Source organism: Agarivorans albus, assembly GCF_019670105.1.
Taxonomy (GTDB): Bacteria; Pseudomonadota; Gammaproteobacteria; order Enterobacterales; family Celerinatantimonadaceae; genus Agarivorans; species Agarivorans albus.
The window spans coordinates 1,417,915-1,648,600 of sequence record NZ_AP023032.1 but is presented as its reverse complement, the minus strand read 5'-3'; the positions used below and the strand labels follow the sequence as shown (position 1 = coordinate 1,648,600).

General features: G+C 44.4%; 205 protein-coding genes, 1 tRNA gene and 1 riboswitch (2 of these 207 running past the window's edge). Of the genes, 94 read left to right on the top strand and 112 right to left on the bottom strand.

What is annotated here, in order from left to right:
* Window positions 1–712, bottom strand: the start of a protein-coding gene (gene guaB, locus K5620_RS07610; protein ID WP_016401215.1) for an IMP dehydrogenase. The gene continues 749 nt to the left of window position 1, outside the view; the window shows 712 of its 1,461 coding nt (coding positions 1–712); it begins with the start codon at window positions 710–712; its stop codon lies off the left edge, out of view.
* Between the two features lie 131 nt (window positions 713–843).
* Between guaB and xseA the strand changes: the two genes are divergently transcribed.
* Window positions 844–2,178 (top strand): exodeoxyribonuclease VII large subunit, encoded by a 1,335-nt coding sequence (gene xseA, locus K5620_RS07605; protein WP_215426371.1) that lies wholly within the window; start codon window positions 844–846, stop codon window positions 2,176–2,178.
* A gap of 482 nt (window positions 2,179–2,660) precedes the next feature.
* Entirely contained in the window at window positions 2,661–4,490 is a 1,830-nt protein-coding gene (locus K5620_RS07600) for a bifunctional helix-turn-helix transcriptional regulator/alpha/beta hydrolase (RefSeq protein ID WP_051147584.1), read from the top strand.
* A gap of 48 nt (window positions 4,491–4,538) precedes the next feature.
* Here K5620_RS07600 and K5620_RS07595 read toward each other — a convergent pair whose 3' ends face one another.
* The 20 genes from K5620_RS07595 to trmJ form a co-directional block, all read right to left on the bottom strand.
* Window positions 4,539–4,772, bottom strand: a complete 234-nt coding sequence (locus K5620_RS07595) for a zinc ribbon domain-containing protein (RefSeq protein WP_016401219.1) — start codon at window positions 4,770–4,772, stop codon at window positions 4,539–4,541.
* A 9-nt stretch (window positions 4,773–4,781) separates the two neighbouring features.
* Window positions 4,782–6,251: a ribosome biogenesis GTPase Der gene (gene der, locus K5620_RS07590; RefSeq protein ID WP_016401220.1), complete on the bottom strand. Its 1,470-nt coding sequence runs from the start codon at window positions 6,249–6,251 to the stop codon at window positions 4,782–4,784.
* An 84-nt stretch (window positions 6,252–6,335) separates the two neighbouring features.
* On the bottom strand, window positions 6,336–7,526 hold the full coding sequence (bamB, locus tag K5620_RS07585) for an outer membrane protein assembly factor BamB (RefSeq protein ID WP_016401221.1): 1,191 nt from the start codon (window positions 7,524–7,526) through the stop codon (window positions 6,336–6,338).
* Window positions 7,519–8,154, bottom strand: a complete 636-nt coding sequence (locus K5620_RS07580) for a YfgM family protein (protein ID WP_016401222.1) — start codon at window positions 8,152–8,154, stop codon at window positions 7,519–7,521. The genes bamB and K5620_RS07580 overlap by 8 nt, the downstream gene beginning before the upstream one ends.
* 13 nt (window positions 8,155–8,167) lie before the next feature.
* Window positions 8,168–9,445 (bottom strand): histidine--tRNA ligase, encoded by a 1,278-nt coding sequence (gene hisS / locus K5620_RS07575; protein ID WP_221077465.1) that lies wholly within the window; start codon window positions 9,443–9,445, stop codon window positions 8,168–8,170.
* 85 nt (window positions 9,446–9,530) lie between these two features.
* Window positions 9,531–10,628: a flavodoxin-dependent (E)-4-hydroxy-3-methylbut-2-enyl-diphosphate synthase gene (gene ispG, locus K5620_RS07570; RefSeq protein WP_016401225.1), complete on the bottom strand. Its 1,098-nt coding sequence runs from the start codon at window positions 10,626–10,628 to the stop codon at window positions 9,531–9,533.
* A 15-nt stretch (window positions 10,629–10,643) separates the two neighbouring features.
* Window positions 10,644–11,675: a RodZ domain-containing protein gene (locus K5620_RS07565; RefSeq protein ID WP_016401226.1), complete on the bottom strand. Its 1,032-nt coding sequence runs from the start codon at window positions 11,673–11,675 to the stop codon at window positions 10,644–10,646.
* Window positions 11,665–12,438 (bottom strand): type IV pilus biogenesis/stability protein PilW, encoded by a 774-nt coding sequence (gene pilW / locus K5620_RS07560; RefSeq protein WP_016401227.1) that lies wholly within the window; start codon window positions 12,436–12,438, stop codon window positions 11,665–11,667. Before pilW ends, K5620_RS07565 begins: the two co-directional genes overlap by 11 nt.
* 22 nt (window positions 12,439–12,460) lie before the next feature.
* Window positions 12,461–13,579 (bottom strand): dual-specificity RNA methyltransferase RlmN, encoded by a 1,119-nt coding sequence (gene rlmN, locus K5620_RS07555; RefSeq protein WP_016401228.1) that lies wholly within the window; start codon window positions 13,577–13,579, stop codon window positions 12,461–12,463.
* Window positions 13,580–13,736: 157 nt separating this feature from the next.
* On the bottom strand, window positions 13,737–14,162 hold the full coding sequence (gene ndk / locus K5620_RS07550; protein ID WP_016401229.1) for a nucleoside-diphosphate kinase: 426 nt from the start codon (window positions 14,160–14,162) through the stop codon (window positions 13,737–13,739).
* Window positions 14,163–14,223: 61 nt separating this feature from the next.
* Complete coding sequence (gene pepB, locus K5620_RS07545; protein ID WP_016401230.1) at window positions 14,224–15,519, bottom strand: aminopeptidase PepB; 1,296 nt, start codon at window positions 15,517–15,519, stop codon at window positions 14,224–14,226.
* A gap of 43 nt (window positions 15,520–15,562) precedes the next feature.
* Window positions 15,563–15,763 carry a Fe-S cluster assembly protein IscX gene (gene iscX, locus K5620_RS07540; protein ID WP_016401231.1) on the bottom strand — a complete coding sequence of 67 codons (201 nt, stop codon included), beginning with the start codon at window positions 15,761–15,763 and terminating at the stop codon, window positions 15,563–15,565.
* Window positions 15,764–15,774: 11 nt separating this feature from the next.
* Entirely contained in the window at window positions 15,775–16,113 is a 339-nt protein-coding gene (fdx, locus tag K5620_RS07535) for an ISC system 2Fe-2S type ferredoxin (RefSeq protein WP_016401232.1), read from the bottom strand.
* Between the two features lies 1 nt (window position 16,114).
* The gene (gene hscA, locus K5620_RS07530; protein ID WP_016401233.1) at window positions 16,115–17,968 is read right to left on the bottom strand and encodes a Fe-S protein assembly chaperone HscA; all 1,854 of its coding nucleotides are present in this window, start codon (window positions 17,966–17,968) and stop codon (window positions 16,115–16,117) included.
* Window positions 17,969–17,973: 5 nt separating this feature from the next.
* Window positions 17,974–18,492 (bottom strand): co-chaperone HscB, encoded by a 519-nt coding sequence (gene hscB / locus K5620_RS07525; protein WP_016401234.1) that lies wholly within the window; start codon window positions 18,490–18,492, stop codon window positions 17,974–17,976.
* 12 nt (window positions 18,493–18,504) lie between these two features.
* A complete protein-coding gene (iscA, locus tag K5620_RS07520) occupies window positions 18,505–18,828 on the bottom strand; it encodes an iron-sulfur cluster assembly protein IscA (protein ID WP_016401235.1) in 324 nt (107 codons plus the stop codon).
* 18 nt (window positions 18,829–18,846) lie between these two features.
* Entirely contained in the window at window positions 18,847–19,230 is a 384-nt protein-coding gene (gene iscU, locus K5620_RS07515; protein WP_016401236.1) for a Fe-S cluster assembly scaffold IscU, read from the bottom strand.
* 31 nt (window positions 19,231–19,261) lie between these two features.
* A complete protein-coding gene (locus tag K5620_RS07510) occupies window positions 19,262–20,476 on the bottom strand; it encodes an IscS subfamily cysteine desulfurase (RefSeq protein ID WP_016401237.1) in 1,215 nt (404 codons plus the stop codon).
* Window positions 20,477–20,511: 35 nt separating this feature from the next.
* Window positions 20,512–20,985 carry a Fe-S cluster assembly transcriptional regulator IscR gene (iscR, locus tag K5620_RS07505; protein WP_016401238.1) on the bottom strand — a complete coding sequence of 158 codons (474 nt, stop codon included), beginning with the start codon at window positions 20,983–20,985 and terminating at the stop codon, window positions 20,512–20,514.
* 90 nt (window positions 20,986–21,075) lie between these two features.
* The gene (trmJ, locus tag K5620_RS07500) at window positions 21,076–21,807 is read right to left on the bottom strand and encodes a tRNA (cytosine(32)/uridine(32)-2'-O)-methyltransferase TrmJ (RefSeq protein WP_016401239.1); all 732 of its coding nucleotides are present in this window, start codon (window positions 21,805–21,807) and stop codon (window positions 21,076–21,078) included.
* A 171-nt stretch (window positions 21,808–21,978) separates the two neighbouring features.
* Between trmJ and suhB the strand changes: the two genes are divergently transcribed.
* Window positions 21,979–22,782: an inositol-1-monophosphatase gene (suhB, locus tag K5620_RS07495; protein ID WP_016401240.1), complete on the top strand. Its 804-nt coding sequence runs from the start codon at window positions 21,979–21,981 to the stop codon at window positions 22,780–22,782.
* Between the two features lie 99 nt (window positions 22,783–22,881).
* Complete coding sequence (locus tag K5620_RS07490) at window positions 22,882–23,418, top strand: hypothetical protein (protein WP_016401241.1); 537 nt, start codon at window positions 22,882–22,884, stop codon at window positions 23,416–23,418.
* On the opposite strand, the gene K5620_RS07485 is transcribed toward K5620_RS07490, so the two are convergent.
* The 9 genes from K5620_RS07485 to K5620_RS07445 all read right to left on the bottom strand — a co-directional run bounded on the left by K5620_RS07485 (window position 23,411) and on the right by K5620_RS07445 (window position 31,338).
* Window positions 23,411–23,680: a hypothetical protein gene (locus tag K5620_RS07485; protein WP_016401242.1), complete on the bottom strand. Its 270-nt coding sequence runs from the start codon at window positions 23,678–23,680 to the stop codon at window positions 23,411–23,413. The two genes, K5620_RS07490 and K5620_RS07485, sit on opposite strands and share 8 nt — an antisense overlap.
* A gap of 4 nt (window positions 23,681–23,684) precedes the next feature.
* Window positions 23,685–24,056, bottom strand: coding sequence for a rhodanese-like domain-containing protein (locus tag K5620_RS07480; protein WP_016401243.1), 372 nt, complete (start codon window positions 24,054–24,056; stop codon window positions 23,685–23,687).
* A gap of 49 nt (window positions 24,057–24,105) precedes the next feature.
* A complete protein-coding gene (secF, locus tag K5620_RS07475; RefSeq protein ID WP_016401244.1) occupies window positions 24,106–25,056 on the bottom strand; it encodes a protein translocase subunit SecF in 951 nt (316 codons plus the stop codon).
* Window positions 25,057–25,066: 10 nt separating this feature from the next.
* The gene (gene secD, locus K5620_RS07470; protein ID WP_084681770.1) at window positions 25,067–26,920 is read right to left on the bottom strand and encodes a protein translocase subunit SecD; all 1,854 of its coding nucleotides are present in this window, start codon (window positions 26,918–26,920) and stop codon (window positions 25,067–25,069) included.
* Between the two features lie 28 nt (window positions 26,921–26,948).
* Window positions 26,949–27,287 (bottom strand): preprotein translocase subunit YajC, encoded by a 339-nt coding sequence (gene yajC, locus K5620_RS07465; RefSeq protein ID WP_016401246.1) that lies wholly within the window; start codon window positions 27,285–27,287, stop codon window positions 26,949–26,951.
* 106 nt (window positions 27,288–27,393) lie between these two features.
* Window positions 27,394–28,518, bottom strand: coding sequence for a tRNA guanosine(34) transglycosylase Tgt (tgt, locus tag K5620_RS07460; RefSeq protein ID WP_016401247.1), 1,125 nt, complete (start codon window positions 28,516–28,518; stop codon window positions 27,394–27,396).
* An 87-nt stretch (window positions 28,519–28,605) separates the two neighbouring features.
* Window positions 28,606–29,652, bottom strand: a complete 1,047-nt coding sequence (queA, locus tag K5620_RS07455) for a tRNA preQ1(34) S-adenosylmethionine ribosyltransferase-isomerase QueA (RefSeq protein ID WP_016401248.1) — start codon at window positions 29,650–29,652, stop codon at window positions 28,606–28,608.
* A gap of 77 nt (window positions 29,653–29,729) precedes the next feature.
* On the bottom strand, window positions 29,730–30,680 hold the full coding sequence (locus K5620_RS07450; RefSeq protein ID WP_040307025.1) for a S1 family peptidase: 951 nt from the start codon (window positions 30,678–30,680) through the stop codon (window positions 29,730–29,732).
* A 4-nt stretch (window positions 30,681–30,684) separates the two neighbouring features.
* The gene (locus tag K5620_RS07445; RefSeq protein WP_215426372.1) at window positions 30,685–31,338 is read right to left on the bottom strand and encodes a SanA/YdcF family protein; all 654 of its coding nucleotides are present in this window, start codon (window positions 31,336–31,338) and stop codon (window positions 30,685–30,687) included.
* Between the two features lie 210 nt (window positions 31,339–31,548).
* Between K5620_RS07445 and K5620_RS07440 the strand changes: the two genes are divergently transcribed.
* Entirely contained in the window at window positions 31,549–32,085 is a 537-nt protein-coding gene (locus K5620_RS07440; protein WP_016401251.1) for a cytochrome b, read from the top strand.
* A gap of 71 nt (window positions 32,086–32,156) precedes the next feature.
* On the opposite strand, the gene K5620_RS07435 is transcribed toward K5620_RS07440, so the two are convergent.
* Window positions 32,157–34,517 carry a helicase-related protein gene (locus K5620_RS07435; protein WP_221077464.1) on the bottom strand — a complete coding sequence of 787 codons (2,361 nt, stop codon included), beginning with the start codon at window positions 34,515–34,517 and terminating at the stop codon, window positions 32,157–32,159.
* A 212-nt stretch (window positions 34,518–34,729) separates the two neighbouring features.
* Here K5620_RS07435 and K5620_RS07430 point away from each other — a divergent pair, with 212 nt between their 5' ends.
* Window positions 34,730–36,076: a hypothetical protein gene (locus K5620_RS07430; RefSeq protein ID WP_016401254.1), complete on the top strand. Its 1,347-nt coding sequence runs from the start codon at window positions 34,730–34,732 to the stop codon at window positions 36,074–36,076.
* Between the two features lie 130 nt (window positions 36,077–36,206).
* Complete coding sequence (locus K5620_RS07425; RefSeq protein WP_040307039.1) at window positions 36,207–37,259, top strand: aldo/keto reductase; 1,053 nt, start codon at window positions 36,207–36,209, stop codon at window positions 37,257–37,259.
* A gap of 36 nt (window positions 37,260–37,295) precedes the next feature.
* On the opposite strand, the gene K5620_RS07420 is transcribed toward K5620_RS07425, so the two are convergent.
* Together K5620_RS07420 and K5620_RS07415 are read right to left on the bottom strand one after the other, a co-directional pair.
* Complete coding sequence (locus tag K5620_RS07420; protein WP_016401256.1) at window positions 37,296–38,738, bottom strand: DUF2867 domain-containing protein; 1,443 nt, start codon at window positions 38,736–38,738, stop codon at window positions 37,296–37,298.
* 575 nt (window positions 38,739–39,313) lie between these two features.
* Window positions 39,314–40,189 carry an AraC family transcriptional regulator gene (locus K5620_RS07415; protein ID WP_051147585.1) on the bottom strand — a complete coding sequence of 292 codons (876 nt, stop codon included), beginning with the start codon at window positions 40,187–40,189 and terminating at the stop codon, window positions 39,314–39,316.
* 91 nt (window positions 40,190–40,280) lie between these two features.
* Here K5620_RS07415 and K5620_RS07410 point away from each other — a divergent pair, with 91 nt between their 5' ends.
* Window positions 40,281–41,891, top strand: a complete 1,611-nt coding sequence (locus K5620_RS07410; RefSeq protein ID WP_016401258.1) for a glycoside hydrolase family 43 protein — start codon at window positions 40,281–40,283, stop codon at window positions 41,889–41,891.
* Window positions 41,892–42,064: 173 nt separating this feature from the next.
* Window positions 42,065–42,430, top strand: coding sequence for a hypothetical protein (locus tag K5620_RS07405; RefSeq protein WP_016401259.1), 366 nt, complete (start codon window positions 42,065–42,067; stop codon window positions 42,428–42,430).
* Window positions 42,431–42,667: 237 nt separating this feature from the next.
* Here the strand turns inward: K5620_RS07405 and K5620_RS07400 are convergent, their stop codons facing one another.
* Both K5620_RS07400 and K5620_RS07395 read right to left on the bottom strand, forming a co-directional pair.
* Entirely contained in the window at window positions 42,668–43,513 is an 846-nt protein-coding gene (locus K5620_RS07400) for a hypothetical protein (protein WP_040307027.1), read from the bottom strand.
* Window positions 43,510–44,622, bottom strand: a complete 1,113-nt coding sequence (locus K5620_RS07395; protein WP_016401261.1) for an LVIVD repeat-containing protein — start codon at window positions 44,620–44,622, stop codon at window positions 43,510–43,512. Before K5620_RS07395 ends, K5620_RS07400 begins: the two co-directional genes overlap by 4 nt.
* 238 nt (window positions 44,623–44,860) lie before the next feature.
* Between K5620_RS07395 and K5620_RS07390 the strand changes: the two genes are divergently transcribed.
* Together K5620_RS07390 and K5620_RS07385 are read left to right on the top strand one after the other, a co-directional pair.
* Window positions 44,861–45,547 (top strand): tRNA-uridine aminocarboxypropyltransferase, encoded by a 687-nt coding sequence (locus K5620_RS07390; RefSeq protein ID WP_016401262.1) that lies wholly within the window; start codon window positions 44,861–44,863, stop codon window positions 45,545–45,547.
* 412 nt (window positions 45,548–45,959) lie between these two features.
* Window positions 45,960–46,166 carry a cold-shock protein gene (locus tag K5620_RS07385; protein WP_016401263.1) on the top strand — a complete coding sequence of 69 codons (207 nt, stop codon included), beginning with the start codon at window positions 45,960–45,962 and terminating at the stop codon, window positions 46,164–46,166.
* Between the two features lie 57 nt (window positions 46,167–46,223).
* Here K5620_RS07385 and K5620_RS07380 read toward each other — a convergent pair whose 3' ends face one another.
* From K5620_RS07380 to K5620_RS07365, 4 genes are all read right to left on the bottom strand, one after another.
* Window positions 46,224–46,703 carry a GNAT family N-acetyltransferase gene (locus K5620_RS07380; protein ID WP_016401264.1) on the bottom strand — a complete coding sequence of 160 codons (480 nt, stop codon included), beginning with the start codon at window positions 46,701–46,703 and terminating at the stop codon, window positions 46,224–46,226.
* Window positions 46,700–47,578: a bifunctional transcriptional activator/DNA repair enzyme AdaA gene (locus tag K5620_RS07375; protein ID WP_016401265.1), complete on the bottom strand. Its 879-nt coding sequence runs from the start codon at window positions 47,576–47,578 to the stop codon at window positions 46,700–46,702. Before K5620_RS07375 ends, K5620_RS07380 begins: the two co-directional genes overlap by 4 nt.
* Before the next feature lie 121 nt (window positions 47,579–47,699).
* Entirely contained in the window at window positions 47,700–48,455 is a 756-nt protein-coding gene (locus K5620_RS07370; protein WP_016401266.1) for a substrate-binding periplasmic protein, read from the bottom strand.
* Between the two features lie 113 nt (window positions 48,456–48,568).
* Window positions 48,569–50,740, bottom strand: a complete 2,172-nt coding sequence (locus K5620_RS07365) for a bifunctional 2',3'-cyclic-nucleotide 2'-phosphodiesterase/3'-nucleotidase (protein WP_084681776.1) — start codon at window positions 50,738–50,740, stop codon at window positions 48,569–48,571.
* A gap of 298 nt (window positions 50,741–51,038) precedes the next feature.
* Between K5620_RS07365 and K5620_RS07360 the strand changes: the two genes are divergently transcribed.
* Window positions 51,039–52,202, top strand: a complete 1,164-nt coding sequence (locus K5620_RS07360) for a 3-phenylpropionate MFS transporter (protein ID WP_016401268.1) — start codon at window positions 51,039–51,041, stop codon at window positions 52,200–52,202.
* Between the two features lie 139 nt (window positions 52,203–52,341).
* Here the strand turns inward: K5620_RS07360 and K5620_RS07355 are convergent, their stop codons facing one another.
* The gene (locus K5620_RS07355; protein WP_016401269.1) at window positions 52,342–54,060 is read right to left on the bottom strand and encodes a carbohydrate-binding module family 20 domain-containing protein; all 1,719 of its coding nucleotides are present in this window, start codon (window positions 54,058–54,060) and stop codon (window positions 52,342–52,344) included.
* 975 nt (window positions 54,061–55,035) lie between these two features.
* Here K5620_RS07355 and K5620_RS07350 point away from each other — a divergent pair.
* Together K5620_RS07350 and K5620_RS07345 are read left to right on the top strand one after the other, a co-directional pair.
* Window positions 55,036–56,463, top strand: coding sequence for a YcjX family GTP-binding protein (locus K5620_RS07350; protein WP_016401270.1), 1,428 nt, complete (start codon window positions 55,036–55,038; stop codon window positions 56,461–56,463).
* A complete protein-coding gene (locus K5620_RS07345; RefSeq protein ID WP_016401271.1) occupies window positions 56,460–57,494 on the top strand; it encodes a YcjF family protein in 1,035 nt (344 codons plus the stop codon). Before K5620_RS07350 ends, K5620_RS07345 begins: the two co-directional genes overlap by 4 nt.
* Window positions 57,495–57,878: 384 nt before the next feature.
* On the opposite strand, the gene K5620_RS21705 is transcribed toward K5620_RS07345, so the two are convergent.
* Entirely contained in the window at window positions 57,879–59,219 is a 1,341-nt protein-coding gene (locus tag K5620_RS21705) for a GNAT family N-acetyltransferase (protein WP_016401272.1), read from the bottom strand.
* A 42-nt stretch (window positions 59,220–59,261) separates the two neighbouring features.
* Window positions 59,262–59,750 carry a GNAT family N-acetyltransferase gene (locus K5620_RS07330; RefSeq protein WP_016401273.1) on the bottom strand — a complete coding sequence of 163 codons (489 nt, stop codon included), beginning with the start codon at window positions 59,748–59,750 and terminating at the stop codon, window positions 59,262–59,264.
* Window positions 59,751–59,985: 235 nt separating this feature from the next.
* On the opposite strand from K5620_RS07330, the gene yidA reads away from it, so the two are divergent.
* The 17 genes from yidA (at window position 59,986) to K5620_RS07245 (ending at window position 74,287) form a co-directional block, all read left to right on the top strand.
* Window positions 59,986–60,810: a sugar-phosphatase gene (gene yidA, locus K5620_RS07325; RefSeq protein WP_016401274.1), complete on the top strand. Its 825-nt coding sequence runs from the start codon at window positions 59,986–59,988 to the stop codon at window positions 60,808–60,810.
* 332 nt (window positions 60,811–61,142) lie between these two features.
* Window positions 61,143–61,433: a hypothetical protein gene (locus K5620_RS07320; protein WP_016401275.1), complete on the top strand. Its 291-nt coding sequence runs from the start codon at window positions 61,143–61,145 to the stop codon at window positions 61,431–61,433.
* Window positions 61,434–61,847: 414 nt separating this feature from the next.
* Complete coding sequence (gene phnC / locus K5620_RS07315; protein ID WP_016401276.1) at window positions 61,848–62,672, top strand: phosphonate ABC transporter ATP-binding protein; 825 nt, start codon at window positions 61,848–61,850, stop codon at window positions 62,670–62,672.
* A 26-nt stretch (window positions 62,673–62,698) separates the two neighbouring features.
* A complete protein-coding gene (phnD, locus tag K5620_RS07310; protein WP_016401277.1) occupies window positions 62,699–63,706 on the top strand; it encodes a phosphonate ABC transporter substrate-binding protein in 1,008 nt (335 codons plus the stop codon).
* A 69-nt stretch (window positions 63,707–63,775) separates the two neighbouring features.
* On the top strand, window positions 63,776–64,564 hold the full coding sequence (gene phnE, locus K5620_RS07305) for a phosphonate ABC transporter, permease protein PhnE (protein ID WP_016401278.1): 789 nt from the start codon (window positions 63,776–63,778) through the stop codon (window positions 64,562–64,564).
* Between the two features lie 11 nt (window positions 64,565–64,575).
* Window positions 64,576–65,274, top strand: coding sequence for a phosphonate metabolism transcriptional regulator PhnF (gene phnF, locus K5620_RS07300; protein ID WP_016401279.1), 699 nt, complete (start codon window positions 64,576–64,578; stop codon window positions 65,272–65,274).
* Complete coding sequence (gene phnG / locus K5620_RS07295; RefSeq protein WP_016401280.1) at window positions 65,271–65,741, top strand: phosphonate C-P lyase system protein PhnG; 471 nt, start codon at window positions 65,271–65,273, stop codon at window positions 65,739–65,741. Before phnF ends, phnG begins: the two co-directional genes overlap by 4 nt.
* Window positions 65,741–66,340 carry a phosphonate C-P lyase system protein PhnH gene (phnH, locus tag K5620_RS07290; RefSeq protein WP_016401281.1) on the top strand — a complete coding sequence of 200 codons (600 nt, stop codon included), beginning with the start codon at window positions 65,741–65,743 and terminating at the stop codon, window positions 66,338–66,340. Before phnG ends, phnH begins: the two co-directional genes overlap by 1 nt.
* Window positions 66,340–67,461 carry a carbon-phosphorus lyase complex subunit gene (locus tag K5620_RS07285; RefSeq protein ID WP_016401282.1) on the top strand — a complete coding sequence of 374 codons (1,122 nt, stop codon included), beginning with the start codon at window positions 66,340–66,342 and terminating at the stop codon, window positions 67,459–67,461. The genes phnH and K5620_RS07285 overlap by 1 nt, the downstream gene beginning before the upstream one ends.
* Window positions 67,448–68,347 carry an alpha-D-ribose 1-methylphosphonate 5-phosphate C-P-lyase PhnJ gene (locus K5620_RS07280; protein ID WP_016401283.1) on the top strand — a complete coding sequence of 300 codons (900 nt, stop codon included), beginning with the start codon at window positions 67,448–67,450 and terminating at the stop codon, window positions 68,345–68,347. The genes K5620_RS07285 and K5620_RS07280 overlap by 14 nt, the downstream gene beginning before the upstream one ends.
* Window positions 68,331–69,155, top strand: coding sequence for a phosphonate C-P lyase system protein PhnK (phnK, locus tag K5620_RS07275; protein ID WP_016401284.1), 825 nt, complete (start codon window positions 68,331–68,333; stop codon window positions 69,153–69,155). Before K5620_RS07280 ends, phnK begins: the two co-directional genes overlap by 17 nt.
* A 24-nt stretch (window positions 69,156–69,179) precedes the next feature.
* A complete protein-coding gene (gene phnL, locus K5620_RS07270; RefSeq protein WP_016401285.1) occupies window positions 69,180–69,881 on the top strand; it encodes a phosphonate C-P lyase system protein PhnL in 702 nt (233 codons plus the stop codon).
* Between the two features lie 4 nt (window positions 69,882–69,885).
* Complete coding sequence (gene phnM / locus K5620_RS07265) at window positions 69,886–71,022, top strand: alpha-D-ribose 1-methylphosphonate 5-triphosphate diphosphatase (RefSeq protein WP_016401286.1); 1,137 nt, start codon at window positions 69,886–69,888, stop codon at window positions 71,020–71,022.
* Window positions 71,022–71,624, top strand: a complete 603-nt coding sequence (gene phnN, locus K5620_RS07260) for a ribose 1,5-bisphosphokinase (RefSeq protein ID WP_051147587.1) — start codon at window positions 71,022–71,024, stop codon at window positions 71,622–71,624. The genes phnM and phnN overlap by 1 nt, the downstream gene beginning before the upstream one ends.
* The gene (phnP, locus tag K5620_RS07255) at window positions 71,621–72,373 is read left to right on the top strand and encodes a phosphonate metabolism protein PhnP (RefSeq protein ID WP_016401288.1); all 753 of its coding nucleotides are present in this window, start codon (window positions 71,621–71,623) and stop codon (window positions 72,371–72,373) included. The genes phnN and phnP overlap by 4 nt, the downstream gene beginning before the upstream one ends.
* Window positions 72,374–72,389: 16 nt before the next feature.
* Complete coding sequence (locus K5620_RS07250; RefSeq protein ID WP_016401289.1) at window positions 72,390–73,043, top strand: DapH/DapD/GlmU-related protein; 654 nt, start codon at window positions 72,390–72,392, stop codon at window positions 73,041–73,043.
* Window positions 73,043–74,287, top strand: coding sequence for an MFS transporter (locus K5620_RS07245; RefSeq protein ID WP_016401290.1), 1,245 nt, complete (start codon window positions 73,043–73,045; stop codon window positions 74,285–74,287). Before K5620_RS07250 ends, K5620_RS07245 begins: the two co-directional genes overlap by 1 nt.
* Here the strand turns inward: K5620_RS07245 and K5620_RS07240 are convergent.
* From K5620_RS07240 to K5620_RS07220, 5 genes are all read right to left on the bottom strand, one after another.
* Window positions 74,260–74,871: a porin family protein gene (locus K5620_RS07240; protein WP_016401291.1), complete on the bottom strand. Its 612-nt coding sequence runs from the start codon at window positions 74,869–74,871 to the stop codon at window positions 74,260–74,262. The two genes, K5620_RS07245 and K5620_RS07240, sit on opposite strands and share 28 nt — an antisense overlap.
* Before the next feature lie 187 nt (window positions 74,872–75,058).
* The gene (locus K5620_RS07235; RefSeq protein ID WP_221077463.1) at window positions 75,059–88,717 is read right to left on the bottom strand and encodes a VCBS domain-containing protein; all 13,659 of its coding nucleotides are present in this window, start codon (window positions 88,715–88,717) and stop codon (window positions 75,059–75,061) included.
* A gap of 12 nt (window positions 88,718–88,729) precedes the next feature.
* The gene (locus K5620_RS07230) at window positions 88,730–90,055 is read right to left on the bottom strand and encodes an HlyD family type I secretion periplasmic adaptor subunit (RefSeq protein ID WP_016402825.1); all 1,326 of its coding nucleotides are present in this window, start codon (window positions 90,053–90,055) and stop codon (window positions 88,730–88,732) included.
* A 2-nt stretch (window positions 90,056–90,057) separates the two neighbouring features.
* Entirely contained in the window at window positions 90,058–92,109 is a 2,052-nt protein-coding gene (locus K5620_RS07225) for a peptidase domain-containing ABC transporter (protein ID WP_016402824.1), read from the bottom strand.
* A 1-nt stretch (window position 92,110) separates the two neighbouring features.
* Entirely contained in the window at window positions 92,111–93,763 is a 1,653-nt protein-coding gene (locus K5620_RS07220; RefSeq protein ID WP_016402823.1) for an ABC transporter transmembrane domain-containing protein, read from the bottom strand.
* A gap of 246 nt (window positions 93,764–94,009) precedes the next feature.
* Here K5620_RS07220 and K5620_RS07215 point away from each other — a divergent pair, with 246 nt between their 5' ends.
* The 4 genes from K5620_RS07215 (at window position 94,010) to putP (ending at window position 100,640) form a co-directional block, all read left to right on the top strand.
* Window positions 94,010–94,777 (top strand): helix-turn-helix domain-containing protein, encoded by a 768-nt coding sequence (locus K5620_RS07215; RefSeq protein WP_016402822.1) that lies wholly within the window; start codon window positions 94,010–94,012, stop codon window positions 94,775–94,777.
* Between the two features lie 433 nt (window positions 94,778–95,210).
* Window positions 95,211–98,363: a bifunctional proline dehydrogenase/L-glutamate gamma-semialdehyde dehydrogenase PutA gene (gene putA, locus K5620_RS07210; RefSeq protein WP_016402821.1), complete on the top strand. Its 3,153-nt coding sequence runs from the start codon at window positions 95,211–95,213 to the stop codon at window positions 98,361–98,363.
* Between the two features lies 1 nt (window position 98,364).
* The gene (locus K5620_RS07205; RefSeq protein WP_016402820.1) at window positions 98,365–99,063 is read left to right on the top strand and encodes a delta-1-pyrroline-5-carboxylate dehydrogenase; all 699 of its coding nucleotides are present in this window, start codon (window positions 98,365–98,367) and stop codon (window positions 99,061–99,063) included.
* Window positions 99,064–99,143: 80 nt separating this feature from the next.
* Entirely contained in the window at window positions 99,144–100,640 is a 1,497-nt protein-coding gene (gene putP, locus K5620_RS07200; RefSeq protein WP_016402819.1) for a sodium/proline symporter PutP, read from the top strand.
* A 176-nt stretch (window positions 100,641–100,816) separates the two neighbouring features.
* On the opposite strand, the gene K5620_RS07195 is transcribed toward putP, so the two are convergent.
* A complete protein-coding gene (locus K5620_RS07195; protein ID WP_051147641.1) occupies window positions 100,817–101,332 on the bottom strand; it encodes a hypothetical protein in 516 nt (171 codons plus the stop codon).
* Window positions 101,333–101,381: 49 nt separating this feature from the next.
* On the bottom strand, window positions 101,382–103,058 hold the full coding sequence (locus K5620_RS07190; protein ID WP_016402818.1) for an ATP-dependent nuclease: 1,677 nt from the start codon (window positions 103,056–103,058) through the stop codon (window positions 101,382–101,384).
* A 467-nt stretch (window positions 103,059–103,525) separates the two neighbouring features.
* Between K5620_RS07190 and K5620_RS07185 the strand changes: the two genes are divergently transcribed.
* Entirely contained in the window at window positions 103,526–106,204 is a 2,679-nt protein-coding gene (locus K5620_RS07185) for a polysaccharide lyase 6 family protein (protein ID WP_016402817.1), read from the top strand.
* Window positions 106,205–106,262: 58 nt separating this feature from the next.
* Here the strand turns inward: K5620_RS07185 and K5620_RS07180 are convergent, their stop codons facing one another.
* The 7 genes from K5620_RS07180 to K5620_RS07150 all read right to left on the bottom strand — a co-directional run bounded on the left by K5620_RS07180 (window position 106,263) and on the right by K5620_RS07150 (window position 114,479).
* Window positions 106,263–107,699 carry a right-handed parallel beta-helix repeat-containing protein gene (locus K5620_RS07180; protein WP_016402816.1) on the bottom strand — a complete coding sequence of 479 codons (1,437 nt, stop codon included), beginning with the start codon at window positions 107,697–107,699 and terminating at the stop codon, window positions 106,263–106,265.
* Between the two features lie 362 nt (window positions 107,700–108,061).
* Entirely contained in the window at window positions 108,062–109,021 is a 960-nt protein-coding gene (locus K5620_RS07175; RefSeq protein ID WP_016402815.1) for a sensor domain-containing diguanylate cyclase, read from the bottom strand.
* Window positions 109,022–109,239: 218 nt separating this feature from the next.
* Complete coding sequence (locus K5620_RS07170; protein WP_016402814.1) at window positions 109,240–110,175, bottom strand: alpha/beta fold hydrolase; 936 nt, start codon at window positions 110,173–110,175, stop codon at window positions 109,240–109,242.
* 160 nt (window positions 110,176–110,335) lie between these two features.
* A complete protein-coding gene (locus tag K5620_RS07165) occupies window positions 110,336–111,016 on the bottom strand; it encodes a tetratricopeptide repeat protein (protein ID WP_016402813.1) in 681 nt (226 codons plus the stop codon).
* A gap of 201 nt (window positions 111,017–111,217) precedes the next feature.
* On the bottom strand, window positions 111,218–112,390 hold the full coding sequence (locus K5620_RS07160; RefSeq protein WP_016402812.1) for a glycerophosphodiester phosphodiesterase family protein: 1,173 nt from the start codon (window positions 112,388–112,390) through the stop codon (window positions 111,218–111,220).
* A gap of 234 nt (window positions 112,391–112,624) precedes the next feature.
* Window positions 112,625–113,272, bottom strand: a complete 648-nt coding sequence (locus tag K5620_RS07155; RefSeq protein WP_016402810.1) for a tetratricopeptide repeat protein — start codon at window positions 113,270–113,272, stop codon at window positions 112,625–112,627.
* Window positions 113,273–113,483: 211 nt separating this feature from the next.
* Window positions 113,484–114,479: an AraC family transcriptional regulator gene (locus tag K5620_RS07150; RefSeq protein ID WP_016402809.1), complete on the bottom strand. Its 996-nt coding sequence runs from the start codon at window positions 114,477–114,479 to the stop codon at window positions 113,484–113,486.
* Window positions 114,480–114,645: 166 nt separating this feature from the next.
* Here K5620_RS07150 and K5620_RS07145 point away from each other — a divergent pair, with 166 nt between their 5' ends.
* Window positions 114,646–115,215 carry a lipid-binding SYLF domain-containing protein gene (locus K5620_RS07145; protein ID WP_016402808.1) on the top strand — a complete coding sequence of 190 codons (570 nt, stop codon included), beginning with the start codon at window positions 114,646–114,648 and terminating at the stop codon, window positions 115,213–115,215.
* Window positions 115,216–115,297: 82 nt separating this feature from the next.
* Here the strand turns inward: K5620_RS07145 and K5620_RS07140 are convergent, their stop codons facing one another.
* The 3 genes from K5620_RS07140 to K5620_RS07130 all read right to left on the bottom strand — a co-directional run bounded on the left by K5620_RS07140 (window position 115,298) and on the right by K5620_RS07130 (window position 117,034).
* Window positions 115,298–115,723 (bottom strand): N-acetyltransferase, encoded by a 426-nt coding sequence (locus K5620_RS07140; protein ID WP_016402807.1) that lies wholly within the window; start codon window positions 115,721–115,723, stop codon window positions 115,298–115,300.
* Window positions 115,724–115,882: 159 nt separating this feature from the next.
* The gene (locus K5620_RS07135; protein ID WP_040307408.1) at window positions 115,883–116,563 is read right to left on the bottom strand and encodes a helix-turn-helix transcriptional regulator; all 681 of its coding nucleotides are present in this window, start codon (window positions 116,561–116,563) and stop codon (window positions 115,883–115,885) included.
* A gap of 87 nt (window positions 116,564–116,650) precedes the next feature.
* Complete coding sequence (locus K5620_RS07130) at window positions 116,651–117,034, bottom strand: VOC family protein (RefSeq protein WP_016402805.1); 384 nt, start codon at window positions 117,032–117,034, stop codon at window positions 116,651–116,653.
* A 250-nt stretch (window positions 117,035–117,284) separates the two neighbouring features.
* Here K5620_RS07130 and K5620_RS07125 point away from each other — a divergent pair, with 250 nt between their 5' ends.
* A complete protein-coding gene (locus K5620_RS07125) occupies window positions 117,285–119,690 on the top strand; it encodes a M48 family metallopeptidase (RefSeq protein WP_016402804.1) in 2,406 nt (801 codons plus the stop codon).
* 144 nt (window positions 119,691–119,834) lie between these two features.
* Here the strand turns inward: K5620_RS07125 and K5620_RS07120 are convergent, their stop codons facing one another.
* Window positions 119,835–120,488: a hypothetical protein gene (locus K5620_RS07120; protein ID WP_215426451.1), complete on the bottom strand. Its 654-nt coding sequence runs from the start codon at window positions 120,486–120,488 to the stop codon at window positions 119,835–119,837.
* Window positions 120,489–120,790: 302 nt separating this feature from the next.
* On the opposite strand from K5620_RS07120, the gene K5620_RS07115 reads away from it, so the two are divergent.
* The 4 genes from K5620_RS07115 (at window position 120,791) to K5620_RS07100 (ending at window position 124,935) form a co-directional block, all read left to right on the top strand.
* Window positions 120,791–121,615 (top strand): AraC family transcriptional regulator, encoded by an 825-nt coding sequence (locus tag K5620_RS07115; RefSeq protein WP_016402802.1) that lies wholly within the window; start codon window positions 120,791–120,793, stop codon window positions 121,613–121,615.
* Between the two features lie 33 nt (window positions 121,616–121,648).
* Window positions 121,649–122,371, top strand: coding sequence for an AzlC family ABC transporter permease (locus tag K5620_RS07110; protein ID WP_016402801.1), 723 nt, complete (start codon window positions 121,649–121,651; stop codon window positions 122,369–122,371).
* On the top strand, window positions 122,368–122,670 hold the full coding sequence (locus tag K5620_RS07105) for an AzlD domain-containing protein (protein WP_016402800.1): 303 nt from the start codon (window positions 122,368–122,370) through the stop codon (window positions 122,668–122,670). The genes K5620_RS07110 and K5620_RS07105 overlap by 4 nt, the downstream gene beginning before the upstream one ends.
* 267 nt (window positions 122,671–122,937) lie before the next feature.
* Window positions 122,938–124,935, top strand: a complete 1,998-nt coding sequence (locus K5620_RS07100; protein ID WP_016402799.1) for a BCCT family transporter — start codon at window positions 122,938–122,940, stop codon at window positions 124,933–124,935.
* Window positions 124,936–125,001: 66 nt separating this feature from the next.
* Here K5620_RS07100 and K5620_RS07095 read toward each other — a convergent pair whose 3' ends face one another.
* Window positions 125,002–125,382, bottom strand: coding sequence for a SpoIIAA family protein (locus K5620_RS07095; RefSeq protein WP_016402798.1), 381 nt, complete (start codon window positions 125,380–125,382; stop codon window positions 125,002–125,004).
* A gap of 130 nt (window positions 125,383–125,512) precedes the next feature.
* Here K5620_RS07095 and K5620_RS07090 point away from each other — a divergent pair, with 130 nt between their 5' ends.
* Complete coding sequence (locus K5620_RS07090; RefSeq protein ID WP_246612317.1) at window positions 125,513–125,923, top strand: ribosome recycling factor family protein; 411 nt, start codon at window positions 125,513–125,515, stop codon at window positions 125,921–125,923.
* A gap of 53 nt (window positions 125,924–125,976) precedes the next feature.
* Here the strand turns inward: K5620_RS07090 and K5620_RS07085 are convergent, their stop codons facing one another.
* Entirely contained in the window at window positions 125,977–128,934 is a 2,958-nt protein-coding gene (locus K5620_RS07085; RefSeq protein ID WP_016402796.1) for a carbohydrate-binding protein, read from the bottom strand.
* 598 nt (window positions 128,935–129,532) lie between these two features.
* Between K5620_RS07085 and yiaY the strand changes: the two genes are divergently transcribed.
* The 3 genes from yiaY (at window position 129,533) to K5620_RS07070 (ending at window position 132,219) form a co-directional block, all read left to right on the top strand.
* Window positions 129,533–130,681 carry an L-threonine dehydrogenase gene (gene yiaY / locus K5620_RS07080; protein ID WP_152779442.1) on the top strand — a complete coding sequence of 383 codons (1,149 nt, stop codon included), beginning with the start codon at window positions 129,533–129,535 and terminating at the stop codon, window positions 130,679–130,681.
* Window positions 130,682–130,869: 188 nt separating this feature from the next.
* Window positions 130,870–131,727 carry an AraC family transcriptional regulator gene (locus K5620_RS07075; RefSeq protein ID WP_016402792.1) on the top strand — a complete coding sequence of 286 codons (858 nt, stop codon included), beginning with the start codon at window positions 130,870–130,872 and terminating at the stop codon, window positions 131,725–131,727.
* 132 nt (window positions 131,728–131,859) lie between these two features.
* Window positions 131,860–132,219 (top strand): nuclear transport factor 2 family protein, encoded by a 360-nt coding sequence (locus tag K5620_RS07070; RefSeq protein WP_016402791.1) that lies wholly within the window; start codon window positions 131,860–131,862, stop codon window positions 132,217–132,219.
* A 76-nt stretch (window positions 132,220–132,295) separates the two neighbouring features.
* Here the strand turns inward: K5620_RS07070 and K5620_RS07065 are convergent, their stop codons facing one another.
* From K5620_RS07065 to K5620_RS07055, 3 genes are read right to left on the bottom strand one after another with little or no spacing between them, the layout of a single operon-like run.
* The gene (locus K5620_RS07065; protein WP_016402790.1) at window positions 132,296–134,245 is read right to left on the bottom strand and encodes a RecQ family ATP-dependent DNA helicase; all 1,950 of its coding nucleotides are present in this window, start codon (window positions 134,243–134,245) and stop codon (window positions 132,296–132,298) included.
* Window positions 134,246–134,278: 33 nt separating this feature from the next.
* On the bottom strand, window positions 134,279–135,019 hold the full coding sequence (locus K5620_RS07060) for a DUF3307 domain-containing protein (RefSeq protein WP_016402789.1): 741 nt from the start codon (window positions 135,017–135,019) through the stop codon (window positions 134,279–134,281).
* Window positions 134,991–135,653 (bottom strand): nucleotidyl cyclase domain-containing protein, encoded by a 663-nt coding sequence (locus K5620_RS07055; RefSeq protein WP_016402788.1) that lies wholly within the window; start codon window positions 135,651–135,653, stop codon window positions 134,991–134,993. The genes K5620_RS07060 and K5620_RS07055 overlap by 29 nt, the downstream gene beginning before the upstream one ends.
* 578 nt (window positions 135,654–136,231) lie before the next feature.
* Here K5620_RS07055 and K5620_RS07050 point away from each other — a divergent pair.
* The 4 genes from K5620_RS07050 to K5620_RS07035 all read left to right on the top strand — a co-directional run bounded on the left by K5620_RS07050 (window position 136,232) and on the right by K5620_RS07035 (window position 139,949).
* Complete coding sequence (locus K5620_RS07050; protein ID WP_246612316.1) at window positions 136,232–137,692, top strand: polysaccharide lyase family 7 protein; 1,461 nt, start codon at window positions 136,232–136,234, stop codon at window positions 137,690–137,692.
* Window positions 137,693–138,460: 768 nt separating this feature from the next.
* Window positions 138,461–138,820: a hypothetical protein gene (locus tag K5620_RS07045; RefSeq protein WP_040307406.1), complete on the top strand. Its 360-nt coding sequence runs from the start codon at window positions 138,461–138,463 to the stop codon at window positions 138,818–138,820.
* Between the two features lie 140 nt (window positions 138,821–138,960).
* Window positions 138,961–139,512 (top strand): sugar O-acetyltransferase, encoded by a 552-nt coding sequence (locus K5620_RS07040; RefSeq protein ID WP_016402784.1) that lies wholly within the window; start codon window positions 138,961–138,963, stop codon window positions 139,510–139,512.
* 23 nt (window positions 139,513–139,535) lie between these two features.
* Window positions 139,536–139,949, top strand: coding sequence for an acyl carrier protein (locus tag K5620_RS07035; RefSeq protein ID WP_016402783.1), 414 nt, complete (start codon window positions 139,536–139,538; stop codon window positions 139,947–139,949).
* Between the two features lie 92 nt (window positions 139,950–140,041).
* Here the strand turns inward: K5620_RS07035 and K5620_RS07030 are convergent, their stop codons facing one another.
* From K5620_RS07030 to K5620_RS07005, 6 genes are all read right to left on the bottom strand, one after another.
* Window positions 140,042–141,250, bottom strand: a complete 1,209-nt coding sequence (locus K5620_RS07030; RefSeq protein WP_016402782.1) for an MFS transporter — start codon at window positions 141,248–141,250, stop codon at window positions 140,042–140,044.
* A 13-nt stretch (window positions 141,251–141,263) separates the two neighbouring features.
* Window positions 141,264–141,449: a hypothetical protein gene (locus K5620_RS07025; RefSeq protein WP_016402781.1), complete on the bottom strand. Its 186-nt coding sequence runs from the start codon at window positions 141,447–141,449 to the stop codon at window positions 141,264–141,266.
* 233 nt (window positions 141,450–141,682) lie between these two features.
* Complete coding sequence (locus tag K5620_RS07020) at window positions 141,683–143,176, bottom strand: sensor histidine kinase (protein WP_040307405.1); 1,494 nt, start codon at window positions 143,174–143,176, stop codon at window positions 141,683–141,685.
* A complete protein-coding gene (locus K5620_RS07015; RefSeq protein WP_016402779.1) occupies window positions 143,166–143,867 on the bottom strand; it encodes a response regulator transcription factor in 702 nt (233 codons plus the stop codon). Before K5620_RS07015 ends, K5620_RS07020 begins: the two co-directional genes overlap by 11 nt.
* A gap of 82 nt (window positions 143,868–143,949) precedes the next feature.
* Window positions 143,950–144,657: a spondin domain-containing protein gene (locus K5620_RS07010; RefSeq protein ID WP_016402778.1), complete on the bottom strand. Its 708-nt coding sequence runs from the start codon at window positions 144,655–144,657 to the stop codon at window positions 143,950–143,952.
* Window positions 144,658–144,670: 13 nt separating this feature from the next.
* On the bottom strand, window positions 144,671–145,369 hold the full coding sequence (locus tag K5620_RS07005; protein ID WP_016402777.1) for a spondin domain-containing protein: 699 nt from the start codon (window positions 145,367–145,369) through the stop codon (window positions 144,671–144,673).
* A 436-nt stretch (window positions 145,370–145,805) separates the two neighbouring features.
* Between K5620_RS07005 and K5620_RS07000 the strand changes: the two genes are divergently transcribed.
* The 7 genes from K5620_RS07000 to K5620_RS06970 all read left to right on the top strand — a co-directional run bounded on the left by K5620_RS07000 (window position 145,806) and on the right by K5620_RS06970 (window position 151,154).
* Window positions 145,806–146,594, top strand: coding sequence for a transporter substrate-binding domain-containing protein (locus K5620_RS07000; protein ID WP_016402776.1), 789 nt, complete (start codon window positions 145,806–145,808; stop codon window positions 146,592–146,594).
* A gap of 11 nt (window positions 146,595–146,605) precedes the next feature.
* Window positions 146,606–147,274: an amino acid ABC transporter permease gene (locus tag K5620_RS06995; protein WP_016402775.1), complete on the top strand. Its 669-nt coding sequence runs from the start codon at window positions 146,606–146,608 to the stop codon at window positions 147,272–147,274.
* Window positions 147,275–147,286: 12 nt separating this feature from the next.
* A complete protein-coding gene (locus K5620_RS06990) occupies window positions 147,287–147,937 on the top strand; it encodes an amino acid ABC transporter permease (protein ID WP_016402774.1) in 651 nt (216 codons plus the stop codon).
* Entirely contained in the window at window positions 147,930–148,652 is a 723-nt protein-coding gene (locus tag K5620_RS06985) for an amino acid ABC transporter ATP-binding protein (protein WP_281423310.1), read from the top strand. Before K5620_RS06990 ends, K5620_RS06985 begins: the two co-directional genes overlap by 8 nt.
* 40 nt (window positions 148,653–148,692) lie before the next feature.
* A complete protein-coding gene (locus tag K5620_RS06980; RefSeq protein WP_016402772.1) occupies window positions 148,693–149,520 on the top strand; it encodes a MurR/RpiR family transcriptional regulator in 828 nt (275 codons plus the stop codon).
* 125 nt (window positions 149,521–149,645) lie between these two features.
* A complete protein-coding gene (gene alc, locus K5620_RS06975) occupies window positions 149,646–150,653 on the top strand; it encodes an allantoicase (RefSeq protein ID WP_016402771.1) in 1,008 nt (335 codons plus the stop codon).
* 9 nt (window positions 150,654–150,662) lie between these two features.
* Window positions 150,663–151,154, top strand: a complete 492-nt coding sequence (locus K5620_RS06970; protein ID WP_016402770.1) for an ureidoglycolate lyase — start codon at window positions 150,663–150,665, stop codon at window positions 151,152–151,154.
* Here K5620_RS06970 and K5620_RS06965 read toward each other — a convergent pair.
* Complete coding sequence (locus tag K5620_RS06965; protein ID WP_016402769.1) at window positions 151,146–152,030, bottom strand: LysR family transcriptional regulator; 885 nt, start codon at window positions 152,028–152,030, stop codon at window positions 151,146–151,148. The genes K5620_RS06970 and K5620_RS06965 overlap by 9 nt on opposite strands.
* A 106-nt stretch (window positions 152,031–152,136) precedes the next feature.
* Here K5620_RS06965 and K5620_RS06960 point away from each other — a divergent pair, with 106 nt between their 5' ends.
* The gene (locus K5620_RS06960; protein ID WP_016402768.1) at window positions 152,137–152,751 is read left to right on the top strand and encodes a class I SAM-dependent methyltransferase; all 615 of its coding nucleotides are present in this window, start codon (window positions 152,137–152,139) and stop codon (window positions 152,749–152,751) included.
* Here the strand turns inward: K5620_RS06960 and K5620_RS06955 are convergent.
* The 3 genes from K5620_RS06955 to K5620_RS06945 form a co-directional block, all read right to left on the bottom strand.
* Window positions 152,748–153,290, bottom strand: a complete 543-nt coding sequence (locus K5620_RS06955; protein ID WP_016402767.1) for an NUDIX hydrolase — start codon at window positions 153,288–153,290, stop codon at window positions 152,748–152,750. The genes K5620_RS06960 and K5620_RS06955 overlap by 4 nt on opposite strands.
* 172 nt (window positions 153,291–153,462) lie before the next feature.
* A complete protein-coding gene (locus K5620_RS06950; RefSeq protein ID WP_016402766.1) occupies window positions 153,463–154,551 on the bottom strand; it encodes an alkene reductase in 1,089 nt (362 codons plus the stop codon).
* Window positions 154,552–154,601: 50 nt separating this feature from the next.
* Window positions 154,602–155,273: a glutathione S-transferase family protein gene (locus K5620_RS06945; protein ID WP_016402765.1), complete on the bottom strand. Its 672-nt coding sequence runs from the start codon at window positions 155,271–155,273 to the stop codon at window positions 154,602–154,604.
* Window positions 155,274–155,430: 157 nt separating this feature from the next.
* Here K5620_RS06945 and K5620_RS06940 point away from each other — a divergent pair, with 157 nt between their 5' ends.
* A complete protein-coding gene (locus K5620_RS06940; protein WP_016402764.1) occupies window positions 155,431–155,799 on the top strand; it encodes a winged helix-turn-helix transcriptional regulator in 369 nt (122 codons plus the stop codon).
* 1 nt (window position 155,800) lies between these two features.
* Here K5620_RS06940 and K5620_RS06935 read toward each other — a convergent pair whose 3' ends face one another.
* Window positions 155,801–157,180, bottom strand: coding sequence for an aminotransferase-like domain-containing protein (locus K5620_RS06935; RefSeq protein WP_040307404.1), 1,380 nt, complete (start codon window positions 157,178–157,180; stop codon window positions 155,801–155,803).
* A gap of 273 nt (window positions 157,181–157,453) precedes the next feature.
* On the opposite strand from K5620_RS06935, the gene K5620_RS06930 reads away from it, so the two are divergent.
* Complete coding sequence (locus K5620_RS06930) at window positions 157,454–158,341, top strand: NAD(P)-dependent oxidoreductase (RefSeq protein ID WP_016402762.1); 888 nt, start codon at window positions 157,454–157,456, stop codon at window positions 158,339–158,341.
* A 462-nt stretch (window positions 158,342–158,803) separates the two neighbouring features.
* Window positions 158,804–159,181 carry a hypothetical protein gene (locus K5620_RS06925; protein WP_016402760.1) on the top strand — a complete coding sequence of 126 codons (378 nt, stop codon included), beginning with the start codon at window positions 158,804–158,806 and terminating at the stop codon, window positions 159,179–159,181.
* A 78-nt stretch (window positions 159,182–159,259) separates the two neighbouring features.
* Here the strand turns inward: K5620_RS06925 and K5620_RS06920 are convergent, their stop codons facing one another.
* From K5620_RS06920 to K5620_RS06910, 3 genes are all read right to left on the bottom strand, one after another.
* Complete coding sequence (locus tag K5620_RS06920) at window positions 159,260–159,922, bottom strand: cation efflux transmembrane domain-containing protein (protein ID WP_016402759.1); 663 nt, start codon at window positions 159,920–159,922, stop codon at window positions 159,260–159,262.
* A 149-nt stretch (window positions 159,923–160,071) separates the two neighbouring features.
* Window positions 160,072–160,290, bottom strand: coding sequence for a DUF6500 family protein (locus K5620_RS06915; RefSeq protein WP_016402758.1), 219 nt, complete (start codon window positions 160,288–160,290; stop codon window positions 160,072–160,074).
* Window positions 160,291–160,298: 8 nt separating this feature from the next.
* Window positions 160,299–161,174, bottom strand: coding sequence for a WYL domain-containing protein (locus K5620_RS06910; RefSeq protein WP_051147640.1), 876 nt, complete (start codon window positions 161,172–161,174; stop codon window positions 160,299–160,301).
* Between the two features lie 394 nt (window positions 161,175–161,568).
* On the opposite strand from K5620_RS06910, the gene K5620_RS06905 reads away from it, so the two are divergent.
* Window positions 161,569–162,948: a glycosyl hydrolase family 8 gene (locus tag K5620_RS06905; RefSeq protein WP_040307403.1), complete on the top strand. Its 1,380-nt coding sequence runs from the start codon at window positions 161,569–161,571 to the stop codon at window positions 162,946–162,948.
* 87 nt (window positions 162,949–163,035) lie between these two features.
* On the opposite strand, the gene K5620_RS06900 is transcribed toward K5620_RS06905, so the two are convergent.
* Both K5620_RS06900 and K5620_RS06895 read right to left on the bottom strand, forming a co-directional pair.
* Window positions 163,036–164,046 (bottom strand): MBL fold metallo-hydrolase, encoded by a 1,011-nt coding sequence (locus K5620_RS06900; protein WP_016402754.1) that lies wholly within the window; start codon window positions 164,044–164,046, stop codon window positions 163,036–163,038.
* 288 nt (window positions 164,047–164,334) lie between these two features.
* Window positions 164,335–167,535, bottom strand: a complete 3,201-nt coding sequence (locus tag K5620_RS06895) for a diguanylate cyclase (RefSeq protein WP_016402753.1) — start codon at window positions 167,533–167,535, stop codon at window positions 164,335–164,337.
* Between the two features lie 272 nt (window positions 167,536–167,807).
* Here K5620_RS06895 and K5620_RS06890 point away from each other — a divergent pair, with 272 nt between their 5' ends.
* Entirely contained in the window at window positions 167,808–168,806 is a 999-nt protein-coding gene (locus tag K5620_RS06890) for an oxidoreductase family protein (protein WP_016402752.1), read from the top strand.
* Window positions 168,799–169,761: a 3'(2'),5'-bisphosphate nucleotidase CysQ family protein gene (locus tag K5620_RS06885; RefSeq protein WP_016402751.1), complete on the top strand. Its 963-nt coding sequence runs from the start codon at window positions 168,799–168,801 to the stop codon at window positions 169,759–169,761. The genes K5620_RS06890 and K5620_RS06885 overlap by 8 nt, the downstream gene beginning before the upstream one ends.
* Before the next feature lie 25 nt (window positions 169,762–169,786).
* Here K5620_RS06885 and K5620_RS06880 read toward each other — a convergent pair whose 3' ends face one another.
* A complete protein-coding gene (locus K5620_RS06880) occupies window positions 169,787–170,233 on the bottom strand; it encodes a PaaI family thioesterase (protein ID WP_016402750.1) in 447 nt (148 codons plus the stop codon).
* A gap of 121 nt (window positions 170,234–170,354) precedes the next feature.
* Between K5620_RS06880 and K5620_RS06875 the strand changes: the two genes are divergently transcribed.
* The 6 genes from K5620_RS06875 (at window position 170,355) to K5620_RS06850 (ending at window position 173,647) form a co-directional block, all read left to right on the top strand.
* Window positions 170,355–170,645, top strand: coding sequence for a DUF134 domain-containing protein (locus K5620_RS06875; RefSeq protein ID WP_040307412.1), 291 nt, complete (start codon window positions 170,355–170,357; stop codon window positions 170,643–170,645).
* Window positions 170,642–171,082: a NifB/NifX family molybdenum-iron cluster-binding protein gene (locus K5620_RS06870; protein WP_016402747.1), complete on the top strand. Its 441-nt coding sequence runs from the start codon at window positions 170,642–170,644 to the stop codon at window positions 171,080–171,082. Before K5620_RS06875 ends, K5620_RS06870 begins: the two co-directional genes overlap by 4 nt.
* A 148-nt stretch (window positions 171,083–171,230) precedes the next feature.
* Window positions 171,231–171,806 carry a YdeI/OmpD-associated family protein gene (locus K5620_RS06865; RefSeq protein ID WP_016402746.1) on the top strand — a complete coding sequence of 192 codons (576 nt, stop codon included), beginning with the start codon at window positions 171,231–171,233 and terminating at the stop codon, window positions 171,804–171,806.
* Between the two features lie 49 nt (window positions 171,807–171,855).
* Window positions 171,856–172,356, top strand: a complete 501-nt coding sequence (locus K5620_RS06860; RefSeq protein ID WP_040307401.1) for a DUF6653 family protein — start codon at window positions 171,856–171,858, stop codon at window positions 172,354–172,356.
* A gap of 17 nt (window positions 172,357–172,373) precedes the next feature.
* Window positions 172,374–172,727: a VOC family protein gene (locus tag K5620_RS06855; protein ID WP_040307400.1), complete on the top strand. Its 354-nt coding sequence runs from the start codon at window positions 172,374–172,376 to the stop codon at window positions 172,725–172,727.
* Complete coding sequence (locus K5620_RS06850; protein ID WP_016402744.1) at window positions 172,724–173,647, top strand: arginase family protein; 924 nt, start codon at window positions 172,724–172,726, stop codon at window positions 173,645–173,647. The genes K5620_RS06855 and K5620_RS06850 overlap by 4 nt, the downstream gene beginning before the upstream one ends.
* Window positions 173,648–173,697: 50 nt before the next feature.
* Here the strand turns inward: K5620_RS06850 and K5620_RS06845 are convergent, their stop codons facing one another.
* The 6 genes from K5620_RS06845 to K5620_RS06820 all read right to left on the bottom strand — a co-directional run bounded on the left by K5620_RS06845 (window position 173,698) and on the right by K5620_RS06820 (window position 180,262).
* Window positions 173,698–174,390 (bottom strand): lipase family protein, encoded by a 693-nt coding sequence (locus K5620_RS06845; protein WP_016402742.1) that lies wholly within the window; start codon window positions 174,388–174,390, stop codon window positions 173,698–173,700.
* A 324-nt stretch (window positions 174,391–174,714) separates the two neighbouring features.
* The gene (oppF, locus tag K5620_RS06840; protein WP_016402741.1) at window positions 174,715–175,704 is read right to left on the bottom strand and encodes a murein tripeptide/oligopeptide ABC transporter ATP binding protein OppF; all 990 of its coding nucleotides are present in this window, start codon (window positions 175,702–175,704) and stop codon (window positions 174,715–174,717) included.
* A gap of 1 nt (window position 175,705) precedes the next feature.
* On the bottom strand, window positions 175,706–176,680 hold the full coding sequence (oppD, locus tag K5620_RS06835) for an oligopeptide ABC transporter ATP-binding protein OppD (protein WP_016402740.1): 975 nt from the start codon (window positions 176,678–176,680) through the stop codon (window positions 175,706–175,708).
* A gap of 15 nt (window positions 176,681–176,695) precedes the next feature.
* Entirely contained in the window at window positions 176,696–177,604 is a 909-nt protein-coding gene (gene oppC / locus K5620_RS06830) for an oligopeptide ABC transporter permease OppC (RefSeq protein ID WP_016402739.1), read from the bottom strand.
* A 9-nt stretch (window positions 177,605–177,613) separates the two neighbouring features.
* The gene (gene oppB / locus K5620_RS06825; protein ID WP_016402738.1) at window positions 177,614–178,534 is read right to left on the bottom strand and encodes an oligopeptide ABC transporter permease OppB; all 921 of its coding nucleotides are present in this window, start codon (window positions 178,532–178,534) and stop codon (window positions 177,614–177,616) included.
* A 99-nt stretch (window positions 178,535–178,633) separates the two neighbouring features.
* Window positions 178,634–180,262 carry an ABC transporter substrate-binding protein gene (locus K5620_RS06820; protein ID WP_016402737.1) on the bottom strand — a complete coding sequence of 543 codons (1,629 nt, stop codon included), beginning with the start codon at window positions 180,260–180,262 and terminating at the stop codon, window positions 178,634–178,636.
* A 568-nt stretch (window positions 180,263–180,830) separates the two neighbouring features.
* On the opposite strand from K5620_RS06820, the gene adhE reads away from it, so the two are divergent.
* Together adhE and K5620_RS06810 are read left to right on the top strand one after the other, a co-directional pair.
* Window positions 180,831–183,503: a bifunctional acetaldehyde-CoA/alcohol dehydrogenase gene (gene adhE / locus K5620_RS06815; RefSeq protein ID WP_016402736.1), complete on the top strand. Its 2,673-nt coding sequence runs from the start codon at window positions 180,831–180,833 to the stop codon at window positions 183,501–183,503.
* A 122-nt stretch (window positions 183,504–183,625) separates the two neighbouring features.
* Window positions 183,626–184,378, top strand: coding sequence for a DUF3108 domain-containing protein (locus tag K5620_RS06810; protein WP_194164050.1), 753 nt, complete (start codon window positions 183,626–183,628; stop codon window positions 184,376–184,378).
* A gap of 68 nt (window positions 184,379–184,446) precedes the next feature.
* On the opposite strand, the gene K5620_RS06805 is transcribed toward K5620_RS06810, so the two are convergent.
* A complete protein-coding gene (locus K5620_RS06805) occupies window positions 184,447–185,397 on the bottom strand; it encodes a LysR substrate-binding domain-containing protein (RefSeq protein WP_016404061.1) in 951 nt (316 codons plus the stop codon).
* Window positions 185,398–185,494: 97 nt separating this feature from the next.
* Between K5620_RS06805 and K5620_RS06800 the strand changes: the two genes are divergently transcribed.
* From K5620_RS06800 to K5620_RS06770, 7 genes are all read left to right on the top strand, one after another.
* On the top strand, window positions 185,495–185,713 hold the full coding sequence (locus K5620_RS06800) for a DUF1127 domain-containing protein (RefSeq protein ID WP_016404060.1): 219 nt from the start codon (window positions 185,495–185,497) through the stop codon (window positions 185,711–185,713).
* Window positions 185,714–186,086: 373 nt separating this feature from the next.
* Entirely contained in the window at window positions 186,087–186,755 is a 669-nt protein-coding gene (locus K5620_RS06795; RefSeq protein ID WP_016404059.1) for a PilZ domain-containing protein, read from the top strand.
* Entirely contained in the window at window positions 186,752–187,585 is an 834-nt protein-coding gene (locus K5620_RS06790) for an SDR family oxidoreductase (protein ID WP_016404058.1), read from the top strand. The genes K5620_RS06795 and K5620_RS06790 overlap by 4 nt, the downstream gene beginning before the upstream one ends.
* A gap of 63 nt (window positions 187,586–187,648) precedes the next feature.
* A complete protein-coding gene (locus K5620_RS06785) occupies window positions 187,649–188,524 on the top strand; it encodes a TraB/GumN family protein (RefSeq protein WP_016404057.1) in 876 nt (291 codons plus the stop codon).
* Between the two features lie 68 nt (window positions 188,525–188,592).
* The gene (locus K5620_RS06780; RefSeq protein ID WP_152779542.1) at window positions 188,593–188,736 is read left to right on the top strand and encodes a DUF3149 domain-containing protein; all 144 of its coding nucleotides are present in this window, start codon (window positions 188,593–188,595) and stop codon (window positions 188,734–188,736) included.
* A 72-nt stretch (window positions 188,737–188,808) separates the two neighbouring features.
* Window positions 188,809–189,384 (top strand): DNA endonuclease SmrA, encoded by a 576-nt coding sequence (gene smrA / locus K5620_RS06775; protein ID WP_016404055.1) that lies wholly within the window; start codon window positions 188,809–188,811, stop codon window positions 189,382–189,384.
* A 13-nt stretch (window positions 189,385–189,397) separates the two neighbouring features.
* Entirely contained in the window at window positions 189,398–190,885 is a 1,488-nt protein-coding gene (locus K5620_RS06770; protein ID WP_016404054.1) for a carboxypeptidase M32, read from the top strand.
* 43 nt (window positions 190,886–190,928) lie between these two features.
* Here the strand turns inward: K5620_RS06770 and K5620_RS06765 are convergent, their stop codons facing one another.
* Entirely contained in the window at window positions 190,929–191,837 is a 909-nt protein-coding gene (locus K5620_RS06765) for a LysR family transcriptional regulator (RefSeq protein WP_016404053.1), read from the bottom strand.
* Between the two features lie 106 nt (window positions 191,838–191,943).
* Between K5620_RS06765 and K5620_RS06760 the strand changes: the two genes are divergently transcribed.
* Window positions 191,944–192,699, top strand: a complete 756-nt coding sequence (locus K5620_RS06760; protein ID WP_221077462.1) for an SDR family NAD(P)-dependent oxidoreductase — start codon at window positions 191,944–191,946, stop codon at window positions 192,697–192,699.
* A gap of 57 nt (window positions 192,700–192,756) precedes the next feature.
* Here K5620_RS06760 and K5620_RS06755 read toward each other — a convergent pair whose 3' ends face one another.
* Window positions 192,757–193,077 (bottom strand): hypothetical protein, encoded by a 321-nt coding sequence (locus K5620_RS06755; protein ID WP_016403723.1) that lies wholly within the window; start codon window positions 193,075–193,077, stop codon window positions 192,757–192,759.
* A 259-nt stretch (window positions 193,078–193,336) separates the two neighbouring features.
* Here K5620_RS06755 and K5620_RS06750 point away from each other — a divergent pair, with 259 nt between their 5' ends.
* Window positions 193,337–194,431, top strand: coding sequence for a ketoacyl-ACP synthase III (locus K5620_RS06750; RefSeq protein WP_040307642.1), 1,095 nt, complete (start codon window positions 193,337–193,339; stop codon window positions 194,429–194,431).
* 85 nt (window positions 194,432–194,516) lie between these two features.
* On the opposite strand, the gene K5620_RS06745 is transcribed toward K5620_RS06750, so the two are convergent.
* From K5620_RS06745 to cobT, 4 genes are read right to left on the bottom strand one after another with little or no spacing between them, the layout of a single operon-like run.
* Window positions 194,517–194,951, bottom strand: a complete 435-nt coding sequence (locus tag K5620_RS06745; RefSeq protein WP_016403721.1) for a lysozyme inhibitor LprI family protein — start codon at window positions 194,949–194,951, stop codon at window positions 194,517–194,519.
* A complete protein-coding gene (locus K5620_RS06740; RefSeq protein WP_016403720.1) occupies window positions 194,932–195,516 on the bottom strand; it encodes a histidine phosphatase family protein in 585 nt (194 codons plus the stop codon). The genes K5620_RS06745 and K5620_RS06740 overlap by 20 nt, the downstream gene beginning before the upstream one ends.
* Complete coding sequence (locus K5620_RS06735) at window positions 195,513–196,316, bottom strand: adenosylcobinamide-GDP ribazoletransferase (RefSeq protein WP_040307634.1); 804 nt, start codon at window positions 196,314–196,316, stop codon at window positions 195,513–195,515. The genes K5620_RS06740 and K5620_RS06735 overlap by 4 nt, the downstream gene beginning before the upstream one ends.
* On the bottom strand, window positions 196,303–197,343 hold the full coding sequence (gene cobT, locus K5620_RS06730) for a nicotinate-nucleotide--dimethylbenzimidazole phosphoribosyltransferase (protein ID WP_016403718.1): 1,041 nt from the start codon (window positions 197,341–197,343) through the stop codon (window positions 196,303–196,305). The genes K5620_RS06735 and cobT overlap by 14 nt, the downstream gene beginning before the upstream one ends.
* 140 nt (window positions 197,344–197,483) lie before the next feature.
* On the opposite strand from cobT, the gene K5620_RS06725 reads away from it, so the two are divergent.
* The 3 genes from K5620_RS06725 (at window position 197,484) to purU (ending at window position 200,386) form a co-directional block, all read left to right on the top strand.
* On the top strand, window positions 197,484–198,965 hold the full coding sequence (locus K5620_RS06725; protein WP_016403717.1) for a DUF3369 domain-containing protein: 1,482 nt from the start codon (window positions 197,484–197,486) through the stop codon (window positions 198,963–198,965).
* Between the two features lie 94 nt (window positions 198,966–199,059).
* Window positions 199,060–199,521 (top strand): YchJ family protein, encoded by a 462-nt coding sequence (locus tag K5620_RS06720; RefSeq protein ID WP_016403716.1) that lies wholly within the window; start codon window positions 199,060–199,062, stop codon window positions 199,519–199,521.
* A 28-nt stretch (window positions 199,522–199,549) separates the two neighbouring features.
* Window positions 199,550–200,386: a formyltetrahydrofolate deformylase gene (gene purU, locus K5620_RS06715; protein WP_016403715.1), complete on the top strand. Its 837-nt coding sequence runs from the start codon at window positions 199,550–199,552 to the stop codon at window positions 200,384–200,386.
* On the opposite strand, the gene K5620_RS06710 is transcribed toward purU, so the two are convergent.
* A complete protein-coding gene (locus K5620_RS06710; protein ID WP_016403714.1) occupies window positions 200,383–200,913 on the bottom strand; it encodes a VC2046/SO_2500 family protein in 531 nt (176 codons plus the stop codon). The two genes, purU and K5620_RS06710, sit on opposite strands and share 4 nt — an antisense overlap.
* Before the next feature lie 164 nt (window positions 200,914–201,077).
* Between K5620_RS06710 and K5620_RS06705 the strand changes: the two genes are divergently transcribed.
* From K5620_RS06705 to bamJ, 4 genes are all read left to right on the top strand, one after another.
* Window positions 201,078–201,161, top strand: a tRNA-Tyr gene (locus K5620_RS06705).
* A 289-nt stretch (window positions 201,162–201,450) separates the two neighbouring features.
* A riboswitch (cyclic di-GMP riboswitch) is annotated at window positions 201,451–201,534 on the bottom strand.
* 169 nt (window positions 201,535–201,703) lie between these two features.
* Window positions 201,704–203,359, top strand: coding sequence for a response regulator (locus K5620_RS06700; protein ID WP_016403712.1), 1,656 nt, complete (start codon window positions 201,704–201,706; stop codon window positions 203,357–203,359).
* 135 nt (window positions 203,360–203,494) lie between these two features.
* On the top strand, window positions 203,495–204,475 hold the full coding sequence (locus tag K5620_RS06695; RefSeq protein ID WP_221077461.1) for an ion channel: 981 nt from the start codon (window positions 203,495–203,497) through the stop codon (window positions 204,473–204,475).
* A gap of 106 nt (window positions 204,476–204,581) precedes the next feature.
* Complete coding sequence (gene bamJ, locus K5620_RS06690) at window positions 204,582–205,061, top strand: BamJ family beta-barrel-assembly machinery protein (protein ID WP_016403710.1); 480 nt, start codon at window positions 204,582–204,584, stop codon at window positions 205,059–205,061.
* 72 nt (window positions 205,062–205,133) lie between these two features.
* Here the strand turns inward: bamJ and K5620_RS06685 are convergent, their stop codons facing one another.
* From K5620_RS06685 to K5620_RS06660, 6 genes are all read right to left on the bottom strand, one after another.
* Window positions 205,134–206,369, bottom strand: a complete 1,236-nt coding sequence (locus tag K5620_RS06685; RefSeq protein ID WP_016403709.1) for a cystathionine gamma-synthase family protein — start codon at window positions 206,367–206,369, stop codon at window positions 205,134–205,136.
* 91 nt (window positions 206,370–206,460) lie between these two features.
* Complete coding sequence (iadA, locus tag K5620_RS06680; RefSeq protein ID WP_016403708.1) at window positions 206,461–207,603, bottom strand: beta-aspartyl-peptidase; 1,143 nt, start codon at window positions 207,601–207,603, stop codon at window positions 206,461–206,463.
* Window positions 207,604–207,655: 52 nt separating this feature from the next.
* Window positions 207,656–208,375, bottom strand: coding sequence for an ABC transporter permease (locus tag K5620_RS06675; protein WP_016403707.1), 720 nt, complete (start codon window positions 208,373–208,375; stop codon window positions 207,656–207,658).
* A 10-nt stretch (window positions 208,376–208,385) separates the two neighbouring features.
* The gene (locus K5620_RS06670) at window positions 208,386–209,084 is read right to left on the bottom strand and encodes an ABC transporter permease (protein ID WP_016403706.1); all 699 of its coding nucleotides are present in this window, start codon (window positions 209,082–209,084) and stop codon (window positions 208,386–208,388) included.
* Window positions 209,085–209,141: 57 nt separating this feature from the next.
* On the bottom strand, window positions 209,142–209,906 hold the full coding sequence (locus K5620_RS06665; RefSeq protein ID WP_016403705.1) for a transporter substrate-binding domain-containing protein: 765 nt from the start codon (window positions 209,904–209,906) through the stop codon (window positions 209,142–209,144).
* 59 nt (window positions 209,907–209,965) lie between these two features.
* Window positions 209,966–210,736 (bottom strand): ABC transporter ATP-binding protein, encoded by a 771-nt coding sequence (locus K5620_RS06660; protein ID WP_016403704.1) that lies wholly within the window; start codon window positions 210,734–210,736, stop codon window positions 209,966–209,968.
* Between the two features lie 851 nt (window positions 210,737–211,587).
* On the opposite strand from K5620_RS06660, the gene K5620_RS06655 reads away from it, so the two are divergent.
* From K5620_RS06655 to rlmA, 4 genes are all read left to right on the top strand, one after another.
* The gene (locus K5620_RS06655) at window positions 211,588–213,129 is read left to right on the top strand and encodes a DUF3360 family protein (RefSeq protein ID WP_016403702.1); all 1,542 of its coding nucleotides are present in this window, start codon (window positions 211,588–211,590) and stop codon (window positions 213,127–213,129) included.
* A 124-nt stretch (window positions 213,130–213,253) separates the two neighbouring features.
* Window positions 213,254–215,536, top strand: a complete 2,283-nt coding sequence (gene pflB / locus K5620_RS06650) for a formate C-acetyltransferase (protein WP_016403701.1) — start codon at window positions 213,254–213,256, stop codon at window positions 215,534–215,536.
* 90 nt (window positions 215,537–215,626) lie between these two features.
* Window positions 215,627–216,367, top strand: a complete 741-nt coding sequence (pflA, locus tag K5620_RS06645; RefSeq protein ID WP_040307632.1) for a pyruvate formate lyase 1-activating protein — start codon at window positions 215,627–215,629, stop codon at window positions 216,365–216,367.
* Window positions 216,368–216,391: 24 nt separating this feature from the next.
* Entirely contained in the window at window positions 216,392–217,189 is a 798-nt protein-coding gene (rlmA, locus tag K5620_RS06640) for a 23S rRNA (guanine(745)-N(1))-methyltransferase (RefSeq protein ID WP_016403699.1), read from the top strand.
* A 65-nt stretch (window positions 217,190–217,254) separates the two neighbouring features.
* Here rlmA and K5620_RS06635 read toward each other — a convergent pair whose 3' ends face one another.
* The 3 genes from K5620_RS06635 to yfbV all read right to left on the bottom strand — a co-directional run bounded on the left by K5620_RS06635 (window position 217,255) and on the right by yfbV (window position 222,141).
* Window positions 217,255–218,742 carry a carbohydrate-binding protein gene (locus tag K5620_RS06635; RefSeq protein WP_221077460.1) on the bottom strand — a complete coding sequence of 496 codons (1,488 nt, stop codon included), beginning with the start codon at window positions 218,740–218,742 and terminating at the stop codon, window positions 217,255–217,257.
* A 560-nt stretch (window positions 218,743–219,302) separates the two neighbouring features.
* Entirely contained in the window at window positions 219,303–221,177 is a 1,875-nt protein-coding gene (locus K5620_RS06630; RefSeq protein WP_016403697.1) for a carbohydrate-binding protein, read from the bottom strand.
* Window positions 221,178–221,682: 505 nt separating this feature from the next.
* Entirely contained in the window at window positions 221,683–222,141 is a 459-nt protein-coding gene (gene yfbV, locus K5620_RS06625) for a terminus macrodomain insulation protein YfbV (RefSeq protein ID WP_016403695.1), read from the bottom strand.
* A gap of 304 nt (window positions 222,142–222,445) precedes the next feature.
* On the opposite strand from yfbV, the gene K5620_RS06620 reads away from it, so the two are divergent.
* Window positions 222,446–223,648, top strand: coding sequence for an acetate kinase (locus K5620_RS06620; protein WP_016403694.1), 1,203 nt, complete (start codon window positions 222,446–222,448; stop codon window positions 223,646–223,648).
* A 67-nt stretch (window positions 223,649–223,715) separates the two neighbouring features.
* Complete coding sequence (gene pta / locus K5620_RS06615; RefSeq protein ID WP_040307631.1) at window positions 223,716–225,851, top strand: phosphate acetyltransferase; 2,136 nt, start codon at window positions 223,716–223,718, stop codon at window positions 225,849–225,851.
* Between the two features lie 65 nt (window positions 225,852–225,916).
* Here the strand turns inward: pta and K5620_RS06610 are convergent, their stop codons facing one another.
* The 7 genes from K5620_RS06610 to K5620_RS06580 all read right to left on the bottom strand — a co-directional run.
* A complete protein-coding gene (locus K5620_RS06610; protein ID WP_016403692.1) occupies window positions 225,917–226,483 on the bottom strand; it encodes a hypothetical protein in 567 nt (188 codons plus the stop codon).
* Between the two features lies 1 nt (window position 226,484).
* Window positions 226,485–227,000, bottom strand: coding sequence for an RNA polymerase sigma factor (locus tag K5620_RS06605; RefSeq protein WP_016403691.1), 516 nt, complete (start codon window positions 226,998–227,000; stop codon window positions 226,485–226,487).
* Window positions 227,001–227,077: 77 nt separating this feature from the next.
* On the bottom strand, window positions 227,078–227,983 hold the full coding sequence (locus K5620_RS06600) for a DoxX family membrane protein (protein ID WP_016403690.1): 906 nt from the start codon (window positions 227,981–227,983) through the stop codon (window positions 227,078–227,080).
* Between the two features lie 394 nt (window positions 227,984–228,377).
* On the bottom strand, window positions 228,378–228,731 hold the full coding sequence (locus K5620_RS06595) for a P-II family nitrogen regulator (protein WP_016403688.1): 354 nt from the start codon (window positions 228,729–228,731) through the stop codon (window positions 228,378–228,380).
* On the bottom strand, window positions 228,721–229,518 hold the full coding sequence (locus K5620_RS06590; RefSeq protein ID WP_221077459.1) for a DUF1538 domain-containing protein: 798 nt from the start codon (window positions 229,516–229,518) through the stop codon (window positions 228,721–228,723). The genes K5620_RS06595 and K5620_RS06590 overlap by 11 nt, the downstream gene beginning before the upstream one ends.
* The gene (locus K5620_RS06585) at window positions 229,515–230,249 is read right to left on the bottom strand and encodes a DUF1538 domain-containing protein (RefSeq protein ID WP_016403914.1); all 735 of its coding nucleotides are present in this window, start codon (window positions 230,247–230,249) and stop codon (window positions 229,515–229,517) included. Before K5620_RS06585 ends, K5620_RS06590 begins: the two co-directional genes overlap by 4 nt.
* A 112-nt stretch (window positions 230,250–230,361) precedes the next feature.
* Window positions 230,362–230,686, bottom strand: the 3' portion of a protein-coding gene (locus K5620_RS06580; protein ID WP_016403915.1) for a class I SAM-dependent methyltransferase. 557 nt of this gene lie beyond the right edge of the window; 325 of the gene's 882 nt are visible here — the last part of the coding sequence; the start codon falls outside the window, past its right edge; it ends in the stop codon at window positions 230,362–230,364.

The window sequence follows — 230,686 nt, the reverse complement described above, 5'->3', positions numbered from 1 at the left end:
CAACTAAGGCATCAATACGCTCTTCGTTACCCGCACCAGCACCTACAGCAGCGCCAACACGCAAGCGGCCAAAGCTATCTTTACAAGCATTAGGTTTACGTTCCGCTTTTTTGAAATCTTTTACGGTAATCAAACCGGTCAGTTTGAAAGCCTCATCTACCACTAGCATTTTTTCAATGCGGTGTTCGTGCATCAGTTTTTCAACAACGTCACGCGATGTATCGGTAGTTGTAACTAAACGCTCTTTAGGTGTCATTACTTGAGAAACAGTTTTAGAAAAATCAGTTTCAAAACGTAAATCACGGCCAGTTACAATACCCACTAGGTCATTCGCTTCAGTCACAACAGGGAAACCAGCAAAACCGTGGATTTGACGCAACTCTGCAATTTGGCCCAAGGTTAACTCAGGCGTTACAGTAATAGGCTCTAGAACGATACCAGCTTCAAACTTCTTCACTTTACGCACTTCAGCAGCTTGCTGCTCAATGCTCATGTTTTTGTGAATAAAACCAACACCGCCCTCTTGCGCTAGTGCAATAGCAAAATTAGCTTCGGTTACCGTATCCATGGCAGCAGACACCATTGGAATACTAAGCGGGATATCTTTGGTTAGACGTGTCGCCAAATTGGCAGTATTAGGAAGTACTTCTGAGTGAGCAGGAAGTAGTAGTACATCATCGAAGGTTAAGGCTTCTTTGGAAATTCTCAACATAGCAACATTCGCCTAAATCAGTTAATAAAGGGATAAAATATTGCGGTCGGATTATAGGTATAAAGCTGGCCAAGGTAAATTGAAAAATGTTATTTTCTTACATTATTTTCAATTTAGCTTCGAGTTGGCTAATGCAAAGCAATCAAATCGCCCAAAATATCCTCAGCGTAAGTCAATTAAACCAGCAAGTTAGGCGATTGCTAGAGAACTCTCTAGGCACAGTTTGGTTAGCAGGTGAAATATCTAATTTTGCTACTCCATTTTCGGGGCACTGGTACTTCAGTTTAAAGGACGATGGTGCCCAAGTACGCTGTGCCATGTTTAAGGGCGCTAATCGCAAAGCTGTCTTCACACTAGAAAACGGCATGCAAGTATTAGTGAAAGCCAAAATCACCATGTATGAACCACGCGGTGATTATCAGCTTATTGCAGAAGCCATTCACCCTGCTGGAGACGGCGCACAGCAGCAAGCGTTTGAGCAACTAAAAATGAAGTTGGCCAGCGAAGGCTTATTTAGCCAAGCTGACAAGCAATCCCTGCCCGAATACCCTAGCACCATTGGTGTAGTAAGCTCCGCCTCTGGGGCGGCATTACAAGATATATTATCGGTACTTCAACGCCGCGCCCCTGCTATTAAAGTGATCGTTTATCCTGCAGCCGTTCAGGGAGATGCCGCGGCAAGCCAACTTAGCAATATGATTGAGCTTGCAAATCAACGTGAAGAAGTAGATCTACTTATTGTTGGCCGCGGTGGAGGCTCTAAAGAAGATTTGTCCGCCTTTAATGACGAAGCCCTCGCCCGCTGTATATTTAATTCAAACATTCCGATTATATCTGCGGTAGGCCACGAAGTGGACGACAGCATTTGTGATTTAGTTGCCGACATTCGCGCCGCAACCCCCTCAGCTGCAGCAGAAATTGTTAGCCAGCAAGCTAGCCACCTTGCGTTAAGCTTAAACAAACTAAGCCAACAGTTAGAGCAAAGCTACTTACATATGCTTAGTCGGCAACAGATCCGCCTCAAGCAGCTTCACCACCAAGTAGAAACCCAATCCCCTATCCATTTATTGGAACAGCAACAGCAACGCTTTGACGAGCTTAGCCACCGTTTAAGCTTTGCTCATCAACAAAGCTTAAACCGCAGCAAGCAGCGCCATCTAGAAGCGCACTCACGTTTAAAACACTCACTATTAGAACAAAAGCTAAGCCGTCATCAGCAACTGTTGGTCCAGCTTAAGCAGCGGCTAAACCTAGCCAGTGATAAGAACCTTCAACACCAGCAAGATGCCTTAGTCAATGTTTGTCGACAAATGGACAATTTGAGCCCACTGCGCGTTTTGGAACGAGGTTTTAGCTTGGTGACTCAGCAACAGAAAATCGTTAAATCTGCTGCAGATTTAAGCGTTGGTGACCAAGTCAATATCAAGTTTGCTGATGGAAACCATAACGCAACAATTATTGAATAAGCTCTAGGGGCTGTTTATCTTTCGAGCTGTTTTTTGCAGCTGTTTGTGGCTTATTTATATAAGGCAGAAGCTTTAATGTGTAGCGAGCCGACACGAGAAGCTGATACCGCAGTAGAAATAAGCCACAAACGCTGCCCGAAGGGTTCGGCTAAAATCGCTTTATGCTTTGTTAAGGCGTATTCACTTAGAATGCTAGGCTACACACGCCTAGCTGCGCCTAAAACGATTTTTTTCGCGAACAAAATTCAACCACGAAAGACTAACAGCCCCTAGCGTTTTAAACGCCAAGCTCACATCTAGTGAGTTAGTCATCAAAATTGATGGGATTTTAGTTAATTCTGACATAAGATTGACTGGACTAAACCGAATACCTAGTTGGTTCGCAGTTTAGCTAGAATGTCGACTAAACCCACAAAGAGGTAAAGCGAACATTCGGGTAACTAACTAGATATCAATATAAAAAGTAAATTAGCAGCAATACTATGAATTCATTGGATAGCACCAAGGAGCGAGAGCTAACCAGTGTCGATAACAGGGAACAGTTAATCGGTATGATTTACCGTGCGGCGGCAGAACCTGAATATTGGCCCGATTTGCTTGAGCACCTATACATGATGCCAGAACTTCAAAGCACAGAAGAACATGGCCACTCAGACTCCTCTTCGGCACAATTAAGCCAAATGCTCGATGCGGTATCTCCGCAACTATCGATGGCTACAAACCAATACTCTGAACGGAACCAGATTTTACTTGAGCACTTTAACCAAGCATTAAATATCGCAAAGCGTATTTACCAGCTTGAAGAAAAAAACCATTCGCTTAACTCTTTGCTCGACCACATTCCGGTTGGGGTAATTTTGGTGAATGCTAAAAGTGAAATTTTGCTCACCAACGAGCTAGCAGAAGAAACCCTGCAGCTTGGCCAAGGGTTATACCAACGCAATAAAAACTTAGTGACCCAGCAAAGTGAATCAACAGATTTGCTCAATCAATACGTAGAAGAGCTGTCTTCACTGGGGCCTAACGAATCCAGCAGCCGGGGCTTACCGATCCAAATTGGTCAAGAAACAGATGTGCAAACCATGGTAATTCTTAGCCCGGTAAACCATCTGCAAAACCCAAGTTTAGAGCGAAATGCCAGTGTGGTGGTGTTTATCTCCCCTTCTCGTCCCGATGTAGAGCTTGATTTAGCCGCTTTTGCCGACGGTTACAACTTAACCCCAAAAGAAGCGCGCATCGTTAATTATATTGCGCAAGGTATGTCTCCACCTGACATTGCTGACAAAATTTTTGTGAGTTACAACACCGTGCGTACCCAGCTTAAATCGGTATTCAAGAAAACCAACGTGAGTAGCCAGAGCGAATTAGCGAGTTTGGTGCTAACTGGGCCTTGGGGAATGCTATCGCAAAGTAGCCGCCACTTTGACTTTACCGAAGCCCACGACCTTAACGCACGCTACTTTACTTTGCCCGACCAACGTAAGCTGTGTTACCAAGAATACGGTAGCCCAAAGGGCAAACCGGTGGTTTATTGCCACAGTATTTTAGGTAGTCGCTTAGAAAACTTTTTTGATGATGTTGATTTAGCAAAACACCTAGGTTTGCGCTTAATCAGCATCGACCGCCCCGGATTTGGTGGTTCTGACTACTGCGAAAACTACGGTTTTGTAAATTGGTCAAAAGACTTAGCAGCGCTGCTCGACCATTTAAAGCTAGAGCAGGTTCAGTTACTTGGCTATGCCACAGGAGGCGTTTACGCAGCCTGCTGCGCAGCCACCATTCCTGAGCGGATCAGCAACATGACGATTGTGAGTTCAGGTGATGCCCTCACTTACGACAGTGATTACGAGGCCACTGCCAAGCTATATCGCATGCACATGAAGCTGGCTCGTGACTTCCCTAGTATGCATCGCCTGTTTACTAATATTCTTGATAAGGGCTTGCACAAAGACCCTAACAAATTATTTAAAGTATTAGCCCGCGATCTAGAAGGTGCCGATGTTGAGCTGTTTGATAGCCCGCAATTTAGGGAAAAGTTTGGCCGCTATTTAAAAGAATCGAAGATCCAAGGCGGCAATGCTTTTTCTGACGAGGTTCGTCAAGTAATGTCACCTTGGGGCTTTAACATTGAAGATGTTAAAGTTGCTACGCGGCTATTCCATGGCGAGCAAGACAGGCATATTCCATTAGTGCTTGCCGAGCGTTTTATCGAGCGCGCAGCCAACGCTAAGCTCACTGTCGTTCCTGAACAAGGTCATTACATGATTTACCGACAATGGCCTGAAATACTAAAAAGTGTTGCAAGTAACTAAATTGCTAGCTCTACTCTCAAAAAAGGCGGCCAATTGCCGCCTTTTTAATTAACTGTCTAAGCGCTCGAAACGCCGAATAACAGCTCGCTTAGATTTTAACTCGTTGCAGCTATTACAAAAATAATCTACTGCACCGCAGGCCTTTAGCTTTTCAAGCTCGGCATCGCATTTATCGCAATGCACACGCTGCGAGAACTTATGGTGGCAGGCGCCACACAACCAGTGGTCATGTTCGTGTTGTAACTGTCCATCACACTCTGGGCAAGCAACTTCAATAGTCATAGTATTCCTCTACGATTTTTTGTACTTACTTACATTTTGCATTTTTTTCCGACGGCGTTCTTGAGCCATGGTAAGTTTTGACTTCTTATCTGAGAATGGATTCTCACCTTCTTTAAACTCTACGCGAATTGGCGTACCCATAATCTCTAACGCTTTGCGGTAATAATTCATTAAATAGCGCTTATAAGAGTCTGGTAAAGAATTAACCTGATTTCCATGTACAACGATGCGAGGTGGATTATAACCGCCAGCGTGGGCATAACGTAATTTAACCCTACGACCGCGCACTAACGGCGGCTGATGGTCGTCTTGAGCCATCTGCATAATCTTGGTCAACATAGAGGTAGAAACGCGCTTAGTGGCGCTTGCGTAAGCCTCCTGAACCGATTCATAAAGGTGGCCAACGCCAGTACCATGTAGCGCTGAAATAAAGTGAACGCGCGTAAAGTCGATAAAGCCCAAACGTCTATCCAGTTCAGTTTTAATCCGCTCTTTATGTTCGTTGTCTAAACCATCCCATTTATTAACGGCAAGCACTAAGGCGCGACCGGCATTCAACACAAAACCAAGCAAACTTAAATCTTGATCTGAAATGCCATCTTTTGCGTCGATTACCAGCATCACCACATTAGCGTCTTCAATTGCTTTAAGGGTTTTAATAACCGAGAACTTTTCTACTGTTTCTGTCACCTTACCGCGCTTACGTACCCCTGCTGTATCAATTAAGATGTAATCTTGATCTTCTCGCTGCATCGGGATGTAAATACTGTCTCGGGTGGTACCTGGCATGTCATACACCACTACTCGGTCCTCACCCAGAATCCGGTTAGTCAGCGTAGATTTACCCACGTTGGGGCGGCCAACAATGGCCAGTTTAATTGGAAGGTCGGCAAACTTCTGAGCTAACTCATCTAGTTCTGACTCGGTCATTTCTTGCGTATCAGCTTGCTCTAACTCCGGCTCTTCCGCTTGATTCTCTGCTTGCTCAGTAACAAAGGGACGCAGAGCTTCTTCTAATAACATGTTTACGCCGCGGCCATGGGCAGCAGCAATTTGATGAACTTCACCTATCGCCAAGGCATAAAACTCGCCACAGGCTGTATCAGCATCAATGCCGTCAGTTTTATTGGCCACCAAGAAAACTTTCTTTTCTTGTTTACGCAAATGATGGGCAATCGCCTCATCAGCAATGGTCATTCCAGCACGCGCATCCACCAAGAACAACACCGCATCGGCTTCTTCAATAGCTTGCAAAGATTGCTGCGCCATCATTGCGTCAATGCCTTCTTCATCGCCATCAATACCGCCGGTATCAATAACAATAAATTCTTGCTCCGCGACTTTGGCTTGACCATATTTACGGTCACGAGTCAGTCCTGGGAAATCAGCGACTAAGGCATCCCTGCTGCGTGTAAGGCGGTTAAATAAAGTAGATTTGCCAACATTTGGGCGTCCCACTAAGGCGACAACAGGAAGCATAAGGGCCTCATTTTCTAGAATACATGACATGACAAAGGCTCATGGTTAATTCACCATGAGCCTTTTGTACACAATTATAACAACTTAACTGCGATCTAGCGCAATTAACTTACCACTTCGTGTTTGAAGGATAATTTTGTCGGAGGTTACCACAGGCGCAACATATAAGCCGCTTTTATCTACTAACATTTTGCTAGCAAACTCGCCGGTTTCACGATCAAGCCAATATAAGTAGCCCTCACTGTCACCCACTAATACCTTATTTCCGTCTACTGCGGGGGCAGTAACGATACGGTAAGACAAAGCACCTTGGGTCCATTTCTCTATGCCGTTGTTGCGCTCAATGCTATAAACATTGTCGCTAACGTCAGTAACAAATAGGTTTAAACCCGAAGAAGCTATATTTTGGTAGGCAGAATAACTGCGCTTCCAGTCTTCTTCACCACTGCGTAAATTAACCGAAATAAGGTTTCCGTTGTAAGCAACCGCATAGAGCTGAGAGCCAATCAAGGCCGGCTTACTATCCACATCTACAATTCGGTCAATCTCAGTAGACCCTTTGGGCTGGGCTAACTTTGTTTCAAACAGCAATTGACCACTTTCTAAAAGATACAGGCCAATCTTACCGTCACTACGACCTAAAATTATCGCGCCGTTAGAAATAATAGGTGGCGCTTTGCTGCGCAACGACAGTGCTGGCTGGTCAATTTTAATATCCCACTTTTGCTCACCAGAGTGAGCATCTAGTGCAACTAAATGGCCGTTACTGGTGATAACTACCACCAAACTGTCTTCTACAGCAGGAGCCGCTAGCACTTCACCAGCCACTTCTGCCTGCCAAACTATTTCACCGGTTTCTGCATTTAACGCAAATACGTCGGCGTTTTCGGTGCCTAAATATATGCGGCGATACGCAGCAGTTAAGCCACCAGAAACACGCGCATTAGGGGTATTACCCGAGAAGCGATTGTTACTTTCAACTCGAGATAAATCTTGGTCCCATAAGCGTTTACCTTCTAAATCAAAGGCACGCACTTGACCATAGCGGGCAGCGGCAAACACTGAATCGTAAGCGACAACTGGCGACAGCGCCGAGAAGTAATCATCAACTCCTTTACCTACGCGGGTTTCCCACTGTTTGCCTACTGTAAACTGGTTTTCAAACTCAGGCACCGGGGCCATTTGCACAACATCTTCTTCAGAGTTAAACAAAGAACACGCCGACAAGCCAACGAGCAAACAAGCTAAGCTAGCAGCACGCCAAGCTTTAACCATTAGCAGCCTCAACTTCAGTTAAATCATTAAGTTTTAGGTTTACACTAGGATCTTGCTCTGCTGCACCAGCAGCAACAGCCGCTTGATAGGCTTGACGAGCTAATGCTTGCTCACCCTGTTGTAAGTAGATATCACCTTTAATCAGTTCAACGGTTGCCACTAAAGCAGGCTCAGTAACTTTATCTAGGCTGGCTAAGGCATTATCAAACTCGGCTAATTGAGCTTGTACACGAGCGAGTCGAGTATAGATCATGCCTTTAAGCTCTTCGGGTGCGCCTTCAAGCGCTAGGTTAAGCTGAGTTTGCGCCTGAGCATAATCTTCTTTAACCACTAGTTCTTTTGCTAACAACAATGATGCAAACACTGAATAGTTTTTGTCACCTTGGTTAGCTGCTACAAAATTTGCTAAAGGAGTTAACTCTTCATTATTTGTGGCTAGTTGACTAACCACTTGTTGAAAAGCATCTGAAGCCGCTTCTTTTTGCTCAATTTGGTATTCGCCAAAATAGCGCCAGCCAAATACAGCAGCTAAACCTAGTACCGAACCGCCAATAACTGATGTTCCGTTTTTCTTCCACCAGTCTTTGATGGCTTGAACTTGCTGTTCCTCAGTGGAATAAATGTCCACAGCGTCTCCTTAACTAAACTAATACGGTATTAAGCAAAGCAACTAACTCTGATTGAGCGATGCACTGCTGTTGAATATCTTCGCGTAGGTACTTTACAGTAACCTGCTGGTTGGCTAACTCATCTTCACCGATGATCAATGCCACTTTAGCGCCTGACTTATCAGCTCGCTTAAATTGTTTTTTAAAGTTTCCGCCACCACAGTGACTCATAACCCGAACAGAGGGTAACGCATCTCGCAATTGTTCGGCTAACGAAAATGCTGCGCCAAGTGTTCCTTCTCCGGCATTGATCACATAAACATCGGCACTTGATGGTAAATCACCCAGTAACTCGAGTGTTTCCAGCAATAGAACTAAACGCTCCATGCCCATGGCAAAACCAACAGCAGGCGTTGCTTTGCCGCCCAATTGCTCTACCAAACCATCGTAACGGCCGCCAGCACATACAGTACCTTGTGAACCTAAGCTTGATGTTACCCACTCAAACACAGTGCGGTTATAGTAATCAAGACCTCGAACCAAACGCGGGTTTAGCTCATAAGCTATACCTGCGTTATCTAGCAGCGCACATAGTTGCTCGAAGTGATCTTTACTTTCTTGGTCTAGGTATTCACTAAGGCTAGGTGCGTCAACTAACACCGCTTGCACCTCAGGATTTTTACTGTCGAGAACACGCAAAGGGTTATTGTACATGCGACGTTTTGCGTCTTCGTCTAAGGCTTCTTTATGCTGCTCTAAGTAAGCAATTAAAGCATCACGGTAGTTAGCTCGAGCTTCATTTGAACCTAAGCTGTTAAGCTGCAAAGTAACGTGGTTCTCTAAACCAAAGGCTTTCCAAAAGCGCGCAGACAAAATAATTACTTCAGCATCGATATCGGCGCTGGCAATACCAAAAGACTCAACGCCTACTTGATGAAACTGGCGATAACGACCTTTTTGTGGGCGTTCATGGCGGAACATTGGCCCCATGTACCACAAACGCTGCTCTTGGTTGTACAACAAACCTGCTTGGTTGCCTGCACGTACACAACAGGCTGTGCCTTCAGGTCGCAAGGTTAAGCTATCACCATTGCGATCTTCAAAGGTATACATTTCTTTTTCTACGATATCGGTCACTTCACCGATAGAGCGCTTAAACAAATCAGTGCTTTCTACAATCGGCATTCTTATTTCATTGTAACCGTAGGCTGCCACCACCTCTCGAATTACTGATTCTACCTTCTGCCAAGCGGGTGTATCACTTGGTAGGCAATCATTCATGCCACGTATTGCTTGTATTTGTTTAGCCACATTAATCTCGAATAAAACAGGTCAATAATTATTAAAGGCCCTCGATTATAGGGCCTTTAAGCAAAGAGGTAAATTTAAATGCAGATTAGCTTTCGGTAATGTCTTTAATCGCGATACGCGAGCGGATTTTCGCTTCTAAAGCATCTACTAAGTCGTCATTATCGAAGCGCTCTTTTTGGCGCACACCATCTTGATAAAAGCCGCTTTTTTTGTTGCCACCGGTAATGCCTAAATCAGAGATAAGCGCTTCACCTGGGCCATTTACCACACAGCCGATAATGGATACATCCATCGGCTCTACAATGTCTTCTAAACGCTGCTCGAGAGCGTTAACCGTTGAAATAACATCAAACTCTTGGCGAGAACAGCTTGGGCAAGCAATAAAATTAATACCGCGAGAGCGAATACGCAGAGACTTAAGAATATCAAAACCTACTTTGATTTCTTCAACGGGATCGGCTGCTAAAGAGACCCGCAAGGTATCGCCGATACCTTGTGATAACAACATACCTAAGCCAACTGCCGATTTAACCGAGCCGCTGCGTAAACCACCGGCCTCTGTAATACCAAGATGTAAAGGTTGGTCAATTCGGCTGGCCAATCCTTGATAAGCGCCTACAGCAAGGAAAACATCAGAGGCTTTCACACTCACTTTAAACTGGTCGAAGTTCAAGCGATCGAGTATATCCACATGACGCATCGCAGACTCAACTAACGCTTCTGGCGTGGGTTCGCCGTACTTCTCCTGCAAATCTTTTTCTAAGGAACCGCCATTCACACCAATACGAATGGGAATATTGCGCTCACGTGCAGCATCCACTACCGAGCGAATGCGTTGCTCGTTACCAATATTACCTGGGTTAATACGTAAACAATCTGCGCCATACTCCGCCACTTTTAAGGCAATGCGGTAATCGAAATGAATATCAGCCACTACAGGAATTGATACCTGCTGCTTAATTTGTTTGAAGGCTTCGGCAGCATCCATGGTTGGCACAGAAACGCGCACAATATCGCCACCCACTGCAGCAATTCGGTTTATTTGCTCAACCGTTGCAGCTACATCAGTAGTACGTGTATTGGTCATAGACTGCACAGTAATGGGCGCGTCTCCGCCCACTGGCACATTACCCACCATAATTTGTGTTGACTTACGGCGTTTAATTGGAGTTGGTTGATTCATAATAATCGAAAGATCTTAATTGTTTGGTATTTGCATTCGCACAACTTTACCGCGTGTAAATGACGATAAGTCGATTGATTCTTGTCCGTAACTTACACTCACGCCTGCGTTAGTGCCAAGCACGATACTATAGGGAGAAGGACCAGTTACTGAGAGTGATTGGCCGGGCTGTTTAATGTCTGCCACCAAGCGTTTGCCAGTGGCATCTCTAATCTCTACCCAACACTCATTTTCAAAACTCATGTTTAAGGCAGTTAAAGCTGCCGCTTGGTTCACTTCTACTTCTGGCTCAGGATCTGGGCTGTTTATTACAGTGGGCTCTGATGCTTGCGAAGCAGGCTCATTTGACGCTGATTCAGTAGCGGGCTCGACGACTGGCTCCAGCACCTCTTGAGACTCAACTTTTGGTTCAGCATCAATCTCATTGTTAGCTTCTACCACAGGCTCTGAAACAGGCTCTACTGGTTGTGCCGATGGCACCTCGGGAGCTTCAACAGTGCTTAGCACTTGAACATTTTCAGCACTAGGTTCTGGAATTACATCAACTTCGGGCTCGCTGGTCGGCTCTAGAATTCGGCTTTCTGAACTAGCGGGGCTGGCCTGACTAAAATCTACTTGTTGGCTCTTTTCTTGCCACCACCAAATCACCAGCAAAACAACAATGCCAAGGCCCACTAAGTAGGTAAACTTCATCAAGCGACTGTCATGAGTCTCTTGCTTTATCCGCCCAGAAAAACTCTGCATCTCTGTGCGTTGTTCATGGGCATCGTGCAAATGGGTGTAGCTAGAAAGCACTAGGTCTTCAGAAAGATTTAATAAACGCGCATAAGCTCGTAAGTAACCTTTGATAAAAGTACTCGATAAACCACTATCGAAGCTATCGCCTTCTATATCTTTGATTACTTGCAAACGCAGTTTCAAACGTTCAGCAACTTGAGCTTGACTTAGCTTGGCGGCAACACGTGCTTCTTGCAGCATTTGCCCAGGGCTAACCACTTCAATGTCTTCACTTAGCTCTGTTTGCTCTGATTCGGCTTTAGTAGTCATTAGCGATGTATCGTTTAGTTTGTTCAGATTTAGGGAACTGCTGTTGTAAGGTTAAGCCCCAACGTGCTTCTTCAGCAAAGTTGTCGGCTGCACTTTCTAAGCGAACCCAAGCGAAGGCGCTTTCCGCCGTAGTTTCAGCCATACTATCATACCGTTGCAGATATAATCGGGCTTGCTCGGGTTTATTTTTTTGTAGGTAAACCTCGGTGGCTCCAAGCAAAGAAGCAGGGCGGCGAATGTTATAGGCTAAGGCGCTGGTAAAGTAATCTAAGGCTTTATCCAAGTCGCCCGCAGTTAAAGCACATAAACCCGCGTTCTCATTGGTTCCCGCTACTTGAACGTACTCTGGATTAGCCAAAGCTTGCTTAAATAACTCTTCGGCTTGGTCATATTCTTTCTGCTTACACAGCATCACGCCGTAGTTATTAAGTACATCGCCATTGCGTGGCGCTATAGACTTAGCACGTTTATAGGCATCTAGGGCTCGCTCAGGCTGACGAACACTTTGGTAGAAGTGGGCTTGGGCGATGTAAACATCAACTAGATTAGGCGCTAACTCTTGCGCTAGCTCCAAATTACGTTTTGCTTGTTCTGCATCGCCAGCTTCTAAATAACGTAGCGCTAAGCTAATTCGGGTTTTAGCGGCAGCGTCTTTATTAAGCTGTTTATCTTTATTGTTTACTTCTTGGCCATTTACACGGGTTTCGGTTACACAACCAGAAACCAAAAATACCACCAAAAACAAGTACAACCAGCGTTTCATATCCGTCCTTCGATAAGGTTAGTTATTGAATTGTGACTGAAATTTCTTGCTGTTGCATCCGTTTTTTCATGGTTCTTTTGGTTCTGTCGACAACGTCACCTGCTAGCTGTCCACAAGCCGCATCAATGTCATCGCCACGGGTTTTACGAACCACTACAGTTGAGCCATATTCCATCAAGACCTTACTAAAACGATCTACGCGGCTATTACTCGGTTTGGTAAACGGTGAACCAGGGTATGGGTTAAATGGAATTAAGTTAATTTTACATGGGGTATCGCGTAAAACTTCCGCTAATTCATGCGCTTGCTCCATAGAGTCATTAACGCCATTAAGTAATACATACTCAACAGTTACCTTGCCTCTATTAGCGTTTGATTTGTCGATATAACGTTTTACACCAGCCAAAAATGCTTCGATGTTGTATTTTTCGTTGATCGGCATGATTTCACTGCGCAGCTTATCGTTGGGAGCGTGCAGCGAAATAGCTAACGCCACATCGAGCTTATCACCTAATTTATCTAAAGCAGGCACCACACCAGAGGTACTTACCGTTACTCGACGCTTACTCAGGCCATAGCCGTTATCGTCTAGCATTAACTCTAGGGCTGGGATCAAGTTGTTTAGGTTTAGCAACGGTTCACCCATACCCATCATTACCACATTGGTAATTGGACGTTTTCCTTCGATGCCTTTGTGGCCAATCACTTGAGCTGCTCGCCAAACTTGACCAATGATATCAGACACTTTTAAGTTACGGTTGAAACCCTGTTGGCCAGTAGAGCAGAAGGTACATTCCAGCGCGCAGCCAACTTGTGAAGACACACACAATGTCGCGCGGTCACCCTCAGGAATATAAACGGTTTCGATCTCTTGGCCAGCCACTAACATCGCCCATTTAATGGTGCCATCTGCACTGCGTTGCTCAGTGCTAATTTCTGGTGCGCGCACTTCAGCCAAACGCTTAAGCTTTTCACGTAAGGCTTTATTGATATTGTTCATTTGGTCGAAGTCATCTACGCCAAAGTGATAAATCCACTTCATTACCTGATCGGCACGAAATGGTTTTTCGCCTATCTCGGCAAAAAACTGACGTAAACCCGCTCGATTAAAATCAAGTAAATTTGTTTTTGTTTCACTCATCGCTTAACTCCACGATCGACCAAATAAAAAAAGCGCCGAATTGTACAAATAATAACAGCAGAAAGCCAGTTATTCTCTGTACTCGGCGCCAATTGGCAGCTAATAAGTTTTTAACTATTAAGCTGCATTTGCCAAAGAAGCTTTTGCCCCGTTTGACTTATCTAGGACAAATCTCATTGTCTTCAAAGAAATAGGCGATTTCTCTCGACGCTGACTCTGGTGAATCAGAGCCGTGGGTGCCATTTGGTGGCATGCCCGAGCCAAAGTCATGACGTAAGGTACCGGCAGCGGCTTCTGCTGGATTAGTCGCACCCAATAACTCACGGTAACGCTGCACCGCATTCTCAGCTTCAAGCACTTGCACCATGATCGGTCCAGATGTCATAAACTCAATCAGCGGTGGGTAAAACGGTTTACCCTCATGTTCTGCATAAAAGCCTGCAGCTTGTTCTTGCGACAAATGCACCATTTTGGCTGCAACAATACGTAAACCGGCAGACTCCATACGCGCATAAATTGCACCAATTGCGTCTTTCGCCACCACATCGGGTTTAAGTATAGAAAAAGTACGTTCTAAGGCCATTAACTAGCTCCATCTAAAATTTGGTGAATATCACTCTTTGATATTGTAAGTGAATGATAAGTTAGCTCAACTCAGTTAACAACCGTGAAATGGTGCGAATACCATGCCCCTTTGCCCCAGTTGCCCAAAGTGCATTACCAGATTTTTGATAAGAGCCAGACATATCAAAATGCAGCCAGTTTTCTTCTGCATTTTCAACAAAATGGGCTAAGAAAGCTGCAGCAGTGGATGCGCCGGCCATGCCCTCGCCTGAAGAAATATTGGCTATATCAGCAAAGCTAGAGCCAATTTGCCCTTTATGGAAAGGTTCTAGGGGCAGAGGCCAAGCTTTTTCGTGCTCCTGTTTGGCAGCTTGTAAGGCTTGGTGTACCCACTCATCATCAAAGCCAAACACAGCATTGTAGTCACGACCTAAAGCCATTTTAGCTGCGCCCGTTAAGGTAGCTGCATCGATAATAACTTGAGGCTTCTGCTCACTGGCGGCAATTAAACCATCGGCTAATACCAAGCGACCTTCTGCGTCAGTGTTAAGCACTTCTACCGTAACACCGTTTTTGTAAGTAATTACGTCGCCCAGCTTGTAAGCATCTCCCGATACCATGTTCTCGGCGCAGCACAAATATAGCTTCACACGTTTGTTTAAGCCGTTAGCAATTGCTAAACCTAAACCTCCAGTAACCGTGGCAGCGCCCCCCATGTCGCTTTTCATGATTGACATGCCGTCGGAAGGCTTAAGGCTATAACCGCCTGAGTCAAAGGTAATACCTTTACCTACTAGGGCTACGGCCACTGGCTCGTCTGGGTTTCCACTAGGATTAAAATCTAACTGCAACATCGCTGGTGCTTGGCTGCTCCCCTTGCCCACCTGATAAGTCCCTACCCAGCCTTGTTCCAGTAAATCTTCTCCAGAGATAATCTCATAAGAAACATGTTCCGGAGATAAACCACTTAAGAAGCTCGCAGCAGATTCACATAAAGTTTGGGGGTAAATAGCGGCCGGACCAAGATTAATCGTTTTACGTGTCCAATCAGCAGCAGACTTAAGAGCGTCAAAACGCTGCTGGTCAGCATCACTTAGTACCACTACATCTAATTGGTTATCTTGTTTAGCGTTGTAATAACCTTGATAGAAAGCCCAGCATGCTTCTAAATCCCAGCTATCGCCAATAAAAGAAAGGTGCTTTAGGCCTTGCGCATCTAATTTTCGGCCGGCTTTTTGAATATCTTGAAGGCGGGCTACGCCTTCAGAATTGATATGAATATTAACTTGGTTAGCTTCAAAGCTAACTAAGGCATTTTGGCCCCATTGAGCAGCGGCAGGTTTGGCGCATAAAACTAGATCCATAACGGCGGTCATCAATACTTCCTCATTTGAGTAATCGACAACGAGCCCTTGGAACTTAGTCTAGTTCATCCATCCAGGCTAAAATAATTGCTTCCAAAATGCGCTCGTTGCTGTGCTGTGGGTCATCGTCAAAATCATCTAACTGACAAACCCATTGGTGTAAGTCGGTAAACCGAACTTGCTTAGGATCTTGCTCTGGAAATTGCTCGGCCAGTTCTATTGCTATTTGCTCAACATCTATCCAACGCAACCCCATCAGCCTATTCCTTAATGTTGTTCAGACACCATATTAATAGTGTATTTAGGAATTTCTACCACTAAGTCTTCATCGCTTACCATTGCTTGGCAACCTAAACGAGACTCGGGTTCCAAACCCCAGGCTTTGTCTAGCATATCGTCTTCTAGCTCATCGCTTTCTTCAAGCGAATCAAAGCCTTCGCGAACAATTACGTGACAGGTAGTACAAGCACAAGATTTTTCACAAGCGTGCTCAATGTCGATACCTTCGCGCAAGGCAACATCCAATACGCTCTCACCTTGTTTTGCTTCTACTACTGAGCCTTCAGGACATAAGTCCTCATTAGGCAAGAAAATCACTTTAGGCATCTTAAATCCTATCTACTTGCTGGCCCCTTAGGGCTTGTTTAATGGAATCATCCATTCGCCTTGCGGCAAAATCTTGACTGATACTGTCTAAATATTTAATGGCTTGCTCTATCTCTGAAACAGAGTCACCTTCGGCAATAGCTTGTAATTGCTGCATGGCTTGTTCAATGCCAAGACGCTCTTCATCTTGCAGCAAACGTTCGCCACTTTCGACTAATGCAGCACTCATATCTTCAATGAATCGAGCGGCTTCAACTTGTTGCTCACGCAACATGCGCATAGTGACATCATGTTTAGCATTGGTGATGGAGTCTTTAAGCATTCTTGCCACTTCTTCATCGGCTAAGCCATAAGAAGGTTTGACCTCAACAGACGATTGCACCCCAGTTGATTTTTCCATCGCTGTAACTGATAACAAACCATCGGCATCCACTTGGAAGGTAACTCGAATATGAGCGGCACCAGCTGCTAAAGGAGGAATACCTTTTAGCGCAAATTTAGCCAAAGAGCGGCAATCATCTACTAGTTCGCGTTCACCTTGTACCGCATGAATCGCCATTGCTGTTTGGCCGTCTTTAAACGTCGTAAATTCTTGGGCTCGAGCAACCGGAATAGTGGTATTGCGTGGAATAACTTTTTCGACCAAGCCTCCCATTGTCTCAATACCTAGAGAAAGAGGCGTAACATCAAGCAATAACAGCTCGCCATCTTTTTTGTTCCCCACCAAAGTGTCAGCTTGAATGGCTGCACCAATCGCAACAACTTGGTCAGGATCAATGTTAGTTAAAGGCTGCTTGTCAAAAAAGTTCGCGACGTCGCTACGCACTTTTGGCACTCTAGTAGAACCGCCAACCATAACTACATTGTTAACATCTTCTAGCTCTACTTCAGCGTCACGTAAAGCGCGGCGACAAGCGCGAATAGTGCGCTTAACCAAGCTTTCAATGAGGCTATCGAATAACTCGCGGCTAATGCTGCCCTGCCAATTAATACCGTCAATATCCAAATTGATATTGGCACTGTCTTGATCAGTCAAGGCTACTTTAACTTGATTGGCTATGCGTGATAATTCGCGCTGTAACTGGGCAGAACGCACTCCACTGACTTGCGCTTGTTCGGCTATCCACTCAACTAAAGCATCATCAAAGTCATCACCACCTAGAGCAGAATCTCCACCCGTGGCTAGTACTTGAAATACACCTTTAGATAAACGCAGGATGGAGATATCAAAGGTACCACCACCTAAATCATAAATCGCGATTACGCCTTCGTCACCACTATCTAATCCATAAGCAATAGCCGCGGCTGTCGGTTCATTAAGTAAACGTAGCACATGTAAACCGGCTAGCTGAGCAGCATCTTTGGTACCTTGGCGCTGTGCGTCATCAAAGTATGCAGGCACCGTAATAACCACGCCATCGGGCTCACCTTGTAATGACTCTTCAGCTCTCGCTGCTAAACTTTTTAAAATTTCAGCAGAAACTTGAATAGGATTAACATCGCCTGCTACTGTTTGAATATGCGGGGTTTTAGCATCACTAAAGTTATAGGGAAACAGTTCACGGTCTATATCTGCGCTATCTTTGCCTAATAAACGTTTAACCGAAGTAATGGTGTTATGAGGATCGGTAACCGCTTGTGCTTTGGCTAACTTGCCAACTTCTACGCCATCTTTGTGATAGCGAACCACCGAAGGAAGCAAGGTATCACCACTATGGTCGGCCAAAGTAACGGCTTTGCCGCTACGTACAGTTGCAACCAAAGAGTTAGTGGTACCTAAATCGATACCTACAGCCAGTTTATGTTGGTGAGGAACAGCCGATTGCCCAGGCTCTGCTATTTGTAGTAATGCCATATAGATTAGTAATCTAAAATTTTCTCTTCAAGTTGAAGCAGCTGCTGTTGCAGGCGTGCATAGAATTTGAGTTTGCGAACATCGTCTGCTGCTTGCTCAAAATTTTGTTCATTGTAGGCTTTTTCAAAGCTTGAGCTCAAGTCGCTTCGTTGCCGCTTCAATAACCTTGAGAAGTTATCGATAGCGTCTTCAGGATCGGCTGCATGCTCTATTTCAGCCAATTGCTCCCTTAACTCCATTTGACTCATCAAGAAGGCAACGTCGTTGATAGTTTGCTGTTCGCCTCCAAGCTCTAAACCTTGCAAACTTAATAAGTATTGCGCTCGGCTAAGAGGGTCTTTCAGCGTTTGATAAGCGTCGTTGATTTGCGCAGCTTTTTGCATCACTTGAGCCTGGCGCTCACTAGACTCAGCAGCAAAATTATCGGGATGGTATTGTTGTTGCAGCTCTCTGTAGCTATCAGCTAAACCATTTAGGTCTAGCTGATAAGACGGAAGTAGAGAGAATAACTCAAAATGATTCATAGCGTGTTCCATTTAAACGCTAAAGCTCTCTCCACAACCACATTCGCCATTTACGTTAGGGTTGTTAAATACAAAGCCTTCGTTCAAACCTTCTTTAACAAAGTCTAATTCAGTGCCATCGATGTAAAGTAAGCTTTTCTCATCAACGATGACATTTACACCGTGGCTTTCAAATACTTTGTCGTCTTCAGCTAATTGGTCTACAAACTCCAAAATATAAGCCATGCCCGAACACCCAGAGGTTTTTACCCCTAGGCGCACGCCAGTGCCCGCGCCTCGGTTGTTCAAAAATTGACTTACATGTGTTGCTGCAGCTTCAGTTAGTGATACAGCCATGATGGCTCCTTAAATCTACTACGCGTTTTTCTTTTTGTAATCAGCAATGGCGGCTTTAATGGCGTCTTCTGCCAAAATTGAGCAGTGAATCTTCACTGGCGGCAAGGCTAATTCTTCAGCAATATCGGTATTTTTAAGCGCTTGAGCTTCGTCTAAACTCTTACCTTTAACCCACTCGGTAACCAGTGAGCTGGACGCAATTGCTGAACCACAACCGTAAGTTTTGAAACGAGCGTCTTCAATCACGCCTTCGTCGCTTACTTTAAGTTGTAACTTCATCACATCACCACAAGCTGGTGCTCCCACCATACCGGTGCCAATGTGGCTATCATCTTTATCTTCGAAAGCGCCAACGTTACGCGGGTTTTCGTAATGATCAATTACTTTTTCACTATAAGCCATGATATCTCTCCAAATCCGTTATTTTTAATACTTAGTGGTGTGCCCACTCAACCTGGCTGAGGTCTACGCCGTCTTTAAACATGTCCCAAAGTGGAGACATTTCGCGGAGTCGGCCAATACCTTCGTTAATCACTTTAACTGCGTAATCGATTTCTTCTTCAGTAGTGAAACGGCCAAAAGAGAAACGAATAGAACTGTGTGCAAGTTCGTCATCTAAACCTAGAGCGCGAAGTACATACGACGGCTCCAAGCTTGCAGACGTACACGCAGAACCTGATGAAACGGCTAAATCTTTAAGCGCCATTATCAATGACTCACCTTCAACATACGCAAAGCTCACATTTAAGTTAGCCACTACACGTTGCTCAAAGTCACCGTTTACATAGGTTTCTTCAATATCTTTAATGCCTGCCCAAAAGCGGTCACGTAAAGCGCGAATGTGCTCGTTATCTTTTGCCATATCTTGTTTAGCAATAGCAAAGGCTTCACCCATTCCAACAATTTGGTGAGTAGGTAAGGTACCAGAACGCATTCCACGCTCATGTCCACCGCCATGTACTTGCGCTTCTAGGCGAATACGTGGCTTACGTTGCACGTACAGAGCACCAATACCTTTTGGCCCGTAAACCTTATGTGCTGAGAAAGACATCATATCTACAGGAAGCTCTTGAAGATCGATCTCAACTTTACCTGCGCTTTGTGCCGCATCAACGTGGAACAAAATTTTACGAGAGCGACATAACTCGCCAATCGCTTTAATGTCTTGGATTACGCCAATTTCGTTGTTCACGTGCATGATAGACACAAGAACCGTATCTTCACGTAATGCTTCGGTTAAGGTCTCAAGGCTTATAACACCGTTGCTTTCTGGGTCTAAATAAGTCACTTCGTAACCTTCTCGCTCTAATTGGCGACAAGTATCTAGCACAGCTTTGTGCTCAGTTTTACACGTGATGATGTGCTTACCTTTTTTATTGTAAAAGTGAGCAGCACCCTTAATAGCAAGGTTGTTTGATTCTGTAGCACCCGAGGTAAATACGATTTCACGTGGGTCAGCATTTACTAGGTCAGCAATTTGGTTGCGGGCAATATCTACAGCTTCTTCTGCTTGCCAGCCAAAACGGTGTGAACGTGAAGCAGGGTTACCGTAAATACCATCTACGCTAAGGTATTGCATCATCTTTTCAGCAACCCGAGGGTCAACAGGAGTGGTTGCTGAATAATCAAGATAAATTGGTAATTTCATTAAAGTTCTCCGTTACTACTCGGCGAAAGCGAGCGTCATAAACTAATTTGTATCGTGTTGTTATCAACGTGCTGAAGTTGGTCTTGATTATGCGCTACATTAACAATTTGTCGCTCACGCATTAAGCCACCCAAGCTTATGTTATCTAAGAAGTCGGCGATTCTTTCACTTAAGTCATTCCACAATGAGTGGGTAAGACAAGGTTTGCCGCCTTGGCAATCTGCAGAACCATGACAACGTGTTGCATCAATCGACTCATCAACAGCGTGGATCACCATGCCTACTGCAATATCATCAGCGTCCATACCTAGGCGATATCCGCCACCGGGGCCGCGCACGCTGGTTACCAAGCCATGTTTACGTAATTTTGAAAACAGCTGCTCTAAATAAGACAAAGAAATACCTTGTCGCTCAGAAATGTCAGCTAAAGAGACCGGCCCTTCTTCCATATGAAGAGCAACATCTAACATCGCTGTAACTGCGTAGCGTCCCTTAGAAGTTAAGCGCATATCAAACCTATATTTTCCCGTGAACTTGGTCACAATCTTTCCATACCCTAGTAATTTAGTCAAGTATAAAACCTACTAAATTAGTCAGGATTATTTTTCTGGTTTGGAAATATGCTTGTCAAAAGAAGTTAGAATGCCACGCATTACATTAAGTTCTTGTTTTTCCATGCGAATACGATTAAACATGCGTCGTACTTTTTCCATTACTTTGCCTGGATGTGGCTTGATGATAAAACCTGAGTCAGCAATAGACTGTTCAAAATGCTGATAAAAACGCTCTAAATCATCGGCATGAGGGTAATCTTCGGGAGCAGCTTCTGGGTGTGTGTTTTGCTGGTCTAAAAATGCCATACGCACTTCGTAGCATAACAGCTGAACAGCCATTGCTAAGTTTAGCGAACTATATTCGGGGTTAGCAGGTACACAAACGTGATAATGGCATTGCTGTAGCTCTGGGTTGTTTAAACCACTGCTCTCACGGCCGAACACAATAGCTACTTTACCCTGTTGGGCCTCTGCCGCGAGTTTAACGCCGGCTTCTCGCCCATCAACCATCGGCCAATCTAAAGTTCGAGAACGGGCACTGGCGCCAATAACTAGCTGACAGTCTGCAACTGCTTCTGATAACTCTGAAACAATCGTTGTCCCACCAAGCACATCCGATGCACCAGCAGATAGCGCAACTGACTTACCATCAATCTCAGCTTCTGGAGCTACCAAGCACAAATCGCTAATTCCCATGGTTTTCATTGCCCTGGCTGCAGAGCCAATATTGCCACTATGACTAGTGCCAACTAAAACCACTCGAACATTTTCCAACATTACTTTTACTTCACCCTAAATTTGATGCGCGGGATTGTAACATAGCCATAGCCTTAGCAGCTAGATTGGAAAAAGTTTATATGGAGTGCCTATAATCAATTGTGTTTGTTTTTGGTTTTCCCTATAATCCGGCGGTTATTTTATGTTCTTTCTACAAATTGGTGGTAATTCATGCATGCTATGCTAAACATTGCGATTCGCGCTGCGCGAAACGCAGGTAAGGTCGTAACTCAAGCTTACGAGCAGTTAGATAAAGTTGAAGCGACAACAAAAGGCGCTAACGACTACGTAACTAATGTTGATAAAGCCGCTGAGAAAAGCATTATCGACACCATTCAAAACGCTTTCCCAGATCACTCTTTTATTGGTGAAGAAAGTGGCTTAACAGCTGGCAAGGATGATGAATATCAATGGGTGATAGACCCATTGGATGGAACCACCAATTTTATCAAAGGTATTCCTCACTTCTCTATCTCTATCGCATTGCGCGTTCGAGGGAAAACAGAGCATGGTGTGATTTACGATCCTCTTCGCAATGAGTTATTTGCTGCTTCACGCGGCAAAGGCGCGCAATTAAACGGTTACCGTTTACGTGTTACTAAAGCTAAAGATTTAGAAGGCACACTAATTGGCACCGGCTTCCCATTCAAACGCAAACACTACATGGACAGCTATTTAGCCATGTTCGGAGCAATCTTTGCTGAGTGTGGAGACATGCGCCGTGCTGGTTCTGCCGCTTTAGATTTAGCCTATGTAGCCGCTGGTCGTTTAGACGGTTTCTTTGAATTAAACTTGAAGCCTTGGGACATCGCAGCAGGTGAACTAATTGCTCGCGAAGCAGGTGCCATTGTTACAGACTTTAGCGGCAACACAGATTTCTACCAAAGTGGAAATGTTGTATGTGCAAACCCTAAAGTACTAAAACATATGTTATCTACAATTCGTCCGCATTTAACGGATGCAATTAAAGCTTAATAAAATTAAGCAGAAACAACTTAAAGCGGGCACTGCCCGCTTTATTTTTGTCTTTAAGACCACTATTTTATAAATAGACACCATATTTAGGATGTATTTATGAGATTGCTACCTCTACTGCTTCTGCTGATAGGCGCTTATGCAAACGCCGCTAACTTAACCCAACAGACAATAGACAACTGGTTTGAAGCGAGCAAAATGCTTAAACCAATTGTTGAAAAAATCGAAGAAGAAAACACATTAGAAGAAGTAGAAAACCCTAGCGAGTTAGCTGAACAGATGGTTCTTCAGCTCAATCAAAGTGCTTATGCTAACGAAGTGAAACAAGTATTAGATAAATACAACTTAGACTTAGAGCACTGGGCAGCAACTACCGAGCAAGTAATATTTGCTATCTTGGCCGTTAATTTAGAAGAATATAAACCACAGCTTGAAGTCTACGAGAACATGAAACAACAGTTGTTAGATAACCCCGAGCTATCGGCTGAACAGAAACAACAACTGTTGGAATCATTCGAAATCGGTGACCAATGGTTTACCCAACTGCAATCTGTGCCACAAAGTGACATAGATCTTATAGCGCCTCAAGTATCAAAAATTAGCCAAGAACTAGGCTGGGAATTTGATACTAATTAGCACCTAAATCGAAGCTATCAGAACCTAATTCAGCTCGCTCTAGTTGTAGCTCTAAAAACGCGATGCGCTTGGCAAACTCGCCTAACAGCGCATCCTTTATTTTTAGTAACTCAAGCATTGGCGTGGGCTCTCGCCACTCTGGATAGTCGCCTTTAGCTTCGGCTTGCTGAAAAGCCTGCTCGGCCTCAAGCTGGTCAAAAAAGTAATAGGTATTTTCGGCAATATCAAAAGCGTAAATAGTTGGGTTAACTTGGTCAGTCATCTTTTTATGCGCCTTCTAAGGGGTAGCCCGCTTCATTCCAGCCACGGATCCCACCATCCATAGATATCACATTGGTATAACCCATCTTCACCAAATTATCGGCGCTTAATGCAGAGCGAAAACCACCACCACAGTAGATCACAATCATAGTGTCTAAATCTGGGAGCAGCGTTTCTACATCACGCTCCATTACCCCTCGCCCCATATACTTGGCATTTGGAATACGGCTTTTTTGCCATTCATCTTGTTCCCGGTTGTCAATCAAGGTGAATGCTAAACCTTGTTCTAGCCATTGTTTAACTTGGTGCACATCGCACTCTTTAATACGGCTGCGACAATCGTCAACCAACGCTAAGAATCGAGGGTTATGGGCCATTGTGTTTTCTCCTTAACAACAAAAAACCCGCCGAAGCGGGTTTAGATAATTATGCGATAGGGTCCTGGTCGGCACCTTCTTTCTCTTCGATTTCTTTGGGCATAAAGTCTTCTTTCTTAATGCCTAAGTACAATGCCAGCGTACTAGCAACGTAAATAGAAGAGTGAGTACCAATGAATACACCAAACAATAAAGCCGTAGCAAAGTTGTGAATCAACTCACCACCCAACATGAACAATGATACAAGTACCATGATGGTGGTTAACGAGGTCACAATTGTACGGTTAAAGGTTTGAGTTAAAGAAACATCGATAATTTCTTCAGGGTCGCCTTTGCGTAACTTACGGAAGTTTTCCCTGATCCTATCAGATACAACAATGGTATCGTTCAAGGAGTAACCTACTACGGTTAACAGCGCGGCAATAACGGTAAGATCAAACTCTAACTGTAATAGTGAGAACAAACCTAAGGTTGCTACTACGTCGTGAGCCAAAGCTAACACCGCACCTAAAGCCATTCGCCATTCAAAGCGCATTGCCACATACAGCAAGATACAGCCAAGAGCGGCGATAATAGCTAAGCCACCCTGCTCTGCTAACTCTTTACCTACCGTTGGGCCTACGTACTCAATACGGCGCATTTCTACATCAGAATCTACTTCACTACGAAGCAAACCCATGATGCTGTCACCTAAATGTTGGCTATCAATTCCTTCACGCGGCATCATGCGCAACAATACTTGGGTTTGAGAACCAAAGTATTGTGCAACGATATCAGGGTAACCATTGTTGCCCATCACTTCGCGAACTTCAGTCAAGTCTGCGGCTTGAGAAAACTCAACTTCAATCAAGGTACCGCCAGTAAAGTCGAGACCCCAATTGATTTTGTTAATCGCTAAGCTAGCTACCGAAGCCACCATCAGCAAGACAGTAAACCAAATAAATGGTTTGCGGTGCGACATGAAGCGCACGGTGCCTTTTGGTCTAAATAAATAAAACACGTCGTAGCTCCTAGATAGACAACTTGTCTATTTTCTTTCCGCCCCATACCCAGTTAACAATTACACGGGTACCTACAATGGCAGTGAACATAGATGTTGCAATACCAATCGCTAGCGTCACAGCAAAGCCTTTTACAGCGCCAGTACCAATCGCGAAAAGAATCAACGCAGTGATAAAGGTAGTGATGTTAGCATCAGAAATCGTTGAAAGTGCGTTGCTATAACCGTAGTGAATTGCTTGTTGAGGGCTGCGGCCATCGTTTAGCTCTTCACGAATACGCTCAAAGATAAGCACGTTAGCATCAACCGCCATACCAACGGTTAGTACAATACCCGCCATACCCGGTAAGGTTAAGGTAGCACCAGGAATCATCGACATTACACCAATAATTACCCCTACGTTTGCAATCAAAGCAAAGTTAGCCACCAAGCCAAACTTACGGTAGTAAATAGGCATAAATACTAATAAAGCTAGTAAGCCAACCACAATCGCCATGAAGCCTTTATCAATGTTGTCTTGACCGAGGCTTGGGCCAACAGTACGTTCTTCAACAATTTGAATAGGCGCAATCAACGCACCAGCACGTAAAAGTAGCGCTAGGTTTTGTGCTTCTGCAGGAGAGTCAATACCAGTAATTCGGAAACTACGACCAAGGCGCGATTGAATGGTAGCAACGTTAATCACTTCCTCTTGACGCTCTAGAATAGTTTTACCTTCACTGTCTTTATTGCCAGTAGGTTTGTACTCAATGAATAAAGTCGCCATTGATTGGCCAACATTATCTTTAGTGAAGGCAGCCATTTTGCTACCACCTTGACTATCAAGGCTAATGTTAACCTGCGGACGGCTGTACTCATCAAAACCCGACTGTGCACCAACGATGTGGTCACCGGTTAAGATAACTTGGTTACGCAATACTACCGGCGAGCCATCAACACGTTTTGCGAGTTGAGAACCTGGAGGTACTCGGCCTGCGGCTGCATCGCGCACATCAGCGTCGGTATTTACCATTCTAAATTCAAGAGTAGCGGTTGCACCTAAAATTTCTTTGGCACGTGCAGTGTCTTGAACACCAGGTAATTGCACCACAATACGCTCAGAACCTTGTCGCTGTACCTGTGGCTCAGCAACACCTAGTTCATTTACCCGGTTACGGATAATGGTAATGTTTTGCTGCAGCGCATACTCGCGAGTTTCTTTTAGCTTCTCATCAGTCATTTTAGCGCTAAGACGGAATTGGTCGCCTTGGCTAGCATCACTGAATTGGTATTCATTGTATTTGCGGTCTAAAAAGCTAATAGCTTTATCTAGAGTGGCTTCGTCACGAAAACGAACTACCACAGAATCGCCTTGCGCTCTTACCCCAGCATAACGCAGTTTTTCTTCACGTAAATCGCTTCGAAAATCTTGAATCATACCTTCTTGGGCTTTACTGATTGCGGCATCCATATCCACTTCCATTAAGAAGTGCACACCACCACGTAAGTCCAAACCAAGTTTAAGCGGGCCCGCACCGATGGCGTCTAACCAACCAGGCGTTGCTGGAGCAAGGTTTAATGCAACGATGTAATCGTCGCCCAATAAATCGTGTAAGAGGCTTTTTACTTTAAGTTGGTCAGCATCGTTACGTAAACGTACTAAGGCTAAACCATCTTCAAAGGCAACAGAGCGAAAGTCGATAGACTGCTCTGTGAGGAAGTTGCGAATCTCGTCTAGTTGGGCCAGCTCTACTTGAGCGCCCCGAGTGCCAGACACTTGTACTGCAGGATCCTCACCGTACAAGTTTGGCGTGGCGTAAAGAAAGCCGATGGCAATCACAGCGATTACCATCACGTTCTTCCACCAAGGGTATCTATTTAACAAAATCTTATCCCTAGTGACCGAATAGCTACTATAGCGACTTCAGCGTGCCCTTTGGCAATACCGCTGATACAAAGTCCTTTTTAAGCGTAACAGTGGTGTCATCGCTTAGGCTTAATTGGAAGTAGTCATTTTCATCAGAAATCTTGATGATTTTACCTACCAAGCCACCAGTGGTGAGTACTTCATCACCCTTAGACAATGAAGACATCAAATTCTTATGCTCTTTAACACGCTTAGATTGTGGGCGGTAAATCATGAAGTAGAAAATTACCGCGAAAATCACCATCATGAAAATTAATTCCATGCCGCCACCTGCAGGTGCCGCTGCACCGCCTTCTGCGTATGCTGGAGAAATAAATAAGCTCATTGTTACCCTCATTAAAAAAATTAAAAACTTAAGATAATCTATACAACTACCTTATTAAATGGAGACAGAGCAAGCAAAAACAAGGCTTTGCTTGCTCAATCGGGCATTATTCCGCCAAAGGTGGGACTTCACGCCCCAACTTTGCGTAAAACTCTGCTACAAAATCGTCTAACTTACCGGCTGCAATTGCACCACGTAACCCTTCCATCAAGCGCTGATAGTGACGCAGGTTATGAATGGTATTCAAACGAGCGCCAAGGATTTCATTACACTTGTCTAAATGATGCAAGTAGGAACGAGAATAATTTTGACAGGTATAACAATCACACTCTTTATCCAGTGTATTTGTATCTTCTCGGTGGCGCGCATTGCGAATTTTAATCACCCCTTCACTAGTAAATAGGTGACCATTTCGCGCATTTCGAGTTGGCATTACACAATCGAACATATCCACGCCTCGACGCACACCTTCAACCAGATCTTCAGGTTTACCAACACCCATTAAGTACCTTGGTTTATCTTCAGGTACTTTATGCGCCACATAATCAAGTATGCGGTGCATATCTTCTTTAGGTTCGCCAACTGCTAAGCCGCCAATCGCATAACCATCAAAACCAATATTGGTTAGCCCTTCCAACGAAACATCACGCAAGTGCTCGTAAACACCGCCTTGGATAATACCAAACAAGGCATTTTTGTTTTCCAACTCATCGTGACGCTGACGTGAGCGCGCTGCCCAACGCAAGGACATTTGCATCGACTTATCCGCTTCTTCTTCAGTCGCTGGGTAAGGCGTACACTCATCAAAAATCATCACCACGTCGGAGCCCAAATCATTTTGGATCTCCATAGATTTTTCTGGTGTTAAGAAGATTTTATCGCCGTTTACTGGGTTGCGAAAATGTACGCCTTCCTCAGTAATGTTGCGAATATCACCCAAGCTAAATACTTGGAAACCACCTGAATCAGTAAGAATAGGACCTTGCCAATTCATAAAATCATGCAAGTCGCCGTGGGCTTTCATCACTTCTTGGCCAGGGCGAAGCCACAGGTGGAAGGTATTACCCAGTAATATCTCTGCACCCGTTGCACTTACTTCTTCTGGCGTCATGCCTTTTACGGTGCCGTAAGTACCCACAGGCATAAATGCAGGAGTTTCTACTGAGCCACGTTCAAACACTAAACGGCCACGACGGGCTTTACCGTCTTGCGCCAATAATTCATATTTCATAACTTACCTCAGATCGGAAAAACAGTCCGATTCAGATTGCTTCAAATAAGCGCTTAGATAATTGTCTAATCGCCAAAATAGGATTAACTAAGCGTCTTTACGCTCAATAAACATCGCATCGCCATAACTAAAAAACCGGTAACGCTGCTCTATAGCGGCTTGATAAGCCTTAGTCACATTATCTTTACCGGCAAACGCCGAAATCAGCATGATCAATGTAGACTCAGGCAGGTGGAAGTTGGTGACCATCGCATCAACCAACTCAAATTGATAACCAGGATAAATAAAAATATCGGTTTCTGCCGCGTAGGCTTGTAAAGCTTGCCCCTTGGCTTTGGCATCTTTAGCCGCGCTTTCTAATGAACGAACTGAAGTTGTACCCACTGCAATCACTCTACCACCAGCGGCTTTAGCTTTAGCGATTTTAGCCACAACATCATCGCCAACTTCAGCGTATTCAGAATGCATCACATGCTCATCTACCGACTCAACTTTCACCGGCTGAAAAGTACCAGCACCAACATGCAAGGTAACAAAGGCAATATCCGCCCCCTTGTCTTGGATCTGTTGCATCAAGGCGTCATCAAAGTGCAAGCCCGCCGTTGGCGCTGCAACAGCACCGGGCTTTTCATTGTAAACCGTTTGGTAACGTTCCTTATCGGCATCTTCATCGGGTCTGTCGATATAAGGAGGCAATGGCATGTGGCCGTAGGCTTCAAGCAGTTCTAGCACTGTTCGCTGGTCATCAAAACGTAATTCGAACAATGAATCATGCCGAGCTAGCATGGTAGCATCAAACGCGTCGGCCAAGCGCAGGGCCGAACCGGGTTTAGGCGATTTGGAGCAACGAACATGCGCAAGCACTCGATGTTCATCTAAAACACGCTCAATCAGCACTTCAAGTTTTCCGCCGCTGGCTTTTTGACCGAACAAACGCGCAGGAATAACCCGTGTATTATTAAAAACCAATAAATCGTTAGCTTGGATATGGTTTAGTAGCTCTGGAAACTGCTGATGTTGTAGCTCACCAGTATTGCCATTAAGACACAATAAACGACTATCACGACGTTGCTGTTTTGGATAACGAGCGATTAACTCATCGGGGAGTTCAAAAGAAAAATCGGCAACACGCATTAGGCTAAAAACTCTGTGGGCTATTCAATAATAAACAAGGCCGCAATTTTAGTGATTGCGGCCTGTAATAGCAAGGATTAGCGCTTGAAATGCTGTGCTTTGCTAGGCCGCCGCAATAGCCACAACGGTAAGCCCAAAATCAATAGCCACCAACTGGCGCCACCACCGCTTGACGAGGGAGTATCCGCAATACTGCAATTTAAGCTGCTATTGCCAGCAATACTGGCTGTATCGGTGATCCAAGTACAAACTGTGCCTATATCGGCATACACGCCTGCACTGCCTTGGCAAGATAGATTCCCCCAACTCACCAAACCTAATAAACGATGTTGCTCTTGCTCTTCAATAAAAACCGGACCACCGCTATCACCAGAACAGGCGTCTTGGTTAGTACCATAGGCGCAAAACATTTGATCGGTAATTGAAGAAGCCGACCACTCATCTTCGCAACGGCTCTCGCTTATCAAACTCAGGTTACCTTGCTGTAACACGTCTGGATAAATTGGATTCAAAGGGTCAGTATTGGTTCGCCCAAAGCCAATCACCTGCATAAAGCCACCAATATTGAGCGCATCGGTCACCTTATTGGCATTAAGAATCACCGGCGTTACGCTTTGCGCTTCTGTTAATCGTAATAGGCTAACATCATAATCAAAAGCAGGACCAGAATCGGAAGGATTAACATAGCTTGGGTGCTGATAAACCTCGCTTACTTGCAAGGCATCGGGATGAGCACTATTGGCAAACTGATAATTGCCCAACAACACTTTGACCTCTGAAGCTGCAATCGTTCGATTTAGCCGGCTGGAGTCATAAGTACAATGAGCGGCTGTTAACACCCAGCGTTCGCCAATTAACACTCCACCACAGCGTGATGAGCCAAGAAACACTTGAGCCATCCACGGATAATTAGCTGGCGCATCATTACCACCAACAATAAATGGGACAATATCGGATTCAGCTTTAAGCGAAGTACTTACACCCAACAAAAAGGACAAAACCACTAGCCACACTTTTGTAATCTTCATTTGCTTATTCTTCGTTGTTTTCACGAATTGTGACGTGTTCAGGATCACCCAAAAAATGCGGTTCAGCTTGCAATACATGTAAATCAATCAAGGCCTTAGTCCTCGCTAATACCTCTCGTAATCTAACCCGCCAGTGAAAAGCTTGCGGTGCATCGTCTACCACATAACCATAAGCTTCAATGCCATATTGATTAGCGATGTATAAAGCCCGTTCCACATGAAATTGCTGCGACACAATAATTATAGCCTGTTGGCCAAACACTTCTTTAGCTCTCACAATAGAATCGAAAGTACGAAACCCTGCATAATCCAAAGCAATATGCTCACGTGGCACGTTCAAACGTAGTACGTCGTTTAACATGGTTATAGGTTCATTATAATAGCGGGTAGCATTGTCGCCACTTAAGATTAGCGCTTGAACCTTATTGGTGTGGTATAGCTTAGCTGCAGCTTCAACTCGAAAGGTATAATAAGTATTTAGTCGCTTACCTACATACTTACTTGTGCCCAATACTAAAGCAACAGGCTGAGGCGGCAGTTGTTGCATATCGCGAAACCACTGCCCGGAAACTTGGCGAGAAATGTATCGGTCTACAGCCACTAGGCAAGCCAGCACCACGATAACCATCAGCAACACCACGCCAAGGAATCGTTTCACTGCATGTACTCCGACCATAATCTACAATTAAAGCCATGCTAGCATAGCCAAACTTGGCAACCCAGTGACTAGGAAGGTTTTTGTTAGAAAAAAGTTTTATCAACAATACCTTGGCAAGTTTCAAAGGCTTCGTAAAGAAGCGTAAAAATAGTTTACATAAACAGATAATTTGCTAACTTAAGCCACAATTAAAGTAATGGTATTTAACATATGAATTTAACAAATAGCCCGCAGCGCTTTGGACTTCTCAGTAAACTCATTCACTGGTTAATGGCACTACTTATTTTAAGCTTAATTGCCATTGCACTGTATATGGATACCTTGCCTAGAGGGCCAGAGAAGTTTGAACTATATGACCTTCATAAAGGTTTAGGCTTAATTGCCATAGCAGCCATAGCACTACGAATTGTTTGGCATCGCGTAAGCAAAGTACCCGCTCCTATCGGTGAAGGAATCAAGCTTAAGATGGCCCACCTAGGCCACATCGCTTTATATTTGCTGATGTTAGCAATGCCTATTTCTGGCTTGATTATGTCGTTGTCTGGCGGCCATGATGTGAAGTTTTTTGGCTTGTTTACGATAGCGGGTTTTGCAGAAAAAAATGAATCGCTTAACGAGATTGGTTCAGCTATTCACCACTACGGCGGCCAGCTTCTCTATGTGGTGCTTGCAGTGCATGTACTCGCAGCTTTATATCACCACTTCATTCTAAAAGACGACACGCTAAAACGAATGACCTCTAAATAGAAAACACCTTTATTAGCGACTCGCAGTTAAGCTAAACAACTTGCTGCGAGCGTCAACTAATACCAATCACACTAAGTAAGTGCCACTCGCTTGCTCGCTTTAACATAAAACACTCGCCAGCCCGCCCATGTAGGCAGCTCCCAACGTTTAGGCCCCGCCTTACGACCGCCAGAAGCATAATGAACAATCACTTGTTTTGAGCCTGCTTTATACTCAACATCCAGTTTTAAGTCTGCCAATACTAACTGTCTTGGGTAGCGTTGCTCAAAGTCTTCGCGTTGCCATTGGGGGATCCCTTCAAATACAAAATCGCTAGCTTCGATTAAACTAAAGTCTTCGGCATTTTCTACGCCTAATAAAGCCAATTGAGAACTCAACCACTCTAGAGAATCTACTTTGTCACCTGCTCCACCACCGTGTTTCTCACCAAGGCTTACCCATAAGTTCCAAGCCGCAATATCTTGAATACAATCTAGTTGGCTAAAACCAGGCTGTTGATTGGCGAGTATCCGCTTAGCCAGCGCTTGGCGATAGACTTCAGCGCTCAAGGCCACTTTCTCACTGCCTATCACCCTGCCGGCATACACTCGTTGCATGAGCTGAGAGCCATCAGCAGCAACACTGGTTTTGCTTTGTAGCTCGCCAACGCGGTGTTTTGCTAACAGCTCTATACTCACCGGTGCTAAGCACAAACCAATGTTATTTAACTGCTTTACTCCTCGCCCGGGTAAACTGTAGAGGTCAAACACCACTGCAGCCAATTGAGCATCATCAAATAAGCTTTCTCTGCCAACTTGCAACTCTGCAACTCCATTTCCCATCGCATTAGTGCGCTTTTCTCGCCTCACATATACCAGTTCTTTAGCCCCGACTATCAAGGCTTCTAGCAGTTTTTCGCGGCTATAGTTTTTTGCATAAGCAAGATCATCTAGAGCCATTACTGAACGCAATTGCTCTGCTAACTCATGCGCTTGACTTAAAGCGTCTTGGTTTACTGTTAGTTCATCTGGCCAAGTTTTTCCGCGTAGCAGATCTAGTGTAATGCTCATATCACAATGCAAAGGTTGCCACTGGCTCAACACTTTTAAAGCATGTTCCGATTTTGGCTTTTGATAAAGGCTACGATTAATACTTAAGGCCGCTGCCAAGTCGAGCATAGCCTCACGCTCCGGCCCCTTGGGGACAAGGTTAACCAAGTGCGAAAAATAACTGTCAATCGGTAAGTTTAATAGGCGTTGGCCATGCTCACTTAAACAGTTTTCGGTGCGCAAAGCCTGCATTCGATTGAGCCGTTCACTAGCAATGCTTAATGACTTTTCAGGCAACGCTTCAAGAAATTGAAGCTTTGCTAAAGCGTGATGACAGCTTGCCGCAAATAGCATCGGCTCTAACAACTCTTCACGCTGCAATTGTGGCGGCGTTACACTTTCTAGCGGCGCAAACTCCCCCCATAAACGGTAACAATGGCCAGCACATACTCGCCCTGCTCGGCCACGTCGCTGCTCGGCACTGGCGCGCGACACCCGCTCTAAACTCAATACCGTTCTGCCCGCGCGTTGCTTAGTGCGCCGCTCTAGGCCAGAATCAATCACACTGGTAATTCTTGGAATGGTTAAACTGGTTTCGGCAACGTTTGTTGCAAGAATAATTCGCCTTATCCGCTGTTCGCTGCTGTTGTCTAGTATGGTTTTACGTTCTTGCGCGCTAATACTTGCGTGCAGTGGCAATACCTCTGCTTCAAGCCCACTCAAACTAGCTTGGCAGGCTTGAATCTCAGCTCTGCCCGGCAAGAACACCAATATATCGCCCTCATCCTTTAGCAAAGCCTTCTCAACTGCCTGCTTAACTGATTCGGTAACTCGTCGGCTATCTGGTAGATGATGAGACTCTCGCGCTTCATAACTCACACTAACTGGGAACTCTCGCCCGGTAGTTTTGAGCACCTTCGCAGCCAAATATTCACTCAACTTATTGCCTTGCAAGGTAGCAGAAGTTACCACCACTTTAAGCGGTAAAGACTTGGCTAAAGCTAACAACAAATCAGAATCCCAACGGCGCTCATGAAATTCATCAATAATCAGCACCGCATAATCAGCAAGTTTATTTTCAGCTAACCAACGCAGGGCGATCCCGGGAGTGACAAAAGCAATATCAGTATTTTCATTAACGCTTGAGTGGAAGCGAATTGAATAACCCACCTTATGTGGCGAGCCGCTTAAACTCAACTGCTCAGCGACATAAGTGGATAAAGCCTCACAAGCTATCCGCCGTGGTTGCACCACCAACACTTTACCTAAGTTAGCCGCCCACAGCGGCAAACGGGTGGACTTGCCTGAGCCGGTGGCGGCTTCAACCACCATGTGTGACCTTGCTAACTGGTGAACAAATGTGGATTTAATTGAATCAATCGGCAGTTCAGCTACGAGGGACATATTGACTATTAGTGAGGAAAGTTGCTGCGATCATAGTTTTTTATTGTTGTTCAGCAAAGCTAAATTCTATTCATTTCACACAATAAGATAGTATGACAAAGGCCTTCATAGACAAGTGACAAGTGACAAGTGACAAGTGACAAATAACTTTATAAGATACAAGAAACAATTAAGTCATTGAAAAAAATGATTAAAATCTAACAAGGAAAGTTATGTCATCTCATCATAAAGTCGTAATCAGTAGTTTACTGATTATAGCCACCTTAGGCCTAAGTGCTTGTAATAGCTCAACTGAAAAACTATCCAAGGAACGAGTTAGCACCAATGTACACGACAGTTATATACATACTGGAAGAGCTCTTAACGAGGCTAACTCTCAGTTTTACCTAATTGATACAGTTATAGCGGCACTACACAAAAAAATAGAAGACCCAAGCCTCACTCATATCGAGTGCCTTTCCTCTCAGCACACAACTGTAGACAGCCCTAGAATTGAGCTTTCACTAGTAGGTGATAAGTTTAGCGCCAGTTTTCAGCAGTGCACCTTATATGAAGGTTTAGATTCGTTTTATCGAATCACGGGCGATATTGACCTAAAACTAGACAACGTTAGTTTAAATGGTTTCATATTAGATTTTTCGGGTCAATTAGATCTAAAAGATTTAGCATACAGTCGCCGTGATTCGGAAATAGCTAAAAGTTTGACAAACTATAGCGTTGAATTAAGGCAATACAGCAACGATAACTATAACTCTTCGACTGAAGTCATCTTTACTACCCCGCTTATTCTAGATGCTAAACTCTATGACATTTTATCCACAACAATTACATTTGAAGAATTAACTATAATACGACAACTCGACTATCGACTTGGTCAGCATGCCATCAGCTATGATGGGCTTCTAAAATCAGGCGGCTACAACAGCATAAATCAAGCGTCTATTAGCACTATTACACCTATTACGACGGTACGTAATAGAGTAACGGCAGGCGAAATAGAGTTTATCGACAACTTAAACTCTGTACTTAATATAAAGTTGGAAGAAACCACTGAATACGCGATTGAAGACTACGAAGCCAATTATATAATAAGCGCCGAAGTCGAAAACTATGGTGCATATACTCATGATTTTTCACGAGCTAATTATGTGTTTCCGATAAATAGAGAACATAGGTTAAGCTTTACGGCTCGAAATCACCGATTAAATAAGCAGCATCATGATTATAACTATTACGAGACTCCCGTTGGGCTTGAAGCTGCTTTTTGTATGCAAAGTCTCTCGACACAAATACTAATTAACGCCCCCCAAAAAACGGCTAGAATAGCTATTATGCCTATTCCTGTTAGCCCCCAACAACTAAACCTTGAAATTGTAGGTTCAGACGGTTCTATAGTTAATCCTAGCCTTTACAGCGTTAGCCTAGCCGATATTTGGCTAAATGTGGAGTTTCAAGAAGGCGCGCTTAGTGACCAAACTTACTACGCCACTATCAACGATGTTTTTGGTCATGAGATATGCGCTTCTTACCCGATTGCTGCAGAATATTTTATGTTCTGAGAATTAGAAGCATATCTTTACTAAACCAAATGACCTTTTAAGCAAAATACCTACTGCTTAGGTTTGCAAATTAAATAGGCATTAGCATAAGCTAATGCCTTATTTGCTCACGTTGATTAACGGACCTAACATGAATTTTTCTAAACTTGGCAGCAGTAACTTATCAGTTTCGCGAGTGTGCTTAGGCAGTATGACCTGGGGCCTACAAAATAATCAGCAAGACGCTAATCAACAGATTGATTACGCCCTAAGCCAAGGGGTTAATTTTATCGATACAGCGGAAATGTATGCCGTTCCACCTTCCCCAGATACCTACGGCAAAACCGAAGCCATTATTGGCAATTGGCTTGCGGCCAACAAGCAGAAACGTAACGATGTAATTATTGCGACTAAAATTGCCGGTGCAGGCTTGCCTTGGGTGCGTAATGGCGGCCCTATCAATGGTGAAGAAGTGGTAGCTGCAGTAGATGCCTCATTAAAGCGTTTACAAACCGACTATATTGATTTGTACCAACTGCACTGGCCTAATCGCTCCACTCCACACTTTGGTAAACACTGGCCGAACCATATTCAACCAACCGCAATAGATGCAGCCGACCATCAAGCGCAGATGCTAGATATCCTGCAAGGTTTGCAGCGCTGTGTAGAAGCCGGAAAAATTCGTCACTGCGGTTTATCTGATGATACCCCTTGGGGTATTAATACCTACCTAAAGCTGAGTGAACAACATAACTTGCCGCGTATGGTGTCAATTCAAAACGAGTTTAGCTTGTTGCACGCTAAAGATTGGCCTTATTTAATTGAGAATTGTGTGCAAGAGGATATTGCCTATTTGCCTTGGTCTCCGCTAGCAGGGGGGATGCTTAGTGGTAAATATGCCAACGGCGCTCGCCCAGAAGGCAGCCGCTGGACCTTTATGCAACGCAACGGAATTTTCCGCGATACTGAACTTGCTCACCAAGCGGTTGCAGCCTATGCCGACTTAGCAGCCCATTATGGCTATACGCCTGCGCAATTGGCCTTAGCTTGGTGTGACCAAGTAGACGGAGTGAGCTCTACCATTATTGGTGCCACCAGCATGCAGCAGCTAGAAGAAGACATTGCCGCATTTGCTATGCCTTTAAGTGAGAAGGCAATGGCCGACATTGGTGAAGTATTTAAACGCTACCCAGCACCTTACTAGGGTTTAAGTCCACCATTTGTCGTGATTAATGGTGGACTACTTTTGTTCTTCAGCTTGCTGATTTTGCTCTGCCAACTTGGCCATGTTTTTAGTCATCCCCCAGAGTAACCAGCCATGCCAAGGCGCAAAAAAGTACCAATATACAAGGCCCCAAAAACCGGCCGGATGCCAATACAAAGCCACTTCCAGTTGGTGTTTATTTTCACTCAAAGGCTCGATACTAATTTGCATACCTCCGCCCCCGGGCGCTTTCATACCAAAGCGCATCACTAAACATTCATCTTCTTCAACACTCAAGATGGTCCAAGAATCGACTCGCTCTCCTACCCGTAGCGTTCGATAATCACTGCGCCCGTGTTCTCTGCCTTTTCCTCCAACAGCAAAATCCATCCATTCGCGCATAGCCCACAGCACATCGAGATAAAAGTAACGATGCTTCCCCCCTAGTAGATTTATTACTCGCCAGATATTTGCTGCAGAGGCATTCACCGTGACGGTTTTTTTTGCCGCTTTGGCATAAAAGCCATGCAATGAGGAAAAGTTTCTGAAGGTGGGCACGCCATCTTGCCAGCGCTTAGGGTAAGTATGTACTTGCTCCTCTTCAAATACCTGCGCAATGGCATCATCAATTGGCATTAATTTTTGGGGAATTAAGCCACGTAATACTTCGGGCTTGGCCTCCAACTGCTCAGCTAATCCAGCAATTAAAGCCTTAGCCAAACTTTGTGGCACAGAGGTTATTAAACCTAAAACGGTGCAAGCAAGCTTAATTGGAAGACCTGGTAGCACCATAATTTTTATCGACTTATTTAAATGCTTAGCAATACGTAACATAAGCTGTCGATAGCTTAACCATTCTGGGCCTGCAGCATCTAATACCATCCCGGCCGTTTCTGGCATATTGGCGAGTTTAACCAAGTAATGGAGCACGTTTTCTAAGGCTATTGGTGGGGCTTTCGTTTCAATGGCTTTGGGTACAAAGGCCAAAGGCATGTGTCCCACCAAGTCGCGCATCACCTCAAAAGCTGCTGAACCCGGTGTAATAATAATGCCAGCGCGCAGCTCGGTAACTGCAACGCCGCTTGATGCCAAAGCTTCACCAGTCGCTATACGTGCAAGCATGTGCTCAGACTTGGGTTTAACCGACACTAAGCTGCCCATGTAAATAATACGCTGGACCTCGGCCGCAGCTGCTGCATCTGCAAGGTTTTTGGCGGCAATCGCCTCTAGCTCACTATGAGCCTGACCATCGCTCATGCCATGCATTAGGTAATACACAAGATCAACGTCTTCCAGTGCATCTGGCAGGCTACTAGGCTCCAGCAAATCTAAGGTAAAGCGCGGACAACTTAACTCTGGCCAAGGCGCTGGTTTATTAGGATCGCGCGAACTAACACTCACATGATGACCAGCACCAACCAAAGCCGGCACCAGCTTTCGGCCAATAGTACCCAATGCTCCAATAACCAGTATTCGCATTAAACACCCCTAATCTACTGTTAATACCAATCGTACTAAGTAACTGTTCATTCTATCTGGTTAAAATACTCGATAACTGCGTTAGAATTTTTGATTGTAGAATAACTACTTATCGAAAAATTCTGCCTTGTTCTCGAGCATTTTTCCTGCGATATTTCTGATCCCTTACTTAGTGTGATTGGTATAAATTTGTTAACTACAGCCTAGCTGAATTTTCTCACAATTTAAGAGAAGTTTTTCTAAGCAGCTAAAATAACAGTATTTTCTAGCTGGATTATGAAAGTTAACTAACAAGGCTTGGAGGCTACAACTTACAAAAGGTTGATGCTTATTGATGCACACCAAAATTATAGCGGATTAACTATTCAGTCTTACTTAACCTGAGCTCTGGCTAAAGAAGTGACGATAACTCAGCAACCCAGTACTTAATCTAGCTTCATGTTTCTAGCGAAATAGTTTTGCTTAGTTCAAGGCGAAGCTGCGCGCCAATAGCTAGCCTATTGCAAGTAGCTTCAACACCGAAATAAGTAAAAGTAGCCGCTAGAAACCGGTTTATTATCTCGAGCTCAGGTTACCTAGCCAAAAGACAACACCGTTTGAGTGGATTGGCGAAACTGACCCGGTGACATGCCCATTACTTGCTTAAACTTGGCACAAAAATAAGCGCTATCGGAAAACTCACAGGCATAAGCTATTTGGGTAATGCTTTGCTTACTGTCGCTGAGCATCGCAACTGCAGTATTAATTTTTCGTTTAAGTAAATAATCTTTATAGTTTTGGGCAAACAAAGACTTAAATACCCGTGAAAAATGGTATCTCGACATACCACAAATATCAGCGGCTTGTTGCAAGCTTAAGTTAAGTGTTTGGTGGTTCTCTAGATGGTGAAGCAAAGGGATAATTTTTGCTAAGCCTTTGTTTTCTTTTAATACGGTAGCATTTTTTTCGGTACTAAATTGGCAACGAGATTGCTGGCCGGCCAAAAACAAAAATAATGTGCGCAATAAGCTATGTGCCAAATTCCGTCCATCATTGTTGTTATCTACGTTCTCTAACCAAGCAAATTGGCTATGTAAGTACCCTGCTTGCTGGTCATTAAGTTGCAACACTAAAGGCTTCTCTAATTGAGAGGCCACATCCAATAAGGCTAACTCGCTATATAAATATCGCTGAAACTGCAGCAGACTAAACTCTCGCTCCTCACCTTGCATCTCCATTTCGTGCATCGCCAATGAAGGAACAAATACCAGTGAATTATCGTTTAACTCTATTGATTGCCCGTCGATCCCCACCTGCCCTTTGATCTTTTTAAACAGCATAACCTCGCATAGCATGTGAAAGTGAGTTGGGATCTCTAAACTAGGTTCATCAATGAAGTGAAAGCGGCGCAAATAGTAGGATTTTCCCTGAGGAAGGTGGATGTTTTCAAAACTGAGAGGATGCGCAGCCATAATAGCAATATTTTTATACTTTAAAGCCTATAACTTACATATAAGCACAATTTAAAGCAATAAATTACCAGTACAAACTTTAGGAGTAACTATGGCTACTATTACTAACCCTATTCTTACTGGTTTTCGTCCCGATCCATCGATTATCCGCGTAGAAGACGATTACTACATTGCTACCTCTACTTTCGAATGGTTTCCGGGCATCATGCTCCACCACTCTAAAGATCTAGTGAACTGGCGAATTATCGGCCATGTACTTAACACCGTTGACCACCTAGATATGCGAGGCATGGATAACTCCGAAGGTGTGTATGCGCCAGCCTTAAGTTATGCCGATGGCAAGTTTTGGTGCTGTTTTTCTAACGTGCATTCTTGTCGTGGCGGCACTTGGATGTCTACTCCCAGCTATGTGGTAAGCGCCGAAGACATTCGCGGCCCATGGAGTAAACCTGTATCTATAGGCAATTATGGCTTCGACCCATCACTGTTTCATGATGACGATGGCAAAAAATACATGGTAAACATGGTGTGGGATGGCCGCAAAAAAACTGACTTTTTTGGTGGCATTGTTCTACAAGAGTTTGATGCCGAGTTAGGTCAGCTAGTTGGCGAAGAAAAAATAGTATTTAACGGTACCAAGCTGGGCTGTACTGAAGGGCCACAAATTCTTAAAAAAGATGGCTGGTATTACCTTATCACTGCAGAAGGCGGTACATCATACGACCACGCAGTCACTGTCTGCCGCGCCAAAAATGTTTGGGGCCCCTATGAGCTGCACCCAGAAAACCCAATTCTAACGTCTCGCCACCAAGATGATGCCGAATTGCAACGTGCGGGGCATGGCTTCTTAGTAGAAACCCAAAATGGCGAATGGTATTTATCGCACCTTTGTGGCCGCCCAATCAGCGACCCAGAAAATCCTAAAGAGACTTCAAAATATGCCCAAGGTCGCTGTACCTTAGGTCGAGAAACCGCCCTGCAAAACGTAGAGTGGCGTGATAACTGGCCATATGTTGTAGGCGGTACAACCCCAAGACTGGAGATCCAAGCGCCAAAACTAGCGGCTCAACCTTGGCCGGTTGAAGCGAGCCGTGATGACTTTGATGGCAACACCTTAGCGGTAAAATACCAATCACTAAAAGACCCATTTGAAGAATCATGGATATCTTTAAGCAAGCGACCGGGTTATCTGCGCCTAGCTGGCCGTGACTACTTATACTCACGCTACAACCAAAGCATGTTGGCGCAGCGAGTTACCGCATTTAACTGCATCAGCGAAACCGCTGTAGAGTTTGATCCCTGCTCACCACGGCAAATGGCAGGTTTGGTAGCTTACTACTCACGTGGCGGACACTACTTTTTAAAAACCTCAGCTAACGATGCTGGCGAACAAATCATTCAAGTTGTGGGCGACATTGATGATAAGTACCAAGAATACACCGACGAAATAATTATTGGCCGCAGTAAACGGGTTTACATGCGCCTAGAGCAACGTACTCAGTGGTATCAATTTAGCTATTCTTTAGACGGTAAAGTTTGGCAAACCATTGGTGAACCTTTAAATGCAACTCACTTATCAGATGAAGGCAGCAACGATGTGTTTCGCTTCACCGGCTCATTTGTCGGTTTATTTGCTTGTGACCTAACAGGTAAGCAAATTGCAGCTGACTTTGATTACTTTGACTATCAAACATTAAGTTAGTCTGAAAATCCCCCAGTTAGATTGCGCTATTTAGAGTACTAGCTAGTGCGATCTAACTCTTAGTTTCAACCATTGAACTAAGTATAAAACGATTATTTTGATTTAAATCAGTATCTTGCTATATAGAGCTTGCCACACTCGCTGCATCATTTTTAACCACTAAGCAGCACAGTATGCAATCTTCAATTCGTTGGTTTCTCGCCCCTTGTTGTATCTGTTTTCTGCTTAGTGCTGCCCACTTCTACCACGCTCACCAGCAAATTTACGTAGCGCTATGTATTATGGGACTGTGTAGTATTTTGATTCGCCACCCAATTTGCTTACGACTAAACCAATGTGCCATGTTGCTACTCACTGCCGAATGGATTAATACCATCGCAGAAATCTACGTTGTTCGCAGCGCCTATGACCAACCTTGGTTACGCATGGCATTGATACTAGGTGCTGTTTCTTTGTTGCACCTCGCCACTGCCTTGTTATTTCAGCATTACAAAATTCGCCGCTACTTTGGTTACCCCAGGCAGTTCTTGTTTCGCTAACAGGATTGGCTTTGATACTAGATATAGAGCGGCAACTAAAGGTTAATCTACTTCTTATTGCCTCTACCGATTGAGCCAACATCAACAATCTTACAACCCAATGGCAGTCGCTTAGAAAAGTGAACCAAATATCGATTCACTCATCCCCGCAGAGATTAACCCTGAAACATTCTGCTTCTGACTACTATTCGATGTCATTAGGCAAGCAAAGTTATGCGCTTTGTTTGCCTGTTCGTTTTATATCGTAGGTATTTGACTCACTAAGCTCAGGCCGGTATCGCTAACATCGAGTTGAATAACTCCAGACTCACCTACCAGCATTAATCCCTGCTCAGTGGCTATCACGTCCTTACAAGGAAATACATCATTAAGTGCTTGCCTAGTAAGTACGTGGCTAAATTCAGCTGATTCTTCAGGGTTTGCCTCGAGTAATAAAGGAACCAGTCCTTCGGCAGCATCACAAACATAGAGCGTCCCCTCTCGAAGTGCTAAGCCAATGGGCTCGGCTAACTCTCGGTACTCTGCCATTGATGTACTGTTAGGTCTTACATTAGAGGCGCCTTCATCAATTTCTTCTTGAGTTGGCGGAACATAAGCTAGGATATCGCTAATATTTTCAACAAATATTCCATCCATAAAGGTGATTTCGTTACTACCATCTCTGGTGGTGTAATAAGCCACTCCGTCGTGAGCGATGACTGGATCATAGGCAACTAAATGACGAAGCTGTGCGATAAACTCAACGGGATTATCTAGGTCACCAGTCGAGCGATAAATGTCTACACCACTTGAATGGCCGACCATCACATGGCTATCATCATACACGTGTAAGGTTTCAGCTATCCAAGAATAACTATCAACATAATCAGCAGATAAAAACTCTTCTGAGCGAAGTATCGAAACTTTTTGGTTCGTATTTATCGCATGAAGATCGCCTTGAAATTCAACTAAAGCTGCAAGAGAGCCAACCTGCCCTGTTCCGCTATATACTATGGTGCCACCACTTGAGCTTGAGTCTGAATCACAAGCAGCCATTAGTACTATTGCAATCTGTACACTAAGTCTTTTAATAAGCGTTTTCATAGCAGCTCCTCTAATGGCCAAAAGTAGAAGGATTTACCATCGGCATTTTTATAACCAATCACCAAACCAATCTCGTAATCCAAGTATACAGATTCATACTCTTCAGAACTGTCACTAAACTTTGCAAATATGGTGGCTTGAGGAGACAAGCGATCATAGTTGGGGTAATTTAAGGCGAGCTCTTGAGTAGTAATGCTGTTCAAATTATTAAAATCAATCAGAACTAAATCCGTTAAAGCAGCAACAACCAGCATGCCTTGGTGAATTAGCACATCAGAAGCACCATGCACATGAACAAAGCCTAAATATACTGGCGTTTCACGATTGGTGTTATCGAAAATGTAGACACCACGCAGCTCAGAAATAATAAACATGTAGTGCTGATAGAGATAGATTTTTCCGGAGTTCTCTAAGCCGATAAACTCTTCAACCCTTGAGCCAGCATCGATATAAGCTTGTGTTAAGGCATTGCTATTTTCAGCGCTAAAGCTAACTTGCTTCTCGCCTCTAAAACTTTCCCAGTCCAAGTATATTGGCTCAATGGCGCAAATAGCTTCACTTTGATCTGGGTAAGTACAAATGTATCTAGCCTTTTGATCAACAGTTGGTGATTGATAGCTACCTAGCATCATTGCACTGCCAACAACTACCGCAACAGGGATAGCAAATTGGCTTTTCTTCGACTTAGCAATTGCTTTTTGATTATGCTGAAAAAGCCAAATGGTAGAGAAAATAGTCGCCATAATAAGCGCTGTTACGTCCATCCATTCAAAATTGCCATAACTTAGAACCCCTAAGGTTTCAGTAGCTTGGCCAAACTCAAAAGCGAGATCAACACCCAACCAACATATAGGTATTGCTAACCAACGTTTTCCTTCAGTGCCTAATAAACCAGCGGTGAACAAGCTCATGCCCACTACGTGCAGAAAACTAGGGAACCACTCTGAGGCATAGCGAGGGAGCATAATGGGATTTGCAGAAAACTTTATCCATTGATAGGCCGGAAGCGCATCAAACAGTATTTGAGGCTCCCTAAAATTTGCATAAAACAACATGCCTATCACCCCGGTAAGAATTCCCCACCAAAACAAACTGGGAGATTTAATCATAGTTACTTCCTTGTACAACAAAACTAAACCAAGCAACCTTAACAAAAAGCTCAACAAAGCCAATAAGCCCATGATTAAACGTTGATAATCATACAAGATGAATATTAAGGATGTGAATGAAAGCGCTATCAAAACTATTCATTTAACAGGAATATTTGGAGGTACAGCTAATTTGCCAATGCAAACAACAGGCAACAACCACTAGCTTGTTCGTGTTGAGCTAAGGCTTAGCGTATACTTGATTCCTTTTACTTACGCCCTATCGCTTGTGAATCGCTTTCTAGAACTCTACGCTCAGCGCAAAGCTGCTGCCACTACCCAATTTAAAGGCCGAGGGGCACGCCGAGTGCGTTGCCAAACCTGTCAAATGCCTCAGCAGCACTGCTTTTGTGAGCAAGCTATTTTGCAAGATAGTGATTGTGGTTTTGTGCTACTCATGCACAACATGGAGGTTTTGCGTCCCAGTAATACCGGCCGATTTATTGCTGACCTAATCCCAGACACCTACGCATTTATCTGGCAACGAACCGAACCTTGTGAAGCTTTATTAGCACTTTGCCAGCAACAACAATGGCAACCCTATGTGGTATTCCCTGCCGCGTTTAGCCAACCAGAGAGAGTTCATTACAAGGTAGAGCTTAAAGCAGGCCAAAAGCCGCTATTCATTATGCTCGATGGCAGCTGGCGCGAGGCCAGAAAAATGTTTCACCAAAGTCCTTGGTTAGACACGTTTCCTGTGATTTCAATTAACCCTGAACAAGCTTCCCGCTATGGGCTACGTTCTCGGCCAATAAAGGGTCAATGGGCCACCGCTGAAGTGGCTGCTCAGTTGTTAGCAATGAGCGGTGAAGAAAGTAATGGCAAACAACTTGCGCAGCGTTTTAGTCAATTTACTCAGCAAACTCTCGCAGGTAGAAACTGCTAACTCGAGTTGCTTGATCTTCTAAGCTGATTTATCCAGCAGTTTGTCGGGTATTTAATACAAGATCGCAGCTTTGATGGCTAGCTAGACTACACACTCCTTGCTATGCCTAAAACAACTTCACCTCGAACAAAACTTAACCGCCAAGGGTAAACGCCCCCTAGTGTTAACCACCAGTTTTTACTCAATTTAACAGCGAATTAAACTACTACTTTCGTGAGATACATCACGCATTGAAAACGTTATCAAGCAAAAGTGCTTTTGCCACGTTTTGTCACTATGCCTAGGCCTTTAGTTGTTGTTATGATGTTGTCGCTTGATAAGACAGCGCATAATTTGAACAAAATTACTAAGCCCTGCAGAGCAAGCAAACTTAAAAATATAGAGTATTATTTCAATTGTTTCAGGAGACATAATGTCTAAGAGCACTGGTACCGTTAAGTGGTTTAACGAAAAGAAAGGTTTTGGTTTCATTTCTCAACAATCTGGCGCAGATGTGTTTGTACACTTCCGTGCAATTTTAGGAGATGGCTTTAAATCACTTGAAGAAGGCCAGAAAGTAGCATTTGACGTTGAAGACGGTCAAAAAGGCCCACAAGCGGCCAACGTTGAGGTTGTATAAACAACTTCTAGAAGCATAACCTTGGGATTAGGTTATGCTTCCTATTTCTTTACTACCCTACTTTAGCTTCATTGTATAAATATGCTGTGGCCCTGCTGGCCCTCCCCGATACAATATTTCACTGTCTTTAAATCCACACTTTTTATATAAAGCCTGCGCAGCGTGATTGCGGCAATTTACCGTTAAGCATAAAAATTCAAAACCTGAATGTAACCGAGAGACATAATCCTTAAGCAGCAAACCCGCTAGATACCCATAACCTTTTCCTTGGTGACCATGGTCGACAAAAAATGACCTCAACAATACAGCCTTGTTCAGTGGCAAAGTTTGGTGATACGGATAATGCTGATCAATCACAAAAAATCCGACTAATTGTTTATCTACCGTCATCACATGTGCTGATTGTTGCTCACTCAGTTGTTGTAAAATATCTGCGATGTTTTTTACGTAACTTTGCTGCTCCAGAGCAACTTGTAGCGCCAAAACCTTCGCTAAATTCTGTTCTGCCAAAGGCTGCAAATTCATCTCTGGCCTCATGCACTCTCCCCATATTGATTGTTTTGCTCAGCCAATACCGCTTCGCGGCCCATCATTAGTTGTTTTCTATCTAGCCCCCAGCGATAGCCGCCCAAAGCACCACTACTGCGAATCACTCGGTGACAAGGGATAATAAATGCGATGGGATTTTTCGCGACGGCGCTGGCAACTGCGCGAGTCGCATTGGCCGAGCTCACCTGCTGTGCCAAAAACTGATAAGAACACAAATTGCCGCTAGGCACTTTTAACAAAGCTTGCCACACTTGTAACTGAAAGTTTGTTCCTTTTAGCCATAACGATAAAGCTTGTTTAGGAGGCGCTTTTTGGCTAAATATTTGAGTCAACAAGGGCCTTATCGCATCATCATCATGAATACATTTGGCTTTAGGCCACGCCTTGGTGAGCTCTTCCAATGGTATTTGCTGCTGCTCTGCTTCACAGAAGCTTAACTGGCAAATACCTCTATGTGTCGTCGCGATAAATGCACAACCAAAGGGCGTAATTCCCCAGCCATAATGAATAGTTAAACCGTCACCTTGAGCCTTAGCCTCACCAGGTGTTACCGCTTCAATATTTACAAATAAGTCGTATAAACGGGCACCACTTGATAAACCAACATCGTAAGCAAGCTCTAATACCGAGCGTGATTCAAACAACTGCTCGCGCGCTTTTTGCAAAGTGAGATACTGTAAAAAGCGCTTTGGCGATACCCCTGCCCATTGGCTAAATAAACGCTGCAAGTGAGACTCGCTCAACCCTATGTCTTCGGCCAATTCTTTAAGTTCTGGTTGCTGCTGTTGGTGGTCAACTAAATAGGCCATTGCTTGGCTTATTTGCTGATACTCTCGATGCGATTGCAATGGACTTTGCTCCATAAGGTTTCCTCACTAGCCTTTAATCGCAACTTTAACCTAATTGAATCATAGGCTCGACCCGATAATTGCAAAATAAGAGATTAGGAAATGTTGAGCAGTAAAATTAGAAAGCACCTTTTGGTTAGTAGCCAGAATTCAGCACCTGTTGTTCAGCTTGTTCGATAACTTGGGCTAACTCGCCAGACCTAAGCATCGCTTGAATCACCTCATCCACTTTCGCGACTAAGTGACGCTCTCGTTCATGAATATAATGATATAGTGGGAACACCGCCAATGGCGCTGAATAAGCGATGTGTTCGTTAAGTTTTAATCGCTTCGAAGCGACTAAACCATCAACTTTATTCGTGAGTGCCACATCAGCTCGTCCTCGGTGAACAAAGCTTATGAGTTTGTCAGTACTACTTAATTGCTCAACATACTTGTGATTAGCAGTAACATCGGCAGTATGTTTAACCCCTCTCACTACTACCAATTTATATCGCTCTAAGTCAGACAAGGTAGATATTGCTAGCGCTCGTTCGCTTAAGTAAAACGCGGTGGTGTTCAGTGAATAATAAGGTGTTGGCACACGAACCAATTGCGGGTTCTGCTCCCCATAACTCCATATTCGCATCACTTCACCATCGAGCATGCCATTTGATGCTTCTAACTGGGCTCGTTTAGCCGGCAAAGGGTTCACCTCTATGCTTAAACCCAATTTTTTGTAGACCGAGGTTAATACAACAACCCCAACTTTTTGCTCAAATAGGTGCTCAATAGCGGCGTACTTATAAGGGCCTTCGGCAAAGACCGAAGAACAAAATAGAAAACAGAAAACAAGCGCAATTTGACGAATACCCCACTCCTTATGATTAGCGAACTTATCAAGATTACCCAATAAGTTCTCCACTAATATTAGACTAGGCTTGGTTAACCGACCGACAAAAAAAGACGCACCGTTGTGCGCCTTGTGTCATTACTGCAAGCAAGCTTTTGAGTGCTTACATCAACTTAATCGAAGGTGTAGGTAAATACCCTAAAGCCTTCATTGTCTGCCACATTGTCAAACTCTTGAGTCGGCGTAACCCGAGGCAAATAGGTATTTGCAAAACTCTCTGCCGCTTCTAGGTGCGAAGACAGAAACTCAACGGTAACGCCACTTGGACCTACCAGCGTAAAGTTATGCGCATTGGGAAACTCTAATATGTCATTAGGATCGGCAAGATCATCAGATTTTGCGTTCAAGTAGTTGTTCACTAAATCACGGTTAGAATCCACTTCATCTTCATGAGCAATGCGCGCGTTGGCCACACCAGGCATCCAACTTTGCGATGCGCGGTAGTTGTTTGTTACAACATAAAGCTTTTTAGTTAAGTCATTTTCTAACGCTTCACCGGCATACATAATGTTACTAATTCTGCGGCTGTTCGTTTGAATTAAGTTACCATTTGCATCGTAGACTAACTCGCCTATTTCGTTAACTTGGTAGCGAGGAGCTTGGCTAACATCAATGCTATAAGTGAGAAGACTCTCGCCATCGGTGTCAAAGCCGCCAAAGAACACATCAAAGTTGTAGCTACGGAACTGTTGGTGCAATAAGCGATCACCCTCTTCAGCAACGGTTTGGTATTGCTGAGCAACAATCACTTCCATCCACTCGATAAGATCGGCCACTGTCAACTCAAGTACAGCAGGGGTATTGTTATCAAATACGTAAAGATCTGCCACACTCGCGCGAGTTAACGCATCACCATCGATGTTGGTATAGTCTTCGCGACCTCCGCGACCACCTTTAAAAGGAGCAGATACCGACAACATAGTAATACTTGAATCTAACACGCCATCATCTTGCCAAGACAAGCCTTGAGAATATTGCGCTTCGTTCACGATTTGCACAGAAATGTCTGACTCAACGGCCGAAAAGTAACTGTTAATTGGCTCATCAATATTGCCTATTTCTTCAGCCATGAAGTCCATGGTTCCTTCATGGTCTGAACTCACTAAATAGTTGACCATTTCATCTTGCAGATAAGGGTCCTCTTTTAATGAACGTAAACTGGCGCTGCTCGACTTAACGGCCCAAGTTTCCCCTCTGTCAGAACTTCTTAAGGTTAAATCAATCACCCCAAGGTGATTCCCCCAAAAGCCTGGCATTACGGCGGGTTTACCAAAAATCTTGCCATTAGGCGCATCAACACCTTCCATACCGTCGTAGGTATTGCTGGTTGTTGGGAAGTTGTTGTGGTCATGGCCAAACATTAAGGCATCAATACCATCTACTTGCGCTAACTGCCAAGAAGCGTTGTCCATAAAGTCTTCATCTCGATCGCCGCCAGACAAACCAGAATGCGGAATAGCAACAATGATATCAGCGCCTTCAGCTTTCATTTTTGGTACATAGTGCTCAGCAGTCATCTTAATATCAGCAAGCATTACTTTACATTCAAGGTAGCGCTTATCCCAATTCAAAATATTAGGCGGAGTGAAACCAATAACCCCAACTTTGACCGTGTAAGTGCCGCCATCTGTAGCAGTAAAGTCACGCTCAAGAATTTCATAAGGCGTAAAGTAAGGTTCAAATTGGTCGAAAAATGCAGCGTAGTTACCCGCAAAGTGTTTATCGATATCTACCGCACAAGTCTCTTCATCGACAGCAACATTATTGGTTGGTTGTTTGCCTTCAAACTGATAAACGTTAGCGTTAATGTAAGGAAAATTAGCGCCTGAAGTTGCTGCGGCTAAGTAATCTAGCCCATAGTTAAATTCATGATTACCAATGTTACCCACATCGTAGCCTAGATAGTTCATGGCCTTATAAACCGGGTGAACGTTTCGCTCGAGATAAGCGACTCCTAAGTTGGCAACGTAATCACCCATCGGGCTACCTTGAATCAAGTCACCGTTGTCAAACAACATGCTGTTTAGCGCTTCTGCTCGCGCTTCCTTAATCAATACCGCTGTACGAGCTAAGCCATAATCTTGAGGGCTCAAGGCATTGTCTTTTGGAGAAGCGAAGTAATTATAAGGCTTCATGTTTGAGTGCAAATCGGTGGTTTCCATCAAACGAAGCTCCATCTCCAATTCATTGTAAGAATTGTTGCTGGAGTTGTCCCAACATGCAGTCAAGCTCACGGTAATGGCTGATGCAAGTAGCAGTTTATTCAGCGGAAAATGATTATCCATTTCAATCTCTAAGTTAAGGTGGTGTAAAAATCGACTACACCATAGAGACCGCAGGTTTCAGTTTTATTAATTGATAAATAAAGTATTTTTAGCATGATTGTTTTACATTTATTGGCTAGTTAGCGTTACGAACTAGCTTGCAAAGCACGCCTAGCCTACACTGAGCAGACCACACAAAAGCATCAAATAATTATCACTCTGCAAATCCGCCCTAAGACAAATTTCACTTTAGTATTCGCTTTGTTATTTGGAGATAAAGGCTATAATGCCGCCATATTGCAGTACAAGGTTCGGTAGTGTGTTTAAACCTAAAGCAGCCAGTTGGATAAGTTTATATTTTTCAGGATTGTTCTTTGCCTGGGGGATCTTTTTGCCGTTTTGGGCGCTGTGGCTCGAAAGCGAAGGCTTAGATCCTAGCCAAATTGGTATGTTGCTCGGCTTTAGCATGCTGGCGCGTTTTCTTGGCAATGTGCTACTTATGCCGCGAATTAAATCCGCTAAACACCTTTTGCCAGGCGTTCGCTGGGTGAGCTTTGCCAGTATATTGGTAGTGGCTAGCCTATGCTGGTTAAACGGCTACTTTTGGCTAACAGTACTCACGCTTGCAGCAAACTTTTTTATTGCCACCTTAATTCCCCTTGGTGATGCTGTTGCCACTAAGTGGGTAAGCCAGCTCCAACTAGACTACGGCCGCGTTCGGGTATTTGGCTCTATTGCATTTATTGTCTCTTCTACCCTTTTAGGGCTTGGCCTCACCTATTTTTCTCACTCGTTAATCTTATATGCAACGCTTGCTTCTTTGGTTGTGATGTGGGGCTTAAGCTTGCTAACGCCCGCCAGCCCGTTAGTCGATGATGAAAGTGACGGTGAACCGGTAAGCAGCAAACTATGGCCGGTACTTAAACAAACACACGCGCTTAAATTTGTGGCAGTAACAGCGTTAATTCAAGGCTCACACGCTGCTTACTATGCCTACAGCACGCTTTACTGGAAAAGCATTGGCTATGCAGAATCAACCATCGGTTACCTATGGTCTATCGGTGTGGCATTAGAAATGAGCATTCTAATCTTTGGCAGTAAATGGTTTAAAAGCTGGAATGCCAACAAAATGTTTTTACTCGCGGCAGTGGGCGGAGTTATCCGCTGGGGTATTTTTGGTAGCACCGAAGTATTGCCACTGATGATGCTATCGCAAGGCTTGCATGCCTTAACGTTTGCACTTACTCAACTCGCTGCGATCAAGTACATCGCATCAGAAGCACCAAGCTCTCAAGCTATCCCGCTGCAGGCATTGTACTCGGCTATCGCGCTAAATATGGGAACCGCCCTACTCACCTTCCTCAGTAGCGCCTTATATGAACCAATAGGTTCGGGGATTTTTCTAATCATGGGCGGCTTGTCTGCGCTGGCAATTCCGCTATTGTTGCTAAATGCAAAGTCAGCTAAAGCAAGCAACTCGTGATTAAGCACCAGCGACAAAATAGCAATGCTGAGTAATAAAAAATCCGAGTGTAATGATTTACACTCGGATTTATTTTTTAGCTATTGCCTAGCCATAGCTCTGACTAGCGGTACAGTAGCTCTACAAAGCAAGCCTTGGTTTAAAAGCTACCTGCAGTTGAAGCGCCATTACCGGTATTCACCGCGTTGTTAGCACCCGATTGCCACTGAATAACATTGCTAGGGTCAGTTTCGTTACGAATAATACATTTCCATTCGATATCCGTCGCTTTAGGAAGCTTGATGGTGCCAGTCCAAGTTGGGTAGCTTGTTGGGCTTAATAACACTGCGCTAGCAGCTTGCCAGTTACCCAGTGCAGCATTGTTACCCGCCGCATAAACGCTATCGCCCATGTTGGTATTGCCGTTGTTACAAGTGAAGCTAACGTCTACTTCATCTGTTGGATCAATAACGCCACCGGTTTCTGCCAGCCACATTCTTGCTGAGCCAGCTGGAACATTCACGGTGTGGTAAGAACTGTTAACCTTAAAGCTCGAGCCACTGAATACATCAACATAGTTTTTAGCGCTGTTTAAATTACTCGCGTTAATGCTAATGTCTTTCGCATAGCCACATTTGTTAATACCCATTACGCCAGCATCGCCACGGCGTAAAACAATGGCACATTGATCGGTATACAATACTTCTTCGTCAGCACCTTGAACGCCATTGTGGAATTTAACCATGGCTTTAAGGTTGTCTTGTTTGTAATCATTTACCCAACGGCCATTATCAACACCGGTCGCATCACTAAATACCATTGGCACACCTTCTTGGCGACCCATAATATAAGCGTAAGCAAGGTGTTCATTAGCTTCGCTCATAATCTGGTAGCGGAAGCCGTCATTACTTGGGATGTCGTGGGTAATGGTAAAGGTAAGAGCTCGAATACCATCAATCGCTCCGCCCCAAGATTTAGGATTAGCTAAGGCTTCTAAGCTACCGTTAACATCAAAAGCATCACGTAATGTTTTTAATAGTGGGAAGTCGTAAGCACTGTGCGAGGTTTCACGTAAGTAAGGTTCTAAGAAGGTATCGTAATCAGGGTTACCTGCACCAGCACCAGTGATAATTTCACCAAATAAATACATGTCTTGTTTGATGTTAGCGTCGAACACTTGGTTGATATGCCAAGTAGTCATGTGTTTGGCAGCATCAATACGAAAACCAGTAACGCCCATATTTTTAATTGCTTGAACATAGCTCTTTTGCTGTGCACGAACCCAGTCATTAGGATCTAAATCGGGTAAACCAGGGTCGCCATTACCACCACAAATACGGCCGTTCATTGATTCCCAAACATCTGTCCAGTTGGTGATACAGAAGCCGGCGTGGAAATCACCAGGAGAAAACAGGTTATTATTTAAATCACCAAACAGTTTTTGTCTATTCCAGTAATCACTGTTACTAGCATAGTTATTAAGGGTATCGCTGCCTGGGAAGTAGGTAGAGTTTCCACGCTCATTGGCCATCTGATTAATCACGATGTCAGCATAGGTATTTACTCCGTGCGCTTTCAAGGCATTAATCATGTTTTGGAAATCTTCTTTGTTACCGCGGTTGTTATCGATGACTCGATAATCTTGTGGCTGATAGCGTGCCCACCATTGGGTGTTGCTACTATCCGACTTCAGTGGCGGCGCGACTAAGACATTCTTGTAACCAATATCTGCGATTTCAGCTGCTTTTTCGGCTACCTCTGAATATCGCCAATCAAAGGCATGTAAAATAACATCAGCACTGGCCAGCTGTGAAAACACAGCCAATGAAGTACCCAATAGACACGTATTTATAGCATTCGCTTTAGTTTTGTATTTCATTATTAGTAAATCCTTTCCCATGATTACTATATTTAATGAACACAAAGACCAATTTATAGAATTAAATTATATTGTTACGACAACGTTTAAAACAGCAGAAGCATTCAATACATTACATCTTAGTGCTATTGTTTTCTTTTACTTTAAGTGAGCTGTAAAAAACTGCTCTGTAATCTTGCTTGCAAGCTAAGACATAATATCTGCATTGTGGAGATCTCCACTATTTTAACGCTGCATCACTGGTCCTTGTGGCTAATTGAGAGTTTATAACTCTTTCGTTTACTGCCTTATCGACGCCGATAACATCAACAAAACATCAACTTCAGGTAATTTACTGACATATCGGTGTGTGTCAACGAAGAGCAAAGGAGATACTCTAAAGTGTGAAGCAAGTGCCTATTACAGCGAGAAATTATTTAATATTACCTAAGAAGAAAGTAATCAAACAATTAAAGCAAAGCTTTTACTGCTAATAAAAGCGAGCTCACCATACAATATTTAAAACATCTATAAATATTGAAATTTTTAATTACATTTATTTTTTCCACTTAAAAATATTATTCCCTTCTTTATTTATCGTTACTATCAAATTACCTCAATGGGATGTAGTGAAAAGCTTGCAAGGAAACAACACTTGCAGCTAGCCAGCCCTTAGATGAACAAAGTTTAATCTTGGCACCAGCCAAACTTTGGTACATTAGGGCCTAGGCGAAAACCAGCTGAGGTTAGCCCCCTAACTTGAATCTTGGGTGATAAGCCCTGATATTAATTAGAGCTTGTTGATCATTCGAGCTGTTATTTGCGGCAGTAAGCAGAGTTATTTATCCAAAGCAGAGGCTTGACGTACGGTTAGCCTAAATAAGAAGCCAGTAACAGATTAGAAGTGCGCTGAAAATGATGCTGTCTCGAACTCAATTTTGCCACGAACGGTCAATAGACCCTAGTAATCACCCATAAAAGGTTGCAGCTGTATTCATGAATTTTTCTCGACTATCTAGCGTTAAAACGAAAGCCGATGACCTAGCTAAGCTAACTATGGATAAACACATGCGTTTAGCGGTAACAGGCTTAAGTGGCGCAGGTAAAACCGCCTTTATCACCTCCCTAGTCAATCAGTTGCTATTGGGTGCAGAGAACCACCAACTGCCCTTATGGAAGTTAGCCCGTGAACACCGCTTTTTAGGGGCTAAACGCACCCAGCAGCCGCACTTACATGTAGCCAGTTTTGATTACCAAGGTGGAATGGATGCGCTACACAGCCAGCCGCCAAGCTGGCCTTCGCCCACTCATGGGGTAAGTGAAATACGCCTCAAGTTGCGATATACCCCACAATCAATGCTGTGGAGAAAGCTCAACAACACTGCCACACTCAACCTAGACATTGTTGACTACCCTGGCGAGTGGCTACTTGATCTGCCCTTACTTGAGCAAAGTTATGCTCAATGGTGCGAACATATAGAAAGCAGTTTGCAGGACTCACGCAAAACCGAACTCGCCAGCGTTTGGCAAGCTATGGTGCAGGACTTAGATATTCATAGCATTGCCGACGAAAATCGCATGGCCGACATTGCTAATACTTACACCGACTACTTGCACCAATGCAAACAACAACTAGGTATGCACCACATTCAACCGGGTCGATTTGTACTACCTGGTGAGTTGGCGGGTGCGCCAGTGCTGGCATTTTTCCCGCTACCAGCAGCGCTAGCAAATAGTCCTAGCAAAGATAAAAAACAACATAAACAATCATATCTAGGCTTGTTAGAACAACGTTTTGAATACTATAAAGAGCATGTAGTAAAGCAGTTTTACCAGCAGCACTTTATCAAGTTTGATCGACAAACCGTGTTGGTGGATTGCTTAAGCCCTCTCAATAGCGGCCACGATAGTTTTTGCGATATGCAGTTAGCAGTAAACCAAATACTTCACAGCTTTAACTATGGGAAAACCAGTTTACTGCGCCGCTTGTTTGCTCCCAAAATCGACAAACTGCTTTTTGCCGCCACTAAAGCCGACCATGTGAGCATCGATCAACACAGCAACTTGGTGCAACTGCTAAGTGAAGTCGTCGCTGAAGGCAAACGCCATGTGAAATTTGAAGGCATTACTACCGATACAATGGCCTTAGCGTCTATTAAAGCCACACAAAGCGGTAAAGCCCAGCTGAATGGAGAAAGCATTTCTGCTATTAAAGGTATATTGCAAAGTGATGTAGAAAGTCAGCAACAAACCACTTTGTTTCCTGGTGAAGTGCCTAGCCAGTTACCCCAGCAAGATTTTTGGCAGCAACAAGGCTTCGAGTTTAGTCCTTTTCAAGCGCCAATCACCAGCCCTTATCAGGCTCTCCCTCATCACCGTATCGACCAAGCGATTGAGTTTTTGCTAGGAGATAAATTTAAATGAATCCCCCTATAAAGCAGCGCCAAGTGCTGCATACCGATGAAATCCCAAATGAACAAGCTGAAGAGACACAAGGCAAGCCTGCCCCATTGGCCAGTAAACAAGTGCTCGATGAAGAGCTAAATTGGCAAGAAGACGACACTCTGGAGCAATTAGAACCTCTAGACATTGAACTGCATCCGAAAAAAGCCAGCCCTTGGTTAAAATACGGCTTTAGCGCCGCCTTAATTATCGCCTTTGGAGAAATGGCGCTAAGCCTTAGTGAACTTTGGCAAAGCTCGCCAACTCGCGCAGCAATATATAGCGCAGTATTAGCCAGCATTGTGATGGGTTTAGGAGCAATAAGCTTTAGAGAACTAGCCAAACTACGCCGCCTAAAACACTATCAAAAAGAACACCTATTAGGCGCTGCCTTGCTTGACCAAGAGAGCTGTGATGGTTCAAAAGCTAAAGCCTACTGTGAAAAGCTGGCCAAACTACAAGGCTTAACCGACAGCCAAGAATACTTGAGCTGGAAGAATTGGCTAAGTGACAGCCATACCAGCAAAGAGATCGTAAGCTTATACAGCGAAACGGTATTAAGTCCTTTAGATAATCGCGCCAAACAAGTGATTAGCAAATGGTCTAGCGAAGCGGCAGTATTGGTTGCAATAAGTCCTTTAGCGCTAGTCGATATGCTGATTATCTTTTGGCGCAATATCAAAATGATTGAAGCCGTTGCCAAAATTTATGGCATAGAACTGGGTTACTTAAGCCGAATTCGGCTTATCAAACAAGTATTTGCTAACATGATTTACGCAGCAGCGAGCGAAGTTGTAGCCGATGTAGGCAGTGACCTATTAGGCGCAGAACTTACTGCCAAGTTATCTGCTAAAGCAGCACAGGGTATTGGTGCAGGTTTACTTACTGCCCGCCTTGGTTTCAAAACCATGGAGCAAGTTAGGCCGATACCTTGGACACTCAACAACAAACCCAAGACTCAACAGCTAAAAGGCATACTGTTAGACAAAGTAAAACAGAAGCTAAAAGGCTAAGAACGCTGTCTTCAATAGGCCATTTACTTAGCTAAATGGCCTGGAGCTAGCTCCCAAACTTAATCACTTAACCACTTGGCTAATTTAGTGATAAAGAGAAAACCTTGATGCTATAAGCTGGAATGGTGAGCTCGAGCTCTTGGTTAGCAACGTGTTCGTTTGAGCTAATGCCACTATTTCCACAACAGGATCTGGCTCTGGCTGGCTAACAGATGTGCAGGCCGCCACGGTGGCAACGAGCACTATGCTGAGTAGGTTGTATCTCATGGTCTTTCCCTTGCTGTTATCGCTTTATAAGTTTTGTTATGTACTCAAACTATAAAAGTAATAGATTTAAACCAGCAGAATGGAAAGCCTAAAAATTAACTATTGTGTTCGGTGTAATTAAGCAAGCGCCTTAATAAACAAAAATTGGGGGTGCTCACTTAAACGTTGGTAATGCTCCGGCGAGATTGTTTTTAGTGCCTCACTAGGTTTACCTTCGCTTAACTCGGTAATCACCATTTCATGATCGGTAAGCGCAGTTATCAAAGCAGAGAGCGGCCTGCGGTAAAAACTCACCTCAACCGGTTTGCCAACCGTATCCCACATTTCGGTTACTTGCTCGGTTGCAAAGTAGTTACCACTGGGGCTCGCTTCAATATCTACCATCGGGTGATGAGTAGAAAATACAAAACTACCACCAACCTTTAGTACGCGCTTCACATCGACAAATAGCGGATTTAGGTCTTGCAGATAATGCAGCATTAAAGGGCAGATCACTAAGTCATAACTGGCATCCGCTTCCTCTGGCAATCCCGAGGCTAAATCTTGCTGATACACCGTTAACTGAGTAGCCAATTTTTGCTTTACCAAGGCCACCATTTCACTTGAACTGTCAATCGCCGTTACTTTAGCGCCCTTAGTTAACAAATACTCTGCATACACGCCTGAGCCACAGCCTAAATCGAGCACTGTTTTACCTGCGAGTTCACCTAACATGGCTTGCAATGAAGGGCGCTCGTAATGCGCGTTGTAAATGTTGTCTTGAATAGCCACATCGTATTCTTTGGCATAAGTGGAATACATAGCAGGTTTTTGAGGCATAGATTTAGCCTTTAAGTTAGCGCCTTGCTGCTGAGAAAGTTGAGGGTGAATTGAATACTCTAAAGTGCTTGAGCCACTAAAGCCCAACAACCAGTTTAGATAGGGATAATACTCTCGTTTTACTTGTTTAAAACCTTTAGCAAGGTAAAGCTTTTTGGCTCTTGGATTACTGTCGATGACATCTAAGCGCACCTTAGAAAACCCCTGCACTTGCGCTTGCTGAATAATGCCATCTAACAGCATGGAGCCTAAACCCTTACCCCGGTATTCTTCTGCCACCGCGATGCCATCCATCACCATAGTGTGCTGACTTGGTTTACGTTCAAACAAGCTAAATACTAAAGCTGCCCAAGCGCCTTTTACGTAGCCCAACAAATCAACCAAACCTTGCCAGCCAATTCCGCTGGTAAACCCTGCTTTAGGGGTTTGAAAACCTGCCACCGCAACTAAACGTCCTTGATCGATTACCGACAGCGCATATTCAGGCTTAAAAGACTGGGCCAACAGCGCGATACGCTGCCGTTGATTGGGAACAGCCAAGCGAAACTTTTGTCCAAAAGCTTGTTCGTACAAGGCTGCCACCGTCTTCCTGTGATGTTCTGGCCAGCCTTGTTGAACTGTAAACTGAGCTTTTTCCATAACCCGATTCCTAAAACAATACCCACCTAATAAGCTTTCTAGCTACAACGCCAATGCCATTACCCAATCGTCCATAACATAACCTTGGCCAATATCGGTGCATTGCTCAGCTACTTTAACAAAACCCATTTTTTGATATGCAGCTATAGAGTCATGATTATGTCGGTTTACTGTCAGCGTTATTTGCTGCAAACCAAATTCATTGGCAAGTTGTTTGGCAAAGTTCATTGCTTGTTTAGCATAACCTCGACCTCGAAAACGAGAATGTACGTAAATCTTACTTAAAAATAGCTGCTGTTCCTGTCGCTGAACCCCTAGGTAACCTAGGTTTTCACCTTCACTCTGCAACAGATAGTAATAATACTGCTCGGTCTCAATTTGCTCAGCTACGCGGGTAGCCGAGTGAAAAGTACTAAGCATGTATTCCACCTGCTCAACACCAATAATCGGCGTATAATGCTCTAGCCATATCTCTCTGGCCAACTCTGTAAGCTGTTGAATATCATGTTGATTACTTACCTGATAAAACACCGTACCTCCTTTTTTCAACAAATATAGCTACGATTAACCGCACTCAATTATCCTAAGCGCACCCTAGCATGAGAACCAAGGCCTACCAAGCAGCAGCAAACACACAAAGCTAAGGATAGATTGATCTAAATTGCACCAATGTCACAGTTTTAAGGTAGAATCGCCGCTCATTTATACAACGTTAGCTGTTAGCCTACTTCGGCTTGTTTAGCACTCACTAAAGGTTTGCCCATATATGATTAAACTTATCGCCCTAGATATGGACGGCACACTTCTCAATGACGAGAAAAAAATCACTCCGCGCACTTATCAAGCCATTCAACAAGCTAAGCAAGCGGGTGTAAAAGTAGTACTTGCATCGGGTCGTCCACTAGAAGGTTTACGTCCTTATTTAGAGCAACTCGAGTTAACCAGCGACCGAGATTTTGTTATTTCCTATAACGGCTCTTTAGTACAGCGTGTAGGCAGTGGAGAAATCATTCATAAAACCACGCTCAATGGCAGCGATGGTACACAGCTAGCCAAAGTAGCGGAGCAATTAGGTGTTTTTATCCACGCCTTCTCTGCAGAGCATGGCCTTATTACTCAACAGCACAACCCTTGGACCGATATAGAATCTTCTATTAACGGCATGGATGTAAGTGAAGTTAACTTTGCCTCACTGCAAGCAAACGATGCACTTACCAAAATTATGTTTGTAGCTGAGGAAAGCATACTCGACAAAGCTATTGCCAACTTGCCTGCTGAGTTACGCAAACAATACACAGTAGTGCGCAGTGCGCCGTTTTTCTTAGAGTTTTTGCACCGTGACAGCAACAAAGGTGTGGGTGTAGAACAGCTAGCCAATATCTTGGGTTTAAATGCGTCTCAGGTAATGTGTGCTGGTGACGCCGACAACGACCGCCACATGCTGCAATACGCGGGTTTAGCGGTTGCGATGGCAAACGCTGATCCTGAAATTAAAGCAATGGCTAACTACATAGCCCCAAGCAATAAAGAAGATGGAGTTGCTGTAGCCATTGAAGAAAATGTACTAAGTACGCTTTGCCCAACCAGTTAAGCTAAACGGTAAGTAAACAGTAATAAAGGCGAAGCTAAAACCCTTAGCTTCGCCTTTATCTATTAAGTACCGTTCTCATTCCTAGCAAAAACAAGTCCTAAACCTTCCATTTAAAATCAGCTTGATTAATTTATAAGCTTTATAAAAACAACAACAAATAAACACCATCACACAAGACAAATAAGTCACACCCCTTACAAAATCCAACGAATTTTTTTAGCTATTTTAGTTATACGAACAGCAAACAAGCATCCGATTCTCGGCATATTGTCATTAGATTTACCGATGCTATATTTCGCGCTCAGATAACTGATTAATAAGGAAATTCTAAAATGAGCACTAAGAAAACCGTAGGTATCGTTGTGGCAGTAATTGGTGTAATTCTAATTGCCATTGGTGGCTTTAGCCTTAATGACATCGCAGTCGCTGAGCAACAAGCGCAAGCCTTAGGCGGTTTATTTGGTGGTGCTGGGAATGATTTACTGGGCGGGCTAGGTTTAGATGCAGCATTAGAAGCACAAAAAAACAAAGCTTATGGGTTTATTGTATTTGGTATTGCTGCCATTGTAGGTGGTGTTTACATGCTAAAAACCGCCACTGAAGAAAACACCAAAGCAGCTTAATTTAAATCAACAATGCTCACTTAATTCCATTTATCTAGAGAGCATTCGATTTAGTAAACTCAATAACAAATCCGAGTGACTAAGCCCGCTCGGATTATTCAATAAATTTAAAAAAGACCTTTCTATTGGTGCTTATAAACAAGCCCGCGATATTTAGTAGAAGCATTTAGGAACTAACCCGTCATTGTTTAACCCTAAAGCTGCAACTTCCTCATTGGTATAACACCAAAAAACGGCTTTTTATTGCTCATAAGCAAGTTCTAAGAAAAATCTTCCAGCCTACTTAGCCAACTAAATCCTGAACACTTTGTAACCAAATCGCCACAAATAAGTCACCCAACTGACATGTCTAGATAAGCTAACTGTCACATTACAAGCCTAAGTTATTGTTCAAAACAACGGCAGGATCCTGTAATGAACAATCAAGTAATCACAGTCAAGCAGCTGAACAAACACTTTGAAAACAACCACGCCCTTAAAAGCGTAGATTTAAGTGTTCAGCAAAGTGAAATGGTGGCATTACTTGGGCCGTCAGGCTCAGGAAAATCAACCCTATTGCGCCACTTAAATGGCTTGGTTAGCAGTGACAAAAACAGCAAAGGCTACATCGAAGTTCTTGGCATGCCAGTGCAACGTGACGGCAAGTTTTGTAACACCGTACGCAAAAGCCGCAGCCAAACAGGTTATATCTTCCAGCAGTTTAATTTGGTTTCACGCCTTAGCGTTTTGCAAAATGTTTTGATTGGCGCACTAAGCGCTACTCCTAGCTGGCGTAGCCTTACTGGCCGTTTCACCTTTGAGCAAAAGCGCCAAGCTTTAGCAGCTTTAAAACGAGTAGGCCTTGAGCAATTTGCTTTACAGCGCGTTTCAACCCTATCGGGTGGACAACAACAACGTGTAGCGATTGCTCGCGCCTTAATGCAACGCGCCAAGATCATTTTAGCCGATGAGCCGATTGCTTCCCTAGATCCAGAGTCGTCGCGCATCGTGATGGAAATACTCACCGACATCAATAAACAAGAAGGCATCGCAGTAGTGGTGACCTTACACCAAGTTGACTACGCCAAACGTTATTGCCCACGTGTTGTGGCGCTAAAACTTGGCGAAGTATTTTACGACGGACCTAGCGAGCAATTAAACGAAGCCAAACTTGCCGCGTTATACGGCTCGCAAGCTCAACTAACAACCACCGAAAACCAAGACCAAGCAGTACCACAACTTTGGCCACAGATGGCCTAAACCCAATTAATAAGGAGATAGATGGCATGTTAAAGCTAATCAAGCAGACAGCCTTTGCAACCGCAGTTGTTGCGACAGCGTTAAGTTCAACCATGGTTTCAGCTGCTGAAAAAGCGATGGACACCATCAACTTTGGGATTATTTCTACTGAGTCTCAGCAAAACTTAAAAACCACTTGGACACCGTTTTTAAAAGCGATGGAAGAGAAAACCGGTTACAAGGTAAAAGCATTTTTTGCTCCAGATTACGCAGGCATCATTCAAGGCATGCGTTTCGATAAAGTAGACGTAGCTTGGTATGGCAACAAATCAGCCATGGAAGCAGTAGACCGCGCCGGTGGCGAAATCTTCGCACAAACCGTTGATGCTACAGGTAACCCTGGTTACTGGAGCGTATTGGTTACTCACAAAGATAGCCCGCTAAACAGCCTTGAAGATGTTATCGCCAAGCGTGGTGACCTTACTTTTGGTAACGGCGATCCAAATTCAACCTCTGGCTTCTTAGTACCTTCGTACTACGTATTTGCACAAAACAACATTTCAGTGTCTGACTTCAAACGCAGCATGAACTCTGGCCACGAAGCCAACGCCCTAGCCGCTGCAGCGAAACAAGTAGATGTAGCAACTGGCAACACCGAAAACATGGATCGCTTAAAAATTACTGCACCTAAAAAGTTTGAGCAGTTAAAAGTTATTTGGAAGTCACCACTTATTCCTTCAGACCCAATTGTATGGCGTAAAAACCTACCAGAAAGTGTGAAAGGCGAAGTGTATGACTTCTTCATGGAATACGGCACCACTGGTGATGCTCAAGAGCTAGCAGTATTAGAAGCGCTACAGTGGGCCCCGTTCAAAGCCTCTAGCGACCTTCAACTACTACCTATTCGTCAATTGGTATTGTTCAAAAACCGCATTGTTACAGAAAACGACACCAAGTTGTCGAAAGCCGAAAAAGCCGCTGAGCTAGCAGTAATTGACGCCCAACTTGCTGATTTAAATCGCCAGCAAAGCGCCATTACCGCAATGGCCCAATAGCGAACGACAAGCTGGGTGCAAACCCAGCTTTTCTTTAGGCAACTTATCTAGACATGTTGAGAACCTTAAATGACTACCGAAGCCGCAATTCTTAACCAAAACTCCAAGCCATCTTGGTTAAGCCTACTTTTTTGGGCCATCGCCATCGCCGGTTTAACTTGGAGCTGGCAAGGCGCCGAAATTGCCCCGATGAAGATCTATAACGATGCCGGCAACATGGCCGAGTTAGCCAGTGACTTCTTTCCACCAGATTTTACCGACATCAATTACTACCTCGAAGAAATGTTAGTGACCCTGCACATCGCCATTTGGGGCACCATTTTCTCAATTTTTTTATCAGTTCCTTTTGGTTTGATGTGTGCCGAAAACATGGTTCCAGCTTGGGTGTATCAGCCTATGCGTCGACTGATGGATGCAGCCAGAGCAATTAACGAAATGGTATTTGCCATGCTGTTTGTGGTTACCGTTGGCTTAGGCCCGTTTGCAGGTGTAATGGCTTTGTTTATCCATACCACCGGCGTGCTGGCTAAATTGTTTTCCGAAGCAGTAGAAGCCATCGATCCCGGCCAAGTAGAAGGGGTAAGAGCTACTGGCGCAAACAAGCTGGAAGAAATTGTTTATGGGGTCATTCCGCAAGTACTGCCACTGTGGATTTCATTCTCCTTATACCGCTTCGAATCAAATGTTCGCTCAGCCACCGTTGTAGGCATGGTAGGCGCTGGCGGCATTGGGGTAATTCTATGGGAAAGCATTCGCGGCTTTATGTTTCCACAAACCTGCGCAGTGATGATCATCATTGTAGTCACCGTAAGTCTGCTCGACTTTATCTCTCAACGCGTTAGAAAACTGTTTATCTAAGCGAGCTTAAGATGCCCCGTTACCAAGAAATCGCGCTAAGCCTAGAAAAAGAAATTAGCCACGCTTACCAAGCAGGCCAATACTTGCCGCCCGAGCAACGCTTGGCAGAACGCTACCAAGTAAATCGCCACACCTTGCGTCGCGCCATCGACGAACTCGTGCTTAAAGGTTGGTTATTGCGCCAGCAAGGTAAAGGGGTAATGGTATTAAGCAAACCGGTTCGCTACCCACTTCATGCCGGGTCCAAGTTCACCGACAACTTGCTAAATGCCGGGGCAAAACCGATTAGCCGAGTATTAAGCTTTGGCCGAGCCAACGCCAATCATCAGGTGGCTAAAGGGTTAAACATTGAATTAGCCAGCCCCATTTTGCAGCTCAAAACATTGCGTTTTATCGACAAAATGCCCATTAGCATTGTTTTTCACCACTTGCGCATGGGCGAGCATGAAAATCACTTAAGCCAATATCAGCAGGGCTCACTGCACGGTTTTTTACAACAGCATTGCCAGCTTGAATTACGCCGACACCACACGGTAGTGGGTGCGCAAATGGCTAATCGAGAAGACTGTGCCTGTTTGCAAATTGATGGCAGCACGCCCTTGTTAACCCTACAAACGGTTAACGTAGACCAGCAGCAACAGCCTTTCGAATTTTCAATCTCCCATATTAGAGCCGAGCTCGTAGAGCTAAGCTTGGAGCACCCCCAATGACTACCCAACAATCTACCCAAGCGGCAGATATAGCCGCGCGCCAACACTGGATGGCAGTATTAGCCAAGGCTTCTTATCAAGACTTATCTAGTCGCTGGCAACAGCTAAAGCTAGATCCAGAATGTGAAATTATTCGCCAACCAGAGATCGGTTTAGCCAAATTGCAAGGCCGGGTCGGTGGCAAGGGCGAACGCTTTAACTTAGGTGATACCACTATCACACGCGCTGCTGTGCGCTTAAGCGATGGCACTTTAGGTTACGGCTATTTACGTGGACGGGCCAAACAACACGCCCTACTTTCAGCCTTAATTGATGCCTTGATGCAAAACGGCGAGCATGCACCCAGCTTACACGAGGCTGTAATTCAACCTTTGGCTGAGCAACAACAAGCGGAACAAGCAAAAACTGCCGCTCAAGCAGCAGAATCAAAAGTAGATTTCTTCACTGTGGTTCGAGGAGAAGACTAATGCAAACAATTGAAGCGGGCTTTCCTAACAGCGTACACAACGCTCAACAGTGTTTTAGACAAATACTCAAAGCACTAAGTGAACCAGGCAGCCAAGTAACACTTGAACACCACTTAGGTTTTGCGCCGCTAAATGCCGCAGCTAGCCAAGTTATTATGAGTTTATGTGACCAACAAACTGCGCTTTACCTTAGCCCAGCTTTAGCAAAAAACTCAGAGCAGCCAATCGAACAAGCCTTACACAACTTAGCCTTTCATAACGGTCTTAGCTCGGCGCCCATTAATCAAGCCGATTTTGTTGTAGTAGACGCCCAAGAAGAGCTGGATTTAAGCCAGCTAAAAGCCGGTACAGACTCCAGCCCAGAACAAAGTGCAACCGTGTTAATTCAAACCAACAGTTTGCGCACCGGGCCAGTCTTTCAACTATCTGGGCCGGGCATAAAACATAAGCTTGACCTGCAGTTAGGCGACCTAAGCACCAGTATCGTTGATTACCTGCTAAAGCCGAGCCACCGCTTTCCATTGGGTCTCGATTTTATGTTTTGTCATCAACAATCACTGGTGGCGATTAGTCGCACCACCAAGCTGGAGTTACGCTAATGTATGTAGCAGTAAAAGGTGGCGAAAAAGCCATTGCCGCAGCACATAAACTGCAAGCTAAACGTCGCCGCGGCGACACCAATGTTGCCGAGCTTAGCGTTGAGCAAATTAGCCAACAACTTAGCTTAGCGGTAGAGCGAGTTATGACCGAAGGCGGCATTTTTGATCGTGAGTTGGCGGCCCTGGCAATCAAACAAGCCAGCGGTGACCAAATAGAAGCCATTTTTTTACTTCGCGCCTATCGCACTACGCTGCCGCTGTTAGCCACTTGTCTCCCTTTAAACACCGGCAACATGCAGGTACAACGGCGAATTTCGGCCACCTATAAAGATTTACCGGGCGGGCAACAGTTAGGCCCAACCTACGACTATAGCCACCGCCTATTAGATTTCAGCTTATTGGCCGAGCAACAAGCGGAGCACAGTCAACCAAACCAACACTCAATCTCGCAACCAACACCAAACGAAGATGAAGCCTTAACAAGCAACAAGCAGCAAGCGTTTAGCAAGGTGTTTTCGTTACTAGAACAACAAGGTTTAGCCGAGCCTGAATCAGACAGTGGCGCAGAGCCCGCCGACATAACCCAGCAAGCGATTAGTTACCCTTGCTCACGGGCTGCACGTTTACAGCAGCTAAGCCGCGGCGACGAAGGATTTTTACTATCAATGGCCTACTCCACCCAACGTGGATATGGGCGTAACCACCCCTTTGCTGGCGAGATTCGTAGCGGCGAAGTAGCCATCGCAATCTGCCCAGAAGAGTTGGGGTTTGAGGTTGAGATAGGCAGCATTACCCTCACCGAATGTGAAATGGTAAATGGCTTTGTTAGCCCACAAGATAAAGACGCTCACTTCACCCGAGGTTATGGCTTAGCCTTTGGCTTTAGCGAACGCAAAGCTATGGCGGTTGCCCTACTCGACCGCTCTTTGCAAACCGAGCGCTATAACGAGCCAGTAAGCAGCCCAGCACAGGATGAAGAGTTTGTGCTAGCCCATGCCGACAACGTAGAAGCCGCCGGCTTTGTTTCTCACCTTAAATTGCCTCATTACGTCGACTTCCAATCGGAACTAGAACTGCTACGAAAAATGCGCCAGCAAGGAGCCAGCCATGACCAGCTTTAGCCAACAGGCTACTGCACTAGATGATAGTAGCCTGCAATACAATTTTGCTTACTTAGACGAGCAAACCAAACGGATGATCCGCCGCGCCATCTTAAAAGGTGTTGCCATTCCTGGTTATCAAGTTCCCTTTGGTGGACGCGAAATGCCAATGCCTTACGGCTGGGGAACCGGCGGCATTATGCTTAGTGCCTCTATTCTTGGTCAAGATGATGTACTTAAAGTGATTGACCAAGGCGCCGACGACACGACCAATGCGGTATCTATTCGTCACTTTTTCAGCAAAGTTTGCGACATTGCCACTACCGAAAAAACCGAACAAGCCAGTGTTATTCAAACCCGCCACCGCATTCCAGAGCATGCCCTAAGCAATAACCAAATTCTGGTTTTTCAGGTGCCTATTCCCGAGCCGCTGCGCTTTATTGAACCGCGTGAAACCGAGACCAAAAAAATGCACGCTTTGGAAGAGTACGGTTCGATGCAGGTAAAACTGTACGAAGACATTGTGAAGTATGGCTACATCGCCACCAGCTACGCTTATCCGGTAACGGTGCATGGGCGCTACCTTATGGACCCATCGCCAATTCCTAAATTCGACAATCCAAAGCTACATCAATCGGAAGCCTTAATGATTTTTGGTGCTGGGCGAGAAAAACGCATTTACTGCATTCCTCCCTACACCGATGTGCACAGCCTCGATTTCGACGACCACCCCTTTAGCATTCAGCAGTGGGATGAGCCTTGCAGCCTATGTGGTAGTCACGACACCTTTCTCGATGAAGTGCTGATCGATGACCAAGGGCAACGCATGTTCATTTGCTCAGACACCGACTACTGCCAAAAGCAACAAGCCGCGCAACTAGGAGCTGAACATGACTCAGTTAGCTAAGCAACTTGAAGAACCTCGCGCAAACGCCGCGAACCAAGCCGAGCCAGCCCTACTCCAAGCCCAAAAATTGAGCATGCTGTACGCGCCAGGCAAAGGCTTTGAAGACGTTAACTTAAGCCTTTATCCCGGTGAAGTATTGGCCATTGTGGGTGAATCGGGCTCTGGTAAAACTACTTTGCTCAAAACCTTATCGGGTCGCCTTGCTCCACAAACCGGTAGCATTAGTTTTCAAAGCGATAGCAACACCGCAGAGCTATACAAAATTAGTGAAGCGGAACGTCGCAGCTTAGTCAGGCAACACTTTGGCATTGTGCATCAGCACCCGCTAGATGGGCTGCGCCCAAGGGTGTCGGCGGGCGGCAATATTGGCGAGCGTTTAATGGAGAACGGTTGGCGCAATTACGCCGAGATCCGCCAGCAAGCACTCACTTGGCTAAAAGCGGTAGAAATAGATCAAAGCCGAATTGACGACATGCCCCTCACCTTCTCCGGCGGCATGCAGCAACGCCTGCAAATCGCGCGCAATTTGGTTACTCATCCGCGTTTAGTATTTATGGACGAACCCACAGGCGGCTTAGATGTATCGGTGCAAGCGCGATTATTAGATTTAATTCGTAATCTCGTCACCGAACTGCAACTCGCAGTGGTTATTGTTACTCACGACCTAGCGGTAGCAAGGTTGTTGGCGCACCGAATCATGGTGATGAAGCAAGGCCAAGTGGTAGAAAGTGGCCTTACCGATCGAGTATTGGATGACCCTAGTCACCCCTACACGCAATTGTTGGTTTCATCGGTTCTTCAACAATAAACGCCTAGCTTACAAGGATTCATCATGAAACCCGTCATGATCGCTAAAAACATCAACAAAACCTTTATATTACACAATCAAGGGGCTGCGCATTTACCGGTTTTACGCCAGCAAAATCTAGAGATTTTTGCCGGAGAGTGTGTGGTGCTTAACGGCAGCTCTGGCTCTGGTAAATCTAGCCTATTACGTTCCCTTTACGGCAACTATCAAGTTGATGAAGGTGAATTGCTGATTAGCCAAGGTGAGCAGTGGCTTGATTTAGCTACCGCTCAAGCAAGAGAAATTATTGCTTTACGCCGCAATACCATTGGTTGGGTAAGCCAGTTTCTAAGGGTTATTCCACGTTTATCGGCCTTAGATATCGTAATGCAGCCGATGTTAGAAAATGGCATTAGCGATAGCCAAGCTAAAACTAAAGCCGAAACCTTATTAAGCCACCTAAACGTGCCAGAGCGCTTATGGAGCCTAGCACCCGCTACCTTCTCTGGTGGCGAACAACAACGGGTCAACATTGCCCGCGGTTTCGCCCTCGATTACCCAATATTGTTGCTAGACGAACCAACCGCCTCATTAGACAAACACAATGCCCAGCAAGTAGTTGAATTAATTTTGGCCGCCAAACAACGCGGCGCAGCCATTGTTGGCATATTTCACGATGTTTGGGTGCGCGATTTAGTCGCAGACCGCTTACACAACATGCAACAACCAGCACAATTAGCAGGATAGTGTGATGATTATTACCAATGTAAATATGGTTCTGGAACATGAAGTAGTAACAGGGTCACTAGAAGTTCGTGAAGGCCGCATCGTGGCGCTTAGTGATACTCAAAGCCAGCACAGCAGTGCCATAAATGGCGACGGTGCTTACCTGCTGCCAGGCCTTATTGAATTGCATACCGACAACTTAGAGAAGTTTTTCACCCCACGGCCTAAGGTTAGCTGGCCCAGTGGGTCGGCCATGGCCAGCCACGATGCCTTAATGATTTCCAGCGGTATCACCACCGTGCTTGATGCCATTGCACTAGGTTACATTAACGACCACGGCACTCGCCTTGCCAACCTTGAGCGGATGCTACACACCATTGTGAATAGCCAGCAACGCGGCGTTAATCGCGCCGAGCACATGCTGCACTTGCGCTGCGAACTGCCGAATGCCGATACCGCCAACATATTTGAAACCTTGGTTGAGCAAGGGCCAGTAGCCATGGTGTCGTTAATGGATCACACACCAGGCCAACGCCAGTTTGTAGACAGCGAAAAGTATCGCACTTACTACATGGGCAAATACGGCTTAAACGATAAAGAAATGGCAGCTTTTGAAGCCGAGCAAACTGCCGCGTCCGAGCAGTGGTCAGACGCAAATCGTAAACACATTGCAGCCTCTGCTCGCGAGCGAGGCATTGCCTTGGCCAGCCATGACGACGCCACACTTGAACACGCCTTAGAGTCTGCATCATTAGGTTGTGCCGTTGCCGAATTCCCTACCACTGTTGCTGCGGCTAAAGCCTCACACGACGCGGGTTTGCAGGTAATGATGGGCGGGCCAAATATTGTGCGTGGCGGCTCCCACTCTGGCAATGTAGCCGCGGCAGAGCTGGCTCGTGAAGGTGTGCTGGATATTTTGTCGTCTGATTACTACCCAGCCAGTTTACTCGATGCCGCATACATGGTGGCTAACATGCAAGATAACAACTACGATCTTTGTCAGGCCATTCAAATGGTTAGCCTAACTCCTGCACATACCTTAGGCATGGACGACCGAGGCAGTATTTGTGAGGGTAAGCGGGCCGACTTGGTATTAGCCAAACCCAATGATGAGCGCTTGCAAGTACTGCAAGTATGGCGTGAAGGAGAGCGAGTATTTTGATGACTTCGCTAACTGCCAGTGAACTAAACGGCGAAGCCAAGTTGTTTTACTTGGTGGGGCCTTCTGGCTCAGGTAAAGACAGCATAATTAATGGCTTACGTAGCCAGTTGCGAGCGGACAGCAACCTGCTGATTGCTCATCGCTACATCACCCGCGCGGTAGATGATAGCGGTGAAAATCACATTGCCTTAAGCGTGCCAGAGTTCACCCATCGTAAACACAGCGGCTTATTTGCGATGGACTGGCAGGCCAATGGCTGCAATTACGCAGTGGGTAACGAAGTAAATACTTGGTTGAGCATGGGGTTCTCGGTGCTTTTCAACGGTTCTCGCCAACAGATCCCCTTAGCTGAAGAGTTATTTGGGGAACGCTTGCGAATAATCGCCTTAGAGGTAGACCCCAGCATATTGGCCGAACGCCTGCGCAAGCGCGGTCGTGAATCTGAACACGATATCTCTGCACGGCTGCGCCGCAGCGAACAATATCAGGCTTCTCTACCAGAAGAGTGTTGGCGCTTAGACAACAACCGCAATCTAGACAGCACAGTGAGCAAACTGCTCAAATACATTGAAACAGAAACTACCGAGTTATATATCCAATGAAACTAACCCTACTTGGCACCGGTAATGTCACAGGCTGCCCAGTGTACGGCTGCGATTGCCTCGCCTGCCAGCGAGCGGGCTTAGACCCCAGCAAAGCAAGATTACTTTGCTCAGCGGAGCTAGAGGTAAACGACCAACGAATACTTATCGACGCCAACCACCCGCAGTTACAAACCCGCTTTCCGGCTGGGTCTATTGATGCCATGTTACTCACCCACTTTCACATGGATCATGTACAAGCTTTATTTGAATTACGCTGGGGAGTAGCAGAGCCAATTCCGGTTTATCACCCAGATGATCCCTTAGGGTGTGATGACCTATTTAAGCACCCTGGTTTACTAGATTTTCAGCCCGCGAGGCAAGCCATGCATAGCTTTTCGTTAGCCGGTATCAACATAACTCCGCTAGCGTTAAATCACTCAAAACCAACTCTAGGCTACTTGTTTGCCAGTGAAAATGGCCGGATTGCCTACTTAACCGATACCCTAGGGATCCCAGACCAAAGCTGGCAACAATTGCTGCGCCAGCCGCCAAAGTATGTAGTGATTGATTGCAGTAACTCTCCTCTGCATCGTTCAGGCAATCACAATAATCTTAGCGACGTGCTTGAGTTAGCACATGCACTGCCCGACAGCATTTGGGTGCTCACCCACATTGGCCACGATTTAGACGAATACCTCATGCAACACCCCAACTGCTTACCCAGTAATGTGCTGGTTGGGCATGACGAATTATGCCTAAGCCTATAACTTCAAAGGAATAACCATGGCGATAGTAGACCCCGGCGCAAATTTAAACAGCCAGCCCAGCGTAGCTAATAGCAGTAAGGTAACCAGCTCTGAACTAGGTAGCTGGACTGAAATCGGCGAACGCTGCCTATTAGACAACGTGCAATTTGGTGATTACAGCTACGCCCAAAACGACGTAGATATTGCTTTATGCGAAGTAGGAAAATTTGTCTCTATTGCTTCAAGCGTAAGGGTAAATCCCAGCAACCACCCGTGGTGGCGGCCAAGCCTGCACCACTTTAGCTACCGCCCGCAAAAGTATGGAATGGCAGCAAAGGTAGACAATCAGGTATTTGATTGGCGTGCAGATAACAAAGTGCAGATTGGTCACGATGTATGGATTGGCCACGGCGCGATTATTATGCCGGGTGTAAACATTGGTAATGGCGCCATTGTTGGCTCTGGCAGTATTGTCACTAAAGATGTACCCGCTTGGCACATCGTGGTGGGTAATCCTGCCAAGGTATTAAGACCGCGCTTTGATGAACCAAGCACTGGCGAGCGCCTAGAAAAACTTGCCTGGTGGGATTGGTCGCATGAAAAACTTGCCGAGGCCCTGCCATTGTTCCAAGAAGACTGCTTAAGCTTTCTGGAACACTATGAGAAACAACTGCTAAGCGAAAGCGTTTAGTGGCACTAGCCTCAACTAAGGTTCGCTTAGCCACTCATGGAATGGCCATTGCCCAAACACTGCTTTGGGCATGCCTCTACTATAGCTTTCCTGCCACGCTGCTCACTTGGCATCAGCAGCTTGCTTGGTCGATTGCCGATGTCTCGTTAGCATTCACGATTTGCTTAGTCGCCTCTGCACTTTGCTCGCCATTTATTGGCCGTTTAATCGACAAAGGGTTTGGCCCACAGGTTTTAAGCAGCAGCGCTCTGCTGGGGGGAATAGCTTTGCTGGCCGTTAGCCAAGTGCAGAACTTATGGCAGTTTTATGCTGCTTGGTTAGTGCTAGGCTGCGCTAGCGCAGGGTGTTTATACGAACCTTGTTTTGCTTTTCTTACCCGTTATCGCGGGGACAACGCTAAATCGGCGATCACTAAAGTCACCTTATATGCTGGCTTTGCAGGTACCCTAAGCTTTCCACTTTGCCATTACCTTATCGACCTCTTAGGCTGGCGAATAACGTCCGTGAGTTTGGCCTTGATTGTTTTGCTCATCGCTACTCCATTGCTATTTATTAGCGCCAAGTTAATTCAAGGGGCCCAAAGCTCAGCGCTTGGCAAAACGCAAACCATCGCAAACATTAAACAATCGAGCTCACCAAATACTCAGCTCAAAAACGCAGTGTTCTGGTTTATTGCCTTAGCCTTTTCCCTTAGCGCACTTAACCACACGGTACTGGTCAACTTTTTACTACCAAGCATGCACGCTCTCAACTTTAGCGCAGATAATGCCGTGTTAGTCATGGCGATGATTGGTCCAATGCAAGTACTTGGGCGCATCGCAATGATCAGTGTAGATAAACGGCTATCGAATACCCTTATAACCATGCTGTGTTTTGGCAGTTTGCTCGTTGCCGCCTTTTTGCTGTGGCAGCTCGAACATCTCCAGCACCTTATTTGGCTGTTTGTCGTATTACAAGGGAGTGCTTATGGCGTGACCAGTATTTTGCGGCCAGTGTTAACCAAACAATTACTCGGTGAACAAGGCTTTGGAGCGATATCGGGAATGTTGGCCGTGCCCTATTTACTCGCCAGCGCAAGTGCCCCATTTCTTGGTGCTTTTGCTTGGCAGTTAAATCAGCAGCAGGGTATTTTTGGTTTAGTCAGCCTTAGTGCAGGCCTAGGGTTTGTAGCAATGGCAGCCTGTTGTTTGCAACAAACTGCCATAGCAACTCGCTATCAGAAGTTAACAGCTAAACCTAAGTAAGCGCCGCTATTACTGGTGCTGTAGCTACGTGTTGCAATATCTTCGTACTGGTAACCCGCAGAGATATCAATGGTGCTAGCCACTAAATCAAACAGTTCGTAGTTAACACCCGCGCGGAAACGGTTCGCTTTGTAATCTTCATCGGTAAGCGACAGTTTTAAATCACTTTCCAAACCTAAGCCAGAACCAGGGAAACGCCAAGCCACACGCCCTACAGCGTATACTTGCTCACCGTCATCAGAGCCAGCTAAGGCAGTGTTGGCACTGTCCCAACGCTCGTAACCCGCACCCACATCTAGATAAAGGCCTGCTGTATCAAACAAGTTGTAATACAACTCACCTTGGTAGCTAGAACCATCTGCCGCATCACCTTGCTTACGTTTGTTAGCACCTACTGCCACATTTGGAATAAGCGGAATAGGATGCTTAAAACGCAGCTCTAAATCACCCTGCCAAGCCGACGAGGCTTTTGGGTCAGTATTGGTTTGAGCGATATGACTAGCCAGTGTTAAACCTAGTAGATCGGCTTGAGCAGGAAGAGCAGCGAACATAGCAGCGCCAACAACAGCGAGGCGTAATTTCATGTTGAGTCCTTTAACTAAACAACTTCATATGAGGGTAAGGCGGCATTTTGCCACGCCACTTAGTGAACACCAAGAGAAAAAACTACCTCACCATCCCCTTTTAGTTTATTTTGCTAAGAATTAACATATCGCCTTATTTTAGTGCAATATTTGATATTACATTTAGCTCAAACAACATTCGATATATTTACCATTGATTGTGCATATTGTTGAGCGCCGAATGCAACAGCTCATCATCATGACTATCCACAGCCGTATTATCATCAACAAGTTGGCTATGGCTATGATTATTGCCTTGGGCATCATCAAGTTGATGATGTTGGTCCTCACCTTCAGCCAATGGATTGTCAAACGGATCCGCCGATTGTAATGCTAAATCATCTGCATCAGCTAAAGGGTTGTCTACGTTAAATTCAGGTAGTAGATCTGTTTGGTCGCCATCGGAAGACTCCAACGGCGTATTATCTCTGCTCATTCCCAACATTTGAAAGTAGTGGTCTACCGGAGCAATAGGATCATTGAGAACTCCGGTGCTTGCCACGTTGGATAAATCCGCATCAACATTTGAACTAAAGGTCAGCGTATCTGTTTCAGTGTCACTTTGTGGAGCATCTGATTGCCCTATTCCGGCCAGTACAGGTGCCGCTAGTACATCAACTCCAATAGTTTGACTAACCGAAGCCTGTTCACTGCCATCATGACTAATTGCTGAAACATTTAAATCAAAATGGCCATGAAAGTCAGCTTCAGGAATAACTTTGAGGTTAGTTAATTCGCTTTGTTGTAGTGTCCATATGCCGTTAATTTCAGTCCCCGCAGATAGCGAAGCCCCTGGTGGAACGCCTGTGATTTCAACTGTGAGCGTTTCATTTGTATCTGGACTGGATACGTTAATATTAAGTGCTAAATCAGAATTTTCATTCCCTGAAATCGCCATAGTATCGAGTGGCGAAGCTAAATCACCGACATGCTTAGTAAATATCATGGTAGGAGTATCGGCATCAGGCGACACATGAATCGCCATAGTGTTATCTATCGCTACATGACCATCGGTCACCGTATAATTTAAGCGTAATTCCCCATTATAATTTACCCCTGGATTAATAACCCAATGGTCACCTTGTTGGGTGATAGTACCACCACCGACTATTGATAAATGGCTTACATCAAGCACATCTTTAGCGTCTGTATCGTGAACGTTAGCAAGTAAATCAGCTTTACTCAGAGTGAGCAGATGATCTTCAACAACCGTATTAGCAAGGGCATGACCAACAACAGGTACATCATTGGTACCGATGATCACTAACTTCATGGCTTGGTCTACGCTGTGACCAAGAGAGTCGGTAGCGGTCACCATTATTGTTTCTTCAAGTCGCTCACCCTGAGCCAAGGCCTGCACACGAGCCGAATCGTTGTGGGCCTGATATTGCCAACTGCCATCGCTACTTAAGGTTAGGTCACCGTATTGCGGACGTGTTCCGGCTTGCAATGCCCAGGTGACACCGCTGGCGACTTTGACATCACCAACTAATAAATCGAGTAAACCGTGCGAGCGTGTGACTTTATCTTCGGTAACCACAGACTCGGACGCGCCGAAAATTTGCGGCCCGGTTTTACCGTCACCAATGTGTACTGTTAGATGTTCTTCTCGGCTCTCACCGCTGCCATCGGTAACTTTGAGGGTAACGGTTTCGGTATGAATTTTACCTGCAGCCACCTCCTGATTGAGTTTGTCTCGCTCCGGACCACTGTGGCTAAAGGTAAAGTCCCAGCGACCGTCGGCATCAATATTAAAGTAACCAATGCCCTGTACATCAATTATATTGCGGTTGCCTGGAGTGAAATCCAATTGATGGTGGCCGCCTTGATTATCTATGTACTCGACGTTGAGGTTGTCAGCGTTATCAATGTCATCAATATTGATATAGCCGTAAGAGTGGGTGTTGGTCATTGAGCCCGTGGTAATTGAACGGGATATTTCAAAGGTTCCTGTTAGCAGAGGCGCGTCGTTGGTGCCATGAATACCAATATTGACCACGGCATGCTTGGTGTCGCCATGGTTATTGGTATAACTGATGAAAAAGTTATCTGCATGGGTATCTGTTTGCCCCATTTGCTGAATCGCGGCAGCTTGGTTGTCCAATGTGTAGTGATAGCTACCATCGGCGTTCATGTGTAAGGTGCCATAGTTGCCTTGTAGCACTCCGGTAGTGGTTACGGTTTCACTAGCGCCAACAGCAAATAAAGTTCCTGTCGCAGTAGTCTTACTGTCCTCCTCGACAGCTTGAGTTTGTACCAGCGTACTGAGATCAGCTGAAACCACCAGTTGCCTCTGTTCATGAGCGCTATCGCCAGTTGCTGTAGCGACAACCTCAGCATGAACTTGATAGGCGTTGTCGCCAATATTGGCAACTTGGTTGGCAGGAATGGTCAATTGCCAATGGTTATTGTTAACGCTGGCGCTATAGTGTGTACCAGCCACAATCACATCAACCGAATTGCCATCAGCCACATGGGTTGTGGCACCTGTAATAGTTAAATCCTGCTGATGGTCATGATGATTTACCCAATCGTCATTGGAGATAGGGTCGATAGACAGCGTTGGTTTAGCAGTATCTATAGTGATTTTATGATGGGCTTGGGCATAGCTGCCATCAGCTTTTACTTCAAATACGGTCAGCGTATAGGTACCATCGGCGCGATCTGTTGCGCTGACATCCATTTTCCAATGACCATTTGCATCGACAATTGCTTTAGGACCGCTGAGAATCCCACTGCCCATGATAGTGCTACCGGGCTCGCCAGTTCCGTATAAGATTATGTGGCCGTCGCTAGTAACAAAGTCACTGTCACTGACACCGGTATCATATTCTAATCTGGTAATTGCCAGAGGCGGCGTGACATCAATTATTGCGTTGGCATCAATAGTGTTATGACCATCGCTGATTTTGAAACTAATGGCTAAATCGTTACCAACAAAGCCTGGGGTTGCAGTAAAGCTATAGCTGCCGTCAGGATTGGTTACTACCGTTCCATGGGGAGAGAGCAGTGAACCTGCCACAATCGATAATCCCGCGGTGCTGGTATCAACATCGGTAACATTCGCAAGTAAATCAGTTGCTTGAAAGTCGTGTGTGTGGCCAGATTCAACCTTGCCTAAATCGGTGGTGACGGTGGTTGGCGCGGTGTCGCTACCAGTGAGGTCGACGCTGATTTGATGTTGGGTGCCATCGGCAGTCTTAACTGTAACGATATCGGTGGCACTTTGGCCCTGTGACAGCGCTTGTGCAGCTTTGTTAGGCGTATATTGCCAATGACCAGTGGTATCAATACTAAATTCCCCATGGCTGCTAGGCAGCACTTGAGCGATGAAGTGATCTTGGTTGGTATCGGGGTCGGTCACTGTAAGTTGACCCGAAACGGCATGGGTTTCGTCGGTAGTTAACTTGCTATCACCGGTGATGCTGGCATTCCCCACTTGAACTGTTAGGTGCGCAGGTAGAGTTTCTTGCCCATCGGTCACGTCGACTTCGATTTTCAATTCACCGCGATAGTTGGATTGAGGGGTAACGGTCCAAGTGCCATCACCATTATCGTGAATCGTGCCGTGATTCCCAGCAATGGATACGTGGGATACCGATAAGGTATCACCATCAATATCAGTGGCTTGGTTTAAAATATCATCTTGATTGATGGTAAAGCTTTGATTGACGTTAACTGTTGCGTGAAATTGGTCGTGGTCTATTTGATCGTACTTATGTAGCAGATCATTCAAGTTACTTGCTGAAGCAAGTGCTTTAATTTGTGCAGGAGAAATGACCTGATCAAACACCGCAAAATTATCAAAAGCACCATGCAGGTTACCATCTTGTGACCAGTGGCTCTTGCCAATGAAATTTTGACTTCTAGCGGTAGCGGGAAGCTCTGCGCCGCTATCGGTTTCCCCTAATAGCTGGCCATTATTATACAGTGCCATATGACCATCATGACTAATGGTCGCAGTCAGTTTCATCCATTGGCCCGAGGTGACCCCATGAGGCACCATTAGGTCATGCTTTTGACCCGCAGCGTCGATGAATTCGAGCTGCAGTGTATCGGTGGTGCCACTATGGGTGAGCAAAATGTTGTCTTTGGCTTGGCCATTACCAAAATCAAACACTCTGGAATAACTGTCAGCTATTGAGTCAAATTTTACCGTGGCGGATACCGTAATACCTTGGCCATATTGTAAATCCGGGACCTCGATTTTGGCACCGCTATCACCATGAAATTGCACTGCTGAATCTGGCGTGCCATCAGCACCTGTGGTGGCTGTGATGGTGCCACTTAGCACGGCATGATTACTTCGGCCTGATAGATCGGTGCCTTGATTACCCGAAAATTCGTAAGCCGCTGAGATGGGCAGTGATGCAAATTGCCCACCTGCTAAGAAAGTTGGCGCATCGTTATCTGCTGAAATGTGGATTGCGCCAGTGTACTCTTTTGAGTCTAGGCTGCCATCGCTTACTGAGTACTTAAACGCAGACTCGCCATTAAAATCTGTTACCGGCGTAAAGACCAATTTATCGATGTTATCAGCATCAATTTGCTGGCCAGCAATCACTGCTCGGCCATCTAATAACAAACTACCGTGTGCAGGATTTGGCAGGTGAGTGATGGTAATGTGCTGCAATGTATCGCCCGTATCAACATCAGCAAAACTGAATTCATTTTTACTGAAAGTATGGCTATGGTCTTCAATATCCCTAACACTTAGATGAACTGAGGTCGGTGCATCATTTCTTGCTGCAATATCAATTTCAGCCGTTGCTACCGATGAGTTGTCATGGCCATCATTAACTGAGTACTTAAAGTTAACTCTACCGTTAACGTCTTGTTCAGGGGTAAATATCAGATTAGCAATATCCGTTTGGCTAATGACTTGGTTAACCGTTACGGCAGCACCATTTAGATGCAGCACACCTAAACTGGCAGCGGGTAATTCCGTAATGGTGATACTGCTTAAACTGCCGCCATCGCTGTCAGTAAAACCAAAGTCAACATCAGTAAAGTGATAACTAACATCTTCAATAGCATGGATGACTTGTGTCGCAATCGTTGGTGCTTCATTGCTACCTTGTACGTCAAAGTGCATGGTGTGAGTTGTTTGACCACCTTCATTATCGGTAACGACTACATTAAATGTTTCGGTAACGTGTTGCCCTTCGGTTAAGGCTTGAGTAGCAGCTAAAGCATTATCAAGTTCGTAATGCCAGCCGCCATTGGCTGCAATTGTAAAGTGTCCATATGTACCCAACACATCGGTTTGTTCGGTAATGCTATGGGTGTCTCCAGTATCTGGATCGCTGATACTTAGCATGCCTGAAGTGCGAACGTGGTCGTGTCCGCCGTCTTCAATAACGGTTTTAGGTGCTGCGAGTTCAGTAACGATTGGGTTATCGTCACGGCCATCAATGTTGATGGTGATTTGGTGTTGGGTACCATCAATACTAGAAACGGTATAGGTTTCGTGTACCTGATCATCTTTGGTTAACGCATTAGCGGTGGCATTTGGAGTAAAGGTCCACTGGCCAGCTGAATTAATAGCTAAGTGTCCATAGGTGCCACTAATATCGTTGGCAGCAACGTGTGCTTGGCTAGTGTCAGTATCGGTGACAGTTAGCTGGCCGCTTACTGAGTGATCTTCATCGGTATTACCGGTTGAATCGCCAGTGATTGTTGCATCTGGAATGGGCTTACTAGGATCAAGTTGTAATCCTTCATGTTCAATTGAAATTGCTTCTTTTCCATCAGGAGCTTGGGTTGTTGCAGTAAGGGCTACGTTCATGTTTGTTGCGGCATCATGGGGCAACTGCGCAGTTAACGATGCGGTATTCCAGCCATGGATATCCACCTTATCATTGAGGCTGGCTATTGTGTGCTGATGCCCGTGACCATCCGATAAGAGTGTGCCTTTAATTAAGCCGCTAATTTCGAGTTTAGTGACAACATCGTCAGGAGCATTGACAGCTACGTTAGGGTGTAGATGCAATAACGCACCTCTAGGGACAGTGCCTGCGTTACTATCAACAGGCACAACTACGGTATGAGCACCTGGGCCACTTGTTACAGTATGATGGCCCGTGGTATCAATAAAATTACCTTTACCATCGGCCATAATATTGGTTAGAACGCCACTAGGCTCATGGGCTATGGTACCTAAAGCAACAGATGCAGGCGTCACGGCATGATCGACCATGGTTGCGGAAAACACTCGGCCTCCTGCTGAAAGGCTAGCGGTATAATCTGTTGGATTATCAGCCCCCGCGGAATTGTCTCGTGTGCCAGCGATAAAAGTACCGCCGTTAGGGAATGTACCGCCTTGATTAACCGTTTGTTGTTTTATTATGTGGCCGTTATCAAAAACCACTAAATGACCACTACCTGAATCCCATGTCATCGTTAAGCGATGTGTATTGCCATCAAGTAAGTTCACTCCCGTGTCTACTGTCGGCCCCATAAAGGCAAACTGCAGATTACTGGCATTCCAAAAAGTAATAGTATTTTGTTGATCATGGCCACCGGGTACAGAGTAGTTCAATAGCACCGCTGCATTGCTTGGCGGATGGCCATTGTCGAGCACGAAGGTGATTTCGGCTGACATTGCATGCATGGGGCCACCGGCATCGATACCATCTACTTTGGCATAAGCTGTTTTATCACCAGAACCAAAGCTCATGACTTGTTGTTCTGCAGAAATATGTAGACTTACCGTAGCAGGATCGGTCACTGAGGTAATATCAATACTTGCATGGGCAGTGCTTTGGTTAGTGCCATCGGTAACTTGATAAATAATATCGACATTGTCGCCATGAAAGTTGGCAGTAGGCGTAAACGTGTAGCCGTGAATTGCGTCGCCACTAAAGGTTCCATGGGGTGAAGTTGGGGTACCAACAACCTGCAGTGACCCGTCTGGGTCCGACAAATGTTCAAGCAGTTGTGCCGTGGAAATATGGCGGCTACTGTCTTCGTTGAGAGTTGCTAATGTTCTAGTGCCACTATCAACTAATGGATCGTTAACGGGGTTAATAGACAATGTTGCACTTGCGGGAGCGGAATCGGCATGGCCATCATTCACGGTATAACGGAAATGAACATCACCATTAAAGTCTTTCGCTGGAACAAATTGAAGCTTACTGATATTTCCAACATCGATAATCTGATTTGCTGATACATCATGTCCATCAAGTACAAATTTGCCTTCTGCTGCGCTTGGCAAGTTAGTTAAGGTAATAGCCTGTAAGGTGTCGCCAGTATCTATGTCAGTAAAACCAAACTGGCTTGCTTGCATTTGGTAACTGACATCTTCAGTACCATTGGTTAGATGCACTTGGTTTACAGTGGGTGCATCATTAGTCCCCGTGACATTAATATGAAGATCGTAGGGTGTACCATCTTTACTATGTACGCGATATACTACGATTTCAGTTTGACCTTGTGCTAGATGCTGCAGGTTGGCGTTATCAACGCTATAGGCCCAGCTACCAGCACTGTCAATGCGTAGCTGACCACCAAACGGGTCATGAATTTTTGTTTCGCCAAATTGACTATATCTAAATGCATTTTCACCGCTATCGGGATCAACGACATTGAGGGTACCATTAGCAATCTCGGTGACGGTGCCATTAACATTACTACTGTGGGCCCCATCTTCAGTAATACTGCCACTACTGACCTCTGTGATGACAGCACTGTCTCTCACCGCGCTAAGTGTTGTTGTCGCTCCGGTGTGGGTGATGCCGCCATGTGCATCTTTCACGTCATAACTGAAATGGACTTGACCGTTGTAGTCTTTGTCTGGGGTAAAGGTAAAGGTGCCATCTTGGTTAGTGAGAATAGACCCATGATCAGCATGTAGATTGGCAATGGTGAGTTTGCCTGCATCATTGGCATCCACGTCTATGGTGTTTGCTAAAAGATCAACGACAGAGATGGTTTGAGCTAGATCTTCTTTGCCACTAGCTAGCAGCACTTCTGAAGAGCAATATGGGCGGTCATTATCACCATGAATGGTAATAATAATGTCGTGAGATGTACCATCTTTAGCGTATACAGTAATGGTATCCGTTAACGTTTGATGCTCACCTAATTTATCAATGGCAGTGCCGATTGTTGTCTTACTATTTCCGACCCAATCAACACTCCCTACGGTAACATCGTAATGCCACGTTCCATCTGGATTTAATAGTAAGTGTCCATATTGTCCATGGTAAGAGTTATTCCAGGCACCGCCTTTAGGATCAAACTGAGACTCTCCTGTATCGGGGTCAACAATATCTAACTTGCCATCAGCTGTTAGTGCTGCTTGACCTAACTTAGCCATGCCTGGCTGAGCATAATCTGGCGACATATCTTGTCCAGCAGTTCCCTCGCTGACATCGCCAGTATCAACTCCACCAATGACGGCGGCATTATTGGTGCCGGTTACGCTAATAGAAAGGTTTTGTGTGGCGCTGGCATTATGTTCATCAGTGACGGTGACAGGAATCGTAAGTGTTTTTGTTACCCCAGAGGCTAGTGATTGATAACTTGCATGGCTAGGGTCAAAGCTGTAGCTGCCGTCGGGGTTTAATGTGAGTCCATCTACCTGTGGTGCTGAATAACGCAGTTGTGCACCAGTATCAATATCATGGCCTATCATCTGCCCATTTAGGATGGCGCCACCCTCAGTGACAGACTGTGACTGTGCACTCACTGTGGGAGTATCATTGGTGCCGTGTACACTAAGTTTGATGGTATGCTCAGTGCCGTCAGCGGTGCGGATAATCGCCGAATCTGTTTTTGTTTCGCCGGCGGCAAGGTCTTGAATATGACGGTTGTCCAGCGTATAGGTGTAGTGGCCATCTTGCATGAGTAAGATATGCCCACCGAGTTTAGTATCGTAACCAATACCTTGGTAAGTTTGTGGACCTATATTAGGGTCAAAACTGTTATCGCCTTTATCGGGATCTTGAATGTTTAATTGACCGTCATAGTGCAGGTCGTAATGGGTATCTATGTAGCCGCGATCTTCAGTAACGCCGCGTAAATTCATGTCCGTTTGAGCATCGGTGACGGTTGCTTTATCTTCTGTGCCGTTAATGGTCACGGTAATTTGTTGCTCAGTGCCATCCACCGAATGTACAAGCAATGTATCGGTGAGTGATTCGCCAGTTTTGAGCCCTTGAATCGCCACTTGCGCGTTATCAGCAGTGTAAGTCCAGTGACCCAAATTATTGATAGCCAGCGTACCGAATTTGCCTTGTAAGCTTTCAGCATTGAACTGGGTTTGACCGTTGTCACTATCTGTAATAGTGAGTGCACCATCGACACGAAGTAGACCCTGATGAACGTCTTTATCTTCTGTCAGTGATGCTGTTGATGTACCACCAATAATAGCTTTGTCATCAGTACCATTGATCGTAACGGTCAATTGTTGTGACGTGCCATCAACCGAATGAACAAATAGTGTATCAGTAACAGATTCACCGGTTTTAAGCCCTTGAATGGTCGCTTGTGAATTATCAGCAGTATAAGTCCAGTGGCCTAACTCATTGATTGAAAGAGTACCAAACTGACCTTGTAATGAGGTGGCAGAAAATTGGCTTTGTCCAGCATCGGGATCAGTTACCGTAAAGATACCATCAACACGCAACTGTCCATTATGAACCTCTTTATCTTCAGTTAAACTTACTGTTGAGGTGCCAGCGATTTGAGCTTTATCGTCAGTGCCATTAATAGTTATTGTGATTCTTTGTTCAGTGCCATCAACGGAGTTCACCAGCAATGTATCGGTGAGTGACTCTCCGCTTTTAAGGCCTTGGATCGTAGGCTGAGAATTATCGGCGGTGTAGATCCAGTGCCCCTGATTATTGATACTCAGCGTACCAAGATGGCCTTGTAGTGTTGTGGCCGCAAACTGGCTTTGCCCTGCATCGGGATCGGTAACAGTGAGTGCACCGTCAACACGCAATTGCCCACTATGAACCTCTTTATCTTCTGTCAGTGATGCTGTTGATGTACCACCAATAATAGCTTTGTCATCAGTACCATTGATCGTAACGGTCAATTGTTGTGACGTACCATCAACCGAATGAACAAATAGTGTATCGGTAACAGATTCACCGGTTTTAAGCCCTTGAATGGTCGCTTGTGAATTATCCGCAGTGTAAGTCCAGTGACCTAATTCATTGATTGAAAGAGTACCAAACTGTCCTTGTAATGAGGTAGCCGCAAACTGGCTCTGCCCTGCATCGGAATCGGTGATGCTTAAATTACCATCTGCTCTAATCTGCCCTTGATAAACATCTTTATCTTCGGTAAGTGAGGCCGTTGCAGTACCAGCAATCACGGCTTTGTCATCGGTGCCGTTAATGGTGACAGTGATTTGTTGTTCAGCGCCATCAACAGAGTGAACCAGCAATGTGTCAGTAACTGATTCACCTGTTTTAAGCCCTTGAATACTCGGCTGAGAGTTATCGGCGGTGTAGAACCAGTGCCCTAAATTGTTGATACTCAGGATACCGAACTGGCCTTGCAGTGATGTAGCAGCGAATTGGCTTTGGCCGTTATCTAAATCGGTAACAGTGAGTGCACCATCGACTCGAAGTTGACCACTATGAACGTCTTTATCTTCAGTGAGGTTTGCAGCAGAAGCGCCTGCGATTTGAGCTTTATCGTCGGTCCCATCAATCGTGACAGTGATTTTTTGTTCAGTGCCGTCAACGCTATGCACCAATAATGTATCAGTTAAGGCTTCACCGGTTTTTAGACCTTGAATAGTCGCTTGAGAGTTATCCGCAGTGTAAGTCCAGTGACCTAACTCATTGATTGATAAAGTACCAAACTGACCTTGCAGAGTTTCCGCGCTGAACTGAGCTTGGCCGTTATCGCTATCAGTAATGGTCAGGGCTCCATCCACGCGCAATTGACCCGCATGAACGTCTTTATCTTCAGTCAGGTTTGCAGTTGAAGCGCCTGCGATTTGAGCTTTATCATCGGTGCCGTTAATGGTGACAGCAATTCTCTGTTCAGTGCCATCGACGCTGTGAACCAACAATGTATCAGTTAGTGATTCGCCAGTTTTTAAACCTTGAATCGCGGTTTGAGAATTATCAGCGGTGTAGGTCCAGTGACCTAATTCATTGATAGAAAGAGTACCAAACTGACCTTGTAATGAGGTAGCGGTAAATTGTGCCTGACCATTATCCGCATCCGTTACCGTCAGCGCCCCATCGACACGAAGTAGACCCTGATGAACGTCTTTATCTTCTGTCAGTGATGCTGTTGATGTACCACCAATAATAGCTTTGTCATCAGTACCATTAATCGTAACGGTCAATTGTTGTGACGAGCCATCAACCGAATGAACAAATAGTGTATCGGTAACAGATTCACCGGTTTTTAGCCCTTGAATGGTCGCTTGTGAATTATCCGCGGTGTAAATCCAATGGCCGAGATTATTGATGCTCAGTGTGCCAAATTGACCTTGCAGGGTTTCCGCGCTGAACTGGGTTTGGCCATTGTCACTATCTGTAATGGTTAACGCACCGTCCACGCGCAACTGACCAGCATGAACGTCTTTATCTTCAGTGAGCGAGGCCGTTGATATACCAGCAATCAAGGCTTTGTCATCGGTGCCGTTAATGGTGACGGTGACTTGTTGTTCAGTGCCATCCACAGAATGAACCAGCAATGTGTCAGTTACTGACTCACCAGTTTTCAGGCCTTGAATAGTGGCTTGTGAGTTATCCGCCGTGTAGGTCCAATGGCCGAGATTATTGATGCTCAGTGTGCCAAATTGACCTTGCAGGGTTTCCGCGCTGAACTGGGCTTGGCCATTGTCACTATCTGTAATAATGAGTGCACCATCGACACGAAGTAGACCCTGATGAACGTCTTTATCTTCTGTCAGTGATGCTGTTGATGTACCACCAATAATAGCTTTATCATCGGTGCCGTTAATCGTGACAGTGATTTTTTGCTCAGTGCCGTCGACTGAATGAACGACTAAGGTATCGGTAAGCGACTCACCGCTTTTAAGGCCTTGAATTGCAGTCTGAGAATTGTCAGTAGTGTAAGTCCAATGACCCTGATTATTGATACTCAGCGTACCAAACTGCCCTTGTAAAGATGTTGCTTGGAATTGGTTTTCTCCAGCATCAACATCAGTGACAGTCAGCGCCCCATCAACGCGAAGTAGGCCATTATGAACCTCTTTATCTTCAGTGAGCGAGGCCGTTGCTGTGCCAGCAATCACCGCTTTATCATCGGTACCATCAATCGTGACAGTGATTTTCTGTTCGGTGCCATCGACGCTGTGAACCAATAACGTATCCGTTAATGATTCACCAGCTTTAAGGCCTTGAATTGAACTTTGTGAGTTGTCAGCTGTGTATGTCCAATGGCCAAGTTCGTCAATAGATAAGCTACCAAACTGCCCTTGTAGCACATTGGCTTGGAACTGGTTTTGACCGCTATCCAGATCCGTAACTGTTAATACACCATCTGCGCGCAGTTGCCCTTGATGAACATCTTTATCTTCGCTGAGTAAGCCACTATACCCTCCGCCAATGATCGCCTGTTCATTAGTGCCGAGAACTTGAATAGTTAAGTCTTGCTTAACTACTTCACCAGCACTGTCGGTTACACTAACAACAAAGTGCTCAACCCCCTTTTGCCCTTCGATTAACGCAAGGGTTGCAGGTTGCTTATTATCAAGCTGATATTGCCACTGCCCATTATCAGGGTTAATAGTTAATCGGCCATATTGACCTTGAGAGTGGCTAACTGCCCATTGTAGTTGCTCATTGTGGTCTGGATCTTTAGCGAATAACTGACCATCAACTTCAGAAAGTGCAGCCATCTCAGTAACGTTGGCATGGTACAAACCAGAGATTTGGGGTTTATCATTACTGCCCTCCACCTCTATTGAAACCACCATTTTGATTTGATGCTGCAGATTGTCTTTAACTAAAACAACAAATTGCTCACTATGGTGCTCTCCTTCAGCCAAAGCATTGGTCGTAGCTAGTACATTATCCAACTGATAACGCCACTGCCCAGTATGAGAGTCTACAACCAGCTGGCCATAAACCCCACTTCCTGACTCAACTGACCAGCTTACTTGGTTAGCGTCAACACCAGCAACATGCAACTGACCGCTCACCTCGCTCACTTTATCTTCTTTTACTGATCCGCTTTGTTGCTGAGCCCCTTCAGCATGAATAACAGGTACTTGCTGCTGGTCAGTTTGAGAGTGATTAACTTTAGTAAGCTGTTGTACTGTCACACTGGGCTTATAATTATTACCCTCAACATTTGCCAACTGGTTGCTCGTTAAACCCTTAACCCCAACATGATTAAGAAATGAATGTGCAGCAAACCAATGAGAGTTGGCACTGCTACCCCCTCCTTTACCCACTCTTGCTGTCGCTTTGCTGCCATCAATTAAGGGAGCTTCCACCAAGGCAGCGCCAGCAACGGCTTTTGAAGTGTCATCGGATTCGGAGGATTTAGCATTAGCAGATTCCCCACCTTTACCGGTTTTCGAAATTGTCTCTAACGGATTTGTGGCTTCTGACAATAACCCCTCATCTGGTAAAGCCTGCTGCTCACTTAGCAGTTGCTGATGAGATTTATCAGCAACCAAATCTTGATTGCTTAAACCTACGGTTTTTCCATCCCGGAGTTCTTTAGCTTTAAGTCGCGCAACATCTTCATCAATACGCTTGGCTTTTTTTAGCTCCTTACCTTTGTTGTTGCTGTTACTACCTAGAGAGAGTTTGCCTTTGGCATTTGAGGCTGATTTATCTTGCTGCTTAGTCATAACAAACCTCTCTTAACGTTCGCCAAAGGCAGTGGTTATGTTGGTAAATACTGGCTTCCATAAGTATTGAAATACCGTTTTATCCCCCGTCACAATATCCACCTCACCAGTCATCCCAGGAATAAGGCCAAAGCGCTCAGGGTCATCGTTAAAATAGGGTTTATCTATGCTTATTTTAACTTTGTAAAAAACGCCCCCTTTCTCATCGGTATCTGTAGAAGGAGAAATCCTTTGCACAATCCCATCTAATGCCCCATATCGGCTGTAATCAAAGGCGTCTATTTTCACCCTTGCAGGTTGTCCTTCGGTAACAAAACCAATATCACGTGGAGATAGTTTGGCTTCGATTAGCGCTTCCTTGGTAGTGGGAACAATTACTGCGACAGTTCCGCCTGGTGCAATTACGCTGCCTGAGGAGGTAGTCGGAATAGATTGCACAATCCCATCGACCGGCGCCAAAACAGTAGTTTGAGAAACTTGTGAACCGGAAGACTTTAAACGCGCCTCAACCCCTAACAATTCGGCTTGAGCCTCAGCCCGTTTTTCGCCTACTTGATTGAACAAAGCCGCATTTTTCTGATCTAGTTGCTTACTTAGGTTAGTTAGACTTTTACTTAAAACTTGTTCTTTACCCTCTAAAGATTTTAGCTCTCTTATGTAAGAGTCGAGCTTTTGTTGAGCTTCTAGTAGCTGTAATTTAGAAACCACCTGAATGCCACCTGGTGATTTCATCATGTTGATAGTTTTACGAGAAGCCGCTATTTGATCACTTAATGCTGGCACTTCATTCTCTACTGCTGCTAATTCTGCCTTAGCTTTAGCTATCTCCGATTCTGTTAATGCTGAAGTTGCAGCTAACTCAGCATTCATCCTTTTAAGCGCTGAAACATGCTGCGCCACCAATTTAGGATACTCTGCTTCAAATGCCGAAAAGTTAGCTTGGCGCTGCTCAACAAAGGCGTTATAACGCTCAATACGTAATTCTAAGTTGGCTTGTTTGCTGGCTAATTCTTCCTCTAAAGACTGGCTATCAATGGCCACAAAATTTGCAAGTACATCGCCCTGCTTAACCACGTCACCTTCCTCTACACTCACAGAGGCTAAAGTTCCACCTAGCTGGCTTTGAATAACTTGTCGGTGACCCAGTGGCACTACCTGCCCTTTGGCTTTAGCAATTTCTTCCACAGTGGTAAAAATTGACCACAACAGCATTCCCAATACTGACAACGCAATAAACCACGCAATACGCCTAATCAGCGTTCTCTCCGCGGGGGCTTCAATGGCATCAGTAAATTCATGTTCTGGCCAAATACGATTAGACAATTGACGCTGTTCCATATTTACTGCTCCGTATCACTGTTGGTTTGAGGCTGCTGTGAAGGAATAGGTCCAACATAAGCGGCTGTACCTTTGTCTAAAATTATTACCTTGTCGGCTAGTTGAATTAGCTCTTGATCATGGCTGGTGAAGATAATTGTGGCTTTGCCTCGCAAGCTTTCTAAGGTGCGAATAAATTGGCGTTTAGCATCTGGGTTTCGGTTTGCTAAAGGCTCGTCTAACAGCAAGTACTGAGCCCCTTTTAGTAGTGCTCTTGCTAAAGAAATGTAGCCACCTTCTACCGCCGATAGCATGGCACTGTCATCACCTGCAATTGGCGCATCTAACTGTTCATTTAACGCGCTAAATAACGCTTGCCCACCAGCAGCCAACAACGCATCAATTAATTGTTCATCACTGGCATCAGGATTTGCTACTCGTAGGTTTTCAGCCAAAGTGCCCGGAAATAAATCTGGCTCTGCCGGGCAATAAGCCGCCCATGAGCGCAATAGCTCCGGATCGTACTGGCGAATGTTTTTGTTGTTTATTGCTACATAACCGGCTTGAGGTTCAATTACCCCTAAAGCTGATAGCAACAATGAGGTTTTACCACAGCCATTAGGACCAATGACTGCTACTATTTCTCCAGCGTCTATTTCAGCATTAACGGCCGATAATGCCGGCTCCATTTCGGCTCCATAACGCAAGGTTAAATGTTGAAAAGACACACTAGGTGCGCAGCTCATATCGGGTACATCTAAACGCAGTTCGCTATTTTCGGTTTTCACCTGCATAAATCGGTCAAACTGCTCAGCGGCCCCCTTTAGCAAGGTGAACTTTTGGGTGGAGCTAAACGCTAGTTGCGCTGGGCCGGTAATTCGCCAAATAAGCATGACACAGGCAATCAACGCCCCAGCAGATATTGACTGGTTAAGCACCAAGAAAATGCCACAGAAAACAGTGACCAAGGCAGTGGATAGACTTAAAGCATGAGCAACGGCAGCCATTAGCCCATTGCGCGCCGCATAACGAAAGTTCTGCCGGCTATTCTCACGGCATAAACGGGCAAACTTAGTGGTCCAAGCATCGACTTGCCCGGCCGCTTTTAATTGGGTGAGATTTTTAGCCAACTCGTTAAGCGCATTTTGATACTCACCAGATACCTTAGGAGAAGCGCTTTGAATGTAGCTGCGCATTAGTCGCATAAGTAGGTAAAACACCAGTAACATCAGCAGTGGAACCAGCACCAACCAACCACTTAACAAAGTAATGGTCGCTAAGGCGATGAAGGTAAAAGGTAAATCGATTAAGCCACCTGCAGCAGGACCAGATAACACAGTGCGAACTTTTTCTGCATTACGCATACGCGCCACATGATTGGCAATGCCCACTCGCGATAACACCATTAACGGCATGTTCAGCAAACGGTGAAAGGTAAGTTCAGACAAATCTCTCGCCATGCGATTACTCGCTGAGGACATCACTCTTGCTCTAATCAAGCGAGATGCAACTAAAATGCTTAAGGCCAATGCCGCACCTAAAGCAATACTGGGCAATACCTCAGGTGTTTGACCGCCAATTACACGGTCATAAACTGCCATTGTAAATAGCGGCACGGCTAATCCCGTCAAGCTAGACAATAAACTGAGCCAAAATACCGGCCGATACCATTTACTTCGCTTGCTCACTTGCTCGGCAAAAGCTTTCGCAGAAGATCCCTGCTGAGGCAAGCGCTCAATCATAATTAGATGCGCGTCTTCACCGATAGTTGCGGGGTCACAGGCTTGCCACTGCTGCTCAAACTGTTCCAGTTGCTCACCATGGCGACGCAACAACTTAGGAGCATGATGATCAGATATCAGTACAAAAGGATGAGCCGCTTGAGAAACTAAGGAAGGCAAGTGACGATGCACCGAATAGGCAATATGGTGTTTTTTAAGCAGCCCCACAAAACCCATAACATCTAGCGAATCTATGCGCTGGTCTTGTTCTATATTGGTTGCTTGAGAGTACAAACCAAGTTGCTGCAACAAACTAATTAAGGTGGGTTTTAAATCAGGATTTTGCTGCTCCATGTTAAGCCCCCCTCTGTTGTTTTAACAGCTTGACTAAGCCATCTTCTGCAATTTGCAGTTGTATGTCGCAATGGGCTTTTACTTCGTCAAAATGCGAAGCGATCATCACCGTCATGTCATCGCCTTGCTTACTTAGCAAGGTCAGTAAACGCTGCTGAGCATCAGCATCTAGAGACAACATAGGCTCGTCTAGCAGCAATATCGACGGTTGCTGCGCTAACGCGCGCACCAAAGCGATAAGTTTAATCGCTCCTTTGTTAAGCATTTGATTACCGCTGTCTCCCACGCGGGTTTGATAACCGGCTGGTAACAAGGAAATGGCAGCACTCAAACCCAACTCTTCTGCTAACACCATGGCATTAGCTTCTAATTCAGGCCGAAACAAGGTCATGTTTTCCATCAAACTGCCGGCAAACAAGGTAGGCCACGGCGCTAAATACACCACGGATTGGCGATACTCATTTGCGTCATGCTGGCCAAGTTCAACACCAGCAATATTAATGCTGCCTTGTTGCAACTGATGAAAGCCAGCCAGCGTACTTAATACTAAACTGGCGTGGCTAAGAGGATTAGATTGCACTACCACCATGCTGCCAGCGGGCAAGCTAAAACTCGCGTTTTCAATACAGGCCACCGAAGTTTTAGCACTTAGATGGCTGTATTCAATGGGCCCTGCTGGTAACTTTTGCTGATAGCAATGTTCGGCGCTAAAGCGTTCTCCCTCTAAACTTGTCAACTGCTTTACTTGTTGCATCGCAGACTTAGCGGTAACCATTCGAGAGCGCAGGCTAATAATGGCGCTTAAAGGAGCAACCGCTCGACCCGCTAATATAGAACAAGCCGCTAAGCCACCAGTGGTTAACTGTCCATCTAACACCATTAAACACCCCAACAATACCAATACTAAGGTAGTTCCCTGAGAGGCGCCTTGAATAAACTCTTGCAGCTTGGCTGATAACCAATCAACCCGCTGTTGTTGTTGCAAACGCTTATAGTTAATTTTTCGGTAATTTGCGGCAATGCCACTTTCTAGAGCTAAGGCTTTAGTGGTGGTTAGCCCAGACAATACGTTAATCAACAATCGTGAACGTTCAGCCTCGCTAAGCGCTAAATCTTTAGTGGCTTGGGCTAACTGCTTGCCAAGCAACAATACAAGTAGGCTAATTAATCCCCATACGGCAATCGGGATAAAAACTAAGGGCCCACCAATGTAAGCCACTAAAGCTAAGAAAATAACAACAAATGGGAAATCAATCAGGGCTAAGGCCGCTTGACCAGAATATAGGTCTCGCATACCTGCTATTGAACTTAAGCCATTAAATACCCCGCCCCTGCCAAGTTTCGCAATAGGTTCAAAACTGCTAGCGAGTAGAGCTTTCACCGCATCAATAGTGGTATGCAACTCAAAGTTAGCGGCTGCAGAAGCCAATAACCAGCTACGTATATATCGCAACACTAGTTCTAGTAAAATAGCCACCGCTACACCGAGCATAAGAACCGTAGCCGTGCCGTAGCCTTGGTTAGGTAATATGCGGTCGTAAATCTGCAACATGGCAAAAGGCAAAGCGAGCGAGAGTAAGTTTATAAATGTAGAAGAGAGCAATACATCGATTGCTGACCGGTTTCGAAACAATAGGCTTAACGCATACCTCATTTAGCTGGCTTCCTTTCTCAATAAACACTGCGATGAGTTATTGATAAGCCTAGCAAATAATCGAAGTTTTTCTTTTTTGGTGAGTTTTTAATTTAGCCTGCAAATAAGCCTCAACACATTCATTAACAAAATTGACACAAATACAAAACTAATTCACTATCGGTGAGCGTTAATCTAGCTCATGATTTCAGCATTGCTGTATATGTTGTCATTTAAATCTATTTATTACTTTTTAAACAAACAGATATGAATGAATCAGCCAACTTAGCTCAAGTGCTGGCACTACCCAGCCACTCTCATCACCATAGCCATCAGTATTTTCAGGTGGTGATTGGCTTGCAAGGACAAACCGAGTTTGACATTCAAGGTCAAGCTAATTTGGTTGGGCCAGGTCAAGGTTGTTTAGTGCCAGCCTCTGCGGGTCATGCTTTTACCGGGGTAGGCAGAAATCAAATCTTGGTTATTAATCTGGCCGATACTCAACACGCTAGTTTGCAGACCAAAATCGAGCAATTGTTCGAACATCAATCCTACTTCAAGCTAGCCAACCAGTCGCAAGTTCTCGTCAATGCACTTTGTCAGGAAATGCTAACTAAGCCGCAAGACACCATGCTAGCCGAGGCCTGCGCCAATACCCTGTTGTGTGTATTGCAAAATCACTTGGCTCAAAGCAAACAACATCAAGCTAAGGTCACCCGCCTGCAAATGGAGCATATCGACCGCTACATTCAACAACACTTGCAGCAAAAAATTACAGTGGCGCAACTTGCGGGTTGCGTGTTTTTAGCCGAAAGCCAATTTCATTTATTGTTTCGCCAGCAAACCGGATTAACCCCACACCAATATTTGCTACGCAAACGCTTTAACGCGGCTAAACAGCTTTTAGCTGCACCGCAATTAAGCATTGAACAAATATCGCATCGTTGTGGTTTTGCTAGCCAAAGTAGCTTTACCAGTGCATTTAGCACTTTTTATGGCATCACACCGGCTCGCTACCGTAAACAAGCCAGCTAAAACATCCACGTCGCCTTCGCTCGCCCCACCTAGGCTGACTACACTATAAATAAGCAACGTGAATAACCTGAGCTCGGGATAATAAACCGATTTCTAAGGGCTATTTTTACTTATTTCAGTGTTGAAGCCACTTGCAATAAGCTAACTATTGGCGCGCAGTTTCGCCTAGAACTAAGTAAAACTATCTCGCCAGAAACATGAAGCTAGATTAAGCACTGGGTAGGAGAGTTAATGTCACTCCCTTGTCGCGAGTTCAGGTTAAATAGATTGTTAAACGCTTGCTTCGCTTTTTGTTCATCAACAGAGAATTTCGAAAAAAACGCGGAGTTTTTCGAAATACGCGACGCCCAAAGCGCTCTACAATCGGCCTCTAAATAACAAAGCCGTAACATTCTCTGTCCCCTCGCAGAGGATGGCAACACGAGGACCCAGCATGCACAACACTATGCAACTCGATGCTAAGGCCATGACCCAAGCTTCGTTTATTGAGCAGCCCTTAACCAAGGTTTGGCAATGCATTTCGCCGCTTTACGCTGTAAACGAATCAAGCTGGTTAAGCCAACTTATCCCACTCGCTAAACCTAGCCCAAGTGAATTAACCCAAACTACAGTGTTGGCCACTCAACTTATCGAGCGAGTTCGCGCCGACAAAAATGCCGTGCAAATGATCGACGCCCTGCTGCTTGAATACAGCCTAGATACCCGCGAAGGTATTCTGCTGATGTGCTTGGCAGAAGCGCTAATGCGCATTCCCGATAGTGCCACCGCCGACGCGCTAATTCGTGACAAAATGAGCGTGGCAGACTGGAAGTCTCACCTTAAAAACTCAGACTCACTGTTTGTAAATGCTTCTACCTGGGGTTTAATGCTAACCGGTAAAGTAGTGAGTTTAGATACCCCACAAGATGGCCAAGCCAGCAAGGTGCTCAACAAGCTAGTAAACAAATTCTCCGAGCCGGTAATCCGCCAAGCCATGCATCAAGCCATGAAAATAATGGGGCATCAGTTTGTACTAGGCCGCAATATTCAAGAAGCCTTAAACAATGGCGAGCCTTTGCAACAACAAGGCTTTGCTTATTCTTTTGATATGCTGGGCGAATCGGCCCTTACCCGCCAAGATGCTCAAAAGTATTTTAATGACTATCACCAAGCTATTAGCGTTGTGGCTAAGCAACGCTCAAGTACTAGTGAAGCTCACCCTGCGGCCTCGGTATCAATCAAGCTCTCGGCCTTACATCCTCGCTACGAAGCAGCCAACCACGAAAAGGTACTACAAGAGTTGTTTGATACGGTTTTAGCATTGCTAAAACATGCCCGAGCACAGGATGTTGCCATTACCATTGATGCCGAAGAAGCCGACCGCCTAGAAATATCCTTAAAGCTATTTGCCAAACTCTACCAGCACCAAGCAGTTAAAGGCTGGGGCAAATTCGGTTTAGTGGTGCAGGCCTACTCAAAGCGAGCATTAGCAGTAATTGCTTGGTTAGCTACACTGGCCAAGCAGCAAGGCGATGTCATTCCCATGCGCTTAGTAAAAGGCGCCTATTGGGACAGCGAGTTAAAGTTGTCTCAACAACATGGCCACCACGGCTACCCGGTATTTACACGCAAAGAAGCCACCGACGTGAGCTATTTGGCCTGTGCGCGTTTGTTACTTAGTGAGCATATTCGTGGGCTTATTTACCCGCAGTTTGCCAGCCATAACGCGCAAACTATTGCAGCGGTGTCGGCGATGGCAACTCACCAAGACTTTGAGTTTCAGCGCTTACACGGCATGGGCGATGCGCTATATAGCCATGCCAAACAACTGCTAAATAGCGAAGTACGCATTTACGCCCCGGTGGGCAGCCATAAAGATTTGCTGCCTTATTTGGTGCGCCGTTTATTGGAAAATGGCGCTAATAGCTCGTTTGTTCATCGCTTAGTAGATGCCCGTTGTCCGGTCACCGATTTAACCGTGCATCCGGTAGATTTATTGCAATCACGCAGCTGCTTACATAACCCCAAAATAGCCCTGCCTCCACAATTGTTTGGTGAGCAACGGCAAAACTCCCAAGGCATCGCCACCGACATAGAAAGTGAATGGCAGCCCTTTGAGCAACAAGTCAGCCAGTTTTTAGGCAATCACCAATGGCAAGCCAGCTCAATTATTGAAGGGCAAACTCAAAGTGGCGAACACCATCTTATAACAGCGCCTTACCAACGAACTCAGCAGGTTGGAGAAGTAAAGTGGGCCAATGCAGAACAAGCCTTGCAGGCAATTAATGTAGCAGAACAAGGCTGCCAACTATGGCAACAAACACCAGTAAGCCAACGTGCCAACTACTTGCTGCACTTAGCCGATAAGCTAGAACAAAACATGCCAGAGTTAGTGGCCTTGTGCCATCGCGAAGCGGGCAAAACAGTTTTAGATAGCATTGACGAAATTCGCGAAGCAGTAGATTTTTTACGCTACTACCCGCAGCAAGCCATTCAACACTTTAGCTCACCTATGCAGCAACGCTCGTTTCGTGATGAAGCGCAGCATGTCAGTTACCAAGGGCGTGGCATATTTGTGTGCATTAGCCCTTGGAATTTCCCCTTAGCCATTTTTATCGGCCAAATATCTGCCGCCTTGGTTGCCGGTAATTGCGTCGTCGCCAAGCCTGCCGAGCAAACCAGCCTTATTGCTGCTCGCTGTATCGAGTTACTACTAGAAACAGGTATTCCTAAGCAAGTTATCCAACTCATACTGGGCAATGGCGCGTTGCTAGGGCAAACCTTATGCAGCGATAAACGAATCGCAGGTGTTGCCTTCACCGGCTCAACGCCAACTGCGCAAGCCATTAACAAACAGCTGGCTAAACGCGATGCCTTGCCAGTGCCGTTTATCGCCGAAACCGGTGGCCAAAACGCCATGATAGTAGACAGCACCGCCCTGCCCGAGCAAGTAGTAAGAGATGTATTACGCTCAGCCTTTGCCTCGGCAGGCCAGCGCTGCTCGGCGCTGCGGGTATTGTTTATTCAAGAGGATATAGCCGAACGCGTCTATTCGCTGATTGCTGGAGCTATGCAAGAACTGGCCATTGGTAATCCAGAAAAACTATGTACCGATGTGGGCCCAGTGATAGACCCACAAGCTCAAACAAAACTGCAGGCTCATATTAGCTGGTTAGAAAAGAATGCTCAGCTCATTTACCAAGTAGCGCTTCCAGAAGATTGCAGCAAAGGCAGCTTTGTTGCGCCGTGCGCTTATCAAATTGAAGACATTGCTCAACTTACTCAAGAACACTTTGGCCCTATTTTGCATGTGATTAAATATCAATCAAATCAACTTGATAGGGTGATCGATCAAATAAATCAAAGTGGATTTGGTTTAACCTTGGGCGTGCATAGTCGTAATGAAAGTACCTATCGGCATATCGAGCAGCGTGCTCGAGTGGGTAATTGCTACGTAAATCGAGATCAAGTAGGTGCCGTTGTAGGGGTACAGCCTTTTGGTGGTCAGGGTCTTTCTGGCACTGGTCCTAAAGCGGGTGGCCCGCACTATTTGTACCGTTTTGCTAAGGCGAACATAAGCACTACCCTTGCCCAGCAGGAGCACTAATATGACCACGACTAACAAAGTATTAAAACAAAGTCTTGCGGTGCAAGATGCTTGGCAGCAACAAACGGTGGCTCAACGTAGCGAGTTACTGCTCGCTTGGTCACAACAGCTTGGCCAACGAGACCAAAGCTACCACGAATGTGCAGCAATGATCCGTTTTCAATGCCAACAAGCCCTAGCGCTTATTGCTAACGAGCATGAGCTACAAGGGCCTACAGGCGAAAGCAACCAGCTATATACCGCTGGCCGTGGCTGTTTTTTGTTGGTGGCCGATGAAACTGCTAGCAACGAAGCACTAGTAGGTTTAATGGCCGCAGCGTTAGTGGCTGGTAATACCGTTATTTGTTGTGCAGCAAATAGCCCGATAGACGTAATACTGAGCGACCTACTACGTGCAGGCTGCCCAGATAGAGTGGCACAGCCCTTGGCTTATACCTTGGGACCGCAACTTGCACAAAACAGCCTAGTTGCGGGCATTGCATTAGCAGGCACTAAGCAAAACTGCATGCACTACAACCAGTTGGCGGCAGAGCGAGATGGCCAACTTGCGCAGTTCGTATATGAAACCGATATGCGCAACCTTAGCCAACTCAGTGAACCAACACTTTGTTTGCGCTTTATTACCGAGCGCACACGAACCATAAACATTACCGCCGTGGGTGGTAACGCCAGCCTGCTTGAGCTAGGCAGCGGCGAATAAACCTAAAGGCCTGGTTAGCCATTAGCGGCGACAACCCAAATAAACCAACATGCTGAACTCAGCAATAAAAGGAAAAAGGAATGATTGAAAATAGCTTTGCTATCAGTGCTACATTTATAGCCTATCTAATCGTTATGCTATCAATTGGCATTTACGCCTATAAACGCACCGCCAACTCTGAAGATTACTTCTTAGGTGGTCGCTCACTAGGCCCATGGCCCGCAGCCTTATCGGCTGGTGCATCCGATATGAGTGGTTGGTTACTGCTTGGTTTACCTGGCTACGCTTACGCAGCCGGTATCGAGGCCATTTGGTTGGCCGGCGGCTTACTCGTTGGCACCTGGTTAAACTGGCTGATTTGCGCCAAACGCCTACGCACCTACTCCATCGTGATGGATAACGCCTTAACCATTCCTGAGTTTTTTGCGCGCCGTTTTGAAGATAAATCTAAGTTACTGCAATCAATCTCAGCCTTCTTTATCTTGCTGTTTTTCTTGTTCTATACCAGCTCTGGCTTAGTGGCTGGCGGCAAACTGTTTGAAACAGTATTTGGTTTAGACTACACCACCGCAGTTATTGTCGGCACCATTTGTGTGGTGTCTTACACCCTGTTTGGTGGCTTTTTAGCAGTATCTTGGACCGACTTAGTGCAAGGTTTATTAATGGCCGCCGCCTTAATGATCGTGCCAATTGCCGCAATGGAAGGCTCTTTTGGAGACTTAAGCCAAGCCCTCACTCTTAAAAACCCAGAACTACTAAACCTTTGGACCGACGTAAAAGGCGAGCCTTTATCGGCCATTGCCATTATCTCGCTAGTGGCTTGGGGTTTAGGTTACTTTGGTCAGCCACATATTTTGGCGCGTTTTCAGGCCACTCGAAGCAACAAAGACATCGGCACCGCCCGTCGCATCGCAGTAAGCTGGACAGCTCTATCTATGGCTGGCGCACTACTCATTGGTGTAGTGGGCATTTTGTATGTAGATTCTCACCTAGGTGGCGATATTAAAGATGGCGAAACCATCTTTATGCTGTTGGTTAATGCAATTTTCCACCCAGTAATTGCCGGCATACTATTAGCAGCTATTTTGGCCGCGATTATGAGTACTGCCGACTCACAATTATTAGTATCGTCATCTGCCTTAGCCGAAGACTTCTACAAACAAGTTTTTCGCCCGCAAGCCAGCCAACAAGAGATTGTTAAGGTTGGCCGTATCGCCGTAGTCGCATTGTCGATAGTGGCTTTAATTCTGGCCATGAACCCAGAAAGCTCGGTACTAGGTTTGGTGTCTTACGCATGGGCAGGATTTGGCGCAGCCTTTGGCCCTGCACTACTACTTAGCTTGTTCTGGAAAGACATGAACCGCAACGGCGCACTAGCCGGCGTAGTGTTAGGCGGCGTAACCGTAGTAGTGTGGAAACAACTAAGTGGCGGCTTGTTCGACATTTATGAAATTGTTCCCGGCTTCCTCTTCGCCAGCATTGCCATTATTGCAGTGAGCAAAGCCACAGGTGGCGCAACACCAGCAATTCATAGCATTCACGCTAAATACGAAAAACAGCTGGTAGAATTAGACTAAGCCGTTAACCGCAAGGCAGTTAAATACAGCTAAACAAAAAGCCGTTTACCCAAGGGTAAGCGGCTTTTTAATACTTAATGTCGTTGAGCAGTTAATGCCTACAGTTTCAATTTAAGTGCGCCGGATTTAGCTTATCAAAATCTACCAACTGTTTTAGTTTCATATTAACTGACTTTTTAATTATGGAACCTCTCAGCCAGATTAATGGCTACCTGTCGGTCTAATTTAGGTACAATCTCTAAAATATTATCTGCTGTTAACGGCGAAAAACATCCGAACTTATCACGAATGTCTTTCAAAGCCGCCTCTGATTCATCAAGCACAAGTTCTACCAAATGCCATGCTCGGTCATACCTATCATCACCAGAGCTATCCCAAGTAACTCCTGAATGCCTTTTCATAAAATCATGTGAGAACCAAACCGCTACACCTTCCTCTAAAACTGTAGTCACTTCAAAATCTACAGGAGACAACAAATGTACAGCTTCATGACCTAATTGATAGTATGCTCTGTGGTTTTCGTTTAAACATGAGTTTCCAATCTTTACTCGAATGTTTTTCTTATTAGGATAAAAGACTTGGGGGACATTTGAATGAACCTCTACTGGAAGTATATTCCTCGAATGATTACGCGCACCAAACATCTTCTCTAGTTCATTCACAGCAAGACTTAAAATATCATCTAGACTCAACTAATACTCCTAAGGCATAACGCCTACTAAAAACTTCTTAGTTTATCAACTACCCGTAGACTGCTTTGTTTTTTGTTTCTAATGCTTTTTCTACCGCATCGAAGACAGTTTTAAACCTAGCTGCCCAGACAAAATCATCTTCATTTTCAGCTTTAGTTACTAAATAATTTCTAAGCTGCTGTTTATTATTGTTTGTTTTAACCGTAAAAGGTTTAAGCTTCCCTTCAACATCGGTATCAAAATCACTAAACCAATTCGGATGCTCATCATAGACTTCAATTATCCATTCGTGGGGGAAAAGACCTTCTAGTGAAAAACCATCATGTAAAGTCACAAAGTCCTTTTTAGTTTGAAAAGGTATACTTTTGTTACCAAAGTATTGTTGTAGTGTACGTCTAGTTTTATCACCAGCTGTATCTCCGTCTAGCACAGTTACTACGGGCCTTTCGCTATAAATGTATTCGTATGTAGCCTTCATAAACCCTTCCATGCCAGCTACACCAGTAAAGTCTAAGACTTCAGACTTTCTAACAAATGGCCATTCATGCCCTCCTTCACTATCTGAGGGAACTTTCTCCAAGAACCATTTAAATACTTCCCTATCTGATTTACCTTCCACAAAAATATTTGATACTCCCAAATTGTAAAAATCGCTAAACCTAACGCCTAGAGCTTTCCTTATTGACGTTGTTGCCTCAACATAACTGTCATATTTTATAACTTTTGTTTCTGTACCGTTGTTTACTGTACCAACAACTCTTTGTGGGTCTTGTGAAACAAAACCCAATGAATGCGTTGTGGTAACTAATAATGCTTCATTATTGATTTCTTCCAGCATTTTGTGACAAGAGTCTGCTAATTCTGGATGCAAATACGACTCGGGTTCTTCAATTAACCAGATAGGGTTTTTATCTAGTTTCTTTTCTTCTTTAGTTATCCATAAAAATGAAGCCAATATAGCAGAAGCTTGTATCCCCATACCCTTGCGATCGATAGCAGTTTTGTTTGGGTCGGATAGATGAAATTCAAACTTATGTATCAACTCTTCCAGTGAGTTATTTGGTAATGTAAAATGAGAGCTTATATGCTCTAGCCCTGCCACTTTTAGCTGTTCATCTAAATGACTAGATATCTCACTCAAGCTCTCATTTATTTCTTGTAACTTATCGTTTAAAACTCGAGAAACAGACCTTTTTATAAACGGTTGTAATAAAGAAGTGTACAAATCATCGATACTCTTGGATGATGGAACATAATGACATACAAATTTATCTAGCAATAAAGACACGGCTTGCCTTTGAATTCTAGAGAATGGTTTTGTTGTATCTGGCTTTCGTTTCTCATTAGTAAAGAAAACATATTTAGGTTTTTCTGAGTTTGGAAAGGAAAGGTATAGCTGAAATCTATCAATAGAGCTTTTTGGCTCTTCTAGCATATTATTGAGTTCTTGATAAAGCTCAAAAAAGTCCTTATCAACACCATCTACATCACCACTAAACGTCACGGTAATTGTTGTTTGACCAGTTGTAACTCCAAATGTTTTGTCGCTCTTTGTTTCATAACCTAACTTATTCTCAAAACCTGTAAATATCATCTCTATAGCTTTAAGAATATTTGTTTTACCACTGCTATTGGGACCAACAACTGTTAAGCCTTTAGTTAGATCGACCGTTTGTTCTTGGCCAATGGTTCTGAAGTTTCTTACCCTCAAATTTTCAATTTTCATCTATACGTCTCGAAATCTACCGGTTACTAAATTTATGCTAACTATCCGCTTCTTCAGAGGAATAAAGCCAGCCTAACAGCATTTATATGACCAATCAGCAATCTAGAACAACAAATTGACAAAAAAGTCAGCATCAAAGGATGCAGACCTTGCAAAAAGAAGGAATTGAATTACAGGGCTCTAAGTAACTTGAGTCTCAAGCGCTTATAACCACCCACCAGCCTCATTGTTTCAACTCAATCCTATCTATTTTGTACTACTTATAAAGAGAGATAATTGAGTAAGCTTGCCACTAAGCATGAACAAAGCTTTCATCTAAAGGCTTTATAACTCGACCTTAATCACCAAATCTTTATATGTATTATTAAAATATATTAATACGATCACTTTTTATTGATAACTATTGAGTAAAATGTCGCTTATTGCTTTACCCGCTTACCATTAACAAACAGTGAAAAGGAGATCCCATGTACTTTAAGAAGTACCTGCCAGTTGTTCTTGGCTTAATAGTTGTTGGATGTAATAGCAGTAGCGACTCCCCTGCCACCCCACTAGACCCAACAGACCCCGTAGACCCGCCGGTAATTGTTGATCCGCCAGTTGACCCAGAACCCACCCCAAACGAGCCTAGCTTTGGCCTACCAGAAGGCGTGTTAACTGTTGCTAGCGTAAACTGTACTCAGGTGTTTTCTTCCACTTCGGCCTTGGTGGATGCAGCTTCTAAAGAAATGGACGCAGGTACCACGCTTTGTTTAGCCGATGGTGAATACAGTGGTGATTTTCAACTTAGTTTTGGTGGTAATGGCACCATGGAGCAGCCTATTAAAGTAGCTGCCGAACATCCTGGCAAGGCCATCTTAAAAGGCGGTGAAGTAGCGATAAACATGGGCGGCAGTTATGCCCAGTTGCAAGGGCTAATTTTTGATGGAGTGGAATATGGAAGCAACTTAATTGCTACCCGTTTTGGCACTAACGATTTATGCCACAATTGCCGAATTAGCGAAATCGCAATTATTGATGCCAAAGCGCAAGACGACTACGGGATTTTAGTACATATATACGGCAAAGATGTATGGCTAGACCATAGCGTAATTAGCGGTAAAACCGTGCAAAACCCGATGATTTCATTCAACCGCTGGGTAGATGATAGCTGGGATGAAGCCACTAAACTAGCCGAACTTGCTCAAGGCATTGTGGTGTATAACAACTACATTGCCAATCGCCCGCCCGCCAACAACAAAATGTATGCGGGAAGCAGCGACAACGATTATGAAGCCATTCGCACCGGCTTAAGCTTTACCCACCATTATCCTGGTAATTCATTTATTGTGCGCAATGTATTTGAGCGGATCCAAGGTGAAGCCGAGGTTATCTCTAACAAAGGTTCTAATAACGTTATTGCTTACAATACCATTCGCAATAGCTATGGCTCGTTAACCAACCGCCACGGCAACAGCAACAAAATTGAACACAACTTTATTTTAAGTGAAGACTACCCACTAGCTGGCGGTATTCGTATTGCCGACGACGGCCACTCGGTAGTGAATAACTACATTGAAGGCGCACGCTACCAAAATACTAGCCACCACGGCGGCATAGTATTATTAGGATACGACGGCGCGGGCGATGGTGATAACGGCTACCAACAAGTAGAGAATGTGCACGTAGCTAACAACACCATTGTTGATAGCGTAAACAGCTTAAATATTGACGGCGGCGGCAAACCGCAGCAGCCTAAAACGGTTTATTTGGCCAATAACCTTATCGATAAAGCAATTGGGCCGGTGATTACCCAAGCTGAGCGCGGCATGCTGCCTGATTCAACCGTGGTAGGAAACATCTTCCACGGGCAGGCCTTTTCTGATGACGACGCGGTGCCGTTAGGCACTGCCGGCATTGAGTTTTACTCGGCAAACTTACAAAGAGGAACTGATGAGCTATATCGCCCTTCGGATAGCTCACCTAACTTAGATGCAGTAAGTGACTACAACAAAGGAGATTTTGCTGACGTTAATCTAGATATGGATGGGCAAACCCGCACCGAGCCAAGCAGCGTTGGCGCAGATCAACCGCTAACAAGCAGCGTTAGTTTAAAAGCGCTGAGTTTTGCTGATGTAGGGCCAAGCAGTTATCAAATCAGCAAGCCTCAAGCCACCATGTTAGAAGCAGAGATTATTAATCCTGCCTTTGACGATGAGCTAAACGCTTGGACTAACAACGGTGCTCAAATCGCCGAGGCGAGTGAATCGTTCTCGAGAAGTGCTAGCGCCCAACTTAGTGGCAGTAGCAGCTTAAGCCAAACAGTTCAGTTAAAGGCTAATACCCGATACGCTCTGTCGGCATTTGTAAAAGGCAGTTATCAGCTGGCCTTGGGTGACATAGCAAAGCAAGCAGGCGTAGTTACCGGCGATGACTATAAATGGGTAAGCAGCGAGTTTAACTCTGGCGATGCTACCGAAGCGCTACTTACTTTAAGCCTACCCGACGCAGTAACCACCGATACCGATTTGGTTGATGGAAACTTAGGTGAATTTCGCAGCAATAGTGGCTCGAGTGATGCTTGGGTACAACACGAAGATAGTGGTGCCGGTTTAGGCGATGTTGGTAGCTCTGGCGACAGCGCATTTAGCGACAGCGGCTCTACTAGTAGTGGCTCGGCGCGGATCCGCTTCAAAAATTCGGCCAGCAATCACGATTTTACTGCCACCCCAGGTTTGAGCCAAACCGTTGCTAATATTCCACTAAACACCGAGTTAGAGTACTCGCTGTATTACTGTGACAACAAAGGTGATAGCTCTTTAAGTACCTTACATTACGGCGCAAAAGACAGCACTGGCGCAATAATCGCCCAAGCCTTTGCCCATGTGAAAGACTTAAGCAATGCCCCGCAGGGCAGCGTTAAAAGCTGTTTTAAACAAGTAACGTTAAGCTTTAACTCTGCTGGACATAGTAGCGTAGAGGTATTTGCTTATATGCAAATTGACACGGCAAGCTACAACGATGCTGCAATTTATGCGCATGAACAATTTACTGACAACGAATTAGAAGTGCGAATAGATGAGTTCAAACTTAGCTACTCAGCAGCGCCAGATGCTGCTAGCGAAGCTTTTTTTGATGACATTCGATTAATGAGTCGCGAAGACTAACTGTAAAATAAAACCAAAAAAGCAGCACCTAGGTGCTGCTTTTCTATTTTAGCTAAGCCTATTGGCAAGTATAACCTGACACAACGTTACCATTTTTGTCGTAGTACTGCGGCGCATTGCCGGTGCCGTTAAACGAGCTTTGGTTATAACGAATATTGTTGTTAGTACCGCGTGCAGTACTAGTACTTAAACCACAAGGCACATTGTAAAAAGACGCCGTTACTTGGTAAGGGTTACGCGTTGTAAACTGCGAGGCATTGTTGTCTTCAACCACTAAGTTAGAGAAGCCAAAGGCTAAAATGGTGTTCTCGCCAGTTCCTTTAAAGATGTTTCTAACCAAAGTAATGTTGCTGCTAGCTTGAGCATGGTTTAACGGCGCGTGGTGATCTTGAAAGGCCAATACGTTAATACCCGTAGCAAAGTTGCCTGAAGCACCCACGGTAATAGTATTGCTATCTACCACAATATCGCGGCTGTTATGTTCAACATTGATGCCCGCTGTGAAGTTGTTCTCGATGTCGTCAGACGAGTTAATGTCATCTTCTGTTGTGCTCACTGTGTTACCTGCAACAGTTACGTTAGCCACAGTAGCCAAAGCAATGCCAAACTCATTAGCTCCTTCTACGGTGTTTGAGTTAACTTGCGAACCATTGGCAAACACGACCGGTTTATCACTAAACTGAGCACGGGCTGCTGCATCAAAAAACGGAATATTGGTAAAGCTTGGCGGCACGTATACCCCGTCGTTACCCGCATCTACAGAGATCCCTAAACGCACTCGATTACCACGAATACGGTTATTTGAAATGTTTAGTGTTCCGCCGTTAAGCACCACGTTGTTGGCACTTACATTCCACACATTGTATACCCGGCCAACATCTCGTAGTAATTCGACACTGCGATTCACTTTAATAAAGTCATTATTGGTAATCGACAAATTACGTGGAATTAAACCAGAAGACGCAACGCCAACAGCGGTGTTTTCAAAGGTATTGTTTTCGATGGTGATGTTAGCAATTTGCTGGTAAGCATCTTCGTAAGGAATGTTAATTAAGCGCGCATTAGAGTGGTCGTTACCTGCTTCACTGGCCACTTGGGTATTAGTGTTTTGGCCCTTCTCGTCAATTAGCAGCAAATTACGAATAGTCACATTCGAACTTTGAATATTAAACAAAGGTTGAAAACCGTCATCAGAGGTACGAATGATACGGCTTACGCGAAACCCAGCTGCACCTTGAATAGTTACCGGAGTTTGAATATCAATTTGCTGGTCGGTAAATATGCTGCCTTGAATGGTAATAACATCTACGCCGGTGCCGTTGTTGGCTGCATCTTGCAAACGAGCACTTAGCTGGCTGGCATTGCTGGCCGTATAGTTAGCGGCATTTGCGCCGCTAGCCAAAGCAACGGTTGCTAGAACCGCAATGGCCGAAGGCTTTAACAAAGCCACTAATGATGATGAAACCTTCCTTGAAGCTTGGTGGCGCTTTAACATGAACTGCATCTCCTTGAGTTAAATTCAAGGCAAAGCTAACACCACACATCAACAAATAAAACACAATTGGATTACCAATTTGATCTTTTGTTAACCTGTCTGCATAAATTTTTATTTGTCTAATGCATTAAAAAATCTGAGACAAGGATCACTATATAAATCTAAAAACAATGCCAAGAAAAGCCTTTCCTTGGCGGTTTAAGCTTCATACAGCCAGCTTTAAAACAATAACACTTTACATTTTTAAGAGGTAATACCAGAGGAGTCGCGTTAGCGATCGACAAAATATTCAAACATATTGATTTAAGAAAAGCCGAATATTTAACAATCAAACAAGAAATTGGTTAACCGCGAGGATATTTCTAGCGCTGGCAACTTTTATGACGATACATTAACTGATCAGCTTGCTCTAACGCGCTGTCGATAGAAGGATATTGAGTAAAGTCTACTTCCAACAAACCGTAACTAAAACATAGAGGGTAAGCGAGCTTATGCTGCTTGGCAGCCGCTCTAAGATCGCTGGCGAATCGTTGTAGTATTTCGGTCGCATCCGCTTCGTTGGTATCGGTAAACATTACTACAAACTCGTCTCCGCCCATGCGGGCAAACAGGTCAGACTCTCGAAATGAAACACGCATTTGCTCGGCAAATAAACGTAAGGCATTGTCACCTTCAGCATGACCATATTGATCGTTAATGGGTTTAAACTGGTCTAAATCCATATAGGCAATAGTAAGCGGAATAGCTTGCCTACGGCACATAGCAAAAGAATAATTTGCCAGCTTCATAAAGCCACGACGATTAGAAATACTGGTTAGTTCATCGGTAATCGCCATTTGCAGTGCAGCCAATTCTTGCTCCACCATTACCGCTAAATCATCCAATGCAATTAGGTCATCTTTAGTTAGGCTTTTTGGCTTAGTATCGATAATGCATAAGGTGCCTAGCTTCTCTCCATCTGGAGTAGTAAGTGGGTGCCCAGCATAAAAGCGAATGTGCGGGTAGCCAGTTACCAGTGGGTTATCTGCAAAGCGCGGATCTGCTAGGGCATCTTCAATTTGAAAGGTATCGTCACCTAAAATGGCGTGACCGCAAAAAGAGATGTCACGAGGCGTTTCACTGGCATCAACACCAAAACATGATTTAAACCATTGGCGGTTTTCATCAACCAAACTTACTAAAGCAATTGGCACATCAAATAGCCGTTTGGCCATTCGAGTAATCCGATCAAAGCGCTCTTCTGGCATCGTATCCAAAATATCGAGATCTTTTAAAGCTTTAAGGCGACTTGCTTCGCCAATAGGTGTACTTGGTGCTTGCATAGCTAACTTCTAGTAGGGCAAAAAGTAAACTATAAGTTGATAAATCAACACCATAGAAACTTTGTTGCCGTTAACAAATGTTCAAATTTAGTATCTATGGCAATGCTGTAAATGGCAAGTTTATAAATAACAAATGTATCTTTATTCGATAACAAAAGTATAAGAGAAGGCGCTCTGACAGCGCCTTCTATAACGAGATAAATAAACCAGCTTGGTGGCTATTTAAGCTTATTGATAGATGCTAAAAATGTGGCAATGTGCTGATTAACTTGCTCGCTATATTCATACTGCAAAGCGTGTCCTGCTCCTTCAACGGTGACTAGCTGACAATGCTCGCCTAAGGCTTTTTGAACACCCTGCGCTTGGCGATATGGCAATACTTTGTCGGCATCTCCCCACACAACCAAGCTAGGTATATTAGTTTTAGCCACTGCAAGATAAGCATCTAGCATTGGCTCTTGCATCAAACCTCTTACGGTTGCCAACATTGCTTTTCGGTAGCCCTTGTAGCGCATTTGAGGCTCGAACTGTGCCACCCAATCAAGTGCTTTTTCTAGGTTAGATAAATCGTCCAACTGTCGTTTAGGCAAACTAGGTATCACAAAGCTATAGGCCACATATTCACCGATAATCGGTATAGGCAAAGGCGCAATTTTGGGTGTGGTAGTTAAAGGCGCAAGTAAGATAAGCCCTGCGACTCTTTCAGGGTACAATTCAGCAAACCTTACGCTAATCGCCCCGCCCATAGATAAACCTGCTAAATACACCGGTTCATCAAATTGCTGATCATCAAGCAACTCCTTTATTTGCTTCACAAACAGCTGCCGAGTATAAGCAGTATTTGGCCTAGCCGAATAACCTCGTCCATAAAGATCAACGCTAATCACTTGGTAACCCTGCTTAAGTAGACTATTTACGTTGCGCTCCCAAACATAAGAAAATGCAGAGAATCCATGAATTAGCACAACAACAGGCGCAGTGCTTTGCCCTTCTCGATGAAAGTGAACTAAACCATGACTAAGTTGTACGTGTTTTCCAGGAAGGTCGTCGGCGTCAATATCGGCAATTTCAAACACTTCTTGATTGCGATAAAAGGGTAAGGCAAGGGCTGCCACTAGCAGCAAAAATAACAAAAACTCTATTAAATATAGCATCGTCATTCCTCCACTTAAGGGGTAGTTCAACTATACAATAAAGCACTGTAAAAAGGAGTTAGTATTGACGAATATTTGACCGACTTAACCTTCAATCAATACCAACTCATTATTATTGTGATGACAGTAAGTTCATCTAAGATTTAGTAGCGCATTACGCCTACCAAGGTACCTCGATGCCCATTTCTTTAATTAATCGATCTACTTCTTTCCAAGCCGCTTTTTTCTGCGTCATGTCTAGCTCTTCGCCGATTAAGAAGTCGCGATCGCCAGGTGCATTACCATGGCCTAACAGCGCAGCAATCGACATCCACACATAGGCTTGCTCTGGATCTTCATCCATGTTTTCGCCTTCGAAGTAATACAAACCTAATAGGTAAGCAGCTTCTTGGTGTTTGTTTAAGGCAGCTTGGTTATACCAAAACTCGGCTTTGCCAAAATCTTGCTCGGTGCCTACGCCATTCCAAAAGTTTTCTGCTAACAGAAATTGCGCTTCTGCATCTTGCTGCTTAGCAGCAACCATTAGCCACTCAACCGCCAGCTCAGGCTTACTGCCTTGGCTAGTTAAGCCCTCTTGGTATAATACTGCAGCTTGCGTCATAGCAGCTACATTGCCTGCTTTGGCAGCTTTTAAGTATTCTGCCAAGGCTGCATCGTAGTTTTGCTCTACGCCGTCACCGTGGTGTAGTTGCTGAGCACGAGTAAACTCTTGCTCGCCACACACGCCGCTACATACAACTGCGGCTGGTGTTTCACTAGTACTAGTTTGATTGTTGCTGCTACAGCCAACGATAAACGCGGCGGCAATACAACTTGCTAAACAATAAACTGATTTTTTCATTATTATTCCTTTGTTGACCACTGCCTAATGACCAAAGAAGGCAGCGGCAGCAACGCTACCACACAATCGCTCGAAGAAAATAGTGAATAATTATTTTGTTGCGATTAATCAATTGCAGGGGAAATACAGAAAAAAGTGCTATTGCGATCACAAAGTTGCTGCTAATACGCATTAACAGCAACAGTTCGATGAATATAGTGACTATTTTATGCAGTTATCGAAGAAGGTCACAGTAGCTGGCCAATCAGAAAACACGCCAACTAACTCAAGATCTTTTTTAAGTACATTAAGTACTTCAAATTCATGCATTGAGGTGTACTTGCGCTCGATGGTCCAAGTAATTAAATCTAATCCCGCTTCTTTTAGCTGCTTGGCATAGTCGGTAGCCACTACTACTCCATCTTGCTCTTCAACAAGCGCAGTATAAATGGGCGCAACAATATTGATGTTTTTAGCGGCAATTTCTGTTGGGCTGGGCACACCATCAAGCAAGTAAATAAGGTAAACGGCTTGCTCCCCAAACTCCGGGGTGTTGGCAACCCAGTATTCAACATCGTCAATTGAGAAAGATTGAGCATAAACCTCGCTAGGCTCAATGCCTGCTTCAATGTATTCATCAATCATTTTTTGGGCAAATTCTTGCTGGGTAATCCCTGCTGCTGCTAAGTCTTGCGCGGCTGGTGTTTTAAGCTCTGGGGTCATTTTTACGCCTAGTTCCTTAAACAGCGCAATGCTTTCTTTATGCGACATTAATGTGCCAACCTCAGCGTAAAGATCGGTACGGAAACTTGGCGTTGCGTCCATGTATTCTTCAACTGTGGTTGCTTGTTTATTAGCCGCGTCCATTTTACCGGTTAGGCTTTTATATTCAGCCAAGGTAAAGTCTGAGGTACGACACTCGGCAGTGGCCTCTACGCCATTAGCAGTGTCTGCCGGAGTGAACGGGACTGAACATTTAGCAGCTAGCTCTGGCACTGCCAGTACATTGGTAGTGGTGTGTAAATCGGCATGTGAGTGACGACAAACTAATTCGCCATCTTTAGTAAAGGCTACATCACACTCAAGCACACCTGCTCCCATGCGCGCGGCAGCCATATAGCTTTCTTTGGTATGCTCTGGGAACATCAGTGGCGCGCCACGGTGACCAATAGAGAAGTCACTTACGCTGTAAGTTGTCATGTCATCTACACACGCTTGCAAGCTTGTTTTTAGCTCTCCGTCGGCGAGCTGATCAACCAAGAATGCTGGACGGGGCCCTAATTGCACTTTTGATATAGCCCCAGTGTTGGCCGCTTGGATAGGATTGTCGTCGTCGCTACAGGCGCTTAATAGTACAAGTGGGCAGAGAAATAGCCCTAGCTGAGAGAATTTCATTGGTTAACGTCCTTATTGTTGGTGAATAACATCGATTCAAGAGCTAACCAGTAAAGATTCATCGGGTGACAAAGTGATGAAAAATTGATGTTAGATTTATGTCACAAAGATGAACGGCTTGTAAAAGCAACAAAGCCAGCAATAACTATGCTGGCTATGTTGATTTTGGTTGATTCTAGGGTCTGTTGATCTTTGCTGATGGTTTTTGCAGCAAAGAACAACAGACCCTAGTAACTAGCGATAATCAGGAATGCTTCGATTCCAGGTCACTAACTTTTTATCATTAGCTTTGTTGCGCCAATAACTGGCTAAGCGCGGGTTAGGCTCGGTGGCCAAGCCTACTTTATAGTAGTAAGCCAAAGTACTAGCAGCAGGTTTAGAGCCTTTATCAGCGGCCAAGCTAAACAGTTCAAAGGCTTTGTTATAATTTTGCTCAACTCCACGACCGTAATGGTACATGCGGGCCAGTGCCCAAATAGCTTGTGGGTTACCCTGCTCGATAGCCTGTTCAAATAAGCGCTGCGCTTTTGCGAAATCTCGCTCACCACTTATTCCATGGTAGTAAAGCAAACCCAATTCACGGCTGGCTGCTGGGTGCATTTCTTGGCTAGCCACTTGATAATAACCAAGTGCCTTAGTTAAATCGGCGGCTTCAAACATGCCTCTTGCGCTAGCTTTACCTATCCAATAAGCCGACTCTGGCCTACCTTGCTCTGCTAACTGCTGGTGTAAGTTATAACAACTCTGCTGTTTTTTAAGCTGGGTGCACCAAGCACTTAAACGCTGATCTTCATTAGTAGCGTTTGGCTTTGCAGAAGCCACAAAGCTATTACTCAAAGCTAGGCTTAGCCCGGCCACACACCAAATAAGTAATTTTTTCATGATTTTCATCCTTGGCTTATTACGACAACTTAGGAGTTAAACCCACTCCCTTGTGATCTATGTCGCATTTTGTATGCCAAATATAAAAACCATATATTTCAAAGCAATGACAGAATCTAAATTCCAAATCACACCAGAATGAAGCAATAATCACCAAATTGAGTCACCAAATCAGTAATTATGAAAAACAATAATAAAGAAAACAGATTTATTAATAGCCTTTCGCCGATTTACGCCATTGCAGTGGCGTTTGCTTGAACCACTTTTTAAAGCTGCGGATAAAAATGGCCGGTTCTTTAAAACCCAATTGCAGTGAGATATCTGCAATTGATAGCTGACTATCAACTAAAAATTCCACTGCCATGGTTTTTCTGGCGTCTTCTAACAAGGTTGAATAGCTAGTACCTTTGGCTTTTAAGCGCTTTTGCAACACCCGAACATGTACTCCAAATAACTCCGCTACATGCTCAATACTGGTGTTTCCATCGTAGATTAATGGCGGCAAAATCTGATAAATAAGATCATCCAAGTCTTCAAGCCGCTGTAAGGTTTCGCTACTTTGTTTACGCAATGCTTCTGCAGGGTAAACTTGCGCGCCAGTAACGTGGGCCCAACGCTGTTCAAACACAATGGCATTAATCGCTTTATTGTCTTTTACCGGGCAATTAAGAAGTTGGGATAGCTCTTTAGTGTGACTAAAACTATGCATTAACCACACTTCGGTCGCTCGCCATGACTCTCCAAACAACGTTTGGAAGGTTTTAAACAAGTTACACAGCATTGCCCTATGCATAGAGTCACAACTAAGTTGATCAGCAAAACGTAAACTAAATTCGGCCCTAACTAAGTTCGCCTCTTGCACTAAATCTAGGTCAGTTCCGCTCGACTGAGCATTCAAAAATGCTTTCAACATTTGGATCATCGCTTCTAGATTAGGCATACTTTGAACCGCAATGGCTAGTACCCCTTGCTTACGCAAAGGCATCGACAAGCCACAACGTGCGCTGGCCAAAGGCTGTTGACTAGCGCGATCTGCAGCTGTCATTAATTTTGCCACTTTAAGCTGGCTAATTAAGCCGCTGGTTTGACGCAATAAACTCGGCGAGATATCTGCAGCGGCTAACAGTCGGTGCCTGTCTAAACCTTGCTGCTCCAATATGTCTACAACCCACTTTAAGGCTGGTAACTGAAATTGATATTCCTGCATCTCGCCGCCACTTCCCTATGAACCATAATCATCATTTTTGCACTTGTTCGCAAAATGTCAATTTACCGCCATGGTTTGATTAAAATAGCAGCAAGTTGAAAGGCCGAGTTGTATTTCAGATTGTTAATTTTTGCTGGCCATACCCAGCACATATTTAGGATCAATAATGACAAAATCACTTAAAGCTATTTTCGCCATCGCACTATTAAACATGACTATTAGCATGCCTGCATTTAGTAAAAGCGCAGCAGAAGAACGTGCAGAATCAGACCAAATGGTTCAAGAAACCTTGGTAGACTTTAAAAAGGAAAATAGCGACATTGCCGGTAAAATCAACGGCGCTGTAGGTTACGCAGTATTTAGCAATGCCGGTATCAACTTGTTTGTTATCTCTGCTGGCGGCGGCCATGGTGTAGCCATCGATAATGCAACTGGCAAGCGCACTTACATGAATATGGGTGAAGCGGGTGTAGGCTTTGGTGCTGGTGTTAAAGATTTTAGAGCCTTAATGGTGTTTAATACTCGCGAGTCTTATGACAAATTTGTTGAATCTGGCTGGTTGTTTGGCGCACAAGCGGATGCCTCAGCTAAAGCTGGCGATAAAGGCGGCTCTGCAGAAGGCGAAGGTGCTATCGGTGACGTAGATATCTATCAAATGACCGAAGCTGGCTTATCGTTAGAAGCGACCGTAAAAGGCACCAAGTTTTGGAAAGATAAAGACTTGAACCAAAGCTAGACTTAACTAAGTAAGCAAATAACAAAAAAGCTTGGCTCAATTGGCCAAGCTTTTTGCTTTCTGCCTTTTACTTTCTGCAGCTCTAGATACCGGTACTCATGGTGTATTCTGGCAAACCAGTATGTGGGTCTGTTTGCTCTTTAACTAAACTAAAACCCTGAGACAAATAGAACTGATAACTAGCGGTGTTTTGCTTATACACCGACAAAGTTAAAACACTGCGCTGTTGCTTGGCATGAGCAATGAGCTGTTTTCCAATACCCTGCCCTTGTGAACTGGGTGCCACAAAAATAGCCGCTATATGTTTTTCATCAAGCGCATAAAACCCAAGTACTTGGTTGTCTTGCTGATATACATAAGTCTCGGCATTAGGCAGATAGAGATTACGCATATTATCTACTTGCGAATGCCAAAAACTGGCATCTACAAAATCGTGCGCTTTTATCGAAGCGGCCAGCCATATATTCAATACTGTTTCAGTATCACCTGATTGATAAGGTCGGATCATTTTGAATGCGATATTAGTGACAAGATAAACAATGATACCGCAAACAAACAGAGAAAGGGCATGTCAACTAAATGATAGTTTGATGAAGGTTAAGCTAGCTGCGAAAAATCTGATTCGAGCTCTGAAATATCAAGAGACCAATAACAATAAGGCATAAATTTAATGCCCTTCTTGCTCCATTTTCTCTACAAAGTCATCTAGCTCTTTTCCGGGGCTGTGGCTAAACACCCGTTCTTGATGATGTAATTCGGTAATTCGATCAACCCGAAAGCTGCGAAAATCGTCACGTAATTCGCACCACGCTAGTAAGGTCCAGGTGCCTCGCCAAAAATAAATGGCCAGTGGGCGAATTTCTCGTTTGGTGCAGTCAGCCTTGGCATCTTGGTAGCAAATCTCTAGGTATTCACGCTGTTGCGAAGCAATGCGCAAGGGATCTAAGTATTTGAATTGGTCGCTGTCGATATAAAAATCGGGGGCAAACATTAACGATTGATAGGCTTGTAGGCGTTGTGGCAATACCGCTTCTACTTTAATCATTGCTTGCTTGGCAGCCGAAGACAGTTCTTTGCCTGCCCAGGTTTGCACCATACGCATGCCAATTTGAATGGCCTCTAGTTCCGCTTCATTAAACATTAGCGGTGGTACGCTAACTTCTTGGCGCAACAAATAGCCTACGCCAGCTTCTCCTTCAATGGGAATGCCACTTAAACAAAGATCTTGTACGTCACGGTAGATGGTGCGAGTTGACACTTCTAAACGGTCGGCTAAATCTTGGGCAGTGGTGAGTCGCCGCATACGCAGAATTTGTACTATCTGAAAAAGCCTGTCTGCCCGTCTCATAAATCATCCCTGCCAAAGTGCAGAGCAAACACTAGCCCAGCTTTATAGGCTGAGCTAGCTAAATTTGCTTGCATAACAACGTCGATATTACTGGAACTTAGACCACAGACCTATTTTATTACCTTCACTATCCACAAATAAGGCGAAGTAACCATGCTCACCATCTTGAATGGCAGTAACAGGCATTAAGATTTGCACGCCCGATTGAGTAATTTTATCCACCAGTGGGCTAAGTTTTTCGCTTAAATGCAGATAAACGGTGCTGCCATCCATGCTTGGCTTCATCATTTCATGCTGACATAAACCAAAACTAGCAGCCTCTGGATCTTCGGTTTCTAAAATGGCCATATCCATATCGCCCATATTCTCGCGGCGAAAGGTTAGATCAAAGTGCTCGGCGTAAAACGCTAACGCGCGGTCCATATTGGCAACGGCGATCTCTGCCCATACTAAAGGTGCAACTGCTAACATAACTATCTCCTTGCTGTTACCGGCTAGCCCCCATGGCCAGCCAGTGAGATAACTATAGTCCCCCCCTACTGACAACTACCTGTCAGTAGGGTTTCAGTAGCAGCGTTTTTATTTTGTGACCAGTATTCTGCGCTAGCTCGAATAGTTTGCAATTAGCTCTTATACCCTAAAGCCAAGCTATTGAATCTGATTAGCTTATTTGCAAAAATTCTGGCGACAAATTTATCACTATAAACACAAGGAAATGTGAGTGGCTAAATATGAGTTAGTGAGTTTAGGCGCTCAAAATGGAAATAATCGCGATAACCATGTGGTACATAGTCTGTGTAAAGCCTTAGATATCACCCCCGCAACTGCTCAAAAATACTTGGTTGAAGGACATGTCCTTAAAGAAAGCCTTTCACTAAGTTTGGCAAAAAGCCTTGCCGCAGTATTTAGCGAGCATGGCCTGCGAGTAGAGCTTAGAGAAATGGCAGTGCTTGAAACAAACAGCGCAGCACCAACTACCCCTCATAGCAAGGCTCAACAAAATAGTGCGCCTAAACTAAAAGCTGACTTTATTAAGCTGCTTAGTGGAGAGTTCCCTCGCTCTAGCGTAAGCCGAGAGTACCGAATTGGCATGATATGCACGCTACTTATTAGCCTAATAGCTCCGCTTATTTACTTGCTTATGTTAGTGGGCTTAATCAGTTTTTCGGTATTTTACTTCTCGGTGTTAGTTGAAAACATCGGTGATTTTTCTGGTGGCATTGCTAAGCAATTTCTCCTCGTTATTCCTTATTTTATTGTTATTGTGCTGTTTCTATTTTTGCTTAAGCCTTTATTTGCCACTTACCAACAACCTAAACTATATCGCCTGCAGGCCAAAAGAGCCCCGGCATTATTCAATCTAGTTGATGTAATGTGCGACAAACTAGCGGTTCCTCGTCCAACAGAAATTTGCTTAGACACCCAAGTAAACGCCTCTGCCGGAGGCTTAGACGGCTGCCTTAGCCTGCGTAAAGGCGAGTTACGCCTAACCATAGGCATGCCCTTACTAACCGGCATGAATATGCGCCAGTTAAGTGGCATTTTGGCGCACGAGTTTGGCCATTTTGCTCAAACCCAGGCGATGCAAACCCGCTATATTGTGCAAACCGTTAACCACTGGTTTTATAGCCGAGCCTACCAGCCCGACGAATGGGATTTACGCCTGCAAAACTGGGCTAAACAAGAACACATGCCCTTTGTTATGAATATCGCGATTATTGCCGCTCAGCTTTCTATAGGTCTTACTCGATTCATTTTTAAAGGCTTGTTTAATCTCAATTTTAAGCTCACTCAATATATGTCTCGCGCAATGGAGTTTGACGCCGACAGCTACGAAAGCCGCTTTGTGGGTAGTGATCAGTTTGAGAACACCGCCATTGAACTGCGTAAGCTGGCCTTGGCCGCGCAAAAAGTAGCAGACATCAATAAACTAGCCTGGAATGACAACAAACTACTGGCAAATATACCGTTGGCGGTTGCCAATTTAGCCAAGCAAACCAGCAAAGCGCAGATGAGAAAAATAGAACAGCAAATGCAGCGCACAGACAGCTCAACTTGGGATAGTCACCCAGCGGATAAAGATCGTATTGCTTTTGTTACTTCACGAGGCGACCAAGGTATTTTTAAATCTGAATTACCTGCAGCTTTGCTAATAGGTGATATTGACACCTTAAGCGAGTCGGTAAGTGCTTTTTTCTATACTCAGCAAGGCATAAAGCAGCCCAGCAAATTTACAGTGAGTAACGACAGCTTAATTGAGAATGAACAACAAAAACAACAAACTGCCGAGTACCTAAAGCAGTTTTTTGGAGAGATCTACAGCGGACGCTTTTTCCATCTTTCAAACCTTGTGGACAATAAACCCAGAGGTTTAAGCGATTGCATCGCGCAGATTAATGCCCAACATCTACAAATCAACAATCAGGAACAGCTCTACTTTAAGCAGCTAGACACCTTGCGTGTCGCCTCTTTAGTAAAACTTTATTTTGAAGCTAACTTAAATATAGCGCCGGAAGAGTTTGACCTGCCTGCGAGTAATCGAGTTGATGTTGGTAATTTAATCACCGAATCTACGGCGGCAATAAAGCAACATCAAAATGAATTTAAACCCTTTGATAAGCTGTTACATCACCGCATTATGCTGTGTCGTTCGTTGATGTCGAGCCAACAAAGTGCCCGGCTAGATAGCTTATTAAACGCTCTCCAAGGCATGGCTAAGCTGGAGCCTATTATCAATAACTTAGAGCGTTTTCACTTTATCCTCGATACGCTAATCAACCTAGACGATGAATGGCAATCAAAAATTCATTCTCGACTATTAGCGCAAACAAACTTGTGCGCCTTAGAAACTAAGCGTTTAGCCATTGAAGCGAAAAACATTAGCCTACCAGATCCTAAATACCCTAACTTGGCTGAGTTTATCGAAGGCTGGAATGGCGGCGTACTGGACTTCTCCCCCACTATTCAACCCTCGCAATATATGTTCATTTGTGAACAGAGTTATAAGGCAGCAAAATACAAACACTATTGGTTATGCGCCGAACTTAGCCAGTTATGTATGGAGGTTGAGAGCAGCATCAATACTCAAGCACTAAGTGAACCCGCCGATGAGCTCGCTTTGGTTTAGAGCATATACACGCCAAGAGGCATAAACTCATGTAACTAGCTGAAGCTCTGCAACTTAAATAGATGACTGTTATATAAAATCGCGTTTATAAAACACTATGCATTAAGAAAATTAGTAAACATGCTTATAACGGCTTACATAGGTTCACAGTTTATGCTTGTTCATGTATCTATCTAGAAAAGCAATAAAATCACCGTCTACTGATTTATCTTTAATATCGTTTAGGTGTTTACTGTATTCTCTTTTGTTATTGACTACATTCGCCATAGCGAACACAGCTGAGGAACCTTCACCTTCTTTATTTTCTAGGGCGATTTGTTTCATTAGCTTAAGGTGTTTTTTGTCTTTGAGCCGACCAATTAGAAATATTGCTCTTAACCTTACCTGTTTTGGCGAAGAGAGTACTTTATCTAAGGCCAAATTTTCCAACTCACTATTGTTAACATAGGGCCTTGCGTCTTGAGGCAAGTTAACTAGATTGCTCGCAATAGTCATTTTAAATAGCTCGTTAGACAATACAGGTTCATCACTGCGCCATAATATGTCTAGCAACTGGGATGCTTCCTGATCTGACAAACGGCTTCTTGCAAAACCTAGTGAATTCATAAAATCAAGATACGCATCTTCACAATCGGGGCGCTCAGTATCATTCCACTCACCACGGTAGTCTGCACAACTCAGGTCATAATACCTAGAGAGCCAATTTTCTAGCCCGGTCAGCTCTGATTGAAGGGTCACTTCCTTTGCTTGCACCAAGCTGCAGAGCAGCAAGCTACATAAAACCAGTATTTTCATCATGTTCCATCACAATGTTAGTCGAGAAGGCATATCTAACCTTATTATGGCTGACTGAGCAAGTTGAACAATTTTGTACAAAACCTCCAGCTAAATCTGAGCTATGATGACAGCTTATACCAATCACACTAAGTAAGTGATCAGAAATAGCGTAGGAAAAATGCTTGAGAATAAGGCAGGATTTTTCGATAAGTAGTTATTCTACAATCAAAAATTCTAACGCAGTTTTCGAGCATTTTAAGCAGTTAGAATGATCAGTTACTTGGTACGATTGGTATTCTTCAGGCCAGTAAGGAGGCAAGCCAATGACAAAAGAACAAGCACGTTATCAGCTTGCCGACGAGTTAGGCGGTATAGAAATACTGAATGCCCGCTATCAACAGCAAAACTTTTCGCGGCATAGTCACGAAGGCTACACCATTGGTGTGATTGAAAGCGGCGCGCAACAGTTTTACCGCACCGGTGGCAACCATATAGCCCCGCAAGACAGTATTATTTTGGTGAACGCCGATGAAGTACATACTGGCTGCTCGGCCTCGGAAGGAGGCTGGTCCTATCAGGCCATGTACCCCACTCCTGAACAATTTGAACAACTCAGCCAAGACTTAGGCATTAAGCAACAAGGCGCTCCCTATTTTAGCCAAGCAGTGGTGCAAGATTCGGTGGTTGCTGGCTCTTTACGCGCTACCCTTGCATTACTGGCGAACTCTAACAATCGCTTACAACGTGAGAGTATGGTGTACGCGAGCTTGAGCTTACTGATGACTCGGCACGCTAAAACTCGCCCAACAACCACATCTACCTTTAATGAGCGCAATCACCTTAGTTTAGTGAAGCAGTTTTTGGATGAGCAGCCTCAAGCTAATGTCTCTCTCAGCGAACTGGCTAAGTTAGTGAATTTGAGCCCTTGTTATTTAGTGAAGCAGTTTGTAAAGCGCTACGGTCTTCCGCCACATGCTTACCAAATTCAAGCGAGATTACGCTTAGCCAAACAACTGTTGCGCCAAGGTAACAAACAATTGGATGTCGCCTTAGATTGTGGCTTTCATGATCAAAGCCATTTTAGCCGCCACTTTAAACGCGCTTTGGGTGTTTCTCCTGGCCGTTATGCCAAGGAACTTGCAGCTTAGCTAAGCCTGCCTTTTACCCTCTCAAGGAAAATTGTGAACAGTACAGACTATATAAACCATTTAACTTGGTCTAATAAACTCACCGCATTTGCCAAAGGTACCTTAGCGGTATTGCCGCTCACCATTGCCGTTGTGCCATGGGGAATATTAGCGGGCTCTTATGCAATGGAGGCAGGCCTTAGCCCTTTGCAAAGCCAAGCTATGTCGGCCATTTTATTCGCGGGTTCTGCCCAATTGGTAGCTACCGGCATGTTTAAGCTGGGATCTGGCCTGTTAAGTATGCTGGTTACCACCATGCTAATTACTTCGCGCCACTTTCTGTACAGCATGGCCATGCGCCCCAAGATTAGCGGCTTACCGCTAAAGTGGCGCCTGTTACTGGGCTATTTGCTTACCGATGAATTGTTTGCCATTGCTAATCAAGACAAAGCTGAACGCTTTGATCGCTGGTACGCATTAGGGGGCGGCTTAAGTTTTTATCTTGGTTGGAATATCGCTTCTGCGGTGGGCATTGTGGCTGGCGCAAATATCGAAAACCTAGACAGCTGGGGGCTAGACTTCGCCATTGCCGCTACTTTTATCGCCATTGTTGTGCCAAACATAAAACATGGCTCGGGCTTACTGTGTGTGCTTATCGCTTTAGTAAGTTCGGTAGCGTGTGAACTTTATGCAGTGCCTGGAGGCCTACTCATTTCGGCTCTGCTGGCTATGGGTTTAGCCACAGCTTACGCTAAGTGGCGCGGAGAAGAGCAATGATTTGGTTTACTATTTTAGCTATGGCCGCAATTGTATTTGCCAGCCGTTACCTGTTCTTAGAGCCAAAAATTCCGCTTAGGTTGAACAAGACAACGTTGCAGTTTTTAAGCTACTCAGCCCCTGCAGTGCTAACGGCCATATTTGCTCCGATCGTATTTGTTCGCGATCAACAATTGGCATTATCCTTAGACAATCCCTATCTGCTCGCCGCCCTGCTAGCTGCACTATTAGCCTACTTCACCCGCAATGCACTAATAACTACAGTGGTGAGCATGGCTGTATTTTTCTTTATTCATTAATCACTAGCTAGTGGTAAACACTTTAAGATATCTACAAGGAGGTAGATCAAAGCATAATATAGCAACACTGTGTTAGTGTGCTGGCCTCCAACGCACATGTAAGTTTGGTGTTTTGCTGTGGCTAAATACCAAGGTGCTTTTTTGGCTGTTTACTTGGCATGGTTTGTAACATGCCCAGCTTACACATTTGCAGGCTAACACCTTGCAATGACTAAGCAGTCATCGCGCGTCAGTTGGGCTGAACACGCGAACTAACACAGAGTTTTTATGAATATCACTAGCAAGATAAACCCTCCTGTTTTTTATTCTTCTTTAGTTATAGCCTTGTCCATCGCACTATTTTCAGCAATGTTTCCAGATATTTCTGCAAGCAACTTTAACCAAATACAAACTTGGCTTAGCACCAATGTAAGTTGGATTTACGTGCTATCAGTCGCCATATTCCTAATATTTGTAGTGTGTGTGATGGTAAGTCGCTTAGGCGATATTAAGCTTGGGCCTGACCATTCAGAACCTGATTACAGCAACTTATCGTGGTTTTCGATGCTGTTTTCTGCCGGTATGGGAATAGGCTTAATGTTCTTTGGCGTAGCCGAGCCAGTTATGCACTACATGTCACCGCCTTTAGGTGATGCCATGAGCATAGAAGCCGCCAAAGATGCTATGCGTATTAGCTTTTTCCATTGGGGCTTACACGCTTGGGGGGTATATGCAGTAGTTGCGCTATCGCTAGCTTACTTTAGCTACCGACACAAATTGCCTTTGCTACCACGCTCTGCTCTTTACCCCTTAATTGGAGACAAGATCCATGGCCCTATTGGTCATGCTACCGACACCTTCGCAGTAGTGGGAACCATATTTGGCGTAGCTACTTCACTAGGCTTTGGAGTACAGCAACTTAACGCGGGCCTTCATTACTTATTTGGCTTGCCACAAACCGAGTGGATTCAGCTAGCCCTTGTAGTGATTGTTATTGCACTTGCTACAGTATCGGTGGTACTTGGTTTAAACGGCGGCATTAAGCGCCTTTCAAACTTAAATGTGATTTTGGCATTAGTGCTAATGGTAGCTGTATTGCTATTTGGCCCAACCGAGTTATTACTGCAATCCTATGTGCAGAATACTGGCACCTACATGAGCGAGTTGGTAAGCAGTACATTTAACCTTTACGCCTACGATAGAAAAGAAGATTGGATTGGCGGTTGGACCTTACTCTACTGGGGCTGGTGGGTGTCTTGGTCGCCATTTGTGGGCACCTTTATTGCCCGTGTATCGCGGGGGCGTTCGATCCGTGAATTTATTGTTGGCGTATTGTTTATTCCAGCTGGCTTTACCTTCCTATGGATGACTATTTTTGGTAACACCGCAATACACATGATTGCCGGTGATGCTATGAGCTCACTAGCCGTGGCTGTTAATAACGATGTAGCAACGGCAATTTTTGTATTCTTTGAGCAACTGCCTTTATCGTCGGTACTATCACTGATTGCAGCACTACTGATTACTACATTTTTCATTACTTCTGCCGATTCTGGCGCTTTGGTTATTGATACCATCACTGCCGGCGGCGAGAGCAATACACCCTTGTGGCAACGTATTTTTTGGACCTCAATGATTGGTTTTATCGCCGCTGCATTGTTGTTTGCAGGTGGTTTATCGGCACTACAAACCTTAACCATTGCTTCTGCTTTTCCGTTTATGTTTGTATTGCTTTGCTTTTGTTATGGTTTGTTTAAAGCGCTTAAACACGACTACATGCTGCAAAACAGCGTGCAAACTCACAATACCTCGGTGCAGTTTTCTAAAGCCAACATATCTTGGAAAGAGCGCTTAGATGCTTTGCTGGTTCACCCTTTAAAGCCAGAAGCAGAAAGCTTTTTAAGCCAAGTAGCTCGCCCAGCACTCACTCAATTAGTGGAGCAATTCTCAGCCAATGGCTTAAGCGCCAAACTGATAGAAGACAGCGACAAAATTAGGCTAACGATTTACAAAGAAGAAGCTGAAAACTTCGCTTACGGGATCCGTTTACGTCACTTTGTGATGCCAAGTTATGCCGACGAACAGCACAACAACTATTACCGAGCCGAGGTATTTTTATTGCAAGGCGGCCAGCAATACGATGTGTTTGGTTATACCGAAGACCAAATCATTGCCGACGTAATTAGCCAATACGAGCGCCACTTACATTTCTTATACTTAGCCAGTTCAGAAATATTGGAAGAAGAGGCTAGCCCTATGCAACAGGCACAACAGCAAAACACCTAATTGCTTAATCCTTATGCCTATAAACCTAACAGCCAGAGCTATGCTCTGGCTGTTAGCCTAGTGTGTTTAGCTTTCTAACCAAGCCAACGCGCTTTGCTCGTCTTCAAATACCTGTACTTCACCTGCGATAAACCAATTACCCACTTTTGATGCCCACTCTAACCACTGTTGATGGCCTAAAATAGCCACTCTTTCAAAATCCTGACCGTGTTTTAAGCCGAGTTTTAAATCGTCCCACGCTGCCCTTAGCTCCCAACCTTCTAGCTCGCTAGCATCAAAAAAAGCGCGTATTTGCGGATGTTCAACCTCTGCTAAGGCTGACTCGAGGATCGGTGTAATGGTTTGATAGTCTTGATGAGTAAGTGTACCGCAGGCTTTAAACGAGACTAATAAGCGCGTTTCTACACGCTCGATGCCCACGGTAATGCCGTGTCTGCAAATCGTCATATTGAGTTCCTTGTTAGTCCAAACTTGCCTTACCAGTATGGTTGAGATCTACCTACTCTCAAGCCTAGTTGAGTAGTTTTAGGGCCAATAAGCAGCGCTTCACTTGGCGATTGTATTTAGATAACTTTGAATGCAAAATTCGCCTATGAAAAACAAAGACTTCGCAATCACCGTCGCTCTGCCTTCGCTGATTCATCGCATTGGTGGTGACAATACCAAACAAGCTAAACAGCTGGCATTGGAATCGGCTTGCCAGTTAAAACGAATACGCCGCTCTAGAAACTGGCAACTAATCGGCGAAGCTTCTGCCCTTAGTGCTTTATCAACACGTATTAAAAACCTAGAAAGTGACAATTTTGCTTATTTGCTCACTAAACTTGAGTTGCGTTTAGCTGCCTACCAAGAGCAGTTAGAACCTAAAAGCGAACGTCTAGCCCGATTAATAAAAGAAAAGCCTAACATCACCCTGGCGGAGCTACTTGAGCAAACTGATTGTTCATTAGCCGAAGCCCGACTTGCCCGTTTTGATGCAGAGCTATAAATAACAAAGCCACAGCATAACGCCGTGGCTTTTTAAGGTTTAAACTAACCAGATTATTGCTTGGTTAAGGTGAATTTGTCAGCATTCCACTGCCAAGAACCTGCTTCTCCTACTCCCATAATACGAATAGTGTGTTGGCCTTCACTCAAGCTAATGTTGTTGCTCACCAAGTTACTCGCAAATACATCCCAAGAACCGGTATTGGTAATGGCTGAGCTGGCTTGTGACTCACCATCCACCCATACTTCAATGCCAGTATTCGCTAAGTTAGTACCCGCTTCGATGCTCATGCTATAAGTACCGGCTTGCTCAATAGTTACCAGATAATCGGCATAATCTCCGGCCTGATTAAAGTTAATCGCCGAGCCACCGTTAATAGCATATACCTGAAAACCATCGTAGCTACCGCCAGTATCTGCAAAGCTTTCGGCTTCAACAGAAATAACTACTTCACCGGGTGTTGGGTCTGGGTTAGTTGCACCGTTGTCGGAATTAGGGGTAAATACCAGCTTGTCGGCATTCCATTGCCAAGCATTATCTGCCCCCACACTGATTAAGCGAATGGCTTGCTCACCACCAGTGGTTATCACTAAGTTGGCGGCAATCACACGGCTTTGGAAATTATCCCATCCACCGGTAGGGTTAATGCTGCTTACCGCAATAGACTCGCCATTTAGTATTAGCTCTACGCCAGCATCATTCATAGGTGTAGCTGCGTACAAACTTACGCTATAGCTACCTGCTGCAAGATTTACTGTGTAATCGGCATAATCACCGGTTTGGTTAAAGTTGATGCCTTGCCCACCAGCAATATCATAAACTTCAAAACCACCATTTGCCCCGCCAGTAGCAACAAAGCTTTGAGCTTGTAGCGTTACAGCTGTTGGGTCGGTGCTGCCGTCACCAGGATCGGTACCGCCATCACCTGGGTCTGTACCACCATAACCTGGGTCTGTGCCACCATCACCTGGATCAGTACCACCGTCACCTGGGTCGGTGCCACCATCGCCTGGGTCTGTACCACCGTCGCCTGGGTCAGTGCCACCGTCACCTGGGTCTGTACCGCCGTCGCCGGGATCAACATCGCCTTCTAATACTTGAACAAAGTGGGCGCGCGCACCATTCCACTGCCAACCGGAGCTGCCCGAACTCATAATCCGCACGGTATGCGTACCAGGCTCTACTTCGAAAGACCCAGCTAAATCGGTTCGTTTATTAACGTTCCAATTTCCAGAGGAAGCAATATCACCACTTAGCACCTCAACACCATCAATGAATATGGTAGCGCCGATGCCGCTGGCGATGTCAGTACCGGCAGAAATACCTGCCATGTAAGTGCCACCACTGCCAAAGTCTACATCAAAGAAGTCGCCATAATCGCCGCGGGTATTAAAGGTAACCACACCATTACCAACACCCCAGCCATAAACGTTATCGTTCTCTACTTCTTCCCCTTCTTTACCAGTAGCGCCATAGTTGACCAGCTCTAAGTCAAAACGTTTACCAATTTGCAGAATATCTGCGGTAACACTAATGGTTTGATTAGGAAGATCTGCATGTGAACCCGTGAAGGTTACACTGCCTGCTGCTTTCGCACTAACCATGCCTGAGCGATTGATATCAGCAATACTAGGGTCGCTAGACAGCCAATTCATTTGCTTGTCGGTAACGTTGCTTGGGGTAAACTGCGGCACCAATACATAAGGAATATCGCTTTGAATCTCGATATGGCTTTGCTTAGCTTCGATACCTTGCAGCGTTACCACTTCAGGTGAGCCACTAACCGGATTCCCCCACTTCTCACGATAAGCTTCAGTGCCGCCATATTCGGCTGCAACTCGGTTTTCACCGGGTTTACCATTTAGGCCATCACCGGTTTTAATGGTTGGGTCCATAAAGTAACGACCGCGCCAGTTTTGCTCTGTTTCATCGTTGGTCCATACCCTCACGTACTCAATTTGGTGAGCAAAATCGAGCTCATTTGCGCTAGGCATGCCAAACCAATCGGGCATGGTTTCGGTATCTAACAACAAATATAGTGGCGTGTGGTAGTAACGGTTTTTCATTGAACGGATCGGTTTACCGTCAAAGTACCAAATAATTTCTTCAGGCCCCCAGTAAAAACCGTACACATGGAAATCGTCTGCAAAATCAATGTCAGCCTTCCAGTGACCACCGTTTTGATACGCGGTGTACTCATTACCCTCTTCATTCACGTAAGACATTTCTTCGCCCTGGTGAATAAATACCCAAGAGTTCATGTTGTAGTAAGGTGCCCACTCTGAGCGACGACCCGATTGCTCGTAAACATCTAGCTCAAGCTTGCTTTTTACATGTCCGGGCTCATTAAACTGCGAGAGGTACTCTTTATCTTCCAAGGTTTCGGCATACAACCAAAAGCCACTAGAGCCAATGCCCACTTTAGATTTAACTTCAAAGTAGCCATAACGAATAGGGTTTACGTTTTGAACGCTGGCCGAAGTCCAGCCGTAGTACCATTCGTTCCAAAACCCATGTGGAGTATAAGACTCATCATTGGCAATACTTAGGTGCAGTTTACCGCCTTCTTGCTTCACATTTTTAGGAGCAAAAACAGCAGGTGCTCGGCCTCCCCAAATATGGTTGTTAGGCAACCATTTGCCATTTTCTTTCCCCATCAAGTTGTATTCATTGAACTGCGGGCTATCAAACTCATCGCTGAGTTCTTCAACCATCGTCCAGCCACCTTGGTTAGCTAAATCAGATAATGGGTAGTTTTGATGTTCTGGGCTGGTGCGCTTAATTGCATCAGCTGGATCCCAAGGCGATAGGCCGTTCCCTGGCACTTGTTCGGGTTCTTCATAAGCTTCTTCTACTAGCTGGCCATCAACATCATAGTAGCTATCGGGGTATTGATGGAAAGAGCCTTCCCAAGGTGTATAAATTGCCTGTACCGTTGCACTGCTAAAAGCCAGCGCTAGCGCGCTCGACATAGCCAGTGCAATTGGCGACTTAGGCCATTGTGTAGACATGATTTTCGTCCTTAAATATCACCGCTTCTTTTATGCGGTATAAATGAATAGTGCACACTTACGCAGCACCGATTAGCTCACCCGAAAGTGAGATCAGTTAGCACTAAACCGGTAGCTCAATAGGTAGCCACCGAAGAACGATGTATTTAGGAAGAACTATGCAAGCTTGGTGAATATCCACCCAGATTGAAAAGCTAGTTGACCTGTTACTATGTTATTTTTGTTTTATGCTGAGCTCAATAAACACCACTTGAAAGCGATATCAAATCACCAGCAATGACCTTTTTACCAACAATTATTTATTTTATGAACAAAAATATTAATAAGATTTAATAGAATAAAAATTCAAATATATTATTAAATTAGCAGTATACATATGATGAAAATATGAAGAGTCGCTACTGAGCATACAAAACCCTAAGTGAAGACGCCCATCACATTTTACAAAGGTTTTGTTGCTCGCAAACCTGCACTCAAAGCCATTACTAAAAAACGAGCTACTTTTTTAAAAGCTGAGCTAGTTGCAAATTCGGCCTGTTGTTAGCATCCATTTCCAGAAGATCATAAAACAATCCAATAACTTTTGTGGAGCTATATCATGCCAAGTACTTTCTATATTCCAGCAATAAACCTAATGGGTGCAGGCTGCCTTTCTGAAGCTGTTGTTAATATTAAAGCATCTGGTTTTAAGAGTGCGTTAATCGTTACCGATGAAGTTCTTAATAAGATAGGCATTGTAGGCAAAGTAGAAACCATGCTTGCTGATGCTGGCGTTTCTGCAGTGGTTTACGACCAAACCAAGCCAAACCCAACAATTACCAATGTTAATGAAGGTTTAGCGCTACTAAAACAAGCCAATTGCGACTGCGTTATCTCTCTTGGCGGTGGTTCTCCACACGATTGTGCAAAAGGCATTGCATTGCTTGCGGCTAACGGCGGCGAAATCAAAGACTACGAAGGCGTAGACCAATCAGAAAAACCGCAGCTTCCGCTGATTGCGATCAATACTACAGCAGGCACCGCTTCAGAGATGACGCGTTTTTGTATCATTACTGATGAAGCCCGCTACATTAAGATGGCCATCGTTGATAAAAATGTAACCCCATTACTATCGGTAAATGACCCAGAATTAATGTTAGCAAAACCCGCTTCTTTAACAGCTGCAACCGGTATGGATGCCCTAACCCACGCTATTGAAGCCTATGTTTCAACTGCTGCTACTCCAGTAACTGACGCTGTTGCCATTAAAGCCATTGAAATGATTCAAGCTAACCTACGTACTGCAGTTGCAAACGGTAGTGATCTATCGGCACGTGACAACATGGCCTATGCGCAATTTATGGCAGGCATGGCATTTAACAATGCTTCTCTAGGCTATGTACACGCTATTGCTCACCAACTAGGTGGTTTTTACGACCTGCCACATGGTGTATGTAACGCTATTTTATTGCCACACGTTCAGCAATATAACGCGCAAGTAGTACCAGAGCGCCTTGCCGACGTAGCCAAAGCAATGGGCGTAGACATCGCTGAGCTAAGTGCCGAGCAAGCTGCAGAAGCAGGGCTTGAAGCGATTCGTCAACTATCAAAAGACGTAAACATACCAGCAGGACTTGAAGGTTTAGGCGTTAAGGCTGATGACTTTAAAGTACTGGCTGAGAACGCACTCAATGATGCTTGTGGTTTTACTAACCCTAAACAAGCTAGCCATAGTGAAATCGTAGAGATTCTTGCTTCAGCAATGTAACGCAAAATTAGCTTGATGCTTAGGCATCAGCAAAAACAACAAGCGGCGAATTTCTTGGTAACTTCGCCGCTTTTTAGGTTAATCCCCCACCCCATACTACTTTACGCCCGCAATCTGGCTAGGATCAAAAAGCCAATTCAACGATCAGTATATATTTCGCACTCTATTAACCGAGGCAGACGCGAACTATGCACAGAATCAACAATTTTAGTCGGATCGCCGAACACGAATATGCGCTCTCAACAGATAGCCTAAACATGTTGTTTTATGCCTTGCCCAAACACTTTTCTGACCAGTACCGCTCTTACGATGCGCCCCGTTTGTGTACAATTTTAGACGGAGAGAAAAAGGTGAGTGTGAACCAATCAGAGAATTTTGTTTACACAAAAGACCAGTTTATCCTCATTCCTCCGCACGCTAGCGTACACATGACAATGCCAGAATCGACTAAAGCATTGGTATACGAGTTTGGCGACCAAATCATTGACTATGTGGGCCAAAGAGTCGCTGACAACCTGCAATTAGATCCTCCCCAACAATTTAGTGATTCGACCTTTGCACTTAGCGCTTACTCAGAAAGAACAGCGGTACTGCACCAGCGAATTCAAGAGATTTTGCAGGATCAGGATAAGAACATGCGCTTTCTTATCGACCTAACTTGCCAGGAAATGGTCTACGAGTTGATGAAACTTGAAAGCTGTAACGAGATTATTCAGCACCACAAAAACCATCCAATAAATATCGCTATTCGTATCTTTGGCTCTAATGATAACGCCGGTATATCTGTGTCACAGGTGGCCGAAGAAGTAGGAATGTCTTTGTCTAACTTCAGTCAAAAATTTAAGCAAACGACAAACTATACTCCTAAGGAATATATGACTAAGCTGCGACTAAAAAGATCCAAGCTGCACCTAAAGAACATGTCGGTTACAGATACCGCTTTTGAAACAGGGTACGATAATATTTCACACTTCATCCGCCTGTTTAAAAAGGAATATGGTATGACCCCTAAACAGTACCAATTAACAGGGAGAGACCACCATTAAGCACTCTGCTGAATATTAGAGCTTGAATGTTGAAGGTTAGCCAAACGCACCAGTCTAGTAGCTAACATCCATTGCAATTACCCATTAGATTAAACATATTTAATCCCTGTTAACTTCAACAAAGAGATAGCAATGCAACCAAAACAAATCGTTCAACAATGGGTAGATGCCTTTAACCAAGGCGATGCAGATAAAATTGCCGAGTTTTACAGCGAAAACGCGGTAAACCATCAAGTAGCGAATCAACCAGTTGTTGGAAAAGCAGCTATTAAACAAATGTTTAGCAACGAGTTTTCTAATGCTGAAATGGTCTGTATTGTAGAAAACATATTCCAAGATGGTGAGTGGGCAATACTGGAATGGAAAGATCCCATCGGTTTACGAGGATGCGGCTTCTTTCAATTTGAAAACGGCTTAATCGTGTTACAACGCGGCTACTGGGACAAGCTTAGTTTTCTTAAAGCACATAAGCTTCCTATTCCTAGTGAGTAACGCTAAAACGCCTCGAGCTAAAGCACCATCTTTGCCTTAGCGCTCCGCTGTTAAGCAAGCTTATTAACCAAGCTTATTAACCAAGCTGCTCCCACAATCTCTCTACTTGCTGCAAGGTATTTGCGTATGGCTGTTTTTCACAGCAGGCAAACCCAGCCAGCTGGCGAAGTTTAAATTTTGTAGACCACGGACTGGTCACCCCAGTTAAAAATCGACAGGCCATTATGGGGCTAAGCAGCGCTTGTTGGCTGGCACTTAAATGTTGTTTAAGCTCTTGTAAGTAATTAAACACTTGAGCATCGTCTAGCTGCTTAAGCGGCGCAGAATAACTCAACTTAGCCACTTGCCCGCGGCATACACTACAATGGCCACATTGTGCAGGCGCGTTGTGGTCATCAAAGTAACGCGCTAACTGGTAACTTAAGCAAGAATCTAGTTCAAAGAAACGAACCAACTGGGCAATCCGTTTAATCTCTTTAGTTTGCGTATCGTTGAAGTACTGGCTTAAACGGCTGGCAAGTTGAGGGTCGGCCAAACCCGCTGCGTTTACTTGATATACCTCGGTAATCTTCTTGGTTTCTAACTCGATTAAGCCCTGCTCTGCCAAATACTCTAGGGCGGCCACTACTCTGGAGCGCTCTGCTTGATACTGCTGATACAGGCCATCAAAGTTAAGACTACCCCATATTTTTTTCATTTGTGTATGAGTAAAAATCGCTTCAATAAACTGTAAGCGTTCGCCAGAAAAGCGCGCCAGTACTGCGCTTTTGTCTACTAAGAACTTGTACTTAAAATCAGCATAATAGGCATATAACGGCTTAATAAGACCTTGAATCTCTAATTGCACCAATAGGGTTTTAAGTGGCAGTTGGCGAATATTAGTAAGGCTAGACAGGCTGTTGATTTGCACTTCCCATTGCTCGCCTTGAGACTCAGCCTGAATATTTGCCAACAAGGCTTCTATGCCACTTTGCTCGGGCGTATCACCGTATACAAAGTTCTCCACCGTGGTTAAACCGTCTAAATTCGCCAAGGTTAAACAGTGCGAAAGCTGGCCATCGCGCCCTGCTCGGCCAATTTCTTGGCTGTAGTTTTCGATAGACTTCGGCAAATCAAAATGCACTACAAAGCGAATGTCACTTTTATCTACCCCCATACCAAAAGCTATGGTGGCCACCACCACCTGTACTTTGCCCGCCATAAAATCATCTTGCGTTTGCTGGCGTTGCTCATTGGCAAAACCGGCATGATAGGCAACCGCGTTTATGCCTTGTTGCTGTAAAAAGCTTGCCACCTGTTCAGCGCTGTTTTGCAAAGTAACGTAAACGATGCCAGCACCCGTTTGTTGGCGAATAAATGCTAATAGCTGTTGCTGCTTATCGTTGCTACTGCAGGCTTGCACACTAAGATCTAAGTTGTTTCGATAAAAGCCTGTTTGCACGATGTCATCTTCTGCTATAGCGAAGCGCGCAGCCATATCGAGTTTTACTTTTTTGGTCGCGGTGGCCGTTAATAGCAGTACTAAAGGAATGTTAAGTTCTTGGCGATATTGCGGCAGCTTTAAGTAGTCGGGGCGAAAATTATGGCCCCACTCAGAGATACAGTGCGCCTCGTCTACCACCAACATAGACACAGCTACCGATTCAATAAACTGACGAAAACGCTCGTTTTTAAAACGCTCTACCGAGACCATTAATATTTTAGTTTTGCCGCTGCGCACCTCACTCATTACCTGCTTACTTTGTTCAGCAGTTAAGGTGGAATCTAAACTGGCTGCAGCAATGCCTTTAGCCTGTAAAAAAGCCAGCTGATCTTTAATCAAAGCCAATAATGGAGACACCACCAAAGTAAGATGCGGCAGTTGCAAGGCGGTAAATTGATAACATAGCGATTTACCCGACCCTGTGGGAAAAATCGCTAAACAAGAACGCTGAGCCAATAAGCGCTCCACCACCGGTGCTTGCCCTTGACGAAAACCGTCAAATCCAAAATGTTGTTTTAACTGAGCAGATAAATTTTGAGGCATGTAGGTAAGCTCTTAGTGGTTAAATAAATTAAACTATAGGGCATGGTATAAGGCATGTGCAGCCAAGCCAATAAACACGCTGGCGGCAACACTAAGCAAAGTACCCAGCATTACATATTCGGTAAGTTTTCGGTCGCTATGATCTTTTAGGTCGCCAAAACGAAAAATCGATTTGGCGGTAACAATAAAGCCAATTGCGGCAAATTGATTGAGCAATACACAAGTGAGCACCAAGCTACGCTCAACCATGCCAATCGCCTGCCCAGCCATCGGTAAATTTTGCTTTGGCTGTTCAGTAAGTGGGCTCCAGCGCTGCAAGATTAAACCAAGCACCTTTGAACATGGCCCCCAAATAAGTAAATAAGCAAAAATAATTACTAATACTTTGGCCTGCATCGCTTGCTCGAAGAGCACACTCACTAGCGGCCAGGCTTGGCTTAACTCCAAAACCAATAGCAACAATACTGCAAGCTGGGCTAGTTGCTGGCCAAGGTAATAACGGCTTCTATCGGGCAAGTAAGCACTTACCCCAGCAATTAACACACTGGCGATAAACAATGCCGCTATAGCTGCTAACAAAGGGCCAAGTGCTGATACAAACAACATGCTTATACCTGCAAACAACACCGTGATAAGCAGCGCGCGAAAATACAAACCACCAGCTGCAAACTTGCTTTGCTGAATGGCTTCTAGCCAAGAGTTTGGTAAACAATAAAACTCTAACAACAGATAAGCTAAGCCAATACTAAGAGCGAATTGCGCCAGTGTTTCCATAATAAAACTCTTCCATAAGTTGGATAAAAAACAGTTTATATTCTTCTAGCAATTGGTACTGAGACTGATTGAGCAACTTAGTGGCATTAACCCGTGAACTATTAAGTTGCGCCGCCAGTGCTGCGTGGCTTGGCTCAGTTAGCTGCCAGTATAGCGACAAGGCTTGCGCTTGTTTAATGGTAAGTTCTTGCACTTGATGGTCGGCAAATTTGGTGAGCAATTCAATACGTTGCGTAAACTTAGTGTCGTTACTAAATATTCCCAAATAGTGACGTTTAAGACTATCTAGTCCGCGCCCAGATAATACAAAGGCTTCACCATTTGAGCGTGACACAAATTCTGCCAAAGGATCTATCTCGCCAATACCAATTCCAATACGTGCATCAAAGGCCAAGTTTTTATCGCCAGAGGATTTTAAATCTAAACGAATTGCTAAAGCACATTCTAATGCTTGGCGTGGATCATTGAGCACCAGCTGAAAAGCATCACCGCGAAAAATCTCGTAGCGACATTGGTAGCGTTCGCTGGTTAAAGCCAAACTAGCGCTCAATCGCTGCAAAATTTTTGCAAAATCTTGGCTGTTTAACTCACTAGAGCCAACTAAGTCCCCAGTAAGAACGGCTACCTGCTGCATAGTATTATCCTCTTCATTGAGAACAAGGTAACTCAAATTGGTTACCTTGTAAAATGTAACCCAAATAAGTTACATACAACAAAGTAACTTGTTTATTACCCGCTAAGCACATCGACCAGCATTCAACAAAGTCAAAGCCCATATAAATCATACAATTTTAGGTTTTTGTATAGGTGACAAAAGAGCCTTCAATTCAAACTTAACCAGTAATCCAGCTTAAAAAGGCTAAAAACTCACCAAATAAGGCTAAAACTGGTAAACCTTGCTTTAGCTTAAAAAACAAGCAAAGCAACATTTAATTTCATATTTGTATGACTAGTTCACAAAATAACAACAATTGTATTATAAAAACACATTATTGCAGTGTATCGCTGATTTTTTCATCATCAACAAAGCTAACATCAAATTTCATAAACAAATCATCACGTTTATGAACGCTGTTGGTCATTTACTTTTAAGCAGTTGGTAAGTCGTGGCCTGCAGAAGGCTGGGCAACTAAGGATAAACCCGCTCGTCTTAGTCTGCCTTAATGTAACTTCACAATAAGCAACAAGGTTTTAAAAATAAGGAAATGAGTAATGAAACCTATTGATAAATGCACTGATTCGAACAAGACACTCGTTAATGGTAAAGCACTAAAAAAATCACTTTGCTTTGTTGTTCTAGCGCTATCTTCTTCGTTGGCGACTGCTGCAACTTTCAACATGCAAAAAATGGAAACGGGCTACTCAATTGATGGTAACGGCGGCGCTGTTGAAGGACAGCAGCTTTACCTATGGACAACCAAAACCACCAATGTAAATCAAAACTGGGTGCAAATTAGCCATGGAAGTGGTTACTACTCTTACAAGAAAGAGGGTACTAGCCTTTGTTGGGATGGCGGAACGGGTGGTGCTAAGCGTCAAGCAGTTACCTTAGAGGTATGTGATTCCAGCAACTACGACCAACACTGGAAGAAAGTTAAAGTAACCAGTGGCACCGAAATTTATCGTTTTGAAAAACGCAATGCACCAGGCTTTTCTATCGATGGCAATGGCGGCGCCGCACTGCGTCAATCACTCTACCTTTGGACATCAAGCAGCGGCAACATTAACCAGCAATGGGAGCTAACCAGAACCGATGATACATCTGGCGGCGGCTCAGGTGGCGGTAGCGGCGGCGGTGACCACAATCTTGATGCGTCTAAAGCACCTTCTGGCAATTTTGATCTATTGGACTGGTACCTAAGCATTCCAGTAGATGAAGGCGACGGTTACGCCACTTCAATTAAAGAAGTAGAGCTAGCGGCAAGTTACGAAGATAGCTACTTCTACACCGGCAGCGACGGCGGTATGGTGTTTTACACGCCAGTTAAAGGGGTAACAACCTCTAGTGGTACCAAATATGTACGCACCGAATTACGCGAAATGCTACGCCGCGGAAACACCTCGTATTCTACTAGTGGTAAAGACAATAACTGGGCGTTTTCAAGTATTCCAAGCAGCAGCCAAAGCGCTTTTGGCGGCATTGATGGCGTACTAGACGCCACCCTTGCGGTAAATCACGTCACCACAACAAGCTCAAACAACGAGCAAGTGGGCCGAATTGTAATTGGGCAAATTCATGCAGAAGGCAACGAACCTATCCGCCTTTACTACCACAAACTACCGGGTAACAGTAATGGCGCTATTTACTTTGCCCACGAAACGTCGAAATCAGACGGTGGTAACGAAACGTGGTACAACCTACTAGGCAGCATGGTGAGTTCAAACGGTGATTTAAACAGCACCTCTAACCCATCAAGCGGTATCGCCTTGAACGAAGAGTTCTCTTATACCATTACGGTGAATGGCGACGCACTTACTGCCAAGATCAGCCAAAATGGCAGCCAGCTCGCCAGCAAAACTATCAACATGTCTGGCAGTGGTTACGATGATTCCAGCAACTACATGTACTTTAAAGCCGGTATCTACCTGCAAGACAACAGCAGTAACGATAGCGACTACGCAAAAGTCACTTTCTACAAATTGACCAATACTCACGATAACTACAACCCATAAGTTGAGTTGTCAGGGTATCGAACAAGCAGACAAAGGCCGCTAGTTAAGCGGCCTTTTTTAGTATTAGTGTCTTTTTTCGTAGGACAATAAAGTTTGAATAACTCAATGTTTTTGTCTCAAAGCTAGTTAAGGTGTTGCTATTTTCCTTTGGCCGTGGTGCCGAATTTCGCCTCTCGGCGACGTCATTTTTCTTTGGCGACCAAAGAAAAACGAAGCAAAAAGAAAGGTCGCCCTGCATTATCTTTATCCTTCGTTGCTCAGTGGCAAGCGCGCCTGCGCAACTCGCTACGCTCAAACAGTGCTCAGCTTAATCGCTTGTCACTTCCGCGACTCGGCGATAATGAAGGAAGGAGTAAAGCATGTCGTAATCTTGACCTGACGCTGTTATACCTTGAGCCAGCTTACTGTATGATTGTTCAAGTTTTTTGATACTCGCTAGTTCAGCGATACACAGTCGCCTACTAGCTGCAAAGTAACAGTATGTAAATATTACATGTCTCTGGAGAGTATTGGTGAGAATACTAATATTAAGCTTATTTGTAGTATCACTCTCCTCATGCGGAGGATCTAAAATAGATAATTGCTTAGACCAAGGTGGTAGCTTTAATTATCAAAAGTGCGAGTGTGACTTTAAACAAAACCATAAAGCGCCTGATGTGCATCATTGCTCAGAATAATAGAGCATGTGTTTAGGTCTATAACTTTATTATTAACGGCTAAGCAAATTGTAAAAGCCATAAGCAGTTTAAGTATGAGCGTTAAGAAACTATGTATCGTATCCCTCAAGAACTCGATCTTTCGAAAATGGTTGGACAGGTTACTACGCAAATACGCGTAGGGCAGTTCGACCTTCATTTCTCGTTTGGTGATGTTAACTTTGCCATTCAGTCACCCGTTGAACTCGTTCGGAATGGTGAAGTGGTTGGGAATTGGCGTGAGGGCGAATGGCCTTCTCCTGAGTTTTTTGAAGTTATGAATGTTGAAGTGACTGAGTATAAAGTCCCAAACAACAGAACCATTGTCATCAGCCTGGCCGGTGGGCTGGAAATATACCTCAGCGACAATTCTGATCAGTTCGAGTGTATGCAAATCTCTTTTGAGGGAGAGTCGGGCGCATGGGTTATCTAGCGTTGCCTAACAAACAAAATAATCAAGAACTCGTCGCTACGCTCCTTGCGGGAGAAGTGCCACGACGCGACGAAACCGCTGCTCTCGCCCATTTTCTGGGCGTTATATTTCTATGAACCTTTTCGATTTTAGGAAGTAGTATGAGTGAGTTAGATAAGATGATTTCGGGTGAAATTTATGACCCGAGCGATGAATTACTGTCGAAGATGCGTGCAAATGCGAGAAAAATTACCGCTGAATATAATAGGACAAGCAGAGAACAAAAATCAGAGAGGTTCAAACTGCTTAACGACCTATTTGGTCATATAAGTGGCGATATTAAAATAGAGCCAACTTTTAACTGTGACTACGGAAAAAATATAAACATTGGAGATAACTTTTACGTGAATTTTGGCTGTGTAATTTTGGATTGCGCAGAAGTTAAAATTGGCGACAACTGTTTTATTGGACCTCAAGTTGGTATTTACACAGCTTGCCATCCGATTGACCCAATTGAACGTAATAGCGGAGTTGAGTTTGCGAAACCAGTTACCATTGGGAACAATTGTTGGATTGGTGGTCATGCAACTATCAACCCCGGGGTAGTGTTAGGAGATAATGTTGTAGTTGCTTCTGGCTCTGTCGTGACGAAGAGTTTTCCTAACAACGTAATTGTCGGTGGTAACCCAGCCCGAGTCATTAAGGAAATCTAACAAGGCGTTATGTGTTGTAGTGAATGAATATTGAACTTGAAGTAAAAAGGATTATTGCCCATCACTCCGGCTTAGATGTAGCTGAGATATCAGTCGGCGATATTATTGAAGATGATTACGGCATATCTGGTGACGATGCTTGGGAAATTATCGAAGCTCTTCAAGACAAGTTCGATTTAAATCTTGAAGAATTAGAATTTCCAGTACACTTCTCTCCGGAAGTTAGCTGGTCGAGCCATACAGAGTATGGCTATTATCCGGTGAGAGTGTCTCACTTGGTGCAGGTATGTGAATCTGGTGCTTGGTTTAAGCCAGAAAAAAGTGAGAGCTATTATCTGCTGTCTCGTAAAGCACGCTGGAAAAATCGAATTCTATATATTGGCTTGGTTGTTTTGATTGCGGCTATTTTTGGAGTTTATTTTGACAACTGCACATAACAAACTCAGCTAAGTTAACCTCCTGCCCCTGTAGCAAGAAGTTAACTTTCAAGCTTTACCTCACTTATGTTCAGTTACATATTCAGACAGGCTTAACTCGCAGCGGCCAAACGCATTACCGGTTTATCATTAATCGGCAAATGAATCAGTGCAGCGATAAAGGCCAATGCCACAGTTGACCACCAAATAGGTTCGTAAGAGCCGTAATAATCGTAAATACGCCCACCTACCCAGGCACCTAAAAAACTGCCAATTTGATGAGTAAAAAACACTAAGCCATACAAAGTAGATAAGTAGCGAGCGCCAAATATTTGCCTAACCAAACCCGAGGTAAGCGGCACAGTACCTAACCAACAAAAGCCAATAGCGCCACCAAATAATGCTGCTGTGCTCTCGGTCACCGGCAAACTGACAAAACCAGCGATGACCACTGTTCTCATAAGATACAAGGCCGACATAACATGGCGCTTACTAAATCTGTCGCCCATTACGCCCCAAAAATACGAGCCAAAAATATTGAAGATCCCCACATAGGCTAAAGCCATGGCCCCGGTTGTGGCACTTAAGTTTTTATCGGCGAGGTAACTAGGCAGGTGAGTCGCAATAAACATCACATGAAAACCACAAACAAAAAAACCAGCATGAATAAGCCAATAACCTTTATGGGAAAACGCCTCTTGTAAGGACTCTTTAAGGGTTTGCTTTTCGTCTACTACCGCTTGATCTGCAGTGCTAGGTTTAGCGGTTTTCATAAACATAGCAAACGCCACCATTAAGGCGCATAACAAAGCAAAAGCTTGCAGGGCTTGCTGCCAGCCCATTTGGCTTAGCATAAGTTGCGCGCCGGGAATCATTGCAAACATACCAAAGGAGCCTGCCGCAGTAGTTAAGCCAAAAGCCTTTACAGCATGTTTTGCTGGCACAACTTTAGCCACTGCGCCCAATACAATCACATAGCTCGTGGCACTAAGCCCAAGCCCTACTAATGCACCCAAAGATAGATACAACATGCTAGGCAGCGTGGCGATTGAGCTTAAATATAAACCCACTGCATAAGCTGCTGCTCCCAACACTATTACTCGCTTTGCACCCCACTTATCTGCAGCCATACCCACAAAAGGTTGGAACATGCCAAACAACAGGTTTTGCAAAGCAATGGCAAAGCTAAAAAACTCTCTACCTAATTGAAAGTGCTCTGATACTGGCATCATGAAAATACCAAAGGACTGGCGAATACCAAGCGAGATAACCAAAATGCCAATGCCTAGCCAAACCAATGCCGGAAAGCGAAAAATACTCATGCAAGCCTCTTACTTAATGATGAGAATGGTGGTGAGAGTGATGCTGCGATGCATCGTCATTAATTTGGTGGCAGCCGCTATTCATAGCCTGTTCAGCCAACAGCTTTAATAAGCCCGGCGAGTGATGCACAACAAGCAGCGTTAAGCTTAATAACAGCAGCATTCTCAGCATTTGAGCCAGAATAGATTGCGAAAACATAGGGTGATTTATTTGCTGGTAACCAAAAGAAGCGCGGAGTGTACGCAGTTCTGTTTCCTCAAACTAATGAATTTAACTCAGGAGATATATGCACAGAACGCATAGCTTAATCAGCAGTTGTATAGAGCAATAAGCAGTAACTAGAAGAAGTTAAAAACTGCACAAACCAACGCCTATATATCAACATTCACTGGGCTACACCGATAAGCGCCAACCCAGTGAAAAGTGCAGAATTACATAGGTTTATCTAGGGTAAAACAAAAACGGGTACCTTCGCCTAAAGTGGACTCAACGCTAATTGATGAACGATGCAGTTGCACTATTCGTTTAGCAATGGCCAAACCTAAACCGCCATGCGAGCTTTTATCTTTCGCTCGATTAGCTGCTCGATAGTGGGCGTCGAAGATATGCGGTAAATCATCGGCAGGGATCCCTGTGCCCGTATCACTTACGGTAATGGCTAATTTGTTGCCCTGCTCTGCTTGGTCGATTGTTACTTTAATCTCGTCGCCTTCACTGCAGTGACGGATCGAGTTCTCCAACAAGTTGGTAAACACTCGCTCAATACGTTGAATATCGGCGCAGGCAACTAAGGATGGGTCTTGCGGCTCCACACTCATTACCACCTGTTTTTTCTGGGCAGCTAACTCGAGTTTTTGAATTACGTCCTGGGCTAATTCAGCAATTGCGACTGACTCTTCATTAATCGTAGCTTGGTCGCTATCAAGGTGGGCCAGCTCAAATAGCTGCTCCACCAAGCTAGAGGTTTTACGAGCACTGCTTAATGCCACTTTAATTAACTGCTCACCTTCTTCGGGAGATAAGTCACGGTGTTTTAACTGCCAGGTTTCTAAGTATCCTTGCAGTGATGCTAGCGGTGTTCGCAGGTCGTGAGAAACATAAGAAATAAGCTCTCGGCGCAGTTGGTCGGTGTCTTTAACCTTTTGATATTGGCCCTTAATAGTGGTGGCCATATCACTAAAGGCAGCGCCTAGCTTTTGCACTTCATCGTGAGAGTTATTTTGCCAATGCTCTGCAATGTTGGCTGTTTGCTCCAAACCAACATGCTGAAACTGATCAATATCCTTGGCTAGGCGACGCAGTGGTTTGGTAAGCAAACCGAAGATAAGAAATACCACTAACAAGCTAAAACCTAAAATGAACAAAAGCCCCAGCATGCTTAATTTCATAATGTGACTGCTTTGCAGCAGCTCGGCAACGCTGTCGTAGATCTCGCCACCAATGATGATGTACAGATATCCTTTTAAGCTATTGCCTTCGCGAATTTCGGCCACCGAAAAAATCTTACTTCTTGAGGGAGAGCGAGGGTCGTCGCCAATAATTGGCATGGCTCTAGACCCGTCGATAAAATCTCGAATTGGCTTTAGATCTAATTGTCTGCGTTTGATTTTGCTGGGATCGGCTGAGTAAGTCACCACCTTGCCGGCGGTATCAAGAATGTAGAACTCAAAACTTGGGCCTAAGATCATCATCGAATGAAAAGCCTGCTTAATCGCTTTAGGATCAAGCTCTCCATCTTTAAACAATTGGCTTTCGTAAACTAAATGTTCGGCTAATTGTAAATGCAGTTTTTGTTCAATTTCGTTTTGATACTGCTGCGAGCTTTGATGAGCCAAGCCCAGTAACAAGCCACCCGCTAAAATAAAACACACCACCACGGCCAGCATTAACTTGCTGTAAAAAGAACTGATAAACCTAAACATCATTAAACTTGTACCCTACTCCCCACACAGTTAGCACGTATTCAGGATTAGAAGGGTCGCTTTCTAACTTGGTGCGTAGTCGATTGATATGCGAATTTACGGTGTGCTCGTAGCCGCTGTGTTTATAGCCCCAAACTTGGTCTAATAGCTGAGCTCGGCTGAACACTAAACCCGGTGATTTAGCCAGATGCAGCAGTAAATCAAACTCGGTAGAGGTAAGCTCCACCGCCTGATTGCGCACCGATACTTGGCGACGACCAATGTCGATGGATAAGTCCTTCCACTGCATGGTAGTAGCGTCGGTTTGTTGCTGGCTTTGCACTAGCATATCAACGCGGCGCAACATGGCTTTCACTCTTGCTTGCAGCTCGCGCACGCTAAAGGGTTTAGTGAGGTAGTCATCTGCGCCCATTTCTAAACCCACCACCCGATCGGCCTCTGAGTCGCGTGCGGTGAGCATTAAAATTGGCGTATTGTGTTGTTGGGCGCGAAGTTGTCGACAAATGTCTAAACCGTCCATGCCGGGTAGCATTAAATCAAGCACGATTAAGTCGAAGTTATCGCTGCTGGCTTTGGCATAGCCTTGCGCGCCATTCTCGCAGCTTTCTACTTGATACATCATGTCGTTTAGATTCATGGTGATCAGGTTATTAATATCGTGGTCGTCTTCAATGACCAGGATCCGCGGGGACATATAGGCTCCTTTCCTTGTAATGAACGACCACAATGAGTAAGGCACTCACCCGCACCTAAGTACGGGTGTAGTGTTCTCTGCACTAGTTGGTACGAGTAATCACTACTCTTCCCACTGTGCCAGACAATCGATGATCTGGCAGCAATACTGACGCAGGGTCGTCGGCTTGTGTAACTAGACCGGGATGACGCGAAACTTTATTCATTACATCATCACGTGCCGCGTTAAACCCTTCACCGCCATCAGCTGGGCCAGGAATCGTTCCCACCGCTTCGCTGTTTTGCTCGGTTCCTGCATCATAGGCTGGCAAACTGTAGGTCATGCTATCACCCACCATTAAGCCACCAATATCAATACCATTTAGCCCGGTAAATGCATCGTTAGTATTCACCATCATAGTGGCTAGTGATAGTTGCATATCGCTGCGCTCGGAAGCACTTATCATTAAGGTTTCATAAGCACCTGGGCCAATAGCGCCAGCACCAGTTACTGCTACATTGTCACCAGTAAACATAGCTGCAATGTCAGAGGCGTCACCACCTTCGGCCATGGTTTCTAAGGGTACGCTGGCAGAAGTTCCCAATGTCCATAAACTCATGGTTGCACTATGAATACCTACTACAGCTGGTGATAAGGGCTGCGCCGAGGTGTCGTTGTAAATGGTTACTTCATACTCTAGCGTATCTGGCTCAACCACGACGATTTTCTCGTCATCACTGCCACATGCACTTAGTCCTGCCGCCATTACCGCTACGGCCAAGGCTCTCTTACTAAAACTTGAGATAGCCATAGATCCTCCTTAATTACTTAACGGTAACAACCACTTTTGCAACTGGGTTTAACCAGCGGTGAATACGGCTGTCTAGGTCACTCATGCCGCCCGTTGCATCTTGGTCACCCACATTGCCAGGGTGAATATGAATGTTGGTATTGCTTGATGCTGTAGCTACGCCACTGCCGCCAGTTCCACCATTCATGCCAGGGTTTGCAGGAATACCCGGTGTACCAGAAGCTCCGCCGCCGTTTACTATTTCGTCGTTGGCTTCGGTGCCGGCGTCGTAACCATTCATGTAGAAGGTATAAGTGCCTGCTTCACTTGGAATTTCCCAGCTGTCTTTACCTACAAAACCATCATTGGTTGGCAGTAACATGGCAACAATACTTAAATGGGTGTTGCTGCCAGTATCTAGGTCACTCACCATCACGTAATCGGTTGGTGCCAATAAACCAGCCGCTGGATTGGCTGATGAAACAGCACCAATACCGTCGGCAATTGTGACTAAACCAGAGATGTCTCCACCCTCTGCCATCATTTGCAGGGCTGGCGATGCCGCTGTACCTACTTCAAATAGGTGGGCGTCAGAAGTATGTGCAGTTACTAATAAAGGGGTGTAGTAAATACCTTGCGTTAAGTTAGTAATTTTAACGTCTACTACCGCGGCTTGGCTTAATGTACTTACAGCAATAAACGGCATTGCTAACAGAGATGACTTGAGATCCATGGTTCGCTCCTTTTGCGGTCCTTATTTAACAGTCAAATCCAGTATAAGAAGCACATGTCCCAACCAATTCACGAACTTATCACTTTTCTATCACAGGCATTAAAGCCCATTTAAAACAAATAGTTAAACTTAAAAATTTGTTTTTAAAAACGATATTTGGACAAATATTTGCGATTTGTTTCAAATAAACTCACAGATACCACTTTAGTAGTAATTTATGCACCAAACAGATCCCAAACAGCACCAAGATGGGTAAATATTAAACACTGCCCGCTAGTTCATCTTCACCTCTTCATCAAACAAAAATCTATAACCATATGTATTTAAAGGAATTATTAAATACTTACTTCACTTCCAGCTTAATGGCTCGTACGTTGCAAATAAAAAACAAAAGATTCATTCGTTTCACAACAAGTAAACTCGCTAAGGAAGCTTTATGTATACCTTCAAAAAACTATTTGCTAGCGCAGCCATTTTACTTTGCGCTCTAAGCAGCACCGTAAGCCATGCCGACCAACTAGCTACTTTAATGGAGCGCGGCGTATTAAAAGTAGCCGTGCCACAAGATTTCCCTCCGTTTGGCTCGGTGGGGAGTGATTTACAACCCATGGGTTACGACATTGATATGGCTCGCTACCTAGCTGAGCAGCTGGATGTAAAACTAGAATTAGTGCCAGTAACCAGCGCCAACCGCATTCCTTACTTACAAACTCGCAAGGTTGATTTGGTTATTTCTAGCCTAGGTAAAAACGCCGAGCGTGAAAAAGCCATCGACTTTAGTGATGCATATGCACCATTTTTCCTTGGTGTATTTGGCGCCGCAGAGGTAAGCGTTGATTCTGCGGAGCAACTGGCAGGTAAAACCGTTGGTGTTACCCGTGGCGCTGTTGAAGACATAGAGCTAAGCAAATTGGTGGATAGTTCTACCACCATTAAACGTTTTGAAGACAATAACACCACCCTGTCAGCTTACTTATCAGGCCAAGTAGAGCTTATTGCCACCGGTAATTTAGTTGCCACAGAAATTGCCAAACGCGTTCCAAACCGTAAGCCAGAGACTAAGTTCTTACTTAAAAACTCGCCTTGTTATGTAGGTGTACTTAAAGGCGAGCCTGCACTGGTTGCCAAAGTAAACGAGCTAATTGCTAAAGCAAAACAAAGTGGTGAGTTAGAGAAACTCTCGCTTGCATGGTTTAAAACATCGTTACCTAAAGAGTTGTACTAAAGGAGCGCGCCATGAGCTACCAACTAGACTTTAGTGGCTTACTGCCCTACATGCCTGAGCTTGCCAAGGGCTTACTCACCACAGCCGAGCTCACCTTGTACTCAACCTTTGCTGGGATCTTACTCGGTACTGCGGGGGCTGCAGGTAAAATAAGTAATAAAGCTTGGTTGCGCTGGCTCATAAGCGCTTATGTAGAAGTAATTCGCAATACACCGTTTATTGTGCAGTTATTCTTCATCTTTTTTGGCTTGCCAGCCTTGGGGGTAAAACTAAGTGCTTGGCAAGCGGGCTGTTTGGCCATGGTGATTAACCTAGGCGCCTACCTCACCGAAATTATTCGTGCAGGTATAGAAGCCACCCCTAAAGGCCAGTGGGAAGCGGGTAAAACCTTAGGCCTAAGCCACTGGCACATTTTTAGCCGCATAGTATTACCCACTGCGTTTCAACGTATCTATCCGGCCTTAGTTAGCCAATGCATTATCGTGATGCTGGGCTCGGCGGTAGTCTCGCAAATCTCTGTCGAAGAGCTCACGTTCTCAGCCAACTTTATTCAATCGCGTAACTTTTTAAGCTTTGAATCTTACTTGCTCACCGCACTGATTTATTTGCTGCTAGCCATTGCCATGCGCCAACTGTTTGAGCTGGCCGCTCGTCGCCTTTTCAAAAACCCTGCATTGTAGGAGTAGTTTAATATGATGCAATTTACCGATTGGGACATCTTACGCAACCTGCTACTGGCAGCGCGTTGGACGGTCTTGTTATCACTCATTGCCTTTGCCAGCGGTGGCTTAGTTGCCCTACTGCTAACCTTTATGCGCATAAGCAAAAACCCCGTGTTAAGCGCCTTCGTTAAAGGCTATGTAGAACTGTTTCAAGGCACACCTCTGTTAATGCAGTTGTTTGTAACCTTCTTCGGTTTATCACTAATTGGCATTGATGTGAGCGCTTGGAGCGCTGCCATCATTGGTTTAACTTTGTTCACCAGCGCCTTTTTATGTGAGATTTGGCGCGGCTGTATCGAGTCTTTACCCAAGGGCCAATGGGAAGCATCTCGCACCTTGGGTTTGAGCTTCTTTCAAACCATGCGCTACGTTATTTTGCCGCAAGCACTCACCGTGGCCATTGCTCCTACTGTAGGCTTTTCGGTGCAAGTGGTGAAAGGCACTGCACTCACATCCATTATTGGTTTTGTAGAGTTAACTAAAGCCGGCACCATGCTTAACAATGCCACCTTCCAACCCTTTAAAGTGTTTGCCCTAGTGGCAGCGCTGTACTTTTTGTTGTGTTTCCCGCTGTCTTTATACAGCAAGCATTTGGAGAAGAAGCTCAATGTCACTGGTTAGTATTGAACAAATTCATAAGTATTACGGCCAACACCATGTGCTAAAAGGCATAGACTTAAAAATAAAGGCTGGCGAAGTTATCTCTATTATTGGCCGCAGCGGTTCTGGAAAAAGCACCCTATTGCGCTGCATTAATGGTTTAGAACCCTTTCAAAGTGGTGCCATTATTGTAGATAAACAAGCGGTAAGCGAAGACGAAAAACAGCTTAGGCTACTTAGCCGTAGTGTAGGCATGGTGTTTCAAAACTTTAACCTCTTCCCCCATATGACCGCTGGCGAAAACATTATGTTAGCGCCCAAGTTAGTAATGGGTAAAAGTCAGCAAGAATGTCGCGAGCTAGCAAAAGAAGTGCTGGAAAAAGTGGGTTTAGCCGACAAGTTTGATCAATACCCCACTAGCATGTCGGGCGGCCAGCAACAACGCGTGGCCATTGCCCGCTCTTTGGCTATGTCGCCTAAAGTATTGCTGTGTGACGAAATCACCTCGGCCCTAGACCCTGAGCTGGTAGGTGAAGTACTCAAAGTTTTAGAACAACTAGCCGCCGAAGGCATGACACTAGTTTTAGTCACCCACGAAATGAACTTTGCTCGCGACGTTGGTGATAGAGTGGTCTTCATGCACCAAGGAAAGGTGTGGGAAACCGGCGACAGCAAACAGGTATTTGCTCAGCCCCAAACCACCGAGTTACAAAGCTTTATTTCTGCAGTGTTATAAGCTGTAAGCAATAATGAAATTAAAAGGACCTTAAGTAATCATGACAAAATCGGCCTGTGCATTTAACCAACGTATTGTTGAACACTATCCGCAGCTTTCGGCCAAAGCACGGGTAGTTGCAGATTACTTGCAGCATCATCCCGATAAAGTATTGATTCAATCAACCGCCGAAATCGCTAGCGCTTGCCAAGTCTCCAAAGCCAGTGTGAGCCGTTTTTTCCGTCAACTGGGCTACCAAGATCACCAGCAAGTCTGTGACGAGCTTCGCCAAGAGCGCGAATGGGGACAACCACTGTTAACCAGTGAAGCGAGCGATACTAGTGAACACAGCGATTTAGCCGCTATTAGCCAGGTATTTAAGCAACTAGAACAGATTGATTGCGAGGCTTTAGTGAAGCAAATTAGCCAAGCCAAACGGATAACTATTATTGGCTATCGCAACAGCTATCCACTGGCTTTGCACTTTCGCCAGCAATTAATGCAATGTCGCAAACAGGTGTATTTATTGCCGGTTCCGGGTCAAAGCATTGGTGAGGAGCTCGCGCAACTTGGCGATAAAGACTTAGTAATAGTGATAGGTATTCGCCGCAGACCCAAATTGTTTACGGCACTTATAGAGCAGTTACAAAATCTTAATTGCTTGCTAATTACCGACCAAAGTGGCCAGTGCTATCGCACTCAAGTGAGCCAATTACTGGTCTGCCCGATGAGCAATCACTCTGCCTTAGATAGCTATGCCGCACCGATGAGCTTGCTCGCCCATTTAAGCAACAAGGTCTACGATTACTTAGCGCATTCAGCCCAAACCCATAGCAACCAAGTCAGCAATAATTATCAATTACTTGATGAGCTAGAAGCTCACCACTAAACATTACCTCACTGTTACTTACAGAACCCAATAAGGGGAACCACTAAGCAGCAGTGAAACAATTGAACCAAACAAGTAGACGATGAGCCAATTAGCGCATTCTCTCAACAAATTTAAGGATAACTATGAGCCAAGCTATAACTGCCCCAGCTGCCACCGATGCGCCAGCCTTTAGCCAACAGTGTGTAAACTTAGCCGACAACCGTTTAGGCAGCCAAATCATCGCTGTGAGTGACGATTTTTTTGCCAAAGCCGAACGCATGCTCAACCACTTGCCCGCTCTGTTTTACCCAGACAAATATGATGATAACGGCAAATGGATGGACGGATGGGAAAGTCGCCGCCGCCGTGATGCAGGCCACGACTGGTGCATCGTAAAACTAGGGGTTGCAGGCAAGGTTAAAGGACTACAACTAGATACTAGCTTTTTTACCGGTAATTTTGCCCCAGCGGCCAGTATTGAAGCCTGCTACTGCGAGCACGATACACCACCAAGTGATACCCAATGGCACAGTATTCTCTCTGCCAGTGCTTTAAGTGCCGATAACCACCACTTTTTTGCAGTAGACACTGAGCAGCCGATTAGTCATCTAAAAATTAATATTTTTCCCGATGGTGGCATTGCCCGTTTACGGGTATTTGGCCACCCCATCCCACAACATTCAAGTGAGCAAAGCATTGATCTAGTTGCCCTTAAAAATGGCGGCAGAGTCATTGGATACAATGATGCGCATTACGGTACGCCCAGCAATCTGCTTGCGCCAGCCAAAGGCGTTAATATGGGCGATGGCTGGGAAACCCGCCGCCGCCGAGAGCCGGGTAACGATTGGTGTATTATTGCTTTAGGCCAAGCTGGCGAGGTTGACAAAATTGAAGTGGCCACCACTCACTTTAAAGGCAACTTCCCCGACAAACTGTCGATACAGGCAGCCAATATTCAAGATCCTAACGATTTAAGTTTGATCAGCCAAAGTATGTTTTGGCAGGAGTTGTTGCCCGCTAAGTCACTTAGCGCCGACAATGAGCATCACTTTAACGAGCTAAACTCGCTTGGCACCATCACGCATATTCGAGTGAATATTTATCCCGATGGCGGCATCAGTCGCCTGCGCTTGTGGGGTAAATCAGCTTAAGGAATGGCAATGAAAAAACTCAGCTTACAGCCGCTTACTCAAGCGACCTTTGCGCCCTTTGGAGATGTAGTGGCCTGCGACAGAGTCTCGCCTTTTGCAATCAATGGCGGAACCACCAGTCGCTTCCACGACTTGGCCGAGTTGCAAGCCAGCGGCAGCCAAGCCAAGCTGATTGTCTCGATATTTCGCGGCCAAGCCTTTCAGCTGCCACTAGCCATAGATATGCTGGAACACCATCCCTATGGCAGCCAGCTATTTATGCCCTTGTCCCAACGCCCCTACGTGGTAGTGGTGGCAAAACCTGGTGAGCTAGATGAAGATAGCATTTGCGCCTTTTGGGCACAGCCTGACCAAGGGGTTAACTACCACAGCGGGGTATGGCATCACCCCTTAATTAGCTTGCAACAAACTAGCGACTTTTTGGTGATTGACCGAAGCGGCGAAGAAGCCAATTGTGTAGAACAGCAACTAAGTGAAAGTATACAGTTACAGCTAGCTTAGCTGCTCGGCCAAAAAGTCATACACCATACGCAGTCGTCGGCTGGTATTTAGCTCTCGATGAACCACCAGCCAAGATTGTGTAGGGATTGCAGCTAGAGAAGGAAAGGCGCGCTCGACCAAGGGCTCGCTGTCGCCTACTTGCTCTAACATAAAGCCAATGCCAACGCCCTGTTTCACCAGCTCCCACTGGACTAAATGGTTGCTCACTACCGCCGGAAAGTTACTTTGCTTAAGCGAGAAACCTAGCTTAGCCAGCTCATTAATCAACTCATCGTTTTTATCGAAAGCGAGGAATTTTGCATCAGCAAGACTTTGAATAGTGCGAGGCTGTGGCCACTTAGCTAAGTAGCTTTTAGCCGCATATAAATGCACATCGATATCTGCAACACGGCGGGCGATTAACTCCAATTCGGTAGGTTGATATGCCCGAATGGCAATATCTGCTTCTCGGCGTAACAAGTCGCTAGAGTCATTGCTGGCAATAATCTCTACCCGCACACCTGGGGCGTGTAGCCGTAGTTTCTCAACAATACTCGGCAGAACAAAAGCTGCCACGGCCTCCGAAGCCGAAATGCATACGTCACCTTCAATGGCTTCTGCTCTACCAGAAGCGGATAAAGACAAATTATTAGCCGCTTGGCCCATGGCTTGAACGTGTGTCAATAACTCTACGCCACTGGTGGTGAGGCTTAGCCTGCCCCCCACTCGCTCGAACAAGGAAACACCTAGTTCTTGCTCTAAGGCCGCCACTTGGCGACTTAAAGTAGGCTGAGTCATAGCTAATGCTCGCGCAGCAGCGGATAAAGAGCCTTCTTCAGCGGTAACCAAAAAAGCCCGAGCCCTATTCCAATCAAAATTTATAGAACGCCTATCCATACAAATACGTATACCTAAGATGCATTATTGATTATTGCTACCTGTTTTAAGCATGATTACTATTCACTCAATCAGCGCTAAACGCAACTCATTAGGGAAAATGTTGATGGATACTCGCAATAAGTTTTGGGATAAACATGCTAGCTCTTACGCTAAGCGCGCTATTTCAGATATTCCCAGCTATGAGAAAAAACTGGCACTTAGCCGCGAGTACTTTTCTAAAGATGCTACGGCCATTGAAGTGGGCTGTGGTACCGGCTCAACTGCATTACTACATGCCCCTTATCTAAAGCACATACTCGCCACCGATATCTCAGCCGCAATGTTAGATATTGCAGAGCGAAAACGCCAAGAACAGCAAATAGACAATCTAAGTTTTCAGCAAGCTACAGTCGAAGAGCTAGTGGTAAATGAACCGGTAGACATCGTCTTTGCACTTAACCTGATTCACCTATTGGAAGACAAAGAAACCGCTATAGCGACCATAAAGAGTTGGCTAAAACCAGGTGGAGTACTAATTAGTAGCACCCCTTGTTTAGGCGACAGAATGAAATTTTTTAAGCTAATTGGCCCAATTGGTAAAGCACTAGGCCTGATGCCTCTAGTAAGAGTGTTTACCGAGCAAGAACTGCTGAATAGCTTTCAACAACAAGGCTTTAGCATCGACACCAAGTGGCGACCAGAGAAAGCTCTATCAGTATTTTTGGTGGCGCGAGTTTAAACCGCTTGTTTAAGTGGCGAGTTTATCAAACATTCCGTCACCACTTTTTGCAGTAAAAAAGTCTCGCGCTCAACCGACATACCCGCTTTAGGATTACTGGCGATAGTCTCTAGGTTATGGGCGATAGCGCTATGAATGTTCAACCAGACGGGCTTCATTCCATTGTTGATTTCGTAGTCTTCTAAGGCATTTTCGGCAAGTTCATCATCAATTTTGCACAAGTAGCAATAGGACAGCATATGCATGTAATCAGCATCATCTTTATACCAGGGGCGATATTCTTCATAGCAGCCAAAGGGCTGAATATCGCGCACATTTTGTGCACCAGTTTCTTCACTCAGCTCCCGCTTTAAGCCTTCAATCAGGTTTTCGCCTTGGTCAACACCGCCGCCAGGCAAGGTGTAATCATGATAACGCTCGGTATACATTAACAAAATCTCTTCCCCCTTTAGCACAATTGCTCTTGCAGCAACGCGCTCCAAAGCCTTCCCATCAAGGGAACTAAGATCAGGGTGAACAGTAGACTTTAATAAACGCATAGCACCAAACGGTAGAAAATTGGCTGGCGAATTTAGCAACAAAGCAGGTTACAAGCAACTGAGTTACAGATATAAATAAAAAAAGGCCTCGCACGCGAGGCCAAACACCACAGGGAATTGTGGACTTGCACAAACATTTCTTGCTTCAGCTTTTTCGCAAAGAAATGAAAACTTAAGAGCTTACACTCATTAGAAAGGGGTAATCGGTATAACCTTTCGCTCCACCACCATATAAAGTGTCTTGGTCTAACTCATTCAACTCGGCACCTTGTTTAAAGCGCTCGGGTAAATCAGGGTTGGCAATGAACGGGGAGCCAAACGACACGAGGTCGGCACTGTCTTCTACAATGGCTTGTTCAGCACTGTTCGCGCTATAACCACCATTTGCCATGTATGCGCCCGCGAAGCGGCTGCGCAACTGAGTGAAGTCGAAACCTTCGCTGCTTGCTCCAGCAAAATTCTCTACTACGTGGAGGTAAGCAAGCTTCATGGGGCTAAGCTGCTCAACCAAGTAGTTGAACAAAGCTTGAGGATTGCTATCAGACATCGAGTTAAAGTTGCCGGTTGGCGAGATTCTAATCCCCACTCTACCCGCTCCCCATACCTCGGTCACGGCTTGGGTAACTTCCAAGCTTAAGCGCGCTCGATTTTCGATTGAGCCACCATAGATGTCGTCACGCTGGTTGGTTCCGTCTTTGAGAAACTGATCCAGTAAATAGCCATTGGCAGCATGAATTTCTACCCCATCAAATCCGGCCTTTTTAGCATTAATAGCGCCTTGTTTAAACTGCTCAACTATTGACGCTATTTCTTCGGTTTCAAGCGCTCGTGGCGTTTCAAAATCTAAAAATCCCTGTTCAGTAAAGGCTTGTCCTTCTGCGGCTATCGCCGACGGCGCAACCGGCAATTCACCATTTTCTTGAATAACCGAATGAGAAATACGGCCAACATGCCAAAGTTGCAGCACAATTTTTCCGCCCTTGGCGTGCACAGCATCCGTAATTGTTTTCCAACCGGCAATTTGTTGCTCGCTATGAATACCTGGCGTAAAAGCATAACCCTTGGCCTGAGGTGACACTTGCGTAGCTTCGCTAATAATTAGAGCAGCACTCGCTCGCTGTGAATAGTATTCCACATTAAGCTCATGAGGGTAGTCGCCCGGTTGGGCAGAGCGAGAACGGGTAAGCGGCGCCATAACAACACGATGTTTCAGTTCTATATCGCCCAGTTTGATTGGTGTAAACAGTTGGCTTAGAGACATATCTTTATCCTTTAAGATCATTAAAAGTAATAAACAAACGTTTTAGCGAGCTACTTAGTAAGCCAACTCTCGGCATTACCTAAGTAGTCGGCAAACAGTGAGTTAAAGTTCTCAACTACCGAGCCCGATACTTCCGGCAAGGCTAGCAAGCGTTGCCCTAGCGCCTTTAGCTTGGGAAAGTTTGCAAGTAAATCACGCTCAAACAAGCTTTCTATCGCCGCAAAACGGGTAAACAATGGCGCTAACACGGTGTCGATTAAGGCTAAGTCTTCACCATTAAAAAAGCCCTTATCACTGGTTAAAGCTTCTAGACGCGAGAGCTTGTCGTTTAGCCCAGCTTCTGCTTGAGCAAAGTCATCCTGATTTTTGGCTAATGAGGTTTGATACTGCGCCATTAATACTTGGCTTGAAAACTCTATCCATGCGCGATCTTTGGCTTTTTGTAGAGGGTCACTCGGCATTAAAGAGCCTTCGGTAATTTCATCCAAGAACTCGTTTATCACCGCAGACTCAAACAAGACATCGTCGCCGTACTTAAGCACCGGCACTTTGCCTAAAGGAGATAGCGCCAAAAACCAGTCTGGTTTGTTGGCTAAATCAATGTACTTAATCTCAAACTCGATACCTTTGTATAATAAAGTAATCACCGAGCGTTGCACAAAGGGACAAAGCTTGAAACTTATCAGTTCAATGGTTTGGTTCGGCTTATAAATGGCTGACATCGAGTGATTCCTTGTATAAATTAACAAATATGCGCTTGGCCAATCGATATAACTTTTGTATCCAAACGAAACATAGTATCTTTTGGTAACTATAAGAACGCTTTTAGCGAACTACAAGTACGCACTAATTAGATATTTAGTTTCCTCGAGGTGCCTAATGTTGGATTCAGCGGCTTCTAGCCCAGAAAAAAATTGTGAAGTTTCTTTGACAGAGCAAAAGCATGAATGCCCTGTTTCGACCGCCATTGAAGTAATTGGTGGTAAATGGAAGGTGATTATCTTGTATCAACTACGTGGTAAAACGCTGCGTTTTGGTGAACTCAAACGAGAGATCCCCAAAATCACTCAAAAAACCTTAACCCAACAACTGCGTGATTTAGAAAAAGATAAGCTGATAGAACGCAAAGTATTTGCCGAAGTGCCACCAAGGGTTGAGTACACCCCAACCGCTTTAGCCGAACAATTAAATCCGGCCTTAGATTTGCTTTGTGACTGGGGAAAAGCCTATCAAAAGGCCCACGAGTAGCTTAAATTCGCCGTAGCAAAACATCACGAATTAAACCCAGCGCATGTTTAAGATCGGATAGACTTTGCGTGGCCATTAAACTAATACGCACTGCCGGTCGCTGTTTACCCTCGAACCTAAAATGCTGCTCACCACTTACATGGATATGATGGCCGAGCATTACCTCTACAAAGGCTTGGCTGGTCCAGCCCAGTGGCAGATATAACCACAGGTGGTAAGCACTATGTTCAGCCAAATGCTGATTAACAAACTCTAATTCATTGAGCATTGTTTTTGCCAAATTCTGTCGCGCCAATGCTTGACGCTTCTGCCATTGAGTTACTTTGGCTACAGCTCCGCTTGTAATTAACTGACAAGCTAGTTGCATAAGTAAGGGCGAAGGCAACCAAACCGTTGTTCTTACCAAATTTATATAATCGTCACGACTACTTTTAGGTACCACCAACAGCCCTAACCGCAAACTCGGCGATACACACTTAGACAAACTCGTTAGATAAATGCTTTGCTGCGGGGCAAAATGAAAAAAGGGTTTTATTTCTTCTGCAGCCAAAAAGCCATAAATATCGTCATCAATCACTTGAATAGCGCAGCGTTTAACCACTTTAGCCAGTTGCTCACGCCGCTGATTCGGCATTACCGTTCCGGTTGGGTTTTGACAGGAAGCCACCAGCATTAACGCCCGTATAGTTTGTTGCTCATGCAGCCGCTCTAAAGAATTGGGCACTAAACCCTGTTCATCAAGCGCCACTGGCACAGGTATTCTGCCTGTTTGGCGAAGCACCGAGAGGATCCCCGGATAACACAAGCTTTCTACTGCAACCCTATCCCCGACTTGAGTGCATGCCAATACTGCAACCAATAAAGCATGCTGCGCACCATGACAGACAATAACCTGGCTCTGTTCGCAATCAATGCCTTGAGTTTTCAGCCATTGATGCAGAACGGCCAACTGCTCTGGGTTACCGGCATCTGCCTCATAATCGCAATAGGCACTTAAATCAGCATTGGCAAGCGCGCTTAGCTGAACGCTTAAAGGTTTAAGTAAGGGGCCATTTAATGGCGCTACCAAGGAAAGGTTAAGCTCGTTTTGAGTACGCCCTTTAATGCCAGCACTAAGGTTTACATTAAAAGAAACAAAGGTGCCTTTACCTATCCCAGAACTTAACAAGGCTTTGTTTTCTAATTCTTGGTAAGCCTGACGCACCGTTACGGCACTACTGCCAATTTCGCTGGCGAGGGTTCGATGCGATGGCAGTTTATCTTGATAGGCTATCTGCCCCTTCAAGATAGCGTTCTCGATACATCGAGCAATCTCAAGATATAGAGGTCGAGATTTTGGGTTAAAACCTAGCAATATTGTGTCTAGCAACTCTGCGCTCACTCATTTGTTTACAATTAGCAGAATATAGCTATCTGCATGATATTTATAGAATAACCATTTAGAACAAATGGTATCACCGAATAACTAGATGATTTACAGCCTCATGTGGTTTTAGCAGCTAAGCAAACCGATTGAACTAGTAAAACAAGTCAATTATTGAGTAATGGTTAAATATACGCTCAAATAATTGCCAATGAACTAGTTCAATGCAACTATCGTTAATAAATCAGCACGGGGTGCTGCACTTAGTTTGACTAGTTAAGGACAACCGCTATGACACCATCTTCAATTACCGTTGCGTTTATAGGCTTAGGAACAATGGGTTTTCCTATGGCTGGTCACTTAAGCCAGCAAGGCTACCAAGTGGTGGTTTATAACCGCACCGATGCCACCGCTAAAAAGTGGCTAGCTAAGTACCAAGGTAAACAAGCATTTACCCCAGCGGAAGCCGCTAGCCAAGCAGATGTTATTTTAAGCTGTGTAGGCAATGATCAAGATCTGCAGCAGGTTTATCTTGGTGAACAGGGCATTATTGGCGCTGCAAAACCAGGCAGCATTTTAGTTGACCATACCACTGCCTCGGCAGAAATTGCCAGCGAGCTAGATAGCGCGGCCAAAGCCCATCAACTTGAATTTCTTGATGCACCAGTATCTGGTGGCGAGGCCGGCGCCGTTAACGGCTGCCTAACAGTAATGGTAGGTGGAGAGCAGTCCACTTTAAGCAAAGTAGCAGCTGTTTTTGATTGCTATGCCAAGGCCGTTAATTTGATAGGGCCGGTAGGCTATGGCCAGCGCTGCAAAATGGTTAATCAACTTTGTATCACTGGAATCTTGCAAGGTTTATCCGAGGCCTTAAAACTGGCAGAAGCCACTAAGCTAGATATAAACAAAGTTGTGGAAGTGCTGCAGCATGGCGCAGCAGGAAGCTGGCAACTGAGCAATCGAGCTAGCAGCATGACCGCCAATGAGTTTGACTTTGGCTTTGCCATTGATTGGATGAGAAAAGACTTAGCAATATGTTTTGATGAAGCCGACAAACTGGGCGTTGCCTTACCATTAGCCAAACAAGTTGATAATGAATATGCCAAGTTACAACAACGTGGCTATTCTCGCGCCGATACTTCGGTATTGATCAAACAATTCGATGATGAGCAGCGCTAGTTACATCTTTGCTGCTTATCGTTAAGCAGCAAACTGCAGACAAAAAAAACCTAAGGCCAGTGGCCTTAGGTGGGAGTCACGCGAGAACGTGAATACTTAAAAACAATAGAAGTTCAAAAAAACGAAAAAGAGCGCGACAACTCATACCCGCAACAACACCAAAAAAATATGTTTGGTAGCTACCAGTATGCTTGCATCTGTCTTGCCTAGCGCAGCGGCTCAAACTGACAACTTTTTCGCTAGCACTGTCTAATATTAACCCATCCCAGGCAAAGCAAGCTCAATTGGCAAAACTTGACTGTAAGCTTTGATGTACAGTGATTTATGCTAGTACAAAAAGAGCTAGACTCTCAGCTTTAGCTTGCGCCAATGCGGCAGCTAGACTAAGCTCGCGCTCAAACAGCTTGGCATAAAAATGTTGCCTAGCTGAATCCAATTACTATTTTCCACTAGGTACTTAAAATGACTGTTATCTCTGTTCCTGATTTAGCCAAACCACAAGTTAAAAGCCACCATAAAGCCCGCCACCTAAAAAAGATGGCGATTGGGCCTTTCGCACAAACCTGTGCCGAAATCCGTTTTGTAGCAGACATTGAAAAATTTGATGAAGTAGATGCTGAGCTAGCCAATACCCAACAACAGCAAGGCTGGGAGCTGTTTATCGCCTACTTTAACGAACAGTACCATGTAGCGATTAACTTTTTCACTGAACAGGCAGAGTTAGATGCTGTGATTGAGCTGGCCAATGCCGCCATTGTTAAAGTACTAGGTGACGTTGAGTTGCAAGTTCTTGCTGGTGACGCAAACTACGGCGATTGGGATAGCTGCTACAGCAACTAAGCCAAACAAAAAAGGCGTAAATTTTTACTTTACGCCTTTTTACTCTCGGTTCGCCAAATATTAACAGCTCGCTTCCAGCTAATAACTAAATTCAAGCTTTCTAATACTATTTAGCTGATTTAGCGCTCGTAAGGTCATTTTAAGCGGTACCCAAACGAAATATGCTGAGGCAATAATCACCATTGCCGGATCGGCGTAAACAGCAAATGCAGCATAGGCGCTTTTGCTTAATAACATAGCCACCACAAAACCGACCAATACCGCCCCGCTTATCACACTGTCCATTAACCATTGTTTCGCCTCTGCATCCAGTAGCAAAGACTGTTTACTGGCTTTTGTTAGTATTAGGTAAGTCGCGACACAACCAACAACATTAAGCAGCCCGAACACCAAAGCTAAACCGGTATTCACATCGCGCCCCCCATTTACTATAGCTAAAACTGCAGATCCAAATGAAAACAAACACATAGCACTAATAGCCAAGCCTTTGAAGGCTACAACCGCGGGCTCTATCATTAATGCTTTATTGGGCTGCTCTTCGAATACAGGGTGTTTTCTAAGCGCTAGGGAGCCCAGCGAAACTAGCGTTAAGGCTAGGCTCACCAATGAATAGGCACCATCAAATACAATCACTAAAGAACCAGCCCATAAACCAAGGCTGATACCGAGTAAAGCGAACAAAAAGGAGGAAAAACTAGAAAAACTTAACAGCGTTTTTTCTGTTACAGCGGAGCGAAACATTTAACTACTCATGACGCCGTTTGGCACCACAACCTTCTATCAAACAATAAAAGTTCGCTATTGTAGTGGTTAAATAATCCACATTCAAGCCGAACTCTCCACTAGAAAAACAGCAGTAGAGAGCCGAAATACAAGCCTACAAGTGAGCGTTAATTCTCAGACTCAACTAATGCTTTAATTTTATGCGCTTTTTCGAAATGATCGAGCTGATGAGTTTCAATCCACCACCTAGCAGCTTCCATTAGCAGCTCGGGATTATCATTTTTATTGGCAAAAAACGCATAGAAAGACAAACCTACATTACTGCCCTTAGCGTCAATTTTACTTTGGCAAATCTTAATAACATGGCTGCGTAAGCTTGCTCTCATCGTTCTTGTTAATCCTCTGACTGCCAACCTGGCGCAATACTTAAGCCAGATACATTTGCCAATACCTTGCTGTCTTTTAAGGCTAATTGATATTCACCACCACTCAAACTGTGTTGTTTTGAACAATCAACATTCCATTGGCGTAACAAATACCCCGCCAGCGCGGCGCGTACTTCAAGTTTAAGCGCCCCTTCATGCATCGCATAATCAAGCTCAATAGCCTGCGGGTACTGCAAACTTGGATGAGCCACCAGCTCCAACTCCACAATGTGATTCCACTGCTTGTCATAATCACGAGCTTCTAGCGTAGCAATTGACTGATCGAGCACTTCGAGTTGGGTAAAGCGAGTACATACAAAGTCTCTAAAGCTCCCACTTACTCTGTCAAAAGCTCTAACATGCCAACGGTGACCATTGTTCACTAAACTGTGAGGCACTATTTCTCGGCTGCTTTCGCCAGACGATATAGACAGGTAGCTGCATTTTAGCGGCACGCGGTGATGAATAGCGCGCATAATCGAGGCAATATAATCGGCCTTTGGGTGCACCAACCTCACCGCATCAAAGCAGGTATCGCTGGGCTCTAGAGGAAACGACAAGCCATCACCAAAGCCATGAGACAGCCCCGTTAAGATCGCTTCTGGATTATGAGAAAACAAAGGAGAGAATTTATCTCTGCGTAAATACCTGCGCGCCTTATGGTCTAAAAAAGCATTATTAGGTGCAAGTTGCTTATAGCTGGCTAAATCACGAGTTGCAGCTGCAAGGCCTGTTTTAAATCGACTAATTAAGTCGGCACGGCTCACTTCGCCAAAGTACTCTAGGCTAAAATCAATAAAAGCTAGTCGGCTTCTTTGTCCATGGTTCAGTTCGTTCAAATCCATTTTCACTTCGCTCTGTTCATCTTGAAAAACAAATACTAACAAGCAGTTCAGGTATAGGCAATCATTATGATTAGGTATAAAGATGACTGTGATATAAACCGATTTTTAAGTAAAAAATCCCTTATAAGACGAAGCGAACAATTATTTTTTTTCACAAGCTAAGTAGCTATTTTTTAGCAAATAGCTTCCAGCCTCTCAAAAGCAGCAAACGCCATGAAATAAATCAATCCTTTTTTATCAACAACTTAACAAATTACTATCAACCAATGTCACACATCTAGATCACATTCACTAAGACCAAAGCGCATCCTGAACACTTTTTGATCAGCACAAAATATAAACTATGACTGTTAGCGCTAACAAAAATAATAATGATCAATTGTAAGGATGAACAATGACAGTTTTTTCAACTACGCGCCCCTTGCTCAGCTGTGCATTAATCAGTTCGGCATTAATGTTAAGTTGCGCCAGTTTTTCGGCCAGTGCGGCATTAACTAAACAGAATTTAGCGAACTCTGGATATTGGGGCGGTATTTTGCTCCCCAACAACACAGCCATTAACGCATCAGAGCTAAACACCATATATAACCGCTTTGTAGATAACTACATCGTTGATGCCGGTACCAATATGGCGCGTGTAAAGTGGGGTTCGGGCGGAGCACTACGCGATGGTAGCGGCAATGTAAGTAAAGATGCTTACGCAACGGCCTCTGAAGGAATGGGTTACGGTATGCTAGTTACCGCCTACGGTGACGACAAAACTCGTTTCGACAAACTGTTCCGATTTTATCGAAAAGCCTTGGATGATAACAATGCTGATTTAATGCCTTGGTTAGTTTGGGGTAATGCCTCTCCAGTAACCAACCAAATTTGTTATGGCATTGTTGGCCAAAACCAAACCTGTTTTGGTGCAGGTGGCGGTGGCCCAGCCACTGATGGTGATATTGATATCGCCATGGCACTGTTTGTTGCCGCTGATAAATGGGACAACCCAGATATTGATTATCGCGCAGAGGCGATTCACATAGTTAATGAGCTGCACGATAACTGGTTACATTGGTGCGCCGATGATGGCGGCACGTGGGTGGTAAAACCTTATCAAAAATCTAATTTCGACCCGTGTAAAGATGAAATCGATGCTTCTTATTCTATACCCGCATTTTTCCGCTACTTTGCTGAAGTGGCTTCGGTAGACAGCTCGGTAAAAAATGCCAATGACCGCTGGAATTCGGCCGCACGCGATCTTTACAGCAAGTTACTCGACAAACAAAAAGCAGGCCCAAATGGTGATAAAACCTTTGTTCCTGACTGGATGAAGTTAGATGGAAGCGCGGTAACTGGCAGAAGCACTAACTATGGCTCAGATGCCTCTCGCATTCCTTGGCGAGTAACCATGGACTATGCCTGGTATGGAACCAGTGAATCGCAAAACTGGACTCGTCGTTTAATCAACGACTTGGTAAACAACTCCAATAATGGCGACATTACCGATATTAAAGCAGATATTTCCCAATCGACCGGTGACTCCGCTGGTTATAACGGCCGTTCTTTCTCTGGAGGATTTGCAGTAGCGGCAATGCTCTATAACTGGTATCCAGACAATGCTAACAATTACACCGAGCATTGGGTTGATGAAACCTTAAATGGCAGCCTGCCTTGGAACATTGGCGCTAACGGTTATGAAAATGCCAATAACGATTACTACGGAATGGCCCTTTCGGCTCTATACGCACTAACTCTAACCGGAAACACCTATAAACCAGCACTAAATTAGGCTTAAGTTCTAGGGTTAATTTAGCGGTTTAACCCTAGGTTCTGTTGACCGTTCGCGGCTAAATGTTGTTCGAAAGATCAACAGCCGCTAGTCTAACACCAAGGTCTCGCCCATTTTCATTGTAATAAACGGTGCCGACGCGGCTTGTTTGCTACTTAGGTCTTCTAACAACTCGGCGGGCTCCATTACCGGTTCTGCCGTAAGAGGATAAGTTCCCCAGTGCATGCCAATAGACAGCTTAGCCTTTACATCTTGATGTACTTTAATCGCTTCAGGCACATTAACGTGTTGATCTTTCATAAAACCACGTGGTGAATAGGCACCAATAGGAATAAATGCCAGATCGATTTCTTCCGCTCGTTCACCTATTTCTTTAAAGTCATAGGGGTTATAACCAGTATCTCCGGCAAACCAATAACGCTTACCTTTAAACTCAATCAACCAACTCGCCCAGTGGCTTTTATTGCGATCAAACAAGCCACGTGCCGACCAATGTTGGCTAGGCGTAGCAGTGATTAAGGCCTCGCCTTTTTGCTGCGAGCCCCACCAAGGCAATTCAGTAATATTACTTGGTTTAATATCCATTTTTTCAAACCAAATACCCAAGCCTTCTGGCACAAAGTAATGAGTAGAATTACCAAAGTGCTTAATGGCTTTTTTATCCAAGTGATCATAGTGATTATGGGAAATCACTACAAAATCGACACTGGGTAGGTCTTCTGGTTTAAAGGTAAGTGGAACTAAGCGTTTTGGCCCGGCAAAACTCACAGGCGATACCCGTTCACTAAAAACCGGATCTGTAAGAAAGGTCAGCTCTGGCAGTTGCACTAAGAAACTAGAATGACCTAACCAAGTCACCTTTGTACCTGCGTGCTCATCTTTAAGTAGCTCTAGATCAACATCTTGGCGTGGTACGCGGTAAGCTTCGGCCGCTTGATCAGACCAACGAGTATCACCAAAAAATCGAACATAAAGAAACTTAAAAGGGTTTTTAGCGATCGGCTCAAGATGGTTATTTTGGTATTCTTTATCTGATGAACTACAGGCGATGACTAAGCCCACAGCGGCCAAAATCAACAGCTTTACAATTAACTTCACGCTTTACATCCCTTAAATCTTTTCCAAGAAAGTCCACTCTAGTGTCTAGTCACAAGCTTTGGCAAGTCGTTATACCAATCGTAGCAAGTAACTGTTCATTCTATCTGGTTAAAATACTCGATAACTGCGTTAAAATTTTTGATTGTAGAATAACTACTTATCGAAAAATCATGCCTTATTCTCGAGTATTTTTCCTGCGTTATTTCTGATCACTTATTTGGTGTGAGTGATATTAGGCAATAAAAAAGCGCTGAGGTTTACCAGCGCTTTCTCGCAATACTGTTTTATTTAGTCCAGCTCAAACTCTTTGCTTAAACTCATAACACTCACCCGCCCTTTGCCCTCTGCTTTCGCGCGATATAGGGCTCGGTCAGCTTGTTTAAGTAACCAATCCTCACTTAAATCATTGTGCTCTACACCACCGCAATCGGTAATACCGATTGAGCAACTAAGATCGGGTAAGTTGTCCACCAACTCTGGTTTTTCTGCCCAAGCACGTAACTGCTCTTTAAAATAATGTTTCTTGTGCAGGTTGGCCAACAAGCGTTCAGCAGTGAGCTTGGCTTGGTCGTGTTTGGCACTTGGGAAAACCACGACAAATTCATCACCGCCCCAACGAGCAACAATATCGCCAGCGCGCATGGTGTCCACTAATAAAGCAGAGAAAGCCGAAAGCACTTTGTCACCAACATCATGGCCTAGCAAATCGTTTACAATTTTAAAGTTATCTAAATCAATATAAGCCAAGGAACAGTGATAAGTACCAGCTTGTTGCTCAAACATCACCAGCTCTTGCTCTAAACGCGCTAACAATGCTTGTCTATTTAGCAGCCCGGTAAGCGAGTCGGTGGTAGACATCTTAAGCAGGTTTTCTCGGTGTTTAAGCTGCTGTAACTGGCTACCTAACTGGCGACTAATTAAATTAAGTGTGTCTTGGTCTTGGCGGTCAAAATAACGATTACTGTTAAAGTTACAAAGGGTTAAGGCGCCATATAAATGTTCATCTACAAATATTGGTAAGCAGGCAACCGAGTTATAGGTCGCTCGTTTGCCATCTTCACCTTTTGAACTAAAGCTATTGTTTATCCAAGTGCTCTGGTTATCTTTAACATGCGCTAGGTATTGATCAACTTGTTCTTTGCTTAGCAATTTACCTACATGCGCCCATTCTTCCCATGCGTCACTAGCTAAGTGGTGCACCATTCCCACTTGCACAGTGAAGTTACCACAAACCAGCTTTAAGCTTTCAACAGCTAAATCTACGGTACTATCAAATCGCTCAGGCAACGATTGCATGCGGCTAATTAATTGCATTTCACGCAAGCGCTGCTGAACTTGGCGAAGCTGTGTGTCTTGTTTGGCACTACGCACTAAATCATCAAGGTTAAGATGAATTGGTGCAAGCTTATAGCTATCAATATCTTTAGCGTAAAATACTTGGCGCTTATCAATGATGCTTTTAATACTATTAAAGATCTCGGTGAATCGCGGCAAAATAAGCACTTCACACATGGCTAAGCTGTGGTTTAGCAAGCTATCACAGGCTTCCCATTTACCGCGGCGGCTATAAACTTCTAATAACTCGGTGCTGCACTGCGGCAACAAACGGCTGTCCATGTCGACCACTTCACCAAGTAAGGCCGGCGCTGCTTCAAATATCTCTTCAGCTTTATTTAAGCGACCATCTACTACCTCAAGCGCACCTTGCAACAAGGCTTTTAAAAATGCGCCGGTACCTGAGGGCTTAAAAGGCAAACCTTGCATACGCTCTAAACATTGCTGAGCGCGAGCACGCTCGCCGAGTTTAGAATGACAAAAACCCTTTAAGCTAAATACGTCGTAGAGGTTTCTAAAGGGGAAGTGAGTCATTTGTCTAATTCGACAAATTCTTACTAATTGCTCCAATACATCACAGGCTTGTTGGTAATCGCGAGTGCAAAAATATAACCAGGCAAAGTTATATAAGGTCACTACCAGCTCCGAGTAATCACCAGTATGCCGAGCAATATCGTAAGCAGCCAAGTACTGCTCTTGGGCTTCTGGGTATTTCTCTAAGAGAGTATTAAAGTAGCCGGTGCCGTTATACATGCGTACCCGCTCACTGGCTTCCCCTAGCTGTTCTCGAATACGCGAGCTAATACCAAAACAGCGGAAGGTGGCGTGGTAACGGCTGATATAAGAATAAATAATGCCCTTACTATGATAGCTAGCTGCAATACCTTGTCGATGACCAATTCGGCGCGCAAGCTTTACCGCTTTTTGAGTAAAATCTAAAGCAATGCTTGAATCTAAATCTTCGTAAAAACGCAAATAGGTGTAATAGTTGCGCAAGGCATACAGCCGCGAGCAGTCCATATTGTATTGCTGCAGCTCACTGTCTAAATGGGCAAACTCAGCCAATTTTAGCGGCGTAGATGATTTATCATGAGCATAAAAGTTTACGAACAAGGATTGCGCCACCAAATGACCATTTGTGGCTTGGCCTGCAAGCTCTAAGGCCGCTTCTGAGCATTGCATTGCTTCTTCAAAACTTTGCTGTTGCACCAAGGTAACGCTGAGCAAATTTAACAAGCGCACCTTATCGTAAGTATTGTTTAAAGACTCTTGGAAAACTTGAAGAAGTTCTAATTCGGTTACCGCCGTATTTAATTCGCCTTGATACAACAGCGCTTCTGCCAAGAATAACTGTAGTCTTACTTTTAAACTGCTTTCTAAATCTGTGGTTTCTAGCATTAAACGGGCGGCAACTTCGGCCTCTGGCCACGCCATAAATGCTATGTTTTCAGCAACTAACAACTCTGCACTTTTTACACAATCTCGATATTGCCAATGTACTTTTAATGGTGATTGGCTAGTAGGCACGTTATGTAACAATGTAGTATCATCGAGCCAATCTAAGAAACCTTCCCAGGCTTCATCGTCTTGGCGATTAGCCAGAGCATATTGGGTATCAACAGAAGTAAGCACTAAAACAGGAATACTAAGTTCACTAGACACCAAGGCTTGCAGCATTTTAATCGCCGAAGCAGAGGCGAAGTGCCAACCACTTACTACCACAATAGCGGGCTCTACAAATAACTTAGCAACTAAAGCAATAATCGCTTTTTCAATAGACTGTTGTTCGAAATAAAGATCATCAACCAACACCAGCTCACTGCGTTCAAAGCGTTCGCCTTTAAGCATTGCGCATAAATTTTGCTGCAGCGGTACAAAGTCGGTCACGCTGGCCGCAAGCTCTTCTGCACTTAAGTTGGATTGTTCAAAACGACGAATAAGCAAGGCAAATAGCGAGCTATAGGGGGAGTAAGCACTCAAATTATTGAGGCTTATCATGTATAGAGGAGCGCCCTGTTGTTCTGCAAAATCAGAGGTGCAACGGGCCAAATTGTCGGGATCCGAGCTTTGAAAAAAACTAAAGCTGGTTGCTCCCCCTAAGGTGCGCTGCCAATCAATCGACAAACGCTTCGCAAAACTGTCCATTTGGGGCATGGTTGAAATCGCCCTCCTAGGCTAAATTTACCGCTAATATACTAATTTATTTGCCTAGATTTCGATGCCAAGATGGTCACATAAAATGGCTGGAAAATTGTTAATAAACAGGGATAAGGCAAAATCTGATAAGTTGGTCAATATTCTTATACTATAAATACCTACAAAGCGTAATTAGGCAAGATTATCTCGCTCAAAAACCTTAGTGAAAAACTCGATACGTCAACTCGCTTGTCGTACCATAACCATTCATACCAAACAGCGTTATTTTAATGTCTTTATCTGAACGACAACAAGCAAAACTTAAGCAACTAAATCAAGCTGGCAGCATTTCTGAGGTAACAACTATTCAATCCCTCTGGGGAGGCTATGGCGAACTACTTAGAGTAAGGTTTAAGCATGGTATTCGCCCAAGTTTGGTAGTGAAAAACATAGCGTTTCCAGAGCAAACGAAACATCCGCGAGGATGGAATACGGCTCTCTCACACCAACGTAAAGTTCATTCATACCAAGTTGAGTTGGCATGGTACCAACAGTTTGCCCAAGATTGTGACCAACACTGTTATATGCCCCAACTTATCGATTCAAGCCAGCATGATGACCAGCAAAGTATTGTATTGGAAGACCTACATACCTTGGGTTACAGCGAAGTAAGACAACAAGTAGACTTTAAGCAAGCTTTAGCTTGTATCCGATGGTTAGCCTATTTTCATGCCCGTTTTATGCAACGCTCAGCCTCTTCACTTTGGCCTCAAGGCGGCTATTGGCACTTAGCGACTCGCCCCGACGAACTCGCTGCTATGGCCGAGTCACCTCTTAAACAAGCAGCGTCGGCGATAGATCTACATCTACAATCTAGCGATTACTTTTGCCTTATTCACGGCGATGCCAAGCTTGCCAACTTTTGCTTTAATCAAACACTAAGCCAAGTAGCAGCAGTAGATTTTCAGTACGTTGGCAAGGGTTGTGGTATCCAAGATTTGGCCCTATTTGTAGGTAGTTGCCTTAGTGAACAACAGTGCTTTGAGCAACAACCAAACATTCTTGACTACTACTTCGAAATGCTACAACAAGCCCTTGAACACTATGCTATTCCTGAAGTTAACTTTACAGAGCTGGAGCAACAATGGCGAGATTTGTATCCTTTTGCTTGGGCCGACTTTGAACGTTTTCTCGAAGGCTGGAGCCCAGGTCACTGGAAGCTAAATAGTTACAGCCACCAACAAACCCAGCTGGCTCTCCAAATTTTGGCAGAAAATAGCAATGACTAAGTCTAAGATAAATTGCCACTTTAGTTCAGCTCAACTGCAACAGTTTGTAGGCCTTGCAATAACTGCCGCCAAACAAGCTGGCGAATACATTGCCGCTTACCCAAGAGAGCAACTAAAGGTAGAACATAAATCCCAAGATTTGAGTTTAAGCGCGCAGGTGGTTACCGAAGTAGACCGACATTGTGAAAGGATAATTTTAAACACACTTAAGCCAATCACTCAGTTGAACCAACTAGCCACTCTAGCCGAAGAAAACACCGAAGGCTTCGATTTAACGCAACACCCGCGGTTTAGCAGTAAAGCTTTTTGGGCAATCGACCCCTTAGATGGCACCTTGCCCTTTATCGAAGGAGGCGATGGTTACGCGGTATCAATTGCTTTAGTGAATAAAGCCGGTCAAGCACTTTTGGGTGTATGTTACCTTCCCTTTAGTAACAAGCTCTACCACAGCTACTTTAACCCTGACTCCCAACAACACCACAGTTTTAAGCAACAGCTTGCGTTTGAGCAAAAAACACCAAGCAATATATGCGACTTAGGCTCCACTTCGCTAACATTTTATTGTGATAGAAGCAGCCTTAAATTGCCTTATTTTGAGCAACTTAAGGCGCAATTAGAACAGCTTGCCAAACACTTAGGTTATTCTGAACTGCTAATTAACAGTAGTGCTGGAGCCGTAGTAAACGCTTGCTCAGTAATTGATGAATCAAACGCTTTGTATTTAAAACTCGCCAAGCGAACACAAGGTGGCGGCTGCATTTGGGATTTCGCCGCCAGCTCATGCATTGCCCAAGGCTGCAATGCTTGGGTGAGCGACAGCTACGGTCAAGCCTTAGAGCTAAATAACTCAACTAGCAGCTTTATGAATCAAAAAGGCGTGTTGTATGCCAGCAACGCCACCTTAGCCAAGCAGGTTTTAGCCCTTAAACTCAACGAGCAATTTAGTGATGCATAATCAGCTGTTAATGGTAGATTCCTCTTCAACAATCACTTGAAAGGAATGAACTCGATGCACTAGCGTTGGCTCGCATAAATTTTGCCTTCGCCGAGGCATAAATGCTTTGTTCGCAATACAGTTTACTAGATAGCGTAAACACCCCTCTTATACAGCTATCGATATCTGCGCTGAGTATGACTTCGTGATTAACCGGAACTGGTTTAGCAAACCGAATATGTAAATCAGCAGTCATTGCTTCCACCCCCTCTGCGAATAGACGATGCGTCATTGCGGCATCGAGCAGAGTAGAAATAATACCGCCATGCAACACCCCGCTATATCCCTGATAAAGCCTATCTAAACTAACTGCTGCTTTTACACCCCCGGCTTTGCTGCGAATAAAGCGTAAGTTTAAAGCTGTACTAGAAGAGTCACTCGTTCCACAGGCAAAACAGTGCTTATGTGAATAAGGAATAGCAATGTCCATCATCAATTCTCAAGTGTAAAAACCTGTTTATTTATAGCATATGCCAAAAATAAACATCAATAAATTATTGGCATATGCTAATAATTTATCTATAGTGAAAATGAACTTAAGCTTAGGAGATAACATGGCCAGACCCAAAAAATGCCGCCGCATTTGCGGGCGACCAGCACATAACTGCTTTAAACCCAATGGCGTACCTATGAATCGTTTAAGTCAGCTAGAAATTCTACCGGAAGAGTTTGAAGCCCTACGACTTGCCGACCAACTCAAGATGAGCCAATTAGAAGCAGCCACAGAAATGGGCGTTTCCCGACAAACCTTTGGCAATATAGTTAGCCAAGCACGCTTTAAAATAGCGACATGTTTGGTAGAAGGAAAAGCCCTTGTTTTTGCCGATGAGGAATCTGAACTATGATTTATGCCGTTCCAAATAACCAAGGCCAAGTAGCTAACCATTTTATGAAAGCACCAAGCTTTAGCGTATTTAGCGATACCGAGCTACTCGATGAAATTACTCACCAAGCTAACCATGAGCTGTCATGCAACAGCAAAATAGCCATCTTTGAACAGCTATGCCAGCTAAACGTAGACGCTGTGATTGTTAAAAATATTGGAGAGAAAGCTCTAAATAGATTGCTTGCAATGGGGATTAAAGTGTTTAAAACCAACGCTAGCGTGGCGTTGAATACGGTAAGCCAAAGCCCAATGATAGAACTTAAATCGCTAGAGCTTGCTCGCCCTTCCCTACAACATTCAAAAAAGCATAGCCATAAAGCGTGCTGTAAAAACTCGATAAAACAAAAACGTAACAACAATTGCTGTTCAGAAAAACAAAAATTCCAACACAGCTAATACCAATAGCTTACTTACAAAAACACGCTATTTAGGCAATTACCTTATGCTACATTGATTGTTTTGTTGCTATAAAAGTCACGTGAGTGCAATTTGAGCACAGCACAAATTGCACTAACGATCATGTCGTTGAAGAGAGCCAACCATCATGCCTAAACCAGATTTAAGCAAAGTTATTACCTTTACAACGCCGCAAGAGCTTGGTCGTTGGCTCGAAATTAATCATGCAACCCAAACTGAACTGTGGATAAAAATATTCAAGAAGAAAACAAACCTAGCAAGCGTAACTTGGGATGAAGTGGTAATTGAAGCTCTCTGCTGGGGTTGGATTGACGGAGTAAAAAAGTCGATTGACGAGCATGCATACTTACAGCGAATTTCTCCCAGAAAACCTCGTAGCACTTGGTCGAAAAGAAACAGAAAACACGTAGAGCGGTTAATAACAGAGGGCCGAATGACCAAATCCGGTCTTTTGCAAGTAGAGACAGCCAAAGCTGACGGAAGGTGGGAGAATGCCTACGCAACAAGTGAAATGGAAGTCCCCGCAGACTTTTTAACGGCATTAGCGCTAAAACCACAGGCACAACAGTTTTATGAAACACTGACTAAATCAAGTCGCTATGTTATAGCTCACGGCTTACTTAGTGCCAAAAGGCCCGAAACCAGACAAAAGCGCTTTACCAAATACTTAGGCATGCTTGCCGATAACGTAAAGCCAATTTAAGTAATAATAAGATGTTTATGTAACGCTGAAGCATTAACCGGAGTCTTACTTGAAACTAGATAAAGCCTTATCCAAACTGTTCCTTCCCAAAGACGAGAGTTGGCTAAAACATGCTAACCCTTGGTCTGTGTGGACAAGATTTGCCACACTGCCATTTATTGTATTAGGCATTTGGTCACGAGTTTGGATCGGCTGGTACTGCCTTGTCCCTATTTCGATACTTATTTTTTGGCTTTGGATAAACCCAACTTTGTTCTCTAAACCAAAGGATTACAGCAGCTGGGCAGCCAAAGCTGTGTTGGGTGAGCGCATATTAATCAACCGTAAATCTAAGTCCATTCCAGACTCTCACGCAACAGCTATAAACATACTAAACATCCTGCAAGGGATCAGTTGTTTAGTCCTTATCTATGGCTTGTGGAGCCTAAATATAAGCGTTACATTGCAAGGTGTTGTCTATATCTACCTCACTAAAATGTGGTTTTTAGATCGTATGGTGTGGTTATATGAATCCAGCCATTTAAACCAACAAAATGATTCTAAGAGTTAACACTCGGAGAGCAGAAAATGAAAGTAAGTACCTTGCGGATCCCTTGCCGATGCCTCATAGAATCAGAAAAATTCTATACAGAAAAACTCGGGCTAACCAAAGTGTTTGGTACCGTGTCAGAAGGCTACATTGTGTTCCAGATAGATAATGCTCAACTATTGCTAGAGCTCGAAGAAAAAGGTGAATTTGAAAGTGCTAGATTTTTAGGATTCAGTATTGAAGTATCCAACATTCTTCAACTTTACAACACATTAACCGAACGCGGTGTTCTATTTACCGGCCCCCCAGAAAAGCAAAGTTGGGGAGGATTGATGACTCACATTATTGATTGTAATGAGAATACATTTTCATTTATACAAGGCAGTTCATGAGTAGATGTTTCGATATAATTGGTGCGCCTTTTAATCAACTGGGCTACGTCACCACTAAACAAAATACGGTGGACGGGCTTCGTTGCTTAAATCAGCAGACTTGGATTGGGTTAAGCGAGTGGATAAGCGTTAGAAATACCCGTTGGAATTGTGATATTCAAGATCTTGGTGATGTAGCAGTATCGGCAGAAGTATTGTCTTTAATCGCTGCTGGTAAGAAAGAAGCCGCTTTATCAGCCTATAGTCCTGAGTTGAAAACCAAACTGCTGGCCAGTTATAGCGCTGGACGCACTCCTATCACTATAGGCGGCGACCACTCGATTGCAGTAGGTACGCTGCAAGCAACAATGGAGTATTATCAAAAACAACAAGGCAAGAGGGTGGCTGTGATTTGGGTTGATGCCCATGCCGATTGTAATAATAGCCTTGCCAGTAATTTGCATGGCAAACCATTAGCCATGTTAATGGATAAATATCCGCACAATGGTTGGTCAATTAACCCCGAGATTGCAATAAAGCCAGAAGACGTTTTTTATGTGGCGATACGAGACTTAATGCCAAATGAGCACCAGCTTATCAATAACCATGGGATCACCAATTATGATATGGCGAGTATTGACCGCCTAGGCATTAACACAGTTTTAAAGGAACTAAGCTCACACATCGAAAGCCATTATGATCACCTCTATTTATCTTTTGACTACGATGCCTTAGAGGGAAGTACTTTTAGAGCCTGCGCTACTCCAAATGTAGGGGGTTTAAGCGCTAGAGAAGCCATTCACCTTGTTCATACTCTAGCTTCCAGCAGTAAATTTATTGGCGCTGATTTTGTCGAGTATTTACCAGAACTTGATCATGATGGCGTTTCTAAAGAACTGATGATCAAACTAATTGATGCATGCTGGGGCTTTAGAACTTAAAACTTACTTGGTGTTTAATACCTACCAGTCAGAACTTAGCTTCTGCGACACTAATGCTCGAATTCTCCCGTTTTTAGGAAGCGCTTTACTTGGCTTATAACTTCATCATTTCGCATCATAAATGTATGCGTAACAGGTAAAACCACGTGGTCAGTCATACCCGCTACTTTGGTTCGTTCAACGGACACCTTTCCATCATCGGGGTTGGGCAACATTTGCGACAGTAGCGGATTGAAAGTGGAACTCCCTGCAATAATGCCAACCGGATAAGTGACTGGTCCAAGCGAATTAGGAACACTATCTTCCTCAGTGCCAAGCTGCGAGCCGGCGGGACCATTTATAAACTCAAATCCCGGGACATGCTTTAGCGCATCGACTACCTCACTACCCTGGTTAGGAGGACCCAACATTACAACCCGGCCAAGTGGTATTATGCTGTTTTCACTTAAATATTTTCGCAGCACAATACCGCCTAGCGAATGAGTGACAAAATGTACCACCTTTGCATTACCACAATCCGCTATTGCTTGAGGTACATGTTTCGAGGCTATGTCTTCTATTTCTAAGCTAGTTGATGGGTAACCATAATTTGAAACTCTGTATCCGTCAGTTTTAAGTTGTTTGGACATTTTTTCCATAGAGTCTTCTGAACGTGCCATTCCATGTAGCAATACAACACATTCCTTAGCTATGGCTGAGTTAGCTGACAACGAGAGTAACAGCACAACAATAAACTTCCCCATAACTCAAACCTTATCTAGTTATTTGGTAATGGTCACTTAACAGTGCTGTTCAGCACTTAAGACCAAATGCTTGGGAAATCATACCCTAACAAAACCAATCATAATAACAACTAACTCAACAAAGTAAGCTATCCAATGACTGCTTCGCTGAGTACTTCAGCGTTACCAGCCGTGTAAAGAAGTAATGTAGTTAACATTCACCCAGCACTTATTATGGAAATCATGGCAGTAAGCTTATTGGTAACACAATTCGATATAGAGTAAGGCCGAGAATTGCTACAAAAAAGCCAGGTTTAACCTGGCTTTTTAATCACAACAATACTGCTACACCGAGGTGTGTAAACAGCTTACCGAGTGCTCATCACTACCTGTTAACACAGGCTTAGTTTTAGCACATTGCTCAGTGGCTATGGGGCAGCGCGTGCGAAATACGCAACCCGAAGGTGGACTAATTGGCGAAGGTAAATCGCCCTCTAGCAGTTCAATGGTTTTGCCGCGCTCTAAATCCGGATCGGGAATAGGCACTGCCGACATCAACGCTTTGGTATAAGGGTGCGTGGGTTTATCAAACAGGGCCTTAGCCGTGCCTAATTCAACCGAGTTACCCAAGTACATAACCAATACGCGGTCGGAGATGTGCTTAACTACCGAAAGGTCATGAGCGATGAAAATAAGGCTTAAGCCCATTTCTGCTTGCAGCTCTTTAAGCAGATTAACCACCTGCGCCTGAATCGATACGTCGAGCGCCGATACAGGTTCATCACAAATAATCATCTTCGGCTCAAGGATTAACGCTCGGGCGATGCCAATACGCTGACACTGACCACCCGAGAATTCATGCGGATAACGGTTGATTACGTTTGGTAACAAGCCCACCCGCATCATCATTTTTTGCACTTTTTGTTTTACTTCAGCCCTGCTGAGGTTTGGATAAAAAGTACGTAATGGCTCGGCAATAATATCGCCAACCGTCATTCTTGGGTTTAGTGATGCTAGCGGGTCTTGGAAGATCATTTGAATCTCTTTGCGCTTTTCGCGCAGATTCTTTTGATCAAGCTCGGTTAAGTCTTGCCCTAACCACACTACCTTGCCTGCTTCGGCTGGCACCAAACCAATCACCGCACGGGCGAAGGTAGACTTACCACAGCCCGACTCACCTACTACCCCCAAGGTTTCTCCTTGGTATAGCTTAAGCGACACGCCGTCTACCGCTTTTAAGGTGGCAGCTGGTGTCCAAGGTAGGGCTTTGGCATTTTTAATTTTGAAATAGACTTTTAAATCCACTACATCTAGCAATAAGGCTTTATCACTCATCTTATTGGCCTCCGCTTAAGTGGAAATCATTGTGACAAGCACGCTGACGCTGATTAGCAAAAGTGCTTAGTTCAGGGCTTTGCTGGCGACAGTGATCGCTCACTCTATGACAACGTTCCTGGAACGGACAGCCCTGTGGAAGCTTAAGTAAGTTAGGAGGATTACCCGGAATAGTCGGCAATATTTCGCCTTCGGTATCCAAACGTGGGATCGCTTTTAACAAACCTTCGGTATACGGATGACTAGGTTGATAAAACACTTCCTTAGCCGTGCCATATTCCATGGTGCGGCCAGCGTACATAACCAATACTTTGTCACAGATACCGGCAACTACACCGAGATCGTGAGTAATCATAATAATTGCTGTATTAAACTCACTCTTCAGTTCGTTTAGCAGTGTCATTATTTGCGCTTGAACCGTTACATCTAAGGCCGTAGTTGGCTCGTCGGCAATTAACAGCTGTGGTTTACACAGCAAAGCCATAGCAATCATTACTCGCTGGCGCATACCACCCGAGAACTCATGGGGGTACATGGCCATACGTTTTTCAGCTTCTGGCATTTTAACTGCGTCAAGCATACGAACGGCTTCCACGTGGGCTTCACGATTACTCATACCCTTGTGTAAACGCAATACCTCTTTTAGCTGCTCACCCACTTTCATGTAAGGGTTTAGCGAGGTCATGGGATCTTGGAAAATCATCGAGATTTTCTCGGCGCGTATGGCGTTTAACTGCTGCTCTGGCAAGTTAAGAACTTGCTGGCCGTTAAACAAGGCTTCGCCGCTAATAGTACCGTTTTTTGCCAGTAAGCCCATTAAGGCAAAAGCGGTTTGGCTTTTACCTGAACCAGACTCACCAACAATACCCAAGGTTTGCCCTGCTTCCAGTGAAAAAGTTAAATCGTTCACTGCGGTTACGCTGCCTTCGGGGGTAGAAAACTCTACACGAAGGTCTTTCACATTTAATAAACTCATTACTCTGCCCCTGCCTTAGCGATCTTTTGGATCTAAGGCATCACGTAAACCGTCGCCTACATAGTTAAAACTAAACAGCGTGACCACCATAAATGCAGCTGGATATAATAGCTGCCAAATGGCAATTTCCATGGTTTGCGAACCGTCTTGCAACAAAGCGCCCCACGAGGTCATTGGCTCTTGTACACCCAAACCTAAGAAGCTTAAAAACGATTCGGTAAGAATCATTTGTGGTACTAGCAGCGTGGCATATACAGCAACAATGCCTAATACATTAGGCACAATGTGGCGGGTAATAATTTTCCATTTGGATACCCCACACACTTCGGCAGCTTCAATAAACTCTTTGTTTTTAAGACTTAAGGTTTGGCCACGAACAATACGCGCCATGTCTAACCAAGACACTGCGCCAATGGCAACAAACACCAAGAAAATATTGCGGCCAAAAAAGGTCACCAGCAAAATTACAAAGAACATGAACGGAATGCCGTAGAGGATCTCTAGCAAACGCATCATTACTCGGTCTACTGTGCCGCCTAAAAAGCCCGAAGTAGCGCCATAAAGGGTACCAATAAGTACCGCGACAAAAGCGCCCATCACACCTACCAGCAACGAGATTTGTCCACCCAATAAAGTACGAACAAACATATCTCGGCCTAACGAGTCGGTGCCAAAATAGTGGCCACTTTCAATAGATGGTCCATGGTGCATGGCTCCCCAGTCGGTATCGTCAAAGGCAAACTCACTAAGATGAGAGCCAAACATCACTAGCAAAGTGATGAATACCAATATGCCTAAACTTACCATGGCAGCGCGGTTACGCATGAAACGCATACGCGCATCTTGCCACAAACTGCGGCCTTCAATTTCTAACTTATCTGCGAATTCACTAATAGCGTCGCTGTTTTGTTTGTTATCTAACATTGCAGCCTCCTAGTAGCGAATTTTCGGATCGATGAAGGCATACAAGATGTCTACAATCGCATTGAAAACAATGGTAAAGGTACCAATTAAAATGGTGAGACCTAATACTAAGGAGTAGTCTCGGTTAAGCGCTCCATTCACAAACAACTTACCAAAACCAGGCAAGCCAAAAATGGTCTCAATCACTACCGAGCCAGTAATAATGCCAACAAAAGCTGGGCCCATGTAAGACACTACTGGTAACAAAGCTGGGCGCAGCGCGTGGCGCACAATAATGTAACGATATGGCAAACCTTTCGCTTTGGCGGTGCGGATAAAGTTAGAGCTTAATACTTCAATCATGCTGCCGCGCATAATCCGCGCAAACGAGGCCACGTAAAGCAAGGACATGCCCAACATGGGTAGAATAATGTATTGCCACTGCCCCCCGTTCCAGCCCCCTGCGGGTAACCATTGCAACTTAATTGCAAAGATATAAACCAAGGTGGGCGCTAGCACAAAGGAGGGCATCACCACCCCGGCCATTGCCGTGGACATAATGCTAAAGTCCATCCAGGTATTTTGTTTTAATGCTGCCAGCGTGCCTACAGACACTCCCATCAACACTGTAAAGATAAAGGCAATAGAGCCGATTTTTGCTGACACCGGCAGGGCTTGCGCCACAAGTTCATTCACGGTGTAGTCTTTGTATTTAAATGATGGCCCAAGATCGCCTTGTGCCAAGTTGCCTAAGTAGGAGAAGTATTGCTCCAGTACTGGTTTATCCAAACCGTACTTAGCCTCGATATTGGCTAAGACTTCAGGCGGAAGTGAGCGCTCACCAGAGAATGGGCTTCCCGGGGCAAAACGCATCATAAAGAAGGTGATAGTAATCAATACCAACAGCGTAGGTATTGCTTCTAGCATTCGTTTTAAGATGAACTTAATCATTCGATTTTCCAGCTTATGTTTATTGCTGTAATTGAATTAGCGTAGCTAACAACAAAATAAGGCACCTTAAGCATAAGGTGCCTTACAAAAGACCATCAACTATTTGGCAATAATGTATAGATCTTTAGTGTAAATTTTGTCTTCGGCGTTGTTCATTGGGTAGCCACCAACTGTTGGCTTAACCAAACGCGCATTTACGTAGTGGTAGATTGGAGCAAGCGGCATGTCTTGAGCAAGTTGTGCCTCTGCTTGGCGGTAGTTATCGCCACGAACAGCATCATCAACCGCTGACATAGCTGCATTCATAAAGCCATCGTAAGCTGGGCTGTTGTAGAACTGATCATTGTTACCGTTATTGCTCTGCATTAACGATAGGAAGGTTGACGCTTCGTTGTAATCACCACACCAGCCGGCACGGGTTACATCGTAGTTACCGTTACGACGGTTATCTAGGAAGGTTTTCCACTCTTGGTTCTCTAGGTTTACTTTAACACCAAGGGTTTTCTTCCACATAGAAGCTACTGCAATAGCGATCTTCTTATGGTTTTCGCTAGTGTTGTACAACAAGGTAAACTCTAGAGGCTTGTCTTTACCGTAACCTACTTCGGCTAGTAGCTCAGCAGCTTTTGCATTACGCTCTTTTTGCGACCAAGTAGCGTAATCTGGCGTATCTACTTGTAGGCCAGCCACTTTTTGGTGTGCAAAGTTGTAAGCAGGTAGCTCACCTTTGCCCACGATAAACTTAGCTACTGCGTCACGGTCAATCGCGTAAGACAAAGCTTTACGTACGCGAACATCATCAAATGGTGCTTTTTTGTTGTTAAAGCCGTAGTAGTAAGAACATAAGTAAGGCGTTACTTTTAACGAATCTGGCTGCTCTTTTTGCATGCGCTTAAAGTGCTCGTTAGCCATTTCGTAAGTCATGTCAATTTCGCCCGCTAGGAAGCGGTTCATGTCAGTAACTTGGTTTTCAATTGGTAGGTAAGTCACTTTGTTGATAACAGTTTTGTCGTTATCCCAGTAGTTTTCGTTACGCTCCATAACAATTTTTTCATTCACTACCCATTCAGATACTTTGTAAGCACCGTTACCCACAAAGTTCGCTGGTAAAGTCCACTTATCAGCGAACTTTTCAACAGTAGCTTTGTGCACTGGCTTCAGCGTAGTGTGCGACGTCATCGCAACAAAGTATGGCAGAGCTTGCTCTAGTTTAATTTCTAAGGTGTAGTCATCAAGAGCTTTAACTGCTAATTCAGAGGCGTCTTTCTTACCATTGATAATGTCTGCTGCATTTACCATGGTGGTCATTTCTAGATACCACGAATAAGGCGCTGCAGTTTTTGGATCAACTGCGCGTTTGAAACTATATTCAAAATCGTGGGCGGTTAATGCATCGCCATTAGACCATTTTGCATCTTTGCGAAGGTGAAATACGAAGGTAAGGTTATCTTCAGTTTCCCAAGATTCTGCTACGCCAGGTACCAGGTTTCCGTCGCCATCTTGATTTACTAAACCTTCAAGTAGCTCACGAATCACATTAGATTCTGGCACGCCTTCGGTTTTATGGGGGTCTAGGGAAGCAGGCTCGGTGCCGTTACCACGTACAAGTTCCTGTACCGGGGCAAGCTTAACGCCAGCAGGAACATCAGCAGCAAAAGAGGCAGTGGTGAAAGAACTTAGGATCGCAGCACTAACGAGGCTGGCAGCTAAAGTTTTAGCAGTTTTCATTTTCATCTCCATATTGACACATTTGGCTATAACTAGGCCGTTTGTGAAATTTCCATTCACTTTACATGAATATTAAATCAGTACAATATTCTAATAAAACGCACATCAACGCCAGATGCTACACCCGAATCAAAGAAACAACAAATAATAAGTTGCCTTTTATTGGTGAAGATTCCTGATTATTCTCAAGAATTATTGGGTTTTTATTGTTAATTCACTAGGTTAAGCTAGCATCTAAAAAATACGTCAAAACTTACTGTTAACGTAGATAAGTTGAGAAGAAACTACAAATTTGATCGGAGTAGCAAAATTGGTAAAAAATTTACACTTTTTGCCTGAATACTGATTGATTCTGTAAAATTAGCCGAAAATATTTCGTGATTTTTTTACATTTGTAACTTAGCAACACATGATCTGGATCAAGTTGTACCACTAAAGGGCTACCTATAATTGCTGGTGAAAGTTAATTACTAAACCACTGGAACGGTGATTTACGGTCTATACTGAGGCGGATTGAACTATCAGTGTTGGTTTACTAATTAGTTTTAGTTTAAATGAGGAGAACAGGATGCCTGTAGGTAATATTGATGAGTTAAACGCAATGGTTGCTCGAGTGAAGGCGGCGCAAGCTGAATTCGCATCTTACAGCCAAGAACAAGTGGACAAGATTTTCCGCGCTGCGTCACTCGCTGCTTCTACAGCACGTATTGAACTAGCTCGTATGGCGGCTGAAGAGTCTGGCATGGGCATAATGGAAGATAAAGTGATCAAAAACCACTTCGCTTCTGAGTTCATCTACAACAAATACAAAGATACTCTAACTTGTGGCGTTATCGAACGTAACGACGAAGGCGGTACTATTACTATCGCTGAGCCAGTAGGTATTGTTTGTGCCATCGTACCAACCACTAACCCAACTTCTACCGCTATCTTTAAAGCGCTAATCAGCCTTAAAACGCGTAACGGTTGTATCTTCTCTCCACACCCACGTGCTAAAAACGCAACTAACTTTGCGGCTAAATTAGTACTTGATGCTGCTATTGCTGCTGGTGCGCCAAAAGACATTATTGGCTGGATTGATACTCCTTCTGTAGAACTATCTAACGCACTAATGAAGCACGAAGACATCGCGCTAATTCTTGCAACTGGTGGTCCAGGTATGGTTAAAGCTGCTTACTCTTCTGGTAAGCCTGCAATTGGTGTTGGTGCTGGTAACACGCCAGTAGTAATTGACGAAACTGCAGACGTTAAACGTGCTGTTTCTTCTATTCTTATGTCTAAGACTTTTGATAACGGTGTTATCTGTGCTTCTGAGCAAGCAGCTATCATTGTTGAATCTAAGTACGACGAAGTAATTGCTCGTTTCGCTAAATACGGCGCAGCAGTACTAAGCAAAGCAGACGCAGATAAAGTACGTAAAGTACTTATGATTAACGGCGCGCTTAACGCTAAAATCGTTGGCCAACCAGCATACAAAATTGCTGAGCTAGCTGGCGTAACTGTACCAAAAGCAACTAAGATCTTAATCGGTGAAGGCCTAGAAGCATCTTACGATGACGAGTTCTCACACGAGAAACTATCTCCAACTCTAGGTGTTTACAAAGCGACAGACTTTGAAGACGCTGTTCGCCAAGCTGGTATCGTATTAGACATCGGTGGTGTTGGTCACACGTCTGTACTTTACACAGACCAAGACGCTAACGCTGACCGTATCGCTTACTTTGGCGACAAAATGAAGACTGCACGTATTCTTATCAATACGCCTTCTTCTCACGGTGGTATTGGTGACCTTTACAACTTCGAACTAGCACCTTCTCTAACGCTAGGTTGTGGTTCTTGGGGTGGTAACGCGATTTCTGAAAACGTGGGTCCAAAACACCTTATCAATAAGAAAATTGTTGCGAAGCGAGCTGAGAACATGTTGTGGCATAAACTACCTAAGTCAATCTACTTCCGTCGTGGTTCATTACCAATCGCAATGGACGACCTAGATGGCAAGAAACGTGCAATGGTTGTTACTGATAACTTCCTATTCAACAACGGTTACATCGACGACCTACGTGCCATCCTTAAAGAGAAAGGCATGGAAGTTGAAGTATTCCACGATGTAGAAGCAGATCCTACTCTGTCTATTGTGAAGAAAGGCGCTGAAGCTTGTCACAACTACCAGCCAGACGTAATTCTTGCTGTTGGTGGTGGTTCACCAATGGATGCTGCGAAGATCATGTGGGTAATGTACGAGCACCCAGAAACTGACTTCGAAGACCTATCAATGCGCTTTATGGACATCCGTAAACGTATTTACAAGTTCCCTAAAATGGGTTCAAAAGCTGAACTAGTATGTATTACTACTACTTCAGGTACTGGTTCAGAAGTAACTCCGTTTGCGGTTGTAACTGACGACACTACTGGTCAGAAATACCCACTAGCTGACTACGAACTAACGCCTAACATGGCTGTTGTTGATGCTAACCTAGTAATGGATATGCCTAAGTCACTATGTGCCTTCGGTGGTTACGATGCGGTTACTCACGCTATGGAAGCTTACGTTTCTGTACTAGCTAACGAATACTCAGACGGTCAAGCTCTGCAAGCACTTAAGATGCTTAAAGAATACTTACCAAGCTCTTACCAAAACGGTAAAGCTGACCCAGTAGCTCGTGAGAAAGTACACAATGCTGCTACTATCGCTGGTATCGCGTTTGCTAACTCTTTCTTAGGTGTGTGTCACTCAATGGCTCACAAACTAGGTGCCGAGTTCCACGTACCACACGGTTTGGCTAACGCATTGTTGCTAACTAACACCATTCGTTTCAACGCGACTAACACGCCAACTAAACAAACTGCGTTCTCTCAGTACGACCGTCCTAAGGCACGTGCTCGTTACGCAGAAGTTGCTGAGCACTTAGGCTTCCGTGAAGGTAACACTGAAACTAAGCTTAACGCCCTTCTAACTTGGTTAGACGAGTTGAAAGTTGAATTGAACATTCCTCTATCTATTAAAGATGCAGGCGTGAACGAGGCAGACTTCCTAGCTAAAGTTGACGAACTAGCGGTAGACGCGTTTGATGACCAATGTACTGGTGCAAACCCACGTTACCCACTAATTGCTGAACTGAAACAAGTTCTACTTGATTCTTACTACGGTCGTCCATACACCGAAGCAGCAGATAGTGCAGAAGCTGAGTCTCAAAAAGCTAAAAAACCAGCTGCTAAAAAAGCGACTAAAGCAAAAGCTTAATCACTAAACAGCACTGAATACTAAGGCTCCTTTACGGAGCCTTTTTTTTATTTTCATTTTCGCGCTAAGCTTTGTCATACTATGGCGGCTATAATTTGTCGAAGATGTTTGGGGTTAATGTTATGTCGTATTCAAAAGCTATAGCACTTTCAGCTTTGTTAGTAGCCACCACCAGTATTGCTGAGGTACTGCCCTTTGAGGCCGAATACCGCGCAGATTTTAAAGGTATCCCCATTGCCAAAGGCTATCGCCAACTGATTGATTTGGGTAACGATACCTTTCAAATTAAAAGTATTGGTACAGCCCTCGCCGGCGGCCTGAAATACGACGATACATCTCGCTTTACCTATCACCAACAAGATGTAAAAACCTTAGGCTTTGTGCTTAAACAAAGTAACCTATTTTCCACTACACGAGTTACCGGCCACCCAGACCGTAAAGGCGGCTTAATCGTTGATGTTGATGGTGAAAGGCACCATTTTGAAGCACCAGACAACGTGCACCAATTAATGGATGCAGCAGGCTTCTCGGTGCAATTACAAAACGACTTAAAGAAAGGCTTAAAAGATTTAGACTACCACTACAATGTGATTGATGAAGTGGATAACTATCGCTTCACCGTCGTCGCCGAAGAAACCGTAGAAACCATACTCGGTACTTTTGAAGCGCTAAAAGTGGAGCAGAAAAAACGAGAAGGCCGCAGCACCTGGCTATGGTTAGCGCCTGAATTAGATTATCACTTGGTTAAAGCAGAAATTATCCGCAACGGTAAAAGCTGGGCTACCCTAGAGGCCACCCGCATTGATATTGTTGAACCAGAAAAACCAATGTTAGCTAAGCAAGCCGCTAACAACGAAGCAGAGCTTAGTAACTAACCAGCCTAGCGTTTGCAATTATAGAGCCTTGTTAATCACAAGGCTTGCTGCTGCAGATAGAGCTGTATTCAATTTTTTATTAGTGGCGCGTTAACAATTTTGCTTTTGCTTCGCTGCGTCTCCCCCTCTAGCCAAAACTGCTGAGCTTGCTGATTAATCCACTCACTAAACTGCTTAATTTTATCTCGTTTAAAATAAGGCTTCGGCGCTACCAAATAATAACGATAACGAGGTTTTACCTCTACATTGCCCAATTTAACCAGTAAACCTTGTTGGATATACTTCCACGCCAAGCTGTGCCGCACTAAAGCGATACCTTGAACAGCTAGCGCGCCTTCAATCACCACATGAGCACCTTGATACAATAAATTGGCCTTAGGCACGCTAGAATTAAAACCTGCTAGCTCTAACCAATACTGCCAATTCATATCAGGCCTCGCATCATCAATCAGCGTGTGTTTACTCAAATCGTTTAAGCACACCTCTGGATGTTGCTCTAAATACAATGGATGACAAACTGGATAAAGATGATCATCCATTAGCTTAGCGGCATGTAAACCTGGATAATCTCCCAAGCCATAACGCACACATAAATCGACCCTATCTTGGCGAAAATCTACCAAACTATTTTTTGGCATTAGCATTACCGATAGATTTGGGTGTAGTTGGCTAAACCCACCTAAACGAGGCACTAGCCAATGCTGGGCAAAAGACGGCAACACCGACAAAGACATGCTGTTTGGATCGGGATCAAGGCTTACTTGGCGAACACCGTCCTGTAGGGTTCTAAATGCTTGCTTAGCGTAATGATGCAAGGTTTCACCCTCAGCGGTTAACACTACTCTACGATGCTGACGCTCAAACAGCTGCACATCAATTCTCTCTTCTAACTGACGGATCTGTTGGCTCATAGCCGCTGCACTCACAAATAACTTTTCTGCAGCTGCTTTAAAGCTGCCCATTTCTGCAGCCAAGTAGAAGTAATAAAGCCCTTGCAAGGGAGGCACTCGGTCACTCACTTAAGTTTTCCTTAACTAAGAGTCAATTTAAGTCGTTTGTCACTGACCTCCAATATAGCGTACTTTTTAACCGTAAGCAGCCCAAAGGAGATTTGTTATGAACATTATTAGCCAAACAAAAACAAGCCAACCACGCCAAGCTTTAACATCACCTAAACTAAACTTAAGCAACATACTTAGTAAATTGGATATGCTATTTGCGCGCCGAAAAAGCCGTCGTGAATTAGCTAAGCTTCCCGACTATTTACTAAAAGACATTGGGGTGAGTAGAGCAGATGCATTACGAGAAGCCGAGAAATCATTTTGGCAGTCTTAGCGCCACTTAAACCGATCAATAGGGGTGTATTGCCAAAGCTTGACTAGCCCTAGCTGTAAATTGTTAGTGCGACTTGAAGCAAGCAATAGCCCCTATTCTAAACTCGCTCTAAGTAATCTTTTTGATGAAGAATAGCTTGCTTACTAACTACGCTAAAAAGCTCTCGAGCCTCTACTAATACTAAGGTGTTGATGTAACTAAGCTTTACCTAGGCCTTTCAACTATTGACTTTTAAGCTAATAAAACTTGTTCACTCCAATGAGTTTTCAAGATGTTTTTTTGACAATTAATCCGCTAGAATCTGCGCAACTGATCACACATCAAAGTGGTCGAACCTGAATGATCGCACAAACGGATTTGAAGTTTTACCCTTATGGATCAAGTACAGTTTCACAAAGTGCCGCCAAATTGCGGACTAAGCCTTAATATTACCACTCGCTTTAAAAAAGCAGCCGATTACAAAGGCTACTGGATAGGCGTAGACAAAAAGAGCTACATTATTTGCCGCCTTAATGGTGCCGATTCAAGCACTGGCATCAACCTTATTAGTGAAGGCTGTGAAGTAAATGCGCGCTTTCATTGGGACGGTAAACTCATCGCCTTCCGCTCAGAAATTGTGGCGTTGATTAATGAGCCCGCTCGTTGGATGATTTTGCAATATCCACAAAACGTCATGTCTATGCCACTGCGTAAATATGACCGTTATGAGTGTTATCAGCCAGCAACCCTGCACCTTGATTCAAAACACGTGTTACGTGGAGTGCTAAAAGATATCTCTGAACGTGGTTGTAAGTTTGTGCCAAGCGCTGCCAACAAGTTCAATATCAATGTATTAAAAGACAAGAACTTACAGCTACAAACCCGCTTTCCTAAGCGCGACGAGCCAGTAATTCTTACCTGCCAAATAAAAAATACCCCTAACGAGCGAAATGAATTTGCACTGGGCTGTCAATTTGTTCAAGATTACGAACTTGTTAATCAACAAATTGAATACCAACTTGTTGATAAAGCCTACGAAAAGAAAATACAGGGCATTGCTTGAGCAAACCAATCAACAGCATTTTAATCACCGGGTGTAGTAGTGGCATTGGCCTTTATTGCGCCAAAGAATTACAACAGCGCGGCTACAATGTTATCGCCTCTTGCCGTAAAGACGACGATGTGAAAACGCTACAAACAAGTGGTTTGCAATGTGTAACACTTGATCTAGATAGCGAAAGCTCTATTGAGCAAGGCTGGCAACAAGCGCTAGCCTTAGCTAATGGTAAAATAGATGCTTTGTTTAACAATGGTGCCTATGGTCAACCAGGGGCGCTAGAGGATCTGCCCACTCAAGCACTTCGCCAACAGTTCGAAACCAATCTATTTGGCTGGCATCACTTAAGCCGTTTAGCAGTAGCCCATATGTTACAGCAGCAACATGGGCGGATTATTCAAAACAGTTCGGTACTTGGCTTAGTAGCGATGAAGTATCGCGGAGCCTACAACGCCAGTAAGTTCGCCCTAGAAGGCTACACCGATACACTACGTTTAGAATTAGCCAATACGCCGCTACATGTTTCGCTCATTGAACCAGGCCCTATTACCAGCATGTTTAGGAAAAATGCTAAAGCCGCCTTTGAACAAAACATTGATGCCAACAATACTCGCCACCAAAGCGCTTACCAGAAAACGCTAGAACGCTTAGAGCAAGAAGGCCCAAGCAGTAAATTTACGCTACCCGCTAGCGCGGTGTATAAAGCCCTATTGCACGCACTTGAAAAGCCAACACCTAAAGCGCGTTACTACGTTACCTTCCCTACCCACTTGTTTGCTTGGCTTCGTCGAATATTACCTGTTTCATTGCTCGATAACATTCTTAAAAAAGGCTAAAGCTGCTCGCCAGCTAAGCGACTCATGCTAAAGTAGTTTTCTGTTCCTAAGCATGGATAAACTATGAAACCTTGGCTTAATCGCTTAAGCACTTTATTGCTGCTGTTCTCTAGCAGCCAAATAGCTGCAGAACCCTCTCTTTGGCTAGCCAGTAAAGACCAGCAACAGCTCTACTTGTTTGGCTCTATTCATCTAGGCAGCGAAGCATTTTACCCCTTGCCTAAACCGTTTATTGAAGCCTTTGAGCGCAGTGAGCGCCTAGTGATAGAAATGGACGTATCGTCTGTTTCCAGCAGCGATCAACAGCTATTGCATCACGCTAGCCAATTGCCAGGCGGTGAGAAATTAGCGGACAAAATAAGTGCTGATTATTTAGACCAACTTAAGCAACGCAGCCAACAGCTTGGGATCTCACCTTCTATTTTCGATAACATGCAGCCCTGGTATGTAGCGGTGGTTCTTAGCCAGTTGCAAATGCAAGCCCTCGGCTTTGAGCCTGAATTGGGGCTTGATCTACATTTCATTCAGCGGGCGCAACAAAGCCAGCTTTCGATCCACCAATTAGAAAGCTTTGCCGAGCAAATAGAAGCTTTAAGCAGCCTAGCCAGTATTCAAGTACCTTTGTTGGAGCATACCTTGGATGACTTTGAGCAAGTACCTAGCTTGTTCAATCAACTCGTAAGCCACTGGAATAACGGTGAGAACCAAAAGCTACTGGCATTACTTGAGGACGACCCGATGTTCCAACACGATGCCGAATACGTATTGGAGAAATTGCTATTTGAGCGCAACCACAAATGGATGCGACAACTAACTAACTTAAGCAATACCAGTTTTGTGGTAGTTGGTGCGATGCACTTATATGGAGAACAAGGTTTACTCGATGAGCTAATAAAACTGGGTTACTCAATCCGTGAAGTTGATCCGGCGACAAATTGACCAACATCAATTTGACCTTTCCTTGAGCAATTTATGCTAATTACTCCTACTTAAAAGGAGTATTAGCAATGGAACTTTGGTTAGACTTACTCTTTGGTAATAGCATTGGATTAATGTCGGTGACGGTGATTGCCACCACCATTGCTTTGATGGGATTTTATACATTTTATTTCTTGAAAAAAATCCGCCAAAGCGACCCTCAGCAAAAATAAGCTTACGCAGCGGTTGCACCGCTGTCTGCTCTCATCTATAAAGAAGGAACTTCGTTGTTCAGGAGTTCTTTTATGTCTGATGAATTTGATCTGTTCCAGCAGGAAGTGGCTGGAATAAAACCCTTAAAGCAAGATGCCGTGGTGTCGGCTGGCGACAGCCTTAACGAAGCGGCCAAAAAAGCTAGACAACAGGCCGCTGCAGAGCACCTTGCTACATCTCAAGATTACCTTTCTTTAGAGAATGTTACCTTACTGCACCCCGACGATGTGGTGTCTTTCAAAAAGTCAGGCTTACAACAAGGCGTGTTTAAAAAACTACGCTTAGGCAAATATGAAATTCAAGCCAAATTGGATTTACATAAATTTCGCTTAGAAAAAGCCCGCAGCGAAATAATTAGTTTTATTAAGCAATGCCAAAAGCTCAATATCCGTAGCGCACTAATTATTCCGGGTAAAGGCCATAACAGTGACCCACCAGCACTATTAAAAAGCTATGTGAGCCAGTGGTTACCGCAAATAGACGCAGTGTTAGCTATTCACAGCGCCCAAACGATGCACGGTGGTACTGGCGCCATTTACGTACTACTCAAAAAAAGTGAGTTACAAAAACTCGATAACCGTGAGCGTCATGCTCGCCGTTTAGCCTAAGCTAGGAACAACTATGACTAAGCAAACTGCTTATCAACAGCTCTGTGAGCACTTTAAACACCTGTCAAAACTCTCTCACTTAAATTCGATTTGTGGCTGGGATCAGGCCACCATGATGCCAGATGGCGGTAACCAAGCTCGTGCCGAAGCCTTAGCAGAACTAGCAGTGATTATTCATGAAAAGTCCACCCGCCCAGAAATGGAGCAATGGCTAGACCAAGCACAGCAAGAAAACCTTAACCCGATGCAACAGGCTTCGCTTCGAGAAATGTCTCGTAGCTGGCGCAATCAAACCGCCCTTCCCGCCGATTTGGTTAAAGCCAAATCGCTCGCCACTGCCCACTGTGAGCATGCTTGGCGTGAGCAACGCGGTGCTAATGATTGGAAAGCCTTCCAAGTTAACTTGCAAGCAGTAATGCAGCTAGCCATTGAAGAGGCGCAAATCCGGGCAGATAAAACCGGCTTAAACCCTTACGATGCCATGCTCGATTTATATGAACCAGGCATGCAAATGCAGCGCTTAGATAAAGTATTTAGTGAGCTGCAATCTTGGCTGCCGGACTTAATAACTAAAGTGGTCAACAAACAAGCTAATTGGCCGGAGTTAACGTTAAATGGCCCCTTCCCTAGTGAACAACAAAAGAAACTAGGTTTAGCGGTGATGGAAAAACTGCAATTTGACTTTAAGCATGGCCGACTAGATGTAAGTGCTCACCCGTTTTGTGGCGGAGTGCCCAGTGATGTACGTATAACCACGCGTTACGAAGATGAAGATTTCACCCGTTCATTAATGGGCATTGTGCACGAAACAGGTCACGCAAGGTATGAGCAAAACTTACCGCTAGATTATCTTGATTTACCGGTGGGACAAGCACGTTCTATGGGTATACACGAGAGCCAGAGTTTATTCTTTGAAATGCAATTAGGCCGCAGCCAAGCCTTTGTTGAGCAACTATTACCCTTAGTTAATCAGCACTTATGCCAGCAGCAGCCAATGCAACTTGAAGAACTTAAGCAGCACTATTTAAGTGTTAAGCCGGGTTATATTCGAGTAGACGCCGATGAGCTGACTTATCCTGCCCATGTGATGCTGCGGTATGAGCTAGAACGCGACCTAATCAATCAAGATATTAAAGTGGCAGATATCCCCGAGTTGTGGGATCAAAAAATGCAGCAATATTTAGGTTTGTCTACCAAAGGAAATTATCGTGATGGCTGCATGCAAGATGTGCATTGGCCAGCAGGGCTAATTGGATACTTCCCTTCTTACTCACTAGGCGCAATGTACGCCGCACAATTCCACGCGGCTTTAGTTAAAGCCAAACCCGACACCCCCAAAGCGGTGGCAGAGGGCAGCTACAATGAAGTTTTTGCTTGGCTGCAACAAAATATTTGGTCACAAGCCAGTATTTACGACACCGATGAGCTGGTAATTCGTGCTACCGGAGAAACCTTAAACACCTACTACTTCGAGCAACACTTGCGCCAGCGTTACCTATAAGCTCTATATGACTGCCTGACGACCGTCAGGCAGTTCTCTGTTTTCATATCAAACTGCTTGCTGCTAAACGCTTCATCAATTCTTGTAGCCATTCCATAAACAAACTTAAACGCTGCGGCAACTGTCGACGTGACGAATAGAGAATTGAGACCGGCATCGATGGAACCTCAATATCAGGCAAAATACGTTGTATGGCCCCACTTTTAAGCTGTAACGCCGCTCCCATAGCCGGAACTTGAATAATGCCTAAGCCAGCCTCACATGCTGCCATATAAGCGTCAGTGCCATTTACTGCCAGCCTACTGGGCATTTCTAATACTTGGCGCTGCCCTTTATCAAGGTATTCAAACTCGGCTGCGCTGTTGCCCATTTTAGGCGCATAATCAACTAAATAATGCTTGGCTAGTTCGTTAAGCTGCTTTGGTTCGCCATAACGCTGCAAATAACTAGGACTAGCACAGCTGTAGATTTGATAGTTACATAAGGGTTTTGCAATGAGTTGGCTGTCTTGCAATTCTCCCACTCTAATTAAACAATCGACGCCCTCTTTCACCGGATCGATTTGATAATCAGCACTGCTTATTTTGATTTTAACTTGTGGGTAACGCTCTAGCCATTCGGCTAAGTGAGGCAGCACAATGGTGCTAGCAAATCGGCTAGGCATATCCACTCGAAGGACACCGCGTATTTCATCCGCTTGACGAAATTGGCTTTCTACAGCGTCTAACTCCCGCAAAATAGACCTACACTGCTGAAGGTAAACTTCACCGTCCTGAGTAAGCGTAACGCTACGCGTGCTACGATGAAGTAAGCGAGTTGCCAGCTTTTTTTCCAAGAATTGCACCGCGTTGGAAATGCTCGATTTAGGTAAATCAAGTAATTCTGCTGCTCGCGTAAAACTGCCACTTTGTGCAACAGCCACAAAACGTTGCATTGCCTCAAATTTATCCATAAGCCACTACTGTTCGCCTAAAAGAAACAATGATATCTATTTTAGTATGTTTTTCACTAACAGTATTTTTTCTATCCTGCATGTCGACACAAACAGGAGAGACTTTATGAACAACTTATTATTGGTGACAGGCGGAAGCCGAGGCTTAGGGCGCAGTGCTGCTTTAGCCTTAGCGAAAAGCGGAGTGGATATAGTCTTCACTTACCATAGCCAACAAGACAAAGCCGAGCAGCTAGTGAGTGAAATTCGCCAATTTGGAGTAAACGCCGCCGCCATTCAACTTGATCTGGCAGATAGTAGCAGCTTCCCCAGCTTTATCAGTAGATTAAGAGCGATCTTACAGCAACAATTTGAACGAGACTCAATCAACTACCTGGTTAATAACGCAGGAATCGGCATTAATAACAGCTTTGCTGAAACGACCGAGCAACAGTTTGATCAATTAATGAATGTGCATTTAAAAGGCACTTTCTTTCTTACTCAAGGCTTGCTGCCAATGATTGAAACAGCAGGGCGAATAGTCAATATCTCTACCGGATTGACCCGCTTTAGCATGCCAGGCTTTTGTGCTTATGCCATGATGAAGGGAGGATTAGAGGTAATGACTCGCTACTTGGCAGCAGAGCTAGGCCACAAGCAAATTAGGGCAAATACGCTCGCACCAGGAGCGATAGAAACTGACTTTGGTGGCGGAATTGTACGTGACAATGCCACACTTAATCAGCAACTAGCCCAACACACTGCGCTAGGCCGAGTAGGTATTGCAGAAGACATTGGCGACGCCCTCTCCATGTTACTCAGCGATCAAGCTTCTTGGGTAAATGGCCAGCGGATAGAAGCTTCGGGAGGAATGTTTTTATAAGCTTAAACCAATAAGGCTTTGCCCAATGTGCCTTGGCTAAGCCTTATTTCTAAGGCTTTACTGCTCGTTTGCGTTCAGCAATAACCAGTCTTGTGGCTTAGGATCTAATGGGGCTTCTACTTCATCGATAGCAGAAAATGTCCAAATAAACATAGATTTGAAAAAGGCTTCTTCATTATCTATTTGGCCATTTACAGCCACCAGTTTTTTAGGTGGTAGGTTGCCAATAACATCGCCACCAAAAGCTAAAAGGCTTAGTGAATCTGCGTAGAAATCAACGGTTAATTCAAAAAAACGCGTATTATCAGTAAAACTAGATATTTGAGTATTACCATCACCAGGTGGAGACAATACAGAATTGTGTTGTTGCGCAGTCATAACAGACCCCATTTACGTAATTCAGAGAGTAATTGAGCGTCCCTGTTACATAAATTGACCTACATATTATTAGGTCTAGTCCATCAATATGGGCTGATTATGGCACAACTTGACCAATAAAACACCAGCTAAAGCTAAAATGTGAGCTTTAGCCACAAAAAGCTACTGTTTGAGACTAATTCTTGTTCTAGTTTGGTTATTTGCAATGCTTAAGGCATAATCCTTGGCAACTTCAATTAGCCAGAGTTTTAAGCACGCTATGTACAATGCTGAAATTACCGGTTGGGGCAAATGTATGCCACCAGCGCGACTCACTAACCACGACTTAAGTACTTTTCTCGACACATCGGATGAGTGGATTAGTAGCCGGACAGGCATAAAAGAGCGCTGTGTTTCTCATGTAGATATTGCTGAACTCGCCGCTACCGCTGGCTTACAAGCTTTAGCTGCTGCAGGGCTAAAAGCAGAACAACTCGATGCGATTATTTTGTGTACCTGCACCCCTGGTACATCGGTACCTAGCAGTGCCAGCCGTGTACAACAACTACTTAATGCAGAACAAGCCGCCGTATTTGATATGAACGCCGCTTGCTCAGGTTTTGTTTACGGTATGCAAACAGCCTCTGCCTTAATTCAAACCGGAGCGATGAAACGCATTCTGTTGATTGGCGCCGAGCGATTAACTCAATTACTCGACTGGACTAAACGCGATACCGCAGTATTGTTTGGCGACGGTGCTGGCGCAGTGATTCTAGAAGCAAACGACCAAGTGGAAAAAGTAGGCTTCTTAGCAGCAAAACTAGGCTGCGATAGCGAGAAACGAGAGATCTTGTTTATTTCAGATTTTGGCACTAACCGTAAACGTTTTTCAGGCGTAGATACGCTTTACAATTTTCAGTTTGAAGGACCTGAGATTTTTAAACGTGCGGTAAAAGGCATGGGTGAAGCAGCAAGTAACGTATTAGAGCAGGCTAACATCGCCAACAATGAGCTCAACTTCATTGTGCCCCACCAAGCCAACTTACGCATTATTGACGCCCTAGCCAAACGTATTGATGCTCCCTATGACAATATTATGGTGAACATTGAAAAATACGGGAACACTTCAGCGGCCACTGTTCCAGTAGCCTTATGTGAAGCCTTAGAGCAAGGGCGAATCAAGCCTGGTGACAATGTATTGCTAGCCGCTTTTGGTGCTGGACTGACATGGGGAGCGGCTGCGATTCGCTGGGGTCAGCGTGTTACACCTATCGCCGAATCAGATGCTAGTTTAAGCCCTTGTGAGCAAACTGCTTTGGAAATTTTGGCCCCCGCCATTAAAGGTTGCCAAGAAGCACGCGCTGCAGAAGCGTAATTGCCCAGAGGCTGTTTATCTTTCGCGACAGTTTACCAGCAAACAGCCCGCTAAAAGCGGGCTGTTTGCTATCTAAAATTCAACCTTACCACTGGTGCAAACGGCTTAACCAATGTTGGGTAAGCTCTATCTCACAACTTAAATACTGGCTAGCCGAACCGCTGCCGCCAGCCATCATTAAGCTTTCCCAAGCACACAAAGATTGCCGAAACTCACTAAACTCTATTTTGGCTTTTTCTAAAGCTTGAACTGCGCCTTGAGCCCCTTCACTAATAGACTCTAAGTCCATAGCTTGCTTATGCAGAACAACCAAACGTTGCCTTACTTGATGGTCAAGTTGGGCTAGGCTGTTCTCTAAACATGTATTTACTTCCGGTTTAGTAGCACGCTGCCAGCACTTACCAATAATGTTTACTTTAGGTTTATTGGCCGAGGTACTTTCTTCACTGGCTTGAGCTTGCCCCAGAGCAAATGTTAAAGGCACACATAAGATAACAAGTTTAGCGATTAAGGTATTCAATGGCGGCTCCATTAGAGGCAAATGTTATACAAGTTAAGGATCCAAATGTTAGTGCTATTTTGCTGGACTCAGCCACAGGTAAAGCTTGAATATCTCCAACAATGGTACGAATAACCCCAGCATGAGTAAACCACACGTGGGCGGTATTTACTTCACTAGTTTTAGATAACTGAGTTTGCCAAAAGCCTAGTATGCGTTGGCTAAACTCAGCAACGGTTTCGCCAGATTGGCCAAGGCGATAGCCCTCTAAATTATCAGCCCAAGCATCCAGTAGATTGCGGGGAATGTCATCCCAGTTACAACCTTCCCATTGACCAAAACTTATTTCCTTCAGTGAATCTTGATATGCAATATCCTCCGGCACAAAAAGGCTTTCGGCCAACTGGCGACAACGTAACAAAGGGCTAGCACACACTTCTGCTACCGAGTACTCGGCCAATAATTTTTGCAATCGTACTGTGGCTTGTTGTAGTTGTTCTGGTATTGCAGGCATATCTAGCTGGCCGTAACAGCGGTTGCTAGCAATATCTGGTTGGCTGTGGCGCACCAATAGTACTCGATTCACAGAATTAGACCTGTATTAATAGCTGCAAGCAAACTGATATAAATAGCCACTTCGCTCAACTGCTGCTGTGCGCCTAAGGTATCCCCTGTATAACCAGCCAACTTTAGCTTAAGGTAGCGAGCCCACAGTAGCGTGACTAGCAAGCAACTTAACACCGCAAAAGCTAACATATTTAGCTCTAATAAAGCTGCTGGCACCGCAACCCAAAACAAGGCAAAAAGAAGCTCTTTGGAACCAATCGACTGAGCAACAGCTTTGGCTTTACTCGGCTCAGACGGCTCACGAACGTAATCAAGTTTCCAGATAATAAGCACCGCGCTAAAGCGACTTAAGCTATGCGCTAGCCACAGCACCAATAAGAGATCGGTGCTAACGAGCGCCTGACTAAGGCTCAACAAGGCACTAAATTTAATCGCCAATATGCTGCACAAACCTAGCACTCCGTAGGTGCCTAAGCGGGAGTCTTTCATAATTCGCAGCATTTGCTCTGGAGTGTAGCCACCGCCAAAGCCATCACAGCAATCGGCAAAGCCATCTTCGTGAAATGCACCGGTAAGCCAGCAGCTAGCGGCCATCGAGAGCAATATAGCTAAGGGCGCACCAAGTATGGGCATAAGCAATACAATGAGCCCCGCGCTAACTAAACCAACAATCCAGCCAACCAAGGGGAAATACGCCACACACTGGCTGAGACTTTGGCCACTGTATCTTACATTTTTCGGAACCGGGATCCGGCTAAAGAAACTGAGTGCATTAAACACTAAGTTCATCTCATGTTTGGCGCGTTCAATCACGCTCACGACTCACGCCAGCTGAGTCAAACGAGGCCATTTCTTTTAAGAACACCAGCGCAGACTCAACCAGTGGATAAGCCAGCACTGCGCCACTTCCTTCACCCAAGCGCAGTGCTAAATCCAGCAAAGGCTTAGCCTCTAGCGCTTCAAGTAACCTTTGGTGAGCATGCTCTGCACCTTGGTGACAAAAAATCATGTATTGTGTTACCAAGGGGTTTATCTGGCTGGCCACCAAGGCAGCCGCAGAGCAGATAAAACCATCTACCAAAATAACGATGCGCCGATGAGCGGCTTCTAGCATCGCTCCCACCATGGCAGCAATTTCAAACCCGCCTACTTTGGCTAGCCATTGCTGCGCGCTGTATTCACCTTGATGGTATTGCATCGCTTGCTGTAACACTGCCGTTTTATGCTGTAAGCCTTGATCATCTAAACCAGTTCCGCGGCCAACACAGTCGCTAACATCCAAACCCAAGCAGCCCGCCATTATGGCAGCAGCACTAGCCGTGTTAGCAATGCCCATCTCGCCAAAAGCCAACAAATTCGAACCTTCACGTGCAGCTTGGGCAACTCGCTCGGCGCCAACGTCGATGGCTTGAAGACATTGCGCTTTGCTCATTGCATCGGCATTCAAAAAACTCTTGGTGCCGTTTGCTACCTTACACAGTTGTACCCCTTGCTCAGACAAAAGCTGGCCCACCCCAACATCAACAATCTCGAAGTCCAAACCATGTTGACGACAAAATACGTTAACGGCGGCTCCACCATTAACAAAATTTTGTACCATTTGAGCAGTAACTTCTTGTGGGAAGGCGCTCACACCCTCAAGCGCAATACCATGGTCCGCAGCAAATACAATCATTTTAGGCTGGCGAATTTCAGGCTCTAAGGTCTGTTGAATTTGGCCTATTTGGCAGGCTAAACTTTCCAGTTGGCCAAGAGAACCTTGTGGCTTAGTTTTTAAATCAATCTTATTGATTAAGGCTTCAGCTAAGCCTTGGTCTAGCGCTTCAATCACGAATTTATTATGCAAAATCAATTTCCTAGCAACATAAGTGCAATTGCTTAAGCTTAGCGTGTTTAATATCCAGTTTTAAGAAAAATATCCTAAGAATCGCTAGTAATTTCCTATACTGATGATAGAGGCCTTATTAACGAGTGAGGACAGTAGCAATGGATGATAGTGCTGAACTTTTCCTGTTTGATGAAGAAGACGATACCGCTACCGAAACCCTAGAGCCAGCTCCCTGGAAGGTGCTAATTGTTGATGACGACAGCGAAATGCATACCGTCACAAAATTAGTATTAAACAACTTTTCTTATCAAGATCGAAAACTCAGCTTTATTGACGCCTATAACGCTGCCGAGGCTTATCAATTACTAAGTGAACACGGCGATGTTGCGATTGCCTTAGTAGATGTTGTGATGGAAAGTGACGATGCGGGCTTATTGCTTATCGATGATATTCGCCAACGCCTTAACAACCACAAAATACGACTAATTTTGCGCACCGGGCAACCCGGCTTAGCGCCTATTAGAGAAGTGATTCGCCGCTACGATGTGAGCGACTACAAAAACAAAACCGAGTTAAGCGATGTAAATTTAGATACTTTAATGTGCGCCTCCCTTCGTGCCTACCAAGAAATTACCGAACTGCATTCACAACGTAATAACCTGCGTGCGGTCATCAATTCCTCCAGCCATATTGAAAATTGCAAAAACGAGCAAAACTTGGCTATAGGCGTGTTTCATGAGCTAATTGACTTGTTAACACAGCAAGATGCCAAACTTACCCTCAGTGGCTTAGCCTTAAGTGTTTACCGCTCCAAGCTTAAAGTACTGCATAGCGAAGGGAAGCTGGCCTATTTAGAAGAAGTTCGCAGCTTACATGAGCTACCAAGCCGAGTTCAGTCATTGCTTAACCAAGCGCAGCAAAATCAACAGCACAGTTTTGGCGAGAACAATGCGGTGTTTTATTTGCAAAATACTGATAGCGAACCTTTGATGTTCTACCTAGAAGGATGGAGCGACACCCAGCAGTTGCAGCTAGAACCACTTAACTATTTGATTCAAACTACGGCTGTGCGTCTAGAAAACCAGCACTTGCAAAAACAACTAGCTCACGGTCAACTGCGCCTAGTGGAGTTAATTCATCAAGCCATTCAAACCAAACATTATAATACCGAGCAGCTCAGCAATATAGAACGCTATTGCGCTAAACTTGCTGCGGCTTATTCGCTCAGCGACCAACAGTGTGAAGCATTAAACCAAGCCGCTAGCTTTTATGACCTAGCTAACCACGGCTTACCCGACGTGCTGCTTAGCTGTAACATGTTAAGCCAAGGGAGTTGGCAGCGCATTGCCGAACATTGCGAGCTACCAGATGCACTTAAAGATCCCGCAGTGCAACAGCAAATAGATGCTGCACTTATCGTAGCTAATCAAAGCCAAGAACACTGGGATGGTAGTGGCCGACCACTAGGCCTAAGTGGTGAAGCCATTCATATTTACGCCCGTATTGTGGCTTTAGCGGTATTTTTAAGTGAACAAACAGACCAGCAAGCAAGTTTGGCTCAGCTTGATTTAGCCAACAACCCACACTTTGATCCTCAATTAACCACATTTACGGTTAAGCACATGTTAAATCCTGATTAATAAGGCCAATTTGGCCAAACTATCACCAAGTTTCAGCTGCCTTATCGGCAGCTTCTTGCTACACTTCGCCCTTAATCAAATTTGAGGTTTCCCTGTGTTAGTTTGCCCCTGCGGTAGCGGCAACGATTTTCTTCAGTGCTGTCAGCCCATCATCACCGGTGATTGCTTACCAACAAGTTGTGAGCAGTTAATGCGTTCTCGCTACACCGCGTTTACGCTGGGCGATGCTAGTTATTTATGGCAAACGCACCACCCGGACTATCGACAAGGCGATGCCCCGCAACCTTCAACTAAAGAAGATTTAGGGCAATGGGAAAAGCTACAAATAATCTTTAGCTGTGACTTTAAAGATGACCAAACAGGCATAGTGGAGTTTAAAGCTCATTATCGCGAACAGGGTCAACGACAAATTTTGCACGAGCGCTCTAACTTTAAGAAAGTTAACGAGCGTTGGTTTTATACTGATGGAGAGTTCGCCCCAAAAGCCTTGGCGCGTAATTCAGCTTGCCCCTGCGGAAGCGGCAAAAAGTTTAAACAGTGCTGTAATAAATCTTAACTTTAAAACTGAATAAATCGAAAACACAATGGAAAGAAAAATTCTATTAACCGAATGCCCAGACGCAAAAGGTTTAATCTCAAGCATTACCAATATATGTGCTAAGCACCAGCTTAACATTATTAAAAACAACGAGTTTGTTGATAACGATGCCAATCGCTTTTTTATGCGTACGGTGTTAGAAGGCTACTTTAACGACCAAACGTTACTTGCCGATTTAGATGGCGCACTTCCAGCTGGGAGTACCCGTCGGCTAGAAAGTGCCGGGCGCAAACGTATTGTTATCATGGTAACCAAAGAAGCGCACTGCTTGGGCGATCTACTCATGAAAGCCGTTTACGGTGATATGGATGTAGAAATTGCTGCAGTTGTTGGTAACTACGATAGCCTACGTACCTTGACGGAAAAATTTGATATTCCTTTCCATCATATTAGCCATGTAGATTTAAGCCGTGAAGAGCATGAGCAACAAGTTATTAAGGTAGTGCAGCAGTACCAACCAGACTACGTAGTACTTGCCAAGTACATGCGTATTCTTACGCCAGCTTTCGTTGAAGCCTTTAGCAACAAAATCTTAAACATTCATCACTCGTTTTTGCCAGCATTTATTGGCGCGAAGCCTTATAAACAAGCTTACGACCGAGGCGTAAAAATTATTGGTGCGACCGCTCACTTTGTAAACAACGATTTAGACGAAGGGCCAATCGTAGAGCAACATGTAATCCATGTTGATCATACTTACAGCGCCGAAGAAATGGCCAAAGCTGGCCGTGATGTAGAAAAAGCTGTATTAAGTAAAGCACTGCAGCAAGTGCTTGATGAAAAAGTATTTGTATACGGAAACCGTACCGTGGTGTTTCGTTAATTAAAGTACTTAACGCTAAGTGGCTTTGAGTAATCGAAGTCACTTAGTAGCTTGTACATGTCAGTACCCTTCACTTCCTTATCTATTTCTTGCTGTAGATCTGGCTTAGCCACTTGGAGTTTTACCCGACTTAACAAATCCACGTTGTTCATTACCTCGTGAGGTAAACCGTCTACACTGTCTTCTGCACACGCTGCATAGCCGCCAAGAGCCTGTTCTAAACGAATTCGCGACGGCTCACCAGCATGCAAGTGCTTGCTCCAATTAGCTTGCACTGAAAACTCATCATCTAGCGCTTTAAGAGCGCGAGCTTGAGCCAGTTGAAACTTATCACGTAAATCTTGCTGAACCTGTTCATGCTGTTGCTTTTGCATTGAAAACTGAGCTTGATCGCACACGTTTTGACTAAGCATGCTAAGCAATAAATGAAAATGAGCCTGATCGCCCTGCAAGGCACTTTGGTTAAGCGTATCGCCCAACTGCAGTTCATCACATAAGCTACTTTGTCTAATTTGCTCAACTAACATATTGCTCCTCCATTACCTTTATAGCTATCGGAAAAGCAGGCTAAAACTTTAGCAAATTTCGGCCAAATGCACAGATAATAAGCAAACAGTTATCTACCAATAAAAATGTCGCTGTTTTTGCTTTACAGCCCATCAAGTTCTGGTAATATGCCGCTCCACAAGCAGGAGGGGTTCCCGAGTGGCCAAAGGGAACAGATTGTAAATCTGTCGCGAAAGCTTCGGTGGTTCGAATCCACCTCCCTCCACCATATTGATAAAAAAAGACATCTTAGGATGTCTTTTTTTTATACCCGAGATTTGCCTTAAGTATGCAATTAGTGCGCAACAAAATATTAAGTTGAGCAATAACCAATAGATTTAAAAGTCTTAGGAGCAACGGCATTTAGAAACAAATGCTTAACAAGATAAGGCAGCAGAAACAAATACGCCAAGCTAATTTTAGCTTGGCGTTCCAACCAAATACGGAAAGTAATAAACGGTAAATAGACTAACTTACTAAGTAGAAAGATGTACATTGTGCAAATCTAACCACTCAACTAAGGCGGTCCAGCCATCTTAAGGTTGCCCTAAAGACCTGTAACTTTCCGACCTTGGATCACTCCAAGTTTGGCTTTGACTCAGCGCTGATGAGACCAAAAGACTCATCAACACCTCAATATTAAATCAAGCTTAGCTGTTTTTGCAAGGTTTAATAGCAGATACTACTACTGCGCTAACTGTCTATACTTACACTACTTTATCGCTTGGTAACTTATGCTAGGATAAGCCAAAAGGATTAGAACACTCAGTAATGGCAACGCAATACAATTACAGCGACAAGCAAATACTCATCGTTGATGACCAGCGAGCCTTTCAGGTTATGCTTAAGGCCATGTTGCAAAACTTTGGCGCAACCGACGTTTATTTTGCAAACACTGGCGAAGCCGCTGTAAGGGCGTGCAAAAAACGAAAATTCGACATCCTTCTAGTGGATTATAACCTTGGCACTGGCAAGAATGGTGGCCAGCTTTTAGAAGAGCTTCGTGTTAGCGAGTTGTTAGAAGTTGATGCTCTGTTTTTTATTATTAGTGGTGACAATAATAAAAGTATGGTGCTTAGTGCTCTAGAAATGGAGCCAGACGAGTTCATAACCAAACCATTTTCTCAGTTTCAGTTACACAACCGCCTAGCAAGAGCCCATGTAAAGCGTCAAAGTTTACGCGAGGTTTATCACGCATTATCAAAAAAACAGTATCAGCAAGTTATTGAACTGTGTGACAAACAGATTGAAGCCGAAAGCCGTTACAGCAACTATTGCCGTAACTTACGCGTTGAAGCGCAAATAGCCTTAGGCGAATACGTGGCAGCTAAAGAAGCACTAGAAGCCATTCTAGAAGAGCGTAAACAAACCTGGGCGAAAGCTACCTTAGGTCGTGTTCACCTGTTACTAAAAGACAATAAAAGCGCGATTGAAACACTTAATCGTTCTATTGCAGAAAGCCCATTACTGCTCACCGGCTATGACTGGCTAGCTCGCGCTTACCGAGCAGACGGCGAGTTAGACAAAGCCTTAGAAACTGTACTTAAAGCCTCTAAGTTGGCGGTAAATAGTATTGAGCGACAACAGCTGTTAGCCGAGCTTGCTATGGAAGCTGGCGATTTAACCCTAGCCAAAGAAACCTTTTCTACCATTTTGCAGCTTGCTAGGCGTTCTATACATCGTGGCCCTCATCACCTGTGTAACTATGTACGCAGCCTAATAGACGAAGCGCAAAGTGAAGATGATTTGTATCGAAAAAATCGCTTACTGCAAGAAGTTAACTCTGTGCTATTTCATGCTAGGCGAGAAGAAGGCAAAGACGATGACTTTAACTTTGATGCCTTTGAGGGAATAAGCCAAGCTCGCGTGCACGCCACTAAAGGTGAGCTAAACAAAGCCAAACGATTGCTATTTGATAGCCACGACGGTTTGTTAGATGCACCCAGCAAAGTAAGTGGTGAACTATTGCCCGACACCTTCTTAACCCTAAACTCTGTAGGCGAGTTTGAATATGCAATGCCCTTTGCCGAAGAGCTAGAAAAACGCGATGACATCGATCCCATGTCCTTGTCCTCTGCCCACAAAGTATTAAAAGCTGAAGATTTTGAACTCAAACTTGGCCAGTTTCGTGAATACAATAAAATGGGCATCGAAGCCTATGAAGAAAATCGCTTTCACGAGGCGACGAGCTATTTCGACAAGGCGTTACAAGTGGCCCCTGGCAACACCGGTGCAATCTTGAATAAAATCCAAGCCATTCTAAAACAACTTAATCAATCGGAAAAAGGGCTCAGTGGGCAGCTTTTAAGTGACTGCAAAATTACCATTAAGTTACTCGATGGTCTTAAATTAAACGACAACCACGCCGAGCGTTACTCAACCTTAAAAAGTGAGTTCCAGCAACTCGGTAGCGGCAACAAAAAATAGCAAGCAAGTCTTGTTAGCCCCACATTTTAAGGCTGCTCGCAAAATCCTCCATTTGAAATACACTTAGCTTAAAGCCAGTGAATAAAACTGGCTAATAATCAAATTGTTGATTAATAGCTGGAGCGTTAGCCAAATATGGAGAAGTGCGGTCAATGTCTGTACCAAGATAGTTCTGGAGCCAAATGCAAGGAACCTGCTTTAGAAAGCGGGTTGTGTTTTTGGCATGACCCAGACGAGGACAAATGCGGTGAAGAAATCAAAGAGAAGCTAGAAAACCATGCTAAAAGCGGCGGCATGCTTCAAGGTATCAGCCTAAAAAAAGCCAAACTAGCTGGTATTGATTTAGTTCGCTACAACAGCAAGCAAGGTTACGACCTTTCTGGCGCCGACCTCTATCGAAGTGACCTAAGAGGGGCGCACCTTTTTAATATCAACCTGCAAAGCGGTAGCTTAATGAAAGCCGATTTGCGAGGAGCCAACTTAAATCATGCCGACCTAACAAAAACCAATTTGCTTGGTGCCAAAATGGACCAATGTAAATGCGATAGTCTGTGCGTTGGAGAAAGAGTGCTTCAAGAACAATTAGGCAGTGCTGCTGAACAACAACAAGATAAAGAAGCCATGGCCGACTACTACCAACAAGCCGAGGAAGTGTATCGCGGCCTCCGTAAGACAGCCGAATCGGAAGGCTTGTTTACTACTGCAGGTGTGTTTTTGCGTAAAGAGCTCACCATGCGACGCTATCAAATGCCCAAATTCTCTTATCGGCGCGGAATATCCAAGCTGGTTGATTTGGTATGCGGCTACGGAGAACTGCCGATCCGCGTGGTATACACCTCTCTATTAATCATTTTGAGTTGCGCTATTATTTATTCGTTTACCGGCATTCATTTCAACGGAAATATTGTTTCTCTCAGTGTTAATCAAAGCCTTGGGCAAAACGTTGTAGCGTTTTTTGAATGCTTGTATTACAGCGTGGTCACTTTTACCACCCTTGGTTATGGCGACTTTACCCCGGTTGGACTTTCCCGCATGTTCGCAGCCATTGAGGCCTTTAGTGGCAGCTTCATTATTGCCTTGTTTGTTGTGGTATTTGTAAAAAAAATGACCCGCTAGCGCTTTTGAGGCGAGTTTTCTTAGATAAGCAGTGCTTTTTAACTAGCACTTTCGTAAAGTTAGATTAACATTTATCTTTTACTCAACACCCTATAAGGAATCGACTTTGAAATTTGTGGTTCTCGCTCTACTCGCTATTTTTGTGATTGTATTTATTCTCCGCGCCAATAATAACGCCAAAGCGGTTAAACAAAACCGCCAGTTAGGCCACGACTTTCTTGCTGAAAACGCTAAAAAAGACGGTGTGATAACCACAGAATCTGGATTGCAGTACCTAATCCTTGAAGATGTTGTAGAAGGCGCCGAGAAACCTTCTGCAAACAGCACGGTAACCGTTCATTACCATGGAACACTGTTAAGCGGCTTAGTGTTTGATAGTTCGGTAGAACGTCAACGCCCTGCTCAGTTCCCTCTAGGGCAAGTTATCGCGGGCTGGACCGAAGGCTTACAATATATGAGTGTGGGCGAGAAATTCCGTTTCTTTATTCCAAGTCAATTGGCTTACGGCGACCGCAGTGTGTCATCAATTCCAGCCGGCTCTACCTTAATTTTTGAAGTGGAATTGCTATCAATAGATAGTAAGTAAACTTATCGGATACTTCAGGTAAATGTAAAAAGCCTTGGCGTGACCAAGGCTTTTTTGTATCAGCTTTCTTTACTAAGAACTGGCTAATGCTTGCTCAAAGTCATTGAGCAAGTCTTCAGTGTCTTCAATACCAATTGAGCAGCGGATCATTGTTTCACTAATTCCCGAGGCTTGGCGTGCCTCTAAGCCCATTTCAAAGTAAATGGTTTGGGCAACAGGCAAGGCCAAAGTTCGGTTATCCCCTAAATGGGTCGCGTTAATTACGATATTGGTTTTATCCAAAAACTCTGTGCTGTTGATCCCATCAACTAAATCAAAGCTCACCAAAGCGCCATAGTGCTTAAACAAGTCACTGGCTCGTTGATGCTGAGGGTGAGAAGCCAAGCCAGGGTAATACACCTTAGCCACTTTAGGATGCTCATCTAACATCTTGGCTAAGGCCAAGGCATTCGCACATTGGCGTTCCATACGCAGGGCCATGGTTTCGGCACCTACCGACAGTAAATGCGCAGCTTGCGAGCTCAAGGCGCCTCCAAAGTCTCGCAGGCCTTTTTTCTTAATTTGGTTAATGCCCCACATCTTAGGATCGCCACTGCGGTAACCTTCAAAAATATTGGGATAAGCACTCCAATTAAATAAGCCTGTATCACTTACCGAGCCACCCAATGCATTACCATGGCCGCCAACATACTTTGATAACGAGGTAATGATTAAGCTCGCGCCTACCGACTTAGGCTGAAAAAGGTAAGAAGAGGTTAAGGTATTATCCACTACGTAAACCAAACCTCGTTGCTCACATAGCTTTCCAATCCCCGCTAAATCAACTATCTGGGTGGCAGGATTAGCAATGGTTTCAATAAACACCATTTTGGTGTTGGCTTGGCAAGCCTGCTCTACTGCGTCACTGCTTGTGGCATCCACTAAGGTCACCTCAATGCCATAACCTTTTAGCGTGCCAAATATGCTGCTGGTGTTACCAAACAAAAAGCGACTCGCTACAATGTGGTCGCCAGCCTTTAGCAAGGTTAAAAACACCGTACCAATGGCCGCCATACCGGTACCAAATACTAAGCTGGCAACACTCTCATCAAGCATGGCTATTTTGCGTTGTAAGTAATCGAGAGTCGGAGTTGATTGGCGTGCATAGGCATGACCAACTTGCTTGCCTTGAAATACATCCACCAAGTCTTGAGTGGCAGCGTATCCATAAGGTACCGAGTTATGAATTGGCGCGTGAACAGCGCCTTCCTCTACGCCAGCTAAACGGTCGCAGTGAACCAGCTGTGTTGTAAATCCTTTAAAGCTCATAGGGCTACTTCTAGTAAAAACCAAGTGCCGCTATTATGCCTTAGCCAAGGTCTAAAAACGAGCAGCCCTCAGCCAGCGGCTCTAGCAAATTCTACTCAGCCCAAATACTTTGGCCTTTGGCAAACACTTGCTTGATCGCTAAAGATTGCTGGTCAAGAACTACTAAATCGGCGTCAAAGCCTACTGCTAATTGACCTTTATTTTTTAAGCCCAAAATCTTAGCGGGGTTACGACTAATCACCGACAGCGCAATATCTAAAGGCACTTGATAAGACTGAACAGCTTCTTTAGCAGCCAGATATAAACTCTCTAGTTTTCCCGCTTGCATCCCCACTAACTCACCAGCATCATCAAACAGCGGTAAACTAGCGTTAGCATCTGAGCTAAAGCTCACTCGTTGCCAATCTAAGCCCTTATCAACAATGGTTTTAAGCGCTTTAGGGCAGCTTACCTCGCCTTCTTCGATAAACTGCGGAATAGTGCTAGTGGTGAAATCGATAACACCGCCCTCACTCAAAAACGCTAGGGCATCGTTAAACAAGGCCTGATTACGATTACAATGGGTTGGATAGAGCTGGGTGATTGATAAATCAGATTGCTTAACAATCTCTCGCAGTAGATTTAGTTTTCCTTTTCCATCGCCAACGTGGAAAAAGCTAATACCTTTTTTACCTGCCAATAAACCCGCTACGCGCGCCTCGGCGGCCACTGCGGTAAAAGCTTGTACCGAGGCCTGACTGGCTCGATGATCAGCAATGGCTAGCTCACCTACACCTATCATCTCTGGAATTAATACAATGTCTTGCTCGATGCTTCCGGTGATGGTTTTAACCGGCAGATGATAGGATCCGGTGTAGCAATAGCAGCTTAAGCCCATGGCACTTAATTCTCGTGCTTTACCTAATACTTGCGCTGGAGTGCGAGTAACACTATCGGTACCTAATGCGCCTACTAAAGTAGTAACACCAGTGGGTGCGGCATCTTCAAAACTAAGCTCTGCAGTACGATAAGCAAAGCCCCCTTCACCACCGCCTCCGGTAAAATGGACTAAGGCATCCACAAAACCAGGGGCCAGGATACTGCCTGATAAATCAATACTGTCTACTAAGCCATGGCTGGCCTTAAGCTCAATATTCGGTGCAAGCTGCAAAATACTACCATTCGCCAACAAAACATCCATTAAGCCTAGAGCTTCTGGCGCGTACACCTGTGCATTTTTAAGTAAAGTGAGCATAGCTATCTTCTTAATCCCAAACAAAAAAGGGGCCTAGGCCCCTTTGTAAAACTTAACTTAGCGGCCGTAAATGGCGATGCCAGCGTTTTTCCCAATGCTTAAAGCCAAATACCAGCAAAAAGGTCACCGATAAGTAGATAAGCGCTGCAAAAGTAAAGGCTTCAAATGGCGCGTAGTATTTAGCATATACATCACGGGCAGCACCGGTAAGGTCAATAATAGTTACCACACTCGCAATCGAACTAGCATGCAACATAAAAATTACTTCGTTGCTGTAAGCGGGCAATGCTCGGCGAAGCGCACTTGGCAAAATAATCCTGCGCATCGCCATACCATTAGACATACCGTAAGCTTTGGCAGCTTCTATCTCACCACGTGGCGTTGCAACAATCGCACCTCGAAAAATCTCGGTGGTATATGCCGCGGTGTTCAATACAAAGGCCAATAAACAAGGGTAAAACGCTTCTCGCACTATCGGCCAAAACATTGAATCCTGAATACCCTCAATATAGGTCACGCCATAGTAGATGATGTAAAGCTGAATCAGTAAAGGAGTACCACGGAATACGTAGGTAAATACCCAAACACTGCGGCTAATTAAAAAGTTGTCGGAGGCACGCATAATGGCAAGGGGAATTGCCAAAATTAGACCTAATATTAGCGACAAAAATACCAACTGAACGGTCATCACTAAACCGTCCCAGTACCCTAACACGGTGGTTAAAGTAAAAATGTCATTATTGGCGAGTAAGTTCTCGATAGTTTCATACATAATTAAGCGCTTACCTCACCGTACCAGCACTAAAACGAATTTCTAATCGTTTTAGGAAAATTTCAGAAACACTAGTAAGTGCAAGGTATACAAAGGCCACTGGAATAAAGAACAAAAATGGTTCGTGTACCGCGCCTGCAGCTTCTTTGGCTAGGCGTACCATATCCGCTAGACCAATTACCGAAACCAGCGCTGTCGTTTTCACTAATACCAACCAATTATTTCCAATGCCCGGAATAGCGTGACGCATCATTTGCGGCACGGTAATACGACGAAATACCTGCAAGCTACTCATGCCATAAGCTTTGCCGGCTTCAATCTGGCCGTTATCTACTGCGAGAAAAGCACCGCGAAAGGTTTCCGCCATGTAGGCACCAAAAATAAATCCAATGGTGGTTACACCGGCAACAAACTCATTGATATTGATGTAATAATCGATGTCAAAGTTGTCGTATAACCAATCAGAAAACACATTCATCATGATTTGCGCGCCAAAGAAAATAAGCAGCATTAACACTAAGTCGGGCACACCACGAATAACGGTGGTGTAAACCACAGCAACGCCATTAGCAATACGGTTTTTTGATAAACGCGCCACCGCTGCCAACATGCCTAAAATTAGCGCTACAGCCAATGATAAGAAGGCAACTTCGATAGTGACAATCGCCCCCATAAATATTGAAGGGCCGTAACCATGAAGATCTAACATAATGAGTCTCTTAGAAAGTTAACCCGAGCTGGGCTCGGGTTAATGGTAGTGCAAGGCTTACTTTTTAATACTGTAATCGAAGTATTTTTCGTTGATTTTGTCGTATACACCGTTAGTTTTAACGGTAGCTAAGGCTTTGTTGAACATTTCAATTAGTTCGCCATCACGCTTACGTGCAGCAACACCTACACCTTCACCTAGCTGTACGTTGTCGCCTAACACTTTAAAGTCTGCGCCTTTCTCAACTTCAATAATCGTGCTAACGCCTACAGGGAAGTCGATAACTACAACGTCTAAACGGCCACCATGTAGATCAACCACTAGGTCATCACCGGTAGTGTAACGTTTAATATCAGCTACTTTTGAGTAGTTGTCTGTTGCGTAAGTATCTTGAATAGTACCGCGCTGAACACCAACACGTAGGCCTTTTAAGGTTTCAGGTTTAGCTGGGTCAACTTCGCTTGCTTTAGGGCCAAAGAAACCGGTAGGTGTGTTGTAGTAAGGTTCTGAGAACAATACCTTTTTCGCACGGTCTTCGTTAATAGACATAGAAGAGAAAATCGCATCGTACTTACGTGCTAGTAGGCCAGGAATGATGCCATCCCATGCTTGAATTACCCACTCACACTTAACTTTCATTTCTTCACAAACCGCGTTACCTAAGTCAATCTCAAAACCGGTTAGTGAGCCATCAGGAGCTTTGTACTCAAACGGTTCGTAAGGCACATCTACTGCTAAACGAACTACTTCCCAGTCTTTTGCTTCAACTGCTGTAGTACTTAGTGCAATTGCACCAATCATCGCGACTAATGTTTTTTTCATTTTTTACTCCGTGTTGTTTGCTTTAAGCGAGTTAACGCTTGTCTTCCATAGTTATAATTTTAGTATTTTGGGGCTAGAAATTGTTTCATGCGCTCAGAATCTGGATTTTCGAATACTTTTTGTGGAGAACCACGCTCTTCCACTATGCCTTGATGGAGAAATAACACCTGATTGGATACGTCACGCGCAAAGGCCATTTCGTGAGTCACAACCAACATCGTGCGCCCCTCTTCAGCCAAACTACGCATTACTTTAAGCACTTCACCCACCAATTCAGGGTCAAGTGCGGAAGTTGGCTCATCAAATAACATAACTTCAGGGTTCATTGCCAAAGCCCGAGCTATTGCAGCCCGTTGCTGCTGTCCACCCGACATATGGGCTGGGTAGTAATCTTTTCGGTCGTGCAAACCTACGCGCTCCAACAGGCCTTCAGCTTGCTCGATAGCTTCTTTCTTGGGGATGCCCAATACATGAACTGGCGCTTCAATGATATTTTCTAATACGGTCATGTGTGACCAGAGATTAAAGCCTTGAAACACCATCGAGAGTTTAGAGCGAATTCGTTCAACTTGCTTATTGTCAGAGGGTAAACGCTCACCATTGCGTAGGTGCTTAAAGCCAATTTTTTCACTGTGAAGTGCGATATCGCCTTGGGTTGGGATCTCAAGTAGATTCATGCAGCGTAAAAAAGTGCTTTTGCCAGAACCAGAAGAACCGATGATAGAAATCACATCGCCTTTGTTTGCGGTAAGGTCAATACCTTTAAGTACTTCGTTATCGCCAAACACCTTGTGGATATTTGATGCTTCTAGTGCAGCCACATCACTCATATTTTATGTTTACCTTGTTAATGACTGCCTAAGCAACCAGCCTTGTTTCCTAAGGCGCGTAGTTATTGTTAAATAATTTGTTACACGTTCAACCCAACGAAAAGTATCATCGCGAAAGACAAAACTCAACATTTTATGGGGCAATTGGCGCTCTTATGATTACAAAACACCCTATTAAGCGATTTTATTAGCATCTTTATATTCAACCAGTCTGCATAGATACGCTATATAACGCCCGCGCAACGAATTTAATTTCAGTTTTAGAATTTTAGCTCGATATACATCAATAATAGGCCTTTTAGTTCAGTTTGCGGTTAGCGCCGCATTCGCTGTTACGTAATTGTAAAATAGCACTCAAAGATTAAGCATAAATAAGTGAGCCAGCTCTCATTACTAAGCCCACTATTTTAGTAAGTAAATTACAGAATAAAGCCCATAACTTCGACTATGTTTCGCTTTACCCTGCAAATAAGTAGTAAAATTACACAAATTATGGGCTTTTTTGACACAGATCAAATTCCGGATCTTGCTTACTTTGATACAATTTTGCTATCAAAAGTAGCAGGTAGAAGTTGTGGTTAAGAACTACAAAACAAGCGGCCTAAGTATTACTAACAACAATATTCAAAATTGCCGAATTTTGTGTTTCTTTCATATTTCTTTAATACAGTTAATCACAACACTTTCTAACTTTAGCTGCATACTGTTAATTCACGTTTTATACTCACTATCCTTATATGTTGTTCGTCCCATTGAGACGATTATCGCGAGTGAGAAGGATCTCAGGCTTAACAACACATAGTTAAGCACCTGCGGTTTACCGGTTTTTATATTTGTTTTTTGAGGAAACTATGTCTAGTAACAACCACCAGTCTCAAGACGAAGAACTGAGCTATTCAGAAGCACACCGCCCTGCTTCTGAGTTTGAAACTCGTTCCGACTACTTAGACCACGAACTAAAAATCATGAAGCCTCGTCGCTGGGGCTTAAATTTGCCAGGTCGTGACTTCCGCTTCGAATGGGAAGATTTGGTGCCAGCCATTGCCGGTACTATTGGCATTATTGCAATGTACTCTGCAGTAATGATGGCATGGGCAGATGGCCTAACCGAACGTTGGGACCACATTAACCTAGGTACCGAGTTTGCTATTGAGGTAGCTCGAGTAGAAATGCTTATCCCTGCGTTACTTTTCTGTGTACTAGCTTCGGGGATATTTAACCCGCGCGCTAACCTTGCAGGTAACCATGGTCCAATGATTCCATTGATTGGCGCCATCGCTTTAGCAGGTGCTCACCCGCTTGCATTAGCAATTTTACTTGGTGTGTTTGGTTTACTTCTTAGCTTCTTTAAAGGTGGCTCTAAACTGGTGAACTTAACCAGTGAAGGTGTTGCTGGCGGCTTGCTGGTATTCCTTGGTTTTGGCGGCACCATGTCAATGATTGGTGACATTCAATCTTGGTCTAAAGGTCTTGAATCTGTTGATGCTGGTATTGCTGCAGGCGAGATGGGCTATGTCGGCTTAGTTGTTTTAGCCGCTACCATTGTATTGTATGCATTCTTAGCAAAAATCGGTAAACGTTGGTTAGCGATTCCAGCCTGTGCGGTTATGGGTCTAGCAATTGCCTTGGCATTTGGAGCAGGTTTTGACCTTACTTTTAAAACCGAGATGGGCCTACCTAACCTAAACCCAGTTTACTGGTGGGGCTCTACTGAGCAAGGTTGGCAGTTAGGTTTACCTAACATGGAACACTTTATCGCTTCACTACCGTTTGCAATTTTAGCTGTAGCGATGTGGTCACCAGACTTCCTAGGTCACCGTATTTTCCAAGAACTAAACTACCCACGCGGTACAGACAAAGTATTAATGGATGTTGATGACACCATGACGACTTGTTCAGTTCGCCAGATTGTAGGTACAGCTGTAGGTGGTGGTAACATTACATCTAGCTGGGGTACTTACATGATCCCAGCCGCTATTGCTAAACGCCCAATTCCTGGCGGTGCAATTTTGCTTGGTTCACTATGTATCATCATTGCAATTTTAGGCTTCCCAATGGACGTTGCGGTTTGGCCTCCAGTAATGAAGATTGCTCTACTAGTAGGTGTGTTCTTGCCGTTACTAGAAGCAGGCATGCAAATGATTAAAGACACTAAAGATTCACAATCTGCTGGTATCTGTATCTTTGCTGCAGCGGTAACTAACCCAGTGTTAGCTTGGGCACTAACTATGTTGTTAGATAACAATGGCCTAATCGGTGACAAAGAACGTCCGAAGAAGTTGTCTTTTGCTGACCGCATTGTTATCCCTGCTACCGTATTGTTGATTTGTTTTGTAGCCATGATGGCTGTAGGTATGCTGGAAGGTAAATACGGTATTCCAGCACTGTTGTAATTTTAATTTTTACCTCTTGGAACAAGCACTATACTTGTTCCAAGGGCTTAAGATAGTGGCTCTTTAGCTATCTGATAAACCATAGAATATTTATTTGTATACCAACTTATAGGTGGGACAAGAAATGGCAGAGAAGAACGATGTTTTTGCTAGTGCCTGGTCAGGTTTTAAAACCGGCGAATGGCAAAATGAAGTTAACGTTCGTGACTTTATTCAAACTAACTACACTCCATATGAAGGCGATGAGAGCTTTCTAGCTGGAGCAACCGAAGCTACGGATAAGCTTTGGGACAAAGTTATGGAAGGCATTAAAGAAGAAAACCGCACTCACGCGCCGGTAGACTTCGATACTTCAGTAATCTCAACCATTACTGCTCACGACGCTGGTTACATCAACCAAGATCTAGAGCAAATTGTTGGCCTGCAAACTGAAGCGCCACTAAAACGTGCGATTATCCCTAACGGCGGTATTCGTATGATTGAAGGTTCTTGTAAAGCTTACGACCGCGAATTAGATCCAATGGTAAGCAAGATTTACACTGACTACCGTAAAACCCATAACCAAGGTGTATTTGACGTTTACACTGGCGCTATCATGAAGTGTCGTAAGTCAGGTGTACTAACTGGTTTGCCTGATGCTTACGGCCGTGGCCGTATTATTGGTGACTACCGTCGCGTAGCACTTTACGGTATCGACTTCTTAATGGCTGACAAAGTTAAGCAACACCGTTCTTTGGAAGGTGACTTTGTAAACGGTTCTGACCTAGCTTCTACTATGCAGCTTCGCGAAGAAATCAGCGAGCAGCACCGTGCACTAGGCCAAATTAAAGAAATGGCAGCTAAATACGGCTGTGATATTTCTCGCCCAGCAGAAAACGCAAAAGAAGCTGTACAGTGGACTTACTTCGGCTACCTAGCTGCTGTTAAATCACAAAACGGCGCTGCAATGTCGTTTGGTCGTACTACTACTTTCCTAGACGTGTACATTGAGCGTGATATCGCTGCTGGCACACTAACAGAAAGCGAAGCGCAAGAATTAGTAGACCACTTAGTAATGAAGCTACGTATGGTTCGTTTCCTACGTACGCCTGAATACGATGATTTGTTCTCTGGTGACCCTATCTGGGCAACTGAGTCTATCGGTGGTATGGGTACTGACGGCCGCACGCTAGTGAGCCGTACAGCTTTCCGTTTCTTGAACACGCTATACACAATGGGTCCTTCTCCAGAGCCGAACATTACTGTTCTATGGTCTGAGCAACTACCTATTAACTTCAAGAAATACTGTGCCAAGGTATCTATCGATACTTCATCTATCCAGTATGAAAACGATGACCTAATGCGTACCGACTTCGACAACGATGACTACGCAATTGCTTGTTGTGTATCACCAATGGTTGTTGGTAAGCACATGCAGTTCTTCGGTGCTCGCGCTAACTTAGCTAAAACACTGCTTTACGCAATTAACGGTGGTATGGATGAGAAGCTTAAGATCCAAGTAGGTCCTGTTTCTGACAAGATCACTGACGAAGTTCTAAGCTTTGACGACGTAATGGGTCGCCTAGACACCTTTATGGATTGGCTAGCAGAGCAATACGTGACTGCACTTAACTGTATTCACTACATGCACGACAAGTACAGCTACGAAGCTTCATTAATGGCACTTCACGATCGTGACGTTCGCCGTACAATGGCTTGTGGTATTGCTGGTCTATCAGTTGCAGCTGACTCATTGTCTGCTATCAAATTTGCTAAAGTTAAGCCAATTCGTGACGAAGACGGTATTGCTACCGACTTTGAAATTGAAGGTGATTACCCTAAATTTGGTAACAACGACGACAGCGTAGATGATATTGCCGTTGACCTAGTAAACCGCTTTATGACTAAAATCCGTAAGCTTAAAACTTACCGTAACGCGATCCCTACTCAGTCAGTTCTTACTATTACTTCTAACGTTGTATACGGTAAGAAAACAGGTACTACTCCAGATGGTCGTAAAGCAGGTGCTCCTTTTGCTCCTGGTGCTAACCCAATGCACGGCCGTGATGAAAAAGGTGCGGTAGCGTCTTTAACATCAGTAGCTAAACTACCATTTGCTAACGCACAAGACGGTATCTCTTACACTTTCTCTATCGTGCCAAACGCACTAGGTAAAGATGACGATACTCAGAAGTCTAACTTAGCTGGCTTAATGGACGGTTACTTCTACCACAACGCTGACGTAGAAGGTGGTCAACACTTGAACGTTAACGTTATGAACCGTGAAATGTTAGTTGATGCGATGGAAAATCCTGAGAAATACCCTCAGCTTACCATCCGTGTATCTGGTTACGCAGTGCGCTTTAACTCGCTAACGCCAGAGCAACAACAAGACGTAATCACTCGTACTTTCACACAAAGTATGTAATTGAACGTTAAGTAGTTCTGCTTAGCAGAGACTACGGTTATAATTAACCTTGCCCAAGTTTTTGGGCAAGGTTTTTTTTTGGAGAAACAAATGTCAAAGATTGGGCGAATTCACTCTACTGAGTCTTGCGGAACCGTTGATGGACCAGGGATCCGGTTTATTGTATTTATGCAAGGTTGCTTAATGCGTTGCCAATACTGCCACAACCGCGATACTTGGGATTTACACGACGGTAAAGAAGTTAGCGTTAGTGAGCTAATGAGTGACCTTACCCCTTATAGACGTTTTATGAATGCCAGTGGTGGTGGTGTAACAGCCAGTGGTGGAGAAGCGATACTTCAAGCTGAGTTTGTGCGAGACCTATTTCGAGAATGTCAGGCTCAAGGTATTCATACCTGCTTAGATACCAACGGTTATGTGCGCAAACATACCGAGGTCATTGACGAGCTGCTGGAAGTGTCAGACTTAGTGATGCTCGACATTAAACAAATACATGATGATGTGCACCAAGATTTGGTGGGCGTAAGTAATAAACGTACCTTAGATTTTGCTCGCTACTTGCACAAGGTAGGTCAAAAAACCTGGATACGTTATGTTGTTGTGCCTGGCTTTACCGACGACGAACAATCAGCACATGACTTAGGTGAATTTTTAGCGCCTTTTGATAATGTAGAAAAAATTGAATTATTACCCTATCACGAGTTAGGCAAACACAAATGGACAGCCATGGGTGAAGATTACCCACTTGCAGGCGTTAAACCACCTAGCAAAGACACCATGGAAACCATTAGCGGCATCTTAAAGCAGTATCACGATAAAGTGATTTACTAATAGCCTCTAGAGAATAAGCTATACATGATTATTTGCCCTATATGTCAAAGCGCGTTGAGCCTTCAAAATAAACAATGGTCCTGTGATAAGGGCCATTGTTTTGATCAAGCTAAAGAAGGTTATACCAATTTACTGGCAGTTCAGCATAAACACTCTAAACAGCCGGGAGATAGTAAAGCCATGCTGCAGGCTAGGCAGCACTTTCTTAATCAAGGGCACTTTGCGTTTTTGGCAACAGCCATCAATAAAGTACTTAGCCAGTATTCTGCCCAAAACATTGTGGATTTAGGCTGCGGAGAAGGCTATTACACGCAAACTATTAGCAAACAACAAAGTAATGCCAACAGTGTTATCGGTATTGATATAGCAAAAGATGGTATTCGCATGGCAGCCAAACGCTGCAAGCAAGCACAGTTTTTTGTGGCTAGTAACCATCGACTTCCTATTGCTGATAACAGCATCGACTTTACCGTAAGGGTGTTTGCCCCCAGCGACAATCAAGAGCTATTGCGTATCAGTAAGCCCAAGGCTTACCTACTAAAAGTAGTTCCAGGGGCTATGCACTTATCTAAGCTACGCACCCTGTTATACAAAGACCTACAAGCTCACTCTGAACAAGCTGAAGACATGCCCGGATGGCAATTATTAGAACAACAAAAAATTGCGCAGCTAGCTACCTTAAACCGTCCAGATATGAACGCCCTGTGCATGATGACTCCCTTCGCGTGGAAGAAAAATAAAGAGTTAGAACAGCACCTTAAATCGCAGGATGATTTCGAAATGAATTTTGAATTTGTGCTGCAAGTTTATCAACGGCAATAATATCGATACAAAGTAAACTAAAGCACCCACACTAGTTACAAGCTAGATGAGTGCAATTACCTACACTACAAACACTGGCTTGTGCCACACATGCATATGCTTGTTGCCGACTGGCTGTTTAAACAATCGGTTGCCTGACTGCCAAATTCGTTTCGACACTGTTGAGTGTTATTACACTGATCAACACTCACGTTGCTTACTGGCACAAACTCAATCCAATTTAGGTTAAGGGCACCCGTTTCCATGTGTACTCGTAGCTGCTGATTTGACTCCCCAGAAATATATACATTCTTCAAGGTTTGCGTCTGCCAATTCTGCCAACCGTCGGTAGCTTTAAAGTTCACACTACCTAAAGCGTTGCCGTCTATGTTTAGGCTAACCGATTTATCGCTTGTACCAGCCGCTGCAAGCCTAAGGTTTACATCGTAATTGCCTTGGGTAATATTGCTAATGGTGTATTGCAGCCACTCTCCAACTTCTACCCAACCAACAAATTGCCCGCCACCAATATCAGCGGCATCACCAATATCAACACCGTCATTACGGTATTGGCCACCCAGATTACTGGTATTGCTATCAGAGTACCCTACCCCTTCGCCGCCATTATCATAATCTTCGGCTTGAATAAGACCTGGAATAGCATGCGTTTTGTAGGCTGTTCCGGTATTGCTCTCGAGTAACTCTGCGCTTAGCCAATTTAGATTAAATAAATACCCGCTTCCTCCAGTGAAATCTAAAGACAGCGTTTGCACTCCCTTGGCCAAGGTCACTTCCTGCTCAATGGTTTGCCAATTTTGCCAACCTCCAGAGCCTGATACATTTAATGAGGCTAAAGTGGCGTTATTGCTTTTAATCGCCATTGCACCGCCATTAGTGGCAGAGGCAACCCTAAACTTAAATAAATAACGCCCAGCTTCTTTAACATCCACCTTATATTGGGCTGTATCACCATTTTCGATATAACCGACATTAAAGCCGCCGCCAGTATCGCTAGTAGCTTCTGTTTTAATACCTTTCTGGCTAGCAAACTTCTCTGCCTGAATGTGACCTGGCACTGCGTGACTAGGCTCCACCGGAGGCTGAGGTTTTTCCGAAAGCTGGCACTTTGGAATATTTGAACCAAAAGCGTTTTTTACCTTGGAAACACTAGCATACTGGTCATTTTTAAAGAGGTACCAAATCAGCCCGGCATCTGAAGGGTCAGCTACATTACCGGGATGAGCCTGCATCCTATCGTAGATAAATTTAATACTCTTATCGTTATGATCACGCATCCAATAATAGGAAGAGTAGCTAGATTTTAGACCCGAGTTTTGGTCAGCAATCCTTATATAATTCATATTTCCTTTAGCATAGGCTCTAGCATCGTCCATGGTATGGTGAGAGTAACGTCTTAAATGATCGTCGTTATATCCACTATGTGAAATGATATACACATAGTTCAATGCATTAGCGTGTCCGCCATCGACCGCTTCTTTTACTGCTTGATAAAAGAATTCAGCGGGGCCTGCATGCAAAAAATACAAGGGATCTGCAGCGGTTGATTTGGCCATTTCATTTGCTAAGTGTGTTCGAGCCTTGTTAAGTTCATGAGTGACATCCATGAACACGCTTTGATCATAATTCCAAAATCCTATCGAACCATCGACACTTTTTTTCATCTGGTTAATATCGGAGGAGTGTATTGGCGATTCAATAAAATTGTTATAAGAGTAATGAACAAGATTGCCACACTGTCCTTCAAGGGCAATTAGCGCGAGCCCAAAAGGAGTCGCTGCCCAATCATCAGGATCAGCTCTTGGCCATCGGGCTTCGTCATTATTGTCGGCCTGGTTGTTACCATCGGCGCTTATAGCAAAGCGGTTATTGTTGTATCCAAATCCACCGAGAGCGAAGGCTTGAGAATACGGCAATGAAAGCAATGCAACTATAAATAATATCTGTTTAAAAGTTGTCAAAATTAACGTCCATATATAATTTTCATTTTTATATACAGAACTAACATTTCTTTATGCGACGGCACTGATAGAAGAGTAAACCCTTACTTAGGGAACCGTCGCTAAAACTGCTAGTTCTAATCACAATAAATAGCTGAGGGCTAGCTTAAGTCGCGTTACAAACACTGGCTTGTGCCACACATGCATATGCTCGTTGCCGACTGGCTGTTTAAACAATCGGTTGCCTGACTGCCAAATTCGTTTCGACACTGTTGAGTGTTATTACACTGATCAACACTCACGTTGCTTACCGGCACAAACTCAATCCAATTTAGGTTAAGTGCCCCTGTTTCCATATGTACCCGGAGCTGCTGATTTGACTCCCCAGAAATATATACATTCTTCAAGGTTTGCGTCTGCCAATTCTGCCAACCGTCGGTAGCTTTAAAGTTCACATTACCTAAAGCGTTGCCGTCTATGTTTAGGCTAACCGATTTATCGCTTGTACCAGCCGCGGCAAGCCTAAGGTCTACATCGTAATTGCCTTGGGTAATATTGCTAATGGTGTATTGCAGCCACTCTCCAGCTTCTACCCAACCAACAAATTGCCCGCCACCAATATCAGCGGCATCACCAATATCAACACCGTCATTACGGTATTGGCCACCCAGATTACTGGTATTGCTATCAGAGTACCCTACTCCTTCGCCGCCATTATCATAATCTTCGGCTTGAATAAGGCCTGGAATAACATGCGTTTTGTAGGCTGTTCCGGTATTGCTCTCGAGTAACTCTGCGCTTAGCCAATTTAGATTAAATAGGTAGCCGCTTCCTCCAGTGAAATCTAAAGACATCGTTTGCACTCCCTTGGCCAAGGTCACTTCTTGCTCAATGGTTTGCCAGTTTTGCCAAGCCCCAGTGCCCGGCACTGGCAGTGAAGCCAATGTGGAACTGTTGGTTTTAATCACTAAGTTGCCACCGTTGGTCGCCGAGGCAACTCGAAAACTAAGCTTATACTTCCCAGCTTGGGCAACATTAACTTTATATTCGGCAACATCACCATTTTCGATATAACCAATATTATCACCACCGCCACTGTCTAAAGTGGGCTCGACTTGAATTCCACTTTGGTTAGAAAACTGTTCAGCTTCTATTTTCCCAGGAATCGAATGTTCAGCAGAGACTGGCGGCTCAGGCTCCCCCGGTACCAACTTCCATGTTTTAACCCAATCAACTTTCATCGCATTACGAGAGTCATCTTTAAGCGATTCAATTGTTGGGTAGCCCACCCATTGAGACGCTAGCGTTTCAGTATCAAAAATCATGTGTAGCTTTTCTTTAAAAGCCACCGATGGCTGGATCTCAAACACTTTTACCCCGTTATGGTAGAACCAAAGATTATTGGCGTCTTTCCACCATAAGCCATAGCGATGGAACTCATCTCTACCTCGAGTAGCCATTTTGTAAGACTCAGGAATAGAAGCGCCAGATTGCTCACCATAAACGTGGGTATTAGCTTCATATAAAAATGATTTAGTCGCATCAACATTTCCTTTGGTTGCGCGACCAATATGTTCAATCACATCAATTTCTGAGTATTTACCTATACGAAACCAAAATGACGAACTCATTGCCGTGTCAGAAGCTTTCATAGAGGTTTCATAGTACCAACCAGGCTCTGCCAATTTCTCTTTTGATACCACCGCTGCCGCATCAACCCAAACCCTAGATTCAGGATCGGCTAATGGGGTATCTATTTGACTAGTGCTGCGTAAAAACAACACGCCGTCTTGCACAAAGGCATTCCCCTTTTTAAACCTTGAAGGATATCGGCCAGACCAAACTGGATGATAGTCATACCACTTATTAGAATCTAAGGTGTTTCCATTAAAGTTATCTGTTAATGCCTCTACCATTTCCCACTTGTATCCAGCAGGTGGTTCGACAGAAGGACTAGCTGGTGCTGGTTCCGCAATCACGTTACTAGACACTAATAGTGCACCAATAAGTGTGATTGATTGAGAAAAAGCACCGACGAATTTGGTTTTCATTATTATAGCGCTCCGCTATTGTAGTTTTAGTTACCCTCTGCTTATTGGCCAGCCTCATCAGTATTTATTGATATGTCATACAATGTTAAAAACATTAACAAGTAATAAAGTGAATGTTGATTAGCCTAAGCAGCACCTAGATTCACCTAAAGCAAAAATGACAAAAACATCAATATAATTTGTTAACTTAACGCAAGAGATGGGAGCTAGATTAAATAATTCGACAGCCGAATAAATATTTACAAATAGCGACTAATGATATGTCCAAAAGGCGGTTTCTTGGTGTTTAGCGATATACGTAAGTTGTTGATATTATTGTATAGCTAGCTAACGAAATTTAGGGAGAAAATGAACGAGAGGAATGAATATAAAAACACAATCAAGGAAGAAAAAACATACAAAGGAAATAGGCTCTGAAATTAGCGACAAAAAACCAACTGAACAAGAACAAAATACATTGCCGATCTTGCTCAATAAGCCCGGTTAATTGTATTACAAATAAAGACTAGGAATAATCGTTAAAGTCGTCGGCTAACACAAAGCTTTTATCAAAGCGTTTAAAGGCTTTTCGCAGTAAATCTGCTAATTCTGCATAACGGGGCTGAGTAACAGCCGGTGCAATACTTTCACCCGCCTCGGCTAACTTGTGATGCAAGTCACGATACCAGGTCGCCAGGCTCGGCGGCAATTGTGAGTTAGCACGTTTACCTAGCCAATATAATCCGTGCAAAGGCATTAAAAATATCACCATCGCCATCATTACTGATTGTGGTAATATTTCAGTCAAATTAGCCATGTACGGCATCATTACCGTAACAACTGCAATCGCAGGCATGGTTTTCATCGCCAGTGAAGTAGCAAAAATAACGCGATTCTCAGGAAAGATAGGGGCCAGTACACGCTGATTAGGCCAGCGTTTCATGTATTCACGACCATCATTTAACATTTCAGAGAATTTGCCCATGGGCACCTCAACACTCAAAATTGACTTAAACCAATAAACTAGTAATTTTTTTACATTTTTGGCTAGTTATTAGTATGACATATATGAATAAAATTTGCTTTCGGTTATCATTGGTCCGGCAAACGGTTTCATATAAATCAGCTTATTTGTTAAGTGTAGCTTGATTGAGACCAAGGCACTAGGTCAAATCTAATTTGCCTTAGTCAGAGACTGAAAATCTGAAACAAAAAACGTGTCTCGCAATGCCCGACGTTTTTTCTTTCACTGTCTATAATTGAACAAATTCAACAACAGGTGTCTATAAATGAGCAACAAGCTGGTACTCGTTCTTAACTGTGGTAGCTCTTCACTTAAATTTGCAGTTCTTAATGCGTTAAGTGGCGAAGAGATTATTTCTGGTTTAGCGGAATGTTTTAATTTAGAAGATGCGCGCCTTAAATGGAAAGCGCAAGGTGAGAAAAACGAATCAAGCCTAGGTGCTTACGCGGCTCACCGCGAAGCCATCGAATTCATCGTAAAAAATATTCTAGAAGCTAACCCTGAAATCCTAAACGACATTGTTGCTATTGGTCACCGCGTTGTTCATGGTGGAGAGAAGTTCACCAAATCAGCTATCATCGATGAAGCGGTTGTAGAAGGTATCGAAGAATGCTCTGGACTTGCACCATTGCATAACCCAGCGGCTCTAATTGGTATTCGCGCAGCACAAGCTTGTTTCCCTAAGCGCCCACACGTTGCAGTATTTGATACAGCTTTCCACCAAACTATGCCAGAAAGCTCATACTTGTACGCACTGCCTTACAAGTTATACCGCGAAAAAGGTATCCGCCGTTATGGCATGCACGGTACCAGCCACCTATTCGTATCGCGTGAAGCTGCTGCAATGTTAGAACAGCCGATCGAACAAACTAACGTTATTACCGCTCACCTAGGTAATGGCGCATCAATTTGTGCAGTTAAAAACGGTAAGAGCTTTGATACCAGCATGGGCTTAACTCCGTTAGAAGGCTTGGTAATGGGTACTCGCAGCGGCGACATTGACCCAGCCATTATCTTCCACCTTGTTGATCGCGAAGGTTACACCCTAAAAGAAGTTAACAACATGCTGCACAAGCAGTCTGGATTAATGGGCCTAACTGAAGCAAGCAGTGATTGTCGCTACACCGAAGAAGGTTATGGCGAAGGTAAAGAACCAGCCATTCGCGCGATGAGCGTATTCACTTACCGCTTAGCGAAAAGCATTATGTCTTACGCTGCCTCAATGGACGGTAAACTAGACGCCTTAGTATTTACTGGTGGTATTGGTGAGAACTCAGCGCTAGTGCGCAAACTAACCATCGAAAAACTAGCCCTGTTAGGCTTTAGCTTAGACGAGCAAGCAAACTTGGATGCACGTTTTGGTAATTCAGGTAATATTGGCACTAGCTCAAGTCGCCCAATCTTAGTTATTCCAACTAACGAAGAAATGGTAATCGCACAAGATGCAGTGGCATTAACTCAAGCTTAATGCAGATTCTTATCAAGGCTGAGTAATACTCAGCCTTGTTCTATCACTTAACTTAAGAGGTACAGCCGTGGCTCGTACAATTATGTTAATCCCAGTTGGCGTTGGTGTTGGTGTAACATCCGTCAGCCTTGGTATGGTTCGCGCTATGGAACGTAATGGCGTAAACGTAAACTTTTTCAAACCTATCGCACAGCCTAAAACCCGTGAGAAAGGTGCAGAACGTTCTACCGCTATTATCCGTCAAGCATCAAACATTATTCCTCCAGAGCCCTTCACTCAGGCTTACGCAGAAAACCTCATCAGTGCTAACCAAATCGACGATTTACTCGAAGGCATTGTAGCGCGTTTTAATTCTGCAACTTCTGGTGCCGAAATTGTCGTAGTGGAAGGCTTAGTGCCTACCTCAGAGTCGCCTTACGCTACAAACGTAAACTACGGTATTGCTAAAGCGCTAGACGCAGACATGGTGTTTGTTACTAACCCTGGTAGCGATACTTCTCAGCAGCTAAAAGAGCGTATGGAAATTGCCTGTAACAACTTTGGCGGTTTGAAGAACAAACGCATTATCGGCTGCATTATTAACAAAGTTGGCGCGCCAATCGACGAGCACGAAATCACTCGTCCAGATCTGACTGAAATGTTCGATAACAAATCAGATCACTCTACCAACCTTGAAGTACTGCAAATGTTTGGCAAGAGTCCACTGCGTATCTTAGGTTGCGTGCCTTGGAATGCACCGCTCGTTGCGCCACGTGCTCGCGACTTAGCTAACCACTTAAATGCCACCATTATTAACGAAGGTGACATGGATACTCGCCTAGGTCGTGTGACCTTCTGTGCACGTAGTATTCCAAACATGGTTGAACATTTTAACGCAGGCAGCTTGTTGGTAACTTCTGGCGATCGCTCAGACGTAATTGTATCGGCCTGTTTAGCTGCCATGAACGGCGTTAAGATTGGTGCTCTGCTGCTTACTGGTGGTTACCAACCTGAGCCACAAGTACTTAAGTTATGTGAAGGTGCATTCGCGACAGGTTTACCTGTTATGCTTATCAATTCTAATACTTGGCAAACTTCATTAGCGCTACAGAGCTTTAATGCAGAAATCCCAGTAGATGATTCTCAACGCATCGAGTTAGTACAAGACTACGTTGCTGGTCACATCGATAAACATTGGATTGAGTCACTTACCGCTATATCTGCGCGTGCTCGTCGCTTATCGCCACCAGCTTTCCGTTACCAGTTAACCGAAATGGCACGCAACGCGAACAAGCGTATTGTATTGCCAGAAGGCGAAGAGCCACGCACTATCGCTGCTGCAGCTATCTGTGCCGAACGTGGTATTGCTCGTCCTGTATTGCTAGGTAACCCAGAAGTGATTCAGCGCATTGCTAGCCAACAAGGCGTAGTGCTTGGTGAAAGTGTTGAGATTTTCAACCCTGTTGAAATTCAAGGCAAATACGTTGCCCCAATGGTTGAGTTACGTAAAGGCAAAGGCCTGACCGAAGTAGTAGCCAAAGAGCAATTAGAAGACAACGTAGTACTAGGTACTATGATGCTAGCTAACGACGAAGTAGACGGTTTGGTATCTGGTGCGGTTAACACCACAGCCAACACCATTCGCCCGCCGCTACAGTTAATTAAAACTGCGCCAGGTTACAACTTGGTGAGCTCTATCTTCTTCATGCTGCTACCTGATCAAGTATTGGTATATGGTGACTGTGCAATTAACCCAGACCCAAGTGCAGAACAATTGGCAGATATCGCCATTCAATCTGCAGAGTCTGCTGTTGCCTTTGGCATCGAGCCACGTGTTGCAATGATTTCTTACTCTACCGGTAGCTCAGGCTCTGGCTCAGACGTAGAGAAAGTACGTGAAGCGACCAAAATTGCTAAAGAGCGCCGCCCTGAGCTAATCATTGATGGCCCGCTTCAATACGATGCCGCAATTATGGAAAATGTAGCTAAGAGCAAAGCGCCTAACAGCCCTGTTGCAGGTAAGGCTACTGTGTTTATCTTCCCAGATTTGAACACCGGTAATACTACTTACAAAGCCGTTCAACGTAGTGCCGACCTAATCAGTATTGGTCCTATGCTGCAAGGCATGGCTAAACCTGTAAACGATTTGTCACGTGGTGCATTAGTAGACGACATTGTTTACACCATTGCACTAACCGCAATTCAAGCAGGCCAAAGCAAGTAAGTTATTGCTAAGCAATAAAAAAGCCGATCGTAAGATCGGCTTTTTTGTGTCTGTTTGTTAGTTTTCTAAATAGCTAGACCAATAAGTAAGCCCTTTTCTTGCCAAACTTTTACCTTAACACCATCCACTTCTAATTCTTTTTGCTTAGTAATGTTTAGCCACTCTTCGGGCAACTTGGCTTGATAAAAGGTGTGAACTTGCAAGCTTTGACGGTTTCTTACTTTTAACTGAGCGGCAATACGGCCATCAATACTGCAGTAGCGCCCCCCCATTAGCTCCCATTTATCTTTATCTAATAATTGAGATTGAATGAGCTTAAAATCCAAACGGTTAAGATGCTTTTGAATATCATTAATTGATGAGGACATAACTTCCATTTGCATTTGGCTGTTATGGTTATAGGCAATCTCTTTAGAAATAGCGGAATAGTTGATGCCGGCAAAGAAGGCCAAATAGATAGTTACGGCCAGCACACAAGAGACCGCACTTGCCCAAGCCCATTGGCTAGCATCCATTTGCTTGCTTTTGGCTAAGCCCTGTAATTTGTTCACTTGCTTCTTAGAAAGCTGCAGCTCTTGAAAGTAATCTCGAGTAAGTTGCTTAAAGCTGCCATCTTGCGCGCTAAAGCTCATCTTAAGACACCTCCTCAATTAAGTGACCAAATTCATCACTTAAACGCTTTTTCAAGCGGGAAACGCGTGATAACAAGGTGCCTCGAGCAACTCCGCTAGTGGTGGCTATTTCTTGAATGCTAAAACCTTCTACCGCCCATAAGTACAAGAGTTCGCGCTCGTCTTCAGACAAACGCTCCATCACTAAGCCAACATGTTGCTGGTCTATCAGCAGCAACTCCATGTCTTGTAAACTCTCTTCAACAATACTGGCATCAATGTATTGGTCTTCATCTACCACCAACTCCAGCTTTTTACGGCGAAAGTTGTCAATGAACTCGTTGCGAATAACTCGCATCATAAAAGGTTTAAGAGGTTCTGGCGGAGGATCTTTCTGCAGCACTTTTTCGCAGCAACTTTGCAATAGGTCATAAGCCTGCTCACTATTGTGACATAGTGAAAAACTATAGCGATATAACTGGTTAAGCAGCGCGTCCGAAAATACCGGTCGGGCTTTACGTTTAAACAATTTCAGCATGCTATCTTACTGCTAACTATCCAGCAGACATTCCTTTGTTATTCAAGTAACACGGCGCTTTCACGCCGAACAAGCTATCACTTACTCACTGCGCGGTTAAACAAGTAGTAAGATTTCACTCTTAGCAACATGTCTTGCAAACTAAAGCGGTTTCCTCCACCTAGTTTTACCAACACTATGGCTGCCGCTGCTAAAGCGAACTCTCGTTTAACTCCATTTAAGTTCTTAATCAGTGACTTATCGATAGAGAACTTCTGAAGCATAAACCAAATCATCACTAATACGCAGGCTACAGCTCCCATTTTTAGAGTTTTACCATGAGCAAAAATAAAAATTAGACCCAAAACCATTAAAACTAGCTGATGAGTAGCAAAACTAGGGATTTTTGCATAGCCCGAGAAAAAGCCCGCGACGATAAAGGTCATACCTAAAGAAAAACGTAACAACAGACCTAACGTTTGCCAGTCTTGAGAATTTTTGCTGGCTACCCCACTTATACTGCGCAGCCGTTCATCAATGCTCAGTGCACCAGCGCCTAGGTTAAACAACACAAACATCATACCCGACAGGGTAATGTCTCTAATCTGCACAAATATCGCCGGTGAAGTATAAGTACTCACACCCACCGATGCCCCTGGTACGGTATCAACAGGCAGTGATACCACAAAAGTCCATAGCAAAAACCCGTAAAATAAGCTTAAAGGCCTAACCAAAAATCCTGCAGCCAAAGCCACACCCGACAATAACTCAAAAGCCGATAAAGTAGTTAAAAATGTCCAAGGGCAAAGTAATCCTGCAGAAAACAGATAGTCTTGAAATAACTCATTAATATAACCGGTAGTCCCCATGTAGTTGGCAACCATTGCCGCTTCGGTGCTGGAGTCTAATAACAAGCTTAGTTTCGATGTACCACCAATAATAAACACCAATCCAAGGCCTATACGCAACCATAATGCTGCGTTGTCTAATTGTTTTTGTTCCATCTTATTCTCTATTCCATTAATGACTTTACTTAGCAGTAACGAATCAACGCCACGTTTGATTGCAGCTTTTGAGATTATTTTTTTATTTATCATTAAGAATAGATGTAGCTTTAAACTAAATAGACAGGACGGAATAGCCACTACCACATTACAACTCGGGAATTCGTCTACAGTTTTCTAAAAAATGCAACTACTAAAATGGCACCATAAAGCATCGCTTCTTTTTTAGACAACATTAAAAAGTCATATAAAACAATAAGATATTTACAAACAGTGGTTTCATACACACTTTAATCCACAGAATGTGTGGATAAAAAAATAAAAAGATAATAGTTATACACAGTAGAAGGCAATTATTGAGCTCTACATAACTATTTATTCACATTATCCCCGTTTACTCTTCGTCTGTAGGTACTTTGTGAATTAAGGCCTGAATTTGATGAGCTACCCCAACGGCTTCTTCTACGTCTAGCAATACAGCAATTCCCTGCCCTTCTTCTTGGTCAAACTCTGCCACCGCACTAATGGTATTTAAGATCGGTTTGGCAAGGTGGCTTTCCACAACAAACAGCAACACGTCTCGCTGTGCTTCTAAATTCAATCCAAAGAAGGTTTTTTTGCGATGCACCCCTTCACCCCGCGCATTGTTTATTACCGTTGCACCGGTAGCACCAGCAGCACGTGCGGAATCGAGCACCAAGGTGGTTTTTTGGTCATCAACAAAGGCAAGAATCAATTTAAATTTCATCGTCATCTCCTGACAAACTAGAACTTGCTAAGAAACTAGTAACTTGCGCATAGGCAAGCACCGAAATGATGGGGAATAAGCTGGCAAACGCAATTAAGCCAAAGCCATCAAGCAAGGGGCTTCGCCCAGGTACCGACTCAGCTAAACCTAAACCCAGTGCGGTCACTAAAGGCACAGTCACCGTAGATGTGGTCACGCCTCCACTGTCGTATGCCAAGGGCACAATCGCTTTAGGAGCAAATACGGTTTGAATCACCACTAAAATATAACCTGCAATAATGTAGTAATGCAGCGGGTCGCCAACCACTATTCGATAACTGCCTAAGGCCAAACCTAATGCCACACCTATGGCCACAGAGATCCGCAAACCACCTATTGATACAGCCCCGCCCGACACGCCATTAGCTTTTATGGCTACTGCTAACAGAGAAGGTTCGGCAATCGTAGTGCTAAAGCCAATAGCTGCAGAAAACAGGTAAATCCAAGCATAAGCCGCCCAGTGTTCCGAAACGACATAAACCGCAGACTCATCTAAGCCCAAAAATTCTGCGCTGGTGAGTTGTTTTGCCATGGACTCGCCCAGTGGAAATAGCGCCTGCTCTAAGCCCAACAAAAATAACACCATGCCCAACACAACAAATAGCGTGCCCAGTAACAGCTGCTTTGGCTGGCTAATCGGCCGCTTAATCACCAAATACTGAAAGACCAATATGGTCACAACAATGGGGAAAATGTCCCCCAAAGTGCCAAACAGCGTCTCTAAGAAATTTAAGCTTGCGCTAATCAATAGACTATCCCGTAGAGCATCACAAACATCATTGGGGTTAACGAGGCTAAAGCAATTAAACCAAAGCCATCAAGCAAGGGGTTACGGCCTTTAATGGCCGAAGCTAAACCAACTCCAAGGGCGGTTACTAAAGGTACGGTGATAGTAGAGGTTGTCACTCCGCCAGAGTCGTAGGCAATACCAATGATTTCTTGAGGGGCAAACATGGTAAGCAACACAATCAACAGATAACCGCCAATAATTATCAGATACAGCGGCCAACCTTTTATGATGCGAATAACGCCAATCACAATTGCTAGGCCAACGGCAAAGGCTACACTTAAACGCAGCCCAGCGGCATACTCCTGCATACTGGTTTCGGTGTTTTCAATATGCTTGGCTTGTGCGGCTACCTCAGCGGCCTCTTTAGCAACAGCCACTAAGGCAGGTTCGGCGATAGTGGTGCCAAAGCCCAAACAAAAAGCAAAGCTAAGCAGGGCTAACAAACTGCCTTTATTGGCAAAGGCATGGGCAAGGTTTTCGCCTATAGGAAACAGCCCTAGCTCTAAGCCCATTACAAAAAAGCTTAAACCAACCACCACCATCACAGCACCACTTAAGATGCTTAAAACATTAGGTAAGCTGCTGTCTAGCACTCCCCATTGGAAAAACAAAACAACCACAACAATCGGCGAGATATCGCGAAGGCTTTTAAGCAGAGAGGAAAATAGGTGAGAAAAACGAAACCCCATATACGCTCCTTGTATTAAACCTTTGAATTAAAGGCTTAATACAAGCTTAGCAGAGCGTTAGCTAAGGCAGAGTAGAGAGGGCCAGTAAAGCGCCAATTTGTGATATTTGTAGCTAAGGCTTATTTTGGAAGATAAGCACTTTTAAGCCATCATCTGGGCTTTTTTCCATTACCGCATCAGGCCTTGCTAGCGTTTCAATAAGCTTTAATTGGGGAGCTTCTGTGGCAATGGCATCGAGCAAAAAGTTACGCCTTAACCACGGCGCGTTTAAACACAACATGGCTATGCCGTTCTCAGTGAGCAAACTAGGCAGCTGGCGAATAATCCGCGGGTAATCTTTTTCAACCAAGAAACTGCCCTTTTGCATTGATGGCGGATCAGCAATCACCAATTCATAAGGACCGTGCTTGCGCAGCTTACCCCAAGATTTAAACAAA

What these genes read in the sequence shown, in the direction of transcription:
- K5620_RS06915 (WP_016402758.1), bottom strand. Translation starts at nt 160,290, where the DNA reads ATGAGAGCAAGCTTACGCAGCCATGTTATTAAGATTTGCCAAAGTAAA.
- K5620_RS06880 (WP_016402750.1), bottom strand. Translation starts at nt 170,233, where the DNA reads ATGATGGACATTGCTATTCCTTATTCACATAAGCACTGTTTTGCCTGT.
- K5620_RS07440 (WP_016401251.1), top strand. Translation starts at nt 31,549, where the DNA reads ATGAATTTAACAAATAGCCCGCAGCGCTTTGGACTTCTCAGTAAACTC.
- K5620_RS06765 (WP_016404053.1), bottom strand. Translation starts at nt 191,837, where the DNA reads ATGGATAAATTTGAGGCAATGCAACGTTTTGTGGCTGTTGCACAAAGT.
- phnL (WP_016401285.1), top strand. Translation starts at nt 69,180, where the DNA reads ATGAAACCCGTCATGATCGCTAAAAACATCAACAAAACCTTTATATTA.
- K5620_RS06885 (WP_016402751.1), top strand. Translation starts at nt 168,799, where the DNA reads ATGACTAAGTCTAAGATAAATTGCCACTTTAGTTCAGCTCAACTGCAA.
- K5620_RS07095 (WP_016402798.1), bottom strand. Translation starts at nt 125,382, where the DNA reads ATGACGATTTGCAGACACGGCATTACCGTGGGCATCGAGCGTGTAGAA.
- K5620_RS07155 (WP_016402810.1), bottom strand. Translation starts at nt 113,272, where the DNA reads ATGAAAAAATTACTTATTTGGTGTGTGGCCGGGCTAAGCCTAGCTTTG.
- K5620_RS06950 (WP_016402766.1), bottom strand. Translation starts at nt 154,551, where the DNA reads ATGTCTCTAAGCCAACTGTTTACACCAATCAAACTGGGCGATATAGAA.
- K5620_RS06610 (WP_016403692.1), bottom strand. Translation starts at nt 226,483, where the DNA reads ATGAGCTTTAGCGCGCAAGATGGCAGCTTTAAGCAACTTACTCGAGAT.
- K5620_RS06895 (WP_016402753.1), bottom strand. Translation starts at nt 167,535, where the DNA reads ATGCCCCAAATGGACAGTTTTGCGAAGCGTTTGTCGATTGATTGGCAG.
- K5620_RS06770 (WP_016404054.1), top strand. Translation starts at nt 189,398, where the DNA reads ATGACTAAGCAAACTGCTTATCAACAGCTCTGTGAGCACTTTAAACAC.
- K5620_RS06700 (WP_016403712.1), top strand. Translation starts at nt 201,704, where the DNA reads ATGGCAACGCAATACAATTACAGCGACAAGCAAATACTCATCGTTGAT.
- K5620_RS07055 (WP_016402788.1), bottom strand. Translation starts at nt 135,653, where the DNA reads ATGCAGCAGGTAGCCGTTCTTACTGGGGACTTAGTTGGCTCTAGTGAG.
- K5620_RS06875 (WP_040307412.1), top strand. Translation starts at nt 170,355, where the DNA reads ATGGCCAGACCCAAAAAATGCCGCCGCATTTGCGGGCGACCAGCACAT.
- K5620_RS07215 (WP_016402822.1), top strand. Translation starts at nt 94,010, where the DNA reads ATGAATGAATCAGCCAACTTAGCTCAAGTGCTGGCACTACCCAGCCAC.
- tgt (WP_016401247.1), bottom strand. Translation starts at nt 28,518, where the DNA reads ATGAAATATGAATTATTGGCGCAAGACGGTAAAGCCCGTCGTGGCCGT.
- K5620_RS07355 (WP_016401269.1), bottom strand. Translation starts at nt 54,060, where the DNA reads ATGAAATACAAAACTAAAGCGAATGCTATAAATACGTGTCTATTGGGT.
- rlmN (WP_016401228.1), bottom strand. Translation starts at nt 13,579, where the DNA reads ATGAGTGAAACAAAAACAAATTTACTTGATTTTAATCGAGCGGGTTTA.
- K5620_RS07485 (WP_016401242.1), bottom strand. Translation starts at nt 23,680, where the DNA reads ATGACTGACCAAGTTAACCCAACTATTTACGCTTTTGATATTGCCGAA.
- K5620_RS07395 (WP_016401261.1), bottom strand. Translation starts at nt 44,622, where the DNA reads ATGATTAAATCTCCCAGTTTGTTTTGGTGGGGAATTCTTACCGGGGTG.
- yiaY (WP_152779442.1), top strand. Translation starts at nt 129,533, where the DNA reads ATGCCAAGTACTTTCTATATTCCAGCAATAAACCTAATGGGTGCAGGC.
- der (WP_016401220.1), bottom strand. Translation starts at nt 6,251, where the DNA reads ATGCTTCCTGTTGTCGCCTTAGTGGGACGCCCAAATGTTGGCAAATCT.
- K5620_RS07025 (WP_016402781.1), bottom strand. Translation starts at nt 141,449, where the DNA reads ATGTTTTCGCAATCTATTCTGGCTCAAATGCTGAGAATGCTGCTGTTA.
- K5620_RS06960 (WP_016402768.1), top strand. Translation starts at nt 152,137, where the DNA reads ATGGATACTCGCAATAAGTTTTGGGATAAACATGCTAGCTCTTACGCT.
- K5620_RS07045 (WP_040307406.1), top strand. Translation starts at nt 138,461, where the DNA reads ATGTATCGTATCCCTCAAGAACTCGATCTTTCGAAAATGGTTGGACAG.
- pflA (WP_040307632.1), top strand. Translation starts at nt 215,627, where the DNA reads ATGTCAAAGATTGGGCGAATTCACTCTACTGAGTCTTGCGGAACCGTT.
- K5620_RS06605 (WP_016403691.1), bottom strand. Translation starts at nt 227,000, where the DNA reads ATGCTGAAATTGTTTAAACGTAAAGCCCGACCGGTATTTTCGGACGCG.
- K5620_RS06755 (WP_016403723.1), bottom strand. Translation starts at nt 193,077, where the DNA reads ATGACTGCGCAACAACACAATTCTGTATTGTCTCCACCTGGTGATGGT.
- iscR (WP_016401238.1), bottom strand. Translation starts at nt 20,985, where the DNA reads ATGCGCTTAACTTCTAAGGGACGCTACGCAGTTACAGCGATGTTAGAT.
- yajC (WP_016401246.1), bottom strand. Translation starts at nt 27,287, where the DNA reads ATGAGCTTATTTATTTCTCCAGCATACGCAGAAGGCGGTGCAGCGGCA.
- K5620_RS07120 (WP_215426451.1), bottom strand. Translation starts at nt 120,488, where the DNA reads ATGATGAAAATACTGGTTTTATGTAGCTTGCTGCTCTGCAGCTTGGTG.
- phnC (WP_016401276.1), top strand. Translation starts at nt 61,848, where the DNA reads ATGAACAATCAAGTAATCACAGTCAAGCAGCTGAACAAACACTTTGAA.
- K5620_RS06665 (WP_016403705.1), bottom strand. Translation starts at nt 209,906, where the DNA reads ATGAAAAAAACATTAGTCGCGATGATTGGTGCAATTGCACTAAGTACT.
- yidA (WP_016401274.1), top strand. Translation starts at nt 59,986, where the DNA reads ATGATTAAACTTATCGCCCTAGATATGGACGGCACACTTCTCAATGAC.
- phnE (WP_016401278.1), top strand. Translation starts at nt 63,776, where the DNA reads ATGACTACCGAAGCCGCAATTCTTAACCAAAACTCCAAGCCATCTTGG.
- K5620_RS07050 (WP_246612316.1), top strand. Translation starts at nt 136,232, where the DNA reads ATGAAACCTATTGATAAATGCACTGATTCGAACAAGACACTCGTTAAT.
- K5620_RS07160 (WP_016402812.1), bottom strand. Translation starts at nt 112,390, where the DNA reads ATGAAATTCTCTCAGCTAGGGCTATTTCTCTGCCCACTTGTACTATTA.
- K5620_RS06670 (WP_016403706.1), bottom strand. Translation starts at nt 209,084, where the DNA reads ATGTTAGATCTTCATGGTTACGGCCCTTCAATATTTATGGGGGCGATT.
- xseA (WP_215426371.1), top strand. Translation starts at nt 844, where the DNA reads ATGCAAAGCAATCAAATCGCCCAAAATATCCTCAGCGTAAGTCAATTA.
- phnP (WP_016401288.1), top strand. Translation starts at nt 71,621, where the DNA reads ATGAAACTAACCCTACTTGGCACCGGTAATGTCACAGGCTGCCCAGTG.
- K5620_RS06995 (WP_016402775.1), top strand. Translation starts at nt 146,606, where the DNA reads ATGAGCTACCAACTAGACTTTAGTGGCTTACTGCCCTACATGCCTGAG.
- K5620_RS07250 (WP_016401289.1), top strand. Translation starts at nt 72,390, where the DNA reads ATGGCGATAGTAGACCCCGGCGCAAATTTAAACAGCCAGCCCAGCGTA.
- K5620_RS07105 (WP_016402800.1), top strand. Translation starts at nt 122,368, where the DNA reads ATGATTTGGTTTACTATTTTAGCTATGGCCGCAATTGTATTTGCCAGC.
- K5620_RS07035 (WP_016402783.1), top strand. Translation starts at nt 139,536, where the DNA reads ATGAATATTGAACTTGAAGTAAAAAGGATTATTGCCCATCACTCCGGC.
- phnF (WP_016401279.1), top strand. Translation starts at nt 64,576, where the DNA reads ATGCCCCGTTACCAAGAAATCGCGCTAAGCCTAGAAAAAGAAATTAGC.
- phnH (WP_016401281.1), top strand. Translation starts at nt 65,741, where the DNA reads ATGCAAACAATTGAAGCGGGCTTTCCTAACAGCGTACACAACGCTCAA.
- K5620_RS07595 (WP_016401219.1), bottom strand. Translation starts at nt 4,772, where the DNA reads ATGACTATTGAAGTTGCTTGCCCAGAGTGTGATGGACAGTTACAACAC.
- putP (WP_016402819.1), top strand. Translation starts at nt 99,144, where the DNA reads ATGATTGAAAATAGCTTTGCTATCAGTGCTACATTTATAGCCTATCTA.
- K5620_RS06925 (WP_016402760.1), top strand. Translation starts at nt 158,804, where the DNA reads ATGACTGTTATCTCTGTTCCTGATTTAGCCAAACCACAAGTTAAAAGC.
- K5620_RS07135 (WP_040307408.1), bottom strand. Translation starts at nt 116,563, where the DNA reads ATGAGACGGGCAGACAGGCTTTTTCAGATAGTACAAATTCTGCGTATG.
- K5620_RS06630 (WP_016403697.1), bottom strand. Translation starts at nt 221,177, where the DNA reads ATGAAAACCAAATTCGTCGGTGCTTTTTCTCAATCAATCACACTTATT.
- iscU (WP_016401236.1), bottom strand. Translation starts at nt 19,230, where the DNA reads ATGGCTTATAGTGAAAAAGTAATTGATCATTACGAAAACCCGCGTAAC.
- K5620_RS07015 (WP_016402779.1), bottom strand. Translation starts at nt 143,867, where the DNA reads ATGTCCCCGCGGATCCTGGTCATTGAAGACGACCACGATATTAATAAC.
- K5620_RS07230 (WP_016402825.1), bottom strand. Translation starts at nt 90,055, where the DNA reads ATGGAACAGCGTCAATTGTCTAATCGTATTTGGCCAGAACATGAATTT.
- K5620_RS07010 (WP_016402778.1), bottom strand. Translation starts at nt 144,657, where the DNA reads ATGGCTATCTCAAGTTTTAGTAAGAGAGCCTTGGCCGTAGCGGTAATG.
- queA (WP_016401248.1), bottom strand. Translation starts at nt 29,652, where the DNA reads ATGCGTGTTGCCGATTTTTCTTTTGAACTCCCCGATGAGTTAATCGCT.
- K5620_RS07450 (WP_040307025.1), bottom strand. Translation starts at nt 30,680, where the DNA reads ATGAAGATTACAAAAGTGTGGCTAGTGGTTTTGTCCTTTTTGTTGGGT.
- K5620_RS06660 (WP_016403704.1), bottom strand. Translation starts at nt 210,736, where the DNA reads ATGAGTGATGTGGCTGCACTAGAAGCATCAAATATCCACAAGGTGTTT.
- K5620_RS06850 (WP_016402744.1), top strand. Translation starts at nt 172,724, where the DNA reads ATGAGTAGATGTTTCGATATAATTGGTGCGCCTTTTAATCAACTGGGC.
- K5620_RS06795 (WP_016404059.1), top strand. Translation starts at nt 186,087, where the DNA reads ATGGATCAAGTACAGTTTCACAAAGTGCCGCCAAATTGCGGACTAAGC.
- K5620_RS06620 (WP_016403694.1), top strand. Translation starts at nt 222,446, where the DNA reads ATGAGCAACAAGCTGGTACTCGTTCTTAACTGTGGTAGCTCTTCACTT.
- bamB (WP_016401221.1), bottom strand. Translation starts at nt 7,526, where the DNA reads ATGGTTAAAGCTTGGCGTGCTGCTAGCTTAGCTTGTTTGCTCGTTGGC.
- K5620_RS07165 (WP_016402813.1), bottom strand. Translation starts at nt 111,016, where the DNA reads ATGAAAAAATCAGTTTATTGTTTAGCAAGTTGTATTGCCGCCGCGTTT.
- K5620_RS06855 (WP_040307400.1), top strand. Translation starts at nt 172,374, where the DNA reads ATGAAAGTAAGTACCTTGCGGATCCCTTGCCGATGCCTCATAGAATCA.
- K5620_RS07190 (WP_016402818.1), bottom strand. Translation starts at nt 103,058, where the DNA reads ATGAAAATTGAAAATTTGAGGGTAAGAAACTTCAGAACCATTGGCCAA.
- K5620_RS06655 (WP_016403702.1), top strand. Translation starts at nt 211,588, where the DNA reads ATGTCTAGTAACAACCACCAGTCTCAAGACGAAGAACTGAGCTATTCA.
- K5620_RS07180 (WP_016402816.1), bottom strand. Translation starts at nt 107,699, where the DNA reads ATGTTAAAGCGCCACCAAGCTTCAAGGAAGGTTTCATCATCATTAGTG.
- ndk (WP_016401229.1), bottom strand. Translation starts at nt 14,162, where the DNA reads ATGGCCTTAGAACGTACTTTTTCTATACTTAAACCCGATGTGGTGGCG.
- K5620_RS06725 (WP_016403717.1), top strand. Translation starts at nt 197,484, where the DNA reads ATGGATGATAGTGCTGAACTTTTCCTGTTTGATGAAGAAGACGATACC.
- K5620_RS07185 (WP_016402817.1), top strand. Translation starts at nt 103,526, where the DNA reads ATGTACTTTAAGAAGTACCTGCCAGTTGTTCTTGGCTTAATAGTTGTT.
- K5620_RS06965 (WP_016402769.1), bottom strand. Translation starts at nt 152,030, where the DNA reads ATGGATAGGCGTTCTATAAATTTTGATTGGAATAGGGCTCGGGCTTTT.
- K5620_RS07040 (WP_016402784.1), top strand. Translation starts at nt 138,961, where the DNA reads ATGAGTGAGTTAGATAAGATGATTTCGGGTGAAATTTATGACCCGAGC.
- K5620_RS07150 (WP_016402809.1), bottom strand. Translation starts at nt 114,479, where the DNA reads ATGCAGGAATATCAATTTCAGTTACCAGCCTTAAAGTGGGTTGTAGAC.
- K5620_RS07415 (WP_051147585.1), bottom strand. Translation starts at nt 40,189, where the DNA reads ATGGCTGCGCATCCTCTCAGTTTTGAAAACATCCACCTTCCTCAGGGA.
- K5620_RS06635 (WP_221077460.1), bottom strand. Translation starts at nt 218,742, where the DNA reads ATGGCCAAATCAACCGCTGCAGATCCCTTGTATTTTTTGCATGCAGGC.
- K5620_RS07085 (WP_016402796.1), bottom strand. Translation starts at nt 128,934, where the DNA reads ATGTCTACACAATGGCCTAAGTCGCCAATTGCACTGGCTATGTCGAGC.
- trmJ (WP_016401239.1), bottom strand. Translation starts at nt 21,807, where the DNA reads ATGTTGGAAAATGTTCGAGTGGTTTTAGTTGGCACTAGTCATAGTGGC.
- K5620_RS06940 (WP_016402764.1), top strand. Translation starts at nt 155,431, where the DNA reads ATGTTGGATTCAGCGGCTTCTAGCCCAGAAAAAAATTGTGAAGTTTCT.
- K5620_RS07435 (WP_221077464.1), bottom strand. Translation starts at nt 34,517, where the DNA reads ATGTCCCTCGTAGCTGAACTGCCGATTGATTCAATTAAATCCACATTT.
- K5620_RS07100 (WP_016402799.1), top strand. Translation starts at nt 122,938, where the DNA reads ATGAATATCACTAGCAAGATAAACCCTCCTGTTTTTTATTCTTCTTTA.
- K5620_RS06760 (WP_221077462.1), top strand. Translation starts at nt 191,944, where the DNA reads ATGAACAACTTATTATTGGTGACAGGCGGAAGCCGAGGCTTAGGGCGC.
- K5620_RS06945 (WP_016402765.1), bottom strand. Translation starts at nt 155,273, where the DNA reads ATGTCAGCCATTTATAAGCCGAACCAAACCATTGAACTGATAAGTTTC.
- K5620_RS06845 (WP_016402742.1), bottom strand. Translation starts at nt 174,390, where the DNA reads ATGGGGAAGTTTATTGTTGTGCTGTTACTCTCGTTGTCAGCTAACTCA.
- oppC (WP_016402739.1), bottom strand. Translation starts at nt 177,604, where the DNA reads ATGTTAGATAACAAACAAAACAGCGACGCTATTAGTGAATTCGCAGAT.
- K5620_RS07365 (WP_084681776.1), bottom strand. Translation starts at nt 50,740, where the DNA reads ATGGATAATCATTTTCCGCTGAATAAACTGCTACTTGCATCAGCCATT.
- pepB (WP_016401230.1), bottom strand. Translation starts at nt 15,519, where the DNA reads ATGACCGCCGTTATGGATCTAGTTTTATGCGCCAAACCTGCCGCTGCT.
- K5620_RS06695 (WP_221077461.1), top strand. Translation starts at nt 203,495, where the DNA reads ATGGAGAAGTGCGGTCAATGTCTGTACCAAGATAGTTCTGGAGCCAAA.
- phnG (WP_016401280.1), top strand. Translation starts at nt 65,271, where the DNA reads ATGACTACCCAACAATCTACCCAAGCGGCAGATATAGCCGCGCGCCAA.
- fdx (WP_016401232.1), bottom strand. Translation starts at nt 16,113, where the DNA reads ATGCCTAAAGTGATTTTCTTGCCTAATGAGGACTTATGTCCTGAAGGC.
- K5620_RS07320 (WP_016401275.1), top strand. Translation starts at nt 61,143, where the DNA reads ATGAGCACTAAGAAAACCGTAGGTATCGTTGTGGCAGTAATTGGTGTA.
- K5620_RS07000 (WP_016402776.1), top strand. Translation starts at nt 145,806, where the DNA reads ATGTATACCTTCAAAAAACTATTTGCTAGCGCAGCCATTTTACTTTGC.
- K5620_RS06810 (WP_194164050.1), top strand. Translation starts at nt 183,626, where the DNA reads ATGTCGTATTCAAAAGCTATAGCACTTTCAGCTTTGTTAGTAGCCACC.
- K5620_RS06970 (WP_016402770.1), top strand. Translation starts at nt 150,663, where the DNA reads ATGAAAAAACTCAGCTTACAGCCGCTTACTCAAGCGACCTTTGCGCCC.
- K5620_RS06600 (WP_016403690.1), bottom strand. Translation starts at nt 227,983, where the DNA reads ATGGAACAAAAACAATTAGACAACGCAGCATTATGGTTGCGTATAGGC.
- K5620_RS07220 (WP_016402823.1), bottom strand. Translation starts at nt 93,763, where the DNA reads ATGAGGTATGCGTTAAGCCTATTGTTTCGAAACCGGTCAGCAATCGAT.
- K5620_RS06685 (WP_016403709.1), bottom strand. Translation starts at nt 206,369, where the DNA reads ATGAGCTTTAAAGGATTTACAACACAGCTGGTTCACTGCGACCGTTTA.
- K5620_RS07065 (WP_016402790.1), bottom strand. Translation starts at nt 134,245, where the DNA reads ATGCCTCAAAATTTATCTGCTCAGTTAAAACAACATTTTGGATTTGAC.
- K5620_RS07410 (WP_016401258.1), top strand. Translation starts at nt 40,281, where the DNA reads ATGGCTACTATTACTAACCCTATTCTTACTGGTTTTCGTCCCGATCCA.
- phnK (WP_016401284.1), top strand. Translation starts at nt 68,331, where the DNA reads ATGACTCAGTTAGCTAAGCAACTTGAAGAACCTCGCGCAAACGCCGCG.
- K5620_RS07145 (WP_016402808.1), top strand. Translation starts at nt 114,646, where the DNA reads ATGACAAAATCACTTAAAGCTATTTTCGCCATCGCACTATTAAACATG.
- K5620_RS07425 (WP_040307039.1), top strand. Translation starts at nt 36,207, where the DNA reads ATGAATTTTTCTAAACTTGGCAGCAGTAACTTATCAGTTTCGCGAGTG.
- K5620_RS07510 (WP_016401237.1), bottom strand. Translation starts at nt 20,476, where the DNA reads ATGAAATTACCAATTTATCTTGATTATTCAGCAACCACTCCTGTTGAC.
- K5620_RS07600 (WP_051147584.1), top strand. Translation starts at nt 2,661, where the DNA reads ATGAATTCATTGGATAGCACCAAGGAGCGAGAGCTAACCAGTGTCGAT.
- K5620_RS21705 (WP_016401272.1), bottom strand. Translation starts at nt 59,219, where the DNA reads ATGGAAAAAGCTCAGTTTACAGTTCAACAAGGCTGGCCAGAACATCAC.
- K5620_RS07030 (WP_016402782.1), bottom strand. Translation starts at nt 141,250, where the DNA reads ATGAGTATTTTTCGCTTTCCGGCATTGGTTTGGCTAGGCATTGGCATT.
- putA (WP_016402821.1), top strand. Translation starts at nt 95,211, where the DNA reads ATGCACAACACTATGCAACTCGATGCTAAGGCCATGACCCAAGCTTCG.
- K5620_RS06905 (WP_040307403.1), top strand. Translation starts at nt 161,569, where the DNA reads ATGACAGTTTTTTCAACTACGCGCCCCTTGCTCAGCTGTGCATTAATC.
- K5620_RS06920 (WP_016402759.1), bottom strand. Translation starts at nt 159,922, where the DNA reads ATGTTTCGCTCCGCTGTAACAGAAAAAACGCTGTTAAGTTTTTCTAGT.
- K5620_RS06710 (WP_016403714.1), bottom strand. Translation starts at nt 200,913, where the DNA reads ATGTTAGTTGAGCAAATTAGACAAAGTAGCTTATGTGATGAACTGCAG.
- K5620_RS06865 (WP_016402746.1), top strand. Translation starts at nt 171,231, where the DNA reads ATGCCTAAACCAGATTTAAGCAAAGTTATTACCTTTACAACGCCGCAA.
- iscA (WP_016401235.1), bottom strand. Translation starts at nt 18,828, where the DNA reads ATGGCTGTATCACTAACTGAAGCTGCAGCAACACATGTAAGTCAATTT.
- K5620_RS07565 (WP_016401226.1), bottom strand. Translation starts at nt 11,675, where the DNA reads ATGACTACTAAAGCCGAATCAGAGCAAACAGAGCTAAGTGAAGACATT.
- K5620_RS07060 (WP_016402789.1), bottom strand. Translation starts at nt 135,019, where the DNA reads ATGGAAACACTGGCGCAATTCGCTCTTAGTATTGGCTTAGCTTATCTG.
- K5620_RS07350 (WP_016401270.1), top strand. Translation starts at nt 55,036, where the DNA reads ATGAATTTTTCTCGACTATCTAGCGTTAAAACGAAAGCCGATGACCTA.
- K5620_RS07170 (WP_016402814.1), bottom strand. Translation starts at nt 110,175, where the DNA reads ATGCTATATTTAATAGAGTTTTTGTTATTTTTGCTGCTAGTGGCAGCC.
- hscA (WP_016401233.1), bottom strand. Translation starts at nt 17,968, where the DNA reads ATGGCATTACTACAAATAGCAGAGCCTGGGCAATCGGCTGTTCCTCAC.
- K5620_RS06785 (WP_016404057.1), top strand. Translation starts at nt 187,649, where the DNA reads ATGAAACCTTGGCTTAATCGCTTAAGCACTTTATTGCTGCTGTTCTCT.
- K5620_RS06990 (WP_016402774.1), top strand. Translation starts at nt 147,287, where the DNA reads ATGATGCAATTTACCGATTGGGACATCTTACGCAACCTGCTACTGGCA.
- phnD (WP_016401277.1), top strand. Translation starts at nt 62,699, where the DNA reads ATGTTAAAGCTAATCAAGCAGACAGCCTTTGCAACCGCAGTTGTTGCG.
- adhE (WP_016402736.1), top strand. Translation starts at nt 180,831, where the DNA reads ATGCCTGTAGGTAATATTGATGAGTTAAACGCAATGGTTGCTCGAGTG.
- purU (WP_016403715.1), top strand. Translation starts at nt 199,550, where the DNA reads ATGGAAAGAAAAATTCTATTAACCGAATGCCCAGACGCAAAAGGTTTA.
- K5620_RS07420 (WP_016401256.1), bottom strand. Translation starts at nt 38,738, where the DNA reads ATGCGAATACTGGTTATTGGAGCATTGGGTACTATTGGCCGAAAGCTG.
- K5620_RS07140 (WP_016402807.1), bottom strand. Translation starts at nt 115,723, where the DNA reads ATGATCCGACCTTATCAATCAGGTGATACTGAAACAGTATTGAATATA.
- yfbV (WP_016403695.1), bottom strand. Translation starts at nt 222,141, where the DNA reads ATGGGCAAATTCTCTGAAATGTTAAATGATGGTCGTGAATACATGAAA.
- K5620_RS06750 (WP_040307642.1), top strand. Translation starts at nt 193,337, where the DNA reads ATGTACAATGCTGAAATTACCGGTTGGGGCAAATGTATGCCACCAGCG.
- K5620_RS07400 (WP_040307027.1), bottom strand. Translation starts at nt 43,513, where the DNA reads ATGAAAACGCTTATTAAAAGACTTAGTGTACAGATTGCAATAGTACTA.
- K5620_RS07405 (WP_016401259.1), top strand. Translation starts at nt 42,065, where the DNA reads ATGCAATCTTCAATTCGTTGGTTTCTCGCCCCTTGTTGTATCTGTTTT.
- K5620_RS07130 (WP_016402805.1), bottom strand. Translation starts at nt 117,034, where the DNA reads ATGTTAGCAGTTGCACCTTTAGTATGGGCAGAGATCGCCGTTGCCAAT.
- suhB (WP_016401240.1), top strand. Translation starts at nt 21,979, where the DNA reads ATGCATGCTATGCTAAACATTGCGATTCGCGCTGCGCGAAACGCAGGT.
- K5620_RS06675 (WP_016403707.1), bottom strand. Translation starts at nt 208,375, where the DNA reads ATGTATGAAACTATCGAGAACTTACTCGCCAATAATGACATTTTTACT.
- K5620_RS07375 (WP_016401265.1), bottom strand. Translation starts at nt 47,578, where the DNA reads ATGGAGCAAAGTCCATTGCAATCGCATCGAGAGTATCAGCAAATAAGC.
- K5620_RS06780 (WP_152779542.1), top strand. Translation starts at nt 188,593, where the DNA reads ATGGAACTTTGGTTAGACTTACTCTTTGGTAATAGCATTGGATTAATG.
- K5620_RS06955 (WP_016402767.1), bottom strand. Translation starts at nt 153,290, where the DNA reads ATGCGTTTATTAAAGTCTACTGTTCACCCTGATCTTAGTTCCCTTGAT.
- K5620_RS07235 (WP_221077463.1), bottom strand. Translation starts at nt 88,717, where the DNA reads ATGACTAAGCAGCAAGATAAATCAGCCTCAAATGCCAAAGGCAAACTC.
- K5620_RS06890 (WP_016402752.1), top strand. Translation starts at nt 167,808, where the DNA reads ATGTCTTTATCTGAACGACAACAAGCAAAACTTAAGCAACTAAATCAA.
- K5620_RS07020 (WP_040307405.1), bottom strand. Translation starts at nt 143,176, where the DNA reads ATGATGTTTAGGTTTATCAGTTCTTTTTACAGCAAGTTAATGCTGGCC.
- K5620_RS07225 (WP_016402824.1), bottom strand. Translation starts at nt 92,109, where the DNA reads ATGGAGCAGCAAAATCCTGATTTAAAACCCACCTTAATTAGTTTGTTG.
- K5620_RS07385 (WP_016401263.1), top strand. Translation starts at nt 45,960, where the DNA reads ATGTCTAAGAGCACTGGTACCGTTAAGTGGTTTAACGAAAAGAAAGGT.
- oppD (WP_016402740.1), bottom strand. Translation starts at nt 176,680, where the DNA reads ATGAGTTTATTAAATGTGAAAGACCTTCGTGTAGAGTTTTCTACCCCC.
- K5620_RS07380 (WP_016401264.1), bottom strand. Translation starts at nt 46,703, where the DNA reads ATGAGGCCAGAGATGAATTTGCAGCCTTTGGCAGAACAGAATTTAGCG.
- iadA (WP_016403708.1), bottom strand. Translation starts at nt 207,603, where the DNA reads ATGCTCACTTTACTTAAAAATGCACAGGTGTACGCGCCAGAAGCTCTA.
- iscX (WP_016401231.1), bottom strand. Translation starts at nt 15,763, where the DNA reads ATGGGGTTGCGTTGGATAGATGTTGAGCAAATAGCAATAGAACTGGCC.
- K5620_RS07175 (WP_016402815.1), bottom strand. Translation starts at nt 109,021, where the DNA reads ATGCAAGCACCAAGTACACCTATTGGCGAAGCAAGTCGCCTTAAAGCT.
- K5620_RS07115 (WP_016402802.1), top strand. Translation starts at nt 120,791, where the DNA reads ATGACAAAAGAACAAGCACGTTATCAGCTTGCCGACGAGTTAGGCGGT.
- K5620_RS06980 (WP_016402772.1), top strand. Translation starts at nt 148,693, where the DNA reads ATGACAAAATCGGCCTGTGCATTTAACCAACGTATTGTTGAACACTAT.
- K5620_RS07075 (WP_016402792.1), top strand. Translation starts at nt 130,870, where the DNA reads ATGCACAGAATCAACAATTTTAGTCGGATCGCCGAACACGAATATGCG.
- oppB (WP_016402738.1), bottom strand. Translation starts at nt 178,534, where the DNA reads ATGATTAAGTTCATCTTAAAACGAATGCTAGAAGCAATACCTACGCTG.
- K5620_RS06820 (WP_016402737.1), bottom strand. Translation starts at nt 180,262, where the DNA reads ATGAAAACTGCTAAAACTTTAGCTGCCAGCCTCGTTAGTGCTGCGATC.
- K5620_RS07070 (WP_016402791.1), top strand. Translation starts at nt 131,860, where the DNA reads ATGCAACCAAAACAAATCGTTCAACAATGGGTAGATGCCTTTAACCAA.
- K5620_RS07430 (WP_016401254.1), top strand. Translation starts at nt 34,730, where the DNA reads ATGTCATCTCATCATAAAGTCGTAATCAGTAGTTTACTGATTATAGCC.
- K5620_RS06585 (WP_016403914.1), bottom strand. Translation starts at nt 230,249, where the DNA reads ATGGGGTTTCGTTTTTCTCACCTATTTTCCTCTCTGCTTAAAAGCCTT.
- K5620_RS07240 (WP_016401291.1), bottom strand. Translation starts at nt 74,871, where the DNA reads ATGAAATTACGCCTCGCTGTTGTTGGCGCTGCTATGTTCGCTGCTCTT.
- K5620_RS07090 (WP_246612317.1), top strand. Translation starts at nt 125,513, where the DNA reads ATGCAAAATTCGCCTATGAAAAACAAAGACTTCGCAATCACCGTCGCT.
- alc (WP_016402771.1), top strand. Translation starts at nt 149,646, where the DNA reads ATGAGCCAAGCTATAACTGCCCCAGCTGCCACCGATGCGCCAGCCTTT.
- oppF (WP_016402741.1), bottom strand. Translation starts at nt 175,704, where the DNA reads ATGAGTGATAAAGCCTTATTGCTAGATGTAGTGGATTTAAAAGTCTAT.
- K5620_RS06870 (WP_016402747.1), top strand. Translation starts at nt 170,642, where the DNA reads ATGATTTATGCCGTTCCAAATAACCAAGGCCAAGTAGCTAACCATTTT.
- K5620_RS07280 (WP_016401283.1), top strand. Translation starts at nt 67,448, where the DNA reads ATGACCAGCTTTAGCCAACAGGCTACTGCACTAGATGATAGTAGCCTG.
- pflB (WP_016403701.1), top strand. Translation starts at nt 213,254, where the DNA reads ATGGCAGAGAAGAACGATGTTTTTGCTAGTGCCTGGTCAGGTTTTAAA.
- K5620_RS07205 (WP_016402820.1), top strand. Translation starts at nt 98,365, where the DNA reads ATGACCACGACTAACAAAGTATTAAAACAAAGTCTTGCGGTGCAAGAT.
- K5620_RS06800 (WP_016404060.1), top strand. Translation starts at nt 185,495, where the DNA reads ATGAACATTATTAGCCAAACAAAAACAAGCCAACCACGCCAAGCTTTA.
- K5620_RS07490 (WP_016401241.1), top strand. Translation starts at nt 22,882, where the DNA reads ATGAGATTGCTACCTCTACTGCTTCTGCTGATAGGCGCTTATGCAAAC.
- phnM (WP_016401286.1), top strand. Translation starts at nt 69,886, where the DNA reads ATGATTATTACCAATGTAAATATGGTTCTGGAACATGAAGTAGTAACA.
- K5620_RS07285 (WP_016401282.1), top strand. Translation starts at nt 66,340, where the DNA reads ATGTATGTAGCAGTAAAAGGTGGCGAAAAAGCCATTGCCGCAGCACAT.
- rlmA (WP_016403699.1), top strand. Translation starts at nt 216,392, where the DNA reads ATGATTATTTGCCCTATATGTCAAAGCGCGTTGAGCCTTCAAAATAAA.
- hscB (WP_016401234.1), bottom strand. Translation starts at nt 18,492, where the DNA reads ATGAATCATTTTGAGTTATTCTCTCTACTTCCGTCTTATCAGCTAGAC.
- K5620_RS06930 (WP_016402762.1), top strand. Translation starts at nt 157,454, where the DNA reads ATGACACCATCTTCAATTACCGTTGCGTTTATAGGCTTAGGAACAATG.
- K5620_RS07005 (WP_016402777.1), bottom strand. Translation starts at nt 145,369, where the DNA reads ATGGATCTCAAGTCATCTCTGTTAGCAATGCCGTTTATTGCTGTAAGT.
- K5620_RS06595 (WP_016403688.1), bottom strand. Translation starts at nt 228,731, where the DNA reads ATGAAATTTAAATTGATTCTTGCCTTTGTTGATGACCAAAAAACCACC.
- K5620_RS07345 (WP_016401271.1), top strand. Translation starts at nt 56,460, where the DNA reads ATGAATCCCCCTATAAAGCAGCGCCAAGTGCTGCATACCGATGAAATC.
- ispG (WP_016401225.1), bottom strand. Translation starts at nt 10,628, where the DNA reads ATGAATCAACCAACTCCAATTAAACGCCGTAAGTCAACACAAATTATG.
- phnN (WP_051147587.1), top strand. Translation starts at nt 71,022, where the DNA reads ATGACTTCGCTAACTGCCAGTGAACTAAACGGCGAAGCCAAGTTGTTT.
- smrA (WP_016404055.1), top strand. Translation starts at nt 188,809, where the DNA reads ATGTCTGATGAATTTGATCTGTTCCAGCAGGAAGTGGCTGGAATAAAA.
- K5620_RS06910 (WP_051147640.1), bottom strand. Translation starts at nt 161,174, where the DNA reads ATGGATTTGAACGAACTGAACCATGGACAAAGAAGCCGACTAGCTTTT.
- K5620_RS07480 (WP_016401243.1), bottom strand. Translation starts at nt 24,056, where the DNA reads ATGGCCCATAACCCTCGATTCTTAGCGTTGGTTGACGATTGTCGCAGC.
- pilW (WP_016401227.1), bottom strand. Translation starts at nt 12,438, where the DNA reads ATGAAACGCTGGTTGTACTTGTTTTTGGTGGTATTTTTGGTTTCTGGT.